The following is a 226,206-nucleotide window of genomic DNA, read 5'->3' as shown; positions in this document are numbered from 1 at the left end:
GCCGGAATTCCACAGTCCGTACATGCAATCGCTCAAGGCCTTCCTGAAAGAGGAAAAGGCCCACGGCAAGCGCATCTTCCCCAGGGGCAGTGAGTATTTCCGAGCGCTGGACCTCACGCCGCTCGATAAGGTCAAGGTCGTCATTCTGGGGCAGGACCCCTATCACGGCGAAGGTCAGGCGCACGGCCTGTGTTTCAGCGTGCGGCCGGGCGTGCGTATCCCGCCGTCTCTGGTCAATATTTACAAGGAGATGCAGAGCGATCTCGGCATCCCGCCCGCGCGACACGGCTTTCTGGAACACTGGGCCAGGCAGGGCGTGCTGCTGCTCAACAGCGTGCTGACGGTTGAGGAGGGCAAGGCGGCCGCGCATCAGGGGCGCGGCTGGGAAAAGTTCACCGACGCGGTGATTGCCCGCGTCAATGCGTTGCCACAACCCGTCGTCTTTATCCTGTGGGGCGCTTATGCGCAGAAAAAAACCGCCTTTGTCGATGCCTCGCGCCATCTGGTGCTGAAATCGGCACACCCGTCGCCTTTGTCAGCGCATAACGGCTTTCTGGGCAGCCAGCCATTTTCCAAAACCAATGCCTGGCTTAAGGCGCAGGGCGTGACGCCTATCGACTGGAAGCTGCCGGACAATCCTCTGGACGCATAAGAACGCCCGCCGGAGGCACCGGCGGGCGTTTTAAGTGCTTTCAGTATCGGGCTTAGGCGGCGCGCAGGCGCTGCACGAAGGCCACGACCTCGCCTTGCAGGTCGGCAGAACGTTCTTCCAGTTCCGACGACAAGCCCAGCAGTTGCTGCGCCGCGTGGCCGGTCATCTGGGCCGCCTGATCGACGCCCGAAATATGACCGGTCACGTCGCGCGTGCCGGTGGCGGCGCGGTTGGTATTGGCGGCAATTTCATTCGTCGCTGCGCCCTGTTGTTCGACCGAGGCCGCAATCGAGCCGGTCAGGCCGCCAATCGTCTCAATCGTCCGCACGATGGCGTCGATGGAGCCGACCGTGACCGCCGTTGCCGACTGGATTTCCGAAATCTTGGCACGGATGTCGTCGGTGGCCTTAGCGGTTTGTTGCGCCAGTTGCTTCACTTCGGAGGCGACGACGGCAAAGCCCTTACCGGCTTCCCCGGCGCGCGCCGATTCGATGGTGGCATTGAGCGCCAGCAGGTTGGTCTGAGCGGCGATGGCCTGAATGAGGTTGATGACCTCACCGATCTGCTGAGCGGCGGTCGAAAGCGTCTGAATGGCTTCTTCGGTCTTCTTGGCTTCTTCGACGGCGCTCTGTGTCACTTCGGCGGTACGCACAACCTGATGGTTGATTTCACCGACGCTGGCCGACAGCTCTTCGGTAGCGGCGGCGACGTTTTGCACGTTGTTGGCGGCGTCGATAGCGGCCTGCGACACCGAGGCGGCGCGGTGCGATGCGTCTTCGGCCGTCTCATTGAGGCCGCGGGCGGCTTCGGCAACGGTGCGCGACGAGGAGATAAAGCGCGTAGCCAGTTCGCCCATGTGCTTTTCAAACTCAGCGGCGATGCGGTTACGTTCGGCCATCAGTTCCTGATAGGCGCGCTTTTCGGCCATCTGCTGCTCGACCTTGAGCTGTTCGGCTTCGGCGGCGCGGTCGCGCAGCACGCGGATCGAACGCCACAGGCTGCCGATCTCGTCTTTCGCGGTGTGCTCCGGGATCGGCGTGTCGTAGGCGCCTTCGGAAATGCGCGTCACGCTGCGGTCGATGTTCTGAATCGGGCGCGAAATGACCTTGATGGCGACCCACAGAGACACGGCCAGTAGGGCCAGAATGCCGGTGACGGCCATCAGCAGGAAGAGGGTGGAACGGGTCTGGCTGTAGGCGGCGACCTCAGCCTGCGATTTTTCCAGATCGGCACGGATGGCGGTCACCATCGCGTCGATGTCTTTCTGGAAGCCCGAGCGGTTGGCGCGGTTGGCCTCGTTATTACCGAGCGCATTGGCCTCTTCCGGGGCAATGTCGCGGCCGACACGGGCGATTTCGCGGCGGAAGGTGATGAATTGCTGCGCCTTGGCTTCGACGGCGGCAAAAGCCGGCAGTTCGTTGGGCTCAAGCGTGGCCTTCCACGAGGTCAAAAGCGCCTGAATATCGTCGAGGCCCTTATCGACGCCATCGGCGAACTTCTTGGCCTTTTCGGTGCTTTCGGCCATGTAGACGCCGCGCGATTCCATCACCACAAGGGTGACGAGGCGGTTGAGCTTTTCGCCGTTATAGGCGTTTTGGTTGGCATTGCCGTAACTGGCCAGGATCTTGTTGTAGTCGCCGATGGTGGCCAGCCCCAGACCGGTAATGGCCGAAGCGATGATGGCGAAGGCGGCGACCAGCGCCAGAATCTTGAACTTGATACTCATTTTTTTTACCCCGAACTCTGTCCGGAAGATGTGGCCGTCCGCGTGTAAAGGCGGACGGCGCACGCCCTCGTTCAATAACAAGGTTACAATCTAGCCTCAGAGTCTTAAGGCTTTCTGACCGGGAAATTGGGATCACAAAATTTTGTTTTGTAATACAGCATGATACATATGGTTTCTATTTACCTTAAGCGGATGAAGCCGGGGCAGAGCGCGGTGTGGCTTTTATAGGGGGTAAAGGCCGGATAGGGCTTGCCCCGCGTCAAGCAGGGTCTTAGGTTTGGCAGCAGATTTAGGGAGACCACCATGAAGACCCGTGCTGCCGTCGCGTTTGAAGCCAAAAAGCCCCTTGAAATTGTCGAGGTCGATCTGGAGGGGCCGCGTCACGGCGAGGTGCTGGTCGAAATCAAGGCGACGGGCGTGTGCCACACCGACGCCTACACGCTGGACGGTCTGGACTCGGAAGGGCTGTTTCCGTCCATCCTGGGTCACGAGGGCGCGGGCGTTGTGCTGGAGGTCGGCCCCGGCGTCACCTCGCTGGAGCCCGGTGATCACGTTATCCCTCTTTACACGCCGGAATGCCGTCAGTGTAAATCCTGCCTTAGCCGCAAGACCAACCTGTGTACCGCCATTCGTGGCACGCAGGGCAAGGGGCTGATGCCGGATGGCACGTCGCGCTTTTCCTATAAGGGGCAGGCCATCCATCACTATATGGGTTGCTCGACCTTCGCCAATCACACGGTCCTGCCGGAGATTGCGCTGGCGAAAATCCGCCCCGACGCGCCGTTCGACAAGGCCTGCTATATTGGCTGCGGCGTGACGACCGGCGTCGGCGCGGTGATCCACACGGCGCAGGTCGAGCCGGGGGCCAATGCCGTGGTCTTCGGTCTGGGCGGCATCGGGCTGAACGTCATTCAGGGTCTGAAGCTGGTCGGTGCCGACAAGATCGTCGGCGTCGATATCAACGACTCCAAGGAAGAGTGGGGCCGTCGCTTCGGCATGACCCACTTCGTCAATCCGAAAAAGGTGTCGGGCGATATCGTCGCGCATCTGGTCGAGCTGACCGGCGGTGGGGCGGACTACACGTTCGACTGCACCGGTAATGTCGAGGTCATGCGTCAGGCGCTGGAGGCCTGCCACCGTGGTTGGGGCGAAAGCATCATTATCGGCGTGGCGCCGGCCGGGGCGGAGATCAAAACCCGCCCGTTCCAGCTTGTGACCGGGCGCGTATGGAAGGGCTCGGCCTTTGGCGGCGCGCGCGGCCGCACCGACGTGCCGAAGATCGTCGATTGGTACATGGACGGCAAGATCGAGATCGACCCGATGATCACCCACACCCTGCCGCTGGAGCGCATCAATGAGGCCTTTGACCTGATGCACGCCGGCGAAAGCATCCGGAGCGTGATCGTATTCTGATGGAAGAGGACGACGACTTCGAAATCGAGCACGTCGAACCCTATAGCTGCGTCTTCTGTTCCGAGCCCATCGAGGACGAAAACGCCGCCGTGACCCTGACCGCGACGTGGATGCCGCACTGGCGCGCCGCCAAGTTTTCGCCTCTGGCGCAGGACTTCTGGTGCCATTCGGCGTGCCTGCAAAAGAACTGGCACGGGTCGTGGCCGTGGGAACCGCATGTGCTGTTCGGCGTCGATACGGGCGATGACCGCGACTATGCTGAGTCGCTGGCGCTGACCGTTGCGCGGCCTGAAGATCGCGCCGATATCGAAGACATGCTGGGTCTCGCGTACGAAGAAGGTCTGCACCGGTCCTACGGCTCTGATCTGGTCGAGGAGGTGCTGCCGTTCCTGACCGTGCTCGATCCGGCGCTGCTGACCTGCGGCACGTTTTACGTTATGGCCGATATGGACGGACAAATCGCCGCCTGCGGTGGCTTCACCCGCGAAGCCCCCGGTTCGGGCGAAGTCATCGAAGGCGTTGCCCACATCCGCCACTTTGCCACCCATCCGGACTTTGCCGGGTTTGGTGTCGGCAGCCGTCTGTTCCAGCACTGCCTCAAAGAGGCCAAGGCAGCGGGCCTGCGGGAATTTGTCTGTTATTCCGGGCTCAATGCCGAAGGTTTTTACCGGACGCTGGGCTTCAAGCGTGAAAATCTGATTGAAATTCACATGGCGGAGGGCGTCATCCTGCCCGGTATCCTGCTGCGCCGACTGATCTGAGGGTTTAATCATGGACATTACCGCGCAACACCGCCTGTTCGGCGGCACGCTGAGCTTTGTGAAACACGACTCAGCCGCGACCCAGACGCCGATGGCGCTCAGCGTCTTCGTACCCGAAGGTGAAGGGCCATTCCCGGTGCTGATCTGGCTGTCGGGCCTGACCTGTACCGCTAACAATTTCACGGAAAAGGCCGGGGCCTATAAGCGCGCTGCCGAGTTAGGTCTCATGATCGTGGCACCGGACACCTCCCCGCGCGGCGCCGATCTTCAAGGTCATGCGGTCGCCAATGATGAGGCCTATGATCTGGGGCAGGGGGCAGGCTTTTATGTCAACGCCACGCAAAGCCCGTGGGCGGCGCATTTCCAGATGGAAACCTATGTCACGCACGATCTGCTTGAGCTGATCGCGGCGGAGTTCCCGGCGGATATGAGCCGCCTTGGCTTATCCGGCCATTCAATGGGCGGGCACGGCGCGCTGACTCTGGCCATGAACTATTCGCATCTGTTCAAATCGGTTTCGGCCTTTGCGCCCATTGCCTCGCCCGTTCACTGTCCTTGGGGGCAGAAGGCGATGGAAGCCTATCTTGGCCCGTCGCACGAGGCGTGGGAAACATACGATGCAGCCCTGCGTCTGGCCAAGGGTAAGGCCCTGCCGTTCGATGAGATTCTGGTCGATCAGGGGCTGGCCGACCCCTTCCTGGAAACCCAACTGATGCCGCATCTGCTGGAACAGGCCGCGGGGGTGGCGGGGCAAAAGCTGACCCTGCGTCGCCACGAAGGTTATGACCACAGCTACTATTTCATCGCCAGCTTCATCGATGAGCACCTCGACTTTCACACCCGCCGGCTTAAGGCTTAAACCGTTTCATGTGTGAGCGATTGCGCGTGATCCGGTTTTCAGTGGCATCATCGGTAAAATCTATTTCTTTCAGCGTAGTATAGGCATTGTCCTGATATGTCATCGTAACGCGGATACTTGCCGGGCGGTCATCGTCCGTGGCCGTGCTGTCGAAATAGAGGGTCCAGTTTTCCGCCGTCGCCCCCTTGGCGAGGCTCACCGTTTCGCGGTCTTCCGAGGCGGGTTTGCCCTTACGGAAGCTGGCGCTGGCCAGCGTCTTGTCGTTCGGTTCAAAGCCTGAGAGGCTGTAGATATAGACAATGCCGGTCTTGGGCCCGTCATCATAACGTGAGGTCTCCAGAACCGTCGTCTTGTCCTCAAGCACCTTTACCGTGCGGTTGACGGGCAGGGCGAACCATTTATCGCTCTGATAGTCTCGGTGTTCCAGCGCCCCGCTCCATTCGCCCTCAAGGCTGAGCAGGGCCTGTTGTGGGGTGAGATCGGCGGCGTGGGCCGCTGAGGCCAGAACGAAAAGAAGGCCGGAGCCCAGCGCAGCACTCAGTTTCATCGGGGTTTTCCGGTGAAGTATAAGAGGTGCGTTCGAGCCACGGATACGGATCGAATAACGAAACTGTTAAGGTATAATCCGCAAAGCGCATGCCTAAAATATTGCGCCCGCTCAGTTTAGTGACTAGCATAGCCCGCGGAGCCGCAGGATGGCTTCGTTCCGGATCTTCCCCCCAATGTTACTCCTTGCCTGTGCCGTCGTCCTCCTTCTGGTGGTGCTGAACGGCATATTTGCCATGTCCGAACTGGCCGTGGTGTCGTCTCGCCGTGCCAAGCTGCAAAGCCGTGCCGACAAGGGGGACAAGGGGGCGCAACAGGCGCTTAAGCTGTCGCAGGACCCGACGCGCTTCCTGTCGGCGGTGCAGGTCGGCATTACGCTGATCGGTATTCTTGCCGGTGCCTATGGTCAGGCCACGATTGCCAGTGAGCTGGATCACCTGCTGGAACACAACTTCCCAACGCTTGCCCCCTATAGCGAGGCCTTGGCCACCGGTATCGTCGTTGTGCTCCTGACCTATCTGTCGCTGATTGTTGGCGAGCTGGTGCCCAAGCGCGTGGCACTGATCTTCCCGGAAACCATTGCGGGTATCGTCTCACGTCCGCTGTCGTTTCTGGCCATGTGCATGGGCCCGTTTGTGACACTGCTGACCGGCTCGACCACATTGGTCCTGCGTCTTCTGGGTATCCGCGACGAAAAGGGAGAGACCATCACGCAGGAAGAGGTGGAAACCGCTCTGGCCGAAGGTATGGGCGCGGGCCTGATCGAGCCGGCGGAACAGGCCATGATGACCGAAGTGATGCGCCTGGGTGACCGGCCGGCGCGCGTAGCCATGACGCCGCGCCCCGAAGTGTACTGGATTTCCATTGATGACGAAGAAAAGGTCATCCGCAATGACATCCGCGCCTGCCCCTATTCGCGCATCGTCGTTGTGCGCGGTCAGGACATGGAAAACCCCATCGGTATCCTGCATAAGCGCGATGTGGCCGATACGCTCTTGAGCGGTGAGCCGCTGGATCTGCAAAAGCTGATCGCCGAGCCGATCTATATCCCCGATACCACCTCGCTCCTTCAGGCGCTCGACATGTTCAAGGCGTCGAAGCTGCATATAGCCTTTGTGGTCAATGAGTTCGGCACTATCGAAGGCGTGCTGACGCCGACGGACCTGCTGGAAATGATCGCCGGTGACTTCAATGAGGAGCACGACGACGAACAGCCGATGATCCTGCACCGGGAGGACGGCTCGTGTCTGGTCGATGGCCGCGCCGACCTGTTCGAGCTGTCGGAAGCGCTGGATGAGGCCTACGAGCCCGGCACAGGTTACCACACTGCGGCGGGTCTGGTCCTGCACCGTCTGGGTCGCTTCCCCAAGGAGGGCGAAATCCTGACCCTGGGCCATCATCGCGTCGAGGTGATCGACATGGACGAACGCCGCATCGACAAGCTGCTGTTCACCCCCATCCGCAAGCCGGAAAAGGACGAGGCGGACGAGGAGTAGGCCGGGTTTGGCGCGGCAGCGGCTTGACTCTGCGCGCCGATGACGCCATAAGCGCCGCTTCTCCTGCTTACCCTCGGTAGGCGGGCCATTACGGGTTGATCCTGAACCGCCGTTGAAATCGCTGTCTCACACTCTCGTGGGACGCCGGACAGGGTTATATAAAGGTAAGACTATGTCGAAGCGCCACAGCGCCAAGTACAAGCTCGACCGCGCCATGGGTGAAAACCTGTGGGGCCGTCCCAAGTCCCCCGTCAACAAGCGCTCCTACGGCCCCGGCCAGCATGGTCAGCGTCGCAAGTCCAAGGTTTCGGACTTCGGCCTGCAACTGCGCGCCAAGCAAAAGCTGAAGGGCTACTACGGCAACATCACTGAGAAGCAATTCTCGAAGATCTACGAAGAGGCCGATCGCCGCAAGGGCAACACCTCTGAGAACCTGATCGCGCTGCTGGAGTCGCGTCTGGACGCCATCGTCTATCGCTGCAAGTTCGTGCCGACCGTGTGGGCGGCCCGTCAGTTCGTCAACCACGGCCACGTGCTGGTCAATGGCAAGAAGGTGAACATCGCCTCTTACCGCGTGAAGGTCGGCGACGTGATCGAGGTCCGTGAGCGTTCGCGCAACATGGCTCTGGTGCTCGAAGCCCTGCAATCGCCTGAGCGCGACGTGCCGGATTATATCGAACTGGACGCCAAGGCGATGAAGGCTACCTATCTGCGCCTGCCGGAACTGTCGGAAGTTCCGTATCCGGTGAAGATGGAGCCGAACCTGATCGTCGAATATTACTCCTCGTAATACTCGAATCCGCGACGGTGAAAACAAAAACCCCGGAAGGTTCGCCTTCCGGGGTTTTTTTATTTGTTGCCGTCTTCATCATCGTCGGTTGCGTTGGGCTTCGCGGCAGGGGCCTTCAGCATGTCCAGAACCTCAGCCTTTGATTTCCCGGCATCAATCGCCGCGACAATGCCACTCAGCCGTTTGGCCGCCGCGCTGCCATGTGGGTCATTGGCCAGCGGACGCAACACATCCGCTGCTTCGCCTAAGCGGTCGCGCCTGATCAGCAACTGCGCCGCAAAAAGGGCGTAGTCGCGCACCGCCGGGGCCAGAATATGGGCCTGATAGGCGGCATTCACCGTGTTGTCGTCCGGATAGTCCGGCCCCGTCTTCGCCGCGCGCGCCAGATAGTTGAGATTGGAGGCGTTCATCGGGTCAAGAGCATAGGCCTTACGAAACGCCTCGCGCGCCTTGCGCATCTGAGAGTCGAAGGTTTCCCCCGGTTGAAAAAGCTTGTGAACGCTCATCAGATACCAGGTCTGACCCAGACGGTAGAAGCCTTCGGCGTCATCGGGGTGGGCCGCTGTGTAGGTCTGATAGTAGGCAAGCCCCTTTTGTTCATCGCCGTGCTGGATTTCGGCGCGCGCCAGCACGCCCTGCGCATAGGCATCGTCCGGATATCTGGCGGCCTCCTTCTGGACTTTCTCCAGCAACGCTGTCCTGTAGTCGCGGGGTATGCAGGTCATAGACGCGGCATCCCACAGCGCCAGCTTGTCGGCACTGACCGGCATGGGCGACAAACTGATTTTTGGGTCCGGCATATCCCGGATGCGATAAACCGTCGCCTTCAGCGAATTCATATAGCTCCACCGGACCGACGACAGCGATTTGACCGGCACACCGAAAACCGCTTCAAAAGCGACCACCGCGTCCTCCCCCTTGCTGCGGCGCTCAAGATAGTGGCGGAAGGCCTCACGCCGTGCCGGGTCACTCAGGATCCAGTGGGTCAGCAGCCACGACTGGGCATAGAAGTTCGTGCGTGGCCGCCGCGTGGAGGGTGCATCGCGGAGTATCTCTTCATAGGATAGGGCGCCGGGTGAGTTCAGTTCTCGTATACGCCACGACAGGGCCATGCCGACCACCGCCTCATCATTCAGAATCTTCGTCGTGCCGTAATATTCGGCGAACCCTTCGACAAACCAGCGCGGATAGAAGATCTGAGAATTCTGAAACATGAATATGTGCGTATATTCATGGAAGAAAAAATGCTGGCTGGTGTTTTCAGCGAGGTTCTGAACCTTTGAGGCCGAAGCGATAGTATCGCCTTCATAGGTCGAAAACCCGGTAATACCTGCGGCACAGATACGCACGAAACCGGCGACATCGGAGTCCATCCTGGGCCAGACCTGTTTCAGGTCAGAGCGGCTGGACAGAAAATACATCCTCATCCGCGGCTGCGGCTCGGCATCGGGGCCGGAAAGGCCATAAAAGGCCCCGATAATGTAGCGAAACTTTTCCAGATTGCGCACATAGGCCTCGGTGGCCTTGGCGTTGACGTTGGAATAGACGGTGAAATTCGGGCTCTGCGCGACAATCCATTTGTCAGCGGCATGCGACAGGCTGGCCATAAGAGACAGGCCGAGGCTCAGGCAGAGACTCAGGCCAATAATCGCTGTCTTTCGCATCCTAATCCCCCCTGCGTGGCAAAACCGGTCTTAAAACACCCGCTGCCCGCGCGCTGACAAGTCAACAAAAACGCCCTGACCCAAATTGGGTAGGGCGTGTGTCAGGCGTATGAAAGAGACGGCGAAAATCAGGCCTCCAGCACGCCTTTTTCGGCCAGAAGCGTCTCAAGTTCGCCGTTCTGGAACAGCTCGCGCACGATGTCGGCGCCGCCGATGAACTCTTCCTTGACATAGAGTTGCGGGATGGTCGGCCAGTCGGAATAGGCCTTGATGCCTTCGCGCAGATCATTGTCCTGCAACACATCGACGCCGGCGAACTCAACGCCCAGATGGTCCAGTACCTGCACCACCAGCGAAGAGAAGCCACAGCGCGGCTGATCCGGCGTGCCCTTCATGAACAGGACGACGGGGTTGTTCTTGATGGTGCCATCAATGAACTGATGCACTTCGGTATTGAGATCGGCGCTCACGGCTGGCACTCCGGAAAAAGGATTTATGGGACGGATATAGGCACAGAGCGCCATAAAATCCAGTGGATCAGGCCTGTTTCTTGCGCGCGTTCGCCAAGGTATCGGCCTGAGCCGAAAAGCGGGCCATCTCGATCTGCGCCGGCACCGAGGTCGGCATGGCGCGTTCAACGACCGCCGCCAGCGCTTCCAGATGTTCGGGATCATCCGCTGTGGCGAACAGGGTCGAAAGATTGGGCTGGGTCAGGGCGTAGGACAGGCACAGTTCTTCGGCGGTCCAGTCGGGTGTCTGATGCAGGAAGGCGTAGGTGCCGCGCCCGGCCAGCGGATCGGCGGCTTTGCCACCAAATAGCCCCAGCCAACCGGACTTGGGCACCACGGCCTCCGGTTTGCGATACTGCGCCGGGAAAAAGTCGTGTCCGAACACGGCCATACCCTGCGCCAGCGCGTAGTCGAGCAGGTGGCGCTTGTTCCACGAGGTGTCGATGTCGAAAACGGTCTTCAGAATGTTGAAACGTCCGTCATCGACGGCGACCTTGATCAGGTCATCATTGGCGGTTGCCCCGGTAAATTTCAGCATCCCGGCTTCGCGCAGGGCGTTGATAAAGGTCCAGCTACGGTCGGGTATCCGGTCAAAACCATTGGCATGGAAGACGAGCAGATCGATCCATTGCAGACCCGACGATTTAATGACGCCGCGCAGGCGCTCACGCAGGGGCTCAAGCCGGTATTCATCGGCGGGATCGCTACTGCCCTCTTCTTCGGCGCTCAGGGAGATGAACAGAACGCGACGGTCCACAATCGCCAGCGTATCGGCCGCTGTGGTCAGCAGCTCCGGATGGGCCGAGGTCAGGTGAAACGTATTGATGCCGTTTTCCAGCGCTGTATTGAGCAGCCGGGCCACCGCGTGACGGCTGCGACCCAGCTTCGCCCATGAGACATTAAGGCCCAGGGCGGAAAGGGCCTGACCGGAACGTCCGAAGGGGCGATAGCGCATCGGCGGGCCTGCCTTCAGGGGATGCGGGTTTCGAGGGCCAGCGCGTGCAACGGCCCGCTCATCAGATCGGACAGGGCCGCATAGACCTTCTGATGCTGGCGCACGCGCGGCATCCCGGCGAAACCGGCGTCGGTGATATAGGCTTTGTAGTGATCGCCGTCCCCGGCCAGATCTTCGACGACAATCTCGGCGTCCGGGAAGGCGGCTTTCAGGCGGGCTTCGAGATCGGATTGCGCAATGGGCATGGGGAGGGCCTTGAGAACGACTCGATTAACAAACACAATAGACTTGGAACTATCACAAAATGGGTTAACAAGTGGCAATCGTCCGCCTCTGCGGGCATGGCTTTACCTTATTTACGGACCGCCGCATGACCAATCTGACGGATATCCGCAACCCCAAGCCCAAGCCGTGGGTACGTGTGGTGCAGGTACTGGCCTTTGTGGTGCCGCTGATCATTGCCGGGCTGTGGATGTGGCAGGAAAATGAACGCTGGCGCGGCGTCAAAATCTACAAAACCGCCTTTGATTACGAGCTGGCCTATGCCGAAATCGGCGTCCTCAAGTCGCAGGTCTATGTGGCGCAGGCCTATGATAACGGCTTTCAGGTCGAGAAGGACCCGGCCAAGGCTGTGGAATGGTACAAAAAGGCGGCGGCCCAGAGCCATGCTGAGGCGCAGTATCAGTTAGGTCGCCACTACCTCAGCGGCGAAGGCATCGCAAAGGACGAGAAAGAAGCCTTTGTCTGGGTGCAGCGCTCGGCCTTCAAGGACTATCCGCAGGGGCTGTTGCTGACGGGGCAGATGCTGTGCGAGGGGCGGGGTGTCGAGGCCAACTGTGCGCGCGGTATCGACCTGATCCGTAAGGCCGCCGAAGCCGGCTTGCCCGAAGCGCAGACCGAATGGGCGCGGCGGCTGGAAACGGGTGAGGGCGTGGCTAAAGACCTGACCGAGGCCTATGTCTATCATGCGCTGGCGCATGAGGCGCGCACCTGGCAGCAAAGCCCGGCACCGGTATCGGCTGATCTGCAACGATTGACGTCGTTGATGACCAGGGCACAGCTTGCCGAGGCCGAAAAGCGCTTTACCGAACGCCGCCCGGAGCGGGTCCGTCCGGGACAAAATCAGGTGACGTTTTAAGAAGTCTCTCCCCTGACACCAAGGGAGGGGCTGTGTTTACCCCATAAATTCCGGCAGCCAGCGCTCATTGGCGGTTTTCAGTTCGCTCAAGGACAGCGACATGACGCCGGTCAGGCTGAGGTCAGAGCCGCCCGCCACACCTATGGTCAGGGCGGGGACGCCCGCTTCGGCGGCCTTGGCCAGCACCAGATGCGCCGACGCTTCATCGACCGCGATCAGGTAACGCGCCTGATCTTCGGCAAAGGCAAAGATGTGGTCTTCGAGAGCGGTGGGGTTTTTCAGCTCGATGCCGACGCCCGACGCCGAGGCCATATCGAAGGCCGCCGGCAGCAGGCCGCCATCCGACAGGTCGTGTACGGCCCTGGCGGTTTTGGAGCGGATCAGGTCGCGCACAAAGTCGCCATTGCGCTTTTCGACGCTCAGATCGACCTTCGGCGGTGCACCGGCTTCGATGCCGTGCACTTCGCGCAAATACAGAGACGAGCCCAGTTCGCCGACGGTTTCGCCGACGAGGACCAGCACCTGACCGGCCTTCAGCGTATGAAAACCGACGCGCTGATCGTAGTCGGTCAACAGGCCTACCGCACCCACGGTCGGGGTCGGCGGGATCGCGACGCCATTGGTCTCGTTATAGAGCGACACATTCCCTGACACGACGGGGAAGTTCAGTTCACGGCAGGCTTCGGCCATGCCGTCGATGGCGCGCACGATCTGTCCCATGATCTTGGGGCGCTCCGGATTGCCGAAGTTCAGATTGTCGGTGATGGCAATGGGGTCGGCCCCTACGGCGGTCAGATTGCGCCAGGCTTCGGCGACGGCCTGCTTGCCGCCTTCATAGGGGTTGGCCTTCACATAGCGCGGCGTGCAGTCCGAGGTAATGGCCAGCGCCTTCTTGGTGCCGTGAACACGGACCATGCCGGCGTCCGAACCGGTCGCCGAGTCGGCCAATGTGTCGGCCATGACGTGACGGTCGTACTGTTCCCACAGCCAGCGCTTGGAGGCCATGTCGGGCGAGGCCAGAAGGGTCAGCAGGGCGTCACCAACCGGGGCGGATGGCACCGAGGCGAGCGGCGCTTCCATATCCGGCTCGACCCACGGGCGGTCGTACAGCGGTGCATCGTCGCTCAGCGGGCCCAGCGGCAGGTCGCAGACGACCTCGCCCTTGTGCGTCAGAACGATATGTCCGGAGGTGTTGGTTTCGCCGATGACGGCGGCATCAAGGCCCCACTTTTCGAAGATACGGTAGCCGTCGTTTTCACGGCCCGGCTTGAGGATGGCCAGCATCCGCTCCTGAGACTCAGAGAGCATCATCTCATAGGCCGACATGTTCTCTTCGCGCTGCGGCACCTTGTCGAGGTCGAGCGTGATGCCAAGGCCGCCCTTACCGGCCATTTCGACCGAAGAGGAGGTGAGGCCCGCGGCCCCCATGTCCTGAATGGCGGCGACGGCTCCCGACGCCATCAGTTCCAGCGTCGCTTCGATCAGCAGCTTTTCGGCGAAGGGGTCGCCCACCTGCACCGTCGGGCGCTTTTCTTCGGAGTCCTCGGAGAATTCGGCCGAAGACATGGTCGCGCCGTGGATGCCGTCGCGGCCCGTCTTGGAGCCGAAATAGACGACCGGCAGGCCGGGTTCCGGCGCAGCGGAATAGAAGATCTTGTCGGCATCGGCCAGGCCCACGCACATGGCGTTGACAAGGCAGTTGCCATTATAGCCCGCGTGGAAGTTGGTTTCGCCGGCCACGGTCGGCACGCCGACGCAGTTGCCGTAACCGCCGATGCCCGCAACGACGCCTTCGACGATGCGTTTCGTCTTGGGGTGCGACGGTTCACCGAAGCGCAGGGCGTTGAGCAGAGCCACCGGGCGCGCGCCCATGGTGAAGACGTCGCGCATGATGCCACCAACACCCGTCGCCGCGCCCTGATAGGGTTCGATGTAGGAGGGGTGGTTGTGGCTTTCCATCTTGAAGATACAGGCCTGACCGTCACCGATGTCGATGACCCCGGCGTTTTCGCCCGGCCCGCAGATCACGCGCTCACCCGTCACCGGGAATTTGCGCAGGTGCATCCGCGAGGATTTGTACGAGCAGTGCTCCGACCACATGACCGAAAACACACCCAGCTCGACATAGTTGGGCTCTCGCCCCAACCGGTCGAGGATGACCTGATATTCGTCGGGCTTCAGTCCGAACTCCGACGCGTAGTCGGCCATGGATTTCTGGGTTTGGGCGGGGGCGGAGGATGTCGTGCTCATGGGCGCGCGTTTAGCGGATTCAGTGCGCCCTGTCAGCTATTATTGCCGGACTCACTCGTAAATGAACGGAAATTTGGGCCGGTCGTCTTTCATGCACGCGGTGTCCACGTCGGGATCGGCGGTTTGCAGAAACTGCGCCATCATTTTCTGCGCGCAGGCGCTGCCCTGAATGGTGTGCATCCGGTTGACGAAGGTATAGTTGCGGCCATGGCTGAGCCGCTTGACGGCCTCATCCGACAGTTCCGCCGGACAGCCCGCGTCGATATCCGCCGACAGCATCAGGGTCGGGATGTCGCTGGTCAGGGGCTGGTTTTCCACCGCCTCGGCGCGGCCTGTGGCAAAGGCCGGGCAGACCTCAAAGAAACGCCGGGCGTCGCGGGCGACGGACAGGGCGATCGGGTCGTTGCGGTCGGTGGCCTCAAGTGCCACCGGGTCTTCGAAGGCAAACTCCTCACGGCACAGGGTGGTGAAGAACTGGCCTTCGGTATAGCCCGCCTGCACCTTTTTAAAGGCATCCAGCGCGGCAAAATCGCCCTTCAGAAGGCGATCCATGGTCAGGGGCAGGCTTCGCGCGCCGTGATCGCTATAGAGTTCATCGAGCAGGAAGGCCCCGACCTCATCCGCCGTGTAGGTCTGGCCGTTATGGGTGACCGGCGCGTCCAGCCACTGTTTCAGACGGGCATCGAAGCGCGCTTCCAGATCGGGGAAGCGCTGACGGCAGGTGGCATCGGCGCGGCAATAGGCCAGCACCTGACGCACTTCACGCGACACCAGAGCGGGCAGGGGGGCGGTGGCATTGCCTTCCGGCGGCCAGGTCGAAGAGAGGATAACGCTGCGCAGGCCTTCCGGGTCGTGCTGCATGACGGCCATGGCCACGCGCGTGCCGTAGGAGCCGCCAAACAGGTTATAGGTGGTGATGTGCAACGCCTGACGCAGGTCGCGGATGTCCTGAGCGATGACGGCGGAATGATATTGCGACATGTCCACGCCATTGGCGCGCCAGTGCAAAGCGCACGCCTTCAACACCTCAACGCCCGCCGCGCTGGTCACACCCGCGTCGGACAGGGGCGCTTCGCCGCAATCGAGCGACGGGGTCGATTGCCCGGTGCCGCGATGATCGAACAGGATCAGGTCGCGGTCGAGCGCGGTCTTATCACCCTTGGCGATGTAGGGGGCGGCCGCGACAATATCGCCGCCGGGGCCGCCGTGCAGATAGATCAGGGGATCGGGTTTTTTGTCAGGCGCGGCGGCGCGCGCAATGACGACGGGAAAGCTGATGCGACGGCCATTGCCGCTGCCGCGCGTTTCCTCAACCACCATGTCGCCGCACTCAATGGTGCGGGTTGTAACGATGGTCTTATAGGCGGCGGGGCAGGCCTTAGCGTGATAGCCTAGCGACAAGGGCGTCGTCACCGGCGTGTCGGGAAAGGGAGCGGCTGAGGCACAGCCCGCCGTCAAAGCCAGAATCGCAGAGAACCAAAACCCATGACGGATACGCATGAAAAACCCCTTACTGATCCGGCCGTCAGCCGGACAGGTAAGGGGTTGCATCTGTAACCGGTTCTGTCAATCAGCCTTCGCGTCAGGCCGCCTGAAGCACGCGCATCAGGCTGTGGAACAGTGGCGCACCGTCGGCCGAGCCCAGCGCCGGTTCAAAGGCGCGGTCCGGGTGCGGCATCATGCCCAGCACATTGCCTTGCGCATTCATGATGCCGGCGATGTTGTTGACCGAGCCATTGGGGTTTTCGACGTAGCGAAACACCACCTGATTATTGTCTTCGATGGCTTTCAGCGTTTCGGCATCGGCGAAGAAGTTACCGTCGCCATTGCCCTGCGTCATCCACACGCTCGCCTTGTCGCCATAGGCCGACGTAAAGCGCGTATTGCGATTTTCAATCGTCAGTTCAATGGGTTTGCAGACGTACTTAAGACCGGCATTACGCATCAGTGCGCCCGGCAGCAGGCCCGCTTCGCAGAGGATCTGAAAGCCGTTGCAGATACCGACGACCGAGACGCCGCGCTGCGCCGCCTTGACCACCTCGGCCATCACCGGCGACAGGGACGCCATCGCGCCGCAGCGCAGATAGTCGCCATAGGAGAAGCCGCCCGGCACAACGATCAGGTCGAGGCCCGCAGGCAGGCTCGTGTCCTGATGCCACACCATGCTGACTTGGGCCCCGGTCGTTACCTCGACCGCCACCTTGCAGTCGCGGTCGCAATTGGAACCCGGAAAGACGAGGACGGCGGCTTTCATCTTACGCGACCTCGATGCGGTAGGATTCGATGACCGTATTGGCCAGCAGCTTTTCGCACATGGACTTCACTTCGGCTTCGGCAGAGGCCTTGTCCGTGCTTTTCAGGTCGAACTCCAGCACCTTGCCGACGCGGACATTGGCGACATCGCTCCAGCCAGCGGTGCCCGCCAGCCCGTTGAGCGCGCCTTCGACCGCCTTGCCCTGAACGTCCAGAACGCCAGCCTTGAGGAAGATATGAACCGTGGCTTTCATCTTTTCACTTCAATTTGAGAGAGTAAGCAAAAAGTCCACCGTCACCGATGGACTTTGAGGTAGATTATTGAGCGCCGCCTTCGATCACGCGGGGCATGTCCTTCATGATTCCAAGGCGCTTGGCGACCTCGGTATAGGACTCGATCACATCGCCCAGATCGCGGCGGAAGCGGTCCTTGTCCAGCTTTTCGCCCGACTGCGTGTCCCACAGACGGCACGAATCGGGGCTGATCTCGTCGGCCAGGATGACGCGCGCGAACTCGCCCTCGAACAGGCGGCCGAACTCGATCTTGAAATCGACCAGGGTGATGCCGACGGCGGCGAACATGCCGCACAGGAAGTCATTGACCCGCAGCGTCATAGCCAGAATGTCGTCGATTTCCTGCGTCGTGGCCCAGTTGAAGGCCGTGATGTGCTCTTCCGTAATCATGGGATCGCCCATCTCATCGTTCTTGTAGTAGAACTCGATGATGGAACGCGGCAGTTGCTGGCCTTCGGGCAGGTTAAAGCGCTTGGCCATCGAACCGGCGACGACATTGCGGCAGACGACTTCCAGCGGAATGATCTCGACTTCGCGGATCAGTTGTTCACGTAAGGAAAGACGTTTGATGAAGTGGTTTTGCACGCCGATCTGAGTCAGGCGGGTCATCACGAACTCGCTGATGCGGTTGTTGATGACGCCCTTGCCTTCGAGCTGGGCCTTCTTCTCGCCGTTGAAGGCGGTGGCGTCGTCCTTGAAGTATTGAACCAGCGTACCGGGCTCAGGGCCTTCGTACAGGATCTTGGCCTTGCCTTCGTAAATTTTCTTGCGGCGGGTGGTCATGGCGCCATCTCCAGAAAGGGCAGCGCATGTGCAGACGTCGGAATAGTCAAACCATCCGGGCCAGCCGGTGAGGGGTGTCGGGGAGGGTTTGAAAAGGGCGTCTGACGCACGGCTGTGAAAGAGGCATCCCAGGGATGCGATTGGGTGCAGCCAATAATCAAAAACTTTTGTGATGTAAATGACGGTTTGTGTTGCGCGGGGTCATGGCGCGCATTAAAACCAAAAGGACAAGTGAGGTTTATCCCTATGACGACGTTTGATGACCGATCCAAAGGTTTCGAAGCGCAGTTCGCCCACAACGAAGAGTTTGAATTCAAAGCTGTGGCGCGCCGCAACCGTATGATCGGCCTGTGGGCTGGCGAAAAAATGGGCCTGTCCGGCGACAATCTCGAAAACTACGCCAAGGCTGTGGTGCGCGCCGATTTCGAGCAGCCGGGTGAAGAGGACGTGATTCGCAAGGTGCTGGGTGACCTGACCGCCTCCAACATCCCCGTGCGCGAGACAGAAGTGCGAACCAAGGTGGTTGAGTTCCTGGCTCAGGCGCGCGAAGCTCTGAAGAACGAGCAGTAAGATTTGAACCCGGCCCGCAAGGCCGGGTTTTTTAATGCGGGGGGGGGGGGACAAGATGAAATGGCTTATCGGCTTTATCCTTTTGTCAGGATTGGCGGGTTCGCCTGCGTTTGCGCTTCAGGTAGAGGGGCCTTTGTCTCCGGTTGTAACCGCAGATGTCAAACAGCATCCTGACTTCCTCCTTCGTAAGCAGCATCCGAACGCTTATCTCTCAGACAAGGGCGATTTCGATGGCGACGGTCAGGCTGATGAGGTTGCTTTCCACAAGAACGCCAAAGGCCAAGTCGTTGTCCTTATTAAATTTGGAAATGGTCTGATCGCGGGATTGCCCACACAGTTGTTGTCCTTGAAAGACGATATGCCTCGCGCGGGTGTCAAGACGGTCAAACCGGGCACCTATAAGATGGCATGCGCGAAAAAAGCCGGTCCGGATAATCAGTCCTGCCAGCCCGAAGTAACGACCAAAACCGATGCCTTTGAGGTGTTTACTTTCGAGGCCGGATCGGTTCTCTATATCTGGAAAGAAGAAGAGTTCAGGCCCTATGTACTCACCGACTAAACAAACCGCCCAGTGACCGCAAACCGTGGGGCGCCTGCATAGGCCGCCAAAGAGGCGACTGAGCGGGGCTGATCCCCAGCATAGAGGGCCAGATCGTTGAGACGTGGCATAATGCCGCCTTCGATATCGCCCGACGGCGAATGGAACAGGATCTGCCCGCCCCAGTCCGAGCGCCAGTCGTGGGTGAAGTTCCATTCAAAAGTCAGAGCGGCCTGCGCGTCCGTATGCATGGTAAAGAAGTCACCGGGGCGGTAGCCGGTGGCGATCAGGCTTTGCAGTTTCAGGCCCGACAGACCGGTCAGGTTTTCGCAGAAGGCTGCAAATTCCGCCGACCACAGAAGTTGAGCCAGACCAAACAGCGGATGGTCTTCGCCCAGATTCATCAACGCCTCTTTTGAGGTCAGGTCGTAGCCCAGGTGCAGGAAGCTTAAGCCCGTCTGGGCGCGTTCGGCGGCGGCGGCGAGGCGGTCCTGAATCTCCGACGGATTGAGCGTCTCAAGCTCGGTGCGCGACAGGATGTCCGGCTGGCCTTCGCTATCGACCAGATGCAGTTCCCACAGGGTCTGCTGCTCCAGCGCGTGATGAACGGCGTGAGCGTCCTCGTGCGACAAGGCCCCTTCGAGACGGATGCGGCCTTTACGCCCAAAACGGTCGCGGTAGCCGGTAAAATCGAAAGCGTCGGTCAGAAGGGAAAAGGACATGGTCTTACTCCAAAGTGCCTCCCCTGATATCAGGGGAGGTGGATTTTGGCGCGGAGCGGCAAAAGACGGTGGGGTTAATTGCCGCCGGAGTACCCCCCTCCGGCTTTCAGCCGGTGTCCCCCCTAAAATTAGGGGGGATACGGCTCTTATTCCCCAAACACGCGGGCGAAAATCGTATCAACGTGCTTGGTGTGGTAGCCGAGGTCAAAGAAGGGCTCAAGCTCTTCGCGGGTGAAGAATTTGGACACGTCCTCGTCGGCGCTCAGGAAGTCGAGGAAGTTGCCTTCGCCGCGCCACACGCGCATGGCGTTGCGCTGAACCGCCGAATAGCTGTCTTCACGCGACATGCCCTTTTGCGTCAGGGCCAGCAGCACGCGCTGCGAGTGAACGAGGCCGCCCAGTCGGTCGAGGTTCTTCTGCATGTTTTCCGGATAGACCAGCAGATTTTCCACAACGCCCGCCAGACGACGCAGGGCGAAGTCGAGATGCACGCAGGCGTCCGGTGCAATGCCGCGCTCGACGGAGGAATGCGAAATATCGCGCTCGTGCCACAGGGCGACGTTTTCCATGGCCGGAACCACCGCTGAGCGCACCAGACGCGCCAGACCGGTCAGGTTTTCGGTCAGGACGGGGTTGCGCTTGTGCGGCATGGCCGACGAGCCCTTCTGCCCCTTGGAGAAGAATTCTTCGGCTTCCAGCACTTCGGTGCGTTGCAGGTGACGGATTTCGACGGCCAGACGCTCGATGGATGAGGCCACGACGCCCAGCGCTGCGAAGAAGGCGGCGTGACGGTCACGCGGGATGACCTGGGTCGAGACGGGCTCCACGCTCAGGCCCATCTTTTCGGCGACATAGGCTTCGACTTCGGGCGAGACATTGGCAAAGGTACCGACCGCGCCGGAAATGGCGCAGGTCGAGATTTCTTCACGCGCGACCTCAAGGCGCTTTTTGGCGCGCACGAATTCGGCGTAATAACCGGCCAGTTTCAGGCCAAAGGTCACCGGCTCGGCATGGATGCCGTGCGAACGGCCCACGGTCGGGGTGAACTTGTGCTCAAGGGCGCGCTTTTTCAGCGCCGCCAGCACCAGATCGACGCCTTCAATCAGCAGATCAGCCGAACGCTGAAGCTGAACCGCGAAACAGGTATCGAGCACGTCCGAAGAGGTCATGCCCTGATGCAGGAAGCGCGCTTCGGGTCCGACGATTTCCGACACGTGGGTCAGGAAGGCGATGACGTCGTGCTTCACCGTGCGCTCGATCTCGTCGATGCGGTCCGAATCGAACTGCGCATCCTTACCCTTGGCCCACAGGGTTTCGGCGGCCTCGGTAGGTATAACCCCCAGTTCGGCCATCTTGGTTGCGGCGTGGGCCTCGATTTCGAACCAAATTTTGTACTTGGTCGAAGGGTCCCAGATGGCGGCGGCGTCCTGACGGGAATAACGAGGGATCATGGCAAGGTCCGGTCTGAGAGAGATAAAAGGGGGATAAAATGGTCGCGGTTCTGTTGGGCGGATGTGTCCTCTGAGTCAAGATTTAAATGTACTTTTCGCGTCGGGCAGGGTTTGGTAGGTCAAGTTACTGACAGCGCTGACATAGGCGCGGATATTGAGGGAGAAACGGAATGAAACAGGCGCTTTTAGCCGGCGTCGTGATGGCATGTGTGGGGGGCGTGGCGATGGCTCAGCCGAACCTGCCGCGGCCTTATCAGCATCACTATATGGAATTTCCGACGCTCAATCAGACCGGCTTTCAGCCGGATTCGCCCAAAATCGCCGTCTATGCCGTGCCCGAAGACGCCCCGGCGCCCGCTGGCAAGGCATGGTCCGCCATCGATTGGGTGGTCAAGGACGCCGCCAATACGGTCGTGCTGTCCGGACGCAGCGAAGCGTTCGGCCTCAATGCCGGGTCGGGCAAGGTGGTGTACCAGATCGACTTTTCTGCCCTGAAGACGCCGGGTAGTGGCTATGTGGTCGGCGTGAAAACCGGCGACATCTATAAGGTTAGCGCGCCTTTCGACATTCGTGCCGATGTCTATCAATCATTGAAATACGACGCTCTGGCCTTCTTCTATCATCAGCGCGCCAGCGTGCCGATCGAGGCGAAGTATGTCGGCGACCGCTTCGCGCGGCCCGTAGCGCACGAAAAGGAGATCGTTACGTGCTGGGGGCCGAAGGACCATCGCGGCAACAGGTGGGGCGGGTGTCCGTACACACTGGATGTGTCCAAAGGCTGGTACGATGCCGGGGACCACGGCAAGTACGTGGTCAATGGCGGCATCGCCGTGTGGACGCTGATGAACGGCTATGAGGGGGCGCAGGCGCGCGGCGACCGCAGCTTTGACGATGGGCGGGTGAAGATTCCCGAAGCGGGTAACGGGAAAAATGACCTGTTGGATGAAGTGCGCTTTGAAATGGACTTCCTGCTGGCCATGCAGGTGCCGGACGGGCAGACCCTGAACTTGCCCTTAGGAGATCAGCGCAAGTCTTTGGACAAGCTCACCTTTACCCGTGTCGATGCGTCGGGCATGGCGCATCATAAGATGCATGACGAACACTGGACCGCCATACCCATGCCGCCGCATCTCGATAAGGAAAAGCGCGGCCTCAGCTATCCCTCGACGGCGGCGACGCTCAATCTGGCGGCGACGGCGGCGCAGTGCGCGCGGGTGTTCAAAGGCGTGGATGATGCCTATGCTGACCGCTGCCTGAGCGCCGCGAAAAAGGCCTATGCAGCGGCAAAGCGCGTGCCCGATGCCTATGCCATTGACGTGCTGCCGGGCGGCGGGGGGGGCTATGGTGACGGCCAACTGAGCGACGAGCTCTATTGGGCGGCAGCGGAGCTCTATGCCACCACGGGTGAGGCGGCCTATGAGAAGGATGTGAAAGCCTCGCCGCAGTATCTGACCGCCACGGATTTCAGTTGGGGCAAGGTCGATACGCTGGGCACGCTGACATTGGCAACGGTTGACACGCCCCTGCGGGCGGCCGCGCGTAAGGCCATTGTCGCGCGCGCGGCGGCCATGCGGGCGGAAACGGCCGGGCAGGGCTATCATATCGCCTTCAACAAGCCCTATGTCTGGGGCTCGACGGCGGATTTTATGAACCGCGCCATGCTGTTCGCCCACGCGGCGGATGTCAGCGGTGAGGCGGTCTATCGCGCCGAAGCCGTCAATCTGATGGATTATGTTTTGGGGCGTAACCCGCTGAATTTCAGCTATGTTTCGGGTTATGGCGAACGCGCCATGCAGCATCCGCATCATCGCTTCTGGGCCAATGACGCCACCTTGCCGCCCCCGCCGCCGGGCGTCATTGCGGGGGGACCCAATCAGAATCCCTCGGACCCAGATGCCAGGGCCCGTCTGGAAGGCTGCGCACCGCAAACTTGCTATGTGGATCATATCGGCAGTTATTCGACCAACGAAGTGGCCGTAAACTGGAACGCGCCGTTGTTCTGGGTGGCGGCGTGGCTGGATGGCACGCGCAAGTGAGAGGCTTTGAACAGGGTTAATTTACCCGAAAAACGCGAGTCGGGTTGGCGGCAGGGTTAATAAGGCGTTAAAATTGCCGCAACTGATTTGTCTGTGAGGGTGCTGAGATGAGGAACTGGACGCTGAACACCGGCGTGTCGCTGATGGCGCTGGCGGTCATGGCGTGTGGTACGGGCGCAATGGCGGCTAAGCCTGCGGTCAAACCGGCTTCCACCCCGGTCCTGAAGGATGCGCCCTCTGCCTATGGCGCATCCGGCGCGCAGGGCGTCTATATGGGTGAGGCGAAAGCCCCGGTCGTCAGCCCGTCGTCCGCGAAGGGCGACTGCCCCGATGGGGCTGTGGGCGGCGACCATCCGGACCTGCCGCCAGCCGTGGTCAAGGAGGCGCGTCCCAACCAGTGCTATACCCGTCTGATGAAAGCGCCGGTGCTGGAAACCTACGCCGAAAAGGTGTTGGTGGAGCCTGAGCGCGTCGAAACGCGCACCCTGCCTGAGGAATGGCGCTGGGCGGAGCGTCAGGTCGTGGATCAGCCGCAGCGCGTTGAGCGCAAGGTGATCCCCGCCGTGACGCGCAAGGTGATGGAAGAGCGCGTGGTTCAGCAAGCCACGTGGCGCGAGGAACCCGTACCGCCCGTTTTCGAAAAGCGCACGGAAAGTGTCATGGTGCGCCCGGCGCGTCAGGAATGGGTGCGCTCCGAAGGGATTGCCACCGGGGCCGCGCTGGTCACCCCCGGCGATCATCAGCCTGTGCGTTACCGCGCCGATGGTATGCTCACCTGGCCGGGTAAGGAGCCGGTGGCGATTCAGGGCAGCGCCGAAACGACCGAGTATCTGCAAAAGGGCTCGGCCCAGACGATCTGGTGCCTGAAAGAGGTGCCGGCCGAATATAGGCAGGTCGAACGGATGGTTGAGGTGCAGCCGGCGACGGTGCGCCGGATCAAGGTCCCTGCGAAGGTCGAAAAGGTTGAACGGGTCATTGTCGAGCGCGAAGAGCAGGTCATCGAAAAGGTGATCCCGGCCACCTATCGTACCGAAAAGTATAAGGAAGTTATCAAGCCGGCGCGCACCGAATCCTACACGGTCGCCCCGGTCTATAAGACGGTCGATAAGACGCGCGCCGTGAAGGCCCCTGAGCCGGTGTGGCGCGAAGTCCTGTGTGAACGCAACACCACCCCGGCCAAGATCAAGGCCATTCAGGTGGCCCTGAAACAGCGCGGCTACGATCCGGGTCCGGCCGATGGCACGTTGGGGACGAAGACGGTGGCGGCCATGCAGAAGTTCCAGGCCGATCAGGGCCTGCCGCAGGGCCAGATTTCGGTCGAGGCCGCTGAGGCCCTGGGCGTCAAAATACATTAAGATGGGGAGGGCCGGTGCAGGGGGCACCGGCCTTTTTTTGCATCCGAGGTGTCACCAAATGGCCGGTTTCTGCGTATAGGTTTGTGTAACCCACGGAGACTGTCCATGCTGATCCGCCACGCCCCCGACCTGACCGAAAACGATGTCACCCCAAAGGATGTCTATATCCGGCGGCGCGAGATCATGGCGGCGGGGATTGGCTTCGGTCTGGGGTTGGCCGGAACGGCCACACAGGCGGCGCAGGTGACGGGCAAGCTGAGCGCCAAGCGCACCTTCTGGACCAATGAGACGCCGACCGACCTCGAAGCCGTCACGGGCTACAACAACTTTTATGAGTTCGGCACCGATAAGCTGGAACCGGTCAAATACGCCTCGGCCCTGACCACGCGGCCGTGGACGGTGAAGCTCGATGGCGACTGCGCTAAACCCCAGACGGTCGATATCGACACCCTGCTCAAGGGCGCGCTTGAGGAGCGTATTTACCGTCTGCGCTGCGTCGAAGGCTGGTCGATGGTGATTCCGTGGATCGGTATTCCGCTGGCGGAGGTCATCAAACGCGCCGAACCGCTTTCGAAGGCTAAATATGTGGCCTTCGAAACCGCGCTTCGCCCCAAGGAAATGCGTGGCGTGTCCGACCGCATCCTGCAATGGCCCTATGTTGAGGGCCTGCGTATGGATGAGGCGATGAACCCGCTGGCCCTGCTGGCCGTTGGGCTCTATGGCGACCTGCTGCCCAATCAGAATGGCGCCCCGATCCGGCTGGTCGTGCCGTGGAAGTACGGGTTTAAATCCATCAAGTCCATCGTGCGGATTTCGTTCACCACGCGAGAGCCACCGACCTCATGGAACCGTTATGCGCCGCGTGAATACGGCTTTTATTCCAATGTGAACCCGCAGGTCGATCACCCGCGCTGGTCACAGGCATCTGAGCGTCGTATTGGCGAATTCAAACGCCGCCCGACCCTGATGTTCAACGGCTATGCCGACAATGTCGCGCAACTTTATGCCGGTATGGACCTGAAAAAGTACTACTGATGAAGGCGAAGCGCGGGTTTACGCTGGATATCGCCCTAATCTGTGGCCTCTGCCTGATGCCGGTGCTGTGGCTGGTGTGGCGGTTTGTCCAGAACGATCTGGGGGTTAATCCGGTCGAAACGGTGGTGCGGCAACTGGGGGTCTGGGGTCTGCGGTTGCTGGTGCTGGGGTTGGCCCTGACGCCACTGGCGCGTCTGTTGCGGCAGGGGCGGCTGATCCGCTGGCGGCGGCCCATAGGCCTGTTTGCCTTTGGCTATGTGACGCTGCACCTGCTGAGCTATGTGGTGATTGATCAGTATTTCGACTGGGCGCAGATCTGGTCGGATATCCTCAAGCGGCCCTATATCACTTTTGGCATGGTGGCCTTTGTGCTGCTGATCCCGCTGGCGCTGACCTCGTTCAATGCGGCCATCCGACGGTTGGGCGGAGTGGTGTGGCGCAACCTGCACCGGCTGATCTATGTGATCGTGCCGCTGGCGGCTCTGCACTATTTCCTGCTGGTCAAGGCCGACAAGACGATGCCGCTGGTCTATGCGGCGATCATCGCCATCCTGCTGGGCTGGCGTGTGTGGGAGTGGGCGAGGAAGAAGGTTTAGCCACGAAAAACACGAAAAAGCACGAACGGCAGAGGCTCAAACTGACCCATGGATGAATGTGGCTTTGCCTGTTTCAAAGCGCCTCAGTCGGGATGTCTGGGAACGCTTTTTCGTGCTTTTTCGTGTTTTTCGTGGCCAGACGTTTATATCGCGCCGACCTGTTTCATGCTCAGCACGCCTTCGCGGCCGACGATCAGGTGGTCGTGGATCGCGATTTTCAGCGGCTTACCGGCGGCGATATTGGCTTTGGTCATGTCGATGTCGCCCTGCGAGGGCATGGGGTCGCCGGAGGGGTGATTGTGCACCAGAATCACCGATGAGGCCGACAACTCCAGCGCCCGGCGCATGATTTCGCGCGGATAGGCCGGGGCGTGATCGACCGTGCCGTAGTTCATGATCTCATCGGCAATGAGCTGGTTTTTCTTATCGAGGAACAGCAGGCGGAACTGCTCGCGCGGTTCGTGGGCCAGCGTCACGCGCAGGTAGGACAGCAGCGCCTGCCAGCTTGAAATCACCGTTGAACGTTTCAGCGGCTCGGCCATCAGGCGTCGCGTCGCCTCGAACATCAGTTGCAGATCGAGCGCGATGTCCGGCGTCATCTTCAGCGACCGGCCCTTGTTGTCGAGCGCGGAGACCTGAAGCATGTCCTCCAACGGGGCCGACAGCACCGCGGACAGGCTGCCGAACCGGCTCAACAGGGCCTTGGCCAGCGGCTTGACGTCGCGTTGCGGGATGGAGCGAAACAGAATGAGCTCCAGCACCTCGTAATCGGGCAGGACCGACGTTCCCCCGCGGCGTGCCCGGTCGCGCAGCCGCTGGCGATGGCCGCCGTGATCAGGCAGGGTGGTTTCGGTTGTCGGCGGCTCCCCCTCAGCCATGTCCGCTATCTCAGCTCACCGGCTGCGGGCGGAACTTGTCCGAGGCCGTGAAGATTTCCAGCCCGTCCTTGGTCACGCCGATGCTGTGTTCGCACTGCGCGGTCAGCGATTTGTCGCGCGTCACGGCGGTCCAGCCGTCATTGAGCACCTTCACCTCCGGGCGGCCGAGATTGATCATCGGCTCGACCGTGAAGAACATGCCTTCTTCCAGCACGGGACCGGTGCCCGCGCGGCCAAAGTGCAGAACATTGGGGTTGTCGTGGAAGACCTGCCCCAGACCGTGACCGCAGAAGTCGCGCACCACGCTGCACCGCTGGGCTTCGGCGTATTTCTGAATGGCGTGGGCAATGTCGCCGAAGGTGTTGCCGGGCTTGATCTGCGCCAGACCCAGATGCAGGGATTCGTAGGTCACATCGACCAGACGCCGGGCCTTGGCATTGACGTTACCGACCTCATACATGCGTGAGGTGTCGCCATGCCAGCCGTCGATGATGGCGGTGACGTCAATATTGACGATATCGCCGTCTTTAAGCGTCTTGGCTTCCGAGGGGATGCCGTGACAGACGACGTGGTTGGGCGAAATACACACGGTGTGCATATAGCCGCGATAGAAGACGCAGGCGGGCAGCGCGCCGTGATCGAAGATAAATTCGCGTGCCAGATCATCCAGATAGGAGGTCTTCACGCCCGGCACCACATAGGGGATCAGCATGTCGAGGCAGTCGGCGGCCACCTTGCCGGCGCGGCGCATACCTTCGAAGCCTTCGGGTCCGTGGATTTTGATACGGTCGGTGCGGGTGATGTAATCGCTATCTGTGGTCATGACGGCAATATAGTCCCTGTGTCCGCAAATGGCTAGGCTCCGTGCACCGCTCTGTCCACGTTAAATCGTTAACCGATTATTGACCTTTGGGTGACGCCCCTCAAATATGAAGGGGCCGGATCAGGTGCTGATTCGGGCTGTGGAGTAGGGTCATGTCGAACGCGCGTATTCTGGTTTTTGGCAACGAAAAGGGCGGGGCGGGTAAGTCCACCGTCGCCATGCACGTGGCGGCGGCCTTGCTTTATCAGGGCAAGCGCGTCGCCATTATCGACCTCGACCTGCGGCAGCGTTCGCTGGCGCACTTTTTCGAGAACCGTAAAAAGTGGGCAGCGGCCAATGAGAAGATCCTGCCGCACGCGGTCGAGCCGTTTCTGCATAAATATCCCGCCGAACTGGTCAAGGTGCCGGACGCCGAGGCCAAGGCCGCCTTTGACCGCGCGCTGAGCGAAGCGATCGACGTGGCCGACTATGTGATCATCGATACGCCGGGTGGCGACAGCTTCCTGTCGCGGCGTGCCCATGCGGTGGCGCACGTCATTATCACACCGATGAACGACAGCTTTATCGACTTTGACCTGCTGGGGCAGGTCGATCCGGTGACGCTCGACGTCAAACGCCCGTCCATCTATGCCGAAACCGTGTGGAATTCGCGCAAGGTGCGCGCCACCTGGGACGGCAAGACGATCGATTGGATCGTGCTGCGTAACCGCCTCGCCACCAATCAGGCGCGTAACGCCAAACGTATCGACGACCGGCTTCAGGCGCTGGGCAAGCGGATCGGTTTCCGCGTGGCGGCGGGCCTGCGCGACCGCGTGCTGTACCGCGAGTTGTTCCCGTTCGGGCTGACCGTGCTTGACCTCAGCGAGGAGATCAAGCCCGTGGCCGTGTCCATGGCCCACGTCTCGGCCCGTGCAGAAATCCGTGCCGTCATGCTGGCGCTTGATCTCGAAAACGAGGCGGCGGTGTCGGAACAGTTGACGGAACTGGGGCCTCAGCTAGAAACGGACGAGGACGATTTCGAAGCGGCGGAGTAATTCTGCCCCCGTCCGGGACAACGCCCTGTGTATCTGATCATTGCCGCCGCTGCCGCCTTTGCCCTGCTGGTCTGGGTTGGCCGTCAGTCGCGTCTGGGGAAGCTCAAACCCGGACCGTGGATCAGGCAGAAACGCGCCCTGATCGCTGTAGGGGCTGTGGCTGTGGCCATGGCGGGCGTGATTTGCGTGGCGCGGGGGCAATACATTCTGGCCAGTATTCTGGTGTCCATCGCCTTTGCTATGGCAGGTGGGGCGCGGTATCGTCCTGAGCCCAGACCGGCGGGCGCATGGACCAGCGCCGAGATTGAGGCCTATCGCACGCTTGGGCTGGAGGTCGGGGCGGATCGCCGCGCCATCGTTAAGGCATGGAAGCAGCGGATGAAGGCGGCACACCCGGATCAGGGCGGATCGGATGCGCTTGCGGCGAAGCTTAATGCCGCGCGCGATACGTTGTTGAAGAAGAGATAGAAAAGTGCAGGGGCCACGGGCCCCTGCACCCCGTTAGTCGCCCACGAAATAGGACATCGCTATCTTGCGGGGTGCGTACTTGCCCACGCTCAGAGTACCGCTGAGTACAGCTCTATCGGACGCTTCAGGGCGCGCGTTTTCGTTTGATAGCTGACGGACAAAAACCGGATCAATTTTCCCCACGAAGTGAACGCGACCCAGTTGAGGGTCGTAGCCTTCGCATGCGATCTTTTTGAGCGTGATTTGATAGGATTTGCAGAAAACGCGGGGCATGTTTTCTCTGTATAGCCCCAATTCCCCCATCTTCTCAGGACTTTTCAGGTCGCTGAACACCATCATGAACGGTGCCCATGTTTTGATCGTCTGGCCTTTGCGTTCGTAGGTCGTCAGGTCTTTGGGCGTTCCGAAACTGATATGATAAAGTTCATACCTCCCATACTGAACGGGGGCGGTCGGTACATAATAGCCCGTTAAATCGAGAGATTTATCACGGATAAGAGCATTGGTTTGCGCGTGCGCAATTACTGGTATGCTTATGATAAGCAAGGCAAAGAGACGGCAAAATCTGACCTTATTCATAGGGCTTCCCGTTAGGGGGTGCAGGGGCCTGCGGCCCCTGCGTCTTTACGACTTCACCACCATGCAATCGAGACGCTTGGCTTCGATGGCCTTGCAGGCCTTTTGCGCCTCGGCCTTGGTCATGTCAATAAAGCGCGTGCGATAGCGGCCGGCGTCGTTTTCCGACACGTCGGTTTCAAACCCTTTGAGGCTCGGGAAGCGCTTTTTGATGTCCTTGGCCCAGTCGGCGGCTAGCGACTTCTGCTTAAAGGCCCCGACCTGCACCGCCCAGATGGCGTCCGGGTCTTTTTTCTTCTTTTTCGCGGCGGCGGTGGTCGAGGTCTTTTTGGCCACAGCCTTGTCCTCTGCGGCCTTTTCGGCCTTGCTGAGCGCGGCCACCACGGCGGGGGCCTTGGCGGTGCCGGACAGGCGCTGCACCGGGGTGCCGTCTTCGTCGTCCTGCGCGTCAAGGGCGGCCATCAGGGCGTTGGAGTCACCCACCACCTGATATTTGGGGGCCATGGCGCTGCGGAATTCATTTTGCGCCACAACGATCTGCTCACCCTTGTCGCGGCGGGCGAAGACATCAAAGCCGGTGTTCATCAGGCTGGTGACGTGCTCACGGCGCTGCGCCTTGTTCGATCCACCGAGCATCACGGCGATCAGGCGGTGATTGCCCTTGCGCTGAGAGGCGACGAGGTTGTAGCCGGCGGCATTGATAAAGCCCGTCTTCATGCCGTCAACGCCCGGATAGGCCAGCAGCGGATTGTGATTCGAATAGGTGCGGCCGTTGAACTGCACCGACCGCACGTGGAAATATTCGTAATATTGCGGAAAGTCGCGCATGACGGCGCGCGCCAGCACCGCAAAGTCGCGCGCCGAAGACACCTGACGCGAATCGGGCAGGCCCGACGCATTGACGAAGTTCGAGCGCGTCATGCCCAGTTCCTGCGCCTTGACGGTCATCAGGGCGGCGAAACGCTGCTCTGAGCCGCCGATATGCTCACCCAGGGCAGCCGCCAGGTCATTGGCAGAATAGGCGGCGATCAGACGCATGGCCATATCCACCGTGATGGTGTCGCCGGCCCTGAGGCCCGACTTGGTGGGCGGCATGGACGCAGCGTGGGCAGACAGGGTGATCACGTCATCGGGCTTGAGGCGGCCCTGCGCCATTTCCTCGAACGCCATGTACAGCGTCATGATCTTGGTCAGCGAGGCGGGATAGCGCGGTGAGTCGGCGCGCATGGCGTAAAAGACCTCACCGGACTGTGCATCAACGACAATAGCCGCGTAGCGGTCGCTGTCGGCCGGGTCCTGAGCGCGGGCGGGCGATACGGCCAGCACACCGATCAGCGCCAGAGCCGCGGCGGTCGTCGCCAGCATGGCCCTGAGGTTGACCGCTTTCGCCGCGACCCTGACCGTGTGTCGTGTCTGGGCCGTGTGAGACATTTTTTGACGCATTCGCATATCCCGCTTTTACGCTGCTACTGACTGAACGGCGACAAAACGCCGCAAGGGGGAGGTCTTTTGGATGCCCGCGCAACCCCGGCCAAGGACGAAACCGGCCTTAGTCCGGACGCGAAGGTGACATAAGACCATGGAAAGGCAGGCCTGTCAGCCTCAATTCATTCATCCTTAATCAGAACGCCCGATTTCCTTACCAGCGTCTTACAAAAGCGCGTATTTTTGGCCAAAATGCGCCCGGATTCGTCCGCAGGGTGAGGAAAGCGCATCACAATCGCGTTAGGTTTTTGTGCGCTGCACAATATTTATTGACGCCATGCTGCATATGCGTTATGCACAGGGTCATTACGGGCGACGCTTTCACCTCTTAGGTCGTGTTCAGCCCGGTTTGCGGACACCCCGCCTAACCCTGAGTGGAGAGACTGTCATGGTAGATACCGAAACCTACAAGGCGACCGTCGAAAAAATGACCGTTGCGTCCAACCAAGCCTTCAAGGACGGCGTTGAAAAGACGCTCGGCGCCCTGAACGAAGTTAATACCCTGTCGAAGGCCAATGTCGAAGCCGTCGTCGAAAGCCTGACCGCCGCCACTAAGGGCGCGGAAACGGTCGGCGCGCAGGCCGCGGCCTACACCAAGAAGAGCTGGGAAGAGGCTGTTACGGCTGCCAAGACCCTGTCTTCGGCCAAGTCGGTGCAGGAAGTGATCGAGCTTCAGTCGTCCTACGCCAAGTCGGCTCTGGAATCCTACGTGTCGGAAATGAACGCCCTGACCGAGACCCTGTCGGCCTCGTTCAAGGACACCTTCAAGCCGCTGAACGCGCGCATGACGGCGACCGTCGAAAAGTTCCAGTCCTACCGTTAATCAACGGTACGGTCTGAAAAGACAAATCCCCGCAGGCAACTGCGGGGATTTTTTTGTTTGTGTCTTTCGAGATTTTGCGTAAGCGTAAACACGCTCCCATGTTGCGGATCTGAGGGTTTTGTGGATCAGGCGTCAGCTTGATCTGGCTTAAAATTCCATGGCATCAACTCGTCGAGACGAGAGACGGTCCAGCCGTCTGCGATGCGCTGAAGGGTCTGTGTCAGCCAGGCCTGCGGATTGACCCCGTTCATCCTGGCTGTCTGGATAAGCGACGCGATGATAGCCCATGTCCGGCCACCGCCGTCGGAGCCCGCAAACAGGCTGTTCTTCCTCGTAATAGTCTGAGGCCTGATGGCGCGTTCGACGATGTTGGAATCCAGCTCGATACGCCCGTCATAAAGGAACCGCTCCAGCACCTTGCGACGACGCAGCGCATAGTCGATCGCCTTTGCCAGGGATGATTTCTGAGAGATCTGTGACGAGGTCTTTTCCCAGAGCTGGAAGAGCGCCTCGACTATGGCCTTGCCATGCTTCAGGCGGTAGGCAGCCCGCGCTTCAGGCGACTGCCCACGCACCTTGTCTTCGTGGTGCCAGAGTGTCGACATGATCTCAACCGTCTGGGTGGCTACGGGCGAGCTGTTGTTGGCATGCAGGTCGTAAAACTTTCTGCGGACATGCGCCCAGCACCCGGCGAGCTGGATGCCCGCATTGGCATCCGGGGCCTTTTCAAGCTGATTGTAGGCCGCGTACCCATCCACCTGGAGCACGCCGTTGAAGCCGGCGAGATGGCGCTTTGGGCGGTCGCCTGAGCGCCCATCCTCGAACTGGTAGACGACAATCGGCGGATCCCCGCCGCCGAAGGGGCGGTCGTCTTTCACATAGGCCCAGAGATAGTTGTGTAACACCTTCCCGTTTCCGGGAGACAAGGTCGGCAGAACCGTCTCATCGGCGAACAAACGCTCCCCCTTGAGGAGTTGCGCCATCATATAGGCATGCAAGGTGGTCAACTCGAAGCCCACCGCGCCCATCCAGCTGGCCATCACCTGCCGGCTTACCTCGATGTTTTGCCGGGCGAAGATCGCTTCCTGACGATAGAGGGGCAGGCCATCGGCATATTTGGAGACCGCGATATGGGCGAGCAGCGCCTCGGTTGGCAGGCCCGCCTCAACGATATGGTTAGGTGCCTTAGCCTGAAGGACGCCATCGATGGACTTGTCCTTGTAGGCGTAACGGGGGCGCACGGTCACGATGACCCGGTACGTCACAGGTACCACGTCGAGGCGCTCGCTCCGGTCTTCACCGATACGTACCTTTTGCTTACCCGCGTGCTCTTCGGGCTCATCGGGTTCAATGACGACCTCGATGCGCTCAAGGTGCGCCGGCAGGCTCTTGCGGGGTCGGGACGGCGACGACGAGGACTTCGGTCGTCCTTTGCGGATCTCAGCCTCAAGGGCGCCTACGCCCGTCGCGACCTCTTCAAACAGAAGCACGAGTTGTTCGTCATCCTCAGCAGGCGGCGCCTGTAAGGTCTCAGATTTGCGCGAGAAGCGACCACGATTGAAGATCTTGAGGATATCATTGAGCCGATCCAGGCGCTCATTCAACGCGACTTCCCGGCTTTTCAGGGCGCTGACCTCGGCTTCAAGCGCTTCCACCCGAGCGGCCTTTTGGGCCATTTCCAGAGCAAACGCCATCAGCGCGGCTGGATCTTTCGGGAGGATAATCGAGGGGTCCGACATGAACGTTTTATACCATGCAAACCCCTTATCTGCATGGGTTTTTTCAGATTTTCGGACTAAATTTCCTTATCCCGCAAGACGGGGACGCGCCACTTTTTCGGGTCGAACCCGCTTCCAGTCGAGCCCGTCGATTAAGGCCAGTGTCTGCGCCTGGTTTAAGCGGATGCGCGCCTGCCCAACCTTCGGCCAGCAGAAGCCTCCCGTCTCAAGACGCTTCGATACCAGACAAACCCCGGTGCCATCAAACCACACCATCCGAAGCCGGTCGGCCCGCTTAGACCGGAACACATAGACCGTCCCGTTGAACGGATCGTGACCCGCATCACGGACCAGACCCAGAAGACCATCCATGCCTTTTCGGAAGTCGATAGGCTGGGCTGACAGCAACACCTTAACGCCGGCCGGGATCATGCCGCACGAACCGCGCGTATCACCCGAACCAGCGCCTGTTCCTCAACCGGCCCTGTGCATCGCACGACCACGCCGCTGACCTCAATCTCGATCGACCCCTTCTCTTCAGCTCGCCGCGCCGACACATCGCCAACCGTCTCAACCAGCCCATGGTCACGGCAGTATCGCCGCCAGCCAAACAACTGCGACGGTGAGATGCCGATCTCCCGGGCCAGCGCCGACGCGTTCACCCCCGGCACCATCGAACGCGCCGCCATCTCCGCTTTGAAGTCCTCAGGCCAGTCCCGGCGCACCCGCCCGATCCCGCCCCCTGTCACAAGCTCGACAAACTGACTATTTCTAGTCGTACGCATAGGCGTAGCCATAGAAGTTCATACTCCGCGTCTCAAAACACGGCATTTTCGAACTTTTCAGGCCGCCAGAAAACACGGGGCGTGCCTTACGCTTACGATTTTGCGGATGTTTAACTGTCAAGGATCGTGAAGCGCGGAGAACTGAATGTCAGGTGAGATACCCAGCTTTCACGATGCGAAGTTCGTCGGCATTCAGCTATTGGGTGAGAAGGCGCGGCTGACGCTGGTTCGCTACAATGGCGAACCGTGGGAGATTGTTCTGACGGGCCTCGAAGCTCTGCAAATGGATAATTTTCGACAAGGTAACATTGTGACCCACTTCGAACTCATCCAAAAGGTACGTCCAGACAAAGAGTTGTTGGAGCGTCTTTTTCCGAGCCCTCACCCTGCTGCGGCCCAGGTGTATCAGGACGCTTACGCCGAGTTTCTCGACAAGAAGGTCGCTTTGGTGGAGGCTGGCCAAGCCGTTCTGCTCTCAATCGAGCCCGCTTATGGCGCAGACCTTATCGCATTTACAGGCCAGCTATCAGCGAAGAAGCTGACCTCAACCCCTGTCTGACATCAACGGTTTATAATTCAATCTTTGCCCGCCCAGCCCAAGCCTTGCGCCGGACCATCGGTGGGGCGCAGGGGTTTGCTCATGAAAATCACGTCCAGCCAGCGATCGAACTTATAGCCGGCCTTCGGCAGCTTCCCCGTGTGTTCAAAGCCTGCCTGTTCGTGCAGGCGGATCGAACCGGTGTTTTCGGCATCACCGATCACGGCGTACATGGCGTAGAAACCGGCTTCGGTCGAGGCCGCAATCAGAGCCTCCAGCAGCGCCTTGCCTACGCCCTTGCCCTTGTGCGCCGGGTGGACATAGATGCTGTCCTCGACGCCATAGCGATAGGCGATGCGCGCCCGAAACGGCGAGGCATAGGCATAGCCGATGACGCTGCCACCTTCGGTGGCCACCAGATAGGGCAGGTTCATGCTCTGCAATTCCAGCCAGCGCGCCCGCATGGCGTCTTCGCCCGGCGGCTCGGTATCGAATGTGCCGGTGCCGTTCAGCACCCCGTCCTTATAGATGTCGGCTATGGCAGCGAAGTCGGTGACCTGAACCTTACGGATTTCGGGCATGGGAAGCTCTAACAGAACAGTCGGTTTTTCCTCCCTGTGCCGAAGGCATGGGGAGGTGTCAGGACGCGAAGCGGACTGACGGAGGGGGATGACTCAGGCCTTTCCTCAAACGCGATATCTGACGAAATATCTGGTTCAGGGACTGAGTCTGCAACGCCTTCGGAGGTATCCCCCTCCGTCATTTTCGCTGTCGCTCAAATGCCACCTCCCCACGGCAAAGCCGCAGGGAGGAGAGCAGGTTTACGCAGGCTTGGTCCAGCCCTTGTCCAGCGCCCAGATGGCGAAGGCGTAGTTGAGCGCGGTTTCCTTCAGGCGGTCAAAACGCCCCGAAGCCCCGCCGTGCCCGGCTTCCATATTGATCTTGAGCAGGATGGGCGAACCCGATGTGGTATATTCCCGCAGCTTGGAGGCCCACTTCATCGGCTCCCAATAGGTGACGCGCGGGTCGGACAGGCCACCCGTGGCCAGAACCGGCGGATAGGCCTTGGCCGTCACATTGTCATAGGGCGAATAGGAGGCGATGTATTCGTATGCCGCCTTGTCTTCCAACGGGTTACCCCATTCCGGCCATTCCGGCGGCGTCAGCGGCAGGGAAGTGTCGCTCATGGTGTTGAGCACATCGACGAACGGCACCTGACCGATCACCCCGCCCCACAGGTCGGGACGCAGATTGGCAATCGCCCCCATCAGCATACCGCCGGCTGAGCCGCCTTGCGCCACGATGCGGCCTTTGGAACCGTAGCCGTTGGCGATCAGATGCTCCGCCGCGGCAATAAAGTCGGTAAAGGTGTTCTTTTTCTTGAACTTCCGGCCGTCCAGGAACCAGTTATAGCCCTTTTCCGTGCCGCCGCGGATGTGCGCAATGGCGTAGATAAATCCGCGATTGACGAGGCTGAGGGTCGAAACCGAGAAGGTGGGCTCCATCGAAATGCCGTAGGAGCCGTAGCCATAGAGCAGCAACGGCGCCGAACCGTCCAGCCTGGTGTCCTTTTTCATCAGCACCGTCACCGGCACCTCGACCCCGTCCGACGCCTTGGCATAGAGACGTTTGGCGACATAGTCGGCGGGGTTGTGGCCCGACGGCACGACCTGCGTCTTGCGCAACACCCGTTCCTTGGTCGCCATGTCGTAATCATAGGTCTGGGCCGGGGTGGTCGGTGAGGTATATGTGTAGCGCATCACCGTTGTGTCGTATTCCATCGACCCGCCGAGGCCCAGCGCATAGGCCTCTTCCTTGACCGCGATTTCGTGCTCGCTGAGGTCGGCCTTTTTGGTGATGACGATGCGCGAATTGGCGTTTTCGCGCTCGGTACGCACCATGTGGCCCTTGAACAGGCCAAAACCGGTGACATAGATGCCCGGACGGTGGGCGATCCACGGCTTCCATGTTGAGCGCGGCGGGACGGCAGCGGTTGAGGTCATGATCTGGAAATCGACTGCGCCGTCAGCATTGGTCAGGATAACAAAGCGATCATCCCAGTGATCGACGCTGTATTGCACGCCGGTGTGACGCGCTTCGACCACCACAGGGGCGGCGGTCGGCGTTTTGGCCGGTATCAGGCGTGCCTCTGAGGTTTCGTGGTCGTTAATGCTGATCAGGATAAATTGCTCATCCGAGGTCAGGCCAACCCCCATAAAGAAACCCGGATCGGTTTCCTCATAGACCAGCACGTCCTCCCCACCCTTGGCCGGGCGGCGGTACAGCTTGGACGGGCGACCATTATCGTCGCGGAAGGTCCAAAAGATATGTTGCGAATCCGGCGTGAAGACGAAATCACCCGTGGCGCTTTCGACCGGCTTACCCAGCAATTGCCCCGTGGCGAGGTCTTTGACGTAAATTTTATAGACCTCAGAGCCTTGCGTGTCCTCGGCCCAGGCGTAGAGCTTGTGATCGGGGCTGTGGGTCGTGGTGGCCGTGGCGTAATATTCGTGGCCCTTGGCGGCGGCGTCTTCGTCCAGAAGGATCTGCTCATCGGCCGGGATTTTGGCGAAGGGCACGGTTTCGCTGCTGATCTTGTCCTTGCTGCGCGGCTTGCGGGCATTGATCGGGTGCTGACCGCCGATATTGTAGCGCACATAATATTCCCACGCGCCGTCCGGAGCGGGCACCGACGAATCGTCTTCCTTGATGCGGCCCTTGATCTCTTCGAAAATGGTCGTCTGAAGCGCCTCGGTCGGCTTCAGCAGGGCCTTGGTGTAAGCGTTCTCCTCGATCAGTTGCGCCTTGACGTCGGCCTTGATGGCGGCGGGATCACGCAGCACGGCCTGCCAGTTGTCGTCCTTCATCCAGAAATAGTCGTCGGTGCGCTTGAAGCCCAGTTGCTCGATCGTGTGCGGCTTCTTCAGGGGCTTGGGGGCGGGGGTTTTGGACATCAGACTCTCTGCGGCGAAGACGGAGGAAGGGGCACCCAGCGCACCGGCACTCAGGGCGACGGTGGCACCGGCGCTATAATTCAGGAAATTTCGGCGATTGAGGCCACGAACCGGCGGGTTTTTCATGGGAGCACCTTTGACAAATTGCGTTCGGGACGCAAGGATGAATGGGTAAGAGCTTGATACGATCCACCGCCGGACGTCAACTTACGCCTTGTTTATTTGTGGCGGTGTTTTGGGCATGGTTTTGGCCCATTTGGGGGGTAAGACATAGGATATGGATGCTGACCTGACCCTCGACCTGATCGAAGCCACCGTTCAGATTGACCAGCCGGTCAATGATCAGAAGCGCATGGTCGGCACGGGTTTCCTTGTGTCCGTTCCGCGCGAAGGGGCCGCCCCCGAAGTGGTGCTGGTCACTGCTGCCCACGTCTTTGAGCGTATGCCGCAGAACGAGGTGCGTATCGGCTGGCGCGTCAAGGCCGCCAACGGCACCTGGCAATATAGCCCCACCCGCATCCCCATCCGCACCGACGCCGGGCCTCTGTGGACGCAAAACCCCAAGCAGGACATTGCCGTCATCGCCGTTCAGGTGCCGCCCTCCTACAAGGACAAGGCCATTCCTTTGAGCTGGCTGGCCGACGAACGCTCGTTCGATCAGTGGCACGTTTCGCCCGGCGACGAGATGATGACGCTCGGCTATCCGCACGGTTATTCGGCCAATACCATCGGTTTTCCCATCCTGCGCGCCGGGCGGCTGGCCTCCTATCCGGTGGGGCCGGTATCGAGCTTTCCGACCTTTCTGATCGATCTGACGGCTATTCCGGGCAATTCCGGCGGACCTGTGTTCATGACCGAACATACCGAGCGCGCACCGGGGGCTGATGCGCCCAAGGCGACTCTGGTTTCCGGCATCCTGACCAAGCAGGTCGAGGTCAATGCCCAGCGTCTTGAACTGGGCCTTGTCACCCATGCGGTCTTTGTGCGCCAGACCATCGAGCAGTTGTTCGTTGCGCGCGGTCAGGCCCCCGGCGTCAAGGTCGGCGTGACCTCATCAGCCGCGCCGCCGCCGGTGGTGGTTGCGCCGAAAAAGCTCTCCCCCAGAGAGGCCGCCGGTGCGGCGGCTGTGGGGCAGACCAAAAGCAAGCCTTAGAGGCCCTCGGACAGGGCCTCCAGCGATGACGCTCCGTCGGTGATGGCGGTGTGCAGGGCCTGCGCGTGCGACAGGATGTGCGCCGCATAGAGCTTCCACAGTTCGACCTTGGCCTTCAACCACGCCGGATCGCCGTCATTGGCTTTGAGACGCGCTGTCGCTTCAAGCGCGCCGCGCAACAGGACATAGCCGCCGACCACATCGCCGGTCAGTTTCAGATAGGCGGTGGCCCCGGCCTGAACGTCCGCCGGGCAGGCCTTCTTCTGTGCCACAAGCCACAGACTGGCGGCCTCAAACGCCGTCAGGGCGGTGTCAAGCTGTGCAACGGACGCCTTAAGATCGTCGCTTAAATTATTGGTTTGAATATAGGATTGGATATCCGCTTTCAGCTCCAGCGCCGAGGCCGCATCGTCGCCCAGCTTGCGCCCCACAAGGTCGCCGGCCTGAATGCCATTGGTGCCTTCATAGATGGGCGCAATGCGCGCGTCGCGGTAATGCTGGGCCGCGCCGGTCTCTTCGATAAAGCCCATGCCACCGTGCACCTGCACCCCGGCCGAGGCGACTTCGACGCCGATATCGGTCGCCCACGCCTTGGCGACGGGGACAAGAAAGTCCTCACGGCGCTTCACGCGGGCGTCGGCGTTCAGGCGATAATCGTCGGCGGCAATGGCCGTCAGCAGGCAGATGCCGCGCGCCGCTTCGATCTTCGCCTTCGAAACGGCCAGCATCAGGCGCACATCGGGGTGATCGAAGATCGGGGCTTTCTTTTCGCCGGTCAGGACCGAATTGCCCTGACGGCGGTCGCGCGCATAGGCCAGCGCCAGTTGGTAAGCGCGTTCGGCAATGCCCACGCCCTGCACACCAACGGCCAGACGCGCGGCGTTCATCATGGTGAACATGGCCATCAGCCCCTGATGCGGCTGCCCGACCAGTTCGGCCTTCGCGCCTTCAAAGGCCATGACGCAGGTGGGCGAGGCATGGATGCCCAGTTTGTGTTCCAACCCAACAGCGCGCAGAGCATTGCGTTCGCCCAGTGAACCGTCTTCGTTGACGAGGTATTTCGGACACAAAAACAGGGAGATACCGCGCGTTCCTTCAGGTGCGCCGGGAAGTCGCGCCAGCACCAGATGCAGGATATTGTCGCGAGTTTCGTGATCGCCCCAGGTGATGTAGATCTTCTGCCCGGTCAGGCGGTAGGCATCGCCGTCCGGTACGGCCTGACTGGTGAGAAGCGCCAGATCGGACCCGGCCTGCGGCTCGGTCAGGTTCATGGTGCCCGACCATTCGCCACTGGTCAGATACGGCAGATAGAGCGCCTTCTGACGCTCGGTGCCATGGTGGTGCAAAGCCTCGATGGCCGCCTGCGACAGGGTGGGATAGAGAGCAAAGGCCATATTGGCGGCGTGGAACATCTCATAGGCTGCCATTTCCAGCGCCTTGGGCATGGCCTGCCCGCCATGTTCGGCCGGAGCCCCCAGACCGGCCCAGCCACCTTCGGCAAAGGCGGACACGGCCTCCGCAAAGCCGGGCGCAACCGTGACCTTATCATTTTCGAGCTTGGCGCCATGCGTATCGCCGACGCGGTTGAGCGGCGCCAGCACCTCTTCGGACAACTGCCCGGCGGCGTCGAGAATCGCGTCGAGCAGATCGCCGTCGAAATCAGGATAGGCAGAACTCTGGTACAGGCGCTCAATGCCCGTTACCGCCGTCAGGCTGAACTTGAGATCCGCGAGCGGGGCACGGTAGGTCATGGGATTTCCTCAGCTTTTATTCTACTGATTTCCTGATGACGCATGACGTGGCGGCAGGGAAATTCACAGTTCCGTGAACTTCCCTTACGGCATAAGACAAAAGCCGCATGAAAACAGGGCAGGGCTTGATATGTAATTTTGATAGTTACATATAGCCGTTGATTTTGCACGCCGCATCGGCATAGTGTTAAGCAACGCACATTTGAGGAGTCGTCCCATGACGCCCGCCACCTATCACCGCGCCTCGCGCTATCTGCACTGGGCCATGGCCGCCCTGATCTTCTACATGGTCTTTCTGGGCTGGACGCTGGAGGACAAGGACGGGGGCCTGTTCTCGCGCTATCAGATGCACAAGTCCGTGGGCTTCCTGATCCTCTTGCTGACCTTTGTGCGGATCGGCCTGCGTGTGGCCTATAAGGCCCCGCCGGAGATCGAGGGGCCCAAATGGCAGATGGCGGCGGCGAAGGCCGTGCATATCGGCTTCTATGTGCTGATGATCGGCCTGCCCCTGAGCGGCTGGGCGCTGGTGTCAACGGCCAAGGTGCCGGTGCCGACCCTGTGGTTCGGCGTCGTGCCGATTCCGCACCTGCCGCTAGGCCACGACACGCATGAAGTGTTTGAGGCGCTGCACGGCCTGTTTGCCAAGCTGATCTTCTACGTTCTGGTCCCGCTGCACGTCGGCGCGGCGCTTATGCACCATTTCATCCACAAGGACGATACGGTGACGCGTATGTTGCCGGGGCTGGAGCCCAAACCGACCCTCCTGCAAAGCGCGCTGAACCTGCGCTGGCTGGTGCCGGCGGTAGCGGTGGTAGGCGCGTTTGTGCTGGCCACTTTTATGATGCGCGGGGCCAGTGTGCCTGAACCGGCCCCCGTCGCCGCGCCTGAGGTGGTGGAAACGGTGGCCTCAGCCGAACCCGAAGCCGTGGCCAGCGAAGCGGCCTCATCCACAGACTCGGCCTCGTCTTCCACAGAGGCGTCCACAGCCGTGCCCGTATGGACGGTCAGCAAGGCGGCCTCCTATATCCGCTTTGCCACCACCTTTAACGGTGAAGCCATCAAGGGCGGTTTCGGCAGCTATACGGCGGATATCACCTTCGATCCGCAACGTCTTGATCAGTCGAAGGCGACTGTGGTGATTGATCTGGCTTCGGTCAATAGCGGCGACCAGACCCGTGACGACACGCTGAAAAGCGACAGCTTCTTCAACACGGCCGCCACCTCCAAGGCGACCTTCAAGGCGACGACCTTCAGCCAGACGGGGCCGGATAAGTATCTGGCCAAGGGCCGCCTGACCCTGCACGGTCAGACCAAACCCTTCGACCTGCCGTTTACGCTGAAAATCAACGGTAAGCAGGCGGTGATGACCGCTACGGCCAAGCTGAACCGCCTCGACTATGGGGTGGGGTCCGGCGAATGGACGGCCACGGATGCCGTGCCCAATGCCGTGTCGCTCGATCTCAAGGTTACCGCCACGACGAAATAGGGCTTACGCGCGCGCCATGGTGTGATATGGCGCGCCATCCTTTTCTCCGCCCCGTCGCGTAGCGATGGGGAGGGGGACCCTCAAGCGCAGCGCAGAGGGTGGAGGGGGATAGACCTTCTGTTTCAAGGGTTTCGGGCCTTGGCTGGCTATCGGTCATCCCCCCTCCGTCGGCCTCGCTGCGCTCGCCGCCACCTCCCCATGCCTGCGGCACGGGGGGAGAAATGTAGTTATGTCAACTGTTGCTGATGCCATTGCCGCGCTGGGACGCGGCGAACTGATCCACCTGCCGACCGAGACGGTCTATGGGCTGGGGGCGCGTGCCGATGATCCCACGGCAGTAGCGAAGGTGTTCGAAGCCAAGGGCCGGCCCAGGTTTAATCCGCTGATCGTGCATGTGGCGTCGCTGGAGGCGGCCGAAGCCATTGGCGTGTTTGACGATCGCGCGCGGGATCTGGCTCAGGCCTTCTGGCCGGGGCCGCTGACGCTGGTGGTGCCGGTGCGCGACACGCAAAAGGTCTGTGATCTGGCGCGCGCCGGGCTCGACAGCGTGGCGATCCGCGTGCCGTCGCATCCGCTGGCGCGCGCCATTCTCGAAGGCTTTGCAGGCGGTGTGGTGGCCCCTTCGGCCAACCGCTCTGGCCGCCCCAGCCCGACGCGCTTTGCTGATGCGCTCAGCGAAACCGGGGGCTTTGTCGGGGCGTCGGTCGATGGCGGTGATTGTCAGGTCGGGCTGGAATCCTCGGTCGTCAGCCTGCTGGGGGAGGTGCGTTACCTGCGCCCCGGTGCCGTGACGCGGGCCGAGGTCGAGGCCGTGGTCGGGCCGCTGGCCGATGATGCCACCGAAGGGCACCGCTCACCGGGCCGTCTCAGCCTGCATTATGCGCCAGACGCGCCTGTGAATATTAATGTGGAAAATCCGCCCGCCGACTGTGTGTATCTGGCCTTCGGACCGGTGGATAAGGCGGTGGATTTCGCGGGGATAATCCTCAACCTCAGCCCGATGGGCCGCCTGTCGGAGGCCGCCGCCAACCTGTTCGCTTATCTGCGCGAAGCCGATGCCCATAAGCCCGCCCGTATCTGCGTCGCGCCGATCCCGTCGGATGGTCTGGGTGAGGCGATCAATGACCGCCTGAAACGCGCCGCGGGGTTTGTAGGTTAGACGTCGGCGTGCTTACGCGAAAAGGTCCACACCGTCTCTGACGACTGTTCCGGCACAAAACGATAGCCCTCGGAGTCGAAGGCCCTGGCCGCTTGCGGATCGGTGATGCGGTGGTCGATGACGTAGCGCGCCATCAGGCCGCGCGCCTTCTTGGCAAAGAAGGAAATCATCGAGGTCTTATCGCCCTTGATCTCCAGGAACTTCACCTCAATGACCTTTAGCTTCAAGGCCTTGGTCAGGGCGGCACGAGCATATTCTTGACTGGCCAGATTGAGCACCGTGTCGCTGCCCGTGGCTTTGGCATCCGCGTCGATTTCTTTGGCGATGCGGTCGCCCCAGAAGGCATAGAGGGTGCTGCCCTTGGTCGTTTCCAGACCGGTGCCCATTTCCAGCCTGTAGGGCCGGATCAGGTCGAGCGGGCGCAGCAGTCCATAGAGCCCCGACAGGATGCGCACATGGTCCTGCGCAAAGGCCAGCCCCTCGGCATCCAGTTCACGCGCCTTTAGACCCGTATAGACGTCGCCATCGAACATCAGGGCGGCGGGCAGGGCGGGCTGATCGGCAAACGCTTTGTAGCGCTGATGGTTCAGTTCCCCCAGCTTGGCCGAAATATCCATCAACCGCTGAAGGTCAGCGGGCTTTTTACCCTTCATCACCTTGAGCAGGCTTTGCGTCTCACCGGTAAAGCGCGGCTCGCTTGCGGGTAGGGGCGGCGAAACCGGCGTTTCGTCTAAGGATTTGGCAGGGGACAGCAGCAGGATCATGCCGCCTGTTTAACGGCGAATCCCTGCGCTGCAAAGAGGGTTGCGGGCAACGGCGGGCTCAGTTCTGCGGTGGTCATATCGATGGAACCTTCGGGGATTGTCCCTTTGGGTATTTCTCAAATAAAGATTTGATAAGGATAAAATAAAAATACGCGTTTTTGGCGAGTTTTGCGGCGGCCTTCATTAGGTAAAATGTTATATTTTTAAATTTTTAAGGAATTTAACTGCAAATTCCGAACCTTGTTCTGTGTTTATTTTAAGCGTTGCGTACCTCACTGTGAGCTAAGGGGCAAAGATGAACGCGGAAAGAGGGCCTTCCGCAACTTACGGCAGCGTGCTTGTGCTCGATTCCGACCGGGATCAGGCGCGTGAGATGGCGCGTCAACTGAGCCGGCAGAACTGGACGTCTGTGCTGTGTTTCAATGAGGTCATGGCGACACGCACACTACAGCATAACCGCTTTCAACTGCTGGTGATGGACGGCTATGTCGATGGCGTGGATATGCTGAAAAAGGTCGGCAGCCTCAAAAGCCTGATGCAGGATACGCCGATTGCCCTGATGTCGTTTGTCTGGAAAGGGGCGGGCGCGACCCAAAAGGTTCGCGAGCAGGCCTTGCAGGCCGGCGCGGATTTCATGCTGCCTAAGCCCGTCGATCCGACTGAACTGAAAATATTGCTGGCCGAGACGCTCAAGTTTCATCGGGCGCGGCAGACGGACTTCCATGTGCTGGTTGTGGATCCGGACGTGCAACTGCGCACCTTTATCGGCATGACCCTGCAACAGGTAGGCTATAAGGTCAGTGTCGCCAACACGATGGAAGACGTGCTGTTTGACCACAATCTGGGGCTGGTCGATGCGGTGATAACCGCAGTGCTCATCCCCGGCATGGGCGGGGTCGAGGGCATCATGCAGTTACGCAAGGACTACCCCCACATCCGCACCCTTGCAATGTCCGAAGGTATCAATGACAAGATCGGCGCCATGCACGTGCTGGCGGCCGCCAAGGATGCCGGTGCAGATGAGCTTTTGCCCAAACCGTTCGTCATTCCCGAACTTATAACGGCTGTGACGCGCATGGCCAAACACCGCATTCAGGCACGCAACGAAGAGGCTAAGGCGGCTCTGGACCCGACAAAGGTCGGCTGAGTCGGATTTGTTTCCGCCTTAGAACAGAACGTGCGGGTTCATTATCCGTTTCGGGTCTAAAGCGAGACGGATCGCCCGCATGGCTGCGACCGCTGTGGGGTCCTTGTACTGTAGCGCCTCTTGCGTCTTCATGCGCCCCAGACCGTGTTCGGCCGAGATCGAGCCTTCATACTGATGCACCAGATCGTGCACCACCTTGGCCCCCTGATCGCGCAGGGCGTTGAATTCGGCGGCATCCATGCCTTCGGGGACGATAACGTTGAAGTGGACATTGCCGTCGCCGACGTGGCCAAAGGTGACCAGACGCGCGCCGGGCAGGAAGGCTTCGACCGCCGCCGCGCCCTTTTCGATATAGTCGGCCATCTGTGACAAGGGCACAGAGACATCATGCTTCCACGCCGCGCCCTCGACCTTTTCGGCGGCGGAGTGTTCTTCGCGCAGACGCCAGAAGGCGGCAGCCTGCGTTTCGTTCTGGGCAATAGCCGCATCAACGATCAGGTCTTCTTCGAACGCGGCCGTCAGAAGCCGCTCCATCGAACCTTCCGCACCGTCGGGATCGCCGGAAGCGACCTCGATCAGGGCATACCAGGGGTATTCCCCTTCCAGCGGTTCGCGCGTGTCGGGGATGTTTTTCAGCACCAGCGACAGGCCATAACGACCCATCAGTTCAAAGGCTTCGACCTGACCGCCGGTTTCCTGCTTGGCACGACCCAGGAGGTCGATGGCCTTTTGCGCCGTCTCAAAGCCGACAATCGCCACGCAGCGTGAATTCATCACCGGGAACAGCTTAAGCGAAGCGGCGGTGATGATGCCCAGCGTGCCTTCGGCGCCAATGAACATCTGCTTGAGGTCGTAGCCGGTATTGTCCTTGCGCAGGCGCTTGAGACCATTGAAAATCTCCCCATTGGGCAGGACGACCTCAAGACCGGAGACCAGATCGCGCGTCACACCGTAACGGAGCACCGCTGTGCCCCCAGCATTGGTGCTGATCACCCCGCCGACGGTGGCCGTGCCCTCAGCCGCCAGCGACAGGGGGAAGAAGCGATTGGCCTTTTCGGCGATCTCCTGCGCCTCAAGGAGCGTGATCCCGGCTTCCAGCACCATGGTGTCATCGGTGGGGGCGACGTCGCGGATGGCGCGCATACGTTCCAGCGAGACAAGGATTTCGCCAAACGGAATTTGACCGCCGACGAGGCCCGTATTGCCGCCCTGCGGCGTGATGGCCACGCCGTGCGCGTTGCAGATTTTGACGACCTGCGACAATTCTTCGGTGGTCTTCGGCAGGACCAGCAGCGGCGTGTGGCCCTTCCACTTGCCGCGCCATTCGGTCAGCTTGGCCGTCACGCGCAGGTCGTCATCGGACCAGCCGGCGTCACCGACCACGGCCTTGATCTCAGCGATCACTTCGGGCGCGACGGGTGGGCATTGGGCGAAATCACTGGCGGCGTCGGACATGCGGCGTATCCCTGCAAACAGGCGTGTTATACATGACGGCGGTTTAGCGGGAGAATCGCCAAGTGCAAGCCCAAATCGAGCGTCCGGTCCCGGCAGTAGGCGTTGTTTGCTGGCGCGACGATGAAGTTCTGCTAATTCGTCGCGGACGCGAACCGCGCAAAGGCCAGTGGTCGATCCCCGGTGGCAAGGTCGAGCGCTTCGAGCCGCTTAGAGATACGGCTTTGCGTGAGCTGCGCGAAGAGACCGGGGTTGAGGCGCGACTGGGGCCGCTGATCGACGTCTATGAGATAATCGAACCGGGCAGCGAGGCCCATCCGCAGGGCTTTCATCTCGTGCTGATCGACTATCTGGCCGAATGGACGGCGGGCGAGCCGGTGGCGGCGGACGATGCCGATGAGGCGCGGTTTGTGGCCTATGAGGAAGCGTTGCGTCTGTTGATCGAGGACGATCTGAAGGACGTAGTAATCCGTTCGCGCGGTTTGCGCGGTTAAATCTTACCCCTTTTCTGCGCTGTAAAATCGGCGGCGTAACTTGCGGTTTTCGTAGCTATTCCTCCCGGTTGCGCTACACTGTGCACATAACCACTGATGGGAGTCTTCATGTTCAGTATCTTTGCCGGCGTTCTGATCGTCGTGACCTTTTTCATCCTGTTTTCGGTCATCAAGATCGTACCGCAGGGCCGCGAATTTACGGTCGAACGCTTTGGCCGTTATACCCGCACGCTCAAGCCCGGTATTTCCTTCCTGACGCCGTTCATCGAAGTGGTTGGTAAGAAGGTCAATATGATGGAGCAGGTGTTCGACGTGCCGCAGCAGGACGTGATCACCAAGGACAATGCCATCGTCAAGGTGGACGGGATCGTCTTCACGCAGGTGATGGATGCCGCCGCGGCCGCCTATCGCGTCGATAATCTCAACAATGCCATCACGCAGCTGGCCATGACCAACCTGCGGACCGTGGTCGGTTCGATGGAACTGGACGAAGTGCTGTCGCAGCGCGACTCGATCAATACGCGCCTCCTGACCGTTATCGACCACGCCACTTCGCCCTGGGGCATCAAGGTGACGCGCATCGAGATCAAGGACCTGCGCCCGCCGCACGACATCACTGATGCCATGGCGCGTCAGATGAAGGCCGAGCGCGAGCGCCGCGCCCTGATCATCGAAGCCGACGGTGAACGTCAGGCCGCCATTGCCCGCGCTGAAGGGGCCAAACAGGCCGCCGTGCTTGAGGCCGAAGGGCGCAAGGAAGCCGCCTTCCGCGACGCCGAAGCGCGCGAACGCGCCGCCGAGGCCGAAGCCAAGGCGACCCAGATGGTGTCGGACGCCATCGCATCTGGCGATACCAAGGCCATCAATTACTTCGTGGCGCAAAAATACGTCGAGGCCTTTGCCGGTTTCGCCAATTCAGCCAACACCAAGACCCTGATTCTGCCCGCCGATCTGGCGTCTTTGTCGGGGTCCGTCGCCGGTGTGGCGGAGTTGTTGAAGACGGTTACGGATCAGGCTCCGGCCAACAGGGGCAAATAATGGGAGGACATTATGCTGGAATTTTTGCTGGCGGAACCGCAGGGGCAGCAACTCTTCTGGGCGTGGTTGATTATTGGTGGGTCGCTACTGGCGATTGAAATTGTCCTCGGCACCCAATGGTTGTTGTGGCCCGCCGCCGTGGCTGTGATCGTCGCCGTGATCACCCTGACCGGGGCTCCGGCGAACCTGCTGGTGCAGATCGTCATTTTTTGCGTCCTGACGCTGATCATGACGCTTCTGTCGCGGCGGTTTCTGAAATCACCCGTCGCGGAAGGGGCCGACATCAACGACCCGCATCATCGTCTGATCGGGCAGGAGGCCACGGTGATTGGTGCCTTCGATGACCTAGAAGGTCAGCGCGTCAATGGCCGCGTCATCTTCGATGGCGTCGAATGGTTGGCCCAGAGCGAACGCAAGGATGCGCCGATTGGCTTATCCGAAAAGGTCCGTATTCTGGCGGTGAGCGAAGGTAAGTTGATCGTAGCAAGGCTCTGATATTTCATATTTAATTACGAAACTGGTTCAATTGGCTTGACTTACGGTACGTCAATCCCCTGTCATCGGCAAAACGATACAGGGAGACGAGCTCATGACCACTGAAACCGCTCTGACGCATCCGCTGATCAGCCCCGCCGAATGGGCCATCCGTAAAGATCTGGCGGCACTTTATCGTCTGGTGGCCATGTTTGGTTGGGACGACAGCATCTTCACCCATATTTCGACCCGCGTCCCGGCGAAGGACTCGCTTGTGGCCGGACCCGATGGGCCGGTGGTGTCTTCGGTCGATCACTTTCTGATCAATCCCTACGGCACTTTTTTCGAAGAGATGACGGCCTCGGCCCTGGTCAAGGTCGATCTCGACGGGCAGGTCGTGGGCGCGACCGACGCCTTTATCAATCCGGCGGGGTTCATCATCCATAGCGCTCTGCACGCGTCGTGCCCGGATGCGCATGTGGTCATCCACCTGCATACGGACGCCATGACCGGCGTATCGGCGCAAAAGGAGGGCCTGCTGCCCCTGACGCAAAACGCTCTGCTGCTGGGGCCGCATCTGGCCTATCACGCCTATGAGGGGGTGGCGCTTGATCACGATGAGCGGCAGCGTATCGTCGCCGATCTGGGGCAAAAGAAAATCATGCTGTTGCGCAACCACGGGGCGCTGGCCTATGGTGCCTCGGCGGCCGAAGCCTTTACCCTGATCTATTTTTTGGAGCAGGCCTGTCGGCAGCAGATTGCCGCTCTGTCGGCCGGACGCGACGGCGTGCTGGAGCCGCCGCAGGACGTCCAGGACAAGGTGGCACCGTTAGGGGCCGGAGTGGGTTTTGTCTCCGGTCTGTTGTGGCCGGGGCTGATACGGCGGCTGGAGCGTCATTATCCCGGCTGGGATCGCTAAAAGGGGGCAGGTTTGCGCAGGTGGGGGCGGTGGATTTTGGCTTTGATGCTGGCCCTGTGGCCGGCGTCCGTCTGCGCCTCCGCCTGGGGGCCGGATACCGGCGCGAGCGAAGTCATCGTCAAGGCTGAGGTGGTCAGCGCCAGCAAGGGCTTCGACGCGTCGGGCGCGGCGGCGATTGATTTGCCGCACTGGGAAGAGAAGCACGTGACGGTCTTTGCCGAACGCGGTGTCCACGACCTGCTGAGTGTGTTTGCCAAGGCAAATATTCAGGATATTCAAACCTCTGTGAACAGTTTCTCAGGTCTGGGTTCTGTGGAAATCGGGCTGAAAACTCCGCTCTATCGCTCGGAAAACAGTGCGCTGAGCGCCAGTGTGTCGCTGGATGGGTTCGGCAAGGGGCGGCGCGATGAGTTCTCGGTGCCCGGTGATGAGGACCCGGATATCGAAGTGCGCCTCTATGGTGGCCATAGTTTTGGGGCGCGCAAGGTGCCGATGTTCGTCGATGCGCAGGTCGCCCGGCGCGCCCGCAATGGGTCAAATGCCGATCAGTGGCGGGTGGATATGACTGTTGGGGCGCGGCCTTCGCCTAAATGGATCGTGATGGCTCAGGTGTTTGCGGGCAAAACGGATCGCCTGAACGGTTTTGAAGCCAAATGGATGCACGTGGAAACCAGCGCCGTGCGCTTTTTCGATGCCAAACAGACGCTGGGCGTGCAGTTTGGCCTGCGTCAGACGGTCAGCGGCGAGAACGTGCCGAAATCCAGCGCCGTAACTATCGGCCTGTGGAAGCGGTTTTGAAGGCCGAAGGGCCACGGCCCTTCCCCGTAACTGGGAGCAAAAGGCACTGTCGGAGTGGGTGCGGACCGTAATGGGTTTGGGGCCAACTGGCCCTAGAGCCTCATGCCGAAAAGTGGACACCACTTTTCGGAAAAAAGCATGAGGCGTTACAAAAAATTAGAGCATCCGGCGGCTCAACGGAGCCGACGAATGCTCTAGACCTTAAAGCGCCTCTGCCAACCGCAAAAAGTCCGCCGGGCTGATGTTTTCAGCACGCAGGGTCGGATCAATCCCAACCTTGGCCAGCAGGGTCTCTCCGCCCAGCGCTTTCAATGAGGCTCGCAGCATCTTTCGGCGCTGGCCAAAGGCGGCCGCCGTGAGGGTTTCCAGATTGTGAATGACGCGCGCGTCGGGGCGCTCGGCTCTGGGGATCAGGCGCACCACGGCACTATCGACCTTGGGCGGCGGCGTGAAGGCGCGCGCCGGCAGGTCCATCAGCTTTTCACAGACGCACAGGACCTGAGAGATAACCCCCAGACGGCCGTAATCGTCGTCACCGACCGGGGCCACGACGCGCAGAGCGACCTCAAGCTGAAACATCAGGGTCAGGGATTTGGGCTGCCACGGGCCGGTCAACCACTTGATCAGCAACGGCGTTCCAACATTATAGGGCAGGTTGGAGACCAGATGCGCCTGCGGCGGCAGGCCGCGTTCCGCCAGCAAGGCAGGTTCATTGACCTTCAGCGCATCGGCTTCGACCACGCCGAAGCGGCCGGGGTAGGCCGTATCCAACTCCGTCAGCAAGTCGATGAAGCGCGCATCCTTTTCCACAGCCAGCACATAGGTGGCCTCGCTTTCCAGCGCCGCACGTGTCAGGCCGCCGGGACCGGGGCCGACCTCGATCACCACCTGACCGTCAAAGCTGTTGCCGCCTTCCTGCCCCAGACGCACGATCTTGCGCGTCACATTGAGGTCGAGCAGGAAGTGCTGACCGAAGCTCTTTTTGGCCATAAGGCCGTGGGCTTCGAGGCTTTCGCGGAGGGAGGGCAGGGTCATTTAGTAGGTTTGTGCTCGGTTCAGGCTGATGTCGTGGGCGGCCCGGATGGCGTTGATCAGGCTGTCGGGGCGGGCTATGCCTTTGCCGACAATGGCAAAACCGGTGCCGTGATCCGGAGACGTCCGCACGAGGGGCAGGCCGAGGGTTATATTGACGCCGCCCCAGAAGTCCAGTGTCTTGAGCGGAATCAAGCCTTGATCGTGATAGAGGCACAGGGCCGCGTCATAGGTGCGGCGGGCTTCGGCGTGAAACAGGGTGTCGGCGGGCAGGGGACCTGAGATGTCCAGTCCTTCGTTGCACAGGGCCGCCACCAGCGGCTGCAACAGATCGACCTCTTCGCGCCCGATGGTGCCGTCTTCACCCGCATGGGGGTTAAGCCCGGCCAGCACCAGCCGCGGTTTGGCCACGCCAAAGTCGCGGATCAGGGCTTCGTGGGTGACGTGGGCAAGGGTGCGAACGGTCTCTGCCGACAGGTGGGCCTTCACCTCGGACAGGGGGGTGTGTATGGTGGCCAGCACAACGCGCAGGGCGCTTTCATTGACGGCATCAGGGGCGGTCAGCATCATCACCGGGCCGCGCGTGCCGGGATAGGGCGCGGCGGCGGTCAGGTCACCCAGATATTCTGTATGGCCGGGAAAGGCGAAACCCGAGGCGTAGAGGACCGACTTGGCGATAGGGGCGGTGATAAGGCCGCGTGCCGCGCCGGACAGGCAAAGTTCGACACCTTCGCGTATCCAGCTCGTAATGTGCGGCGCGTGAACCGGATCGGGGTTACCAGGAAGAGGGGGGGCGCTTAGAGGGCGGTCAAGGACCGGCAGGGCGTCAGGAAAGGCCGCTATGGCATCGGACAGATCAGTGAGTCGCTGAACCGGCCCCAGAGAGGCCAGCAGATCGGCATCGCCCAGAACCGTAAAAGCGTATTGCGTCTGTGACCGCAGAGCCGCCCACGCCTTGTGCACCAGTTCCGGTCCGGTGCCGCAGGGATCACCCAGACTGAGGACCAGTGGTGCTGTAACGGACGGGCGCAACGCCCTTACCGGCTTTCGATGGTGGCACCGTCGCGGATGTCACGCAGGTAGCGACGGCCCAGCATGGCGACCTTTTGCTGCGTCAGGCGTTGTTCGACCTGTTCGCGCGAAGGGACGTCATCACCGGCGGCGGTCTTGTCACAGACATAGACCACATTGATATTCATGGTGTTTTTCATCGGCTCAGTGCTTTGACCGACCTTGAGCGGTTGCAGGGCCGAGGCGTATTCCGGCTTTAAGTCGCTGAGGGCCGTAAAGCCGAGATCGGCGACACTGACCTGACCATTGCCTTTTTCGTTATTGAGGGCATCACAGGTCGGATACTTGGCGCGGAAGCTGGCCAGTGCGCGCATGGCCGAATCCCCGCCGGTCAGCGGCACGGCGGCCTGTTTCAGGCGCACCTTGGCGTCGGCCTTGCCTTCCTTCTTTTCGCGGAGGTAATAGATATAGACGCCTTCGTCGGTGACGATCGGACGCGTCATCTGCCCCGGATTCATGCCCTTGAGCACAGTTTCGATCTTGGGATCGATGGTGCCGGAGACCAGCCAGCCCGCGTCGCCACCATTGGCCGCCGACGGGGCGTTGGAAAATTGCCGTGCCACCGACTGAAACGGCGCGACGCCTTGCGCGATCTGATCGAACAGCTGCTGCGCTCCGGCCTCGGCCTCTTTCTGGCCACCGGCGACTTCCGGATCGATTAGGATTTCGGCCACCAGATACTGCGGCTTCTGGCTGTCTTCGGTCAGCTTGGTCATGAAGGCATCGACCTGATCCTTGCCGACGCGGGCTTTGGGGCGGAAGCGGCCATTGACCAGTTGCCCCCAGGCGATTTCAGCCTTGATCTGATCGCGCAGGGTCTGCGCTTCGATGCCGGCGCGCTTCAGTTCGGCCAGAAGCTGATCCTTCGACAGGCCCGACTGCTGCGCCATGTTGGCGATTTCCTCGTCGATCTCCTCATCGGAGACGTTCAGCTTGAAGTGGTCGGCCTCGGCTAGTTGCAGATGCTCGTCGATCAGAGCGCGCAGGGCCTGCTGCTGGAAAGCCGCGTAGTTCTGCTGCGTGACCTGCACACCCGAGGTGATGATCAGCAACAGCATACGCTGCTTGAGATCGTAGGACGAGATCAGCTTGTCATTGACCAGCGCTACGACCCCTTCGCCCAATGGGCGCGCCTGCGCCGCCGGTTGAGCGGTCGTCTGCGCGACGGCCGGAAGGCCCGACAGGGTGAGGCAGGTGCAAAGCAGCAGCGCGGAACGGCGGAAGGCAACGGAGGTCATGTCGTCGTTTTAATCTTTTCAACAAAGCGGCGCTGCGGCCGGGTCGGGCAATCTATAAACCATACGGCTCTTAGCGTACATTGACAAAATCATCGTCCGATGGCGCCAATGTGGCAAGACTTATCCGAACCGAAATAGACTCGCTGGCCTTGCCGGGGATCTGTTGCAGCAGGGCCGTCTCGTCGCGTTGATAGACCAGTTCAAAGCGCGCGCAGTCATCTTTGTAGATGACGGAGGCTTCGGAACGCAGCCAGCGTTCGCGCAGCAGGTCACGGCTGACCTGCCCCGAGACGCCCCACCGGGAGTTAAAGAAGTGCTGTCCGAACAGTTGCAAGTCGTGGTAGCCCACGGTCGGCACCAGTTCACCATCGACGACGGTGAGATTATAGCTGTTCTTCAGGCCAACCAGAGCCGTGTTGTTGTACTGGTGGCGCAGGGTGAGCTGCGTATTGGCGCTGAAATAGCTCACCCCGGTTTCGCTCCGGCGGATCGTGGCATCGTCGCCGATGCGTTGACGGGTATAAAGGCGCAGGCCCCGGCCCGTATCGACCTCGGCCTGCACAACCCAGTCTGATTTGGTATTGGCCAGACTGGAGGCATCATATTTGTAGGTCTGGTTGCCGACCTTGTAGGTGCGGTAGAAGTTTTCTTCCGGATTTTGACGCAAGGCGCGCCCCAGAAGCGTGGAGATGCGCAGGCCCGAATCATAACTGAACTGGGTCTTTAACCCGAGATTCAGCCGCTTGCCACCTTCATAGAGGTCAAAGCCGGGCGAACGATTCACCTTGAACAGGGTGGTCGCATCCACTTCGAACGCGTTGGAGTCTTCATTGGTCAGGAAGGGCTCGACCTGCGAATCGGGCGACAGGGCCAGTTGCGCGATCGGCTCGATGATCATGGTCAGGCCGTTGAACTTGCGCAGCAGCGGGTAGGAGACGTCGAGGCCGACCGTGCCCAGGCTGCGTGAGACCCGCCGAGTATCCTCTTCGCCGGTTTGCAGGGTATATCCGGTCTTGTAATAGTCCCGCAGATAGTATTCGTCGTGACGTGCGTCGAGGAATGGCGCGACCTTGATGCCGCCGGGGGTGACCATGTCGCGCCGCCACGACAGACCGATATTGGCGCGCGCCGTATCAACGGACCCGCGATTACTCGGATCGGCGATGTCGGGGGCCAGAAAAATATCCGTCGAAGGCGTCGCCTTGCGAATAATCGACACGGCATTGGCCGACAGGGTCAGACGCCCGCCCAGTATCTCCTTATCCGGCGACCAGTAGGCGTCGACCATCGGCGCGACGGCAGGTTGTGTCTGGTCGCGTTCCGCTAGATAGAGAACCGGGCTAGAAGCCAGATCGGAACTCAGGCGGTGCTGACCGGCAATCGCGAGGCTTTGGAAAGAAAACAGCGAGGCGCTGAAGAAGGCCGTATCGGTCTGACGTACAAGATTGATCTGACTGATCAGGCGGCGCGAATTGCTCGAAAAATCGCCGGCATAGGGGAAGCCTTCATCGACCTTATAGCGTTCGTAGAAGTTCGAGATCGGCTGATTCACCGCGATGGGCGTCGAAACCGATGTACCATTGCTGTCATTTGACCACGACACCAGACCGTTGCTCGTCTTGTCCCACACGCGTTGTGCGGTGAAGTTCCAGCGCCAGACTTCGTTGATATCGAACTTGCCGTCGACCAGCATGAAGCCACGGGTGGCGCTATCGCCCCATTTGCGGCCCTTGTTGTCGAAAAAGCGCTCATTGGTGACGCCAAAGCGGCTATGCAGATCGCCGGAATAGAAACGGCGGTTGAGTTCGAGGTACAGAAGCGGATTGAGCTTGCTTGAAAATTCCGGGCTGATGATGATGTCCGTATAGGGCGATACCGCCCACAGGTACGGCAGTTCCAGCGTCGCCCCGCGCCGTCCCGAAAAACCGGGCTTGGGCATCAGGAAGCCGGAGCTGCGCTTGGCCGTCACGTCGGCGTGCCACAGGACAGGCATGTAGAAGACCGGCACGCCCTTGGCCTTGATGACGGCGTTGCGGTAGATCACCACGCGATGCTTCTTGTCCTGCGTGATCGAACTGGCCTGAATATGCCAGGTCGGCTCCTGCGTCACATTGTTCTTCACGCACAGTTGGCAGGGCGTGAAAAGGGCTTCGCTCAGACGGTTGGTCTGTTCGTCCAGACGTTCCACCTTGTTGGCGAACAGCTTGGACTGCTCGGTGTCGATATAGGCGATACGGTCGCCGGTACCGGAGGTATGTTCGTTATCGACCTCAAGCCGGTCGGCGTATTGCACCGAACCATCCGGATTGATCGTCTGCACATTGCCGGTGGCCACCGTCTTGCCCGTCGTCTGATCGTAGCGGACTTCATCAGCGCGAATCAGGCGGCCTTCCCAGCGCATTTCTACCTTGCCGCGGGCGACCATGATGTTTTCTTCGGGCGAAGTGACTTCATCGGCAGTAATAAAGGCCCCCTCTTCGCCCAGTCCATCGTCGGGCAGGGGCGGATCGGCGGGTTTGCTGTCGGCGAGATTGTCCTTGCCATTCAGGCGGTCGCGTTCGGCCTTGAGGAGTTGTTCGTCGCTCAGGCGCGTATTCATGACCATGGGCGCGGGCAGCGGCTGAGCCGTGGCGTCTGTCTGGGCCAGAGTGATGGCAGGCAAGGCCACGCTTTCGGCGGCGGGAGTGCTGGAACGCCGGGGGCGGGTCACCTTGGGCGCTTCGGAAGGGCTGACTGCGACGGTTTCGGCCGTGCCGCGGGCGACGTAGACCGCTGAAGCCGCGCCTTTGGACGGCTTAGAGCGGGGCGCGGGGAGGGGAGAGGACGTCGCCACCACGGGCGCGGGTTTTGCCACCGCTTCCACCGTCGGTGCGGTGAGGTCTGTCTCATCGGCGAAAAAGCGAACGCCTTTGAGCCGCACGTCACCGTTCGCTTCGGCATCCGGGCGCGCAGCGGCTTGACTGCTGACGACGCCAGCGGCCACAAGGGTCAGGACTCCTACGCTCAGTTTGAGCGACGCTTTTCTCATTGTCGGTGTACCTGATGGGATGGAACGCGGGACAAACGCTTCGGCTGATCTGGCTAATTAAAGGTTGTCAGACGGCGGGGACGGCGACGAATATTGACGTTTGGTCTCGGGCGTGTTGCCCGTGAGACGCAAACGTCGCACTCCATGCCCTAACCGTCCTCAGTATAAACAAGCAATGTCATCGCCGTCAAAAACGCGGCGAAGGGGGTAGCCCAGCCGGCGAGAAAGGCAGGGATGACCTCGGCCTTTCCCAGTGAGCCACAGAGCTGGTTAAGAAAAAACACCATAAAGCCCAGCACGATACCCGACAGGGTCAGGCGCGCCAGCCCGCCAATCCGCATTAGGCGCAGGCTGAAGGCGGCCCCCAGCGCAGTCATGGCCGCGAACATCAGCGGGGTGGCCAGCAATTGATTCAGGCGCAGTACGTAACCCGCCGCGGAAAAACCTGAGGATTCGATCTGGGCTATCGTGCCCGGCAATTGCCAGAAGTTGGTGGATTGCGGCGCAGCAAAGCGGTTGAAGGCCCGCTCCGGGCTCAGGTTTGAACCGATCGACAGGGTATTGTAATAAAGCGTTGTCTCGCCCGGTTTGCTGACCCGCGCGCTTTTGAGCTGCCAGGTGCCGGGTCGCAACACCGCTTCCGACGCGTCGATACGTGTCAGGAAACGCGGGATTTCCGCTTCATCAAGCGAGAAGGTCCAGAAGCTGGCGTCGATTAGGCGGCCGTCTTCGCTCTGTTCGCGGGCGTGGATAACAGTCTGCTGTTTGCCGTCACCCTGCCGCAAATAGATTTCGCCCGTCTTCGCACGGGTGTCCGATTGCGACTGCTGAGCGGCAAAGCGGTCATACTGGTCCGCCAGCACCGTGGCCGCCGGGCTTAGAACGGTTACGGTCAGCGCGCCCAAAATCGCCGCCATGCCGGCGGCAGGCAGGACAAAGCGCCAGGCCGACATCCCGGCGGCGCGCATAGCGATCAGCTCGGAACGGCGATTCAGGCCCACAAAAGCCGACAGGGTGCCGAATAGAAAGGCAAAGGGGAGCAGGACCAGAATGATATTGGGCGATTTCAGCATCAAAAGACCGACGATCTGCAAGCTGCTCAGGTCCCCGCGCTGGCCCAGCGACTTCGAAATTTCTACGTAGTCGATCAGGAAGATAATGCTGGAGACCACCACCAGTGCCGTGCCTATGGCCATCAGGCAGCGCGTGATGATGTAGGTCGTCAGGCGCTCACGACGCCACGGATTGACATAGGCCAGCAGGTTCAGGGTAGCGGTGACGGGGTTCATGCCTGACCTCCGATGGGCGTCAGTTCCGTCAGGTTTTGCGTGCGCTTCGATTTGCCGCGTACGCAGGTACGGTCGTTCTTATGAATGATGGACAAACAGACCCAGATTAGGGCCACTGGCACGACATATTGCATGATATTGAGCACTGGCGTGTTGGCACAACCGGCTTCAATGGCGAAGCCAACGATGCGTAACCCCGCGGCGATAAACGACACCGTGGCGATACGCCTCCCATAGCCTTGACGGCTAAACGCGCCGCCCAAAACCCCCACAATCGCCAGAAGGCAAAAGCCCAGATTATACAGCGGGCCGGAAATGCGCGCATGGCCTTCGGCCATTAGCTTCGTCCAGTTACCGTTTTCCCACTCCATGGCGCGGTTCGGGAAGAAGAGTTCGTGCGGGAAGCGATCGGAATCCTTGAAGTGCAGATAGTCTTCCGAGATCACGTACTGCGAGATATCAAAAGAGTATTCGGCAAAAGTGAGGTGGTTCAGAACGCCTTCCGGCGACAATTGCTGTGTCGATCCGTCGCGCAGGATTAGAACCTGTCCGCCTTTGACCGGGGTGATGACGCGGCCTTCACGCGCCAAATAGGTGCGGTCAAGACCATGCGGGCCGGGTGTGCGGATGAAGATTTGCCGCAGCAGGCCGCTTTGATCAATCCGCTGCACGTAGATGGTCATTCCCGACGGCGTTGTCGAGAAATCGCCTTCGCGAACAGCGGCGGCAATTACGTCAGTCTTAATCTTGAACAGTTCTTCCCGCATGGCGCGTGAGGCGGCGGGCTGGATGAATAGCGTCATCAGCAGGCCCATCAGGGTGATATAGACGCCAAAGCGCACCACTGGTGAGGCGATGCGCCACAAGGACATGCCGTTGGCATAGCCGGCCACAATTTCATGGTCATTGTGCATCCGGTTGAGCGCCACCAGCGTGCCCACAAAGATTGCGACCGGAAAGATCAGGCCCGAAAGCTGCGGCAGAGCGAGAAATGTGATTTTCAGGAAGGTGCTCAGGCTCTGGCCTCGCTCAACAATGACGTCAAACTGGGTCAGGGATTGCGACAGAATGGCGATAGCCGTCAGGGCGGCAATCGCCCCGAGAATCGGCGTGCGCATCTGGCGCGAGATGTAACCTTCGATCGTACGCAATTGCCAGCCTGAAAAAGTTTAAAAGGAACAAAGATGGCACTTAGACGTCGGCCTTGCCGACATCATGGCCGCGCACCATCTACTCGGTCTGTTTTGACCGCATACACAGGCAATAGCAAGCCATCTACCGCAGTGCAGTGGAAAAATCGGTTGTTTGTTTGCCCTGAGGGAACTGTGACCGCCTTGCCACGGCTGGGCAAATGGTGCTTAAACGGGCGCAGATTGCGGGCCCCTGCCTTGAAAGACCAAGGGGCATGTGCGTGACCCGCCCCTCTCTCGTTCTACAATAGCCGGATGCGCTCAGCAGGCTCGGCCGTTGGCATTATATGGAGTTTCCATGCAGATCGAACTGTCCGCCACCTTTCCCGCCGATACCGCCCTGGCCGTCGTGGTCGGCGAGGGCCTGAGTCTGAGCGCCGCCGCGAAGGCGCTGGAGACCGCCACCGGCGGCCACTTCACCGGAGCGTTGAAAAAGGCCGGGTTTACCGGCGCGAAAGGCAAGGTGCAAACGGTATCGGCCGCGCCGGATCAGGCCTACGCCGCTCTGGTGGCGCTGGGGGCTGGGCCTTTGAACGAGCTGAAAGGCCAGACGCTCGAATCGGTGGCCGGCAGCCTGTGGCATGGCCTGAAAGCATCGGGTCTGACCTCGGTGGCGCTCGATCTGTCAGGCTTCGCCGCGCAAGAGGTGGCGACGGTGCGCTTTGCCCTGACGCTCGCGTCCTACCGCTTCGACAAGTATTTTGGTCAGGCCAAGCTAGACAAGCTTCCGGCGCTGAAGACCATCATGCTAGTTACGCCGGATGTGGCGGCTGCTGAAGCGGCGTATCAACCATTGAAGGCGGTCGCTGAGGGGATCATACTGGCTCGCAATCTCGTGTCCGAGCCGCCGAACGTCCTCTATCCCGAATCCTATGCCGAACTCATCAAGGGCTATGAGAAGCTGGGCCTTATCGTCGAAGTGCTGGGCGAGGCCGAGATGAAGGCGCTGGGCATGAATGCGCTTCTAGGTGTGGGGCAGGGCTCGCGTAAGGAATCGAAGCTAGTCGTCATGCAGTGGAACGGCGCGGGAGGTGCGCAGCAGCCGGTGGCCTTTGTGGGTAAGGGGGTGACCTTTGACACCGGCGGTATCTCGATCAAGCCCGCCGAGGGCATGGAAGATATGAAGTGGGACATGGGCGGTTCGGCGGCCGTGGTGGGGGCCATGGTGGCGCTGGCCGGGCGCAAGGCGAAGGTCAATGCGGTGGGTATTGTCGGTCTGGTCGAAAACATGCCCGACGGAAATGCCCAGCGTCCAGGCGATGTGGTGAAGGCCATGTCGGGCACCACGATCGAAGTCATCAATACGGACGCCGAAGGCCGCCTCGTTCTGGCCGATGCCCTGTGGTATTGTCAGGACCGCTTCAAGCCGCAGTTCATGATTGATCTGGCCACCCTGACGGGGGCGATGATTATTTCCCTGGGCATGGACTATGCCGGCGTCTTCTCCAACAATGACGATCTTGCCGATAAACTGGCGAGCGCGTCGAAGTCGGTGTCGGAAAATACGTGGCGTATGCCGCTTCCGCCGCAGTACGAAAAGCAGATCGACTCAAAAATCGCCGACATCCGCAATATCGGCGGCCGTCCGGCGGGCTCAATCACCGCGGCCCTGTTCCTTCAGCGCTTTGTCAATGATGTGCCGTGGGCGCATATCGATATCGCTCCGACGGCGTGGACCAATGAGCAGCGCCTGACCACCGTGCCAGAAGGCGGCACAGGCTTTGGCGTGCGCACGCTGAATGCGCTGGTTGAAACCTATTACGAGCAATAATTCACATCCCCCTTTGACAAGAGAGCAAAAGATACCGTGACTCAGGTCTGGTTCTATCATCTTGAGCGAACGCCGCTGAGGGCAGCCCTGCCGGACCTGCTGGAGAAAACCCTTCAAAAGGGCTGGAAGGCCTATGTGCTGGGTGAGGCGGGTGATATGCTGGTGGGGCTGGATCAGCACCTGTGGGCGTACCGTGATGAGGCCTTCCTGCCGCATGGGTTGGAGAGCGAGCCTGAGGCGGCGCGCCAACCGGTGCTGCTGGGCGACAGCGGGGGCAATGCCAACGCGGCTGATGTTCTGTTCTCGGTCTCCGCCATGAATTTGCCCGAACTGTCGCCGTATCAGAGGTGTCTGATCCTGTTCGAGGGGCAAGACGAAACGCATCTGAACTGGGCGCGCGCCCAATGGAAGGCGCTGAAAGCCCGAAATCTTGATCTGGCCTACTGGAAACAAAACGACGCCGGTCGTTGGGAGAAGGTGCAATGATGAAAAAGATCGCAACCGGTTCGGCTCTGCTGCTACTGGCCGCCTGTTCGACACCAATCCCGGCACCGGTGTCGCCCCCGTCGCCGCCGCCCGTCTCGCGTCCGACACCGCAAAAACCACCGGAATTCAAGCCGGTCGATACAGACAAGTGTGAGGCCAAGGGCCTGCAATATCTGGTGGGCAAGCCGCGCACCCAGATCCCGGTGCCGCTGGAGCCCTCAAAGCGCCGTGTCCTGTGTTCGACCTGCGCGGCGACCATGGATTACCGCGCCGACCGTCAGACGATCATCTTCGATACGGATACGGGGATCATCAAGTCTGTCACCTGCGGTTAGGCAAATTGCGGTCTTTGGGCGCCTAGTTCGTCGCCGCCGCTTTCAGGTACAAGCGTACCTACGGCGCTAGGCTCCTGCTATTCGCCGCAAATCTCGCAATTTGCACGCCTCTCTCCTCCCCATATCATGGGGGGCAGCGAGCGAAGCGAAGCTGACGGAGGGGTATTACCGTCCGTAAGGTACGCCTCCGCCTCGTAAACTCGGCACCTCCCCATAAAATGGCTAGGTGGAAAATCGCAAACGTTAATTCGTCACCAAAGCCTATAGCCCTGCCTCGGTTTTGGCCGTTTCATAGACCTCGGCGGCCTCCATCCAGTCGCCTTCCAGCTTCACCAGATCGTCTTCGAGTTTGGCCTTTTCCTTGCCCAGCTTAACCGCTTCTGTAGCGGCTTTCACATAGATGTCCGGGTCCGAAAGTTTCAGGTCGATCATCTTGATCTTGTTACCCAAAGTCTCAATCTGACGCTCAAGGTCATCGGCCTTTTTCTTCAGCGGCGCGATAGCGTTTCGGGCGGCGGCGGCGGCCTTGCGCGCCTCCTTGGTATTGACGCTGGCCGGCTTGTCTTTGGCTGCCGCTTGTGCCTCTTCGCGGGTGGCCGTCTTGGCGCGTTCGACCACCAGCTTGGCATAGTCGTCCATCGTGCCGGTATAGGTCTTCACCGTCCCGTCATTGACCAGCCACAGCTTGTCCGCCACCAGTTCGACCAGTGAGCGGTCGTGCGTGATGATCAGCACAGCCCCCTCATAATCGTTCAGCGCATCCAGCAGGGCGCGGCGCGAGTCGATATCGAGGTGGTTTGTCGGCTCATCGAGGATCAGCAGGTGCGGGCCGTCCATCGCCACCATGTTGAGCAGCAGGCGCGCGCGCTCACCGCCCGATAGGTCTTTGACCTTGGTCTCGACCTTTTCAACCGTCATACCGAAGCTGCCCAGACGTCCGCGGCGTTTAGACTCCGTGTCATCCGGAAGGGCGCGGCGCATCATTTCCAGCGGCGTGTCCTCCGGGTCCATGGCCTCGATCTGATGCTGATGGAACCAGGCGACGGTCATGCGGCGGTCGCGCCACTGCGTGCCGTGCATCTCGCTCAGCGCCCCGGCCAGCAGCTTGGCAAAGGTCGATTTACCGGCCCCGTTGACCCCCAAAACCCCAATCCGATCATCGGGATCGAGCCGGATGTTGATGTTCCGAAGAATGACCGTATCCCCATAGCCAACACTGGCATCGTCCAGACGCAGGATCGGCGGGGCCAGTTCCTTTTCGGGCGAGGGCAGCCGGAAGGGGGCCACGCGGTCCTGAATATTGGCGGCAATCGGCGGCAGCTTTTCCAGCTTCTTCATGCGCGACTGCGCCTGAGAGGCCTTCGACGCCTTGGCCCTGAACCGATCGACAAAGGCCTGAAGGTGTGCGCGTTCGGCCTCCTGCTTGGCGGCATTGGCGGCATTAAGGCGGGCCTTTTCGGCGCGCATCCGCTCAAAATTATCGTAATTGCCGCTGTAGTAGTCGAGCCTTTGCCCGACCACATGCACGATGGCATCGACCGACTCGTTGAGCAGGTCGCGGTCGTGCGAGATCATCAGGGCGGCATTGGGGTAGCGTTTCAGCTTGGCTTCCAGCCATAATGCCCCTTCGAGGTCGAGATAGTTGGTCGGTTCATCGAGCAGCAGCAGGTCGGGCTCGGCCAGCAGCGCCCCGGCCAGCGCCGCGCGCATCCGCCAGCCACCGGAAAAATCCGAGATGGGGCGCGTCAGGTCAGCATTGGAAAAGCCCAGACCGCTGAGGATTTCGGCGGCGCGTGACGGCGCACGATCCGCGCCAATGGCGTAGAGGTCGTGGTGGATTTCCGCCTGCTGCATCGGATCGGCGGTTTCGAGCGCCTTCAAAAGGTTGGCGCGGCGCGTGTCGATGGCCAGCACCGCGTCGATCAGGTGCTGAGGTGAAGCGGCGATTTCCTGATCGACGCTGGCTACGCGCCAGCCTTTGGGCGTGGTGATTTCGCCGCCGCCGGGCTGTGACTTGCCCAAAATCAGGCCGAACAGGGTCGATTTACCGACGCCATTCAGCCCCACCAGACCGGCCTTGGTTCCCGGCGTCAGGGTCAGGCTGGCGCCATCAAAGAAGCGACGGCCATAAGCGTCGTAGGTCAGGTTGGTGATCTGAAGCATGAGACTGTAAAAAACGTCGTAAAAAAGCGGTTGGCGTAAGCCGTCGGCCTCGCTATAAGCCGCCCCAACCTAAACGCAAGACAAAACGGATTTCCCATGTCCCGCACCTTCTCCATCCTGAAGCCCGACGCCACCCGCCGCAACATCACCGGCGCCGTCAATGCCGTGATCGAGGCCGCCGGCCTGCGCATCGTCGCTCAGAAGCGCGTTCACTTCACCAAGGCTCAGGCCGAGCGCTTCTATGGCGTCCACAAGGAGCGCCCCTTCTTCGGTGAACTGGTTGAGCAAATGACCGCCGCGCCGGTCGTTGTTCAGGTTCTGGAAGGCGAAAACGCCGTCGCCAAGTACCGCGAAGTGCTGGGTGCCACCAACCCGGAACAGGCCGCCGAAGGCACCGTCCGTAAGCTGTTCGCCCTGTCGATCGGTGAAAACACCGCGCACGGTTCGGACTCGGACGAAAACGCCGCCATCGAAATCGCGCAGTTCTTCTCGGAAGCCGAAATCGTCGGCTAATCCGAGGCTTATTGCCGAAACTTAAAAACCCCGCCGGTGCGCCCGGCGGGGTTTTTTATTTAGCCACGAAAAACACGAAAAGCACAAAAAGGCTCCCCCCTTTTTGCCCGAAGGGCCTGCTGTCATTGTGGCAGGACTTCATGCCCAACGCGGCGCGCCAAATGTTGACCGCGTTGTTCGTGATTTTCGTGTTTTTCGTGGCTAAATTCTTCGGCCGCGAATCTAATCCAGTTCGACCACCTCGACGCGGGTGCCGTTGAGCACCAGAGCCAGCTCGCCTTTTTTCAGCTTGATGGCGTCGTCGCCGAACACCTTGCGCCGCCAGCCTTCGAGCGCGGGGACGTTGGCCTTATCGTCCAGCGCGATCTTTTCCAGATCTGCCACAGAGGCGATCAGCTTCGGGGCCACCCCTTCGTCTTCGCAGCGCACGCGCAGCAGCACCTTCAGCAGTTCCACCACGCTGGCCGGAACCTGCACCGGGGGCGGGGCCTTATCGACCTTAGGGGCGTATTTTTCTGGCTCAGCCAGAGCCGTCTGGATTACGTCGCACAGCTCGATGCCGAATTTGGACGCCCCGAAGCCCTTGGGCGTCGAGCGCAGCCGGTCAAAGGCCGCCGCATCGGTGGGCAGTTGGGTGGCGATTTCGTCCACGCCCTCGTCCTTGAGGATACGGCCGCGCGGTTGATCGCGCTCCTGCGCCACGCGCTCGCGCCACGCCGCGACCTCTTTGAACACCGCCATATATTTCAGCGAGGGCTTGCGCGGACGCAGCCGCCGCCAGGCGTCGTCGGGCGAGGTGTTGTAGAGCTTCGGATCGGTCAGGTCGGCCATTTCGGCGGCGACCCATTCGTAGCGGTTCTGCGCCTTGAGCTTTTCGACCAGCTTCGGATAGAGCCTGGCGAGATGCGTCACATCACCCAGCGCGTATTGCAACTGCTGCTCGGACAGAGGCCGGCGCGACCAGTCGGTAAAGCGTGAGCCCTTGTCGATATCGACCTTGATCACCTGACGGACCAGCGAATCATAGGCCACCTGATCGCCGAAGCCCGCCGCCATGGCCGCGACCTGCGTATCGAAGACCGGGGCGGGCATGGCCCCCAGATTGTTGAAGATTTCAACATCCTGACGGCAGGCGTGGAAGACCTTGAGGATGGCCGGATCGGTCAGCAGGTCCAGAAACGGCTTCAGGTCAAGGTCAGGGGACAGGGGGTCGATAATGCCCGCGTGCTCCTCAGACGCCGCCTGTATCAGGCACAGCTTGGGCCAGTAGGTGGTTTCGCGCATAAACTCCGTATCGACGGTGATGAACGGGGCGCTGGCGATTTTGGCGCAGAAGTCGGTGAGGGCGGCGGTCGTGGTGATAGTGGGCATAAATACGACTTTGTGCGTGAAGCGCGACGGGGATGCCCGTCTTTTTCCACGGCGATGAAAAGAGAGGACCGCACGGCGGCTGCCCGGCGCACGATTTGACGATTTTGCGAATAGCTATAGCAAGTTTTTACGGGACGAAAAGCGTCAAGCCCGCTATAGAGCGCGCAAATCACCCTCAAATCGCTTTCCGGCGCGTATACTTAAGGTTAGTTTTATGACCGAGCCCCAATCCAACGGCCTTACCTATGCCCAGTCCGGCGTCGATATCGACGCGGGCGAAGCGCTTGTGGACGCCATCAAACCGCTGGCCAAGGCCACGCGCCGCCCCGGTGCCGAAGCCAGTCTGGGCGGGTTTGGTGCCCTGTTTGACCTCAAGGCCGCGGGCTATGACGACCCGCTGATCGTCACCACGACGGACGGTGTGGGCACCAAGCTGCGCATCGCCATCGACACCAACCGCCACGACACGGTGGGCATCGACCTGGTGGCCATGTGCGTCAACGACCTGCTGGCGCAGGGAGCTGAGCCCCTGATGTTCCTCGACTATTACGCCACGTCGAAGCTGGACGTCGATACGGCGCGCCGCGTGGTGGCCGGGATTGCCGAAGGCTGCAAGCGTGCGGGCTGCGCGCTGGTGGGCGGGGAAACCGCCGAAATGCCCGGCATGTACGAGGGCGAAGACTATGATCTGGCCGGGTTCAGCGTCGGCGCGGTCAACCGTGACAAGGTGCTGCCTAAGCTGGAGGCACAGGCGGCGGGTGACCTGATAATCGCTCTAGGGTCGTCGGGGCCGCACTCCAACGGCTATTCGCTGATCCGCAAGGTAGTCGAGCGGTCGGGCCTGAACTGGGCTGACGATGCGCCGTTTGCCACCGAAAAGTCGCTGGCTCAGGCGCTGCTCGAGCCGACGCGCATCTATATTTCGTCGGTCCTGCCGCTGATGAAGGCGGGTCTGGTGACCGGTGGCGCGCATATCACGGGCGGCGGCCTGATCGAAAACCCCGGCCGCGCCATTGCTGAGGGGCTTAAGGCCGAGTTCGATTTCGACGGCTGGACCTTCCCGCCGGTCTTCCAGTGGCTGATGCAGACGGGCAATATCGACAAACACGAAATGCTGCGCACCTTTAACTGTGGCGTCGGGTTTGTGCTCTATGTGAAGCCGCACAATGCCGACGCCGTGCTGGCGGCGCTGCTCAATGCGGGCGAAGACGCCTTTATCTGCGGCCAGCTGGTCGCGGGGTAATGTCAACCCCCTCTCCCTAAGGGAGAGGGTTGGGGTGAGGGGGCTTTTGACCCCCGGTTCCCCCTCATACGGCGCTGGCGCGCCACCTTCTCCCTTAAGGGAGAAGGGAGGGTTTGAGACTATGAAAACCAGAATCGCCATCTTCATCTCCGGGCGGGGGTCCAATATGATGGCCCTTGTCGAGGCCGCCAAAGCCCCGGACTTTCCGGCCGAATGTGTTGTGGTGGTGTCCAATGACCCTGCCGCTGCCGGGCTTGAGTGGGCGACGTCGCAAGGCATTGAGGCGCTGGCCGTCGATCACAGGCCCTTCGGCAAGGACCGCGAAGCGCATGAGCGCGCCATTGACACTGAGTTGCGGGCGCGCGGCGTCGAATTTATCTGTCTGGCCGGCTATATGCGTATCCTGACCCCTTGGCTGGTGACGCAGTGGGAAGGACGGATGATCAATATTCACCCGTCCTTGCTGCCGAAATACAAGGGCCTGCACACCCACGAACGGGCGATAGACGCGGGCGATGCCGAGGCCGGGTGCAGCATCCACTGGGTGTCCGCCGGGGTGGACGAAGGGGCTTTGATCGCTCAGGCCCGCGTGCCGATCCTTGAGGGCGATACGCCCGATACGTTGGCGGCGCGGGTGCTGACAGAGGAACACCGGCTTTATCCCGCCGCGGTCCGGGATATTCTAACAAAAATGTAATCTGGCCGCCGTTAAGGTTTCTTGCGCAACAAAGGCGCTCATGTAAAGTCCGCAGCCTGTTATAAATTTACACAGGATGCGCTTGTATGTCGCTGAAATCCGTCCTCACATATGGGGCCGCCTTTGCGCTGGCTGCCGTCATGGCTCCTGCCGCGCCGGGCACGGCGCTGGCCGACGAAGGCATGTGGACCTTCGACAACTTCCCGACGGCCAAGGTCAAGGAAACCTATGGCGTCACGCTCGACAAGGCGTGGATGGACAAGGTGCAGGCCGCGGCCGTGCGCCTGTCGGGCTGCTCGGCTTCGGTCGTGTCGCCGGACGGTCTGGTCCTGACCAATGCCCACTGCGTGATTGCCTGTGCGCAGGACCTGTCCACGCCGCAGACCGATTACGTCAATGACGGCTTCCTGACCAAGGCCCGCACCGAGGAAAAGACCTGCCCCGGTCAGACGGCGGAAATCCTTTTGTCGATCACCGATGTGACCAGGGACATCAACGCCGCGACCAAGGGCCTGAGTGGCGCTGACTTCGTCAAGGCGCAGAACGTCAAGTCGGCGGAACTGGAAAAAGCGGGTTGCGGCGACGATAAGACGATCCGCTGTCAGGTGATCAGCTTCTATCAGGGCGGTGAGTACAAGCTCTATAAGTACCGCCGCTATACCGATGTGCGTCTGGTCTTCTATCCGGAATATAAGGCGGGCTTCTTCGGCGGCGACCCCGATAATTTCAACTTCCCGCGCTACAACCTCGATTCCGGCTTCCTGCGTCTGTACGAAAACGGTCAGCCGGTGAAGACGCCGCAGCACCTCAAATTCGCCACTACCGCGCCGAAGGAGAACGAACTGGTTCTGGTGGCCGGCAACCCCGGTTCGACCAGCCGCCTGTTGACCGTCTCTCAGCTTGAGACCCTGCGTGATGTGACCATCCCGACGCAGCAACTGATGCGCTCGGAACTGCGCGGCCGCCTGATCCAGTTTGGTGCCGAGTCCGAAGCCAACAAGAAGATCACGGTCGATACCCTGACCAGCCTCGAGAACGGCTTCAAAGTCTTCTACGGTCAGCAACTGGCGCTTCAGGACCCCAGGGTCATGGAGGCCAAGCGCGCCGAAGAGGCCGCGTTAAAGGCTGGTATGAGCGCAGAAGACAAGGCGCTCTATGGTGATCCGTGGGCCGATCTGGCGGCGGTTCAGGTGACGGCCAAGGACCTCTATCTGCCCTACTATTTCCTCGACTCGTCGCTCAATTCGTCGAGCCTCTTCTCCTATGCCCGCACCCTGGTGCGTGCCGCCAAGGAGCGCGCCAAGCCGTCGGCCGAGCGTTTGCCGGAATTTGCCGATACGCGCCTGCCGCTGGTCGAAAAGCGCCTGCTGGACAAGTCGAACATCATCCCGGCGCATGAGCGCATCTTCCTCGAATTCCGCCTGCTCAAGGCCCGCGAATACCTGACGACGGACAACGCCATCACCAAGCTGATGCTGGGTAAGGAATCGCCCGAAGGCCTGTCGAAGCGCCTGATCGAAGGCACGAAGCTGGGTGATCCGGCGGTCCGCAAGGCCCTGTGGGACGGCGGTCTGGCGGCCATTCAGGCCTCTGACGACCCGATGATCCAGTATGCGCTGCGAATTGATGATCAGGCGCTGGCGCTGCGCAAGGAATACGAGGCCAAGGTTTCGGGCCCGACGCGCATCGCAGCCGAAAAGGTCGCTAAGATCCGCTTTAAGGCCTATGGCAATTCGACCTATCCGGACGCGACCTTTTCGCTTCGCCTGTCCTACGGCAAGGTGACGGGCTGGACCTATCGCGGTCAGACCGTGCCGGCCTTTACACAGTTTGCCGGCCTCTATGACCGTGCGACCGGCAATGACCCCTATGAGCTGTCGCCGAAGTTTGCCGCTGCCAAGGGCAAGATCGACCCGAAGATCGTCTATAACTTCTCCTCGACCAACGACATCATTGGTGGCAATTCCGGCTCACCGGTGATCAATGCCAAGGCGGAAGTCGTGGGCGCGGCCTTTGACGGCAATATCCATAGCTTAGGTGGGGCCTATTATTACGACGGCGCGATCAGTCGCACCGTCACCGTGGCCTCAACCGCCATCCTTGAGGCGCTGGACAAGGTCTATGACCAGAAGGCGCTGGTGAAGGAACTGACCGGTAAGTAGGGTTTGCTCCTCCCCTGTAGCAAAGCGTACGGGGGAGGTGCCGAGCTTGCGAGGCGGAGTGGGCATGACTCTTCCGTTGTTCCGTGCACTGAATATCGAAATTGCAAAAGGCCAGAGGCTTGCGCCTCTGGCCTTTTTCCGTGTCACCCCCCTCCGGTTTTTGTCGCTCCGTGCCCAAAACCCACCCGCACCGGCGGCCCGGTCCCATTGCTGCCCAACAGGGAGGAGAAAAGACCACTAACCTCGCACAACAAAGTTGCCCAGCTTGTTGGGCAACTTTGTTGTGAGGCCTAATAACTTCCCATTTTCAGGTTGAGTTTCAGCGCATTGGCCAGTGCCTTGGCGCGCTTTTTGGTCTGCTCGCCCAAAAGCAGGTCTTCCCAGCCGCTCTTGGCCTCCAGCACCAGATCACGGCCCTGTTGCGTCAGGTGGGCGTGGCTGAGCAGGGCGCCCGACTTGGCCGACAGATCGCAGCCCAACCGCAGGGCCAGACCCAGCCGCGTGGCGCGCTCAAGCCCGTCATCGCCCAGAATGCGGCTGATCAGCACCGGCTCCTTGGTGTAGGCGTCTCCCGAATAACGGGTGAACAGGGTACAGGCCAGAAAGACGCGCTCGGCGTGATTCTGCCCCGGAATAGGCGCACGCAGCACCTGATCACAGACGAGGTCGGCGCGGTGGTCGGGGTGCAGAAGCGCTCCCATATCGGCCAGCTTGGCCGCCGCGCGGATCAGGCGCACATCCGGTATGTCAATGCCGGAGGCCGTATCATAGAAATCGCACACCCACTGGGCCAGAGCCGGCCCCATATCGTTGCTGATGCCCTGACGCGCGCCCAGGGCAGCGCAGCCTTCGATCAGCGGGTCACGCTTTTGCACGTCCTTCGGCAGTTGCTCGAACAGAACGCCTTCGCGCAGACCGTTGGCCGAGAAGTTGATGGTGTCGAAGCCAAAGGTTTCGATCAGGGCCTGAAGCACCAGAGCCGCATAGGCCAGATGCTCCATGCGTCGCTTGGTGACGCCTCGGATGCGCTCCAGCGAGGCGGGCGACTGCGTGGCGATCAGGCGGCAGATATTGAGGGCTTCGCGCGCGGGCAGCTCGAACTGCTGAACGATCTGAAGCGGATAGTTGGCCTTCTGCATCCAGATGATGGCGAGGTTGCGCCACGCACCACCGACCGCATGAAAAGTTGCAAACTGAAAGCGATCTTTGTGCGGCGTCAGAACCTCACGGATGCGCGTCAGAGTCTTGTCGATATCGACCGCCGCCGGAGCCCCCAGAGCGAATGGCCCCAGAGGCAGGGTGATGCCTTTAAAGGCGTTTTCACCTTGCAGATCAATCAGTTCAAGGCTCGATCCACCGAGGTCTCCGACCACGCCAACCGCATCGTCATGGCCGCACAGCACGCCCAGCGCCGAATAATAGGCTTCTTCGGCCCCGCTGAGGACGCGGACCTTAAAGCCGGTTTCGGCCTCGATGCTTTGCACCATGCCCGGGCCGTCCGCGGCCTCGCGGATGGCGGCGGTGGCGACGGTGTGCACCTGAGACAGGGGATAGGAATCGACGATAAAGCGAAAGCGTTTCAGCGCAATCAGCGTGTCGCGGCAACCCGATGGGCTCAGGCGACCGCTGCGCATCAGTTCGCGCCCCAGCCCGGCCAGCACCTTTTCGTTATGCACCGGCCAGATCGAGCGCCCTTCGATGCGATAGATAACCAGACGCACCGAGTTCGACCCGATGTCGATGACGGCCGTGTAGTAGGCGGCGAGCAGGGCCGTCGCGATGGGAAGGGGGGCAAAGCTACTTTCGGGCACCGACATGATCAAACGCTTGGGGGAGATCCTTGACGCCGCGACCTCTACCGGACAGCGACGGGTTTGTCATGAAGTATTCGTGGGTCGAGAAGGGTGCATCGAGGCCGGTCGTGTCAAAGCGCGTGTAGGTGCCATCTGACGACAGGTTCCACGATTGCGCCTCGTCATTGAGGTTGGCGACCATGATCTGATCCAGCACCTGACGGTGCACGGTCGGGTTATCGACGGGGATCAGGGTTTCGACGCGGCGGTCCAGATTGCGGCTCATCCAGTCGGCGGACGAAATGAAGACACGCGCCTGATCTGACGGCAGAGCGTGGCCATTGGCGAAACAGACGATGCGCGTGTGCTCCAGGAAGCGGCCGACGATCGACTTGACGCGGATATTTTCGGAATAGCCCGCCACGCCCGGACGCAGGCAGCAGATGCCGCGGATAACGAGGTCGATCTGCACTCCGGCCTGCGAGGCCTGATAGAGCTTGCGGATGATCACCGGATCGACCAGTGAGTTCATCTTGGCCCAGATTTGCGCGGGCTTGCCGGCGCGGGCATTGGCGATTTCCTGCTCGATCAGATATATCAGCCCCTGTTTCAGCGTCACGGGCGAGAAGTAGAGCTTTTCCATCACGTCCGGGCGGGCATAGCCGGTGATGAAGTTGAAGACGCGCATGGCGTCGCGCCCCAGAGCCGGATCGGCGGTGAACAGGCTCAGGTCCGTATAGACCTTGGCCGTCACCGGGTGATAGTTGCCGGTGCCAAAGTGGCAATAGGTGCGTAAGGCCTCACCTTCGCGGCGCGCCACGACGCTCAGCTTGGCGTGGGTCTTGTACTCCACAAAGCCATAGACGACGTGTACGCCCGCCCGTTCCATAGCCCGGGCCCAACGCAGATTGGCCTCTTCGTCAAAGCGCGCCTTGATTTCGACCAGGGCCGTGACGTTTTTGCCCTGCTCGGCGGCCTCAATGAGGGCGGCGACGATGGGCGAGTCTTTGGAGGTGCGGTAAAGTGTCTGCTTGATAGCGATGACGTTCGGGTCGCGCGCTGCCTGCCGCAGGAACTGCACCACGGCGTCAAAGCTCTCGAACGGGTGGTGGACCAGAATGTCCTTTTCGCGGATGGCCGAGAAGATGTCCCCGGCATTGTCGCGGATACGTTCGGGGAAGCGCGGCGTATAGGGCTTGAATTTCAGGTCGTTACGGTCAGGTGGGATAAGCTGCGACAGCTCGGACATGCCGAGAATGCCATCGACAATAGTCACGTCCTGCGGCTGGGCGTGCAACTGCTCGATGATGAATTCGCGCAGATCTTCGGGCATGGAGGCGCCGAACTTGACACGCACCACCGAACCCAGACGCCGCTGCTTCAGCAGGGCCTCAAATTCGCGCACAAGGTCTTCGGCCTCTTCCTCGATTTCGATGTCCGAGTCGCGGATGATGCGGAAGACGCCCTTCCCCAGAATGTCAAAGCCGGGGAAGATTTGCTGCGCGAACATGACCACCATGCCCTCCAGCGTGACGAATTTTCGCCGCGTGTTCTGACCGCGCGAATTGCCGCCGATCTCCCAGAAGCGGCGCACCCCCGTAGGAATGGGCACAAGGGCGTAGAGCGTCTTGGCATCGGCGCGGCGTTGCAGCTTCAGCGCGATACAGAAGCCTAGATTGGGGATGAAGGGGAAGGGGTGGGCCGGGTCGATGGCCAGCGGCGTCAGTACGGGGAAAAGCTGCTCATGAAAGCGCTTTTCCAGCCAGGCCGCGTCCGTCTTGGTGACCTCCTTGTGGTCCAGAAGGATCAGGCCATTGGCCGATAACTCGGCCTTCAGCTTCGACCAGATGGTCTGCTGCTTGTTCATCAGGGCCTGAGCGACCTTGTTGACCGCCTCAAGCTGTTCGGCCGGCGTGTGGCCGTCTTCGGACAGGATGCGCACGCCTTCGCGCACCTGACCCTGAAGCCCGGCGACGCGCACCATGTAGAATTCATCGAGATTGTTGGCCGAAATCGACAGGAATCGCAGGCGCTCCAGCAGCGGATGGCGGGGGTTTTCGGCCTCTTCGATCACCCGCTTGTTGAAGGCCAGCCACGACAGTTCGCGGTTGATATAGAGCGCATCGCCTAGCGCTTCGTCCGAGGTCAGGTCAATTTGAGACTCTGGCTGAGGCTCAGCCGCCACCGACTCGGTCGGGCGGATAATGTCATTGACAGTTTCGGACGCGGGCATAGCGGTTCAGAATCCTTATTTTCTTATATGTTCCTGACTAAATCTCATCCCAATCATCGAACCAAGTCATATTTTCACTCGTCTCGATAAATTGACGCGCCAGCGACCGGGTAAAGGCGCGGCCATTGGCATATGCCTCAAGACCTGTGACAATTTTTTGGGCGTGCGCCACCGAGCGCTCCATGCGGCGGCTGAGATATTCCAGCACGTCGTCAGACGGCGTGATGACGCGGGCCTCAAACAGCTTTTTCAACACGCTTTTCAGCAAGCTATCGTCCGGTTCCGGCATATCGATGACGCGCATGGCTTTCAGCCGCGACTCGAAATCGGGCACACGGATGCGCCATTGCGCCGGGTGCTGCCGCGACAGCAGCAGCAGGCGGCCATCCGACGCCGTGCGGTTATAGAGGTGGAAAAGGACCTCCTGATCGAAGGTGTCGGCCTCATCGACCACGAACAAGGTGGCGGTGTCCGGCACGGGCGCGCCGGGGTTCAGCCAGTGCGCGCCGTGCGTTTCGGCGAACACATGGCTCGCATGGGTCTTGCCGGAGCCGGCCGGGCCGGTCAGCACCAGATGCGGGTTCAGCCAGTCGGCGGGCTGCCTCAAAAGGTCAAACAGGGCGCGATTGGCGTCGGAGACGACAAAGTTCGCCGCCGCATAGGGGGCGGGCAGGGACAGGTCGAGCGGGTACTGATGCGCCATGCACTTAACTTAGGAAGATGGGACGCAGAAGGCAATCCGTGGACGCCGCATCCGATGGGGTTAGTTCGGTGGGCCGTTCTGGGGAAAAGGGACCGTTCCGCATATGGTTAAACCCAAAAAAGCGCCTCACTTGCAAACAAAAACTAAATCCTATGGCGGCTTTTTGCCGGGAGTCCGGACACAAGTCTTGACAATCAGCCCCTGTCATGTGCCCTAGCCCCCAACCGTTTTTTGAGCCGGATTCAGAGACTCACAATGCATAGTTACCGTACCCATACCTGCGGCGCGCTGCGCGCCACCGACGCCGGCGCCGAGGTGCGCGTGTCGGGCTGGATTCACCGCAAGCGCGACCACGGCGGCCTGCTGTTCATCGACCTGCGCGACCATTACGGCCTGACGCAACTGGTGTTCAATCCGGACAGCGCGGGCTTTGCCAAGGTCGAACGGTTGCGCTCTGAAAGCGTTATTCGCGTCGATGGCAAGGTGGTGGCGCGCGATGAAGCGACCGTCAATCCCAACCTGCCGACCGGTGCGATCGAAGTCGTGGTGTCGGATATCGAAGTGCTGTCCGAAGCCGCCGAACTGCCGCTGCCGGTGTTCGGTGAGCCGGAATATCCCGAAGAAATCCGCCTGAAGAACCGCTTCCTCGATCTGCGCCGCGAAACCCTGCACAAGAACATCGTGCTGCGTTCGCGCGTCATTCAGTCGATCCGTAACCGTATGGTCGCACAGGGCTTTCTGGAATACCAGACCCCCATCCTGACCGCCTCGTCGCCCGAAGGGGCGCGCGATTTCCTGGTGCCGTCGCGTCTGCATGCGGGCAAGTTCTACGCCCTGCCGCAAGCGCCGCAGCAGTTCAAGCAGTTGCTGATGGTGTCGGGTTTCGACCGCTATTTCCAGATCGCGCCGTGCTTCCGTGACGAAGACCTGCGCGCCGACCGTAGCCTGGAATTCTATCAGCTCGATATCGAAATGAGCTTTGTGACGCAGGAAGACGTGTTTGCGGCCATCGAGCCGGTGATGCACGGCCTGTTTACCGAGTTCGGCGAAGGCAAGCGTGTCTCCAGCTATCCGTTCCAGCGTATCCCCTACAAAGAGTCCATCGCCAAGTACGGCTCGGATAAGCCGGACCTGCGCAACCCGATTGAAATGCAGGACGTGTCCGAGCATTTCCGCGGCGGCGGATTTGGCCTGTTTGCGCGTATCCTTGAAAACAGCGCCAATGCCGTGTGGGCCATTCCCGCCCCTAAGGGCGGCTCGCGCGCCTTCTGCGACCGCATGAATTCGTGGGCGCAGGGCGAAGGCCAGCCAGGCCTCGGCTACATCTTCTGGTCTGAGGATCAGGGCGCGTGGGGCGGCCCCATCGCCAAGAACCTCGGCAATGAGGCCACCACGGCGCTCATGACGGCGCTGGGTCTGGGGCAGGGCGACGCCGCCTTCTTCGTGGCCGGCGACCCCAAGATCTTCTATAAGTTCGCGGGGCTGGCGCGCACCAAGGTCGGCACAGATCTCAATCTGGTGGACGAGGATCAGTTCCGCTTCTGCTGGATCGTCGATTTCCCGATGTTCGAGTACAATGAGGACGAGAAGAAGGTCGATTTCTCGCACAACCCGTTCTCAATGCCGCAAGGCGAGATGGAGGCGCTCCTCACCAAGGACCCGCTCGACATTCTGGCCTATCAGTACGACATCGTCTGCAACGGCTATGAGCTGTGCTCCGGTGCGATCCGGAACCACAAGCAGGAGATCATGCTCAAGGCCTTTGAGATCGCGGGCTATGGGGCCGATGTGGTCGAAAGCCAGTTCGGCGGGATGCTCAACGCCTTCAAATACGGCGCGCCGCCGCACGGCGGTCTGGCCCCCGGTATCGACCGCATTGTGATGCTGCTGGCCGGTCAGACGGCGATCCGCGAAGTCATCGCTTTCCCGCTGAACCAGCAGGGGCAGGACGTGATGATGAGCGCGCCGTCGGAGGTGACGGAGAAGCAGTTGAAGGAACTGCATATCCGGACGCAACTGCCGATCAAGGTGAGCTAAATCGGATGGGGTTTGGGGCCTGCTGCCCCAAGTCTTCGTATATTCAAAAGAAAAGCCTGCCGGATTTCCGGCAGGCTTTTCTTTTGAAAATAAAAAGGTTTGTGGGGTCCCAAGATACTTTCTCTGGCCCCAAACCCCATAGGTTTAGCACACCGGAACGCGGATACCCTTCGGCGGCACAGTCGTCTTGTCGCCGCAGGCCTGATCCATCATGCGCTGGGTGATGCCGCGCGCCGACGCCATTTCAGCCCCGGAAAAGTTGACGCCGCTCAGATTGGCGCCCGCAAAATTGGCCCCTTCGAGATAGGCCCCGACGAAATTGGCATTGGTCAGATTGGTGCGCGCGAAATTGGCATGGCCGAACAGCGAGCCAAACCCGTTGAGGTCACGCAGGTCACCACCCGCAAAGCTCGTGCCGTTGAAAACGCCGCTCGACAGGTCCGCCTGACGCAGGCGCGCCTCGGCGAAGTTCTTGCCTTTCAGCGTCTTACCGGAAAAATCGGCCTGAAACAGGTTGCAGCCGGAGCAGGACGCGCCCGAACCGGCACGGCTGATCTGTACAGGGTTTTGCGCCGAAGCGGGAAGGGCAAACAGCGAAAGCGCGGCCACGGCCAGAGCGATGCGTTTCATGATGGTACACCTCTTGTGGTTTCGCTTGTCTTAAGCAAGATCGGGGCCTGCGCCCTCTCCCGATAAACCGGAGAGGTATAAGAGCGGTTTACAAAACCCGTCTTTCCCGGTAGAGCCGCTTTCATGTTCCAAATGACGACCACCAAAGCCACTACCAAGCCGACCCGCTTCGCGGGGCCGGTCCGGTCGTGCTGACGGTGTAAGCCAAGGCATCTGGACGAAGCCCCGCGGAATGCGCGGGGCCGGTTTCACAGAAAACCCAACACCTCGCGCCTCCCGCCAAACCTTTTGACGCAGGAGACGTAACCTATGAACGATCAATCCCATTCCTCGCAGTTCCCCAATGTCGGCATAGTGGGCGCGACCGGCCTTGTCGGCGGCATGATGCTGTCCATACTGGCCGAACGCCGCTTCCCGCTAAACAAGCTGCGCCTGTTTGCCTCGGCCCGCTCGGCCGGCAGTCGCGTGCGCTTCGGGGAGCGTGAAATTGTGGTGGAGGACGCCTCCGCCGCCGACTACAGCGGCCTCGATATCGTGTTCTTCTCGGCGGGCGGTTCGACGTCTAAGGCGCTGGCCGAAAAGGTGGCCGCCGCTGGGGCCATCGTCATCGACAATTCGTCGGCCTGGCGCAGCGATCCGGACGTGCCGCTGGTGGTGGCAGAGGTCAATCCGCACGCCCTGAAGCACACGCCCAAGGGCATTGTTGCCAACCCCAACTGCACGACCATGGCCGCCATGCCGGTCCTGAAGCCGCTGCATGAGGCGGCGGGATTGAAGCGCCTGATCGCCAGCACCTATCAGGCCGTGTCCGGCGGCGGCATGGAAGGCGTCGAGATTTTGCGTGATCAGATCGTGGCGGGGGCCGACGGCTGCGCCGCTTTGGCGCAGGACGGAGCGGCGGTCGATTTGGGACCGGTGCGCAAATGGGCCGTGCCGATCGCCTATAACGTCGTGCCGCTCAACTATGTGCTGGGCGAGGACGGCTATACGGAAGAGGAACTGAAGCTGCGCGACGAAAGCCGCAAGATCCTTGAAATCCCTGACTTATTGGTAGCGGCGACCTGCGTGCGCGTGCCGGTCTTTACGGGCCATTCCCTGTCGATCAATGCTGAGTTCGAGCGCCCGATGACGCCTGAGGCGGCGCTGGCTCTGCTGGCCGAAGCGCCCGGCGTCGAAATCGCCGATGTCCCCAATCCGCTGGCGGTGTCCGGACGCGACCCGGTGCAGGTGGGCCGTATCCGCCGTGACCCGACCGTGGCGCACGGCCTGACCCTGTTCATCAGCGGCGACAACCTGCGCAAAGGGGCGGCTTTGAATGCGGTGCAGATCGCTGAGGAGTGGCTGAAGCAGAAGGCGTGGGCCTGATCTCCACCCCTGCAAAGCGGGGGAGGTGAATCGTCGCGTAAGTGACGAGACGGAGGGGGTGACCAACCGAACGCCCCCTCCGTCTCGACGCGCTTCGCTTGCTCGACACCTCCCCCGTTCGCGCCGCTCACAGGGGAGGAGGCTGGACTATTCCCCCTGCGCTTCGGGCGGCAGGGACGGATCGTCCGTTTTCGGGGTCTTGCGTCCAAAAGGTACGACGACCAGATTGTCCGGCTGTCCGCGCATAAAGCCCTTGGAAATCAGATGCGAGGCGGCAATGCCTTCATTGCCGTCATCGGCCAGCTTCGACAGGCCATGCCCCTGACCCAGACCGTCAGCGTTCAGTTCATCCGGATCGGCGTTCGACAGGTCTTCGCGGTTTAGGTACGAGATCGCCAGTTCCCGGAAGATGTAATCGAGGATCGAAGTCGCCGAGCGGATCGAATCGTTGCCGCTGACCGGGCCCGCCGGTTCAAAGCGCGTAAAGACGAAGGCATCGACAAATTCGTCCAGCGGCACGCCGTATTGCAGGCCGATCGACACGGCGATGGCAAAATTATTCATCAGTGAACGGAAGGCCGCGCCTTCCTTGTGCATGTCGATAAAAATTTCGCCGACCGAACCGTCTTCGTATTCACCGGTGTGCAGATAGACCTTGTGGCCGCCGACGCTGGCCTTCTGGATATAGCCCTTGCGGCGGTCGGGCAGTTTCTGGCGTTCGCGGTCGCGTTCGATGATCTTTTCGATCACCGTCTGGGCCGGGGCTTCGCGCACGGGTTCCGGAGCTGGACGGCGGGCCTCCTCAAATTCCGGAATATCCAGCGTCAGCGATGGGGGTGCCGGCTGACGCTTGAGGCCGATGGCGCGCAGACCACTATCGGCTGCCTGAGCCAGGGCCTTGAGCGCGTCGGGCACGCCCTGATTCCACTCAAGCACAAGGGCCGAAGCCGCAGGCGCGGAGGCAAAGCTTTCGAGTTTTTGCCGCAGGGCCAGTCGCGCTTTCAGGGCGGGAGGGCTGAGACGCTGACGCAGGGCGTCCGGCAGGCCTTCCGTGGTGTCATGGCCGAAGATAAAGGCCTGCGCCTCGGTGATTTCGTCCGCCGGAAAGCCCATCAGGCGCAGCAGGCTGAAACCCGGCGCGTGCAGGTCTTCGTCGCTGATGCCCCAGATATCCTTGATGAAATCGGCATCCAGCACGGCCGGCGACACCACCTCTTCGAGGCTGTGGGCGGTGATCAGGGCGTCTTCGAGGGCCGCGATTTCAAAATCACTCAGCCCTTTGGCTTTCAGGGTCTGAGCATGGATGTGCGGTGCGCCGTCCAGCGTGCGATGCCCCAGCAGATGCGTCCGCACCGTGTCGCGCTCATCGCCGTTCAGCCCTTGCCAGACGGCGGGGTGCAGGCCGCGCACAAAGACGCCGTCGGTGCCTTCCATGGCCACGGTCAGGGCGGTCAGCGGCGCATCCCCCAGCGTCACGCCCAACCGCAACGACAGTTCCGGATCGTCAAACAGGGTGGTCGTCTGCACGTGGCGCAGACCGGTGGGCTTGGCCAGTCTCAGCGCCGTTTGCAGGCGCGTCAGGGCATGCGCCTTAAGGTCAGCGCTCTTAAGGCCCGACAAACGATAGAGTTTCTGGCTCAGCGCCGACACGCGGTCATCGCGTTCGGCGGCGAACCCGGTATAGGGCGTCAGGTGGCGCGACAGCACAGCCGAGGCGTGCACGCTTTCGGCATCGAGCACGGCCATCAGGGCGGCAGCAAAGTCCTGCCCGGCTTCGGTTTGCGCACTCAGGCTCAGCGCCATCAAGGTTTCGCTGAGGCCGGCCACGGTGAGGGCAATGGGGCGATGATAGGCCAGACGCTGAGCGGCTTCGGGCGTGGTGGCAAAGGCCAGATGGCTTTCGATATCGAGCGCCACGGTCCACAGGGCGGCACAGGCGGCAAAGCCTTCGATGTCGAAGCCGGTTGGCTTAAGGAATCCATAGGCGTTGAGCGCGGCGCGCGGTGCGATCAGGGTGTCATCCAGCGCTTCGGCGGCGTCCGGATCGAAGGCGATCCACAGGCGGCCGCTTTCCAGTGCCGCCTGCGCCGCCAGACGCGCCGACGGATCACCGGCAGCGATCAGGTCGCGGCGCGCGGTGACGATGACCGCCGGGGCGGGCCGGTCGGCCTCGACATTTTGCAAAGACCAGTCGGGCAGGGTGCTGTCGCCGGTCAAACCGTCCGTGGACTGAATAACCGACTGGATGAGGGCGTCCGAGGCCCCCAGACGGCGGGCTTTCAGTGCCGCGCGGGCCAGAGCCGGATTGTGTTGCAGGCTGGCGCGCTGTTCGCCCTCGGCGCGCGCAATGGCGGCGGTGATGCCGGACAGGGCGGCGTGAAGCTGATCGCGGGTGGCGCGGGCGACGGCTTCGGAGCGCGCCCCGACCAGCAGGTCGCGCAGGTCACGCACACAGGCATGATCTTCGATGTCGGCGTAGCGGGCCTCTGTTTGCGTGATTTTCGTGCCATCCAGTAACGGCACGCGATGCCCCGTTCGCACACCTGTTGCCGGGGCGGCCAGCCCCAGCCGCAGGGTCGCGGCCAGTTCGGCCGCAAAGGCCTGCGCCTCGTCTTCGCGCAATATGCCATACACGCGCCCCCACGCCGCCAGACGATGAGCATAGAGGTCGAAAGCGCCATCCAGCCCTTCGGCCACCGGCGGAAACGCCCCTTCGGGCAGGTCGCGCGGCAGGGCTTCGACCCAGTCATGCCAGGCTTCGCTTTGCGCCGTGGTCCAGTCGCGCGGGCACAGGATGCTGAAACTGTCGGGGCCGCGTTCGATTTCGCGCCATTCCAGCACAGGCTGGGCCTGTTCGGCACGCGCCGCAAAGGACAGATCAGGCAGGACAGAATCGCCGGACATTATCTTTGCCATTGGCTTCCCCGGATTGGCGCGCAGAATTGGGGATAAAGCCTAAACCGATTTTAACCTTTCAGCAATAAATGTGGGGCCGTGCTGCCGATCCATCCACAATATGTTGCGTGGCTCCCGCATGGGGGATAATTCGCCGGTTGTGGCCTTTAGAAGCGCTTTACGCAGATGCAGCGGCGCTTTATAAGTCAGGAGACGCATAACCGGCGGAGTCTCTCTCTTCGCCAATTAGTGAAATAGGGTAAGACCTTGCTGGATAAAGCCTTCTTGTGGTGGAGCGGTGCGACGCTCGGTACGCTGTTCACCATCGGCCGCACGTCGAAGCTCGTCGGGACCGACGAATTCGGCAACAAATACTATCAGGCCCGCAATACCAAAGAAAGCTACGGCGACAAGCCGCGCCGCTATGTGATCTATAACGGCTATGCCGATGCCTCGAAGATCCCGCCCGACTGGCACGGCTGGATGCACTATATGTACGATGAGCCGCCGACGGTGGCGCCGCTGCCGCGCAAATCGTGGGAAAAACCGCACCTGCCCAACCTGTCGGGGACGCCGTTCGCGCAGTTCCCTAAGGGGTCGCTGAACGCTGAAGGCGAGCGTCAGGCGTCGAAGTCGGGCGATTACGAGGCGTGGAAGCCCTGATGAGAAAGACCGGCGCGATGGTTCGGGCGGTGCTGCTGATGGCCGGCGTGGCCGCCATCGCCTTGCCGCTCTATGCCCAGAACATCCCGCCCGACGAAGAAGCCCCGCGCCGTGAGTCGAACCGTGACCGCCGCGATGCGCGCGACAATGCCGACTATGACCCGGAACCCTATTACATCGACGGCGTAGAGTATAAGCCCTACGACCCGACCGGGAATAAACGCAACGCGCCTCAGCGTGCGGCCAATACGCAAACCGTGAATCGCCCGGCGGCCCCGGTGGCCACCCAGCCGCAGGCCGTTGGGACAGGCACGCCCGCCGCCGTTCCGCCATCCGCCACCGCTCAGTCGTCGGCGGGTACGCCCTATGTCGATTCCGCCGGTCAGGTGGTGGGCAATGCGCCAGTGGCCAGCAGCAGCGCGTCTCAGTCATCAGCCCCTGTGGTCGTGGTGCCGCCCGAAAAGCGCCTGCGCTACAGTGCGGCCATCCTGACCGTGCTCGACAAGGTGACGGGTGAGGCGATCCGCTTTGAGGCCCCGGTCGGCAAGCCCAAGCGCTATCGCGGCATGGTCTATACGGTGAAGGCCTGTGAGACCTCGGCGCAGGACGAGGCGATGAGCGACACCATGACCTATCTTGAGGTGCGCACCTCGCCGCAGCCGGCGGCCAATGGTACGGTGCCCAAGCCCAAGGACGTGTTCAAGGGCTGGACCTACGCCTCGACGCCGGGCGTCAACGGCATGGAACACCCGGTCTATGACGTCTGGGTGGTCAGTTGCAGGACGCCCTTGCCGGTCACGGCGGTCGCCAGCCGGTAGAAGTCGCCTTCGACCGACAGCGCGTCTTTCAGGCGCGCCTTGTAATCCTCACGCGGAATTTCGATGACGCCGAACTGCCGCAGATGGTCGGTGAGAAACTGACAATCGAGCAGGCGATAGCCGCCGGCACGCAGCCGCGCCACCAGATGCACCAGCGCGATTTTTGAGGCATCCGTGGCGCGCGACACCATGCTTTCGCCGAAAAACGCCCCGTTGATGGCGACGCCATAAAGCCCGCCCACCAGCCTTGTGCCGTCCCATACCTCAACGCTGTGGGCCAGACCGCGCGCGAAGAGGGCCTCGTAAAGCTCTTGAATCGAATGAGAAATCCAGGTGCTTTCGCGGTCGGCGGCGCTTTCGGCGCACAATTCGATGACCTGCCGGAAGGCCGTGTCGATCTTCACCGTGAAGGGGGTGTTGCGCACGGTGCGCGCCAGCCGCGACGGCACACGCACGCCTTCCAGCGGCAATATGCCCCGCAGCGGCGGATCGACCAGAAACAGGGTCTCATCATCGCGCGCATCCGACATCGGAAAAATGCCGGTGCGGTAGCATTGGACCAGATCGTCGAGGGTGAATTCCTGCAAAATGTTCAGCTCTCGGTCACGTCATTAGCTACCGTAGAGGCATAAGCCCTTTATAGCAGCGTCATGATCGCTACGCAGAAATTGAAAAGGACCGAAGCCAGAATAGTCCCGATTTGAGCGATGCGGCTGGCGAAACTCCGACCAGACAACCCAAGCATCTTTTTGAGACAGGGTTGCCTGTAGAGGCCAACAACCCGTTTCACCGCACTCGCACGCCAGAAGATTTATCGTCCGTCGAGAGAAATCCAAATCGTTACATCTAATTGGACCATATCCACCTGCGGGGTCGGTGTAGCCGTTTTCCCGCTCATAGGATTCGATCAGGTCGGTAAGTGGCAGGTCATCGACAACGGGCAATACCCACGAATTATGTTCGTCAGCGGTAACCAGAAATGACAACCTGCTCACCATAGCTCGATCAGCTTACGACCTTCGCCTCTTCCTGCGCCTTGATCCACTTTTCCAGCCAGTGGATATTGTAATCCCCTTTCTGGATGTCGGCTTCGTTCAGCAGGTCGAGGAACAGCGGAATCGTGGTGTCGATACCGGCCACTACAGTTTCCTGAAGGGCGCGTTTGAGGCGGGCCAGGGCTTCGGGACGGTCGCGCCCATAGACGATCAGCTTGCCGATCATCGAGTCGTAATAGGGCGGGATGGTGTAGCCGTTATAGACCGCCGAATCCATGCGCACACCGAGGCCACCGGGGGTGTGGAAGTCGGTGACCGTACCGGGTGACGGCACGAAGGTGCGGGCGTTTTCAGCGTTGATCCGCACTTCGATGGCGTGGCCTTTCAGGTCGATATCGGCCTGAGTGAAGGACAGAGGCAGGCCCGCCGCAATGCGGATCTGTTCGCGGACCAGATCGACGCCGGTGACAAATTCGGTGACCGGGTGTTCGACCTGAAGGCGGGTGTTCATCTCGATGAAGAAGAACTCGCCATCCTCGTACAGGAACTCGATGGTGCCGACGCCCAGATAGCCGATCTTGCGGATGGCTTCGACGACGATCATGCCGATCTTGTCGCGCGCTGCTGCGTCGATGACGGGCGATGGGGCTTCTTCCAGCACCTTCTGGTGGCGGCGTTGCAACGAGCAGTCGCGTTCGCCGAGGTGCACGACATTGCCGTGGCTGTCGGCGATCACCTGAATCTCGATATGGCGCGGCTTCTGGAGGTAGCGCTCCATATAGACCGTGCCGTCACCAAAGGCCGCAGCGGCTTCGGTCTGGGCGCTCATCACCTGTTCGGCCAGCACATCGGCATTGGCCGCGACCTTCATGCCGCGACCGCCGCCGCCGGCGGCGGCCTTGATGATCAGCGGGAAGCCGATGGACTTCGACGCTTCGATGGCGTCTTCGACCGTGGCCACGCCGCCGTCAGAGCCCGGAACGACGGGGATGCCGGAGTCCTTGGCGGCCTGCTTGGCGGTGATCTTGTCGCCCATCAGGCGGATGTGGTCCGGCTGAGGCCCGATGAAGGTCATGCCGTGCGCGCCGACGATTTCGGCGAAACGGGCGTTTTCCGACAGGAAACCATAGCCGGGGTGAATCGCCTGAGCGCCGGTGATTTCGGCAGCCGCGATGATGGACGGAATGTTGAGATACGACTTGGCGGCAGCGGGCGGCCCGATGCAGACGCTTTCGTCCGCCAGGTGCACGTGCATGGCGTTGGCGTCGGCGGTCGAATGCACCGCAACGGTGGCAATCCCCATCTCCTTACAGGCGCGGATGACGCGCAGGGCGATTTCGCCACGGTTGGCGATGAGGATCTTGTCGAACAGTTTGGGGGTGTCGGACATGGCGTTAGTCGATTACCACGAGGCCTTCGCCGAATTCGACGGGCTGGGCGTCGGAAACGAGAATTTCCGACACCGTGCCGTCCTTGGGCGCGGGGATCGGGTTCATGGTCTTCATGGCTTCGATGATCAGCAGGGTCTGACCGGCCTTCACCTTGTCACCGACCTTAACGAAGGTAGCAGCACCCGGCTGCGGCGACAGATAGACGGTGCCGACCATGGGCGATTTCAGCGCGTCCTTGGCGGCTTTCGGGGCTTCGGCAGCCACAGGGGCGGCGACCGGAGCCGCAGCCGCGGGAGCAGGAGCTGCCACAGGGGCGGGGGCCGCGACCTGAGCGGCGTAGGTGGCCACCGGCGCGGCGGTGAGGGTGCGCGCGACGCGGATCTTCAGTTCACCCTGCTCGACCTCGATTTCGGTCAGCTCGGTTTCCTTCAGGATGTCCGCCAGCTTGCGAATGAGGCGGGGGTCGATCGGGTCAACCGGTTTTTGCGATGACATGCGCTTACCTTAGTTAGGGGGTGGGGCCGTGCGTAAGAACGGGCCGGTGGGCTATTTTTCGATGAGGCGTAGGGCCGCCTCGATAGCCAGTTCATAGCCAATCGCCCCCATACCGGCAATAACCGCCTTGGCCGCCAGCGACACATAGGAGTGATGGCGGAACGGTTCGCGGGCGTGAGGGTTCGACAGATGGCATTCGATGATCGGCTGGCTGAGGGCCTTCAGCGCGTCCAGCAACGCGACCGAGGTATGGCCATAGCCCGCCGGGTTGAGAATCAGGACCGAAGCGTGTTCGCGTGCCTCCTGCACCCAGTCGATCAGTTCGCCTTCGTGATTCGTCTGGCGAAAGACGACGGGGACATGACGGGCCGCAGCCAGCTCGGTACAACGGGCCTCGATGTCCGAAAGACGTGTATATCCATAAATTTCCGGCTCACGCACCCCCAGAAGGTTGAGATTGGGGCCGTTAAGGACATATATGGGTTTCGACATGCAAAGCCTGATCCTGTGGGATGCGGTCTTGTATCCCCTGTTGCGCTTGCTCACAAGAAAAAGCGGGCTTTTTCGCCCGAAAACGATCCGAAAATGACGAAAATTCTGTTGAATGGCGAAGAAACCGAGGTTTTGGCCGCCAATGTGATGGCCCTGATCGGGCAGATCGGTATCGATCCGCGCAAGGTGGCGGTGGAGCGCAATCTCGAAATCGTGCCCAAATCGGCCTATGTCGCCACGCCGATCGAAGCCGGGGACCGCTTTGAGATCGTCCACTTTGTCGGCGGCGGGGATTAAGATGAGGGCGCTGGCGATCGGATTGATTTTGTCCGTTTTGCTGGCCTTGCCCGTCATGGCGCAGGACAAGGTTTACGACACCGGTTTGCGCCCGACCGGCGATGAGTGCCTCAAACCTGGTGCCTCCGAGGCGGTGGACCTGCCCCAGCTTCTGAAAGACCCTGCAGCTCACAAAGGACGCTGTGTCATCGTCGAAGGGTATGTTCACGCGCGGGCGCTTTTCCTTTCTAAGGGCGACACGAAGATTAAATACGCGGCTTCTTCTAAGGCGTTGCAGGGTCGGCGACTGGGGCTCTATGGCCGCGATAACCTCATGGAAGGGCTACACGGCTTGCCCAAGGGCCGTTACGTCCGTCTGACGGGTAAGGTCTGGGATTGCGAGTCCATGAGGACAAGCGCCACTCTTTTTTTCATGGGTTACTGCCACTACACAAGTGGCCCGATCCTGAGTGTTGTGGCTTACGAAACAGCCCAGCCGCCGCGTTAGTGTAAACTCGCCACGGATAGACACGGATGCCGCCAGCGGCGGCGACACGGATAGCTGAGGCCATCTCTAAACATCCATGCAGAGGCCCGCATGGCGGGCCGAATCCGTGCCTGTCGATGGTTAAGGCCTGCCCGTGAATGGGTTGACGATGCGCACGCCTTCGATGATGGCACCGTCTGGCATATCTTCAGTATAAAGGACGCTGGCCCCGGAGAGGATAGAGGCGGCAATAATCAGGGCATCATAGACCGACAGACGATAGCGTTCCGCCAGACGCCGCCCCAGTCGGTGGGTCTCCTGCGTCATGTCGGTAATCTCGAACAGCCCTTCCAGCGTTTCCAGAAAGCGCAGGGTGTCAGGCCAGTTCAGGTCGGTCTTGCGGCGGATGACATTCAGCAGTTCGTTCAGCACCTGCACGCTGATCGTACCTCCGCCAGCGATGAGGTCGGCGCAGCACTCGCCCTTGTGCCTGTCGTCCTTAAGCAAATAGACCAGCACATTGGTGTCGAAGAAGACGCGCTCAGCGGCCATTTACGTCGTCGCGGTCAAATTTGAAATCGGCTGGCAGACGACCCGCAAAGCCGCGCAGGCGCGCGATCAGGGCGTCCCGGTCAGGCTTGCGCGCAATAGCGAATTGCCGCGCGTCCTGCACGTGGATTTCGATTTCGTCGCCGTCCTTCAGTTCCAGCGCTTCGACCACGGCGGCGGGCAGGCGCACCGCCAGACTGTTGCCCCATTTGGAAACCTGCATGTGGCCCCCTTTTTTGATATACATAATTGAGCAAGTATATCATTTTGCACATCCTTCGGACACAACTTATTTCATGGCGCGTTTGCCGCGCGTGAAGGGGTGGTTTTGCCGGCAGAAAGCCTTATAGAGACGCCAAAGCGTTTCATACGGGACCGATACTCATGACCGAACCGACCGCCGCCCTTTCACCTGATACCTGGACCGTTGCCGGGCGCACCTTTTCCTCGCGCCTGATCGTCGGCACAGGGAAATATAAAGACTATGCCCAGAACGCCGCGGCGGCGCGGGCGTCGGGCGCTGAGATCGTCACCGTAGCGGTGCGTCGTGTCAATCTGACCGATCCGAACCAGCCTATGCTGATGGACTATGTGAAACAGGACGAATTCACCTACCTGCCCAATACGGCGGGCTGTTTCACGGGTGAAGATGCGGTGCGGACGCTGCGTCTGGCGCGCGAAGCGGGCGGCTGGAACCTCGTTAAGCTGGAGGTCCTGTCTGACCCTAAGACGCTTTATCCCGATATGGAAGAAACGCTGCGCTCGCTGAAGCTGCTGGTCAAGGACGGTTTCGACGTCATGGTCTACTGCTCGGACGATCCGGTCTATGCCAAGAAGCTGGAAGAGGCCGGGGCGTGCGCCATCATGCCCCTGGGCGCGCCCATTGGTTCGGGTCTGGGCATCCAGAATCGTGTGACGCTGCGCATCATTATCGAGAACGCCAGGGTGCCGGTTCTGGTCGATGCCGGCGTGGGCACGGCATCGGACGCGGCCGTGGGCATGGAGTTGGGCTGCGACGCCATCCTGATGAACACCGCTATTGCCGAGGCCAAAGACCCGATCCGCATGGCTGTAGCCATGAAGCACGCCGTCATTTCGGGACGCGAAGCCTATCTGGCCGGGCGGATGGCAAAGAAGCTCTATGCCGATCCGTCCTCGCCGCTAGCGGGCCTGATATAGGCGCGGCTCTAATCCGGGGCGGCCCTTTCTCCCTTTTCCAGCCTTTCGAGATGTGCCCGGTGATAGTCAGGGGCGAAGATGGCCGGATGGCGACGCAGTTCGGCGTCCGGCGGTTGCCCCGTCTCGCTCAGGATGCGTTGGTAATACTCACCCCATAGGTTCATTAGCTTTGTGACATCGGCTTCGACATAGCCTTCGTCGCGCCACAGGGCGAGGTGCATCCCCTTGGCAATGGTGACCAGTTTATCAAACATTTCGCCACGGCGGGTTTCGTAGTGACCCTGACGGTTCAGTTCGGCCTCGGCGCGTTCCAGCGCCAGCTTCTGAGCGGCCTCTTCGTCGATGGTGTAGCTTCTGAGACCGTAACGTTGCGGTTTCGCCTCTTCCGCATCGTCAGAAGCGAGGTTGCGGGCCGTGGCCTTGAGGGATTTCGGCTCCGGCGGCGGGGCAAAGAGCTGACACAACATGCTGTCGACCGCCATGACGGCGCGGGCCGTGCGCTCGGCTTCGAGAGCGGTTTCCGGCTTCGACAGCGAAGTCACGTGACCCAGTACCGTGTCGGCAAAGTCGCGCAGGATGGCGCGACGCTCGGCCAGCAGCGCTCTCAGTTCTGCCTTGTTTTCTGCGTGGACATCCATGCGGCCATGATGACACAGGCTGAGCGCGCGGGGATAGATTCGCTATGAAACCCTGATCCGGGGTCTGGGGGCAGTTGCCCCCAGAGTCTTTTCACTTATTTCGTCTTTTCACTTATTTCGCCTTCTGACGCGCCGCCGTCACCAGAGTCTGAAGCTGCGGGATATCGCCGCCATTGACCAGTACGCCATCAACGATGAAGTTGGGGGTCGCTGCGATGCCCAGCTTGTAACCCAGTTGCAGGGTTTCCTCGATCTTGGCCTGAATGGCGGGCGACTGGGCCTTGGCGTGCAATTCGGCAGGGTTGACGCCGGCGGCGGTCAGGGCGACATCGACATCGGCCTGAGAGCTGAGTTCGTGGCTGTAGAGGGCGTTGTGCACGGCGGCGTAGTGGCCGGTGTCGCGGGCGGCGAGGGCCAGGGCGGCCAGAACACGCGAATTGTCCTTGCCGATGATCGGATATTCCTTGACCACCACGCGCACGTCGGGATTGGCCTTGAGGAAGCTCAGCAGGCTGGGGTGGCTGGCGCGGCAGGCCCCGCACAGATAGTCGTGGAACTCAATAATCGTAATGGGGGCAGAGGGGTTGCCAAGGACGGGATCGTCGGCGGCGATGATTGAGCCTTCATTGGCCTTGATGGCGGTTTCGACACTCTTGCGCGTTTCGGCATCCTGCTTTTCGCGCAGGGCCGTCGAGGCATCGACCAGCACTTCGGGCCGCGTCATCAGGCCGCCGCGCACGATCAGGCCCTGAATATTGGGCAGAACATAAGGCGCCAGTGCCAGCACAAAGGCCCCGGTCGCCAGCGCCAGCGCCAGATTGGACTTGCTGAGCAGGGGCTCACGCGGGGCAGGGGCGGCCGTCTCTGTTTTGATTTCGGGTGCAGGCGTCGGCGTTTCGGGGGTATCGGTCACGGGGACTCTTTCCAGCAGCGGTACATTTAACGACGGGTACGGGTTTCTTCCTCCACGGGGTCGATACCCATGAGCGAGGAGGTGGTCAGAACGATGTCGCGGGCACGACGGTATTCGATGGAGTCCTTGGGCAGGTTTTTCTGCGACCACACGGCGAAGGTGCGGGCCTGCGGGATATTGCCCTGATAGAACTCCGCTTCGGCCGAGGCCAGACGCGCCTGACCCGGCATTTTCAGACCATCATAACCCTGCGCCAGCAGGTTCCAGGCAAAGCTGTTGTCAGGTTCGTATTTCAGCGAGGCATTCAGCTTCTCTATGCCTTCGCGCAGATTGTCGTCACCGCCGGCGGCCACCAGAGCCTGCCCCAGATTCACCAGCAGAAGTGGCGCGTCGGGCAGCAGTTCCACCGATTTGCGGTGCGCCGGGATGGACAGTGCGGTTTGACCCGTCTCAAAATAGATTTGCCCCTTCAGCTCCCATAGATAGGGGTTATTGGGCTGCTCGGTCAGAAGCTGATCCAGCTCGGTCAGGGCCTTCTTCACCTCGGTCTGCTTGTACCACGCAATGACGTGGGCATAGCGGGCGGGGTAAGAGCGGTCGCTTTCGGGGTAGCGCATGAACACCTTTTGCGGGTGATCGAGGAAGCCCGACAGCTTGGCCTTGACGATGCTGAATTCGGCGATCAGTTCCGGAGAGTCCACCGCATCCTTGTGCGACTGTTGCTCGACCAGACGGCGGAGCGTGGCGACCCGGTCGCGCGACAGGGGGTGAGTGCGGAAATACTGATAACGCTCGGCGTTGGAAAAGGTCTCGTAATTGCGCAGCTTATCGAAAAATTCGACCAGACCACGGCCGGACATGCCCGCGCGCTCCAGCGCCTTGACGCCGGCGATGTCGGCGGAGGCCTCCTGCGTTTGCATGTAGCGCAGCGCCCCCAGCGTGCCGAAGGTCTGCGATGAGCCCAGAAGGCCCACGCCCGCATCTCCGGCCCCGGCCAGAATGGCAATAATCCCAAGCCCCAGCGAAATGGCCATCGGGGCCTTGGCCGCCTGATAGATTTCGTCCGAGCGCACAGTATGACCCGCCGCCTGGTGACCGGCTTCGTGGGCGATAACGCCGAACAGCTCATTGGGTGTTTCGGCTTCGCCGATCATGCCGGTATTGAGGCCGATAATCTGACGCGAGGTGGCAAAGGCGTTGATCGACTGATCGGCGATCAGCAGGAACTGTACCTGATCGGCATTGAGGCCCGAAGCGGTCAGAATGCCGCGTGTTTCCTTATGCAGAAAACGCTCGATCTCGGTGTCGCGGATGACGGCTTGCGCCTGCGCCTTGGGGGCCAGTCCGGTGATGGCCAGTATCATCAGCGAGGCCGCCGCCAGAGGCTTCAGCCAGCCGGACGCTCTGTTTTTAAGGCCGTTCCACACCATAGGCACGTCTCTGTCACGGATTTCGTTCAGCTTTATATGGAGATTAAGAGTGACAAATCTAAGGCCCTCACACAACCGGAAAAGCCGGATGGGTGGCTGTAAACAAAAGGCCCGCAACGCCAGGGTCGCGGGCCTTTCGGTTTTATTTGCGCCACCAGCCGCGCTTGGGCTTGGCGGGCGGGGTGTTGATTTCCGCCGGGTCGGGCTCAGGCGCGGTGGGGGCGAAGCTGCCGCCCAATGGTTCGCTTTCCAGCACGGGTTCCGGTGCGGGTTCGGCCACGGGTTCCACCATGACTTCGACCGGCGCAGGTTCCACCGCCGGTTCGACGGTCAGTGTGGGTTCTGCGGCGACCTCGGCCACCGGCTCGTCGGTCTTCTTCTTGCGCGAGCGGGACTTGCGCGCGGGTTTGGCAACCTCTTCAGCTGCTGTTTCGGTAACGGCTTCTGGCACGGCATCAGTGACCGGCTCCGGAGCCGTTTCCATCACGGCAGGCTCAGCGATGGTCTCGACCGTTTCGCTCGCTTCGGCTTCGGCCTTGCCACGACGCTTGCGCGGCGGACGCTTGCCCTTGGGGGCCGGCTGATCGCGCAGGTCTTCGGGCACCAGCGAGGTCGGGGCCTGAGTGGCAGCCCCTAATACCGATGCAGACTCTGCACTGGTTTCGATGACGACGGTCTGGTTGGCCTCGGTAGCGACCTCGATCACATCGAAACCATCCGGCGTTTCGCCCGGATTCGGGGCGCGCTTGCCTTGCGATTCGTCGAACGGGTCGATCCACACATATGGTTCTTCCAGCGACGGTGTGCGGGCGCGCACCCAGGCATAGGCCTCACGCGGACGGGCGTCCGGTCCGTTGCGACGACCACCGCGGCGGCCGCGACGGCGGCGACGGTTGCGGCGGAAATCGCCATCTTCGTCGCCATCCTCGTCTTCGCTGTCGGCCTCGGAGTCGCTGGCCTCGGCCTCCGCTGTGTCGGCTTCGACGCGCGGCTCGTTGTCCTGACGGCCCCGGCGACGGCGACGGCGGCGGCCACGACGATCCTCGCGATCCTCACGCGCTTCGGCGCGGTCCGAGGCCTCATCATCGTCCGTGTCTTCGCGTTCGATAGCCTCTTCGTCGATGGCGATGACGTCTTCGTCCTCGTCCTCATCATAGTCCGGGTCCGGACCCAGGTCGATGATCGGATCGGGACGCGGCGGCGGCGTGAACTCCACCTCATCGGCGTGCACGGTGCGCACGATCTCAAATTCGGCGTGGTTCAGGTCGGAGTCGATCTCGACATTGACCTTCAGGCCCCATTCGAGACGCAGCTTGGCCAGATGCACCTGCTTTTCATTAAGGATATACAGGGCCACGGCCTGCGGCAGCTTGATGGTGATGGCGCCGGCGCCATTGGTCATGGCCTCAAGGTCGATGGCGCGCATGGCGGCCAGGGCCGAGGAATCGGTCGAACGGACGCGGCCCATGCCTTCGCAGTGCGGGCAGATAACCGTCGTGCCTTCGAGGAAGCCGGTGCGGCGGCGCTGACGGCTGATTTCCATCAGGCCGAAGCCAGAAATCTTGCCCATCTGGATGCGGGCGCGGTCTTCGCTGAGGGCGTCCTTGAGCTTCTTTTCGACGGCGCGATTGTTCTTCGACTCATCCATGTCGATGAAGTCGATGACCACCAGACCGGCCAGATCGCGCAGACGCATCTGACGCGCGGCCTCTTCGGCAGCCTCAAGATTGGTCTTGAGCGCCGTCGCCTCGATATTACGTTCCTTGGTCGATTTGCCGGAGTTGACGTCGATGGCGACCAGAGCTTCGGTCTGGTTGATGACCAGATAGCCGCCCGAACGCAGCGGCACGACCGGCGAATAGATGCGGTTGAGGATGTCATCTATGCCGTGGCGCGCAAACAGCGGCATCCCACCATTATAAAGCTGTATCTTCTTCGCCTGCGACGGCATGATCATGCGCATGAAGTCCTTGGCGGACTTATAGCCTTCGACGCCCTCGACCTGCACGTGGTCGAAATCCTTGTCGAAGAGGTCGCGGATGGCGCGCTTGACGAGGTCTTCTTCCTCATAGATCAGCGCCGGGGCGTTGGAGCGCAGCGTCGTCTCGCGGATGTTTTCCCACACGCGCAGCAGGTAGTCATAGTCGCGCTTGATCTCGGTCTTGGTGCGCTTGGCCCCGGCCGTGCGCACGATCAGGCCCATGCCCTGCGGCACGTCCAGCGACTGCGCCACGGCCTTCAGCCGCTTGCGGTCAGCCCCATTGGTGATCTTGCGGCTGATGCCGCCGCCGCGCGCCGTATTGGGCATCAGCACGCAGTAGCGCCCGGCCAGCGACAGATAGGTGGTGAGCGCCGCGCCCTTGTTGCCGCGCTCTTCCTTAACGACCTGCACCAGCAGGATCTGACGACGCTTAATGACTTCCTGAATCTTGTAGCGCTTGATCAGGTGGGCGCGCAGGCGGCGCTCCTCGTCCGGCAGGTCGTCGCCGTCGTCTTCGTGATCCTCGTCCTCGGCATCGTCGTGGCCGTTAGCGGCGGCCTGCGCCGCCAGCTCGGCCATCAGTTTTTCGCGGTCGGCGACCGGGATCTGATAATAGTCCGGGTGGATTTCGTTGAAGGCCAGAAAGCCGTGGCGGTTGCCGCCATATTCCACGAAGGCCGCCTGAAGCGAGGGCTCTACGCGGGTGACCTTGGCGAGATAGATATTGCCGCGCAACTGCTTGCGGGCGTGGCTTTCAAAATCGAATTCCTCAACTTTTGAGCCGTTCAGAACGACGACGCGGGTTTCTTCCGCGTGCGTCGCGTCGATTAACATGGTTTTCGACATTAACGCGATCTCCGCAGCGCGCACGCCTTAAAGCCGCGCCGGACAGAGGGCCGGGCGGTGACAGGGGGCGCTGACTGATTTGGGGTGAAAGGCGTGCGCAAAGGCCCGGTCCGGCGCGCAAAGTGCGCGGAGCGGTAGAAATCCGGAGCCTGTTCAAATGAGCAGCACAGCCCATAGGGTGTTTGTTACCTTAGAGCCTCATGCCGAAACGTGGAGTACGCGTTCCGGAAGCACATGAGGCGTTACAAGAAATCAGAGCCATAACGCGGCTCAACTGAGCCGACGAATACCCTGACTACGCTTTGGCCGAAGCGTCCCGGTGCCGATGGAGGCCCCTTTGGCGGACACGCCGGTGAATTTCATTCGGGTGGCGACGGGTCCTGTGACGGACTGTGTCGCCGGAAGAAGGTCTGACCGGTCGCACAGGAACGGAACAGCGCCTCTTCGAGGAGGTGTTTGGTCCGGTGTGGGGCGCGTGCGACCATCAAAATATCGCAGGCCAGACACCGGCAACGGACACGAACGCCTGTCAGAATCGTTTATAAGACAAGGTCTGACGGAGCCGCCGTGCACGGACGAGGCGAATATGCAACAAGGCGGCGCAAAAGAAAAGCACGCAATTATTTTTGTTGTTAACGAGATTGCTACCCGCGTCGTGTATCCATTCTGTCACAATGCAAAAGCAGCGGCACCAGAAAGGTGTCCACGGTGTTTGGTGGAGCGGGTGAATGATCCGACGTGCGTGGCGTTTGGCCGGCAATGGTCAGTTATGGCTGGCTGCCCTGATGGCGGGTGCCATCGTAATTGCGACAGGGGACATCACCCCGGTCGAAGCGGCCTCCAGCGGCGATGTGGTCAATGTACGTCTGGGCGGTGCGCCGAACCAGACACGGCTGGTCATTGATCTGCAAGCCTCGGCGAAGGGGGAGCTCCTTAGCCGCGAGGAAGACCAGCAGCGCGCCGTTCTGGGCCTGTCGGGTATTGATGTGGGTGCGGCGCTGAGCGGGCAGGGGCAGGGGCTTGTTAAGGGCTGGAAGCTGGATACGACGGCCGGCATGACGCGTCTGCGCCTCGATTTCAGCCGCAATGCTCGGATCGCGCGCCGTTTTCTGCTACCGCCCGCCGATGGGATCAGCACCTATCGCTACGTGATCGACGTGGTTGCTGCGGATGCGCCTGCGCCTCAGACCGTCTCTGCGAAGACCGTGGCCGATACCGCGCCCATACCCCCTGCATTGCGCACCGAAGCGGCTGACAAACCGCGCACGGGCAAGAAGATCATCGTGGTCGATGCGGGTCACGGCGGGCATGATCCCGGTGCACGTGGTGCGTCGTCGTGGGAGAAGGACGTCAATCTGGAGGCGGCCAAGGCGCTGAAAGCCAAACTGGAAGCCACAGGTCGTTATAAGGTCATCATGACGCGCGACTCCGACGTCTATGTCGATAAGGTTGCCCGCGTGCGCATCGCCCGCAACGCCAATGCCGATCTGTTCATCTCGCTGCACTCCGACTCTGGCCCCAATACGGCGACCAAGGGGGCGTCCATCTATACCCTCTCGGATTCCGGCACCGAACGGGCGGCGCGCAACGCCATGAACCGCGGTGACTGGGCCTTGCCGACGGGGGCGACGGACAAGACGGTCGGGCGCATCCTGATCGACCTGACCCAGCGTGCCACCAAGAACCGCTCGGCCACCTTTGCCGAACTGATGCTCGACAATATGGACGGCACTGTGCCGCTGCTCAAAGGTAGCCACCGTCAGGCCGGTTTCGTCGTCCTGCTGGCCGCCGATGTCCCCGCCGTGCTGCTGGAGATGGGCTTTATCACCAATGCCGAGGACGAGCGACGTCTGAACGATTCGGGGGATCGCAACCGGATGGCCGGGCAACTGGTGAAGGCGATCGACCAGTATTTCGCCAATGATGTGCGCTACGCCTCGTTCGGGTTTGTCGCTCGCTAATTCTGCAAAACCCTTTGTGTTTAAAGCCCTGCTGTAACGGCAGGGCTTTTTCTATGCGGTAAAGCGTCGCCAATAAGCCGCATTTGCCCGCAATAAGCCGGATATGACCATGATCAGGGCTTTGCGCGGGGGGCGGGCTTTGATACACACAACGCAATATGATGCGGACGCTCTTCGTAACGGAACCGCGTCGCGGTGACGGAGGGTGTTTGTGAAGTCCACTGAGCGTTGGTTCGCCATGGCGGGGGTGGTGCTGATGTCGATGGTGGCCATCGCTGGCTTCGCTATCGCCATCTATGCCGCATGGCTGTTCCACGACCTGCCCGACGGCAATGAAATCGTCGATTATCGCCCGCCTACCTCAACGCGCCTGTTCGCCTGGGACGGGACGCTGATCGGTGAGTTCGCGCAGGAACGCCGTATCTTCATTCCCTATAACCGCATCCCTGAGCGCGTCAGCCGCGCCTTTCTGGCCGCCGAAGACCGCAACTTCTTCAACCATTCCGGCGTCGATGTCGGGGGGCTGTCGCGGGCCATGGTCAAGAATGTCATCAACTTCGTGCAGGGTCGCCGCCTCGAAGGCGGTTCCACCATCACGCAGCAGGTGGCCAAAAACGTCCTCTTGTCGAACGAGCGGACCATCGGGCGCAAGCTGAAGGAGTTTATTCTGGCGCGGCGGCTGGAAACCTCGCTGACCAAGGAACAGATCCTCGAACTCTATCTGAACGACATTTATCTGGGTTATCGTTCGAACGGGATTGGCACGGCGGCCTATAACTATTTCGGCAAGTCGGTGGACCAACTGACTCTGGCCGAGACCGCCTATCTGGCGGCCCTGCCTAAGGGACCGCATAATTACCACCCCATCCGCCGCAAGGATCAGGCCATTGCCCGCCGTAACTGGATTCTGGGCGAAATGGTGTCGGTCGGCTGGGTGACTAACGCCGAGGCCGAGGCCGCCATGCGTGAGGATCTGGTGGTGCAGTCGGCCCCGCAGCGCGCTAAGTATCGTGATGCCGACTTCTTCGTCTCTGAGGTCGAGCGCCGCTCCAAGGCCCTGTTCGGCGAGGATATATACTCCGCCGGCTACTATATGAAGACGACGCTTGACCCTAAGCTCCAGACAGCGGCGCGTATCGCCCTGATGGACGGGCTTGAGCTATATGACCGCCGCCACGGCTGGCGCGGGGCGTGGGGCAACATCGGTAGTATCAATGAAGGCTGGCAGCAGGAGGCCGCAGCCGTAGAGGCCAAGTTGCCGGAGCGCCGTCGCGCGCCGTTTGAGCGCCCCGACTGGCAGGTCGCCGTGGTTGAACGCGCGGGTGGCTCGATCCGCCTGGCTGAGGCCCCGGCGGGCGAAAACCACGGCAATCTTCGCGGCTCGGATGTAGCGTGGGCGCAGGGTGGGGCCGGGCTTAAGGCCGGTGATCTGATCTATGTGGCGCGCGATGCCACGGGGGCCTATGCCCTCAAGCAGGTGCCTGCGGTCAATGGCGCGCTGGTCGCGGTTGACCCGTGGACGGGCCGCGTCGTGGCCATGGTCGGCGGCTATTCCTTCTCGCTGTCGAAGTTCAACCGCGCCACGCAGGCCAAGCGTCAACCGGGTTCGGCTATCAAGCCGTTCATCTACGCTACCGCGCTGGAAGGCGACTTTACGCCGGCCTCCATCGTGGTCGATGGCCCCATCACCTTCAAGGGGGGCAATGGCGAAGCGTGGTCGCCCAAGAACTATTCACGCACCTATTACGGGCCGCAAACCCTGCGCAAGGGGCTTGAACTGTCGCGCAACGCCATGACCGTGCGCCTCGCCGACAAGGTCGGCATGAAGACGGTGGCGGCCAAGGTGGTGCAATATGGCGCGGTCGATAGTATGGAACCCTACCTGTCCAATGCGCTGGGTTCGACCGAAACAACGCCCTATCAGCTCACCGCCGCCTATTCGGCTTTTGTAAATGGCGGGCGGCGCATTAAGCCGCACCTGATCGAGCTGGTGCAGGACTATCAGGGCAAGGTCATCTACCGTGCCGATCAGCGTAAGTGTCCGGCGGGCTGTACGCGGGCCTTCGATGGGACGGAATCGCCGCGCCTGATGCCCGAAGGCCAGCAGGTGATGGACCCCATCGTTGCCTATCAGATCAACTCCTTCCTGCAAGGCGTCGTACAGCGGGGTACGGCGGCACGCGCCAGCGCGCTGGGCATTCCGCTGGGGGGCAAGACCGGCACGACCAATGAATACCGCTCGGCGTGGTTTGTCGGCTTTACGCCCGATCTGGTCGCCGGGGTGTTTGTTGGCTTTGACGACAACCGTTCTCTGGGTGAGTCGGAAACCGGTGGTTCGGCGGCCCTGCCGATCTTTATCGACTTCATGGCGGCGGCGACGAAGAACAAACCGGTCAAGGACTTCCGCAAGCCCAAGGACGCGGTTTACGTGTCCATCCGTGGCCACGAAGAAGCTTTCCGTCCGGGAACCGAGCCGAAGCCGATCGAGCGCACACCTGATGTCGTCGATGGACCCAAGCCCTATACCGAGGTGTGGCGTGACGGTCTGACCGGGCAGCCGTCCAATCAGCCGACGCCGCAGGAACAGCCGAAAAAGAAGAAGTACGTCGATGAAATCGAGGAGGAGGTCCTTTATTAAGGGCCTGTATCCTTAACCCCGGTTTCTCTTGCCATTACCCGGCAACAGGGCTATCCCCCACGGCTATCTTTTTTACCGTAAGGACATTGTAATGCGACTGGATGTTGAGGCTTCGGCCAGGGACATCGAGCAATCCATCGGATTGCTCAGGAGGCGTCTTTGACTGGGACGTCGCTCTAAGACGTCTCGACGAACTGAACGCGCGGGTCGAAGACCCGACGCTGTGGGACAAGCCCGAAGAGGCGCAGTCCGTTATGCGCGAACGCACCAAGCTGAGCGGTGGCGTCGATGCGGTCAACAGCCTGACCAAAGAGCTTCAGGACGCGCTCGACTATGCTGAGCTGGCCGACATGGAGGGCGACGAGGAACTGCTCGAAGAAGCCCGCGCCATGCTGAAAGCCATTAAGGAAAAGGCCGCACGCGCCGAGCTTGAGGCGCTGTTGTCCGGCGAAGCTGACGGCAATGACGCCTATGTCGAAATCAATTCCGGGGCCGGGGGCACGGAGTCGTGCGACTGGGCCGGCATCCTTTTGCGCATGTACACGCGCTGGGCCACCCAGCACGGCATGACGGTATCCATCGAAGAAGAGACGCCCGGCGAACAGGCGGGCATCAAGTCGGCGACCATCATGGTCAAGGGCACCAATGCCTATGGCTGGCTGAAGACCGAGGCCGGGGTGCACCGTCTGGTGCGTATCTCGCCCTTCGATTCCAATGCGCGCCGCCATACCTCATTTGCCTCGGTGTGGGTCTATCCGGTGGTCGATGACACCATCGTTATCGACATCAACCCGGCCGATGTGCGCACCGATACCTACCGCGCGTCGGGGGCCGGCGGTCAGCACGTAAACAAGACCGACTCGGCGGTGCGCCTGACGCACATCCCGACCGGTATCGCCGTGGCTTGTCAGGCCGGACGTTCGCAGCACGCCAACCGCGACGAAGCGTGGAAAATGCTGCGCGCGCGCCTGTATGAACTGGAACTGCAAAAGCGCGAGGCGGCGCAAGCCGCGCTGGAAGACCAGAAGACCGATATCGGCTGGGGGCACCAGATTCGCTCCTACGTGCTTCAGCCCTATCAGATGGTCAAGGACCTGCGCACCGATGTGGAAACCTCGGATTCGCAAGGGGTTCTCGACGGTGATCTGGACGCCTTCATGGGGGCGTCGCTGGCCCAGCGGGTCGGTGCCACCCGCGATGCCGTCGAAGAGTAAAACTGAGAAGCCGGGGTTTGCGCCCCGGCTTTTTTTGTACCCATTGCCGATACACCCATGCCGCCCGACCTTCGCCGCTCGCTGGACCTGATCCGTCGTCTGATGCCGCCCGAACAGCCGTGGTGGCTGATCGGCTCGGCGGCCCTGTCTCTGAGCGGGTTGCCTGTCACGGTGCGCGACGTCGATGTCTATGGCCCCTCTGAGGTCATCGAGGCCGCACGTATCGCCCTGGGCGTGCCAGTAAGTCCCCCGCGCGCCGACGCCCGCTTCCGCTCCAGTCCCTATTTCCAATATCGTCCGCCGGGCGGGCTGGAGATCGACTTTATGGGCGGATTACAAGTGCTTTCGGCGGGCGACTGGCGTGAATTGCGAATCGAAAGCGATGTATGGATCGGCGGGGTGCGGGTGCCGACCCTGAGCGAACAGGCGGCCGTACTGCGCCTGTTCGGCCGGCCGAAAGACAGGGCGCGTCTGGCGCTGATGCCGGACTTGTAATTGGCTGCGGGCCCTGCCTTACTGCGGGGTGATGGAGGCGGCGATGTGGAAATGGATCGGTGTGCTATGGTGTCTGGTCGGGCCAGCGATGGCGGCGGATTACTACGTCAATGGGACGACGGGTAACGATGCTCAGTCGGGCAGCCAGGCGCAACCGTGGCGCAGCCTCAGCCGCGTCAATGCCCAGACACTTGAGCCCGGTGACCGGGTGCTGCTGGCGCGTGGCACCGCCTTTGTCGGTCATCTGAAGATCACTCAGTCCGGCACCGAGGCCAAACCCATCATCATCAGCGCCTATGGCGAGGGGCCCGCGCCGAAACTGATGAATCCGCGCTTTGGGCTGGAATTCGGGCGAGTCGTATCGGTGTACGGCAGCTATGTAACCGTCGAAAACCTATACCTCTATGACGGGGCCACGCCGCCCCCGGATGAGCCGCCCTTGCCGTGGAAGGAAAGCCACCAGCACAAATTGGTGACCGAGATGGCCGGTATCTATACCGATGCGACCACTCACCATCTCACCCTACAAAACAATGAATTCAAAAACATGCCGGTCGGTGTTCGTGTACGCGGCCCGAACTCACTTGTAAAGAGCAATTATTTTCACGACGCCTCGCGCATCACCGAATACTGGGGCGCGATGGCCATTGTCATTGTCGGGCCGCACAATGAGGTGGCGCACAACCGCATCGAAAACTACGGCTTCTACGGTGGCGCCTATGTCAATGACGGAGCGGCGGTCGAACTGGACGGCGAGGACCGTTTCTTTGACGCGCACCACACCTTTGTGCACCACAATCTGTCGCGCAATACCAAGGGCGGCTTTCTGGAAATCGCTGGCAATACCCACGACGTGACCATCGCCCACAATATCAGCGACGACGTTGATAAGTTTGTGGGCACCAATGGCATCCGTAATCTGAAGATCGACGGAAATATCATCATCCGTACAAGGATTCCGGATATTACGGATAAGGACTTCTGGTCGCTGCGCGCGATCTTCTGGTCGATCTGCTGGAATGGTTGCGCCGGAGACCGAGACGCCGGGGTGAGCATCACCAACAACATCTTCTATCTGACGGCCCCGCACCGCATCTATCTGGGGCCGGACAATCCGCACGGCTTCATGTCGGCCACGCACAGCGGCAATCTCTACTGGTCGCCGGACGGGGACGCCGCCGCTATGCTGGCCCAGCCGCTGGGGGCGGGTGAGGCCATTACCGATCCGGGGTTTAAAAACCTGCTCAACGGGGATTACGGGCGCTCGCGCTAAATAGCCCCGTCTCTGATTTCATGGGGAGGTGTAAAGCGGCTGGAGCAATTGAGCGTCTGCTGACCTGCAAAAAATAATCCCCCACACCCTCTCGACAAGCGGGGACAGTTGCGCTATGGCATCCTCCCTTTTAAGGCGTACTGCGTCTTAAACCAAAGCCCGAATGCCGGTCTTCTGCTCTTTCCACCGGCGATGGGGCGTGACTTTCTGTTCAGAAAGTTATTGAAAAACAGCGTCTTTGGCCGCCAATCGGTCATAAAAGAGCGGGCGCATCCAACTGTTTCTCAATGCCCCACCCGGGGTCTCTCGACACATTCACTGCGTCTTAAACGCTTTACAGGAACAACGATGGCCTTATCGTTCACCGAAAAGAAGCGGATTCGGAAGTCTTTTGGCCGAATCCCCGAAGCGATCCGTATGCCGAACCTGATCGAGGTTCAGCGCTCCTCCTACGAACAATTCCTGCAACGTTTCGTCCGCGCTTCGGAGCGCGTTGACGACGGTCTGGAGGCTGTGTTCAAGAGCGTCTTCCCGGTCAAGGATTTCAACGAGCGTGCGACCCTCGAATACGTCTCTTACGAGTTCGAAGAGCCGAAATACGACGTCGAAGAGTGCATTCAGCGCGACATCACCTATGCCGCCCCGCTGAAGGTCAAGCTGCGCCTGATCGTGTTTGAAACGGACGAGGACACGGGTGCCCGTTCGGTAAAGGATATCAAGGAGCAGGACGTTTATATGGGCGATATCCCGCTCATGACGGACAAGGGCACCTTTATCGTCAACGGCACCGAGCGCGTGATCGTGTCGCAGATGCACCGTTCGCCGGGCGTCTTCTTCGACCACGACAAGGGCAAGACCCATTCGTCGGGTAAGCTCCTGTTCGGCGCGCGCATCATTCCGTACCGTGGCTCGTGGCTCGATTTCGAATTCGACGCCAAGGACATCGTCTATGTGCGTATCGACCGTCGCCGCAAGCTGCCCGCCACGACCTTCCTGTCTGCCCTGGGCATGGACGGCGAAGAAATCCTCACCACCTTCTACGACGTTGTGCCCTATGAGAAGCGCGATGCCGGTTGGGTCACGCCGTACAAGTTCGAGCGCTGGCGCGGTGTGAAGCCGGAATTCGACCTGATCGACGCCGATAGCGGTGAAGTGGTCGCGCAGGCCGGGACCAAGATTTCGGCGCGTACCGCCAAAAAGCTGGGCGACACGGTGAAGGCGCTGTTGCTGTCGCCGGACGCCCTGAATGGCAAGTATCTGGCGCGCGATGCGGTCAATTTTGAGACCGGTGAAATCTACGCCGAAGCCGGTGACGAGCTTGATCCTGCCGCCATCAAGGTGCTGGAAGAGCAGGGCTTCACCACCATTGATGTGCTCGATATCGACCATGTGACCGTGGGCGCCTATCTGCGCAACACGCTGCGCGTCGATAAGAACACCTCGCGTGAAGATGCGCTGTTCGACATTTATCGCGTCATGCGTCCGGGCGAGCCGCCCACGATCGAAGCCGCCGAAGCCATGTTCCAGGGCCTGTTCTTCGAACTGGAGCGCTACGACCTGTCGGCCGTGGGTCGCGTCAAAATGAACATGCGTCTTGAGCAGGACGTCGCCGACTCTGAGCGCACCCTGCGCAAGGATGACATTCTGAAGATCCTGCGCATCCTGATCGGTCTGCGCGATGGTCGCGGCGAAATCGACGATATCGACAACCTCGGTAACCGTCGCGTGCGTTCGGTGGGCGAGTTGCTGGAAAACCAGTACCGCGTCGGCCTGCTGCGCATGGAACGCGCCATCAAGGAGCGCATGTCGTCGGTTGATATCGACACCGTCATGCCACACGACCTGATCAACGCCAAGCCGGCTGCGGCCGCGGTGCGTGAATTCTTTGGTTCGTCGCAGCTCTCGCAGTTCATGGACCAGACGAACCCGCTGTCGGAAATCACGCACAAGCGTCGTCTGTCGGCCCTTGGGCCGGGCGGTCTGACGCGCGAACGCGCGGGCTTCGAAGTCCGCGACGTGCACCCGACCCACTATGGCCGTATCTGCCCGATTGAAACGCCGGAAGGCCCGAACATCGGCCTGATCAACTCACTGGCCACCCATGCCCGCGTCAACAAGTACGGCTTCATCGAAAGCCCGTACCGCAAGGTCATCGACGGCAAGCCGCAGGACGAAGTCGTCTATATGTCGGCGATGGAAGAGTCCAAGCACGTCATCGCTCAGGCCAATATCAAGCTGGGTGACGAAGGTATTGTCGAAGACCTCGTGCCGGGCCGCGTCAACGGCGAACCGGGCCTGCAACCGGCCCCGACCGTCGATTACATGGACGTGTCGCCGAAGCAGGTCGTTTCGGTCGCCGCCGCCCTGATCCCGTTCCTCGAAAACGACGACGCCAACCGCGCGCTGATGGGTTCGAACATGCAGCGTCAGGCCGTGCCGCTGGTGAAGGCGGATGCGCCCTTCGTCGGCACCGGCATGGAATCGGTCGTCGCCCGCGACTCCGGGGCTACCATTGCCGCCCGCCGTACCGGCGTGATCGAGCAGGTGGACGCCACCCGTATCGTCGTGCGCGCCACGGATGAACTCGACCCCACCAAGCCGGGCGTCGATATCTATCGTCTGTCGAAGTTCCAGCGTTCCAACCAGAACACCTGTATCAACCAGCGTCCGATCGTGAACGTCGGTGACAAGGTGTCGGCCGGTGACATCATCGCCGACGGTCCGTCTACCGACCTCGGCGATCTGGCTCTGGGCCGCAACGTCCTCGTGGCCTTCATGCCGTGGAACGGCTACAACTTCGAAGACTCGATCCTGATTTCCGAACGCATCGTGCGCGACGACATCTTCACCTCTATCCACCTGGAAGAGTTTGAAGTCATGGCCCGCGATACGAAGCTTGGGCCGGAAGAAATCACCCGCGACATCCCGAACGTCGGCGAAGAAGCCCTGCGAAACCTCGACGAGGCCGGTATCGTGGCTATCGGTGCCGAAGTGCAACCGGGCGACATTCTCGTCGGTAAGGTCACGCCGAAGGGCGAAAGCCCGATGACACCGGAAGAAAAGCTGCTGCGCGCCATCTTCGGTGAAAAGGCGTCAGACGTGCGCGATACGAGCTTGCGTCTGCCCCCCGGCGTCGCCGGTACCATCGTTGAAGTCCGCGTCTTTAACCGTCACGGTGTGGACAAGGACGAACGCGCTATGGCTATCGAGCGCGCCGAAATCGAGCGTCTGGGCAAGGACCGCGACGATGAACTGTCGATCCTTGAGCGCAACATCTATGGCCGCCTGAAGGAAGTCATCCTCGGTCAGACCGCCGTTTCGGGCCCGAAGGGTCTGGGTCGCGGTGAAATCACCGAAGAGAAGCTCTCCGAAATCTCGAAGGGCCTGTGGTGGCAGATCGCCCTCGAAGACGAGAAGCTGATGGGCGAACTGGAGGCCATGAAGCGCCAGTTCGAAGAGGCCCGCAAGCGTCTGGACCGTCGCTTCGAGGACAAGGTCGAAAAGCTGCAACGCGGCGACGAATTGCCGCCGGGCGTCATGAAGATGGTCAAGGTCTTCGTGGCCGTGAAGCGCAAGCTTCAGCCGGGCGACAAGATGGCCGGCCGTCACGGCAACAAGGGGGTTATCTCCAAGATCCTACCCGTCGAAGACATGCCGTTCCTCGCCGATGGTGAGCACGTCGATATCGTGCTGAACCCGCTGGGCGTGCCGTCGCGCATGAACGTCGGTCAGATCTTCGAAACCCACCTCGGCTGGGCCTGCGCCAATATCGGCAAGCAGATCACCAACCTGCTCGAAGAGTGGCAGAACGGCGGTCAGAAGCAGGCGCTTATCGACCACCTGAAGGGTGCCTATGGTGCCGATCAGGAACTGCCGGAAACGGAAGAAGAGCTGATTCAGCTGGCGAAGAACCTCGCGCGCGGCGTGCCGATCGCGACCCCGGTCTTCGACGGTGCGCACATCAACGACATCGAGAACATGCTTGAGTTTGCGGGTCTCGATCGTTCGGGTCAGTCGATCCTGTACGATGGTCTGACGGGTGAGCAGTTCAAGCGTCCGGTCACCGTCGGCATCATCTACATGCTGAAGCTGCACCACCTTGTCGATGATAAGATCCACGCACGCTCCATCGGGCCATACTCGCTCGTCACCCAGCAGCCGCTGGGCGGTAAGGCGCAGTTCGGCGGTCAGCGCTTCGGGGAAATGGAGGTCTGGGCTCTGGAAGCCTATGGTGCCGCCTATACCCTGCAAGAAATGCTGACCGTGAAGTCGGACGACGTGGCCGGCCGGACCAAGGTGTACGAAGCCATCGTCCGCGGCGATGACAGCTTCGAAGCCGGTATCCCGGAAAGCTTCAACGTCCTGATCAAGGAAATGCGTTCGCTGGGTCTGAACGTGGAACTGGAAAACGGGCAGGGATAATCCTGACCTTCGCCTACGCTCCTCCCCTGCGCAGCGGGGGAGGGGGACCACGAAGTGGTGGAGGGGGCCTGCCCCCCGCATCGCTGCCCACTAAGTTCTAATGACGGAAAGCTGGAATTCATATGAACCAGGAAGTCCTCAATATCTTCAATCCGGTCCAGGTCGCCCCGACCTTCGACCAGATCCGCATCACCCTGGCCTCGCCCGAAAAGATCCTGTCGTGGTCGTTCGGTGAGATCAAGAAGCCGGAAACCATCAACTACCGCACGTTCAAGCCGGAACGTGACGGCCTATTCTGCGCCCGTATCTTCGGACCGACCAAGGACTACGAATGCCTGTGCGGCAAGTACAAGCGCATGAAGTACAAGGGCATTATCTGCGAAAAGTGCGGCGTCGAAGTGACCCTGTCGCGCGTTCGCCGTGAACGCATGGGCCATATTGAGCTGGCGTCGCCGGTCGCGCACATCTGGTTCCTGAAGTCGCTGCCGTCGCGCATCGCCATGTTCCTCGATATGGCGCTGAAAGACGTTGAGCGTGTTCTGTACTTTGAAAACTACATCGTCACCGAGCCGGGCCTGACGCCGCTGAAGCTCAACTCGCTGCTCAGCGAAGACGAGTACTATCGCTATCAGGAAGAGTTCGGCGACGACAGCTTCACCGCGGAAATCGGGGCCGAAGCCATCCGTAACATGCTGATGTCGATGGACCTCAACGAGGTCGCCGACAAGCTGCGCGCTGAGCTGGCCGACAATCCGTCGGAAATGAAGGCCAAGAAGGCGTCCAAGCGCCTCAAGCTGATCGAAAACTTCATCGAATCCGGCAACCGTCCGGAATGGATGGTGCTGACGGTCGTGCCGGTCATCCCGCCGGAACTGCGCCCGCTGGTGCCGCTGGACGGTGGCCGTTTTGCCACCTCGGACCTCAACGACCTCTATCGCCGCGTCATCAACCGGAACAACCGTCTGAAGCGCCTGATGGAACTGCGCGCGCCGGACATCATCATCCGCAACGAAAAGCGGATGTTGCAGGAATCGGTCGATGCCCTTTTCGATAACGGCCGTCGCGGTCGCGTCATCACTGGCGCCAACAAGCGTCCGCTGAAGTCGCTGGCCGACATGCTGAAGGGTAAGCAGGGTCGCTTCCGTCAGAACCTGCTCGGCAAGCGCGTGGACTATTCCGGTCGTTCGGTTATCACCGTCGGTCCGGAACTGAAGCTGCACGAATGCGGCCTGCCAAAGAAGATGGCGCTGGAACTGTTCAAGCCCTTCATCTATGCGCGTCTCGACGCCAAGGGCCTTTCGGGCACCGTGAAGCAGTCCAAGCGCATGGTCGAGCGCGAGCAGCCGCAGGTGTGGGATATCCTCGAAGAGGTCATCCGCGAACACCCGGTCCTGCTCAACCGCGCCCCGACGCTGCACCGCCTCGGCATTCAGGCCTTTGAGCCGAAGCTGATCGAAGGCAAGGCGATCCGTCTGCACCCGCTCGTCTGTTCGGCCTTCAACGCCGACTTCGACGGTGACCAGATGGCCGTCCACGTGCCTCTGTCGCTCGAAGCTCAGCTCGAAGCGCGCGTGCTGATGATGTCCACCAACAACATCCTCAGCCCCGCCAACGGCAAGCCGATCATCGTGCCGTCGCAGGACATCGTGCTGGGTCTCTACTACCTGTCGCTGGTCAAGGACGGTGAGCTGGGTGAAGGCATGATCTTCGCCGATCTCAACGAAATCCAGTCCGCGCTCGACGCTGGCGTCGTCTCCATGCACGCCAAGGTCAAGTGCCGCTTCACCGAAGTGGACCCGGACGGTGTTCAGCGTACCCGCGTCATCGACACGACGCCGGGCCGCATGAAAATCGCTGCCCTGCTGCCGCTGCACGCCTCCATCGGCGTCCGCGTTCTGGAAAAGAACCTGACCAAGAAGGAAATTGGCAACCTGATCGATGTGGTCTATCGCCACTGCGGTCAGAAGGCGACGGTGATCTTCGCCGACCAGATGATGGCTCTGGGCTTCAAGGAAGCCGCCCGCGCCGGTATCTCGTTCGGCAAGGACGACATCGTTATCCCCGAAACCAAGCACGGCATCGTCGAAGAGACGCGCAAGCTGGTGGAAGAATACGAGCAGCAATACGCCGACGGTCTGATCACCAAGGGTGAAAAGTACAACAAGGTGGTTGACGCCTGGTCCAAGGCGACCGACCGAGTGTCGGACGAGATGATGAAGGAAATCAGCCGCAAGCTGAAGACCGACGATGGCCGTGAAAAAGAGATCAACTCGATCTACATGATGGCCAACTCCGGTGCCCGTGGTTCGCAGGCCCAGATGAAGCAGCTCGGCGGAATGCGCGGCCTGATGGCCAAGCCGGACGGTTCGATCATCGAAACGCCGATCATCTCGAACTTCAAGGAAGGCCTGACCGTTCTTGAGTACTTCAACTCGACCCACGGTGCCCGTAAGGGTCTGGCCGATACCGCGCTGAAGACCGCCAACTCCGGTTACCTGACCCGTCGTCTCGTTGACGTGGCTCAGGACTGCATCATCATGGAAGAGGACTGCGGCACGACCAAGGGCATCACCATGCGCGCCGTCGTCGAAGGCGGTGACGTGCTGGTGTCTCTGGGCGCGCGCGTCCTCGGTCGGACCACGGCCGAAGACATCAAGGACGTCGCTTCGGGCGAAGTCGTTGTCCCGGCCGACACCTATGTCGATGAAAACGTCGTCGAACAGATCGAAGCCTCCGGCGTTCAGTCGGTCAAGGTGCGCTCGGTCCTCACCTGTGAGGCCGAACAGGGCACCTGCGCCGCCTGCTACGGTCGTGACCTGGCCCGCGGCACCCGCGTCAATATGGGTGAAGCGGTCGGCGTCATCGCTGCGCAGTCGATCGGTGAACCGGGCACCCAGCTCACCATGCGTACCTTCCACATCGGCGGTACGGCTCAGGTGGCCGAGCAGTCCTTCTATGAGACGACTTCGGATGGCGTGATCAAGCTGTCGGCGGCTCCGACCGTCCGCGGCTCGCACGGTGACCTGATCTCCATGTCGCGCAACCTGATCATCACCATCTTCCACGATGGCAAGGATCGCGAAACCTATAAGGTGCCTTACGGCTCGCGTCTGCGCGTCGAAGAAGGCACCGAGGTCAAGAAGGGCCAGCGTCTGGCGGAGTGGGACCCCTATACCACCCCGATCATCACCGAAGTCGGCGGTAAGATCCGCTTCGAAGACCTGACCGAAGGTCAGTCGGTCCGCGAGGAAACCGACGAAGCCACCGGCATCACCAACCGCGTCGTCACCGACTTCCGCGCTTCTTCGCGCGCGGCGGATCTGCGTCCGACCCTGGGTCTGATCGACGATGCCGGCGCTTACAAGCGTCTGTCGAACGGGGCCGAAGCCCGCTACCTGCTGCCGGTCGGGGCCATTCTCTCCGTCGGCAATGGGGACGAGGTCCGTCCGGGTGAAATCATCGCCCGTATCCCGACCGAAGGCGCCAAGACCCGCGACATCACCGGCGGTCTGCCGCGCGTCGCCGAACTGTTCGAAGCCCGCCGTCCGAAGGACTGCGCCGTCATCGCTGAAATGGATGGCCGCGTTGAATTTGGCCGCGATTACAAGAACAAGCGCCGCATCAAGATCACCCCGGAGGACGGTGGCGAACCCGTCGAATTCCTGATCCCGAAGGGCAAGCATATCTCCGTCCACGACGGCGATATCATCCAGAAGGGCGACTACATCATCGACGGCAACCCCGATCCGCACGATCTGCTGCGTATTCAGGGCGTCGAGGCGCTGGCCGAATACCTCGTCAACGAGGTGCAGGAAGTCTATCGCCTGCAAGGCGTGCCGATCAACGACAAGCACATCGAAGTCGTGGTCCGTCAGATGCTGCAAAAGGTCGAAATCCTGGAGCCCGGCGATACCGGCCTCATCAAGGGCGATCAGCTCGACAAGGGCGAAGTGGAAGCCGAGAACCTCAAGGCCGAAAAGCGTGGCGGTCGTCCGGCCCTCACGGCTCCGGTCCTGCTCGGTATCACCAAGGCCTCGCTCAACACCAAGAGCTTCTTCTCGGCCGCTTCGTTCCAGGAAACGACGCGCGTTCTGACCGAAGCCTCGGTGCAAGGCAAGATCGACACGCTCGACGGTCTGAAGGAAAACGTCATCGTTGGCCGTCTGATCCCGGTCGGCACCGGCGCCTACCTGCGTCGTCTGCAACGCATCGCCCTGAAGCGCGACGAGGCTCTGGCCCATCAGCGCGAAGAGACGATGGAACCGCTGCCGGCGGAAGTCCTGCTCGAAGGCCCTGCCGCCGAGTAAGCAGGGGCTTTGCCCCTGCACCCATAACCGGGTGCAGACGGTTCTTGCCATAGCAAAATCGGCCTCCGGGGTTCGCTCCGGAGGCTTTTTTGTGCTATTTTGCAGACGAGTTTTACGAGGAGGGGGACTTGGCTGCGCATATTGAACCTGTCGATAGCGAAGACCTTACGGATGCCGTGGCCCGGATAGAGACGGCTGCAAATTTTCAACTCCCGGCAGATGCGTTTGCCTCTGACCACGAACTTACCCTTGGCGAGGTGTTTGACAGACTTTGGGACGGATTGCCGGAGTCTGAAAAGCGAGGCGGTAAGTGCCCTACGTTTCTGGTCTTTCTGAGAATCAAGCAGTGGTGTGCGGCTCAGGGTTACGCCGTCCGGCCAGATACCCTCTTGAGCGGTTTACAAGACTTCGACTACGGCAAATTTCGCTCGGATTTTCGGCGGGCAGGTTGGGTGACAGGCCCCCACGATGGCGGATTAAGTTTTTACGCTGGCTGTCTGGCTGCTTTTATAGCCGCCTATATTCTGTGGCCGATAAGCGGTCTTGACCTATTCTGGGCCTTGGTGGTCTTCATCGTGAGCGCGTATGCCGTAGGCCAGCTCAATATCACAATCGGTATGCCGAAGGCGTGGACAGTGGCTCAGCTAACGCGACACGTCGCTTATCACAATATCGACCGGCTTCGTCGTGAGGGTGCTTCTTTACATCGGAAGTTCATCTGGGGCTATTTTGATGAGCATTTGGACGCAGGAAAAGGACGCCTGCGGCGCGAGGCGCCTCTCATCTAAAACATCACAGCGCCTGTCCCGCGGCCCAGCCCGAAGACCACGCCCACTGAAAATTATAGCCGCCTAACCAGCCGGTGACATCCAGCGCTTCGCCAATGATGAACAGGCCCGGACAGAGCTGGCTTTCCATGGTTTGCGATGACACTTGGGTGGTATCGACCCCGCCGACCGTGACCTCGGCGGTGCGGTAGCCTTCGGTGCCGTCGGGGATCAGTGCCCACGGCTGCATCAGGGCCGTCAGCGCGCTTAAGCGCTTGTCTGAAAGGTCGGCAATGCGCGTCTCAGGGGCGATGATCGTCACCTCCAGAATGCGCTCGCTGAGGCGTGTGGGCACAAGGTCGGGCAGGACATTGCCGATATGCTGGCGCGGTGTGGATTGGCGGCGCTCTTTCAAAACCGCCAGGGCGTCGGTGCCGGGCAGGAGGTCGATTTCCACCGTCTGACCCGGTGTCCAGAAGGAAGAAATCTGCAACATGGCCGGCCCCGACAGGCCGCGGTGGGTAAACAGGAAGCCATCCTCAAACATCGTTTTGCCGATGCGGGCACGCGCCTGAAGAGAGACGCCGGAAAGCCCTGAAATATAATCAAGTTTCTGCCCGCCGAGTGTAAAGGGCACAAGGCCCGCACGTGGGGTAATAAGCCCGTGCCCAAAGCGCTGCGCCACCTCATAGGCAAAGCCCGTCGCGCCCATCTTGGGGATGGACAGCCCGCCCGTGGCCAGCACCAGCTTCGTCGTCTCGATCACACCATCGGGCAGGGACAGACGAAACCCCTGTGGTGTCTGGTCGAGCCCCTGCACCGGGCTTTGCAGCCACAGTTCGCCGCCGTGGGCGCGCAGATCACCCAGCAGCATGTCGATGATGTCCTTGGCCGAGTTGTCGCAAAACAACTGACCTTCGGTCTTGTGATGATAGGGGATGTGGTGCGCGATCACACGATCAAGAAAATCCCAGGGCCCGAACCGTTTGAGCGCCGATTTGCAGAAGTGCGGGTTTTGCGACAGGTAGTGTTTGGGCGCGGCTTCAAGGTGCGTAAAGTTGCAGCGCCCGCCGCCGGAAATGCGAATCTTCTCTGCCGGGGCGCGCGCATGGTCGATGACGACCACCTTGCGGCCGCGCTTCGCCGCTTCGATGCCGCACATCAATCCGGCGGCACCGGCCCCGATTATGACCGCATCAAAGCTACGCATGGACTTATCCCGAAAAATTTACCGCGACCTGACGCTTGGTCACGCTTGTGTCTGAAAAAATTGCCGTTAAGGTCAAGCCCGATGGCGTCAACTCAAGCGCCTTACACACACTCAGAGGAAATGACCATGTCCGATCTGGCCGCCATTACGCAAAAAATCACCGCCGCCGTGGGCGAAAACTCCGGTCTGGGCAAGATTGTCAAGCTGGACTTCGGTGACGATGGCAAAATCCTGATCAATGCCGCCAATGTGCCGAACGTCGTCTCCAACGAAGACGGCCCCGCCGATACCACGGTTGTCGTCTCCATCGACAACCTGAAGGCGCTGGCGCAGGGTCAACTCGATCCGATGATGGCCTTCATGCAGGGCAAGCTGAAGATCATCGGCGACATGGGCATTGCCCAGAAGCTGGTGCCGCTGCTGAAAGGCTAAACCTTGAAAACCCCGCTTCGGCGGGGTTTTTTGTTACCCCGGCCCCGACCGGTTAGGCTCTGACTGCGCGATCACGCGGTCGCCGACGAAGGGATTGTGCGCGCGTTCGGCTGCGAAACTCGACATCGGGCCATGGCCACAGACGAACTGCACATCCCCCAGCGGCCACAGACGCGTGGTGATGGCATTGATCAGGTCGGTATGGTTTCCGCGCGGAAAGTCGGTGCGTCCGATCGAGCCGCGGAACAGGATGTCTCCCACCTGAGCGAACTGGCTTTCGGGGTGGTAGAAGATGACGTGGCCCGGTGTATGGCCGGGGCAGTGGATCACCTGCCATTCGGTTTCGCCCAAAGTCACTGTGTCACCGTGCGTGAGCCAGCGCGTCGGCTCGAAACTTCGGGCGTCATAAATGCCCCAGCGTTTGGCGTCTTCCGGGATGCGCTCGATCCAGAAGCGGTCGTCTGCGTGCGGGCCTTCGATGGGCGCCCCTGTCGCTTCATGCAGGGCCTGCGTCCCACCCGCGTGGTCGGCATGGCCGTGCGTCACCCAGATTTTCTCAATCGTCAGGCCGCGCCGCTGGATTTCGGCCAGCACCGGCTTGATATCGCCGCCGGGGTCGATCACGGCCGCCTTATGGGTCTTCGTACACCACACCACGGTACAGTTCTGCTGAAGCGGTGTGACGGGGGCGACAAACAGGCGGATAGGGGGTTCGGCGGTCATCGGGTTTCCGGCAATGAAAAGGCTCCGGCCAGATATGACCGGAGCCTTGATAAACTACAAGCCTCAGACGGCCTATTTCACGTCATCGACGCCCTTGCCGAAGGCTTCGGCCGGAGATGCCAGATCGGTGTCTTCGGTAATGTCGATGCCCTTGGCCAGCTTCGACTGCCAGAAACCGTAGAGGGCATAGATCAGCGCGCCGACGATGGCGTAGACCACCAGAATGGTCAGCGGCAGGGTGTTGCCCTTCATGGCGTGATCGACCATCGGCGCAAAGTTCTGCCAGGCGAGGAATAGACAGGCGAGAATGCCGAGGACCGCCGTGAAGATACCACCGGGCACTTTGAACGGACGCTCCATTTCCGGGTGGGTAATGCGCAGGAAGATCACCGAGAAGCAGACGATCGAGAAGGCGACCGCCGTACCCAGCGACACCAGATCACCCAGCAGGCTGATCGGCAGGAAGGCCGCCGCAATGGCGATCATGATGCCCAGAACGATGGTGCCCAGCCACGGCGTGCGGAACTTCGGGTGGATCTTGGCGAAGACGGCGGGGATCAGGCCGTCGCGCGCCATGGTGTAGAAGATGCGGGTCTGACCGAAGCACAGGACCAGCATCACCGATGACAGGCCGGCCACAGCGCCGATTTTGATCAGCAGGCTGATGGCGTTCATGGTGCCGGATTCTGTCCAAGGGGCCGAAAAGTCGGCCCAGGTCAGGGCCATACGGTCGATAGCCACCGCGATTGGGGCGGGGCTGGCCAGTTCCTTGTAAGGAACAACGCCGGTCATGACAGCGGCCACGGCCATGTAGATGAGGGTACAGATGATCAGCGCCCCCAGAATGCCGACGGGCACATCGCGCGACGGGTTTTTGGCTTCGGCGGCGGCGGTGGACACGGCTTCGAAGCCGACATAGGCGAAGAAGATGATGGCCGCGCCACGGAAGATGCCGCTGATGCCAAACTCGCCCGGATTGCCGGTCGGCTCAGGGATGAAGGGGTGCCAGTTGGCCGGATTGATATAGGTGACGCCCACCGCGATGAAGGCCAGAAGCACGATGATCTTCAGGACGACGATGGCGTTGTTGACATTGGCCGATTCCGACACGCCCAGAATCAGCAGGCCCGTCACCAGAGCAATACCGATGGCGGCGATCAGGTTGAAGGTGCCGGTCATCATCATAGTAGTGTGCCCGGAGTCATTGGTCACGGCCTGAACCAGCGGCGTCGCCCACATGGCCGCCGGGTGCGAGGGGTCGCCTCCCGCCAGAGCTGGTAGGTGGACCCCAAAATCTGCCAGAAGACTGACCACATAGCCGGACCATCCGACGGCGACGGTCGATGCGGCGATGCCGTATTCCAGCACCAGCAGCCAGCCCATGATCCACGCGAAGACTTCGCCCATCGTGCCATAGGCATAGGTATAGGCCGAGCCCGATACCGGCATGGTCGAGGACAGTTCGGCATAACAAAGGCCGGCAAGCGCGCAGGCTATACCGGCCACAACGAAGGAAATCATGATCGCCGGACCGGCATTGGCCGAAGCGACCTGTCCGGTCAGGACGAAGATACCGGCGCCGATAATGGCCCCGACGCCCAGAGACATCAGGTTGATCGGGCCGAGCGTGCGCTTGAGCGGGCTCTTGGCCGCTTCCGCCTGAATCTTGGCGATGGACTTTTTCAGGCCCAGCCGAGCAAATATATTGGACATGCGTCCCCCAAATGGTGCGACAGAAGGGGCTGCGCCCTGACGCAAACCCTTAACGAAACCGTGACGCTAACGTCATCTTGTCGCTTTGGCAACGACATATATTTACACATTTCGCGCCTTGCGTCTGCAAACTGTTTGGGATTGCCGACAAAGGACGCTCACACTTTGCCCCAAATCGGAGTAGATGAGGCATATGCTGCCTATCGAAGAGATTTTTGTGCCGCTGAGGGCTTTTCTGGCTGAGCGCACGACCGCCATCCTGATTGCACCGCCGGGGGCGGGGAAGACGACGGGCGTGCCTTTGGCCCTGCTGGATGAGGCGTGGCTGGCCGGGCAAAAGATCGTCATGCTTGAGCCGCGACGGCTGGCGGCGCGGGCGGCGGCCATGCGTATGGCCGAGGTCTTAGGCGAGCCTGTGGGGCAGACGGTCGGCTACCGCGTGCGCGGCGACAGCCGGGTATCGAAACAGACGCGCATCGAAGTCGTCACCGAAGGGGTGTTTTCGCGGCTGATTGTCGATGATCCGGCGCTGGACGGCATTGGCTGCGTCATTTTCGATGAATTTCACGAACGCAGCCTCGAAGCTGATCTGGGGCTGGCCTTCGCCCGCGACAGCCAGAGCGTCCTGCGCGACGATCTGCGCCTGCTTGTCATGTCGGCGACACTGGATGGGGAGCGCGTCCGGGGCGTCCTGCCCGATGCCGAGGTGTTTCATTCGCTGGGCCGCGCCTTTCCGGTGACCACCCACTATACCGGCCGCGATCAGACTCTGCGGCTGGAAGAGGATGTAGCGAAGGTCGTGGCGCGTGTCGCGGCCAAGCTAACACCGGAGCGCGCCGAGACGATGCTGGTCTTCCTGCCGGGGCAGGGTGAAATCCACCGCGTGGCGACGCTGCTGGCCGAAAAGAGCCTGTCTCCGGCCATTGAGGTGCACAAGCTCTATGGCGCGATGGAGGCGAAGGACCAGACGCGCGTGCTGGCCAAAAACGCCCCCGCCACACCGCGCATCGTGCTGGCCACGGCCATTGCCGAAACCTCGCTGACGCTCGACAAGGTGTCGATGGTGGTCGATAGCGGCGTGGCGCGGTTGGGGCGCTTCGATGCGGCGCGCGGTGTGGTGCGCATGGTGACCGAGCGCGTGTCGAAGGCCGCCGCTGATCAGCGGCGCGGACGGGCCGGGCGGACGCAGGCGGGCGACTGCTACCGACTGTGGGACGAAGAAAACGATCGGTCGCTGATCCCCTTTGCGCGACCGGAAATCCTCGATACCGACCTGTCGCGGCTGGTGCTCGACCTGCGCGTGTGGGGCGCAAAATCGACCGAGGGGCTGGCTTTGCTCGACCACCCGCCCAAAGCCGCTTTGCAGGAAGCCGAGAAGGTGTTGCGCGGGCTGGACATTCTTGATGCGAAGGGAGAGGTGACGCCGCACGGGCGGCTGGTCGGGCGGCTTCCAATGTCGCCGCGTCTGGGGCACATGCTGTTGCTGGCGGCGCGCGACGGTCTGAGCGATCAGGGGGCGGCGCTTGCCGTGCTGTTGTCGGAAAACGGTCTGGCGGGCAAGGCGACCGACCTCGATTTGCGGCTGGAGGGCCTGTCGAAGGAGCGTTCGCCCAAGGTGACGCAGGCGCGGCAACTGGCGCAGACCTGGGCGCGGCTGGCCGGGCAACTGGTGCGTGATCTGCCGAAGGATGCAAAATCCGCACAAACCTCCGTCAAATCGGTCCACGCCCTGCTGGCCGAATGTTTCCCGGAGCGTGTGGCCAAGGCGAGGGGGAAGGCCGGAGAATTTGTCATGGCCAACGGGCGCGGCGTCTATGTCGATGAACACGATCCGCTGGCGCGAGCGGCCTATGTGGCGGTGGGTGATCTGGGCGGTGGGGCCGGGCGCGACCGCGTGCTGCTGGGGGCGGCCCTGAGCGAGGCCGAGGTGCTGACCCTGTTTGCCGACCGGCTCGAAAAGCGCACTGTGCTGGAGCGCTTTAATGGCCGCTATCGCGCGCTGGCGCAGGTGCGGTTCGGTGAACTGATCCTGTCGAGCCAGCCTTTACCCTCAGTGCCGCCGGAATTGCTGATTGAAGCTGAGGCTGAGGAAATCCGCACCAAGGGTCTGAAAGTACTAAAGTTTTCCGAAAATGCCGAAAGCTTGCGCGCGCGGGTCAATTTTCTGCACGCACAGGACTCCACCTGGCCCGATATGTCGGATGAGGCTCTCCTGAGCGGTCTGGCCGACTGGCTGGGGCCCTACGCGGCGGGGCGGCCATTGCTGTCGCTAAGTGCCAGCGACGTATCTCAGGCCCTGCTGGGGCGGCTCGATTACGAGCAGCAACGCGCACTCGATGCACTGGCGCCCGAACACTGGCGGATGCCGACAGGGTCGAATATCCGCATCGACTATGGGGCCGAAGGCGGGCCGCGGCTGGAGGTGCGGGTGCAGGAACTATATGGCGTGACGCAGCACCCCGTGGTGGGACCGCAGCGGACGCCGCTGACGCTCGCCCTGTTGTCGCCGGCGCATCGGCCTATCCAGATTACCAAAAACCTGCCCGCCTTCTGGGACGGCTCATGGGCGGAGGTGCGCAGCGATATGAAGGGCCGCTATCCGCGTCACGTCTGGCCGGAAAACCCGCGCGATGCTGACCCCACGACGCGGGCCAAGCCGCGCGGCACGTAAAACCATGATCTCACCCCCCACGTATAAGCCACAGGAGTTGCCATGATCACCGTCCATCACCTGAATAATTCGCGTTCGCAGCGCGTGCTGTGGCTTCTGGAAGAACTGGGTCTCGACTATGAGATCGTGCGTTATCAGCGCGATCCGGACATGTTCGCGCCGCCCGAACTGAAGGCCATCCATCCGCTCGGCAAGTCGCCGGTAATCACGGATAACGGCCTGACCATCGCCGAAACGGGTGCGATTGTGGACTATATTCTGGAAACCTATGGCCAAGGGCGTCTGGTACCCGCAGACCCGAAGGCGCGGCTTCTGATGCGCTACTGGCTGCACTATGCCGAAGGGTCGGCCATGCCGCTATTGCTGCTGAAACTAATCACCAGCCAGCTTCCGGCCAGGGTGCCGGGGCTGATCCGCCCGATAGCCGGGCTGATCGCCAAGGGATTAGAAGCCAAGATGGTCACGCCGGGTCTGAAGACACATCTGGCCTTCTGGGAGGCGTCCCTGAAAGACACCGGCTGGTTTGCGGGCAATGCGTTGAGCGCCGCCGACATCATGATGAGCTTCCCGGTCGAGGCGGCGGTGAGCCGCGCCGGGGCGGGACAGAACGCGCTGTTGCGGGGCTTCGTCGAACGTATCCACGCCCGCGACGCCTATCAACGCGCCCTGTCCCGTGGCGGGCCTTACGACTACGCCTGAGTCTTGGTCGTCGTCGTCTTGGTTTCGTGGTTGTGGATGGGCTTTGACTGATCGTCCTTGACGATGACGACGCAGCCCGACAGGCTGGCGGCGAGGACTGTGAGGGCGGCCACTTTGAGCATAAGCGATTTCATGTCTGATCTTTCTGGGTAAAGGGAGGAAGGAACGGCGGTTTATCCGCGCGTTTTAAGGGTAAGAGCGCTTTTGGGCTGCAAGGCCTGGCTGTCGTCGGCCTTCCCTTCCAGATACATCAGGCATCCGGAAAGCGTCACGGCCAAGGCCGCTACCGCCAGATGTTTCAAGGTCAGTTTCATTGGTGTTGATCCCATTAGTGATACAGGGGACCAAGCACCCAGCCCAAGCCCCACCTAAGACATACTGCCCTGAATCTGAACGCAAACTGAATGACAAATATGTAATGAAACCCGTCGGTTCGATAGACAGGCTCATACCAACTGCGATTGATTTGACTGTGTCGCTGTTGGCAATGGCGACTGCCCGCCCGAGCCTATGCGAGGAGCCATGCGGCGCGTGAGCTGAAAAAATGCTTATACCAGCGGTCATTCTTATGACCGCTGGTATAAGAGGTGGGTTACAGGCCGCAGGCGGCGTAAATCATAATGCCAGTGGCCACCGACAGGTTGAGGCTGTCGGCGCGCCCCCGCATCGGGATCTTGACGTGCAGATCGCAGGTATCGGCAATCTCCGGTGTCAGGCCCGACTGTTCGGTGCCCATCAGTAACAGGGTCGGGCGCTTGTACGGCGCGCTGCGGTGATCGTGTTTGGCGGTCAGTAGCGTGCCGACGACCGAACCCGTCCAGCGGCCGCGATCGGCGATAAATTCTTCGCGCGTGCACTTGACGATGGGCAGAGCGAAGATCGAACCCATGGTGGCGCGCACGGTTTCGACGCTGAACGGATCGACGCAGTCACCGATCAGGATGACGCCGCCAATGGCCGCCGCGTCGGCGGTGCGGATGATGGTCCCCAGATTGCCGGGATCACGCACCTGCTCCAGCGCCACCCAAACCTCATGGCTGTCCGGGTCGATCTCTGACAAACGCCGGATGCGCTGAGCAAAGACCGCCAGCACCATCTGCGGGTTTTCCTTGCGCGAGATTTTTTCGAGGATGTCACGTGTGACCTCCAGCACCTGACCGCGGGCTTTCAGCGTCTCGTCAATGGCGCGCTGAAGCAGCGGGTGATGGTCGGCGTCCTTGCCATAAATCAGGATTTGCGGCGCAATCCCCTGATCCAGCGCGTCGATAATGATCTTCAGACCCTCGGCCAGAAACTGCCTGGTGGCCTCGCGCTCCTTGCGCATGTGCAGGGCTCGGATGTCCTTGATCGTCTGGTTAGTTAGGGAGGTAATCTGCTTTATAGACATGAGCTTAGACCGGGTCCTTTATCCAGCGCGCAAAGAAGGACATGCCGAATTCACGCGGGGCGACCGGGGATGCCTTTGCGCCCTTCGGCGTCTTCGGGTCTTCGCACAGGGTCAGTTCACCATAGTCGATGCGGCCGGGACGCCGGCCAATGGTTTCGGCCATCAGGTGTGCCAGAGCCGGCCCTGAGACGCGCGCCGCATAGGCATTAAGCAGGAAGAAGGCCGCGTCATCTGACAGAAGCTGCGCGCACAATTCGAGCAGTTCGGGCAGGTCTTCGAACAGCCGCCATACCTCGCCGGTTGGGCCGCGCCCATATTTCGGCGGATCGAGAATAATGCCTTCGTATTTCGAGCCACGCTTGACCTCGCGCTGCACGTATTTGCGGGCGTCTTCGACGATCCAGCGTATCGGGGCGTCCGCCATGCCCGACAGGGCGGCATTGTCGCGGGCATAGGCGACGGACTTTTTGGAGGCATCAACGTGGGTGACGCGCGCCCCGGCGGCCGCACAAACCAGACTGGCCACGCCGGTATAGCCAAACAGATTGAGGACGCGCGGCTGATCGTTGCGCGCTTCGATGGCGGTTTTCTGCCACGCCCAGTTGGCGGCCTGTTCCGGGAAGAAGGCAAGGTGACGGAAGGCGGTGAAGCGGCCATAAAATTTGACGCGGTCATAGCCCAAGGCCCATTGCTCGTCCGGGCGGCGGCGGAACGACCAGCGACCACCATCCTCGTCCTCGTTTTCGGCGTCGAAAACCGCGTCGGCCTTGTCCCACAGGTCTGGATATTTCGGCGACCACCAGCATTGCGGCTCTGGCCGGATGACCAGATAGTCGCCATATCGTTCCAGCTTAAGCCCCTTGCCGGAATCAATCAGGGCATAGTCGCGCCACGGTTGGGTGCGCAGGGTCAGGGGTGTCGGGCTGATCTCGGTCATGCGCTGGCCATACCGCCCGCCGCCGTCCGCGTCAAATCCTCCTGTCAAACCTATGAAGGGTTTGTAATCGCGCCCTCGGTTGGCGCGTGTTCCGTCTTGTCCCAGTGGAAGGGATGCGCCATGAGTTGATAGAGGGCAAACAAGGCACCGAAGGATTGCAGGCCCCAATAGACGGGCAGGCTCAGGCGATCCCACAGGCTGAGTTTCAAACCGGCGCGGCTGGCTCCGGTATCGAGCGCGATCTGCGCAAAGCCCCGCCCGCACATGAGAAGGGTCAGATCGGGCAAGCCTACGCCACCGAGATCGGGCTGCCACAGATGCAATAATCCCTGACAGAGCGTCAGAGCCATAAACGGGGCGTAGAACAGAGCCGAGAAGACGTTCAAACCGAGACTGAACATCAGGCCAAGGGCCGTCATGACGGGTAAATCGCTAAGGCTGCGGGTATGCACCAGCAGGGTTTGCATATGGCCCTTAATCCAGCGCGTGCGCTGAGGCAGCCAGGTCCGGGTATCCTCAGGGGGGCTTTCGCGGGTCGGGGCGTCAATCAGGCCGCAGCCATAGCCAAGCCGAACCAGACGATAGGCCAGATCGGCGTCTTCGGTGACATTGTGGGCATCCCAGGCCCCGGCGGCCTTTAGCGCTGGGGCGCGAAAATGATTGCTGGTGCCGCCCAGTGGGAAGGTCAGGCCGAAGTGGTGCAGGGCCGGCAACAGCATGTCGAATTGCACGGCGTATTCGGCGGCGAACTGTCGGGCGATGAAGCCGCGTGATCCGGCAGGCCTCAATGGGGCCTGAAGGCAGGCGATGTGTGCGGGCAGATCGGCAAAAGCGGCGGCCGCTTCGCGCAACTGCGACGGTGCCGGGATGTCCTCGGCATCATAGATGGCCAACAGATCACCACATGCGCGGTACAGCGCAAGGTTCAGGGCGCGCGGCTTGGTGAGGGGTATGCCGCTTTCGACCCGGACAACTCGCATATGGTGACGCCGCGGATGGAGGTCGCGATCCAGAAGGGGCTCAAACGCAATCAGCGTCTCTGCATCGTCGTCTTCGAGAGTAAACAGAATTTCCAGCCGGTGACGCGGAGTCGAGGGCTTCGAGGGCGGTGATCAGTTGCGGCGCGATGGCCGCTTCCGTGTACAGCGCGACAATCACCGTATAAACAGGCAGTTGGCTATCGGGCAGGGGCGGTGCTGTATGCGGTCTGCGGGGGGTAAGAGAGGCGGTCAGTCTGAGGGTCGCGTTTGTCATGAATAGCGCCCAGCACAGCCCATAAAGACATTGCTTCATCGCATCAAACGCCAGCCACAGACCGCTTATCAACGAAAGGCTTAACACCATCAGCGCTGCCCACTGCCAGACGACCGGGGGTGTTTGCGCTGAAAAACGCGGATCAAGCGCCGCTATGCCTCTTGCGGAATCGGAGACGACGTATAGGTTCGGCCGCGCACTGTCGGCGAGGGCCGTCTGTTCGACGGCTATGCGTTTAGGTTCCGGCGGCATGTTTCCCCCCACGGCCTCAGGGGGACAGCTTAAGACCGAAAATGAGCCTGTGGATAACTAATCTAGGGTGGTAAACAGGTTGAGAAATATCGCCTTTAGATTGGTTTTTTGTTGGGTGTGCCTTCTTGCGTGTGCCGCAGAAGCCAAACCCCTGCGTGTCGTGTCTCTGGATATGTGTGCCGATCAGTACGCGCTGGCCCTCCTGCCCTCCGACCATATCCTCAGCCTGTCGCCACGCGCCCGCCATCAGGACAGTTTTTACCGCGCGCGGGTCGGGGCGATCCCGATGCGCCGCCCGACGCTGGAGGCGCTGCTGGCGCTGAAACCCGATGCCCTTGTCCGCACCTGGGGCGGTGATGCCCGACTGATCAAACAGGCACAGGCGCACGGTATAAAAATCATTCAGATCAATGATGTTTCAACCTTCTCTGAGGCGGGTCCTGAAGTCGAAAAGGTCGCCGCGCAACTGGGCGTGGCGCACGCCGGTGCAGGCGAAGCGCAAAGCATGGCGGCGGCTCTGGCGCGGGTGTCGGTACCGCAACATCCGCGAAACGTCCTCTACTACACGCCCTCAGGCTTTTCGGCGGGGGCCTCAACCTGGGTGGGGCAGATCATCGACGCGACCGGGCACAGGCTGGTGGCGTCACAGCCTTATTTTTATTACCTTTCGCCTGAGATGTTTTTGAACGAAAAGGCGGATGTCTATGCGCTCGGCTTCTATGATGATGCCTATGCTATGCGCCGCGCACCGGGGCGGCATCCACTGGTGCGGGGGCGTATCGAGCGGGCGGCGCATGTGACCATCCCCAGCCCGATGCTGGCGTGCAGTGCGTGGTATGTGGCGTTTGGCCTGCCTGAACTGGCGGAGAGAATATCTTGAAAATATGGATTATTCTTACCCTTTTGGCGGCCCTGTTGCTGGTCCTGCTGATGGGCATGGGCGAGGTGACCCTGAGCCCCGCTGACTATGCCCAGGCCTTGCGCGCGCCCGGCAGTCTGGCCGGAGACATCCTGTGGCAGATCCGCCTGCCGCGTAATCTGTGCGCGCTGCTGGTCGGGGCTATGCTGGGGGTGGCCGGCTCGGTGGCGCAGGGCTATTTCCGCAACCCGCTGGCCGAACCCGGTCTGATGGGCGTGTCGGGCGGCGCTGGTCTGGGGGCCGCGGTCGCCATCGTGCTGGGGCAGGGCCTGACGCCCGGCGCAGTTGAAGGGTTTGCCCTGCTATTCGCAGGTGGTGTGTCGCTGATTATTCTGGCCTTTGTCAGCCGCTTCCCCGACCGTCAGGCCCTGATCCTTCTGGGGGTCGGCTTGTCGAGCCTGACCGGCGCGCTGATGGCGCTGGTGTTTAACCTGTCGCCGTCGCCGGTAACGACCGCTGAAATTCTCGGCTGGATGATGGGGTCGGTCGAAAACCGTAGCTGGACCGACGCAGGCATGGCGGCGGGTGGACTTGTTGTCTCGGCGCTGCTGTTGTGGCGGGTCGGGCCGGGCCTGCGGCTCCTGACGCTCGGCGAAGACACGGCGCGCTCTCAGGGCGTCGATCTGCGCCAACTGGCGGCGCTGTCGGTTGTCGCCATCAGCGTGCTGGCCGGGCTGGCCGTCGCCGTGTCGGGGGTGATCGGCTTCGTTGGGCTGGCCGCGCCACATCTGGTGCGCGGTCTGGGTGTGCGCGACCCCTATCGGCTGATCGCGCCCTCCGGACTGGCGGGTGGGGTGATGGTGCTGCTGGCCGATGGTGCGGTGCGCCTGCTGCCGACCTCGACGGATATTCGACTGGGGGTGCTCACCTCGCTCATCGGCGCGCCCCTGTTCGCGCTTCTGGCGTGGAAAAGCGCGAAGGAATGGGTGCAGGGATGATCGAGACACAAAGCCTCAGCGTCCGTCTGGCGCAAACCGAAGCCGTCTCCGACGTGTCTGTGCGCTTCGAGCCGGGGCGCATTTACGGCCTTGTCGGGCCGAACGGGTCGGGCAAGACGACGCTTTTGCGGGCGCTGGCGGGGTTGGTCGCGCCGTCGGAGGGAGTAGTGCGGATCGACGATCACGCCCTGTCGTCCCTGTCCCTGTCTGAGCGCGCGGCCCGGATTGGCTACCTGCCGCAGACGCGCAGCATAAGCTGGGACCTGACGGTGCGCGAGATTGTGCAGCTAGGGGCGCAGCGGTTTCGCGATGCCGAGGTGCGCGCCGAGGCGGCCCTGACTGAGGTCGGTTTAAGCGCAGTGGCGCATCGGCGGGTCTTTTCGCTGTCCGGCGGCCAGGCGGCGCGGGTGTTGCTGGCCCGGCTTCTGGCGACGGACTGTCAGGTTCTGCTGCTCGATGAACCTCTGACGGCGCTCGATCCGGCGTGGCAGCGTCAGGGGTTGGGGGTGCTGAAGGCCGCCGCCGCACGCGGCCATGTGGTGATCGCCAGCCTGCACGATCTGGGGCTGGCGGCCGCCTTCTGCGATTCGGTGTGCGTTATGCACGACGGGCGCATGGCAGGCTCTGGCGCGCCCGAACAGGCCTTCACGCCGGCCTTACTGGCTGAGGTTTTTCACCTGAACGGTGGGTTCCGCGCCAGTGATGACGGCCCCGCCCTGCACCTTGCGGCACATCCGGTCAGTTCCCCGACGTCGCTTTCAGATCATTATAGTTGACCGGGCCGGTCGGCAGGCTGCCCGTATCTTCGCTATCGCCCGTCTGCGGCGTGTAGGCGATGATCATACCGCGTTTCAGGTCGGCCATCGGCGTCAGGGGCGCGGTGCCGCCATTGAGGCGGGCGCGGTAGACGGCGTTGTTTTCCATCACGCGCATCATGTAGTTGCGCGTTTCGGTAAAGGGCGCGCACTCGATAAAGGCGATGGGGTCGGCTGTTTCGCCGCGCGGATCGCCGCAGTCGATGATCCACTGTGGCGGGCGGTTCGGCCCGGCATTGTAGCCAGCGGCGGCCATGACGTAGGACCCGCCGAAGCGATCCACCAGTTCACCCAGGTGATAGGCCCCCAACTGCATATTGTAGTCGGGATCATACAGCATCGAGTCGGAGTAGGTCAGCGACATGCGCCGCGCCACGCCCTTTGCGGTCGGGGGGATAAGCTGCATCATGCCGCGCGCATTGGCACCAGAGCGCACCATCGGATCAAAGCCCGATTCCTGACGCGTGATGGCCAGTACAAAAGACCCTTCGGGTGATTTGACGGCGGGCAGGGCGCGCAGCGGATAGGCGCGTTCGGGAAGGTAGAAGCCGCGTTGCTGAGAGACGCGCGCCACGCGCATGGTCAGATCCTGCGTCCCATAGGTCCCGGCCAGATCGACCAGCAGGGCCTGCTCCTCTGCGGACGGCAAAACGTCGTCCAGCGCCAGAATCAGGGCGTTGAACAGGTCACGTTCGCCCGTTTGCCCCAGAATCTTTGCCGCCTTGACCATGTCACGGTTCTCAAAACGCGCCCGGTCGGCAGCGGTCGGCACGGGGTCTTTGCCTAGGGTGATGGCCTTCACGCCGGCTTTTTCGGCGGCGAGTTGTCCGTAGAAGGCGTAGATGAACTGACCGCCTTCGACGAAATGGGCCCTGGCCTTTTCGGCATCACCGGCTTGCGCGCGGGCCTCATAGGCGCGGCCGAGCCAGTAATGAGCGCGGCTGCGGGTTATGGGCGAGGTGCCGGCTTCGCGCACCTTTTCAAAATGCGGCAGGGCCAGATCGGGGCGGTTCAAGCGGATCAGGGCCGTCCATCCGGCGAAGAACTCGCCCTCGGCCTTCTTTTCGCCGTTGGGGAAGCCGCCGCCATTCATGGCCTCATAGGCGGCCTGATAGTTGCGGGCCTTCAAAGCGGTGCGGAAATAGGACAGGCGCTCAACCCACAGATTGCTCATGGCGGCGTCCGAGGCCGGGGCAGGCGGCAGGTCGGCCAGCAGACCAAAGCCCAGCGTCTCCAGCTTGGCGCGGCGCAGTGAACGCAGGCGCTCATAGGCCAGCACAGGGTTGCGCGGACTTATGGCCAGCGCCTGCTCGTACAGGGTGACACCCGCCGCCGAGCCTGAGCGCAGGGCCATAGCGGCCGTGGCCACCTTTCGGCTGGTCTCATCAACCAGCGGCAGCATGGCATTGGTGGCCGGACCTTGCGTGCCCAGCAACAAGGTGGTGAGGCGCGCCTTGTGGTCCTCTGTCGTCAGGTAGCGTCCGAAGCTGGCCTGAAAGCGCGACTGATCGGTCGCATCAAAGGCCTGATCGCGCCACCATGCGCGCGCCAGTGCTGAGGCTTCGGCTGTCTGACCCACGCGCTCACAGGCGCTGATCAGGGCCATGGCCCCATCGACCGACAGGGGCGGCGCGCCCTTGAACCAGTCGATGGTCTGCTGCGGCGTCAGACTTCCATTCCCGATCTGCTTTTCGGCTGCCAACTGGCGCTTTTGCTCGCGCGGCCAGCCCCACAGATCGCGACGCGCCCCGTCGAGCGCCGCAAAACCATAAATGTCGCCGTCATTATTGATAATGGCCCACTGCACGATCTTGCGCGCCACCGGATCGCTTAAGCTGCCGCGTAGCGACTCAGCCAGAGTGAAATTCTTGCTGCGTGCCGCCTCCAGCGCCTGTTTCAGCGTGGCGCGGTCGGCTTCGGTGATAAGCCCCACCTGATAGGGACGGGGGGCCGATGCCGTATCCTGCGCCAGAACGGGCGAAAGGGCGGTGCCCGCCGTCAACGCAATCAGGGCCGCTCCGCCCATCCAGCGGCACCACGATGTTACCGAGCGCGCATTGAATGTCCGGAAAGCCTTGGTCATCACAAAATCCTTAAGCATAAGCTGGCGGTCATAATGGCCATACATGACGGCACAATTATGTGTCCGGGTTTTTTACCGTGATTTCCGCGGTGCGGTGGTCACGCTTCGATCACAAAAACCGTCAGAGCGAACATAACGGCGTCATGGTGCGGATATTTCCGCCCGACGCAAGTCGCGCCTTATTCCGACGTTTCTTTTTACAAAGTCGTTGCAGCAAATCCATTGTGGTTTTAAGGCTCATCCCCACATTTTGATCTGCTTTATCCGGATGATGACCTCCATGTCGAACCTTGATGCCCTGCCCCTGTTTTCCGGCGTAATTACCGCGCTGGTGACGCCGTTCAAAAACGGTGAGGTGGACTATGCGGCGTTCAAACAGTTGGTTGAGACGCAGATAAAGGCGGGTGTGCATGGTCTGGTGCCTGTGGGCACGACGGGCGAAACCTCGACCCTGTCGATGGAGGAGCACAAGGAAATCGTGCGCCTGTGCATCGAAGTCGCCGCCGGGCGCGTCAAGGTCATTGCCGGAGCCGGGTCGAACAATACGGCCGAAGCGCTGGAGTTGGCGCGTCACGCCAAGACGGTCGGCGCGGATGCCGTGCTGGTCGTCGTGCCTTATTACAACAAGCCGTCTCAGGAAGGTTTGTATCAGCATTTCAAGGCGCTGAACGATTCGGTTGAGATACCGGTGATGCTCTATAATGTGCCCGGCCGCACGGTGATCGACATCACAAATGACACCATTGTGCGCCTGTCGAAGCTGCCCAACATCGTTGGCATCAAGGATGCCACCGGTGATCTGGTGCGCATGAGCCAGTTGCGCATCGCCATCGAACCGGGCTTCTCGTTTATCTCCGGCGATGATCCGACGCTTCTGGGCTATATGGCCCACGGCGGCCACGGGGTGATTTCGGTGACCTCCAACGTCGCGCCAGCCGAGATGGTAGCTCTGTATAATGCCGCGAAGGCAGGCGATTTCGCCACTGCCCGCACCTGGCAGGACAAGCTGATCCAACTGCATAAGGTGCTGTTTGCGGACGCGTCTCCGTCCCCTACCAAATACGCCCTGAGCCGTCTGGGTCAGACGACCGACGAGGTGCGCCTGCCCATCGTGCCCTGCGCCGAGGCGGTGCGGCCGCTGGTCGATGAGGCGATGAAAGCCGCGGGGCTCTGACTTGGCCGAGAAAGAGCAATCCAATTATAAGGTCATCGCCGATAACCGGCGGGCCCGTTTCGACTATTTCCTCGAAAACAACACCGAGGCGGGCATCGTCCTGACCGGCACCGAGGTCAAGTCGCTGCGTCAGGGCCGCGCCAATATCGCCGAATCGTACGTCTCGATCGAGAATGGCGATGAGCTGGTGCTGATCAATGCCGATATTCCGCATTACGGCTTTGCCAACCGCTTCAACCATGAGCCGCGCCGCCATCGCAAATTGTTGATGCACCGGCGTGAGATAGCGCGCTTTATGATTGCCGTGCAGCGCGAAGGCATGACCATCGTGCCGACCAAGCTCTATTTCAACGATAAGGGCAGGGTGAAGGTCGAGATTGCCCTGGCCAAGGGCAAGAAGCTGCATGACAAGCGCGAGACCGAGGCCAAGCGCGACTGGGGCCGCGAAAAGGCCCGCCTGCTCAAGGATCACGGCTAAAAAAGCCCGGCCGTATGAACTGACCCCATAAAGTTGGACGGTTTATGGTGGGGCTTTATTCTATTTTAGTCTTCGAACTCGTCGTGGCGCGTATTGACCTGTTGCTGACGCGGGCGGCCTACGACGCTGGCCAGATCGGCCAGATCGACGAAGGTGTCGGCCTGACGGCGCAGTTCATCCGAGGTCATCGGCGGCTGCGACTTGACGGTAGAGACGACCGTAACGCGACAGCCCTTGCGCTGGACGGCTTCGATCAGGCGGCGGAAGTCGCCATCGCCAGAGAACAGCACCAGATGGTCGGCGTGTTCAGCAATTTCCATCATGTCGCAGGCGATTTCGATATCCATATCGCCGCGCCAGCGCTTGCGCCCTTGTGCATCGGTATATTCTTTGGCGGTCTTTGTAATCAGGGCAAAACCGTTATAGTCCAGCCAGTCTACAAGCGGGCGGATCGGTGAATAGTCGTCGCCTTCGACCAGAGCCGTGTAGTAGTAGGCACGCAGCAGAATACCGCGCTTACGAAACTCATCGAGAAGCTTGCGGTAATCAATATCGAAGTTAAGTGCCTTGGCTGCTGAGTAGAGGTTGGCACCGTCAATAAAGAGAGCAATCTTGTCGGTTGGATAAAAACTCATTTAAATGTCTTTCGTTTAAAAAATCGAAGAAAAAAATGTCTAAAACAGTAGCAGCGTTATCGGCGAATGTGCCTGACATCTACATTGCCTATGGCGCGAATTTGCCTCACGAATATCTCAATCCTTTGCAGGCCTTGGAGAGGGTTGTCAAGCGCTTGTGCCTTGATGACATAAAGGTTACGCAGATTTCATCCCTCTGGTGCTCTCAGGCGTGGCCGGACCCTAACTATCCGCCTTACCATAACGCCGTAATGGCGGTTTGCACGACTCTGAAACCGGACGATTTACTTACGCAGTTACACGCGCTGGAGGCCGAAACCGGTCGCGTGCGAAGCGAAAAAAGCAATCTACCGCGCGTGCTCGATCTCGATCTGATCGCCTATGGCGACAGGGTGCGTGAGGGCGTGCTGGTCCTGCCGCATCCGCGTGCCCATGAGCGGGGTTTTGTTATGGGGCCGCTGGCGGAGATTGCGCCGGACTGGCGGCATCCGGTTTTGGGCGTAAGCGCGCGGGAATTGTACGCGCGGGTGACGGTAGGGACCGATGCCTATCCGGCGGAAGATACGTCCGCCTTGTTAAGCCTCTGAGGTCTTTGTTCCAGCCAAGTGTAGAGCCCGACACCGCCCAGCACCAGCACGGTGCCGAGCAGGTCGATGAGCGAGAGGCTTTCCTTCAGAATCAGGACGCTGAGGCCCATGGTGAAGATGGGATTGATGAAGCCGATGACGGCATTGGCTTGAGAACTGATGCGCGCCAGAGCGAAGCTGACCAGGTAGCCGGGCAGGACGGTCGCGCCGATGGCCAGACCGAGCGCCAGCGTCCACAGGCCGGGATCGGCCGGGATGGCGCTGGCCTGGTGGGTCAGGCCAAAATGGATGAAGGTGGCGATGGCCGCCCCGACCATGCCGACCGATGTAAATAAGGCGGCGCCCATCTGCGCGATCAGCGGTTTGGCCAGCAGCAGATAGAGGGCAAAGGCGACGGAGGAGGCCATAACCCAACCGGCACCTATGGCAACGTCCGGCCCGCCGCTGCCCGCTTCCGACCAGAAGACAAGGGCCAGACCGGCATAAGCAATGACAAAGGCGGGCAGGGCCAGCACTTTCAGTGGCTGTCGGAACAGCCACGCCCCCAGAAGGATGACGAACAAAGGATAGGTGAACAGGATCAGGCGTTCAAACTGCGGCGACAGGTGCACCAGCCCTTCGAAATCGGTATAGCTGGCGAACCAGTAACCCAGCGCGCCAACCGCCAGTGCCTTGAGATACAGGCTGCCCGACAAGGGCGCGGCCTTTCGCTGGCGATAGCGGGTGATCAGGCCGACCACGATAAAGAAGGGCGTGGCGATCAGAAGTCGCAGGGTCAAAAGCGTCGAGGCATCGACCTCATAGGCATAGGCCAGCTTGATGAAGATGCCCTTGGTGGCGAATAGAAACGCGCCGGCCAGAGCCAGAGCATAGCCGCTCCAGCGTGACAGGGCGGATGGGGACGCAACAGGGGAGGACGCAGCGGACATGATGCGCGTCTCTTAGGCGAGGCGGGCAGGCGGTGCAACCGCTGCGCAGCGGCGTGAACGCAAATGACAAGTAATTCTTGTCTTTTACAGCGGCACTGGGTAAAGACGGGGTGAACGAACACGGCTCACGCTGTCGGTCAAGGCGAAATGCGTCTTGGCGGCGGCGTTTTTGTCATTATTTGCAAAGGGTTCTGCATGGCTCGCGTCACCGTCGAAGATTGCGTCGAGAAGGTCGATAACCGTTTCAATCTGGTGCTGCTGGCGGCACATCGCGCCCGCGCCATCTCTTCGGGTGCTTCGATCCTGCTCGACCGCGACAACGACAAAAACCCGGTTGTGGCCCTGCGTGAGATCGCCGAAGACAAGCTGCCGCCGGAAAGCCTGACCGAAAGCCTGATCGCTTCGCTGCAACGCGTTGATGAGCGCACCGAAGCCGAGGAAGAGGCCGAGACCCTGGCCCTGCTGGCCGATCCGCAGCATCAGCAGATGTCGGAAAGCGAGCTGATCCGCGCGCTTCAGTCCGACCGCGATGGTGGTCAGGAAGAGCGCTACTAAGCCTCTGCTATCTTTTGAATATTTGGAACACCGGCCTGTTGCTCAGGCCGGTGTTTTTCTTTGCGCGCGCGCCTGCCCATAACTTTGCGCATAACACCAACGCCCGAAGATGCTGACGCATCCGGTCGGTTAAAAAACGCGAATGTCTCATATGTATCAGAGACATAAGACATTCGCGAAACGAATACACAGAGTGATCTTCAATGCCTCTTGTTATAAACCCTGCTTTTTTATTGGCGATTATAGGTTTGCGGGGTTACTCTTTGACTCGCGTGGCGGGGCTCTTATCTAAGGAGCCTGCATGTATGAGAAGAGTACGGTTCTGGACATGGCAACTGAAGGTCAATCGGTAATCACGGCACGGGTTTCGTCTGAAAACGAACCGCCTGCTGTGCCGCCCGGTTTCCCGGAAGAAACGCCCCCGGAAGTTCCCCCCGGTGAGCCTAAGGAAGGGGATATCATACCCCCACCTGAAGCACCGCCGCTCGATCCGCCGGCGGAAACGCCTCCGATCCAGACACCCCCGGAAATGCCGTCAATGACGCAGATGGCGCAGGCTCCCAAGCCTGCGCCTACCCCGGCTCCGAAGCGCCGTTTCCTGCGTCAGATGGAGCTGATCGACCGGGTGGCGGCCTATGATCCGACCGTCGATGAGGCGCTTCTCAACCGCGCCTATGTCTATGCCATGCGTATGCACGGGGCGCAGTTGCGCGCTTCGGGCGACCCCTATTTCGCCCACCCGATCGAGGTGGCGGGGATTTTGACCGATTACAAGCTGGACTCGGCGGCCATCGTGACGGCGCTGCTGCACGACACCATCGAAGACACGCCCGCCACACGCGAAGAAATCGCTTCGCTGTTCGGCGAAGAGATCGCGCAACTGGTCGAAGGCGTCACCAAGCTGACGCGGTTGGAACTGAAATCCGAATACACCAAGCAGTCGGAAAACCTGCGCAAATTCATTCTGGCCATTTCCAAGGACGTGCGCGTGCTGCTGGTGAAGCTGGCCGACCGTCTGCACAATATGCGCACCCTGCAATACGTGCCGGAGCACAAGCGCGAACGCATTTCGCGTGAAACGCTGGAGGTCTATGCGCCGCTGGCCCGTCAGATCGGCTGCAACCGCTTTGCCACCGAACTGGAAGATCTGGCCTTCACCTTTATCAATCCGCGCGGGCGCGCGGCCATCCTGCAAAGACTGGCCGATCTGCGCGATCAGAAGGGCGCTGCGGTCGCCGATATTGCGCGCGATATTCAGGATACGCTGTCGGTCGCCGGTATTGAGGCGCGGGTGTCGGGGCGTGAGAAATCGCCCTATTCGATCTGGCGCAAGCTGCAACGCAAGTCGATCGGCTTTTCGCAACTGTCGGATATTGTGGCGTTTCGTGTCATCGTCGATAGCCCGGACGACTGCTACCTGTCTCTGGGCGTGCTGCACCGCAAGTGGCCGTGCGTACAGGACCGCTTCAAGGACTTTATCTCAACGCCCAAGTCCAACAACTATCAGTCCCTGCATACCACCGTCATCGGCCACAAGGGCGCGCGCATCGAAATGCAGATCCGCACCGAGGTGATGGACCGCGTGGCCGAAGAGGGGCTGGCGGCGCACTGGGGCTATAAAAACCAGGCCTATGGCTTCGATGAGGCGGCGGCGACCCAGTGGGCCGAGCGCAACCCCATCGCCAATCTGCGCGCCATTGTGCAGATCGCCGAAAATGGTGGCGATTCCGACGAATGGGTCGAACACGCCAAGCTGGAAATGTTCCTCGATCAGGTCTTCTGCTTCTCGCCCAAGGGCCGCCTGATCTCCTTGCCGCGTGGGGCCATGCCGCTCGACTTCGCCTATGCGGTGCATACCGAGGTGGGCGACAAGGCTATCGGCGCCGTAATCAATGGCGAGCACAAGCCGCTGCGCACGCCCTTGCAGAATGGCGATCAGGTCGAAATCATCACCGGCGTCGAAGCGCGGGTAAACCCGGACTGGCAGTCTCTGACCATTACCGGACGCGCCCGTGCGGCCATCCGGCGCAGCATCCGTCAGACCCAGCGCGACGACTTCATCCGTCTGGGGCGCTCGGCGCTGGAACGCGGGGCGGCGCAGGTCGAAAAGACCCTGACCGACATGTCCTGGCGTCCGGCCTTTGAGCGCTTTCAGGTGCAGAGCGAGGATGAGCTTTTTGAGCTGTGTGGCCGCGGCAAGATCGCCCCGGCCAAGGTGCTGGAGGCCCTGTTCCCCGGCCTGAAACTGCCCGCCACCCTGACCACGGATTCCTTTAGCCGTATCAAGGATGGTGAAGACGCCACGGCCTTTGTGCGCGGCCATGCGCTGCGGCCGCAGCAGAAGATCGTCTTTTCGCGCTGCTGCACCCCGGTGCCGGGTGACCGCATCGTTGGCATTGTCGAAGGCGCGGCAGTGCACGTCCATTCAATCGAATGCGAGCAACTGGAAGCCTATGAGGGGCAAAAAGAGGTGTGGATCGACCTGCAATGGACGCTCAACGCCGAAAAGAACACCGTCTCGCCCGCGCGTATCCGCGCCAATATGCGCAACAAGCCGGGCGTTCTGGGGCAGGTCTGTACCCTGATCGGTGAGGCGAAAGGTAATATCGTCAATATCCGCCTGTCGAACCAGCAGGTCGATTTCCTCGATGCGGAATTCGAAGTCGAGGTGCTGGATGCCCGCCACCTGACCAATATTACGGCGGCGATCCGCACCAATCCCTCGGTCGAGGGGGTCGAGCGGATCAGGGGCTAAAAATCCTTTGGGTTCGACGGCGATTTGGCCTATGTAGCGGCAAAACACATACTGCCGGGACCCTCCCATGACCTCTGAAGACGTGATCAATGAATTTCGTGACGCCAATGCCCTGAGAGAGGGGCATTTCGTGTTATCGAGCGGGCTGCATTCGCCGCTGTTCCTGCAAAAAAACCTTGTCTTCATGAACGCCGACCGCTGTGAGCGCCTGTGCAAGGCGCTGGCCGAAAAGATCGTGGCGCAGGCCGGTAGCGTCGATGTGGCGATTTCGCCGGCGGTGGGCGGCATCATTCCGGGCTATGAGACGGCGAGGCACCTGAAAGTCCCGTCCATGTATGTTGAGCGCGTCGAAGGTGAGTTCAAGCTGCGTCGCGGCTTCCACATCGAACCCGGCGCGAAGGTGGTCATGGTCGAAGACATCGTCACCACCGGCCTGTCGTCGCGCGAATGTATCGCCGCCATTCAGGCATTGGGCGGCGAAGTCGTCGCGGCGGCCTGTATTGTTGACCGGTCGGGGGGCAAGGCAGATGTGGGCGTGCCGCTGATCTCGCTGGCCAGCCTCGAAGTGCCCGCCTATCCCTCCGATGCCCTGCCGCCGGAACTGGCCGCCATTCCGGTGCAGGACCCTGGCAGCCGTCGTCTGTCGCAAAAGGCCTGACGTCCATGAACCGCATCCGTCTGGGGATCAATATCGACCACATCGCCACGGTGCGTAATGCGCGCGGCGGCCATGCACCTGACCCGGCGCGCGGCGCGCGGCAGGTGCTGGAGGCCGGGGTCGATGGCATCACGGCGCACCTGCGCGAAGATCGCCGCCACGTGATCGATAAGGATATCTGGGCGCTGAAAGCCGTTTGTGATGAATTCGGCAAACCGCTGAATTTCGAGATGGCGGTGACCGATGAGATGATCGGCATTGCGCTTGATCTCAAGCCGCACGCCTGTTGTCTGGTACCCGAACGGCGTCAGGAACGCACCACCGAGGGCGGTCTGGATGTAGCGGGGAATATTGACGTGGTGGGCCCGGCGGTGGCACGGCTAAATGCAGCCGGTATCCGCTCCTCGCTGTTTATTGCCACTGACCCGCTTCAGGTATCGGCGGCGTCGAATATCGGCGCGCCGGTCGTCGAATTCCACACGGGCGCCCTGTGCGACGCCTGGCGCGAAGGGGAACGTTCGATCGTCGAAACCGAGATGAAGAAGCTCGAATGGGCGGCACACATGGCGGCCGAGGTCGGTATCGAGGTCCATGCGGGCCACGGCATCGACTACGACACCGTGACCTTTATTTCGCGCGTGCCTCAGATCAAAGAGCTGAATATCGGCCACTTCCTGATCGGTGAAGCCATCTTTGTGGGGCTTGAGGCTTCGGTCAGTCGGATGCGGCACCTGATGGACGCCGCGCGCCTATGATACTTGGCGTGGGCATGGACCTGACCGACGCGGCGCGCATCCGGCAATCGGTCGAACGCTTTGGTCAGAAGTTCCTTGATCGCGTGTTCACGCCCGCCGAGCAGGCCTATGCCCTATCGAAAACGCCCGTGCATCCGACTCTCGCCAAGCGTTTCGCCGCCAAAGAAGCGGTGATGAAGGCGCTGGGCAGCGGTTTGCGCGGCTTTCATTTCGCCGACATAGAGGTGCGCAATGATACGCTGGGCAAGCCGGAGGTGACGCTTAAAAACGGCGCGCTTGACCGGCTTCAGGCGCTGCTGCCACAGGGCTGTGCGGCGCGCATCCACCTCAGCCTGACGGATGAGGGCGATCTGGCCGGGGCCTATGTGATTATCGAGGCGCTCCCTGAATAAAATGTAACGTCTATTTTTGGCCGGAATCTAAAAATAGACAGGTCGAAGGAATGCGCTTAAAGCTATGGGCGCTAAAGGAATGGGGCTGTTTATGAGCGCTGAGGACAAGGTTACGGAAAACGTGGCCGTAGAAAAAGATATTGTCGAAAGCGACGAAAAGTCGGCGGTCAAGGACGAATGGTCGGATATTATCAAGACCGTGGCGATCGCCCTGATCATCACGCTGGTTTTCCGCACGCTGTTTTTCCAGCCCTTCACCATCCCGTCGGCCTCGATGGAGCCTAACCTCTATGAGGGCGACTATATTGTGGTGCGCAAGTGGGACTATGGCTATTCGAAGCACTCCATCCAGTTTTCACCGCCGGTGATTTCGGGCCGCATTTTCGAAAAGCAGGCCAAGCGCGGCGACATCGTGGTGTTCAAACTGCCCAGCAACACCAAGGTCGATTACATCAAGCGCGTCATCGGCCTGCCGGGTGACCGCGTTCAGGTGAAGAATGGTCAGGTCTTTATCAATGAACAGCCGGTGACCACCATCGACAAGGGGCCGATTTCCGCCGGTATCACCTATGCGACGCCGGATGTTGAGGTGATGCAGGAAGACCTGCCCGATGGGGCGACCCACCTCACGCAGGATATGGGCTATAAGCCCGAAGCCGACGACACGCAGGAATTTACTGTCCCCGAAGGTCAGTATTTCGTGATGGGCGACAACCGCGACAACTCACTCGACAGCCGTTTCTCGCCCGCCGATCCCTTCCAGCCGGGTGTCGGCTTCGTGCCAGCCGAAAACCTTGAGGGCAAGGCGGTCATGGTGCTGATCTCGTGGAACAAGGGGGCCTCGCTGTTCAAGCCGTGGACCTGGCTTGACCTGCGCTGGGACCGTTTCTTCAAGTCCCTGAAATAATGACGCGTATGCAAAGGGATGCCTCCGGTCACCGGCAAAAGGTGCTGGATGAGCTGGAGGCGAAGCTCGGATACCGCTTTGCGGACCGCCAACTGCTCGACAGCGCGCTTACGCATGCCAGTGTCAGCGACGGGCGTCCGAAAAAGACCGTCTCCAGCGACAATGAGCGGCTGGAGTTTCTCGGCGATCGCGTGCTGGGTCTGCTGGTGGCCGAAGCCCTGATGCAGGCCTTTCCGCAGGCGGCCGAAGGCGAGATGTCGCAGCGCCTGCACGGGCTGGTGAGCCGCGAAACCTGCGCGGCGGTGGCGATGTCGCTGGGCGTCGGGGCGGCCATGCGTCTGGCCCCTGGCGAAACCAAGAGCGGCGGCCGTTCCAACCTGACTATTCTCGGTGATGCCTGTGAGGCCCTGATCGCGGCCGTCTATCTCGACGGCGGTTTTGAGACGGCGCGGCGCATTTTCGGGCCTCTGTGGCAACCGCATATCCGCGCCAGCCACTCCCGCTCGCACCTGAACCCCAAGTCTCACCTTCAGGAATGGGCGGCGCAGAAAAAGCTCCCTTCACCGAAATATGAGATTGTGGAACGCAGCGGGCCTGATCATGCCCCTATCTTTAAGGTCGCGCTCACGCTAGAAGGCTATGATCCCGTCGTCGCCAGCGGCAAGTCCCGTCAGGAGGCCGAAAAGGCGGCGGCCCTTAGCTTTATCGAACACGCAGGTCTTAATTGACGATTACCTCTTCTTCTCCCGCGACGACGCGCGCGGGTTTCGCCGCCATCATCGGCGCGCCCAATGCGGGCAAATCCACCCTTGTCAACGCTCTGGTCGGCTCCAAAGTCTCCATCGTCACTCAAAAAGTGCAGACGACGCGCTTTCCGGTGCGCGGTATCGCCATTCACGGTAAAGCGCAGATCGTGCTGGTCGATACGCCGGGCATCTTTAAGCCGCGCCGACGTCTTGACCGTGCCATGGTCAAATCGGCCTGGGGTGGGGCCGAAGACGCCGACATCGTGGTCATGCTGATCGACGCTCCGGCGCATCTGGCTGTGCATTTCCCGGCCCCCGATACCAAGCCGACCGGTGCCGACAAGCTGGCGGTCGAAGACGCCGAAACCATCATTGCGGGCTTAAAGGCCAATAACCGCCGCGCCATTCTGGTGTTGAACAAGATCGACCTTCTGCGCCGCGATAACCTGCTGGCTCTGGCCGACAGCCTGTTCAAGGAAGGCGTTTTCGATCAGGTCTTCATGATCTCGGCCGAAAAAGGCAACGGCATTAGCGACCTTATGGAGGCTCTGGCCGATAAAATGCCTTCGGGGCCGTGGCTTTATCCGGAAGATCAGGCCGCCGATGCGCCGGTGCGTATTCTGGCCGCTGAAATCACCCGCGAAAAGCTGTTCCTGCGCGTGCATGAGGAATTGCCCTATGCCTGTGCCGTGGTGACGACTGACTTCAAGGACATGCCGGACGGTGCGGCGCGCATTGAACAGACCATCTTCGTTGAACGCGACGGTCAGCGCGCCATCGTGCTGGGCAAGAACGGCCAGACCCTGAAATGGATCGGTCAGCGCGCCCGTCAGGAACTGATGGATATTCTCGACCGCAAGGTGCACCTGTTCCTGCACGTTCAGGTCAATGAGCGCTGGAGCGACGACCGGGCCTTATACGCGCAGTTCGGTCTGGAGTTCGGGGAGTAATTTCACGTGAGGCTGGCCTGCAACGGGCACTTTTCTGCGCTTCCGGTGCTCACGTACTTAAGTACGCTGCGCGCCGGTTCTCGAAAAGCGCCCGTTTCGTCTCAGCCTGACGTGAAATTTTCTTGCGTCGTGAAGGGGGGATCGTCGTGACTTTCGAAGACGATGCCTTTGTCTTAAGCGCCCGGCCGCACGGGGAAACCGGCGCGGTGGTGCACTTTCTGACGCTGGAACACGGCCACATTGCCGCCCATGTGCCTGGTGGGGCGTCGCGTCGCCTTAAGCCCTATCTGCAACCGGCCAGCCGCGTGCGCCTATCCTATCGGGCGCGCACCGCCGACCAGCTGGGCTCGGCCACCCTTGAGCCCGAAGGCGACGCCACGGCGGAAATTTTCGACGACCCTATGGCCCTGATCGGCGTGCAGTGCGCCTGCGTTATGACGCGCGCCGTGTTGCCCGAGCGCGAGGCCTATCCGGGGGCTTTTTATGCCTTTGAAACGTTGATCAACGCCTTTGGACTGCCCGGCGTCTGGCCCTATGTCTATGTGCGTTTTGAAATGGGCCTGCTGGAAGCCGTCGGGTTTGGCCTTGACCTGTCGGCCTGTGCGGTGAGCGGCAGCCGCGACGATCTGGCCTATGTCTCGCCGCGTTCGGCCCGCGCCGTCAGCCGCCGCGAAGGCGAGCCCTATAAGGATAAGCTGCTGCCTTTGCCGGGATTTTTGCTGTCGTCACAAGGCGGTGTTCAGGCCGATGATCTGCGCCGGGGGCTGGACCTGACCGGCTTTTTTCTGGAGCGGCATATCTTCCATCCGCTCAATCAACCCTTGCCCGAAATCCGCACGCGCCTTATCGACAGTGTACGGGATTAGCGATTCCGTTTTTAAAATGAACGCGAAAACGCCGTTCTCCATGCTTTAGTAACGTGTTTTCACTAAGTTAGGCCGATGGGCTCGATTCGGGCGGGTAGTTTGACGAGTATGTCAGGATATAGCGAACAGGAACTGCGGGCGGCCAACGTCAATCCGGAAACGGGTTTGGCGACGGATTACCTCAACCTGTTCAACGAAGCGATCATGCTGTTTGAAATGGGCCTCGACATGCCGGACATGGCCGAGGAACTGATGGACTGGCGTCGTCGCGGCTATGTCGAACACTTTGAAAATTCCGGCTTTGAGCAAAAAGACGTCGTCATTGCCTCCTATCGGGCCTCGCCCGAAGCGGTGCGCAAACCCTTCGATGAGGCCTGCGAAAAGGCGCTCGAAGAGTTTGAGTCTGGCATTCATATCCTGCTCAGTTCCAATCTCGAAGACGAAGTGGCGCGCGAAGACCTGGCGGTGCGTCTCGATAGTATGAAGGCGCGGGTTGTCGAAATGGACGCCCATATTCACGGACGTGCCGAGCGCCTCGAAAATAGTCTGCAAAACGCTGTGGACGCCCTGTTCTAAGCCTTTGAGCTGCTGCTGACAAATTTTGTCATCACACTCTGCGAAGCTCGCTCCCTCAAATGGAGCGAAACATGATCCTCACAGCCACCTGCCATTGCGGAGCGACCCGCATCGACATCTTAAAGGCGCCCGAAGGCGGGCGGACCTGTAACTGCACCTACTGCCATCGCGTCGGCGCTGTGTGGGCCTATTTTGCGTCGGCTGACGTCTCGATCCACAGTGCGACGCACGATCGCATGTATTCGGCCAGCGGCTGGCTTAATCAACACCATTTCTGCGGCCATTGCGGCGGCAATACGCACGGCGACAGCCCGGACTGGGCCTCAGCCTATAATGCTGATGGCACACCTAAGGGGGAGGCGGGCGTCGTGCCTGAGCAGCGCATCGTCGCCATCAATATGCGCCTGGTCGATGGTTTTGATCTGAACAGCCTGCCGGTCGAAGCGCTGGATGGCCGCAACAATTGGTGAGGGCGCCCTCCACAACCTGTTCTGCATATGTGCTTGTGCGAGAAGCGCGAAGGCCTTACGCATAAGGCATGAGCAAAGATGTGATTCCTGACGAAGGCGGCCGTATCCTCAGCGAACCGATGGGTGAGGCCCTGTCGCGGCGCTATCTGGCCTATGCCCTGTCCACCATCATGCACCGGGCCCTGCCGGACGTGCGCGACGGTCTGAAGCCGGTGCACCGACGCGTCTTATACGCCATGCACAATATGCGGCTGAACCCGCAGGCGGCGGCGCGCAAATCGGCCAAGGTCGTCGGGGAAGTCATGGGTAACTTCCACCCGCACGGCGATCAATCGATCTACGATGCGTTGGTGCGTATGGCGCAATGGTTCGCTCAGCGCTATCCCATGGTCGATGGGCAGGGTAACTTCGGCAATATCGATGGCGATTCCGCTGCCGCCATGCGTTACACCGAATGCAAGATGACGACGGCAGCCATGCTGCTGCTGGACGGCATCGACGAGAATGCCGTCGATTTCCGTCCGACCTATGACGGTCAGGATGAGGAGCCGGTCGTGCTGCCGGCGGCGTTCCCGAACCTGTTGGCCAATGGGGCGACGGGTATCGCTGTGGGCATGGCGACCTCCATCCCGCCGCACAATGTCGCCGAGCTGATCGATGCCTGTAAGCTGCTGATCGCCGAGCCCAATACCGACACCAACGGCCTGATGGCCATTATTCCGGGGCCCGACTTCCCGACGGGCGGCATCTGCGTCGAACGCCGCGAAGCGATTTACGAGGCCTATGAGACAGGCCGCGGCAGCGTGCGGGTGCGCGCCCGCTATGAGGTTGAGGATCTGGGCCGCGGGGCGTGGCGTATCCTCGTCTCTGAAATCCCGTATCAGGTGCAGAAGTCGCGCCTGATCGAGCAACTGGCCGACCTGATCGAAGCGAAGAAGGCCCCTCTGCTGGGCGATGTGCGCGACGAATCCGACGAAGAGGTGCGCCTGATCCTTGAGCCCAAGACGCGCAATATCGACCCCGAAGTGCTGATGGAAAGCCTGTTCAAGATCTCCGATCTGGAAACGCGCTTTGCCTTCAATATGAACGTGCTGGACAAGACCGGTACGCCGCGCGTCATGGGTCTGAAGACCATCCTGACCTCCTTCCTTGACCACCGCCGCGAAGTGCTGATCCGCCAATCGCAGTGGCGTCTAGACAAGATCGAGAAGCGTCTGCACGTTCTGGACGGCCTGATGATCGCCTTCCTCAATCTGGATGAGGTGATCCGCATCATCCGCGAGGACGAGACGCCGAAACAGACCCTGATGGCGCGTTTCGAGCTGACCGAGGTTCAGGTCGATTACATCCTTGATACGCGGCTGCGGCAACTGGCGCGGCTGGAAGAAATGGCCATCAAGGGCGAGCACGACAAGCTGTCGAAGGAACGCGACGGGCTGTTGTCTCTGCTGGGCTCCGAAAAGAAGCAGTGGAAGCGCATCGACGAACAACTGACCGAGGTGCGCAAGCAGCTTCTGTCGGCGCGCCGCACCACCTTTGCCGAAGCGCCGCAAGGCGTTGAGGTGGCGGCCATCGAATCCTATCTGCCCAAGGAAGCCCTGACCGTCATCCTGTCGGAACGCGGCTGGATTCGCGCCACCAAGGGCCGCGTCGATGATCCGTCGGAGCTGAAGTTCAAGGAAGGCGACAACCTCGGCTTCCTGGTGCCCGGCTATAATACCGACAAGCTGCTGATCATGACCTCGGATGGCCGCTTCTTTACGCTGGGCTGCGACAAGCTGCCGTCTGGTCGCGGGCACGGCGAGCCGCTCCAGTTGATGCTGGAGATGGAAGAAAACACCCGTATCGTCAATGTCTTCATGTTCACGCCGGGGGCTAAGCGCTTGATGGTGTCGAAGAACGGCTATGGCTTCGTGATGAACGAAGAGGACGCCGTCGGTAACAAGAAGGCCGGTAAGTCTGTGCTCAATGCTGATGGGACCGAGGCCTTTGTGGCCCTGCCGGTGACGGGCGACCACGTGGTTATTCTGGGTGAAAACAACAAGGTGCTGGTCTATCCGGTCTCAGAACTGCCGGAAATGGCGCGCGGCAAGGGCGTCAAGCTGCAAGGCTATAAAGACGGCGGCGTCAAGGACATCGCGATCTTTGATCAGGCCGGGCCGGTGCAGTGGTTCGACGGATCGGGCAAGGCGCGTGACTTCAAGGACTGGAAAGACTTTGTGGGTAAGCGCGCCAGTGTCGGCAAGATGGCCCCGCGCGGCCTGCGCAAGCTGCGTCCGGTGTAAGGCTTTAAAGGACCACAGATTACACAGATTACACAGATTGGGACGCGCCCCGGCGCGTCTCTTTTTTGGCAGAGCGCTTGCCGAAAAGTGTGACCCACTTTTGGCTTCGCCGAACTTCGTTTCGGATAAGAAAGCGCGTTTAAGCAAAAGATTAGGCTGTGGTGACGATTAACTTTGGGGGTGTCGTAGATAAGGTCTACAAATTAGCCCAACCGCGCAGAGTTTTGAGTTGCTGCTTAGGCGATCCGTGATTGAATCTAAATTCGCACTCCTTGATAAACAAGAAGAAGTTTTGCCGCGGAATACCATTGTATTTTCGCAGGACGCGCTTGGCCTGATTCCAGAAGTTTTCGATGCCGTTGATGTGGTTCTGCTTGTCGGCAAACAGCTTGGAGTGGTTGATGCGGCTGTGGTGGAACTCGGAGACATCAAGCGCGCTATAGCTGCCGAAGGTATCCGTGTACACGATGCTATCTGGCTGAATTATCTTACGAATAATTGGCATCAAAGTCGTGGCTTTGGCATCTGAAATGGGAATGACAAAGACCTTGCCGCGCCGTTTCAAAAGGCTGAAGACGGGAACCTTGCCCAAAGCCCCCCGACCTCGTTTGCCTTTACGAACTCCGCCGAAATAGCTTTCTTTCACCTCGACCTCACCGCCGAGCAACTCTTCATTGGCGGCGGCCTGCTCGACGATAAGTTCGCGCACTTTTCGGTAAAATAAGGCCACGGTGTTGGCCTGCAAACCCAACACATCCGCAGCCGAGCGCGCTGTCACTTCCAGAACGAAAAACTCCAGAAGCCGAAGCTGTGTTTTTCGACTTAACTTGCAGCGCTTTAAACCCATATAGCCACCATAGATAAGTTACCTTATCTACGACAGCCCCTTAACTTTTGCGATCTTCCTCCTCCCAATTTTATGGGGAGGTGCCGAACGGGCACAGTGTGTGACTGAAACCCGCGATAGTCACCGCGCACGTCATCTGTGTAATCTGTGGTTCCCTCTTTCTGCCCCTAAAAAACGTCCATTCACGCAAACGATTTTCCACTTGCGCCCTTATGCGCCTTTCGGTGCATATGCCGCATGCGTAAGATTTTTGGCTTTCACGACACTTCCGAAACCCTCAGTGCCATGCTGACCCATACGGTGGGACGCATTGAGGGCAAGCACACAACACTACGGGAACTGATCGACATGATGGGTGAGCAGGGCCTGCTGCTGCTCTGCGTGTTACTGTGTCTGCCGTTTCTGATCCCCGTGTCGGTGCCGGGCATTTCCATCCCGTTCAGCGCCGCCATCATCCTTATTGCCGTGGCCATTCTTTTCAACCGCCTGCCGTGGCTGCCGGAAAAGATGCTGGACCGTGAGATCGAGACGGCGAAGCTGGTCCCGGTGCTGCAACGCGGGGTTGGCGTGGTGTCGAAGATCGACCGTTTCGTTAAGCCACGCCTGCTCAGGCTGACCAGCGGGGCGGTGTCGAACCGCGTCAATGCGCTGGTCCTGATCTATGCGGCGATCATCATGATGCTGCCGCTGGGGATTATCCCCTTTTCCAACACCCTGCCGGCGGTGGCAATTCTACTGACGGCGGTCGGCATGATCCAGCGCGACGGCCTGTTTGTGCTGCTGGGGCACGTGTTTGCACTCGCGGCCACGCTTTATGTTGGCATCATTGTCTATGGGGCCTTTACCGCCGGGCGCGGACTGAATTCAGTCTTCAGTTAAATCCGGATCAATCTCGGTCCAGCCGAAATCGGTCAGCGCTTCCAGCGGCCTGTAACGCGCCTTATAGTCCATCTTGGGCGAGCCCTTCACCCAGTAGCCGAGATAGACATAGGCATAGCCCGCACGCTGCGCCTGATCAATGTGGTCAAGAATAACAAAGCGGCCCAGCGAGCGGTTCATCAAGTCGGGATCGTAGAAGCTATAGACCAGCGACAGGCCGTCATTGAGCGCATCAACCAGCACGCAACCGATGAGCTGACCATCCAGCCGATATTCGATCATATGCGTGCGTACCAGCGTGTCTTCGACCATGGCCACCAGATCGGGCCAGGTCATGTCCATCATGCCGCCGTCGGGGTGGCGGGCTTTCAGGTATTTTTGCAGCAGATCGTACTGCTCGCGCGTCGCTTCGGCCTCACGGAAATGCCGCGTCAATCCTGCGTTGCGCTTAAGGATGCGCTTGTCCGTTCGATTGTGCTGATAGCCGTGCACGGGGATGCGCACCGACTGACAGGCGCGACAGGCCGGGCAGGCCGGACGGTAGGCGATGTTCTGAGAGCGCCGAAACCCTATGGCCGAAAGCTGATCATTGACATTGATGGCTTCGTGCGGAGGCAGGTGCACAAACACCTTGCGTTCCTCCTGACCTTCCAGATACGGGCATGGGCCAGGGATGGTCAGATAGTATCTGAGCTTTCGTCCCGGAAAATGCTCGCTCATGGGGTGATGCCTGATAATCCTGTTAGCCCATCAGACCCCATTTTTCCGTCAAAGAGAAGGGTTTTCTGGGAGAACGGGGGCTTCGCGCAGCAAAATAATCGCAATGCGGCGGTTGCCGGCCAAAGTCGGGTCGTCCGGATACAGAGGTTCCTTCGCAGCCTTGCCCGAAACCTGCGCCACGCGGTCCTGATCGACACCTGCGCCCTGCAATACCTGACGCGAAGCATCGGCGCGATCGGCCGACAGTTTCCAGTCCTTATCCGACTGTCCCATGCCGGGGGTGCCGGTCGTGTGGCCCGTGATCGAGATGCGGTTCGGCAACTGATTGACCACCTTGGCCACGGCGCGCAGCAAGAGGCGGGCGCGTTCATTGGGCTGGGTGGAGTTGGCGTTGAACATGGCGCGTCCCTCCTGATCGATCAACTGGATGCGCAGCCCTTCCGGCGTCTGATCGACAAGGATGTTTTTCGACAATTCGGCCAGTTCGGGCATGTCCTGAAGCGCCTGCCGCAGTGATTCGGCGGCGGAGCGGAACGAAGCCTCTTCGCGTTTTTGCAACTCTTCGCGCAGTTCCTCTTCCGGCGTTTGCGACAGGTCGGCGGCATTTTTTGCGGTGCCGTCACGATCCTGCACGTCCGGGGCTTCGGGGGCCATATGCTCGATGAAGGCCATCGACCCTTCCTGCTTGACGCCGTCGCGGCCAATGGCGGTGCCAGCCAGAATGCCGCCTGAGCCCGAAGTCGTCTGAGACACGCTGGCCGGGGCAAAATAGTCAGCGACGCCCTTTTTTTGTTCGGGGGAGGTGGTGTTGATCAGCCACATCAGCAGGAAGAAGGCCATCATGGCGGTCACGAAGTCGGCATAGGCGACCTTCCATGCGCCGCCGTGGTGTCCGCCGCCGACAACCTTCTTGACTTTCTTGATGACAACGGGGGCGTCGCGACTGGCCATACGAACTCCGGAAGTTCATCAATCTATCGGTCATTAATCTTAACAGGCGGTTGAAGCCGTCAGCGGTTTTGAGGCGGTTTCAGCGATTGACCCCCGCAGGCTTTTGGGGTCAAAGGAGGGGGTATTCCTGTTGCCATGAGGTTCCGTTGAGCGACCCTGATCGTCTGGCCTATCGTCACGCGCTGGGCACCTTTGCCACCGGCGTGGCTGTCGTCACTATTCCTGTGGTGGACCACGAAGGGCACCCGTGCGTCATGGGGCTGACCATCAATTCGTTCGCCTCTGTGTCGCTGGAGCCGAAGCTGATTCTGTGGTCTCTGGACCTCAAATCCGAGCGCTATGCCCTGTTTGCCGATGCGCAGAGTTTTGGCATCAATATCCTGAGTGCGGCGCAACGCGATCTGTCTGACCGTTTTTTCCGTGAAAACCCCTATTGCCGCGAAGCCGACGACCTGTCGTTTGCCGACGAACCGCTGCGCCTGAAAGCGGGGCTGGCGTGGCTGAAATGCCGTCAGTATCAGACGCAGGTGCTGGGAGATCATCTGGTGATTGTCGGTGAGGTCGAAGCCTTCGATCAGTCCGAAACCCATTTTGGTGAACACGGCCTGACCTATTTCCGTGGCCGCTATGGCCAGACCCACCCTTTACCGGTTTGAGGCATTCCATGCGTATCGTATTTGCAGGTCTGGGCGTCATGGGCGCCCCTATGGCCGGTCATCTGTTGAAGGCCGGTTTCGAGGTCGTGGGGTTCAACCGCTCGATAGATAAGGCGATGGCCTGGGGTGAGCTGCACCGCGCCGCCTTTGCCACCGACTTTGAAGAGGCCGTGGAAAATGCCGAGGTGCTGGTTCTTTGCGTTGGGCGCGATGATGATGTGCGCGATCTGGTGACGCGCGCCTCAGGGCGCATGGCGGCGGGTAGTTTGATTATCGACCACACGACGACTTCGGCCCGGCTGGCGCGTGAGCTTTCGGCCCTATGTATCAGTAAGGGCTTGCATTTTGCCGATGCGCCGGTGTCTGGTGGGCAGGCGGGGGCCGTCAATGGTGCCCTCTCGGTCATGGTCGGCTGCGAAGAGGCGCAACTGGCCCGCGTGCGCGCGGTGACGCTGCCCTATACCAAGTCGCTGACCAGGATCGGCGAAGCCGGGGCCGGTCAGACGGCCAAGATGTGCAACCAGATCGCCATTGCCGGGGCGGTGCAGGGCATTGCTGAGGCGCTGCACTTTGCCAAATGCGCCGACATTGACCCGGAACTTGTGTTTCAGGCCATTTCACAGGGCGCGGCCGGGTCGTGGCAGATGTCGAACCGCTGGGCGACCATGGCCGAGGGCAGGTACGATTTCGGCTTTGCCGTGGATTGGATGCGCAAGGATCTGGGGATTGCCCTGGACGAAGCCCGTTCAAACGGCGCACACCTGAGCGTCGCCGCGCTGGTCGATCAGTTCTATTCTGAGGTGCAGGCCATGGGCGGCCAGCGCTGGGACACCTCATCGCTGCACGCGCGTCTGGAGGCGCGAAGGAAGTCTTGATTACTGGGTGTGGGGTCTGCGACCGCACATCTTCCTACCCCTTAAGCTTCTCCGCCACGTACTTGGCAAAATAGGTCAGCACGCCCGACGCGCCGGCGCGTTTGAAGGCCAGCAGCGTCTCGAACACGCCCTTGTCGTGGTCCATGAAGCCGGCATTCACCGCCGCCTTGATCATCGCGTATTCGCCTGACACCTGATAGACGAAGGTCGGCACCTTGAACGTTTCCGATACGCGCTGCACGATGTCGAGATAGGGCAGGCCGGGCTTGACCATCACCATATCGGCGCCTTCCTGAAGGTCCATGGCGACTTCGCGCAAGGCCTCGTCGGTATTGGCGCTGTCCATCTGATAGGTCTTCTTGTCACCTTTCAGCGCCGAGGTGCCGACCGCGTCGCGGAACGGGCCATAGAAGGCCGAGGCGTATTTGGCGGCGTAGGACAGGATCAGCTTATCGGTCAGGCCCTGTGCCTCCAGCGCCTTGCGAATCTCGCCGATTCGCCCGTCCATCATGTCGGAGGGGGCGAGGACATCTGCCCCGGCTTCGGCCTGCACCAGCGCCTGCCGAGTGAGAATCTCGATGGTCCTTTCGTTGTGAATCCTGCCGTCGCTGAGGATGCCGTCGTGGCCGTGCGAGGTGAAGGGATCAAGCGCCACATCGACGATCAGGCCCATTTCCGGCACGGCCGATTTGATGGCGCGGCAGGTGCGGGCGATCAGGCCGTCGGGGTCATAGGCCGCTGTCGCGTCATCGTTGCGCAGCGACGGGTCAATATTGGGAAACAGCGCCAAGGCCGGTATGCCCAGCGCGTGGGCTTCTCTGGCTTCCTTCACCGCCTCGGTAATGCTCAGCCGATCGACGCCTTCCAGTGAGCGGATGGGGTCACGCGCCACGTCTTTGTCGTGCACGAAGATCGGCCAGATCAGGTCAGAAACGCTGAGGTGGTGTTCGGCCACCAGATCACGCACCCAGCCCGACTGACGCAGACGGCGCGGGCGGGCCAGAGGGTAGGCACCGACGAGAGGGGAGAAGGTCATGGAAGCACCCCGTTCAAACGCATCGCTCACCGCGGCGCGCAATTACCAGATCAACGGGGCAGGGGCTTACGCCGTTCTGAAGCGTTTGCCAATCGGCTTATGGTTATTGAGCTTGAGAACGCCGTTCACCGAGGTGGCCAGAATCCACACAGTGGCCATAAAGGTCAGCAGGGCCGAAATCACATAGCCCGAAGAGACGCCGAGTATGGTCGAAACCGGGATGCTCGAAATATCGAGGTCGCTGAGATCAAGGTCGATTCGTCGCCAGTCGGAGATGTCGTATTGCGACCAGATGAGGTTGGCGAGCGTCCAGGTCAGCACGACGGTACAGATAACCGCGATAAAGGTCGCCATGCCCCAAAGCGCAAAAATCGCCCAGAAATGTTTGATCTGATAGCGAAAATGCGTCTGAACGTAAGATGTGCAGTCTTTTTTGCGCAGATAGGCCAGCGCTGCACCGATCAGGGCCGTAATACCCAGCGAAAACGGGCTGACGAACAACAGGCCATAGACGACATAGGCCAGATTACGCTCGTCCTCTTCGCAGGCGACGGCACTGGATTGACCGGTAAAGGCAGTATCGGCGACGGCTTTGGAAGACGAAGCGTTCATGACCGGACCTTTGCTGACGGTTGTTAGCTCACCCCAATGAGACCCTATATTTGCAAAAAATTCATTATAATGCAAACACAGTTCGATTGTGCCGATACGCGGGCTGGGAAGAGGTGCGTCATTATGCACCAGCGTCAGGGGCAGATTTGATGCGCCACAGGCCCAGACCTATGGCATATTGATACTGGCCAGAGGCGGAACAACCTACTATACCGGCTATGGTCAAACAGGGCGTTGAGACCCTGACAACAACCCACCGAGGGCCCGGTTTCTTCTGCGGAAACGGGGTTGAGATAAGTACATGGATTACAACGCCGCATTCGAGGCCGCCATTGACGCCGTCCGTAAGGAAGGCCGTTACCGCGTTTTTGCCAATCTGAAGCGTCATCGCGGCGCCTTCCCGCGCGCCACCTGGCAGCGCGAGGACGGCAGCGAGCGCGACGTCACGGTCTGGTGTTCCAATGACTATCTCGGTCAGGGGCAGAATCCGGTGGTGATTGAGGCCATGCACCGCGCCATCGACGAAGCCGGTTCGGGCTCCGGTGGTACGCGCAATATCTCCGGTACGACCTGGTATCATAATGAGCTTGAGGCCGAGCTGGCCGATCTGCACCACAAAGAAGCCGCTCTGGTCTTTTCGTCGGGCTATGTTGCCAACGAAGCGACCCTGACGACCCTCTATAAGATTTTGCCGGGCCTGATCATCTTTTCGGATGCGCTCAACCACGCTTCGATGATTGCGGGCATCCGCAATGGCGGTGGGGCGCGTCACGTCTTCCGTCACAACGACCTGGCGCACCTCGAAGAACTGCTGGCGGCGGCACCGGTCAATGCGCCCAAACTCATCGCCTTTGAGTCGGTCTATTCGATGGATGGCGATATTGCCGACATCGCCGGGACCATTGCTCTTGCCAAAAAATACAACGCCCTGACCTATATCGACGAAGTGCACGCCGTGGGCCTCTACGGGGAGCGCGGGGCCGGAGTGGCCGAGCGCGACGGCGTGATGGATCAGATCGACATTATCGAAGGTACGCTTGGTAAGGCCTTCGGCATGATGGGCGGCTATATTGCCGGTAAGGCCGCCATGTGCGATGCCATCCGCCTGTGGGCCTCTGGCTTCATCTTCACCACCTCGCTGCCCCCCGCGGTGATGGCGGGTGCCGCGGCCAGCGTGCGTTGGCTCAAAGCGCACAATGAGCGCCGTATCGCCCATCAGGAACGCGCTCAGACCCTGATGCGTCGGTTCCGCGAACTGGGTATTCCGGTCCTGCCGTCGGTCAGCCATATTGTGCCGGTGCTGGTTGGCAATCCGGTCCATTGCAAGATGATTTCGGACATGCTGCTCAACGATTTCAACATCTATGTGCAGCCGATCAACTACCCGACCGTGCCCAAGGGCACCGAGCGCCTGCGCTTCACCCCGTCACCGGACCATGATGACGACATGATGGATGAACTGGTCAAGGCGATGGATAAGCTGTGGAGCCACTGCAATGTGGCCCGTATGCCGGCGGTGGCCTGACGTCTTGGCAGATCAGGGGTTTGGGAGTATCCTCACCCCATGAACGCTCTGTCCAAAATTGCGATATCTGATCTGACGGTTGAGGAACGCCTCGAACTGATCGAGGCGTTGTGGGATAGTCTTGAGGAAAAGGATGTCCCTGTTCCGGCGTGGCATATGGCCGAACTTGAGCGACGGATGCAGACCTTCGAGCAGGATAAGGCCCGCTCCGTAAGCTGGGACGTGATCCGCGCCGAGCTTGAGCGCGATCTGTAGTGGCCGAATATCTGTTTGAGTTCACACCTGTTGCCCGGCGTGAAGTCATTGAGGCGTCAAGATGGTACGCATCGAAAAATCCACGCCTTGGTCGCCGTTTCAACCAGCAGGTAACCGACGTACTGGCAGACATCTGTCGCTCCCCCTTCAGAAATGCAGAAGTGCAGTCCGGGCTTAGACGAGCCCGGCTGGCTGATTTTCCTTATCATCTGTATTACAGGCTCGAGGATCGTACTCTCTATGTGGCGGCGGTGCTGCACACACGCCGCAACCCGAGCGCCTGGAAGAAAAGGGAGTAACCCATGTCCGAATTTCTCCTCGAACTTCAGCGCAACGGGGCCTATCTGAAGGTCACGGCGGTCGATCCGGTGTCGGGCGAAGAAGTCTCGACACTGGGCCCCGCCACGGACCCGGAGGCGGTCAAACGGCTGGCGGTGCAGAAGCTGAAAAACCGCCTGGAAGCGCTCAAGCCGCAGCCTTTGAACCGCGGACGCGGCGGCATTATTTGCTAAACCTCAGGATCAGACGTTTTCGCTTGGATTCGCTGTCTCAAAGGTTTAACAGACGCGCAATTTCGGACGATGCGCTATATATAGTGCCGACCTTCCTCCAGACGACAGGATAAAGCTCGTGAACGCTCCCGCTTCCTTCATCCCGCAAGGCTATTTCAACAGCGACCTGGCCCATGCCGACCCGGCCGTTCTGGCGGCGATCAAGGGCGAACTGACCCGTCAGCAGGACCAGATCGAGCTGATCGCTTCGGAAAACATCGTCTCCAAGGCCGTGCTGGAGGCGCAGGGTTCGGTCCTGACCAATAAATACGCCGAAGGCTATCCGGGCCGCCGCTACTATGGCGGGTGCGAATATGCCGACGAAGTCGAAAAGCTGGCCATCGAGCGCGCCAAGCAACTGTTCAACTGTGCTTTTGCCAATGTGCAGCCGCATTCCGGGGCCAATGCCAATCAGGCGGTCTTCTTCTCGCTGCTGCAACCGGGCGACACCTATATGGGTATGGATCTGGCCTGTGGCGGTCACCTGACGCACGGTTCGCCTGCCAACCAGTCGGGCAAGTGGTTCAAGGTCGTCCCCTATGGCGTGCGCGAAGACAACCACCTGATCGACTATGATCAGGTCGAAGCGCTGGCCAAGGAACATCAGCCGAAGCTGATCATCGCCGGGGCCTCCAACTACAGCCGCCACATCGACTTCGCCCGCTTCCGTCAGATTGCCGACAGCGTCGGGGCCTACCTGTTTGTCGATATGGCTCACTATGCCGGTCTGGTCGCGGGCGGCGCCTATCCGGACCCGCTGCCGCACGCCCACGTCATCACCACCACCACGCACAAGACCCTGCGCGGTCCGCGCGGCGGCCTGATCCTGTCCAACGACGAAGCGCTGGGTAAGAAGATCAATTCTTCGGTCTTCCCCGGCCTTCAGGGTGGCCCGCTGATGCACGTTATCGCCGCCAAGGCCGTGGCCTTTGGTGAGGCGCTGCAACCGGAATTCAAGGCCTATGCGGCGCAGGTCGTGGCCAATGCCCGCGTGCTGGCCGAAACCCTGATGGTGCGCGGTCTGGGCGTCGTTTCCGGCGGCACCGACAGCCACGTGATGTCCGTCGATCTGCGCCCCAAGGGCCAGACCGGCAAGGCGACCGAGCACGCGCTGGAAGAGGCCTTCATCACCTGCAACAAAAACGGTATCCCGTTCGATCCACAGCCCTTCACCATTACCTCCGGCGTGCGTCTGGGCACCCCGGCGGGCACGACCCGCGGCTTCCGCGAAGAAGAGTTCCGCCTGATCGGCAACCTGATCGCCGATGTGGTCGATGGCATGGCGTCCAACTCCGGCGCGCCGGATGAGGCCGTGACGGTGAAGGTGCGAGAGCAGGTTAAGACCCTGACCCAGCGCTTCCCTATCTACGGCTAAGGAGCGGTCATGCGCTGCCCCTTCTGCGGAAATCCGGAAACCCAGGTCAAGGACTCCCGTCCTTCGGAGGATGGGGCAGCCATTCGTCGTCGTCGCTCGTGCAGCGAATGCGGCGGGCGCTTCACTACCTTTGAACGGGTGCAGTTGCGCGAACTGATTATCGTCAAGCGGTCGGGCCGCCGCACGCCGTTCGACCGTGAAAAGCTGGAGCGATCGATTTCGCTTGCAACACGCAAGCGTCAAATCGACCCGGAGCGCATCGACCGCATGGTGTCGGGCATTGTGCGTCAGCTCGAAAGCCTTGGGGAGACCGAAATCGGTTCCGAAGTGGTCGGCGAACTGATCATGAAGGCTCTGCGCTCGCTCGATTCCGTAGCCTATGTGCGCTATGCCTCGGTCTATCGGGACTTTCAGGAGACCTCTGATTTCGCGAAGTTTCTGGGGGCAGAAGGCTTTGACAGTGACGGTATAGACGTCCCGCTCACGCCCGCTCCGGCCGGCAATCCCGACCCGAAGGACCCGTCGCCTATCCGTCAGGGGCTGGGCGAGCAGGACCTTTCTGCCACCGATGATGCGTGAAACCGGCGCAATATGATCCGTCCGTTCGTCACGCTCAAACTGGCCACCACCCTCGACGGGCGCATCGCCACCCATACGGGCGAAAGTCGCTGGATCACCGGTGAGCCCGCCCGCCGCGCCGTGCATGAACTGCGGGCCTCCCATGATGCGGTGCTGGTCGGCATCGAAACCGTCCTGAAAGACGATCCCGAACTGACCGTGCGTTTGCAGGGCTATGAGGGCTATCAGCCAGCGCGCGTTGTTCTGGATACGCGCGGGCGCATCCCGTTGCATTCCAAGCTGGTGCAGACAGCGCGCGTCATCCCGACCTACGTGGTGACGACGCACGACCTTAATCCGGAGCTGGTCTCGCTGGGTGTGCGCCCGCTAAAGGTTGCTTCACGGCATCAGCGCGTAGACCTGATCGCGGCTCTAGAAGCGCTCAATGAGGCCGGGATCGACCGCCTGTTTGTCGAAGGCGGCGGTCAGATCGCCACGGCCTTTGTCAAGCTGGGTGCGGTGGACCGACTGGAATGGTTCCGCGCGCCCACTATATTGGGCGGAGACGGTCGCGCCGTGATCGGTTTTCTCGACATAGCCGACATCAACCGGGTGATCCGTTTCACCCGCGTGGGCGTTCAAGCGGTGGGCGACGATTTGTGGGAAAGCTACGAGTTGGAGTAGAGCCTTCTCCGTTTAACGGCGTGAGGCGAGTAAGGACGTATCATGTTTACAGGCATCATCACCGATATAGGCACCCTGACCGCCATTGACCGTCACGAGGGGGGGGCGCGCTTTGAGGTACAGACCGCCTATGACCTTTCGACCGTCGATATTGGGGCCTCCGTCGCTCATTCCGGTTGCTGCCTGACCGTGGTGGAAAAGCGTGGCGACCGCTACACGCTAGATTTGTCGAACGAGACTCTGGCCGTTACGACGCTTGATAACTGGCGCGTTGGCGACCGCGTGAACCTTGAGCGGGCGCTGAAGGTTGGCGATGAACTGGGCGGTCATATCGTGTCGGGTCACGTCGATGGGGTAGGGGAACTGATCGCTCTCACCGAAGACGGTGACGCCTACCGTCTGAAGGTGCGCGTGCCGCGCCCGCTGCATCGTTACATCGCGCACAAGGGCTCAATTGCGCTGGATGGTATCTCGCTCACGGTCAATGAGGTCGAAGACGATGTGTTCGGCGTGGCCATCATCCCGCATACTTGGACGCACACCACCCTCAGTGACCGCAAGGTGGGCGACAAGTTAAACCTTGAGATCGACCTGATGGCACGCTATGCCGCGCGCTGGCGTGAGACAGTCTAAACTTCGCGCACCCTGTTCATGCGCTCCTGTGAGGGGCGTAGTTGTAAGAGATACCCATGACCTTCAACCGTATCGCCACCGACCTCAATCCGGTCAGCTCCGAGAGCCCAATCTCGACCATCGAGGATATTCTGGAGGACGCCCGCAATGGCCGCCCCTATATCCTTGTTGATGCCGAGGACCGCGAAAACGAGGGCGACATCTGCATTCCGGCTCAGATGGCGACGCCGGACGTGGTCAACTTCATGGCGCGTTTCGGGCGTGGTCTGATCTGTCTGGCCATTACGGGTGAGCGGGCGCGTCAGTTGCGTTTGCCGCCGATGGCCGCTGAAAACGGCGCGCGCAATGGCACGGCCTTCACGGTAGCCATTGAGGCCAAGGATGGCATCACCACCGGCATTTCGGCCCACGACCGTGCCCGCACCATCGCCGTGGCCATCGACCAGACCAAGGGCTATGACGATATCGTCAGCCCCGGTCACGTCTTCCCGCTGGTGGCGCGGGATGGCGGTGTGCTGGTTCGTACCGGCCATACAGAAGCAGTGGTCGATATTTCGCGCATGGCGGGTCTTTATCCGGCGGGCGTCATCTGCGAGGTGATGAACGACGACGGGACCATGGCGCGGTTACCTGACCTGATCAAATTCGCGCAGACGCATGGCGTGAAGATCGGCACCATTGCCGACCTGATCGCCTATCGCCGGCGCACGGAGCGTTTCGTTGATCGTGTGCTGGAAAAGCCGTTCGAAAGCCAGTGGGGCGGTCAGTTCCGCCTGTTCGTCTATCGCAATCGCCTCGATCAGAGCGAACATATCGCGCTGGTTAAGCATCAGCCGGTGCCGAACAAGGCGACCCTGGTGCGGATGCATCAGCTTGATGTGGCCGCCGACGTGCTGGGGGCCTCGGACGGTCGTGCCGGTCTGGTCGAGCAGGCGATGAAGGCGCTGGCGGCCTATGACGGCCCGGCGGTTATGGTCATGCTGCGCGACCTCGACCCCAAGGTGATCTCCAACCGCTTTTCTGCTGATGAAGCGGGCGTGCCTCAGCCGCGCGGCCTGCGCGACTATGGCGTCGGGGCGCAGATTTTGCTCGATCTGGGGGTGCGCGACATGATCGCCCTGTCGGATTCCAAACCTAAACCGGCAGCGCTGGAAGGTTACGGGCTTCAGATTATTGACTGGAAACCGCTAAGCTAAACACACGCCGTCGTCAGATTTGGCTTTTTATGTTCCGGATTTGTAAGTAAGTACGGACAGAACCTGTCCTCAAGGATTGAACTCTTGACCATTGATACCCCCCTGCGCATCCTCATCGTCGAAAGCCGTTTTTATGAGGACATTTCCGATGAGCTTCTGGCCGGCGCCAAGGCGGCGCTGGAAGCCTATGGCGCGGAATATGACGTGATCACCGTGCCGGGGGCGTTTGAGGTGCCGGGCGCCATCGCTATGGCCGAAGACGCATCGCAAGGCCCCGCCGGGCGCAAATATGACGGCTATGTCGCGCTGGGTTGCGTCATCCGTGGTGAGACGACCCACTACGACTATGTGTGCGAGGAATCGGCACGCGGCCTGATGGACCTGACGCTGAAGCAACTGCTGTGCATTGGCTATGGCATCCTGACCGTCGAGGACGAGGATCAGGCCTGGGCCCGCGCCCGCCGTTCGGAAGGCGACAAGGGCGGCACGGTAGCCAAGGTGGCGCTCGACATGATCGCCCTGAAAAAGGCCCTGCGCGGAGGCAATCATGGTTGATCCGCTGAGCCTGAAATCGGTCATTGAGCAACTGAACGCCAATGAGGCCGCTGAGTCCGGACGCCTGTCGCTGAAGGAAAAGCGCGCCCGCACGGTGGCGCGTCTGGTGCTGGTGCAGGCCCTCTATCAGATGGAAATTGCCGGGACGGGCGTCGAGTCGGTCATCCGTGAATTTGCTGATTTCCGCTTTGATGGGAACATCGAAGGCGAGTGCGGCGAGGAGCAGCGTTTAGGCACGGCGGATGAGGCCTTTTTCGCTGATGGTCTGCGCACCATCGTCAAGGCTCAGGCCGAGATTGACGTGCTGATTGCAGAGCGTCTGGCCTCTAACTGGCGTCTCGACCGGATCGACACCACGCTGCGCGCCATCCTGCGCGCCGGGGCGTGGGAGCTGAAATTCCGCCCCGATGTCGCCGTAGAGGTGGTAATCAACGAATATGTCGAGATCGCCAAGGCCTTCTTCGGCAATGAAGAGGCGCGGTTCGTCAACGGCGCTCTGGACGGTATCGCCAAGGACGCGAGGTAAGCCTTTCATGACCGGCGACAACAGCGAATTCAGCGTCATCGACCGGTTGTTCAAGCCTCTGGCCGGACTGAATGCCGAAGCGCGTGGTCTGATCGACGATGTGGCGGTGCTGGGGGCGCGCGAAGGCTATGACCTTGTGGTCACCACCGATGCCATGGTCGAAGGGGTGCACTTCCTTTCGACCGATCCGCTCGATCAGGTGGCGCGCAAGCTGTTGCGGGTCAATATTTCCGACCTCGTGGCCAAGGGGGCCGACCCCTATGGCTATCAGCTCCTGACCGCCTGGCCCAAGGGCATGGCCTATGAGGGCAAGGCGGCCTTTGCGGCGGGCCTGCGCATCGATCAGGATGAATTTGATTTCGACCTGTTCGGCGGCGATACGGTTTCGACCGAAGGACCTTTGCTGCTCAGCATTACCGCCTTTGGTCATGCGCCCGTAGGCCGCGCCCTGTCGCGCGCCGGCGCGCGGGTAGGGGACCGTCTGCTGGTCGGCGGCTTTATCGGTGACGCCCATCTGGGCCTGCGCGTGCTGCGCGGAGAGTTCGATGAGTTGTCTGAGGCGCACAAGGCGCATCTGGTGCAGGCCTATCGCCTGCCTCAACCGCGCGACGATCTGGCCGAAGTGGTGCTCGACCATGCCCACGCGTCGATGGACGTGTCCGACGGTCTGATCGCCGATGCTTTACACATGGCCAGAGCCTCTGAGGTGACCCTTGTGATCGACCTCGACCGCGTGCCGACCTCGGCGGCGGCGCGCGCTGCCATTGCGTTGGGGGCCGATGTGACCGACCTGATCACCGGCGGCGACGATTACCAGATCCTATGCACGGCGAATGCTGCCGGAGCCGAGGCCCTGAAAGCCGCCGGTCTCCATGAAATCGGCCATTGCGAAGCCGGAACCGGCGAGGTTTCGGTCATCAGCGGCGGCAAGGTCATCGAGATCGAGGACAAGGGCTGGGTCCACGTCTGAGGCTTCCCTAAACGGCTTCTAAACCGTTTTCACCTACACTCTGGCTATGACCCAGACCCGACGCCTCTTGCTCAGCACACTCTTGTGCGCCTTTGCCATGCCTTCACTGGCTTCCGAAGCCAAGAAGGAGGGCGGTGAGCCCTATGTCAAGCTGGCCCCCGTGGCCTTGCCGGTCACCGAGAATGGCCGTGTTATCAACTACCTCTTCGTGACGCTGCGTATCAACCTGACAGCCAAGGCCGATGTCAATGCGCTGCGACTCAAGGAACCCTATTTCCGTGACCTCCTGATCCGTGCAGCGCACAAGCAAAGTTTCGCGCTGCCGAACAAGCGCGACACGCTGGACGAGGCGCGATTCAAAAAGGTGATGATCCCGGAGTTCACCAAGATCGCCGGGGCGGGCAATATCGATACCTTGGAAATACTGGCGCAAAACCCCAAGAAGTTGATGAACTGACGGTGTGTCGCCACCGCTGATCCGGCAAGTTTTCACGGGTTCGTGAACTCTGAATACCGGTTGCGGCGCAATAAATGTGCGACATTTTGCGGCGATTACTTTCGCAATTACCTAACTTGCACCTGTCTGAAAGTTGCGGCACTCTCCTGACCTTGCCGGGAGGGGTATGGACGTGCCTGCCCGGTACGCACGCCACCCGGTGTGCCACAACATAACGACAGGGGTTTGGTATGACGTCATGGATAGGGCTGGTCATAGCGGCTGGCGTGTTAGGTTTGGTGTATGGGGTCGTTCAGACCCTCAGTCTGCTTAAAAAACCACAGGGCAATGCCCGGATGCAGGAAATCGCTGCGGCGATTCAGGAAGGGGCCGGGGCCTATCTTAAGCGGCAATATACGACGATTGCCATTGTCGGCGTGGTCATCTTTATCGCGGCCTTTCTGGTGCTGGGCACCTATGCCGCGGTTGGGTTCCTGATCGGGGCGGTCCTGTCCGGGGCGGCGGGCTTTGCCGGAATGCTGATTTCGGTACGCGCTAATGTACGCACCGCCGAAGCCGCCTCGCACAGCCTGCAACAGGGGCTGAACCTCGCCTTTGGCGCCGGGGCCGTGACCGGCCTGTTTGTGGCATCGGGCGCATTGTTGGGCGTGGCGGGCTATTATTTCATACTGACCGACGTTCTGGGCCTTGAGGCCACCAGCCGTCCGGTGATCGACGCCCTGGTGGCGCTGGGCTTTGGCGCGTCTCTGATCTCGATTTTTGCGCGTCTGGGGGGCGGTATCTTCACCAAAGGGGCCGATGTTGGCGGCGATATGGTGGGCAAGGTCGAGGCGGGCATCCCCGAAGACGACCCGCGTAACCCGGCCACCATTGCCGACAATGTGGGCGACAATGTCGGCGACTGTGCTGGGATGGCGGCGGACCTGTTTGAAACCTATGCCGTGACGACGGTTGCCACCATGGTGCTGGGGGCGATCTTCTTTGCGGGTACGGCTCTGGTTGGGCCGATGATGCTGCTGCCGCTGGTGATCTGCGGCGCGTGTATTATCACCTCGATTATCGGCACCTTCTTCGTCAAGCTGGGTAAGGACAACCACATTATGAACGCCCTGTATAAGGGCCTGATCGTTACCGGCGTTCTGTCTATCGGCGCTTTGGCGGCGGTGATTGAACTGGTGATCGGCTTTGACACGCCCATCACCTATTCGGGCGCGCCGTCGGGCTTTACCGGCCTGACCCTGTTCTGGTGCGGCCTGATCGGGCTGGCGGTGACGGCGGGCTTCATTGTTGTCACTGAATACTATACCGGCACGGGCAAGCGCCCCGTGGTGTCAATCGCGCAGGCCTCAGTCACCGGGCATGGCACCAATGTCATTCAGGGTCTGGCCGTTTCGATGGAGGCCACGGCCATTCCGGCCCTGATCATCGTCGGTGGCATCATCGGCTGTTACCTGCTGGCCGGGCTTTACGGCATTGCCATTGCCACCACCACTATGCTGGCTTTGGCCGGGATGATCGTGGCGCTGGATGCCTTCGGGCCGGTCACCGACAATGCCGGGGGGATCGCCGAAATGGCGGGCCTCGATAAGGCGGTGCGCCACACCACCGACGCGCTGGACGCCGTGGGCAATACCACAAAGGCCGTTACCAAGGGCTATGCCATCGGTTCGGCCGGTCTGGGGGCGCTGGTTCTGTTTGCGGCCTATACGTCTGACCTCAAATATTTCGCAGCCAATGCGGCACCGGGCTCCTTCTTTGAGGGGCTGGGCGAACTGACCTTCTCCCTGTCCTCGCCGTGGGTGGTGGTCGGGTTGCTGATCGGTGGTCTTCTGCCCTATCTGTTTGGCGGCATGGGCATGACGGCGGTCGGCAAGGCGGCGCAGGCCGTGGTCGAAGAGGTGCGACGTCAGTTCCGCGAAGATTCCGGCATCATGGCCGGGACGTCCAAGCCCAACTATGGCCGCGCCGTGGACATGCTGACCAAGGCCGCCATCCGCGAAATGGTCGTGCCGTCCCTGCTGCCGGTCCTGTCGCCTCTGGTCCTGTTCGGAATCGTCTATGCCATAGGTGGTGCGGTCCCGGCCTTTGAAGCGCTGGGGGCCATGCTGCTGGGTGTGATCGTTACGGGTCTGTTCGTCGCCATTTCAATGACGTCAGGCGGCGGGGCCTGGGACAATGCCAAAAAGTCGTTCGAGGACGGCTTTGTCGATAAGGACGGCGTTCGTCACCTCAAGGGCTCCGAAGCGCACAAGGCCTCGGTGACCGGCGACACAGTGGGCGATCCGTATAAGGATACGGCCGGCCCGGCGGTCAATCCGATGATCAAGATCACCAATATCGTCGCGTTACTGCTGCTGGCTGTGCTGGCGCATGTAGCCTGATCGGTGAAGGGCGGCGTTCGCGTGAGCGCCGCTCTTTCCACAGATGGCCCCTGATAGGCTCGCATCTCTAATACGATTGCGGGGTTTGCGTCGTTTTTGAGAACCACAGATTACACAGATTTCACAGATTGGCGCTTCGCGCTGTGGAGCATCTGGAAGCGGTCGCGGCTCATTTGAAACGCATAATCTGTGAAATCTTTGTAATCTGTGGTTTCCCTAAAGGGCCGACCTCACATCCCGTCTATCTGTGGAGAAACAAAAACCCCTCCGGAGACGTCTCCGGAGGGGTTTTTCATATTCGCACGAAGCGAAAACTATTCGCGGCGGCGCTGGCCGCCCGGATTGGTGTCTTCTTCGTTGGTGAGGGTCTGACGACCGACGTTGCCGAGGATCTGCTCAAGAGCCGTCAGTTCACGGCCGCGGGTCGGCGTCTTATTGGGGTTCAGCGCTATATCACGGCTGTCGGCCAGCGACAGGGTTTTCACGGTTTTGACCGCCTGCGTCTCCTTGTCGAATTCGACGATGGTGACGCTGCGCGACGTCAGGGTCGCGGGCTTGTAGGTCATTTTCGAGGTCGTTTGAGTGATATAGTACCAGACGCCGGGGTCGAAGGTGGCGACCTGAGACGGAGAGCCGAACTTAGTGCGCACGCTGGTCTGCGTATCCTCACCCACCTTGATGTCGGTGGCGGGATTGGCTTCGATGGCGAGATAGCCCTGACGCGAAACGCTGGGGGCGCAAGCGCCGAGCGTGGAAGCGGCGGCGGCAACGGCGGCGAGAGCCAGAAGGGTGGACGGCTTGATCATCAGGTTCCGTTCGGGTTTGACCTTGGGTGCCAGACTGTTTAGTGCAATCTTGGGGCCGAATGAAGGCCATAAATATTCCGGCTTGGCAAGAACGCAAACGGAGACGGGGACGTAAATGCTCGACAAATTCCTCAGCTCGCTCGGCGAAAGTCTGGGTCTGAAAAAGCCCAGTCCGACGCGCGTGGCCGGCGAAGCCCTCTATGCGGCGGCTGTGGCGCAGTCGCGTCAGGTCGTTTTCTATACCGATTACGGCGTAAAGGATGAGATCGGGGCGCGATTCGAGCTTCTGGTGCTGCATGTTGTTCTGCTGATCAACCGCCTGAAATCAGACGAGGAACAGTACCGCGAAACCTCTCAGGCCCTGTTCGATTCGCTGCTTCTGGCGCTGGATGACACGCTGCGCGAACAGGGGGTGGGCGATCTGACCGTGCCGAAAAAGATGAAAAAGCTCAGCCAGCAGGTCTATACGCGGCTGGTGCGCTGGAACGAAATCTGGGAAGACGATGCAGAGGGTGCGCAGGTCGATTACCTGTTACGCACCGTCTATGCCACGGATGACACCCCGGACCCGCAGGCCCCTCTGTGGGCGGCGGGTTTGAGCGCCTATATGGATGAGGTCCGCACGCAGGTGCGTGCAGACAGATTGCTGGCCGGTGAGGTACACTGGCCGGAAGTAACGCGTTTAAATACCAAGGAGAACTGAGCCATGACCGAAGCCGATGCCCCGCTGTGGACGCACACTGTGCGCTTTGACGAGGCCTTTCGCGGGCTCGATCTGACCCTGACGGCCGATGCGGCGCGCCGCACGCTGATTGCCGAAAACTTCGGCATGATCGACCTGCACGACCTGACGGCAAAGGTCACGACGAAAGGCCGCAAATTGCCGGGCAGCGATGAGGTGATCGTCGATGTCGATCTGAGCGGGGAAGTGACGCAGGAATGCGGCGTGACGCTCGAACCCTTCCGGCATCCGATCGCGGCGTGCATCGACGTCGTGGTGGTGGCGCAGGCGCGCAAGAGCAAGACAAACGAGGAAGAGACGGAACTGAGCGTCGAAGACCTCGATGTGCCCGACGTGGCGGTCAACGGTCAGATTGATGTCGGTCAGTATGTTATCGAAGCGCTTGGCGAAGCCTATGATCCCTTTGCACGTAAGCCGGGCGCCGTGTTCGCGGAGCCGGATCAGCCCAAGGAGCCGTCGCCCTTTGCTGTGCTGTCGCGCCTGAAGGGCGATGACGCCTGAGTACGCGATCTGAAAAAGCATCTTGATAAGTTCGGCGGGGGCGTTATCGTCCGCCGCCTCGGGGACTCGTCTTATTTCCACCTTCCGGCCTTGCGCCGGAGGGTCTATAAGGGCGACCCTGGCACCCCTGTGAGGTCTTAGAGCGTCCCTTGTCTTCCCCTGATCCTATTTCGCCGTCCGAAACGCCTGTGGGAAGCATAGGCGTCGCCCCTGAGGGCACAGTTGTCATCGCAATCGATGCCATGGGCGGCGATCATGGCCCTCGTGTGACTGTGCCGGGTACGGCAGAAGCGCTGAAGCGCGACGGTTCGGGCCGGTTGCGTTTTCTGCTGCACGGTGATGAGGCGTTGATTGCGCCGGAACTGGCCAAATGTCCGGAATTGAAGGCCGTCGCCACCATTGTCCACACGGATCAGTCGGTAGCCATGGACGAAAAGCCGGCTCAGGCCCTGCGACGCCGGACAACCAGCCTGTTTATGGCCATTTCCTCGGTCAAAAGCGGCGCGGCCCATGCGGTCGTCTCGGCAGGGAACACCGGCGCGCTGATGGCGCTGTCGAAGATGATCCTCAAGATGATCACCGAAGACCTTGAGCGTCCGCCGATTGCCTGTTCGTGGCCGAATGCCAAGGGTGGTATGGGGACGGTGCTCGATGTCGGGGCCAATGTGACCTCCGATGCCAATCAGCTGATCGAATTTGCCGTCATGGGCACGGCCTTCCACCGCGCCGTGCGCGGCAAGGACAAGCCCACGGTCGGACTGCTTAATGTTGGCTCTGAGGACGTCAAGGGTCATGAAGAGGTGCGTGAGGCGCACCGTATCCTGCGCGAAGGCGTGGACGGCATCAATTATTACGGGTTTGTTGAAGGCGACGATATCGGCAAGGGCACGGTGGACGTGGTCGTCACCGATGGTTTTACGGGCAATATCGCTCTGAAAACTGCCGAAGGCACCGCCAAGTTCGTCAAGAACCTGTTCAAGGACGCGCTGACCTCGTCGTTGCTGTCCAAGCTGGGGGCGCTTCTCGCCGCCCCGGCGCTGCGGGCTATGGCCAAAACGGTCGATCCGGGTGCGGCCAATGGCGGTCCGCTTCTGGGGCTCAACGGCATTGTCGTCAAAAGCCACGGCGGGGCCGAGGCTTGGGCCTATTCCAATGCCGTGAGCGTCGCCATTTCGTTGGCCGCCAGTGCCTATGCGACGGACATCCGCAAGGCGCTGGCCTACGTTCGCAAGGCGCACGTTGCATCCCCTGAAACGCCGCAGATGGCGGATGAAAAGGTATCCTGAGCATGAGCGTAACACGTACGGCGGTAACCGGCGTCGGCGGTTATCTGCCTGAAACGGTCCTCTCTAACGAGGACTTCACCCGCATGGTGGATACCACGGACGAATGGATCGTGGCGCGCACTGGCATCCGCAAGCGTCATAAGGCGGGCGATGACCAGTTGACCAGCGATCTGGCCGTCGAGGCGGCGAAGATCGCGCTTGAAGCCGCGGGGCGCACGATTGAGGATATCGACCTCATTATCGTGGCCACCACCACGCCGGACATGACCTTTCCGTCCACCGCTTCGATCGTTCAGGCCAAGCTGGGCGTGCCGCGCGGCGCGGCCTTCGACGTGCAGGCGGTCTGTTCGGGCTTCGTCTATGCTCTTAGCGTGGCTGATGGGTTTGTCGCGCGCGGCCTGTCGAAATGCGCGCTGGTCATCGGGGCCGAGGTGATGAGCCGCATCCTCGACTACACGGACCGTTCGACCTGCATCCTGTTTGGCGACGGGGCCGGGGCCGTGGTGCTTGAAGCCGCCCAAGGCCAGGGCACGGCTGAGGATACAGGCATCCTCAGCTTTGATCTGCAATGCGATGGTTCCAAGACCGACCTGCTTTATGTGGATGGCGGGGTCTTCGATTCAGGCCGACACGTCGGCAAGATTCGCATGCAGGGCAATCAGGTGTTCAAACACGCCGTGCAGAAAATCTCCGAAGCCGCCGAATCGGCTATGCACAAGGCGGGGCTGGATCATCAGGCGGTGGACTGGTTTATCCCGCATCAGGCCAATCAGCGCATCCTTGACGGTGTGGCTGACCGGTTGGGGCTTGATCGTGAGAAGGTCATCTCGACTGTGGCCGAACACGCCAACACCTCAGCCGCCTCGATTCCTTTGGCCTGGTATGCCGGGATACAGGACGGACGGGTCAAAAAGGGCGATCTGGTGCTGATCGAAGCGCTGGGCGGCGGCCTGACCTGGGCGGCGGCGGCGATCCGCCTGTAAGGCAAACCGTATATTGAGACGAAAATCTCATTTATTTGATGACAAGCCGCGTCCAACCCTTTGACGTGAACGGGAAAATGCGTATGGTTCTCTCTGATGGATCATTCCGGAGGGGATTTAATATGAAAGCCACGACCCTGACCCGCGCCGAACTGTTCGAAGCGGTGCATAATGAGCTGGGCCTGCCGCGTCAGGAATGTGCGGCTCTTGTTGAACGCACCCTCGATCTGGTCATTGACTCGCTGGAAAAGGGCGAGACGGTCAAGCTGTCAGGCTTTGGCGTGTTTCAGGTCCGAGAAAAGAACGCCCGCGTGGGCCGTAACCCCAAGACCGGCAAGCCAGCGGCCATTGATCCGCGCAAGGTCATCTCCTTCCGGGCCTCGCAGATCATGAAGGCCCGCGTCGATGCCGGCATCGGCGAATAAGTCGTAAAAAAGGCCAGTACACGTGTCCAAGGGGCCTCTCGCCTTTCGTACCATTTCCGAGACCGCTGACGCTGTGGGCGTGCCCCAGCATGTGCTGCGGTTCTGGGAAACCAAGTTCACCTTTATCCGTCCGACCAAGCGCGCCGGGGGGCGTCGCTTCTACCGTCCGCAGGATATTGACCTGCTGATGGGGGTGAAGGTGCTGCTGCACGACCGCGGCTATACGATTCGCGGCGTTCAGAAGCTGTACAAGGACGAGGGACAAAAGGCGCTGCTGTCGGCCGGGCAGGGGGGCAGTACGGCCTTCATCCCGGCGGCGGATGTTTACGTGGAACCGGATGACGCGCCGATGGAGGTCGTATCCGCGCCGCCCTTACCGCGCAAAGTCATGGCAGACAGTGCCGAACCGGCGTTTGATTTTGACGAGATGTCGGCCCTGCCGGTCGTTCGCGGCCTGAGCGAAGAGACGCGCACACGCCTTCTGGCCATCGCTCAAAGCCTCGAAAACGCTCAGAAAACCATGCTAATCAGCCTGAAGGGCCTCTAATCGGCCGCATGTGAGCGGTGGAAAACGTCTGTGGCCTATTGCAGGCCGCTTTATTCCTCTCTATAAGCCGCGTTCTCCTTACCAGAGGGGGCCTCTGCGAAGAGGTGTCGGAGCGTGGCGCAGCCTGGTAGCGCACTTGACTGGGGGTCAAGGGGTCGCAGGTTCGAATCCTGTCGCTCCGACCATTTAAACACATAAGGGTCGCCCCTCCGGGGCGGCCCTTATGTGTTTAAGGTCTCTGCTCCAGGATTCGAACCGCGAAGGGTCACAGCTTGCGTGATTCTCAAAGCCCCACTCTCCGCTGCTATCCTCCGGTTTCTCCCCAACATACTGCATTTTTTTGACGGCAAAGGCTTGCGTGAGTTCCGGCGTTTCCGTATAGAGCGGCCTCCAGACGCATACGACCGGTTTCGGGCGTATGCGTATCCCTTATTTAAAGGGATGCCTTCTTTGTCGGGGAGTGGCGCAGCCTGGTAGCGCACCTGCTTCGGGAGCAGGGGGTCGCAGGTTCGAATCCTGTCTCCCCGACCATCAAAACAAAAGAGACGGTCCCTTATGGGACCGTCTCTTTTGTCTTTACCATCGCTCACGGCGATGATGATAATATTCCCGTTCGCGCCGCTCATGGCGGTCATAACGATCGTAACGGTCATAGCGGTCGCGGTAATAATAGCTGCGCGGGGCTGGATAGTAGCGCGGGCCGTAATAGCGCTCGCGATAGACATAATAGCCATCATAGCGCGGGCGCGATTCGTAATAGACGACGCCATAACCCGGCGGCGGGGGCGGCGGGTCATAGTAACCACTGCGTTCATAGGAATAGTAGCGGCCATCGTGGCAATCGACGGAGGCATTGCCTAAGGCTCCGCCCACTACGGCACCTAAGGCGGCACCGGCCACGGTATTACCGCCCCGGTCATAGCGATGCGAGGAACCGTTGCCGATGGCCGCTCCGGCCAGAGCGCCGATCACCGCGCCCGTCGCCGTGGAGTTGGATTTACGCTGATAGCAATAGCCGTCATAGCCTTGTGCCGAAGCCAGGGTAGGGGCGGCCAAAGCGAACAGGCCGACCCCGATCAGGGCCAGCGGCAGATGCCGTTGAAAAAACGAGGGTTTCATAATGCCACCTGAATATCTGTGCATGGGATAACGCTACTGAGCGCCCGGCAAGCTGAATGGCATCTGAATGGATTGCGGCGGAAATGTGCTCCATATATACACCCGACCGGCGCATTCCGGTGAGCAACCGGGGAGGTGGCAATATTTATTACATCTGACCCCTTGATCCTTTTGCGCTCTTGAGGCATAAGGCGCGCCTTCCGACCGGAAGAACAACCGGTCTACACATCATTCTACGCTTGAAAGGCTTGGGTAAAAGCTTATCGAGCCTCACTTGAAAAAGAGAGTCGGACATGGCCGTACCTAAGCGGAAAGTATCCCCCTCGCGGCGCAACATGCGTCGCTCGCACCACGCGCTCGGCGCCAACTCGTTTGTGGAAGACAAGGACACCGGCGAACTGCGCCGTCCGCACCACATCGACCTGAAGACCGGCATCTACAAGGGCCGTCAGGTGATTACGCCGAAAAAGGACTAACCGCCTTTATCGACCGAAGATATAAAGACGCGGCGCCTCAGGTGCCGCGTTTTTGATTCCGGAAGGCCTTTCATGCCCCCCTATCCCTATCGTCTGGTGATCTTCGATTTCGACGGCACGCTGGCCGATTCGTTTCCGTGGTTCCTGGAGGTGTTCGACCATCTGGCTGAACGCTTCGGTTTTGAAAACCCGGACCGTTCGCACCTTGACGAACTGCGTCGTCTGGGGCCGCGTGAGTTGCTGAAGCGCCTGAAGGTGCCGCTGCTCAAACTGCCGGCCATTGCCACCTACGCCCAGAGGCTACAGAACCAGCAGATTGAGAAAATCGTGCTGTTTGACGGGATTGCTGAGGTGATACGCAATTTGAAGGCGCGCGGTGTGACCGTGGTGGTGGTGACCTCAAACGACGCTGACAATGTACGCACCGTGCTGGGGGCTGAGCTGAGCGCCCTGATCGATCAGTATTCGTGTGGTTCATCGCTTTTTGGCAAGGCGGCCAAGTTCAAGGGCGTGCTCAAGGCCTTCAAGGCCCGTCCGGAGGCAACCCTGTCTATCGGCGATGAGTTGCGCGACATCGAAGCGGCGCGCAAGGTGGGCATTGCTGTGGGGGCGGTGACCTGGGGCTATGCCCATGAAGACAGCCTGCTGAGCGAAAAGCCGGATCACGTCTTCGAGAAGCCCGCCGATATACTCAATATATGAGACGCATCCCCCGTGGCGGGCTTGTCAGGCTTGGGCGCGCTTGCTAAGCAACCCTCGTTTTTCAAACCCCTCAGGGAAGATTGCCATGTCCGCCATTATTGATATCGTTGCTCGTGAAATCCTCGACTCGCGCGGCAATCCGACCGTTGAGGTCGATGTCACCCTCGAAGACGGCGCTTTCGGTCGCGCCGCTGTGCCGTCGGGTGCCTCCACCGGCGCGCACGAAGCCGTCGAAAAGCGCGACGGCGACAAGAGCCGCTATCTGGGCAAGGGCGTGCGTCAGGCGGTCGATGCCGTCAATGGCGAAATCTATGAAGCCCTGAGCGGCCTCGACGCCCGCGATCAGCGCCACATCGACCAGATCCTGATCAATCTCGACGGCACCGAGAACAAGGCCCGTCTGGGGGCCAATGCCATTCTGGGCGTGTCTCTGGCCGTGGCCAAGGCGGCGGCGGCTTCGGTTAACCTGCCGCTCTATAAGTATGTGGGTGGCCTGTCGGCCCGCGTCCTGCCCGTGCCGCTGATGAACATCATCAATGGCGGCGCACACGCCGACAACCCCATCGACATTCAGGAATTCATGATCGTTCCGGCCGGCGCCGAAACCTTCTCCGAAGCCCTGCGTATGGGCGCGGAAATCTTCCACAGCCTCAAGTCGGCGCTCAAAAAGGCCGGTCACAACACCAATGTCGGTGACGAAGGTGGCTTCGCGCCGAACTTGTCCTCGGCCGAGGTGGCGCTGCAATTCATCGTCGATGCCGGTACCGCCGCAGGCTACAAGGCCGGTGAAGACTACTGGCTGGCGCTCGACGTGGCCTCCACCGAGTTCTTCAAGGACGAAAAATACCATCTGGAAGGCGAGGGCAAGGTCCTGAGCCGCGAAGAAATGGTCGATTATCTCGCCAACCTTGCCGACAAGTTCCCGATCTGCTCGATCGAAGACGGCATGTCCGAAGACGATTTCGAAGGCTGGGCGCTCCTGACCGAGCGTCTGGGCGACCGTTTGCAACTGGTCGGCGACGACCTGTTCGTCACCAACCCAAGCCGTCTGGAAACGGGCATTGTCGAAGGCCTCGCCAACTCGATCCTCGTCAAGGTGAACCAGATCGGCACCCTGTCGGAAACCATGGACGCCGTCGATATGGCGCACCGTTCGGGCTATACCTCGGTGATGTCGCACCGTTCGGGTGAAACCGAAGACTCGACCATTGCCGACCTGGCGGTGGCGCTGAACTGTGGTCAGATCAAGACGGGCTCGCTGGCGCGTTCGGACCGGCTGGCCAAGTACAACCAGTTGCTGCGTATCGAATCGATCCTCGACGACGAAGCCGTCTTTGCCGGCCTGTCCGTCATCCGCAGCTAAAGCCCGAACCGGCCTCTCACCGGCTGGGACATTTTTTACAAATATGCCAAAAAGAGCGGCGCAGGTGTCCTGCGCCGCTCGCGTTTTATGATAAATTCTTTCAGTTGAAGTGACATGTTCGGTAACAGTTTGTTAAACCGACACGGACAAAAATCCCTCCTGTCAATGTGGTCCGTCCAGAAGGGGCGAAAGTCGTGATTCAGAAACTGAGGCCCTATTTGCCTACCGCGATCATCGCTATATTTCTGACCTACTGCGGCGTACAGTATTTGACTGGCGATAAAGGCTTCTTCTCGCAGGAAACCCGTCAGGTTGAGCTGGCCGAAAAGCAAAAACTTCTGTCTGATCTTGCCGCTGAGCGGCAGGATCTTGAGGCCCGCGCCCGTTATTTGAGAACTGATAATCTTTCCAAAGAATTGCTTGAAGAACGCGCCCGCGTTCTGCTGGGCCTCAATGCCCCTAACGAATACGTGATCCGTGATCACATCGCCCCTGCGCGCAATTCCTGAATCCGCAGGGGGACTTTACGTCAGCTTGGGGTTTGCCTAAGAGAAGTCCTGACGTGAATTCAGGCGGTTTTTGACGAGCCCTGAAATTCCGGTCGCTTTGCCGCCGGATATTTCCCACGGGATCACCAGAACTGACTGCATCCCCTCTATGGGCGGCCGGCCCTCTTGTGCCGGTGCGCGCTCGAACGTCTTTTTGACCGGCTGCGAACGTCTCTGCCTGCGGGTAAGGCGCGAGTGGCACGATTAACCCCAGGGAGGTTTCCATGGCGCGCGCCGCCAAGGCCACTGACACCGGAACGACGGGTTCCGCCAAACGCAATGTCTCCAAAGACGAACTCCTGAAATATTACCGTGAGATGGTTCTCATCCGCCGCTTCGAAGAGCGTGCGGGTCAGCTCTACGGCATGGGTCTGATCGGGGGCTTTTGCCACCTGTATATCGGTCAGGAAGCCGTTGCTGTGGGCATGGAGGCCGCCTCTATCGACGGCGATCAGGTCATCACCGGTTACCGCGACCACGGCCACATGCTGGCCGCCGGCATGGACCCCAAGGCCGTTATGGCCGAGCTGACCGGCCGCATCGGTGGCTCGTCAAAGGGTAAGGGCGGTTCGATGCACATGTTCGACATCGAAACCGGCTTCTTCGGCGGCCACGGCATCGTGGGCGCTCAGGTGTCGCTGGGGACCGGTCTGGCCTTTGCCGACTGGTACCGCAACAATGGCAATGTCTCCTTCACCTATTTCGGTGACGGCGCGGCCAACCAGGGTCAGGTCTATGAAAGCTTCAACATGGCGAAGCTGTGGAACCTGCCGGTCGTTTATGTGATCGAAAACAACGAATACGCCATGGGCACGGCTCTGGCTCGCGCCTCGGCGACGACCAACCTGTCGCAGCGTGGTGCGTCGTTCGGCATCCCCGGTGAAACCGTGGATGGCATGGACGTGTTTGCGGTGAAGGAAGCCGCTGAACGCGCCGCCGAATATGCCCGTTCGGGCAAGGGGCCGTACATTCTGGAAATGAAGACGTATCGCTATCGCGGTCACTCCATGTCCGACCCGGCCAAGTACCGTTCCAAGGAAGAGGTCGATGAGGTCAAGACGACCCGCGATCCGATCGACCACATCAAGACGATGTTGGAGCAGGCGGGTGTCGAAGAGGCCGAAATCAAGGCCATCGACAATGAAATCAAGGCGATTGTCATGGAGGCCGTTGAGTTCGCTCAGACCAGCCCCGAACCCGATCCGTCCGAACTGTACACCGACGTTTATCTTGAGGCCTGATCCCAGATGACCGAAATTCTTATGCCCGCTCTCTCTCCGACCATGGAAGAGGGCACCCTTTCAAAGTGGCACATCAAGGCCGGTGACGAGGTTTCCGCCGGTCAGGTGATCGCCGAAATCGAAACCGACAAGGCGACGATGGAAGTTGAAGCCGTCGATGAAGGCGTGGTCGAGGCCATCCTGATCGAAGCCGGTACCGAAGGCGTCAAGGTGAACACGCCTATCGCGCGTCTGGCCGGTGGCGAAAGCGCACCCGCGCCCAAGGCCGAAGCGGCCCCTGCGGCCACGGTTGAAACCGCAGCCCCGGTTGCGGCGGCGGCCCCTGTGTCGAAGCCTGCGGCTGATCCGGAATTCCCGGAAGGCACGCCGATGGTCAAGATCACCGTGCGCGATGCGCTGCGTGACGCTATGGCCGAAGAAATGCGCCGCGACGACCGCGTGTTCCTGATGGGTGAGGAAGTCGCTCAGTATCAGGGCGCCTATAAGGTCTCGCGCGGCCTGCTCGAAGAGTTCGGCGACCGCCGTGTTATCGACACGCCGATCACCGAAATGGGCTTTGCCGGTATCGGTTCGGGCGCGGCCATGGCCGGTCTTAAGCCGATCATCGAATTCATGACCTTCAACTTCGCCATGCAGGCCATTGACCACATCCTGAACTCGTCGGCCAAGACGCTGTACATGTCGGGTGGTCAGATCAAGTCGTCGATCGTCTTCCGTGGCCCGAACGGTGCCGCAGCCCGCGTCGCCGCCCAACACTCGCAGGACTATTCGGCGTGGTACGCCAACGTTCCGGGTCTGAAGGTCCTTGCGCCTTACGACGCCGCTGATGCCAAGGGCCTTCTTAAGGCCGCCATCCGCGATCCGAACCCCATCGTCTTCCTCGAACACGAGATGATGTACGGCAACGAGTTCGAAATCCCGGATGTTGAGGATTTCGTGTTGCCGATCGGCAAGGCCAAGATCCAGAAAGAGGGCAAGGACGTCACCATCGTCGCCCATTCGCGCATGGTTGGGTTTGCGCTCAAGGCGGCTGAGAAGCTGGCCGAAGAGGGCATCGATGCCGAAGTCGTTAACCTGCGCACCCTGCGTCCGCTGGATACCGACACGGTCGTCGCTTCGGTGAAGAAGACCAATCGTCTGGTCACCGTCGAAGAAGGCTGGGGTCCGTGCGGTATCGGGGCCGAAGTGGCTGCCCGCGTCACCTCCGAAGCCTTCGACGATCTGGATGCGCCGCCCGCCCGCGTGCACCAGGAAGACGTTCCGATGCCTTACGCCGCCAACCTCGAAGCCCTGACCGTCCCCAGCGTTGAGAAGATCATCGCGGCGGTCAAGCAAGTCTCGTACAAGTAAGAGGGGCCACACATGACCGATATTCTGATGCCGGCGCTCTCGCCCACCATGGAAGAGGGCATTCTGGCCAAGTGGCACGTCAAGGTCGGGGACACCGTCTCCGCCGGTGACGTCATCGCCGAAATCGAAACCGACAAGGCGACGATGGAAGTCGAAGCCGTCGATGAAGGCGTGGTAGAGGCCATCCTCATCGAAGCCGGGACCGAAGGCGTGAAGGTGAACACCCCTATCGCCCGTTTGGCGGGTGAGGGTGGTTCTGCCGCCCCCGCACCCAAGGCTGAGGCCCCGAAAGCCGCCGAAGCCCCGAAGCCCGCGGCGGCTCCGGCCCCCGTGGTCGCAGCGCCTGTCGCGGCTCCGGCCGTTTCGGGTGGGGCGCGCGTGGCGGCTTCGCCGCTGGCGCGTCGTCTGGCCGAGATCAACAAGCTCGACCTCAAGCTGCTGAAGGGCACCGGCCCGCACGGCCGTATCATCAAGCGCGATATCGAAGCCGCTCTGGCTTCGGGCACCGGCAAGGCCGGTTCCGCCCCGGCGGCGACCACCGCTGCGGCTGAGCCGCGCAAGGTTCAAAGCCTAGAGCAAATGGGCATTGCACCGGGTTCTTACGACCTCGTGCCGCTCAACAATATGCGCAAGGTCATCGCCCGTCGCCTGACCGAATCCTTCCGCGACATCCCGCACTTCCCGCTGACCGTCGATATCGAACTCGACAACCTGCTGGCGGCGCGCACCAAGATCAATACGGCGCTGGAATCGCAGGGCATCAAGGTCTCGGTGAACGATATCGTCATCAAGGCGGTGGCGCTGGCGCTCAAGCAGGTGCCGGAAGCCAATGCCTCCTTCACCCCCGAAGGCATTGCGATGCACCACAATGCGGATATCGCCATGGCTGTGGCCATCGACGGCGGCCTGATCACCCCGATCATCCGTAAGGCCGAAACCAAGTCTCTGGCCCAGATCGCCAAGGAAACCAAGGATCTGGCGGCGCGCGCCCGCGATATGAAGCTGAAGCCCGAAGAGTTCCAGGGCGGCACCTTCTCGGTGTCAAACCTCGGCATGTTCGGTATCAAGCAGTTCGCTTCGATCATCAACGAACCGCAGGGCTGCATCCTGTCGGTCGGTGCTGGTGAGCAGCGCCCGGTCGTCAAGAACGGCCAACTGGCGGTCGCTACCGTCATGACCGTCACCCTGACATGTGATCACCGCGTGGTCGATGGCTCGGTCGGTGCCAAGTACATTACCGCATTGAAGGGCCTTCTCGAAGACCCGATTAAAATGTTGGCTTAAGGAGTTGATTCAACATGTCTTATGATCTGGTTGTTATCGGCTCCGGTCCGGGCGGTTACGAAGGGGCGATCCGTGCCTCTCAGAACGGCCTGAAGGTCGCCATCGTCGAGCGTGAACTGCTGGGCGGCATCTGCCTCAACTGGGGCTGTATCCCGACCAAGGCCCTGCTCAAGTCGGCCGAGGTGTTCGACAAGATCAATCACCTCGGTGATTACGGTCTGACCGGTGAAAAGCCGGGTTTCGACTTCGAAAAGGTCATCGCCCGCTCGCGCGCCGTCGCCAAGCAGCTTAATGGCGGCGTCGGCTATCTGATGAAGAAGAACAAGATCGACGTGATCGAAGGTTTCGCCACGCTGGAGCCCGGCAAGGACGCGCCTAAGGTGCGTGTCAAGCTGAACAAGGGCGGGGAACAGGTTGTCGAAGCCAAGAACGTCATGCTGGCTGTCGGGGCGCGTGCCCGCGAAATCCCGGCCATCGGCGCGGTTTCAGACGGCGAGCGTATCTGGACCTATCGCAACGCCCTGACGCCTAAGGCTATGCCGAAGTCGCTGGTGGTGATCGGTTCGGGGGCTATCGGCATCGAGTTCGCCTCCTTCTATCGCTCGCTGGGCGCCGATGTCACCGTGGTCGAGGCCATGGATCGCATCCTGCCGGTCGAGGACAAAGAAGTCTCGGCTGAGGCCCAGAAAGCCTTTGAAAAGCGTGGCTTCAAGTTCCGTCTGGGGGCCAAGGTCACCAAGGTTGAAAAGACGGGTGCGGGCGTAAAGGTGTCGGTCGAAGTCGGCGGTAAGGCCGAAACGCTGGAGGCCGAAGGCTGCATCGTGGCCGTCGGCATCGTCGCCAATACCGAAAACCTTGGGCTGGAAAAGCTGGGCGTCGAGATGGACCGCGGGCACATCAAGAACGACAGCCACGGCAAGACCAATGTGAAGGGCCTCTACGCCATCGGCGACTGCGCCGGGCCGCCCTGGCTGGCGCACAAGGCGTCTCACGAAGCCGTTCACGCCGCCGACTATATGGCCGGCAAGAAGCTGTCCAACCTTAATCCGCCGATTCCGGGCTGCACCTACGCCACGCCGGAAGTCGCCTCGGTCGGGATCACCGAGCAGGGCGCGAAGGAAAAGGGTCTGGATGTCAAGATCGGCCGCTTCCCCTTCAAGGCTAACGGTAAGGCGATTGCTGCCGGTGAGCCGGGCGGTTTCGTCAAGGTCATCTTCGACAAGAAGACCGGCGCGCTTTTGGGGGCCCACCTGATCGGGGCCAATGTCACGGAAATGGTGCAGGGCTTCTGTCTGGCCATCACCATGGAAGCGACGGAAGAAGACCTGCAAGGGACCGTCTTCCCGCACCCGACCATGTCGGAAGCGATTTTGGAGGCCTCTCTGGACGCCGACGGTCGTATGATCAATTTATAAGACATAACCACGGATGTGGCACGGATGCCGCCTGCGGCGGCGACACAGTTATCCGTGTTCATCCGTGGTTTTCTTATACAAAAGCCGCTGCGCAAAACGCAGCGGCTTTTGTTTTGGGAAGAGAGCGCGAAAAACACTTTCAATTCAAAATTGGAATATAAATTGCAATTTGCAATTTATTTTTCTATCTGAATTCACTCGAAAATTCAATTACATCAGGCCCAGCCAATCGCGAACGGGAACGATGCGCCTCAGCACCAATCGCTCGATCAGGGCCACGACGATCAGGCAAAGCCCCATCATCGGCAGGAGCAGGGCGAGGCCCAGTATCAGCAGGCCCAGACCCGTGCCCAGCCGTTCGTCCGGCAGCCGCGCGGGTGCGCCCAGTGTCACCTTGTCCGGTCGCCGTCGCCACCACATCATCACCGCCGAAACGCACAGCGCCAAAAGCCCTGCCGCCGTCAGCACACCCAGCGCCTGATTGAGCGCGCCGAACAACTGCCCCTCGTGCAGGGCAATGCCCACGCTAAACACACGGTCGATCAGCGGCTTGTCACCAAAGGTCTTGATCTGCGCCACATCGCCCATGTGGTCGAAGGTGACGGTCACGCCCTTGGGTCGGTTCTGGGTCTGGGAGACACCTTGCCACGGCTTGCCCTTGGCCGGTGCCATCAGCACGACCGGCGGCGGCAGGTCGGCTGCGCGTAACTCAGCGGCCATATGGTCCAGAAGCGTCAGATCGACCGCGCCCCCGCTTTGCGCCCCCCCATGGCCGTGGCCTTCGTGCTCGCTGGCCTTGTCCGCCGCGCGGTTGGTGGACCAGTCGGGTTTGGACGACTGAGCGATCACCGCCTGACGCACAACCTTGAACCCGGCCCCCCAGACGGTCGTCCATGGCAGGCCGGTCAGCAGCAGACAGAGCGCGAAAAACGATACCCAGATACCCGTCACCGCGTGCAGGTCGCGCCAGAACAGCTTACCCTCAAGGCGTGGCCACAGGACTCCGGCCAGCCCCTTTGTGCCCCGCGGCCACCACAGATGGAGGCCGGTGAGGATCATCACTATGGCCCAGCACGCCGCCGTTTCAACCAGCAGGGTGCCGAACAGCCCGGCAAACAGCTCGCCATGGATGGTTTTGACGATGTTCATAAACCGCGCCTCTTCGGGCACGGATTTCAGTATGGTCAGGGTTTCCGGGTGCACATAGACGCGCAGCCGTTCGCCGTTTTCGCTCAGCGTAACGCGCGCCGCGTCGGTGACGTCCGGTCGAACCTCGACCGACTGAAACTGCGCATGCGGAAAGGCCGCTTGCGCCCCTTCAACCTGCACAGACAGGGGCTGAACCCGCCCCGCCCGGCCCACCTGATCATAGCGGCGGTCGATGGCCGCCTCGATCTGGGGCTTGAACAGATAGATGGGCCCTGTCAGGGACAGGATCACGATGAAGGGGATGCACACCAGCCCCGCATAGAAGTGCCAACGCCAGATCATCCGGTAGTCGATAATCTGGCGGCGAACCGTGTCGTTCGCCGCCTTGCTCATGTTACTGCCCCGTCAGCTTGAAGCCGATGAACACGGCGCGACCTTCGCCGGGCCAGAAGGCCGAGCGCGAACTGGCCGCGACTCTGGTGAAGTCGGTTACCGCCGTAACGCTCGACACATAGCGCGTGTCGTCCAGATTGCGGCCTTCGACGAAGACTTCCAGCCCGTCATTGACCTTTTTGGAGGCCGACAGGTTCCACACGGTGAAGCCCGGTGACTTCTGTGTATTGGCGTAATCGACCCACACATCCGACGGCGTCCATTCCACCGATGGCGCGATGCGCCAGCCGTTCTTTGAGCTGAAGGCCAGTTCGCCGCGGTAGTAATGCTCAGGGATGATGGGCAGGCGGGCATTGCCATAGGTCTTGTCATTATCGAACTTGAAATCCGACCAGGTATAGGTCTGACGCGCCATGACGGTCCAGTTACCGATTGTGCCGATGCGCCAGTCGAGCGCGGCTTCAAGCCCCTGATGGATTGTGTTTTGGGCGTTGAACGTAGCGGCAGGAATGTCAGGCGATACGATAAAGTTAAGCATCTCACCGTCGATTTCGGCCCGATACAGCGCCACATCCCAGGTCAGGTGTTGCGAGCGGCCGCGCGTACCGATTTCGGCGGTCACAGCCTCCTGCGGCCGCACGCTGGTAAACTGCGGCAGGGGTGTCTGCACCAGAGCGCCGTATGTCGGGGCTTCGACCGACTTGGTAATATTGGCGAAGACCTGCTGACCGCTGGCGTTTTGCCACAGAAGCCCAACGCGCGGCGCGAACCAGTCGAAATCCTTGTCGGCATTGTTGGCCGTATTGAGATAGTTGGTGTAGTCGCGCCGCGTCCAGCCGTAGGAGCCGCCGGCGATCAGGGCCAGTTGGTCTGTCACGAACAGGCGCCCCTCGGCGAACACGTCCCAGCTCTGGGCGTTCTGCACCGCGTTACCGGACATCGTGCCGGGCAAGCCGTTGCTGTTGGCGAAGGTGTGCGCGTCGATATTGCCGCTTCGGTAATTGACCCCGGCAAAGACGTCGTAGCGCTTGCTGCCCACTGTGCCCTGACCATCGAGGCGGGCAAAGGCACCATAGTTCTGATATTGCTGGTCAATATAGATGGAAATGGGGTGGATGAGGTGTTTCCACGCCGCATAGACGCCGCCTTCGACGCGCCAGTTGTCGTTGATCTGCCAGTCGCCCTGCACGGTGCTGCGCGCGGATGTGACGTTGCGGCCATAGCGCAGCAGCGGATAGTTGGCGGCGGTCGTCACCTTGGGCGTTGTCAGGGCCTGTGGCAGAGTCAACGCCCCGGCGATACGCTGATCGAGGTCATTGCCCTGAAAAATGAAGCGCAGCGAGCGGCCTTCGCCGAAGCGCCGCCCGACATTCAGCGTCACACGCTTGCCATTCTGTTCGGAATTGTCGCGCCAGCCGTCGGCATGGACGGTGCTGGCCGAGACATAGAGGTCGTAATCGCCGATCACATCGGCATAGGCGACCTGCCCGCGGGTGGTGCCGAAGCTGCCGCCTTCCAGCCGCACCAGCGTGCGGTAACCGGCATTGCGCCCGCTGGTCGTGACGTAGTTGACCGCCCCGCCCAGTTGCGCGCCGCCAAAGCGCGGGGCATTGCCGCCCTTATAGACTTCGATATAGCGCGCCGACAGCGGGTCGATCTCCTGATAATCGCCGGAGCCGTCGGCCTGATTGACCGGCACACCGTCGATGGACAGCCATGAACCCCGGTTGTGGGCCGAATTGCCGATACCGGAGCCGCGGATAGAGAAGCGACTGTCTTCGCCGAACTTCTTTTGCGCAAACACGCCAGAGACGTTTTTCAGCGTGTCATACATCCCGACCGCATAGCTGTTGCTGTAGGTTTCGGAGGCGACGACCGACACGGCACCCGGTGTCCGCGACAATTTGGCGCGGGTGTCGCGCACGGCGGATGGGTCTTCGGGATTGAGACGGCCGGTGACGATGACGGTGGGAATGTCATCCGCTTCGGATGCGAGAGGGGCGGCAAAAGCGGGCAGGGCGGCGCACAGGGCGAGGCCGGAAGCGCTGAGGCACAGCGCGAATATACGGGTTTTCATGAAGTAACCTGTCTGAAAGCACGACATATCAGCGCGCGTGACGCACGCTGAGCGAAAAAGCGATCAGACGAGGTGAGGGGGGCCGCAGGAATGCGGGCGCGGGGGGGCACGGGCCTTAGGTTGCGCCACATCCGACGCAGGCGTCAGCGGCGCAAGGCTTTGCGTATAGACGACAGGGACGACGGTGAGATCGGGCTGCGGAAGGCCGGTCAGGCCCGCCAGCACGCAATCGGCGCATTTGAGGCCTTGGGTGGCTTTTTCCGCCTTATCCTTGGCGACGGCTTGGCTGAGGGTCGTATCGACCACCGGCACTGCGCTGTTACACAAGACAAAACCAGACCCGTCGCGCGAAGCCGCCAGGAGGTGCGGCGGAAAAAGCACCTGAACCAGCAGGCCCATGACCACAGCGATCAGCGTCCAGAAGCGGGTTTCGCTTCTGGCCTTTGTGCCGTGAGACAGGGTGCGGGCTATGGCCATGTTTCCGCCTTAACCCTGACGTGTCGCGACTGTCAAGCGGCGTTGGCCACGACCTCGGCCAGCTTTTGCAGCGTCACATAGTCCGTCTTGCCCGAACCGAGGACCGGAATCGACTCGACCTTGACCAGCTTTTTGGGGATGGCCAGTGCCGGAACGCCCTTCTCCTTCGCCTGATCGGACAGGGTGGACAGGTCCGCCGCCGCATGATCGGTCAGCAGCACCAGACGCTCGCCCTTCTTGTCGTCAGCCAGCGACACGACGGCGTGGCGATGGTCCGGCCACACCTCCTCGGCCAGTCGCTCAACGGCGGTCAGCGAGACCATCTCGCCGGCGATTTTGGCGAAGCGCTTGGCGCGGCCAAGGATGCGGATGCAGCCATGGCGATCGATCGAGACGATATCCCCGGTGTCGTGCCAGCCATCCTTAGGGGCTTCGATAACGTCAGGCGTTTCGAGATTGATATAGCCCGCCATGACGTTCGGGCCCTTGACGTGCAGGCGTCCACCTTCGGGGATGCCTTCGACCACCTCAAGGCGCAACTGCATACCTGGCAGGGCGCGGCCCACCGTGCCGTAGTGATTGTCGGTCGGCAGATTGACCGCCAGAACCGGCGAGGTTTCGGTGACACCATAACCTTCGATAACGGTCAGGCCGTATTGTTCGCTGAACAGCTTATGCGTTTCGTCGCGCACCTTCTCGGCGCCGCAGACCACAAAGGCGAGCGTCGAGAAATCGTCCGGTTGCGCCTGACGGGCGTACTGGTTGAGGAAGGTATCGGTCGAAAACAGCAGCGAGGCCTTGGTTTCCTTGAGCAGGCCGGGGATCTGCTTGACGTGCAGCGGCGACGGGTATTGAAAACTGCGCATCCCCTGCAACAGCGGCAGGATCAGGCCGCCGGTCAGGCCCAGCGAATGGAAGATCGGCATGGGGTTGAAGCACACCCATTCCGGCTTCAACTCAATATGGGCAGCAATCTGAGCGCAGTTGAGCACCAGATTGGCCTGAGTGAGCACCACGCCGCGCGGTGTACCGAAGCTGCCTGAGGTGAACAGGATGACGCCGATGTCCGAGGGCTTGGCCTTGTGGGCAAAACGACGCGGCAGTTTGGAGGCCGCCAGACCGTAGAGTTTGTCGGGCAGAGACAGCGATTTGCGCAGGTCTTCGAGATAGAGGATGCGGACGAAATGCCCCATGGCCTCAACGAGGTCCTCCAGCTTGGCCTGTTGCACGAAGCGCTTCGAGGTGATCACCGTCTTGACCCTGGCGGTCAGGCAGCCCGTCTTGATATTGGCCGGACCGGCGGTGAAATTGATCATCACCGGCGTGCGCCCGTGGGCGTGCAGGGCAAAGAAGCTCAGAGCCCCGCCCATCGAGGTCGGCAGCATCAGGCCGATGCGCGTTTCTTTCTTCAGCGCCTTGTCGAACAGGCGCGCCAGCACGAAGGTGCGCAGGATAAATTCATTATAATCTGAGGGCTGGCGGTCCTGATCCTCGATGATGACCTTGGACTTGCCATGTGTTTCCGCGGCGTCGAGAAGCGCGTCGAACAGGGATTTCGTTTCGGCTTCGACATCAAAAGGGCGCACCATGCGCGATCACTCCCTTTGATCGGCTTGAAAGGCCGTCATTACGCTGCGGCTGCCGATCAATTCTGATTACACCCTATGAGCCTCTGCGTCACAAGTCAATTGAACATTGTTCAAATAATTGAGAGGTGGTCGTTATGTCAGGCATCAAGGCTCAGAAAGGCCTTAAAAACGGGGCCTAGTTCTTCTTCGCGGGCAACGGGTTTCACCTCGCACGGGGTGCGTCCGCCACACAGCCCCTTAAGATCACCTGTCCCAGCCAGAATCACAGGGGCGGAGGTGCGGCCCAGTTCCAGCCGGAAGCCGCCAAGCGCCCGGCGCGCTTCGCCCATCTGCTTGATCCAACCCTCACTCAGGTGCACGCGACGCAGATCGGGATTGGCCATGCGCCAGCGATGCGTCACCTTGCCCCAGGCATCGGCCGGTTCGTCTTCGCGGTGCCATTCGGTGGGGGAGGCCGATTGCGACGCGTCCCACGGCGCATAGGCCAGCACACCGCGCAGCGGCCAGTTGCGCGCATCCATGGCCAGCGCCGTCAGGACCCCTGACCCGTGCCCAAACAGATAAAGGGGCTTGGTGGGTGAAGGGCGAATGACCTCGGTCACAAAGCCTTCGGCGGCCTTAATCGGATGTCTGAAGTCAGGCAGGGCAATATCCTGATTTTGCGAAAGATACTTACCTGATCCGCCCTGACCCGGTGCTTCGAAAATCCATACGCTCAGCTTGTCCGCCACCGCCTGCTGCGCCAGTCCGAAATAGACTTCGGCCGGGTAGCGCGCATCGGCCAGGATCAGCAGGTGACCCCGCGGATTGAGCGGCGGGGCGGCAACGCCGTAACGCGCTTCGGGCAGGGTGCCGAATTTGAAACCGCTCCATACGAACCCGGCGGGCGGATAGGCGTCGGGCGACAGGCCGGGCGGGATTTGCGAGTCGGTAAAGGCCACACCCGTCTGGTCCGGGCCTTCGTTGCGCGCGCAGCCCGCCAATGTAGCGCCTATGCCGGCTGCCGAACCGACCAGTAAGCGGCGGCGGGACAGGGAAGGCGACAGCGGACGGACAGTGAACATAGTCCCAGCTTAGGCCAGATTCCGCCGCGCGGCCATCCCTTGTTACCCTATGTTATAAAGGACAAGGCCTTTTGGCTTGATAATGCCGGGCAAAAAGCCCAATTAGGGACGGACTGTTTCCTTATTAAAGTGTCCCCATGGTTAACCTGATCAACCGGCTCGATGCCTCGGTTTCCAAGCCTGACCTGCGCCATCCTGAAAAGCAGAATCGTCCGGACACCCCGATTCTGAAGAAGCCGGACTGGCTGCGTGTTAAGGCGCCGGGCTCCGAAGGCTATAATGCAACGCGCCAGACCGTGCGTGACGCCAAGCTGGTGACCGTGTGCGAAGAGGCTGCCTGCCCTAATATCGGTGAGTGCTGGACCAAGAACCACGCCACCCTCATGATTATGGGCGACACCTGTACGCGGGCCTGCGCCTTCTGTAACGTCAAGACCGGCCTGCCGCAGCCGCTTGATGCCGATGAACCGAACCGGGTCGGCATGACCGTGGCCAAGATGGGCCTGTCGCATGTCGTCATCACCTCGGTGGACCGTGACGATCTGGCCGACGGTGGGGCGGAACACTTCGCCGAGGTGATCCGTCAGATTCGCCTGCAATCGCCGAAGACCACCGTCGAAATCCTGACGCCGGACTTCCTGCGTAAGGACGGGGCGGCGGAAGTGGTTATTGATGCCAAGCCGGACGTCTTCAACCACAATCTCGAAACCGTCCCGCGCAACTACCTGAAAATCCGTCCCGGCGCGCGTTATTACCATTCGCTTCGCCTGCTGGAGCGCGTCAAGGAGCGCGACCCTTCGCAGTTCACCAAGTCCGGGATTATGGTCGGCCTTGGGGAAACCAAGGAAGAGGTGATGCAGGTGATGGACGATATGCGCTCCGCCGGCGTCGATTTCATCACCATCGGCCAGTATCTTCAGCCGACGCGCAAGCACGCCGCCATCGACCGCTTCGTTACGCCTGACGAATTCAAGGCCTATGAGTCGATCGCGCGCGCCAAGGGCTTCCTGATGGTGTCGTCTTCGCCGCTCACGCGCTCATCGCACCATGCGGGCGAAGATTTCGAGCGTCTGCGCGCGGCGCGCGACGCACAACTGGCGGGCAAGCGGGCCTGAGACGTGGCGCAGTTTCACCTTGAGCGCGTCCTGCCCTATGCGGCGTCGGACCTGTGGGACATGGTCAGCGATGTGAAGCGGTATCCGGAGTTTATTCCGTGGATTACCTCTCTGCGCGCCTACAATGCCTCCTCCCCCTCAGAAGGGGTGCACATGTTCGATGCCGATGTGTCGGTGGGCTATAAGATGCTGTCTGAGCGCTTTTCGACGCGCGTCACGCGCCGCGCCGATGACCTCAGTCTGCATATGGGCCTGCTGCGCGGGCCGTTGCGTAAGCTGAACGGTCACTGGCATTTTACCGAAATTGATGGCGGCACGCGCGTCGATTTCGACATGGATATGGATTTCAAAAATCCCATCCTCAATGCCATGCTGAAGGCCAATCTCAATCTCGCCGTCAGTCGCCTGATGAGCGTGTTCGAGGCCCGGGCCAAACAGCTTTACGGTAACAAGGTTTAAGCCTCGGCTTTCAGATGCTCCAGCGCCCACTGCAGGGCGTACATGACCGACTGTTCGCGGATATAGTCGCGGCCCAGATTGTCAAACACATGCACATTGGCCTGGGATCGGACCTCGCCATCAGGCAGGCGGAAGGCCAGTCCAAAACAGACCATGCCGACGGGCTTTTCAGCGGAACCGCCGGTCGGCCCGGCGATCCCCGTCACGCTGAGAGCCAGATCGGCCCCGGCAGAGGTCAGCGCCCCTTCGGCCATGGCGTGCGCTACGGGCAGGCTGACCGCGCCGTGTTCGGCCAGAACCCCCTCCGGAACGCCCAGAAGCTTTGTCTTGGCGGCGTTGGAATAGGTGACATAGCCTTCGTGGAACACGTCCGATGCCCCCGAAATACGCGTCAGGGCCGCGGCGATCAGCCCGCCGGTGCAGCTTTCGGCCGTCGCCAGCGTGCGGCCCTGCGCGCGGGCCAGGGCGAGGATGTCCGTCGCCAGATCAGAGGCGTCCATAGAGAAGCTCCCAAAAGAAAAGGCGTGGGGTCACAGACCCCACACCCCGTAATCTAGCCAATAAGGCTGAAATTACACGCCCGGATGCAGCGGTGCGTCCAGATTGCTGTTGGCGAAGTCCCAGTTCACCAGCGAGGTGAGATAGGTTTCAATAAACTTCGGACGCAGGTTCTGATAGTCGAGATAGTAGGCATGTTCCCACACGTCGAGCGTCAGGATCGGCTTGTCGCCCTTGGTGAACGGGGTTTCGGCATTGCCGGTCTTCACGACCTTCAGCTTGCCATCCTGACCCAGAACCAGCCACGCCCAGCCCGAACCGAACTGCGTCGCGCCGGCGGTCTTGAAGGCTTCGACAAAGGCGTCGAACGAGCCGAAATCGGCATTGATCTTGTCGGCGATGGCGCCCGTCGGCTGACCGCCGCCGTTCGGCTTCATCGAATGCCAGAAGAAGGTGTGGTTCCACACCTGAGCGGCGTTGTTGAACACGCCGGGGTTCGTGCCTTCCGAGGCTTTAACGATTTCGACCAGCGACTTGTCCGCGAACTCGGTTCCGTCGATCAGCTTGTTCAGATTGTCCACATAAGCCTTGTGGTGCTTGGCGTGGTGGAAGCTGAAGGTATTGGCCGACATGTGCGGCTCAAGCGCGTCGGTCGGATAGGGCAGAGCGGGAAGTTCGAAGGCCATGACATCCTCGGCAGGTTTGAAATGAGTAGAAAAGAACCAGAGTCGATATATGGGGGCGGGAATCGCTTTTCAAGGCAAATTTCGGTGAGAATAATTCTCAAAATTAGCCTTATAATTTCAGGGGTTAAGCCGGACGCAGGCTGGCGTACAGCGTGTGTTCGAACGCCGCGATATCCTTGCGTCCTTCCCTCAGGTCATCGCTTGAAAAGCCTCGCTTTATTTCGCCATCGGCCAGCAGCACACCGGCATCGCAGCGGGTCATGAAGCTGCTGACATCGTGCAATGCGGTCAGGATCAGGGCGCCTTCGCGGGCGCGCTGGCTCAGGCAGTTCTTGAGGGCGTAGATGGCCAGCGGGTCGAGCCAGTTGAAGGGCTCATCCAGAATGATCCGCGCAGGCTCGCCCACAAAGGCGCACATCAGCGCGATCTTCTGCTTCTGACCCGCCGACAGGGTGCCGATCATCTTGTGGCGCAAGGCGTTGTAATCGAGCGCTTCGAGCAGGGCCGGGTCGTCCGGGACCTGGGCCTGACGGCTTTCGGCGACCAGCGCCAGCAGCACCTGCGGCGTCAGTTCGGGTGGCAGGCTGTCGGGGGAGGGCGCATAGCCCCACAGGGCCGCGCGACGCTGCGGCGTGGCGGTGACATCTTCGTTCCCCAGCCAGAGACGGCCCTGCGCCACGGGCAACCGCCCGCTAAGGCTGTTGAGCAGGGTGGTCTTGCCGGAGCCGTTGACCCCCAAAATGCCGTACCAATGTCCGGGCGTTAGGGAGAGGGATACCGATTTCACGATACGCTTTCCGGCGATATCGACGCACAGGTCTTCGCATCTCAGAGCAGGCTGGGTCGCCATCTCTCTCTCCTTACACGCCGCATCAAGAGGATCAGACGCACAACCAGCCACAACAAAGCCGCCGGCAGGGCCAGCAAGGCCAGCAGGGCCGTCACCGCCAGATCAATCCCCAATACCCAATCCGCCGTCGCGGGCTTATGGCTGAATCGGGTCAGAAACGTCCACAGGATAAGCAGCCCGGTCGCAACCCCCAGCGCCAGGAGGATCAGCAGCCCCTCTTTCAGCGGCGCGCCGCTGATCAGCAGACTGAGGAAGCAGAGGCCCAGCCACAGGGCGAAGGGGGCAAGGGCGGTTTGCGTGAGGGTGCGGACCAGTGACGCCGGTTGCCAGCGCATAAACTGCGTCAGTTTGCTGGAAACCGGACAGAGCAGAAGGGCCAGAAGCGCAGAGCCAAGGCCGAACAGACCGAGGCCTGTCTGGGGTTCCGGGTTGTTGGAGAGCGCCAGATGCGTCGCCAGCGGTATCCCGATGATCAGAAGTCCGCAGGGCAGCCACAGTCGTTTATGGCGCAGTCGGCACCACAGCGGGGCCAGGGCCGCAAATGGCAGGCGGTCTGCGCCATTTGCCACCCCTGTTGTAAACAGCGGCGGTATCATGGCCGATAACATCCCGGCCCCCAGCCCCAACACCGCCCCCAGACTCCAAAGCCCCAGATCGCGCGGGGCCAGCACCGCCTGAAATACCAGAAGCGTCAGCCCTATGGGCAGACAGAGGACGGCTGTGCGAACGGCAAACCACAGCCGTCGCACCTGCGGATCACTGATCAGGGCGAAGAACGGACCTCTGAGCAGGTTTTGCGCATAGGCCGACCGCGCTGAGGGGAAAAGCTGCCGCGCAGCGAAAAAGAGCAGGGCGGCGCTACAGGCCCAGATGGGACGATTGTCGTGGGCCTGCGCGCTGAGGGCCTGAAACAGTCCGAACAGCAACCCGCTCAGCAAGGCGAACGCCATATCCAAGGGACGCCGCCGCCAGACACGCCAGCGGCTGAGCAGGCGTTCCTGATCCAGTCTGAGCAATATCTGAAAGCCCGGTTGCACTCAGAAGCCGTCGAAAAGGTTGAGGGTTTCCTCTTTCGGCTCGATTTTGGGCGTGGGTGTGACGGGCTTCGCCGGCGAGGCCGTCGCTACGTCGCGTACAATGCGTGTGGTGAAGGCCGTCTTGTTCTTTTGCAGGCTGGCCAGAAAATCCTTGGGCGTGTCGGTGATATGGTACTTGTTCGACCACAGCATCATCTCGACCAGAACAGGGGCGAGGTCGGCGCCTTTTTCGGTCAGGCGATAGATGTATTTGCGTGCATCGTCCGGGTCGGTGGCCTTGGAGATCAGCCCGGCGCTTTCCAGCTTCGACAGGCGGTCGGCCAGAATATTGGTGGCGATCTTTTCCTCGGCATTGAGGAAGGCCTTGTAGGTCGAACGGCCTTTGAACATCAGGTCGCGGATGATCAGCAGTGACCACGAGTCCCCCACCGCCTCCAGCAGCAGATTGATCGGGCATTTGGACCGTGTGCCGCGCGCGGCGTCTTTGGCCGTTTCTTTGACCGCCTTAGGCGCGGGCTTGGGGGCCTGGCGACGGCCGAAGGTCGCGGCGGGTTTGACTGGAGCTTGAGCCGTTTTGACCATGGCAGCGGGCTTTCGATGACGTTCTGAAATCGGATGCCAAAATGAATAGCAGATAACAAGTGAATTATTTATTGAATTGCGTTTTGAAATTTATGTCTGTGAGTTGCAAAATGCAATTATTTATTAAGACTTTGTATATAAAGCATTTCCACAGATGGCATAGACGATTTGGGTGGGGGCGAGGTTTAAAGAGAAGCCACAGATTACACAGATGGCACAGATTATCAGCGTCCTGAAGGAAACGCAGAGCGTGTCCCCAACACCCTGGGCGCGAAGCGCCAATCTGTGAAATCTGTGTAATCTGGGGTTCCCAAAATACGGATGCGAGCGCTGCATCTATGGCTTTCTGGGGCAGAGACTAAAAATACCGCACAAACGCGAAGCTTTGTCCGTCCGGAGCCCAGTTGGGGACATTCATCGTCCCCTGACCGCCGAACAGTTCAAATAGCGTCTCGGCTTCGCCACCTTCGGCAGGCATCAGGCGCAGGCGTACCGTTTGGTCACGCGGGTGGTCGCGGCCAACCGACGAATCATAGGACAGCCAAAGGACATGACGGTCGTCGGGCGATGGGTGTGGGAACCAGTCGGCATAGGGGCTGTCGCTCATGCGCTGAAGCTCGCGGCCGTCCCGGCGAATACGCCACAGTTGCATCTGACCGGAGCGGTTGGAATTGAACCATATCCACTCCCCATCGGTGGAAAAGTCCGGCCCGTCGTGAAGGGCGTCGCCGACGATCAGAGCGCGTTCGTCAGACCCGTCGATTCGGCTGATATAGATACCAAAGACGTCTTTCTGATGGATGCCGGTATAGGTGATCCACGCCCCATCGGCAGAAATACCGTGGTAATAGGAAGACATATGCACCGACACGCGCTGCGGGGTGCCGCCACACAAAGGGACGGCATAGATGCACGCGCGGTCGTATTCGGCTTTATCGGTAATCAGCAGGGTCTGACCGTCCGGCGTCAGGCCGTGGTCATTATTGCAGCGGACGGCAAAGCCCGTGTCGATCGCTTGTGGTTTGCTATCAAGGGGCAGGTGGTAAATACGCCCTTCGCTATTGAGGATCAGGGCCGCACCGTCCGGTGTGAAATGCGGTGACTCCCATAGCTCTGGTCCCTGAAAGACGACACGGCTCTGACGGCTTTGCAGATCGTAGATTTCGACGGAGCTACGCAACATCATGTGCGCTCGGCCTGCTTGGCCTTGTTCCACAAGGCGTCCATTTCGGCGAGGTTGGACTGTTCCGGTGTCTTGCCCAGTTTCGCCAGCTCGGCCTCGATCATCTCAAATCGGCGCACAAACTTGGCATTGGTGCCGCGCAGGGCGTCTTCGGGCTCCGTGTCTATCTTGCGCGCCAGATTGGCGATGACGAACAGGATGTCGCCTAGCTCGGCCTTGGCCTTTTCGTAATCGCTCGCCGCCAGTTCGACCTTCAGCTCGGCGACCTCTTCCTCCAGCTTGTCCAGCACATCATCAAGTGACGGCCAGTCGAAGCCGACGCGGGCCGCGCGTTTGGTCAGCTTGGCGGCGCGGGTGAGGGCGGGCAGGCCCACGGGCACGTCGTCGAGAATGCCGTGCTTGGCCTTGGCCTTGCGCTCGGCGGCCTTCTGCACCTCCCAGGCGGCGTTCTGTTCATCGGCGGTGCGGTCCCCGGCCTCCCCAAAGACGTGCGGGTGGCGGCGGATCAGCTTGTCCGTCATGGCCAGAGCCACGTCGTCGAAATCGAACAGCCCTTGTTCCTTGGCCAGATGGCTATGGAAGACCACCTGAAACAGCAGGTCGCCCAGTTCTTCCTTCAGGTCGCGCATGTCCTTGCGCGCTATGGCGTCGGCCACCTCATAAGACTCTTCGATCGTGTAGGGGGCAATCGTGTCAAAGGTCTGGGCCAGATCCCACGGACAGCCGCCGTCCCTGGCCCGCAGGCGATTCATCACCTCGATCAGCGCATCAATGGGGGCGGGGGGAGCCTGGGTCACGGGATAAACCTTTTGCTTTCAACGCCGCCTGAATGGCGGCATAGCGTTGTGGCGTCAGGTCATAGGATGTCATTGCCCACGCGCCAAGCAAAAGAAAAATGACCGGCAGGCCGATAAAAAAGGCTTCGACCCAGAACAGGGCTTCGGGCGTGTTGTGCGCCGCCTTGTTATCGAAGCCCAGCAGGGCCAGAGCCGACAGGGTGAGCACCGAAAAAGCGTAGCCGAGCTTGGTCGTGGCCGACAGAATCGACATCAGCGTGCCCTTCTGATCGTGGCCGGTTTCCAGCAATACCTCGTCACCAATGTCCGCCATCAGCGAGCGCGTCAGCAGCAGATAGGCGGCGTAGGGGATGCCGGCCAGAAACACCGCCACGGCCATGACCGGGAAGTTATTCGCTGGCACGAAGGCCAGCCCGCTGTAGACGACGGCGAAGATAATGGCCGAGGCGATCAGGGTGCGATGCTTGGAAAAGCGCTTTGAAGCCCAGTTCCACAGAGGCGCGCCCACAAGGCCGGCCACGAAATACAGCAGCATGGCGATGGTGCATTCAAAGCGCGTCAGCCCCTTGGTCTGCATGAAGTAGAAGAAGAACAACGCCCCCATAATGCCCGGCGCCAGCCCCATAAGCAGGTCAGCCAGCAACACCCGGATAACGTTCGGGCGGCGGATCATGTCGAAATAGGCCGCCAGCCGCACCTCATGCGTGGGCGCGTCGGACATCTTTTCCGGTACGATCCACAAAGCGATACCGATGGTCAGGGGCAGGGTGATCATGATGAAAATACCCATCCACTGCACGCCGGTCTGATAGGTCTGGCCGATGGCCTGCGCCACCACGGGGATCAGGGCCACACACAGGAGGCCGACAATATTGCCGATCTGCCAGAAGGCAAAAACCTTGGTGCGCTCGTCATAGTCGTCGGTCAGGACGCTGCCCCAACTCGACTGGCTGAGTGCCGCCATTGAGAAGCCGACGTAGATGACCAGCAGCCAGATACCGAGATACAGCGCCGAAGCGCCCTGCGGGGCCAGAAACATGAAGCCGGTGGAAACGAACAGCACCGGCAGGCACAGAGCCATCCACAGCTTGAACCGCCCGAAGCGGGTGCGGGTGCGATCCATCGCCCAGCCGATGACGGGATCAACGGCAATGTCGATCAGCTTGACGGCCATAAACACCACGCCGACCATCCATAGGCTGATGCCTATATAGGTGACGTAATATTCCGACAGGGTTACCGAGAGAGGGAGGCCCAGCGCCGCGAACGGGATGCACGGCCCGCAAAAGGCGAGCAGGCGTGGCCAGGTAACGTGTTTGGTTGACATGGCACCCCCTGTGAGCCCGTCTTTTGTGAGTTCGGCCAGATTGCCGTTTGCGGCAACATACCACGCGCTTTCAATTTGAACAATGTTCATTTTGTATTTGCAAGCCCATAACCGCGCTATAGTCAAAGGTTTGCATGTGACGTGTTCTTGCGCAATAGCACCTGTATCCACCTCAGTATAGATTTTCTATATATGAAGGCTTGACATTATTCGCTTAAACCTTGACGTTTAACCTAATCCGTAATTCAGCATGTCTCCTCGGCGACGGCGCGCTTGTGCCGCCGGATTGCGGGCCTTTTCTGTTCTCAAACTCTAAAGGCGACCGATGGACCACCATAATATTTCTCTTATTACCACCCTTGCGTCCGGATTCGGTCTGGCGTTGCTGTTTGGCTTTCTGGCCGAGAAAATCAAACTGCCCGCGCTGGTCGGCTACCTGCTGGCCGGAATCCTGATCGGACCGTCCACGCCGGGTTTTGTGGCGGATACACATATTGCCGCGCAGCTTTCGGAAATCGGCGTCATGCTGCTGATGTTTGGGGTTGGGCTGCATTTTTCGCTGGGCGATCTGATGTCGGTGCGCAAGATCGCCCTGCCGGGAGCGATTGTGCAGATGTCGCTGGCCACCTGTCTGGGCTTTGCGCTGGCGCACTGGGGCTGGGATTGGGGCATCGGGGCGGCGCTTGTCTTTGGGTTGTCTCTCTCCTGTGCTTCTACGGTCGTGCTGCTGAAGGCACTCGAAGCGCGCAACGCCATCGACAGCATGAACGGCCGCATCGCCGTCGGCTGGCTGGTGGTTGAGGATCTGGTGACGGTGCTGGTGCTGGTCGTGCTGCCGCCACTGGCGCATCTTCTGGAAAGTAATGGTTCTACGGGGAGTGCGCCGACCGGCAATCTGTGGGTCACCATCGGTCAGACCCTGCTCAGCGTCGGGGCCTTTATTGCGCTGATGATGCTGGCCGGGCGCAAGGTGTTTCCGTGGATATTGTGGCAGATTTCAAAGACCGGCTCGCGCGAACTGTTCACCCTGTCGGTCATCGCGGCGGCCATCACCATTGCCTGGGGGGCGTCAGAACTGTTCAGCGTGTCATTCGCGTTGGGGGCCTTCTTCGCCGGCATGGTGATGCGCGAGTCGAAATTCAGCCACCGCGCCGCCGAAGAATCCCTGCCGTTGCGCGACGCCTTCTCGGTGCTGTTCTTTGTGTCGGTCGGCATGTTGTTCGACCCGATGGTGCTGATCGAACACCCGATGGAGGTTCTGGCCGTCGTCGGTATCATAATTGTCGGTAAGGGGCTGGCGGCGGCGGCTTTGGTGCTGGTTTTCCGCTATCCGCTCAACACCGCCTTTACCGTGGCGGCTAGTCTGGCCCAGATCGGCGAATTTTCCTTTATTCTCGGTGGGTTGGGGCTGTCTCTTGGCATATTGCCGCAATCGGGGATGAGCCTGCTTCTGGCCGGGGCGCTGGTGTCCATTGCGCTCAATCCCTTCCTGTTTGCGGCCATTGCCCCTCTGACGCGCTGGGTTCTGGCCCATTCTGAGTTGGCGCGGCGGCATGAGCGGCGCGAGGACGTGCTGTCCGAACTGCCGCAGACGACAGAGGCGCGCTATCTGAAAGGACAGGTGGTGCTGGTTGGCTATGGCCGCGTCGGCAAGCGTATCGCGGCCACTCTGGACGGGCAGGGCATCGCCTATGTGGTGGTTGAGCAGAACCGCGAGCGCGTGGAGGACCTGCGCGAAAATGGTAAGGCCGCCGTTTACGGCGATGCCGTCGAACCGGAGGTGCTGGTGCAGGCTCACATCCATCACGCCGCCATGTTGCTGGTGGCGACGCCTGATCTGGTCGATATCCACCTGATGGTCGAAGCCGCGCGACGCGTCAATCCGGCCATAGAGGTTGTGCTGCGCACCCATAGCGAAGAAGAGATGCACTTCCTGCAACAGGCGCAGATGGGGACGGTCTTCTTTGGTGAAGAGGAACTGGCGCGCAATATCACGCGCCATGTGCTGGATCGTTTCAGTCCTGGAGCGGGATGATTTTAGATAGAAGCACCATCCCGCTCTAAATTTCTGTTTTGTCGCGCAATTTTTCCGAAAAGTGGTTCCCACTTTATCGGGTAGCGCTCTAAAGCGGGATGATTACACCTCGTTAACCATAGCGGGCGCAGAATTCAAACCTGACCAGAATCAGCTCAGAAGGCTCTGATCATGCCTCATGCGCCCGCCATTAATGATAATTTGCCGCCGCTGGAACAGGCGCGTCTGCTGCTCGATAAGCGCGTAGAGCGGACACCGTCGATCTTCAAGGCGCTGATGGCCTCGGCGGCGTTTGCCGTTTCGGGACTATGGCTGGCGGCGTCTATGCTGGTCGGCCCGGTCATGTCGCATAACAAGGCGGAGCCAACGCCTGTCGTCAGCAAGGCGGTCGATTCGGGCACTGAGGGCGGCTTTCAGTTGTCGGCCAGCCCCTCAGACCTTAAGTGACTCAGTTGCCCTGCTTGTAACGCCAGGCTTCCGAGGCGGCCTTGATCAAGGCCGACGCCTTGTGCACGGTTTCCTGATATTCGGTGAGCGGCACACTGTCGGCAACCACGCCGGCTCCGGCCTGCACATAGATTTTTTCGTCCTTGAACAGGGCCGTACGCAGCACGATACACACGTCCAGCGAACCTGAGCCGGAGATATAGCCAACGCCCCCGGCATAGCCGACGCCGCGTTTGACCGACTCCAGTTCGTCGATAATCTCCATGGCCCGCACTTTTGGCGCGCCCGACAACGTCCCGGCCGGTAGAGCGGCCAGAAGGGCATCGACCGGATCGAGATTCTCCGGAGCGTCGCCTTCGACGTTCGAGACGATGTGCATGACGTGGCTATAGCGCTCAATATAGAATTTCTGCGTCACGCGCACGCTGGCTGGTTTGGCCACGCGACCCACATCGTTGCGGCCCAGATCGAGCAGCATCAGGTGTTCGGACAATTCCTTCGGATCGGCCAGCAGTTCCGCCTCCAGCGCCTTGTCCTCTTCCGGCGTCTTGCCGCGCGGACGCGTACCGGCGATCGGGCGGATGGTCAGCTTACCGTCACGCACCCGCACGAGAATTTCCGGCGACGATCCGGCCAACTGGAAATTACCGAAGTCGAGATAGAAGAGGTAGGGCGACGGGTTCTGACGGCGCAGTGACCGATAGAAGGCGAACGGGTCAAGGTCGAACGGTGCTTCGAAACGATGCGACGGCACCACCTGAAAAATATCGCCCGCCGCTATGTATTCCTTGGCCTTTTCGACCATGGCGCTGTAGTCCGCCGCCGAAGTGGGTGAGGTGAGGGCGGGTTGTTCGCGCTCCATGGCCACGGGCTTGGGCGGCAGGGGCAGACGCAGGTCTTCTTCGACCTGATCGAGGCGCGACAGGGCCGAACTATAGGCCGTCTGTGCGTTCACACCCGCGCCCGGCCATACGGTCGTGGCCAGCAGGATTTCGTGCTTCACATTGTCGAAGACGCAGATGACCGACGGGCGGCATACAACGGCGTCCGGCAGGGACAATGGATCGGGATTGGCGGGCCCCAGCGGCTCGTAACGCCGGATAAGGTCATAGCCGAACACGCCGAACAGCCCCGAAATCATCGGCGGCAGGTCTGCTGGAATTTCCAAACGGTGCGCGGTGACGAGCGCGCGCAGGGACTCAAGCGTTGGCGCGCTTTCGGCCTCATACAGCCCTTTGGCAATCGCCGCTTCGCCGCGCGCGATTTCCGCGCGCTCACCGAAACAGCGCCAGACGAGGTCAGGCCGCAGGGTGAGGATCGAGTAGCGCCCGGCCAGAGCGCCGCCTTCGACCGATTCGAACAGAAACGAGAAGGCGCGGCTTTTGGCCAGTTTGAGATAGGCCGAGACGGGCGTTTCCAGATCGTCGGTCAGGCGGCGAGTGACGATAACCGGTTGTCCGGCGTCATATTTGGCCGCAAAGCCGCTAACGCCGGTGGCATCGGAAGCGAAGGCCGCGCTGATCATTTGGCAGCCTTGCCGGCTTCTGCCGTCTTGTCGTCCGCCTTGATGCTGGCCGGGTTGAGGCCCAGAGCCGCGATTGCGGCATCGGGGTTGGTCTTAGTCTTGACCGCGGCGCGCGCGCCCTTGCGCATGGTGAAGCTGAGGTCCTGGAACAGGCCATAGGCGACGGCCTGACCGGTCATGGCCGAAGCCTGATTAACGGCGGCGGCTTCGCCCTTGTTGATGGCAGTGACCTTACCCACGACGCTGACCATTTCGTTCAGGCGGGCGGTGAAGACTTCATTATTCTTGGCCGAAAAGATGCGGCCGGTCAGCTCCGGGCCGACCTGCTGCGGGGCCGTCTGACGCGCCAGACCGGCGCGCGTTTCGACCTTAAGACCCATCGAAGAGGCGACCGCTTCAAGCGATTCACCTTTGCGCAGGCGCGCAGCGGCTTCTTCGCTCTTGGCGGCCACGCGATCCCCGGCCGTCTTTTGTTGCCAGGCCTGAATCATCTGCGGCTTGATGGTATCGAGCGCCGGGACTTCCGACGGCAGGACTTCGTTGACGCGCAGGGCGAAATACTCGCCATTGCCCAGTTCGGTGACGTCGGTTTCGCCGCCCTTGGGCTGATCGAAGGCGGCCTTCAGGATCGGAGCGTACTGGAACGGCTGGCCGTTGCCCATCTGACCTTCGGCGGTCATCGGCGGCAGATTGATGACACGCACACCGGCCTTTTGAGCGGCGGCGAGGAAGTCGGCACCGGCCGAACGTTCCTTTTCAAACACTTCGGACGCCTTGTAGGCCAGATCCTTGGCCTTGTCGGCCTTGTATTCAGCCTCAAGCTGACCACGTACTGTATCGAAGCCGGTCACCGAAGCGGCGGTGATGCCCGACACCTTTACAACCGCCAGACCAAGGCTGCCCTGAATCGGTCCGGATACCTCACCTTGTTTCAGTGCAAAGGCGGCGTCGGCCACCTTGGCATCGGCCACGGCGGTCTTCGGTTTGGCGTCATAGGCGATCACGGTGCCTTTGTTGGCCTTGGCCGCGGTCTTGGGGTCGGTGCCCGAACGCAGGGCCTGAGCCACGGCTTCGGCCGCCTTCTGATCCGGCACGGTCACCTGCACGAAGGTGCGGGTTTCCGGATTGGACAGGGTGTCGCGGCGGAATTCATAGAGTTTCTTCAGTTCGGCCTCATCGACCGTCACTTTCGAGGCGAAATCGCCGGGGGCGAAGGAGACAACCGTAAACTGACGCAGTTCCGGGCGGCGCAGGCGCTCCTTGTTGTCGTCATAGAATTTCTTCAGTTCGACATCGGTAGGCTGACCCGGCTTTTCGATATTATCCGGCGTGACAACCAGAAGCGTAGTGTCGCGCGTTTCGCTGGCGAACGCGCTTTGCAAAGCCGCATAGATGCGCGGCGGCTTAAGACCAGCCACCGAGGCTTCGATAAACTGACGGTTAGCGATGTCGTCGCTGATGATCTGCTCGAACTTGGTCTCGCTCATCTTCATCTGCGTGGCCAGTTCCTGCTGGTACTTGGCCTTGTCGAACTTGCCGGTGATCGAATCGAAGAAGATCGGGTATTTGGCGATCTGATCGGTCACCACCTTGGCCGACGGGCGCAGACCGACCTTAACCAGCCATGCCGACACCGAATCCATATCGGCCAGTTCTTCCATGATGCGCACGTGCAGGCCCTGCTTCACGGCGTCTTCATAGGTCAGGGTCTGGCCGCTCTGTTGCTCGGCTCCCGTCTTCCATTGGTCAAACTGACGACGATAATCGTCCGTCGTCGTCTGGCGATCACCGGCATCGACCACGTTGCGCGAGGAGGGCCGCGAGAACAGGTCGTGCATCCCGAAGACGGCGAAACTCAGGATCAACGCCGCCATCAAAATCTTGAAAGTGAGCGACTTGGTAAACTGACGGAAGCTGGAGATCATGAAAGGGGCGACCTTTGAAAGATGAAGTGCCGCCGCTCCGGGGCGGACGGCGCGCAGACATATAATTGACCAACCGTGACGGGATCAAGGCTGTTACAAACGGAATCCAATTGTTTGCCGGTTTTTTCTTGGCGTAACGGGTCGGTTTCGTTACAGATAACATTATCAACAAAATATAACATGCCACTGATTTTATAATGCCAAAACATCCGCTTATCGCGGGCAACTGGAAGATGCATGGCCTCAGGGACGCCATTCCGGAAGCCCTGGCCATGGATACCGCCGCACGCCAAAGCCGTGCTTCGGTCGCCATCTTCCCGCCGTCCACACTTCTCTTTGCCCTGAGTGAAGCCCTGAACGCCCGTCCTGAACCCAGCCCAGTGCGTCTGGGTGGTCAGGACTGTCACAAAGACGCCCAAGGTGCGTTTACTGGCGATCTGTCGGCCGAAATGCTGAAAGACGCCGGGGCCGAAATGGTCATATTGGGCCATTCCGAACGCCGTCATGGCCACAAGGAGGCCTGTGAAAGCGTGGCCGCCAAGACGCTGGCGGCACTACGGGCCGGGCTGGAGCCGATTATCTGCATCGGGGAAACGCTCGATCAGCGTCAGGAGGGCCTGACCCACGCTGTGCTCAGCAAGCAGTTGCGTGACAGCCTGCCTCTGGCGCTGGAAGGGCAAACCTTCCATGTCGCCTATGAGCCTGTCTGGGCCATCGGCACCGGCCACGTGCCTACCGATGATCAGGTCATCGACGCCATGCTGCTGATTCAGAAGCATCTGGCGCAGCGTTTCCACAATCAGGTCGTGCCGCACACGCTTTATGGCGGCTCGGTCAAGCCGGACAATGCCCGCCACCTGTTGTCGCTTGACGGCGTGGATGGCCTGCTGGTCGGCGGTGCATCGCTTAAGGCTGAGGATTTCAACCGCATCATCGCCGCCGCGGACTGAAATTCCACCGCAAATCCTTGAAACAGCTATGGCCAATGCCCAGTCTTAATGCTAAGGGCGTGCGCTTACGCTTTGGACAAGGCGCGCGACCCACAGGGGCGTAAACCTGCCCTGAGCCCAGACATTCGCCCAAAAGACCCCGGAACTTCATGCTGTTCGTTATCCTGCTCTCGATCCAAATCCTCATCGGTATTGCTCTGGTGGGACTGATTCTCGTTCAGCGGTCCGAAGGCGGGGCGCTGGGTATGGGCGGCGGTCCGTCGGGCTTTATGTCGGCGCGCGGTGCCGGCAACTTCCTGACCAAGGCCACGTCGATTCTGGCGTTCCTGTTTTTTGCCAACTGTATCGCCCTGACCGTGGTGTCGAACCTCGACCGCCGCGGTACTTCTGTGGTCGATCAGGTCGGTGCTGACAATGTTAAGCTGAACGAAGCTCAGGCTTCGGCGGCTGCCGCAGCGGCGGCACAGAATGCCCAGCAATCGACCGGTGCCGCTTCGTCTTCGGCTGCGCCCTCCCTGACCGATCTTCCGTCGCCGACCAGCGCTGCGCCGTCGCTCAGCACGCTGGGGGCTCCGGCCTCTTCGGCTGCGTCGTCAAGCGCAGCCCGCCCGGCGGCGAAACCGGCGGCCCAACCGGCCAAGCCTGCCGCGACCTCATCGTCATCTGCGGCGTCGTCTTCGGCCTCAAACTGAAGACCGCTTTAAATTCTGAACTCAGGACCGGCTCACAGATCGCTTTGTGAGCCGATCTTTTTGACTATATATGAAGGTAAGTGGAATCGCCCGCAGCGGTTCCCGGATAAAGGTTTTCCGACATGCCCACGGTGAACACGGATATGGCGCGCTTTGTATTTATTACGGGGGGCGTGGTGTCCTCGCTCGGCAAGGGGCTGGCTTCGGCGGCGCTCGGGGCCCTGCTTCAGGCGCGCGGTTATAAGGTTCGCCTGCGCAAGCTCGACCCCTATCTGAACGTCGATCCCGGCACGATGAGCCCCTATCAGCACGGGGAAGTCTTCGTCACCGATGATGGCGCGGAAACCGATCTCGACCTCGGCCACTATGAGCGTTTCACGGCAGTCAATGCGCGCAAGACCGACAATATTACCACCGGGCGCATATATTCCAATATCATCGAAAAAGAGCGGCGCGGCGACTATCTGGGCGCCACCGTGCAGGTCATTCCGCACGTCACCGATCAGATCAAGAGCTTTGTCCTGTCGGATCAGGGCGATGCCGACTTCATTCTGGTCGAAATCGGCGGCACGGTCGGCGATATCGAAGGCCTTCCCTTCTTTGAAGCCATCCGCCAGCTGGGGCAGGAGCTGCCGCGCCGTCAGTGCTGCTTCATCCACCTGACCCTGCTGCCCTTCGTCAAGACGGCCGGCGAGATGAAGACCAAGCCGACCCAGCACTCGGTCAAGGAACTGCGCTCGATCGGTATTCAGCCGGACATTCTGCTGTGCCGCAGCGAGTACGAAATCCCGCGCGAGGAGCGCCGCAAGATCGGTCTGTTCTGTAATGTGCGCGAAACGGCGGTCATCCAGGCGCTCGATTCGGCCAATATCTATGCCGTGCCGATCGACTATCACCGCGAAGGTTTCGACAACGAGGTGCTGAGCGTGTTCGGCATCGAAGACGCGCCGCAGCCCGATCTGTCGATGTGGGAAGACATCACCCACCGCTACGCCAAGCCGGACGGCGAGGTGTCGATTGCCATTGTCGGCAAGTATACGGTGTTAAAAGATGCCTATAAGTCGCTGATCGAAGCCGTTTATCACGGCGGCATGGCCAATCGCGTCAAGGTCAATATCGAGTGGGTCGAGTCCGAAACCTTCGAGGACGATCCCGAAACCGTGCGTCAGAAGCTGGAAAACGTGCACGCCATTCTGGTGCCCGGCGGCTTTGGTGAGCGCGGGGCCGAGGGCAAGATCATGGCCGCCAAGTTCGCCCGCGAAAACCAGATTCCCTATCTCGGCATCTGTTTCGGGATGCAGATGGCCGTGGTTGAGGCCGCGCGCCATCAGGCCGGCATCGCCAAAGCCACCTCATCGGAGTTTGGCGACAGCGGCGAACACGTTGTGGGCCTGATGACCGAATGGCTCAATGGTAATGAGCTGAATCAGCGCGCCGCGGGCGGCAATCTGGGGGGCACCATGCGTCTGGGGGCCTTTGCGGCTACGCTGCGCGAAGGGTCTAAGGTCGCCGATATCTATGGCACCACGCAGATTTCCGAACGCCACCGCCACCGTTACGAAGTCAACCGCGACTACATCCCGCAGCTTGAGGCCTGTGGCCTGAAGTTCAGCGGCATGTCGCCGGACGGCCTGCTGCCGGAGATCGTCGAACGCGACGACCATCCGTGGTTTATCGGCGTGCAGTACCACCCGGAATACAAGTCCCGCCCCATGCAGCCGCACCCGCTGTTCAAGAGCTTCATCACCGCGGCGCTCGACCGCAGCCGTCTGGTTTAGAGCGTATTTCGTTCATTTTGAATCGAAATAGCGCTCTAAATTTATGGTTTAACGCGCTTTTTTTCCGAAAAGTGCATCACACTTTTCGGAAAGCGCTCTAATTTTCAGGATACCCTCATGCGTCAGCTTATTTCTTCCGGTTCGCCGTTTGAACCGACCATAGGTTTTTCACGCGCCGTGCGTATCGGCAACCGTATCGAAGTCGCGGGCACCACGGCCATGCGCGAAGGCAAGCTGGTCGGGGCCGGCGATTGCTACCTGCAAACCAAGACCATCCTCGAAACTATCGTCAAAGCGGTGGAAGAGGCGGGCGGTTCGGTGACCGACATCATCCGCACGCGCATCTTCCTGACCGATATGTCGCTGTGGCAAGAAGCCGCCCGCGCGCACGGCGAAGTGTTCGGTGAAATTCGTCCGGCATCGAGCTTCCTCGGCACCTCGGCCCTGATCAACCCGGAATGGCTGGTTGAGATCGAAGCCTCGGCTGAGATCGCAGCTTAATACCCGCCCAGGCGGGTATTCGCCTTTTTGGCAGCTCAAACGCCGCATGGCTCGCCGCATAAGCGGCGGCGGGCGGTCGCCCTTGCCAAGCCTTGATGCGTAAGGCTCATCAAGGCTTGGAATAACCCGGCAAAAGCCCTTTGCCAAAAAGCGGGTTTGTAGTAACAGACCTTGACCATCCGGATATCGAATCCGGACTGATTTCGCGTCCGCAGGAGATTGTCATGTTCGCGCGCATCTTCAAGCCGTCCAAGACCGCCATGCAGTCGGGCAAGGCCAAGACTCAGGACTGGGTACTGGAGTTTGAACCGGCTTCGGCGCGCACGCCTGACCCGCTGATGGGCTGGATTTCGGCGGCGGACACCCGTACCCAGGTGCGCCTCTCCTTCGACACCAAGGAGCAGGCCATGGCCTATGCCGAAACCCACGGCATCCCCTTCCGCCTGATCGAGCCGGAAACCCCGCCGAAGATCATCAAGGCCTATGCCGACAATTTCGCGTCCAACCGCCGCCAGAGCTGGACGCACTAAGAGCGCTTTGAGACTCCGTAGCTCAGCTGGATAGAGCATCCGCCTTCTAAGCGGACGGTCGCAGGTTCGAATCCTGCCGGGGTCGCCATTTCTCCAATTTGTGAGCACTGACCGTCCCTTTCGCTTTGACCGGGGCGGCGGGCTGGTGTTGAATAGGGTGCGCTGCCACCGTAAAGGCCCTGTTGCCCATGTCCGTGTTCCGCCCCCTGTCCCGCCTTGCCGCGCCGCTCGCTCTGGCCGGTCTTGTGTGCGGTCTGACGGCGTGTAATCAGGGACCAAAGGCATCAGATGACAAGCCCGCTCAGGCCCCGGAAGCCACGCTCACCCCCACCCAAAGCGATAGCGCCACGCTAAAGGCCGTTCTGGCGCGCGGGCGGGTCAGTTGCGGCGTGCATCCCGGTCTGATCGGCTTTTCGTATAAGGACAATTCCGGCCGCTGGCGCGGTTTCGACGTCGATTTTTGCCGCGCTCTGGCGGCCGCCATCTTTTCCGATGCCGATAAGGTGACCTATGTGCCGCTGACCACGACCGAGCGGTTCGAGGCGCTGAAAACCGGCAAGGTCGATGTGCTGTGGCGTTCGACCTCCTGGACCCTGTCGCGCGACGCGGCGGATCAGGTTGATTACGCCGGCATTAACTATTATGACGGGCAGGGCTTTCTGGTGCGCAAATCCCTGCGCTTGAACAGCGCCACCGAACTGAATGGCGCGCGCATCTGCGTGCAGACGGGTTCGACCAGCGAGCTTAATCTGGCCGACTTTTTCCGCGCGCGTGGGCTGAAATACAACCCTGTCGTGGTGAAGAACGAGGACGAGGGGCGCGACGCCTATGCCGCCGGTCAGTGCGATGCCCTGAGCAGCGACGTGTCGGCTCTGGCGGCGGCGCGCGCGACGCTGAGCGACCCGACGGCCCACACCATTCTGCCGGAAATCATCTCAAAGGAACCTTTGGGGCCGGTTGTGCGGCAGGGCGACGACCAGTGGACGGACATTGTGCGCTGGACACTCTATGTGACCATCGTCGCCGAGGAGTTGGGTGTCAGTAGCGAGACGGTCAAGGCGCAGCAGCTGGAATCCCAGAACCCGGAGGTCCGGCGTCTTCTCGGCTCAGAGGGTAATCTGGGCGGCGGCCTGGGGCTGGGGCCGGAATGGGCCTATAATATCCTGTCGCAGGTCGGCAATTACGGCGAAATCTTCGACCGCAATATCGGCGCAGACTCACCGCTTAAGCTGTCGCGCGGGCTGAATGCGCAGTGGAACGCGCCGGAACGCGGCCTGCTCTATTCGCCACCGGTGCGCTGAGCGGAGGTAACGACCGGCGTGTCGAGCGTCGCCTGACCCCATTCGGCCCACGACCCGTCATAGAGCCGCACCTTGTCATGACCGACCTCATGCAGAGCCAAGGCGATGATGGCCGCCGTCACCCCTGATCCGCACGAGGTGATGACCTGCGTTTTCGACGTGACGTGCAGGGCGGAGAAGATGTTTTTCAGTTCTGCCACCGGTTTCAGCGCCCCGTCGCGGATCAACTCACTGGCGGGCAGGCTGCGGCTGCCCGGCATGTGCCCGGAGCGCAGGCCGGCGCGCGGTTCCGGAGCCGTGCCATCGAAACGCGCGGCCGGGCGGGCGTCCAGCACCATCTCATCTGACGCGCCAAGATGGGCCCGCAACACATTGAGAGATATAACCAAATCAGGATTTAGGTTCGGGGTGTAGGGGACGCCCTTGACCCATTCCGCGCCGCTACCTGTCGGATATCCAGCCGCTATCCACGCCGGTAGGCCGCCCGCCAACACCTGCACCTTTTTATGGCCCATCAGGCGGAAGGTCCACCACACGCGCGCCGCGGAAAACAGGCCGTGCCGGTCATAGACCACCACGTGATCGGTTTCGCGGATGCCCATGTCGCCGACAGCCTGTGCAAACATGTCGGGTGTCGGGGCCATGTGCGGCAGGCCGCTGCTGTGGTCGCTGATGGCGTCGATATCGAAAAACTGCGCCGTTGGTATATGGCTTTCGGCATAGAGGGCGCGCATATCCGTGCCGTCCAGCGCCCAGCTACCGTCGATGATCTTGACGGACCCGGCATCGAGCAGGGATTTCAGGGCATCGGCCTCTATCTGTCCAGGCATGGCTCAGTCCTTTTTCATCTGCGCATAGGCGTCGAGCGCCCGCTGACGCGCCACAGCGTGATCAACGATCAGGCGCGGCGCGCCCTTTGAGTTAGAGGCTGAAACGCCTGCGAAATCAAACAGGTCGCGTTCAAATTTTTGGTGATGAGCGGATGCCGCGCCAGCTATCTTTTCCGTAAAACCGGAAACAAAGCGCCGGCGATAGGCCCCCTTCGGGTCGAATTTCTCGGCCTGAGTCAAGGGGTTGAAGATGCGGAAATAGGGGGCGGCATCGGCCCCGGACCCGGCTACCCATTGCCAGCTGGCCGTATTGCTGGCCGGGTCGGCATCGACCAGCGTGTCCCAGAACCACTGTTCCCCTTGCCGCCAGTCGATCAGCAGGTGCTTGGACAGGAACGAGGCGCAGACCATGCGCACGCGGTTGTGCATGAACCCCGTGCGCCAGAGTTGACGCATACCAGCATCGACCAGACTGTAGCCGGTTTCGCCGCGCTGCCATGCGCGCAAACCGGCCGGATCATCGCGCCAAGGCATGGCGTCGAAGGCGCTTTTGAAATTGACGCGGTCCAACTCCGGCTGGAGTTGCAGGATGTTGTAGCTGAAATCGCGCCAGGCCAGTTCGGCCCGGAATTTTTCCAGATCGTCGCTCAGGGCCGGATGAGCCGCAGCGTGCGCTTCGGCTTCATGAAGAACGCGGTGCGGGCTGATTTCGCCAAAGCGCAAATGCGGCGACAGGCGCGAGGTGATGTCGAGGTCGGGCCGGTCGCGGTCCGGCGCATAGCCTTTCAGCCCAGAGCGCAGGAAAGCTGACAAGCGCTGATGCGCGCCGTCTTCGCCCGGCGTCCACACATCGAAACCTTCAGACCAGTCGTGCCCCGATAGTGTCAGGGCGGGTTTGAGCCCCAGCGCGTCTATGTCCACACTCTCCGGCCATTCGGCGGGGGCGGGCCAAGGGGTTGCCAACGCTTTGCGGGCATGGCCTCTGGCCGCGCCGCGCGCCAGCAGAGCGCGGTAAAAGGGGGTAAAGACCTTGTACGGATTGCCGTCGCCCGTGCGAATCTGCGTCGGATCGGACAGAAGGTGCGTGTTGAAAATCTCGACCGGGATGCCCAACGCCTTGCTCAGTTGGGCATCGAAGGCGTCGATTTTCGGTTCGAAGGTGCGTGAGGCGATCAGTCGCGTCGCCGAAACCTGCCCGATCAGACGCTTTAACTGCGCCAGAGCGGACCCTTTGAGGACGATCAGTCGTGCTCCGCGCGCCCGCAAACTCTGATCCAGCGACCGGAGAGAGCGATCCAGCCACCATTTCGAGGCTGCGCCCAAAGGCCGTTGCGCCAGTTGTTCGTCGTAAATATAGACCGGCACAACGGGGCTACCGCTGTTGAGCGTGGCTTCCACGCCTTCATGATCTTGCAGTCGCAGATCGGAACGAAACCACAGGATCGTCGTTTGGGTCATCAATAGGGGCCTGTTTAAAACCGGGTTTACGTGCGGTCGGGCGGGTTCGATCAATCCGATGACTATTGACCGGATCGGGGGAGGCGACTAAGCCAGAATAATCTAGCACCCAGAGTTCCTTTATGTCCTCACCGCCGAAACTGAGCGCGTGTATTATCACCAAGAATGAAGCCGATCGTCTCGCCAATTGCCTGCGGGCGATTGAGGGGCTGGTCGATGAGATGGTGGTGGTCGATTCCGGCTCCACGGACGGCACGCCGGACATGGCGCGTCAGATGGGGGCGAAGGTCTTCCACAATGACTGGGTGGGGTACGGGCCGCAAAAACGCTTCTCCGAAGACTGCGCCAGCCACGACTGGATACTCAATCTGGACGCCGATGAGGTGGTGACGCCGCATCTTTATCAGGAAATCAAGGCCCTGATGGCCAGGGGCCCTGACCTGCCGGCCTATCGGTTCAAGCTGCGCAATGTCTATCCGGGTAAGGATAAGCCGCGTTTGTGGGCCGACTATCACAACTATGTGCGCCTCTATGACCGGCGCAAGGTGCGTTTCCGGGACTCGCTGGTGCATGACACGGTGGACACCAGGGACGAGCCCGTAGGGCAGCTACACGGGTCGGCGACGCACTTTTCGGCGCGCTCCTATGCGCATATTCGCCAGAAGCTCGACTCCTACACCAATCTTCAGGCCAAGGCGTTGAAAAAGCCCGCCTGGGCGATTTGGGCGCGTCTGCCGTTCGAATATCCGTTCGTGTTCACGCGCTATTTTCTGTTCCGTTGCCACTTCACCGGCGGCTGGGACGGGGTTCTGTCGAGCCATCTGGCCGCCGAAGCTCGCGTGAAACGCCTGTTAAAAATTCTCAAGGCTCAAAAAGAGCTTAAAGCAAAATCTTAAGGCATCGGATTACATGTCTTCCGTTAAACCTTCCTTCTGGCAAGATATGGCCTGGCGCTTTGAAGCGCTGATGTACGACCTGTTTGTCGGGATCGTGCGCGCCCTGCCGGTCGATACAGCTTCGGACATGGGGGCGTGGCTGCTCAAAACCATCGGTCCCGTTACTCCGACCCAAAAACTGGTTCGTCAGAACCTCGACCTTGCCTTTCCGGACAAGGATGAGGCGTGGAAGGCGAACGTCGCCCGCGCTCAGTGGGACAATCTGGGGCGCACCTTTGCCGAATTCGCCATTATGGACCGCATCCGCATCGCCAATGGGCGCGTTGAGGTGGTCAATATGGAGCGCCTGAAGGCCATAGCCGAGAGCCAAACCCCTGTGGTCTTCATCTCCGGGCACTTTGCCAACTGGGAGATTATGCCCTCAACCATCGTCGATGCCGGGGTCGAGTGTCAGATGACCTATCGCGCTGCCAATAACCCTTATGTGGATGAACGCATCAAGGCCGGACGGATGCGTTATGGCGTGCGTCTGTTCGCGCCGAAGGGCGGCGACGGGGCCAAGGAATTGCTGATCGCTATGGGCAAGGGCGAATCGGTCGCCCTGATGAACGATCAGAAGTTCAATCGCGGGGTTGCCACGCCCTTTTTCGGGCGCAGCGTCGATACAGCGCCCGGCCCGACGCGGCTGGCTATGCGCTTCGGCACGGTGTTGCAGCCGATGACGGTCGAGCGCCTGCACAAAGCGCGCTTCCGAGTGATCGTCCATGAAACGATTGAGGTGGATGACACGGGTCATAAGGCCGCCGACATCGACACCACCGTGGCCAAGGTTTCGGCCTTTATCGAAGAGGTGGTGCGTGCGCGGCCGGAAGAGTGGTTCTGGGTGCATAAGCGCTGGCCCAATGACGCCTATAAACCGGGCACGCCCAAAGCCCCTTAACGTGGGCTCATAATATGTGAAGCGCGCAGCGCTTGCCTGAGACGGCGCTCGGTATCATGATGTCCCTCTTAAGGAACCACGTCGCCTGCCGCATGTCCGATAAGCCCAAGCTCTCCCTTACCCATCGACGCCTGCTGATCGCCGGGGTCTCCCTTCTGGGGGGGCTGTTTGTGGTCATGGTCGGGGCGTTGTGGGGTGATGACATCATGCGGCACAATCTCGACCCCAAGGTGCCGTTTCAGACCTACGCGCCGCCAGCAGCTCCCGATTATCGCAAGGTGAGCGGGTGGTATCTTAATCCGGCGCTTAACGGGTTGGAGGTGCGTCGCAACCGTAATCCTCAGAAGGTCGATGTCTTCTTCATCCACGGCACTACCTTCAATGGGGGTAAAGACTGGGTGGGGCCGATTGATGATCCCACTTCCAGTGCCGAGGTGATACGCAGTCAACTGCCCAACTACGCCGGACCGTTCAATGCGGTCGGCTATGTGTATGCGCCGCGCTATCGTCAGGCCAGCCTCTACAGCCAGTTGACACAACGCGAAGACGCGCGTGAGGCGCGGCAATTCGCCTATGGGGATGTTGAGGCCGCTTTTGACGCCTTTCTGGCCCAGCGCCGTAATGGCAGCGGCTTTATCATTGTGGGGCTTGAGCAGGGGGCGTTTCTGGGGCAGAGGCTGCTCAAAGAGCGGATTTTGACCGATGAGGCGCTAAAGTCGGCGCTGGTGGCCGTCTATTTTCTCGAAGCCCTGACGCCTGCCGCTGATTTTCAGGTGGGACAAGCGGTCCCGGCCTGTCAACAGCGCACCCAATATGGCTGCGCCGTCGCCTATCTGAGCGTCGATAATGGCCGTCCTGACCGCGCCTTACAGGCGCAGCGTCGAGCGATGGAGTGGAGCCAGACCAGTATTATGGAGCCGCTGGATGGCAAGGCCCTGTGCGTCAATCCGCTGACCGGCGGAGTGACGGACAAGGAGATCGAGGCGCGCCACAGTCTGGGTGCGGCCAATGCGACGGGGCTGGAATGGGGGACGACGCCGGCTCTGATGCCGCGCAAGGTCAGTGCGCGCTGCCGCGGTGATATCCTCTATGTGTCGCGACCGTCGGGCCCGTCTTTCGACGTTGACGGATCGTGGGCAGATAGTAAAAAAGTACGTCCGTACAATCTGTTCTATGCCGATCTTCAAGCGGATTCGCAAGCGCGCTGGCTCGCTTGGCGCGGGGCACGCCGGGATTAATCCACCTTATCCGCCGCATCGGGTCGCCAGTCGAACAGGTGGCGCAGGACTTCCAGAGCCTGCCGACGCTGCGGCGGGAACTGCGCCTCGTGCTGAAGAATATACTGCGCCTCCCGTGACGCCGTGGCGATCAGGTCGGCGTGCGCCACCGGATCAACAAAGCGATAGGCGGGGAAACCTGACTGCCGCGCGCCCAGCACATCGCCTTCCCCACGCAGTTTCCAGTCCATTTCGGCGATCTCAAACCCGTCTTCCGTCGTGCGCAGCAGTTCAAGACGCGCCTTGGCCGCCTGTCCCAGCGGCATGTCATAGAGAAGAATGCAGGCGCTTTTGGCCGAACCCCGCCCGACGCGGCCGCGCAACTGATGCAATTGTGCCAAACCGAAGCGTTCGGCCTGTTCGATAATGATGATCGAGGCATTGGGCACGTCGATGCCGACTTCGACCACGGTCGTCGCGCATAGTAGCGGCAGTTCGCCGGAAGCAAAGCGCGCCACCACGTCTTCCTTTTCGGCCGAGGGCAATCGTCCGTGCACTAGCCCGACCTCACGCCCCAGCGCCTCCTGAAGTGACTCGTGACGGGCTTCGACCGCGATCAGGTCGGACTCGGCGCTTTCTTCGACCAGCGGGCAGATCCAGTAGGCCTGCGAACCGGCGGCTATGGCTGATTTCAGCCGGTCGAATACCTCCGACAAACGCGCACGCGGGATGACGGCTGTATGGATAGGTTGTCGGCCGGCGGGCTTTTCATCGAGCACGCTGAGGTCGGATTCGCCATATTGGGTGAGCGCCAGTGTGCGCGGAATGGGCGTTGCCGACATGGACAGGTAGTGGACGCTTTCGCCCTTCAGGAACAGGCGTTGCCGCTGCCCCACGCCGAAGCGATGCTGCTCGTCGATGACGCAAAATTGCAGGCTTTTGAACGCCACGCCTTCCTGAAACACCGCATGGGTGCCGAAGATCATTGTCGTTTCACCTGACGCAACGGCGGCGCGCTTGGCTTCGCGCTCCTTACCCTTGTCGCGTCCGGTCATCAGGACGGCAGAAATGCCCATATCGCTCAGGATGGGCAGGGATTTTTCGTAATGCTGGCGCGCCAGAATTTCAGTCGGCGCCATCATGACGCTCTGATGCCCGGCTTCGGCGACGTCGATCATGGCCATAAGCACCACCAAGGTCTTGCCCGACCCCACATCGCCCTGGATCAGGCGGTTCATGCGTTCGCCGGAACGCAGATCGCCCCGAATATCGCTCAGGGCGCGCGTCTGCGCCCCCGTAAGGGCAAAGGGCAGGGTGGACAGCGCCTTATCCGCCCAGACGTGACGGTCGATGATCAGGGCCGGGGTGGCCTGACGGTGCTGCTTGCGCGCCTTCATGGCCAGTTGATGGGCCAGCGCTTCATCATAGGCCAGCCGTTTGCGCGCCGTGGCATCGGGCAGCAGATCGGCTTCACTCACAGGCGCGTGGGCGGCGCGTAACGCATCCGAAAAACCGGAAATTTTTAGCCGCCCCAGCGTCTCATTATCCAGCCATTCCGGCAGGTCAGGCACCCGGTGCAGGGCCGCTTCGACGAAACGCCGCATCAGGCGCGGCGAAACGGCTGACGTAGCCGGGTAGACGGTTTCAAACAGGGGGATAGTGTCCTGTTTGTCGAGCGGCACCACATAGTCCGGGTGGTTCATCTGAAGCGACGCGCCAAAACTTTCGACCTTGCCGCTGATCCAGCGGGTTTCCCCGACCGGGTGTTGCTGCTCAAAACCACGGATCGCGTGGAAATAGGTCAGTTGCATCTGACCGCTATCGTCAAAGACAGTGATGCGCTGCGGCCCCTTGCCGGCGCTTTTCTGATAGCTACCGATGGTAACGCATAGGGTCTGAACCTGCCCGACGCGGGCCTCAGCGATGCGGCTTACGGGCCGAAAAATCAACTGGCTAGGCAGGGTGAACAGCAGGTCACGCACATAGGGCCCGACGTGACGGATCAGATGCGGCGCAATTTTCGGCCCGACCCCTTTCAGGCCGGTCAAAGACGTGTAATAGGGGAACAAAATTTCCGGACGCATAGGCTCTTTCAAGCACCAAACCGTATGAAAGAGAAGGGCGATTGCGCTCCATAGACGGGAAAACCATGACTGACACCGCTGACGATCTCCATCAGGCCCGCCTGCGCAAGCTGTGGTTCCGCGCTTCGCGGCGCGGTTTCAAGGAGGCTGACATCATTCTGGGGCACTTTGCCGAGGAATACCTGCCCACCATGACCGCCGAACAGCTCGATATTTTCGAAGCCTTGCTCGAAGCACCGGATCAGGATCTTTACGGCTGGATCATCGAACGCGACCCTGTGCCGCCAGAGCATAAATCCGAAATCATGAGCCAGCTCAATCAGTATTATAAGATAGCTTACACAAAGCTTCAGCAATAGATGTCTGATATTTCCCGCATTACTGCCGCTGCGACCCGCCTGTCCCTGACCGGGTGTCCGCCGGGTTACGACAGTCTGGTGGCCTCGGACCTGACGCGCGCCGAGGGGCTGGCGCTGTTCGTGGCACGCGATCACGGCCGCATGAACGCTATCGCCGAAGAACTGGCCTTCTATGCGCCGGAACTGGACGTGATTCGTTTCCCGGCCTGGGACTGCCTGCCTTATGACCGGGTGAGCCCGACGACGGGCCTGATTGCCCAGCGCATGAGCGGCCTGACGCGGCTTCAGGCCCTGAACGGCAAACCGGCAAAGCCTGTGCTGATCCTCACCACATCGGCCTCCTTGTCGCAGAAGGTGCCGCCGCGCGACGCCATGCGCGGAAGTCTGTTGTCGCTCAAACCCGGTCAGAGCATCGAAACGGGCGAGCTTGAGGCCTATTTTTCACGCAACGGCTATAACCGCGTCTCGACCGTTTCCGAGCGCGGTGAATTTGCCGTGCGCGGGGGCATTATCGACGTCTTTTCGCCCAGTCAGGATGAGCCGGTGCGGCTCGACTTCTTCGGCGATCAACTGGAATCCATCCGCACCTTCGATCCGGAAACGCAGCGCTCGCTGAAACAGATTGCCGCGATTGACTTTATGGCGGTGAGCGAAATCCTGCTGGATGAAAAGAGCATCAGCCGCTTCCGTCAGGGCTATCTGGAAAACTTCGGCGCGCCCGGCGATGACCCCATCTATGCGGCGGTGTCTGCCGGCATCCGTCGGCAAGGCGTCGAAACCCTGCTGCCTCTGTTTTATGAGCGCCTCGACAGCGTGTTCGACTATCTGCCGTCGCAGACCCTGATCCTTCTGGACGGTCTGGCTGAACAGGCCTTTGGCGAATGGCGCGACTCCGTGCTCGATGCCTATGAATCGCGCAAAGGCTCGGGCGATGCCCGCGTCATGGCCAAAGGGGCCGTCAAGCTGGACAGCGGCTATCGCGCCCTGCCGCCCGATCGCCTCTATCTCGATGATAGCGAATGGCAGAGCGGGCTGCAAAAGGGCCGCGTGCGTCAATTCGAGACCTTTCAGCGCGATGATGCCTCGGCCATTGATCTGGGCGCACGTCCGGGCCGCAGCTTCGCGCCGGAACGCCATCAGGACAGCGTCAACCTCTTTACCGCCGTGACCGACCACGCCAAGCTCCTGTCGAAGGCCGGTAAGCGGGTCCTGTTCGCCTCGTGGACCGAAGGCTCATCTGATCGTCTGGGGGCCATGCTCTCCGATCACGGGCTCGACAAGACGCGATTAGCCAAAGACTATGCCGATGCGCTGAGCTTCGGGGTTGCCGGCACCAAGGCCAAGCCTATCCAGCGCGCCATTCTGCCGCTCGATCAGGGGTTTGAGACCGAGACCCTGGCGGTCATTTCGGAAACCGACATCTTAGGTGATAGATTAGCCCGTCCGCGTAAACGTCGGCGTGCTAATAATTTTCTTGCCGAAGCATCATCCCTGTCTCAGGGCGATCTGGTCGTGCATATCGAGCACGGCATTGGCCGTTATGAGGGCCTGAAGACGCTGAGCGTCAACGACGCCCCGCACGCCTGCCTCGAGCTTCAATATGCCGCGGATGCCAAGCTCTACCTGCCGGTCGAAAATATCGACCTGCTGACGCGGTACGGGGCTGATTCTGACACGACGCAACTGGACCGTCTGGGCTCGGCGAGCTGGCAGGCGCGTAAAGCCAAGGCCAAGGAAAAGCTGCGTGAGATGGCCGATGGCCTGATCCAGCTGGCCGCCGCGCGTGCCCTTAAGGTGGGTCAGCAAATCGACCCGCCGTCCGGGCTTTATGACGAATTCTGCGCGCAGTTCCCTTACGAAGAAACCGAGGACCAGCTCAACGCCATCCACGATGTCCTCGACGACTTGTCGAAGGGGCATCCGATGGATCGTCTCATCTGCGGCGACGTCGGCTTTGGCAAGACCGAGGTGGCGTTGCGCGCGGCCTTTGTGGTGGCTATGTCGGGTCAGCAGGTGGCCATTATCTGCCCGACGACGCTTCTGGCGCGCCAGCATTTCAAGACCTTCAGCCAACGCTTTCAGGGCTGGCCGATCCGCGTCCGTCATCTGTCGCGCATGGTGACGCGTAAGGAGGCGGATGAGACCCGCGACGGCCTGAAAAGCGGCGAGGTTGAGGTGGTGATCGGTACGCACGCCCTGCTGTCTGAGCAGGTCGGGTTCAAGGATCTGGGCCTTGTTATTGTCGATGAGGAGCAGCATTTCGGCGTCAAGCATAAGGAAAAGCTCAAGGCCTTCCGTGCCGATGTGCATATGCTGACCCTGTCGGCGACGCCGATCCCACGTACTTTGCAGATGGCCCTTTCCGGAATTCGGGAAATGTCCATCATCGCCACGCCGCCCGTGGACCGTCTGGCGGTACGCACCTACGTCCTGCCTTTCGACGCCGTCAGCATACGCGAAGCGCTTCTGCGCGAGAAATATCGCGGCGGGCAGGCCTATTACGTGGTGCCGCGCCTGAAAGACCTGCCGGACCTCGAACGCTTCCTGCGTGAGCAGGTGCCGGAGGTGAAGTTCATCGTCGGCCACGGTCAGATGACTCCGACCCAGCTCGAAGAGGTGATGACTGCCTTCTATGACGGTCAGTACGACGTGCTGCTGGCGACCACCATTGTCGAGTCCGGACTGGACGTGCCGACCGCCAATACGCTTATCGTGCACCGCGCCGACATGTTTGGTCTGGCGCAGCTGTATCAGATCCGCGGGCGTGTCGGGCGTTCCAAAACGCGCGCCTTCGCCTACCTAACAACCCAACCGCATCAAATCTTAAGTGAAGCTTCAGAAAAGCGACTGAAGGTCTTGCAATCGCTGGATAATCTGGGGGCTGGGTTCCAGCTGGCCAGCCACGATCTGGATATCCGGGGCGGCGGCAATCTGCTGGGTAATGAGCAGTCCGGTCATATCCGTGAAATCGGCGTCGAGCTGTATCAGCAGATGCTGGAAGACGCCGTCAATGAGTTGCGCAGCCGCGCCGATGAGCCCGCTACCGATAATCGGGGCTGGTCGCCACAGATCAATGCCGGCGCTGCGGTCATGATCCCGGAGGACTATATTCCGGACCTTAATATCCGCCTGTCGTTGTATCGCCGTGTGTCGGAAGCCGAAAAGCGCGAGGATCGAGAAGCGCTGGCCGCCGAACTGATCGACCGCTTTGGGCCCATTCCGGAAGAGGCCGAACAACTGCTGAAGGTAGTGGGGATCAAGGGCCTGTGTCGTGAAGCCAATGTGGCGAAGTTTGATGTCGGTCCAAAGGGCGCGGTCATCAGCTTCCGTAATGATCAGTTCAGCAATCCGGTGGGGCTGATTGGCCTCATTCAGGCGCATCCGCGGGATTGGAAACTGCGTCCGGATCAGAAGCTGCTCGTGCGGGGCGAATGGCCAGAAGCGGCCGGGCGTCTGGCCGCGGCAGAAAAGATCATGACGCGACTGGCGGCGATAGCGGCCGGTTAGAGCGCTTTCCGAAAAGCGCGTTAAATCAAAAATTTAGAGCGTGATTTCGATTCAATTTTGAACGAAATCCGCTCTAAATCGCCTGATCCATATCTCCGGAAGAGGGTCGAATCTGTTGAGCGGCGCGCGTTAAGGCTTCGGCCACGGGTTCCCCGTCGATCAGTTCGGCCACGCCGACATCGAATTCGACCACAAAGGGCGAACGACCGTTCCCGGATTCAAACGCCGTGCAGCTAATGACGGCTCCGATCCGCTCTCCGACAAGGCGCGCAGCGGCTTCGGGCGTGGCGGGCAGGGCGAGGGCAAACACCTCTTCCGACAAACGCCCGGCCGTGTCTTCGGCGCGGACCAGCCGTGAGATCATCGAACCGATCTGAGGCATGGCGCGCTCAAGCGATTTGCGCATCCGCGCCTGTGCAATTTCCGGATTCTCAGAAATTTTAAGCACGCAAACGCTCAGAGGGCGGTTGCGCTGGCTGGAGGCCTTGGCCAGTCGCGCCAGATGGGCGGCAAACAGGTCGCGCGTAAACAGCCCCGTGCCCTTGTCCATGTACGGGCTGTGGTTGACGGCTTCCAGCGCCTGCCGCGTATTGCTCTGGCGACGATAGGCGCGGGCCAGACGCAGCACGCGGTCAGCGATTTCGGCTTCGTTGGCACCCGGCGCGGAGACGTCGTTGACGCCACGCAGGAAGGCATCGCCCAGGTCGAGATCAACGGATTTTTGCAAACGCAGGAATACCGGCGTGTGGTAGAGCCGGGTATTACGCCGCATACCCGATGCGATCGACAGGGCCTCCGCGACCGACTCCCGGCCCCATAGGACGACCGCGTCGAACGTCTTATCATGAAGATAATCAAAGGCTGAGTAGCTGGTGAAGGCTGCATAGAGGTCCACACCCCGCGCGCGTAGGGTATGGCTAAGGGCTAGGAAATCCGGGTCCGCCGGTCCTACCGAAAGTATGGCCAGTGGCTTGTCATCGTCGCGCGACGGTATGTTCAGCCCCAGCGCATTCAACGTATCGCGCCGCAACTCGTATTCTTCTTCGGCGACATTGGCGCGCACCATGTGTTCAAGGCCGAGGAGGATCTGCTGCGGGTAGGCGTCGCGGTCATAGACCATATCCCAGCCTTCGGGGATGTCATATTGACCCGTGTGGGTCACCTGCACAATGGGCAGGCGGCGTGGCGCGCAGGCTTCGCGCAACTGGGTCACAAGCTTCGCCGAACATTCCGGATGGGCCGCATCGACCAGAACCGCCTCGATCTGAAGATCACCGATACAGGCCAGTGCGGCATCGGCGCGATAGGCCGTAATGGTGCGCCAGCCCAGCCGGTCAAGCTCGGCCCCCAGCCGCTCAGGCCATTGCTGATCCTTTGCCAGCAGCAAGACGCGCGCCTGAATATTCAACTCAAACTCCCTGAAACACAGGCCCTGACACGCAGGATATCCGGCCGCCAGACAAGCGGTAGAAAAGGCCTAAACGATTCGTCTCGCCAAAAGGTAAACGCGCCGGAAAGGTTTAGCGGCGGACGATGAAACGCCGGTGGGTGTCTTCGGCTTCGGAGGCAATCAGGAGAAATCCGTTCTGCTGGCAGAAGTGCGGCACATCGATCTGCGCCATAGGGTCGTCGGCCAGCAGTGTAATAACCGCACCGGGTTGTTCAGCCAGAGCCTTTCGCAGGCGCAGGGTCGGTACCGGGCACCGGTGGCCGCGCGCGTCGATCAGCAGGGAAGGCGGCTCGGTTGGGGTCATGGAGGTACGGGCGGTCTCAAAAATGCCTTTTCAGCACCGAATGTTTGGTCAATGCCGTCGAATCCGCGCAAATGCAAGCGAGATAGAGGAGTCGCCCTATGCGTTGGCTGATCTTTGTGTTGTCGCTGATGGTCGTGACCCCCGGCGCGCGGGCGCAGGTATCGTCCGAACCTGATTTCTTTGCCCGCGTTCGTATGGCCGGGTTCGAAGCGCCGGTGGAGGTGCGCCGCACGGGGGTGAAAATGCGGGTGGACATGTTGAGCGGCGGGGTATCGCAGACCTATATTGCCGACCGCGACAAGGGGGTTCTGATCCACCTGACGGCAGCGGGCGGCAAACGTATCGCGCTGCTGTTTCCCTTAAGCCGAGAAGCGGCCCTGTTGCCGCTTCCGCTTGATCTGGCGACGCTGGAATCGCGCGCGACGGTGCGTCCGGTGGGCTCAAGCCTGATGGCCGGGCAACCGTGCCGCACGCTGGAATTCAGCGGCTACCTCAATCAGTCGGGCATGGCCTGCGCCAATAGTGACGGAATTCTGATGCAGATGACGCAGAAGGGGCGCAATGTGCCGCTGTTTCAGGTGGTGGCCTACGCCAGGGGCGCTCAGGACGCCAAGTGGTTTGTCATTCCGCCGGATTACCAGACGGCGGTTTTGCCGGGTCTGGGCGGCGCGACGGCCCCTACGGGCCCTATGACCAATCCCGTAAAACCGTAGAAAAGACCGGGGATTATCCCGGCCTTTTCATTAGATACATTAGGAGGCTTTGAGCTTTTTGATCCGCTCAGCGTGCTGCCGGACCAGGCCTTGCGTCGAAGTGTCGGTATTGAAAACGCTGTACCAACCCTGCGGCTCGTGCGGCGGATCACCGACATAGGCGGTTTCGCCACGCAGCATCCAGTAGTCCTTATGCAGAGCGCGGCCCGCACCGCCCCAGGCCCAGAAGTTTGAGCCCGACACCGGCCCGCCGGTTTTCACGGCGTCTTCGACCGCCTTATAGATCATACCATAAAACTTGTCTTTCCAGACGGTTGGCGTGCCCGGCTCATACTTCACGTCATCTCTGGGGAAGCCGAATTCTTCGAAGACCAGCGGCTTGTTCATGGCCGTCGCGATGCGGATATGGTCATCGATATATTTTTGCACCTTGGCGGCGCCAGCATCGAAGGTGCCGGGCAGGTCCTTGCCGTCGACCCAGCTCCAGTTTTGTGGCCAGATGTGCGCCGTCAGGTAGTCGATCTCCTTATGCGCGTTGATCAGGAACGTTTCATTGCCAACCACGCCCATGAGGCCTTCGTGGCCCAGCGACACCAGATGATGCGGCGCCAGCGAACGGATCAGTTTGGCGGTCGAAGAAATCCAAGCCAGATAGGCTGGCATGTGGTGCGCGGCGATTTCAGGCCCACCACCGGGACGCGGCTCATTGCTGAGCTGCCAGGCCATGATGGTGGCGTCATCGCGATACGGTTTTTTGGTCAGCGAATTGGTGCGCTTGAGCAGGAACTGCACATAGTCGTGGTACATCGCCACGGCCTTTGCGTTGGCATAGAAGCGCGAGCTGACATCGGCAAATTCCGGCCACGGATGGGCGGGATCGCCATTATTGATATAGTGCCCGGTCGTGTAGTCGAGATAGGCCATCATGCCGCCTGACCATTCCCAGAAGTTGGTCAGGTAAAGCACAGCCTTCATGCCGCGCTTGTGCATTTCGACTAGCAGGTAATCCAGCCCGACCAGCAGGTCTTCGTTGTATTTGCCGTTTTCGCGCGTGCGGAAGGCCGGATCGAGCGAGTTTTTCAGCGGCGACAACTCAGACGAGGCCAGAACGCGTAGATTAGTGACGCCCAGCGCTTTAAGATCGTCCAGTTCCTTCTGAAGACGCGTACGGTCACCAAAGGCGGCGTCGGCCCCCAGATAGGCCCCGTACCAGATATTGGCCCCAACGAAGCGATAGGTTTCGCCTTTGAGTTTGAAATGCGGGCCCTGAACGGTGACAAAATCACCGACCGGTGTGGCGGCGGAGGCATGGCTAACCATGGTCAGAGCGCCGAGGCTAAGCGAGGCCAGCAGGGCGCTGCGGCGGGAAAGGGACGCGGGCATGGGAATCCTTCCTGTTTGTTTTTGGTGGGACGCAACTTAACCTGTAATAATTATTTTTGAAATATTTAATCGATGAAGCGGCGTTTTTCGATTGCGGCTGGGGATTTATCCCCATAGGCTCTTGGCAAGCGCAGGCGGTCACGATAGAAGCACACTCCGCTCAAGGCAAGGACAGGTGGCCGAGTGGTTTAAGGCAGCGGTCTTGAAAACCGCCGTAGGTGGAAGCCTACCGTGGGTTCGAATCCCACCCTGTCCGCCATCACACACAAAGACCGGCCCCAAAAGGGCCGGTCTTTGTGTGTGATCGACGGGGGTGGGGACTTGAACCCACGGGGAGATGGGGTTCGTAAACCGGAGCGAAGCGTAGGTTCGGCGGAGCGCAGCGGAGCCAATCCCACCCTGCCCGCCCGTGCGTCTGGCACCTTGCCCCTTCGCCATATGCGGCATACCCTCTCGCGAATAAAAAGAGGACGCCCCCATGATCGCCACCGTTCTGACCGCGCTGGTTGCGCTGATCCATATCTATATTCTTATCCTTGAGATGTTCCTATGGCAGAAACCGGCGGGGCTGAAAGCCTTGGGGCTCAGCCGCGAATTTGCGGAGCAGACAAAGACTTTGGCGGCCAATCAGGGGCTTTATAACGGGTTTCTGGCGGCCGGTCTGATCTATGGGTTGATGCCGGGGCCGCACGCGCTGGCCTTCAAGGTCTTCTTTCTGATCTGCGTGGTGGTGGCCGGGGTCTATGGCGCGGCGACGGCCAGCCGCAAGATTCTGTTTATTCAGGCGCTTCCGGCAGCGCTGGCCCTGATCGCTCTGGGGCTTAATCTGTAAGGCGATTAACCAAGCCTTTTCCATTTCTTTTTACCCTGTTTGGGCACAGAATGTGTTGACCGGGGCGTCCCATGTCCACCCAATTGAACCTGATTGCGAAAAGATCAGTGCAAATGCTTGTTCTGGCAAGCATCTGGCTTCTGGCCGCCTGTGCGGGTGGGCCGAAGCTGAGCACGCGCGACGAGCCGGAAGTGGTGAAGAACGGGCAGTATCGCGCCGCCAACTTACGGCCCTATAAGGTGCGCGGCGACACCTATAGCCCCTATGTGCCCGATATTGGCGACACGCTTACAGGCACGGCAAGCTGGTACGGCCACGAGTCGGGCAGTCTGACGGCGACAGGGGAACACTTTGATCCGAATGCCCTGTCGGCGGCGCACAAGACCTGGCCGCTCCCGTCGGTGATCGAGGTGACCAATCTCGACAATGGCCGCAGTCTGCGGCTACGGCTCAATGATCGCGGGCCGTTTGTCGATGGGCGTCTGCTTGATCTGTCGAAAGGGGCCGCCAAGGCCTTGGGCGTGCATCAGACCGGCACAGCGCGGGTGCGCATCAAATTTTTGGGCCCGGCCGTGCTGGGCGCGCGTCCGACCTATGCCGCAGCGACGCCTGAGGTGGCGGACGGGGATCGACAGCGGTATCGCGTGCAGGTCGGGGCCTTTTCCGAGCGCGCCAATGCTGAGCGGGTCAGCGACCAGTTGCGAGCGCGGGTCGATGAGCGGCGGGGTCTCTATGTCGTGACGCTGGGGCCGTTCGAGGGGGCGCAAAAGGCCGAACTTTATCGGCAAAAGGTGCTGGCGGCGGGCTATTTCGACGCCATTCTGACGCGTGACGAGTAATTTCGGCGGGTTGTGATTTTAGCCTTGTCTTAGCCGAGCGCTTGGCCGATGTATCGGCTGACATGACCGGTAGATTCATTACATTCGAAGGCGGCGAAGGTGCCGGAAAATCCACTCAGGTGAAGGCCCTGGTAGCGCATCTGCGCGAATTGGCGCTGGAGGTGGTGCAGACGCGCGAACCGGGTGGCTCCAGCGGCGCGGAGGCGCTGCGCGACCTGCTGGTGACGGGTGAGGCCGGGCGCTGGTCGCCGATGTCTGAAACCCTGATGATGTATGCGGCGCGTGCCAACCATCTGGAGCAGGTGATCCGGCCGGCACTGGAACGCGGGGCGTGGATCGTCTGCGACCGCTTTTCCGACTCCACACGTGCCTATCAGGGGGCGGGGGGCGGCGTGACCCCCGAACTGATCGAAAGCATTGACGCCGCCGTTGTAGCGGACACTCAGCCCGATTTGGTTATCGTGATGGATATGCCGCCGGAAGCGGGCTTAAAGCGGGCGCTGGCGCGCGGCGATGCCGAAAACCGCTTTGAGTCCAAGGGACTGGCCTTTCATGAGCGTCTGCGTGAGGGCTTTCGCAGGCGCGCCGCCGCGCATCCTGAGCGTTATCGACTGATCGACGCCGACCGCTCAATTGAAGACATCAAGGCCGATGTCTGGCGCGTGGTGTCGGGCCGCTTTGCGGAACTGAAGGTAAGCTGAGATGGCGGTGACCGAAGACGATACCGCCGTCGCCCATCCGCGTCAGGTCTTTGATTTCATTCAGGGCGAAGCGCAGGAAACGGCCTTTCTTGATGCTCTGTCGCGCGGGCGTCTGCACCACGCTTGGCTGCTGTGCGGGCCCGAAGGGGTAGGCAAGGCGACCCTTGCCTACCGCGCGGCGCGTTATCTGATGGGGCATCAGCGCGACCGGGGCTTTGGCATTCTTGGCATGTCTGAGGAGGACCCCGATGCGCGCCTGATTGTGGCGCAGTCGCACCCTGACCTGCTCGTGCTGGAGCGTGAGCAGAAGGACGGCAAGACGCGCAAGAATATCACCGTCGATGCAGTGCGCGAGGTGGTCGAGTTCTTTTCCAAAGCGCCGTCGCGTTCGGCCTATCGCGTCTGTATCGTTGATGCTGTCGATGACCTGAATATCAATTCAGCCAATGCCTTGCTGAAAATTCTTGAGGAACCACCTGAACGCGGCTTGCTGTTCCTCATTTCGCATTCGCCGGGCAAACTTCTGGCGACCATCCGCTCACGCTGCCGGCGTCTAGGCTTCTCGCCGTGGGACGATGAAGCGGTTCAGCGCTTTATCTCGGCGCGCGCCGACCTTAGCCCTGAACAGCTTGAACGACTGGTGGTAATGGCCAAGGGCTCCCCGGGCAAGGGGTTGCGGCTGTGGGAAGAGGGGGCGCTGGAGATGGATGAGCTGGCGGCGCGACTGTTGTCCGACGCGCAGCCTGCGCGCTTCGATCTGTTACCGTTGATGACGCTGTTCAAGACGAACTCCTCGAAGATCGACGGTCCCAAAAAATTCGCGCAATTTATCGCCGCGCTGAGTGATCGAGTACAGGAGCGGGCGCTGAGCGCCGACGCCCCGGCGCGCGGACGGCAATGGTCGGAACTGTGGGTCAAACTTAGCACGGTCGTCGCCGAAACCGAGGGTGTCAATCTGGACCGCGGCGAATATTTCTGGTCCATCGTAAACGATATCAAGGCTTTAAGGTAAGATGCTTATCGACAGTCACGTCAATCTGCACGCCCCGCAATATGACGAAGACCGTGACGCGGTGATCGACCGGGCGCGTGAGGCCGGAGTGGGCCTGATGGTCAATATCTGCGACCGGGTGTCGAATTTTGAAACCTGCTATGGTTTGACGACGCATCAGGACATCTGGGCCACCGTTGGCACGCACCCGCACGAGGCCAAGGAGAATCCCGGTCTCAGCGTGGCGGACCTGCTGACACTGGCGCAACGGCCAAAGGTGGTCGGTATTGGCGAATGTGGGCTGGATTTCCACTATGACTTCAGCCCGCGAGACATTCAGGCGGCGGTGTTCAGCACCCATGTCCAGGCGGCGCGCCAGAGTGGCCTGCCGCTGGTGGTGCATACGCGCGAGGCCGATGCCGAAATGTGGGAGATTCTTTCCGACGAACACGCCAAGGGGGCGTTCACCTTCCTGCTGCATTGCTACACCTCAGGCGCTGAACTGGCGAAGAAGGCGGCCGGGATAGGGGCCTACTTCTCGGTGTCGGGCATTGCCACCTTCAAGGCGGCGCAGGATGTGCGCGACATTATCGCGGACATGCCAGCCGAGCGCATTATTGTTGAAACTGACTGCCCCTATCTGGCGCCCACACCCATGCGCGGCCGGCGCAACGAACCGGCCTATGTGACGCACGTCTATGACAAGCTGGCGGAAATCCGTGGCTGGACGCGCGAAGACACGATCGCGCGGACGACCGACGCCTTCTACGCCCTGTTCAAGCGGATACCGCGCGCATGAGACGGCTGAGGACCACCATACTGGGTTCAGGTTGCTCGACCGGCGTGCCGCGTGCCGACGGCTTTTGGGGGCGCTGTGATCCGTGTAACCCGAAGAACCGCCGCAGCCGCTGTTCGGCCCTGTTTCAGGCTTTCGATCCATTGTCTCCCGAACAGACGACCAATGTGGTGGTCGATACGTCCCCGGATTTTCGCACCCAGATCATGCAGACAGGCATAAACCATCTGGATGCCGTACTGTGGACACATGACCATGCGGATCAGACGCATGGCATAGACGACATGCGGGCCTTTGCGCTTTTGCGCAAAATGCAGGTGCCGGGCTATATGGATGAAGCGACGCGTCAGACCCTGCTCAGCCGGTTCGATTATATTTTTGCGGGCAAGTTCGGCTATCCGCCGATCTGCGCGCCAATGGCCTTGCCGCTTTTCGGAGAGACGTTCCATCTGACGGGCGAGGGCGGCGAAGTCCCGGTTGTCACCTTCGATCAGATACATGGTCCTATTCGTTCCGTCGGCTATCGTATCGGGGACGTGGCCTATTCCAGCGACATCAGTGACCTGCCAGAAGACAGTTTTGCGCATCTTTACGGGCTAAAGGTCTGGGTTGTGGATGCACTGCGCTATTCGCCGCACCCGACGCACGCGCATCTCGATCTGGCGCTGGAATGGATCGCCCGCGTCAAGCCTGAGCTGGCCGTGCTAACCAACCTGCATCAGGAAATGGATTACGAAGAATTGCGGGCGAACCTACCGGACGGTGTCGTGCCTGCCTATGATCAGATGGTGATTGATACGGAGTTTTAGAGCCATTCGCCGGCTCAGTTGAGCCGTCCAATGGCTCTAAGTTTTTGTTTGGTCGCGCAATTTTTCCGAAAAGTGGTATCCACTTTATCGGCTTGCGCTCTGGGAAGCCTGTTCGGGGTGGGGAAGGTTGGAACGCAAAAAAGAACAGCTTAAAAAATTGAATGAAATAATGGGTTTCAAAAACAAACCCACCCCGAACGTCTGCAATTCATCATATTTACAGAGCGTTGTCATTTGAAATTTTGCGTAGCAGCATTGGCTACGTTTCAGGTTAAATTTCAGGTAAATATTTGTTAATTATGATAAAAATATAAACCCTGTAACAATAAAGAAAGATTCGTGATTGTGCGCTGCGTTATAATGGTAGGGTGATCAGGCACACCGCCTGCGCGGCCAGTCCTTCTTCCCGACCGGTGAACCCCATCTTCTCGGTGGTCGTGGCCTTGATGCTGACTCGCGCCAGATCAAGCGTGAGAATATCGGCGACTCTGTGACGCATGGCCTCCCGATGCGGCTTGATCTTGGGGCGCTCGCAAATCAGCGTGACATCGGCATTGACGATTTCCCCCCCACGCTGGCGTATCAGTTCGACCGCATGACGCAGAAACAGGTCAGACGGCGCACCTTTCCATTGTGGGTCGGTGGGCGGGAAGTGATCGCCAATATCGCCTAACCCCGCGGCCCCTAGCAGGGCATCCGTCAGGGCGTGCAGGCCAGCATCGGCATCCGAATGGCCGATCAGGGTCTGATCGTGGGTAATTTCCACGCCACACAGCCACACGCTTTCGCCGGGGCCCCAGCGGTGAGCGTCAAAGCCCTGACCGATACGCATCTGTTGAGCGGGCATAAAGGCCTCCAGCACGGCAAAATCTTCGGGATAGGTCAGCTTTTGAAGCCGCTGTTCCCCTTCGACGATCTCGACGCTGATCCCGGCGGCAGCGGCTACCATGGCCTCGTCGGTGGCCTCGACCGCACCCGTCCACTGGGCATAGGCGTCGGCTATGTCTCTGAGGCGGAAGGCCTGAGGGGTCTGGGCCCGCCACAGACCATTACGCGAGGGCGCGTCGATGATGCGGCTGTCTTCGGCACGTTTCAGCGAGTCGGTGACCGGTACGGCCAGAATAGCGGCGCGCGCCGTTTGCAGCCGAGTCAGAAGCGTTTCAATCAAGTCTACCGTCAGCAGGGGCCGCGCGGCATCGTGGATCAGCACGAGATCATCGGGCGCAGCCGTTTCATGCAGAGCACTGAGGCCGGTTTGCACGGAAAGGGCGCGCGTGGCCCCGCCAGGAACGACGCGCACCCGCTCCAACCCCTGAAGCGTCAGGGTGGCGTGATCGAGATCGTCGCGCGGCACGACAACCACTATGTCGGCGGCTCCGGCGCGGGCAAAGGCTTCGATCGACCAGTTGAGGACCGGCTTACCGCGCAACGGCATCCATTGCTTTTTGCCGCCTGACCTCAGACCTGAACCGCCGGCAACGATGATCGCATTGAAACTCATGGCTTCGTCTTAATCGGAGCCCGCCCATTGCGTAAAGAGGGCTTCGCGGTTATTTCGCGTTCATGATGACGCACAGTCTTAGGATCGGAGATGTGGAGATTGCCGGGCGCGCCCTGATCGCGCCGATGACCGGTGTGTCTGATCTGCCCTTCCGCCGCATGGCTTCTAAGCTGGGGGCTGCCTATGCGGCCACCGAGATGGTCGCCTGTGCCGAGTTGGAGCGTGGGCGTCCGGACGTGGTGCGCAAATTCGCGCTGGGGGAAC

The 226,206-nt window shown here is 60.8% G+C and carries 211 protein-coding genes, 4 tRNA genes and 1 pseudogene (2 of these 216 cut by a window edge); 127 read left to right on the top strand and 89 right to left on the bottom strand.

The window, feature by feature from the left end; translation table 11 throughout:
* Positions 1-652, top strand: the 3' portion of a protein-coding gene (gene ung, locus ASTEX_RS15315) for a uracil-DNA glycosylase (RefSeq protein ID WP_041659402.1). Its footprint begins 62 nt before the window's first position; the window shows 652 of its 714 coding nt (coding positions 63-714); its start codon lies beyond the left edge, outside the window; its stop codon occupies positions 650-652.
* Positions 653-704: 52 nt separating this feature from the next.
* Here the strand turns inward: ung and ASTEX_RS15310 are convergent, their stop codons facing one another.
* Positions 705-2,378, bottom strand: coding sequence for a methyl-accepting chemotaxis protein (locus ASTEX_RS15310; protein WP_041659400.1), 1,674 nt, complete (start codon positions 2,376-2,378; stop codon positions 705-707).
* A 303-nt stretch (positions 2,379-2,681) separates the two neighbouring features.
* Between ASTEX_RS15310 and ASTEX_RS15305 the strand changes: the two genes are divergently transcribed.
* The 3 genes from ASTEX_RS15305 to fghA are packed head-to-tail and all read left to right on the top strand — an operon-like array spanning position 2,682 to position 5,411.
* Positions 2,682-3,791: an S-(hydroxymethyl)glutathione dehydrogenase/class III alcohol dehydrogenase gene (locus ASTEX_RS15305; RefSeq protein ID WP_013480539.1), complete on the top strand. Its 1,110-nt coding sequence runs from the start codon at positions 2,682-2,684 to the stop codon at positions 3,789-3,791.
* Entirely contained in the window at positions 3,791-4,552 is a 762-nt protein-coding gene (locus ASTEX_RS19465) for a GNAT family N-acetyltransferase (protein ID WP_013480538.1), read from the top strand. Before ASTEX_RS15305 ends, ASTEX_RS19465 begins: the two co-directional genes overlap by 1 nt.
* A 10-nt stretch (positions 4,553-4,562) precedes the next feature.
* Positions 4,563-5,411: an S-formylglutathione hydrolase gene (fghA, locus tag ASTEX_RS15295; protein WP_013480537.1), complete on the top strand. Its 849-nt coding sequence runs from the start codon at positions 4,563-4,565 to the stop codon at positions 5,409-5,411.
* Here fghA and ASTEX_RS15290 read toward each other — a convergent pair.
* Entirely contained in the window at positions 5,401-5,958 is a 558-nt protein-coding gene (locus ASTEX_RS15290; protein ID WP_013480536.1) for a hypothetical protein, read from the bottom strand. The genes fghA and ASTEX_RS15290 overlap by 11 nt on opposite strands.
* A 175-nt stretch (positions 5,959-6,133) precedes the next feature.
* On the opposite strand from ASTEX_RS15290, the gene ASTEX_RS15285 reads away from it, so the two are divergent.
* Both ASTEX_RS15285 and rpsD read left to right on the top strand, forming a co-directional pair.
* Positions 6,134-7,453, top strand: a complete 1,320-nt coding sequence (locus ASTEX_RS15285) for a hemolysin family protein (protein ID WP_174266579.1) — start codon at positions 6,134-6,136, stop codon at positions 7,451-7,453.
* Positions 7,454-7,625: 172 nt separating this feature from the next.
* Positions 7,626-8,243: a 30S ribosomal protein S4 gene (rpsD, locus tag ASTEX_RS15280; protein ID WP_013480534.1), complete on the top strand. Its 618-nt coding sequence runs from the start codon at positions 7,626-7,628 to the stop codon at positions 8,241-8,243.
* A 59-nt stretch (positions 8,244-8,302) separates the two neighbouring features.
* Here rpsD and ASTEX_RS15275 read toward each other — a convergent pair whose 3' ends face one another.
* The 4 genes from ASTEX_RS15275 to ASTEX_RS15260 all read right to left on the bottom strand — a co-directional run bounded on the left by ASTEX_RS15275 (position 8,303) and on the right by ASTEX_RS15260 (position 11,616).
* Complete coding sequence (locus ASTEX_RS15275; protein ID WP_013480533.1) at positions 8,303-9,907, bottom strand: hypothetical protein; 1,605 nt, start codon at positions 9,905-9,907, stop codon at positions 8,303-8,305.
* 128 nt (positions 9,908-10,035) lie between these two features.
* Positions 10,036-10,377, bottom strand: coding sequence for a Grx4 family monothiol glutaredoxin (gene grxD, locus ASTEX_RS15270; RefSeq protein ID WP_013480532.1), 342 nt, complete (start codon positions 10,375-10,377; stop codon positions 10,036-10,038).
* 67 nt (positions 10,378-10,444) lie between these two features.
* Positions 10,445-11,371 carry an aldo/keto reductase gene (locus tag ASTEX_RS15265; RefSeq protein WP_013480531.1) on the bottom strand — a complete coding sequence of 309 codons (927 nt, stop codon included), beginning with the start codon at positions 11,369-11,371 and terminating at the stop codon, positions 10,445-10,447.
* A gap of 14 nt (positions 11,372-11,385) precedes the next feature.
* A complete protein-coding gene (locus tag ASTEX_RS15260) occupies positions 11,386-11,616 on the bottom strand; it encodes a BolA/IbaG family iron-sulfur metabolism protein (RefSeq protein ID WP_013480530.1) in 231 nt (76 codons plus the stop codon).
* 125 nt (positions 11,617-11,741) lie between these two features.
* On the opposite strand from ASTEX_RS15260, the gene ASTEX_RS19460 reads away from it, so the two are divergent.
* Positions 11,742-12,509, top strand: a complete 768-nt coding sequence (locus ASTEX_RS19460) for a tetratricopeptide repeat protein (RefSeq protein ID WP_013480529.1) — start codon at positions 11,742-11,744, stop codon at positions 12,507-12,509.
* A gap of 36 nt (positions 12,510-12,545) precedes the next feature.
* On the opposite strand, the gene purL is transcribed toward ASTEX_RS19460, so the two are convergent.
* The 5 genes from purL to purC all read right to left on the bottom strand — a co-directional run bounded on the left by purL (position 12,546) and on the right by purC (position 18,089).
* Positions 12,546-14,759, bottom strand: a complete 2,214-nt coding sequence (gene purL / locus ASTEX_RS15250; RefSeq protein WP_013480528.1) for a phosphoribosylformylglycinamidine synthase subunit PurL — start codon at positions 14,757-14,759, stop codon at positions 12,546-12,548.
* Between the two features lie 51 nt (positions 14,760-14,810).
* Positions 14,811-16,259 carry an alpha/beta fold hydrolase gene (locus tag ASTEX_RS15245; protein WP_013480527.1) on the bottom strand — a complete coding sequence of 483 codons (1,449 nt, stop codon included), beginning with the start codon at positions 16,257-16,259 and terminating at the stop codon, positions 14,811-14,813.
* An 82-nt stretch (positions 16,260-16,341) separates the two neighbouring features.
* Positions 16,342-17,013 (bottom strand): phosphoribosylformylglycinamidine synthase subunit PurQ, encoded by a 672-nt coding sequence (gene purQ / locus ASTEX_RS15240; RefSeq protein ID WP_013480526.1) that lies wholly within the window; start codon positions 17,011-17,013, stop codon positions 16,342-16,344.
* A gap of 1 nt (position 17,014) precedes the next feature.
* The gene (gene purS, locus ASTEX_RS15235) at positions 17,015-17,266 is read right to left on the bottom strand and encodes a phosphoribosylformylglycinamidine synthase subunit PurS (RefSeq protein WP_013480525.1); all 252 of its coding nucleotides are present in this window, start codon (positions 17,264-17,266) and stop codon (positions 17,015-17,017) included.
* Between the two features lie 64 nt (positions 17,267-17,330).
* Complete coding sequence (gene purC / locus ASTEX_RS15230; protein ID WP_013480524.1) at positions 17,331-18,089, bottom strand: phosphoribosylaminoimidazolesuccinocarboxamide synthase; 759 nt, start codon at positions 18,087-18,089, stop codon at positions 17,331-17,333.
* 246 nt (positions 18,090-18,335) lie between these two features.
* On the opposite strand from purC, the gene ASTEX_RS15225 reads away from it, so the two are divergent.
* Together ASTEX_RS15225 and ASTEX_RS15220 are read left to right on the top strand one after the other, a co-directional pair.
* On the top strand, positions 18,336-18,659 hold the full coding sequence (locus ASTEX_RS15225; protein ID WP_013480523.1) for a DUF1476 domain-containing protein: 324 nt from the start codon (positions 18,336-18,338) through the stop codon (positions 18,657-18,659).
* Positions 18,660-18,714: 55 nt separating this feature from the next.
* Positions 18,715-19,218: a hypothetical protein gene (locus ASTEX_RS15220; protein WP_041659399.1), complete on the top strand. Its 504-nt coding sequence runs from the start codon at positions 18,715-18,717 to the stop codon at positions 19,216-19,218.
* Here the strand turns inward: ASTEX_RS15220 and ASTEX_RS15215 are convergent.
* Together ASTEX_RS15215 and purB are read right to left on the bottom strand one after the other, a co-directional pair.
* Positions 19,215-19,919, bottom strand: a complete 705-nt coding sequence (locus ASTEX_RS15215) for a 2OG-Fe(II) oxygenase family protein (protein ID WP_013480521.1) — start codon at positions 19,917-19,919, stop codon at positions 19,215-19,217. The two genes, ASTEX_RS15220 and ASTEX_RS15215, sit on opposite strands and share 4 nt — an antisense overlap.
* Positions 19,920-20,065: 146 nt before the next feature.
* Positions 20,066-21,370 carry an adenylosuccinate lyase gene (gene purB, locus ASTEX_RS15210; RefSeq protein WP_013480520.1) on the bottom strand — a complete coding sequence of 435 codons (1,305 nt, stop codon included), beginning with the start codon at positions 21,368-21,370 and terminating at the stop codon, positions 20,066-20,068.
* A gap of 170 nt (positions 21,371-21,540) precedes the next feature.
* On the opposite strand from purB, the gene ASTEX_RS15205 reads away from it, so the two are divergent.
* From ASTEX_RS15205 to ASTEX_RS15190, 4 genes are all read left to right on the top strand, one after another.
* The gene (locus tag ASTEX_RS15205; protein ID WP_013480519.1) at positions 21,541-23,406 is read left to right on the top strand and encodes a glycoside hydrolase family 9 protein; all 1,866 of its coding nucleotides are present in this window, start codon (positions 21,541-21,543) and stop codon (positions 23,404-23,406) included.
* A gap of 107 nt (positions 23,407-23,513) precedes the next feature.
* On the top strand, positions 23,514-24,761 hold the full coding sequence (locus ASTEX_RS15200) for a peptidoglycan-binding domain-containing protein (RefSeq protein WP_013480518.1): 1,248 nt from the start codon (positions 23,514-23,516) through the stop codon (positions 24,759-24,761).
* Between the two features lie 105 nt (positions 24,762-24,866).
* Positions 24,867-25,796: a protein-methionine-sulfoxide reductase catalytic subunit MsrP gene (gene msrP, locus ASTEX_RS15195; RefSeq protein WP_013480517.1), complete on the top strand. Its 930-nt coding sequence runs from the start codon at positions 24,867-24,869 to the stop codon at positions 25,794-25,796.
* The gene (locus ASTEX_RS15190; RefSeq protein ID WP_013480516.1) at positions 25,796-26,392 is read left to right on the top strand and encodes a protein-methionine-sulfoxide reductase heme-binding subunit MsrQ; all 597 of its coding nucleotides are present in this window, start codon (positions 25,796-25,798) and stop codon (positions 26,390-26,392) included. The genes msrP and ASTEX_RS15190 overlap by 1 nt, the downstream gene beginning before the upstream one ends.
* A 143-nt stretch (positions 26,393-26,535) precedes the next feature.
* Here the strand turns inward: ASTEX_RS15190 and radC are convergent, their stop codons facing one another.
* The gene (gene radC, locus ASTEX_RS15185; RefSeq protein ID WP_013480515.1) at positions 26,536-27,270 is read right to left on the bottom strand and encodes a RadC family protein; all 735 of its coding nucleotides are present in this window, start codon (positions 27,268-27,270) and stop codon (positions 26,536-26,538) included.
* A gap of 10 nt (positions 27,271-27,280) precedes the next feature.
* Entirely contained in the window at positions 27,281-28,093 is an 813-nt protein-coding gene (gene map / locus ASTEX_RS15180; RefSeq protein WP_013480514.1) for a type I methionyl aminopeptidase, read from the bottom strand.
* Between the two features lie 152 nt (positions 28,094-28,245).
* Here map and ASTEX_RS15175 point away from each other — a divergent pair, with 152 nt between their 5' ends.
* On the top strand, positions 28,246-29,127 hold the full coding sequence (locus ASTEX_RS15175; protein WP_013480513.1) for a division plane positioning ATPase MipZ: 882 nt from the start codon (positions 28,246-28,248) through the stop codon (positions 29,125-29,127).
* Positions 29,128-29,154: 27 nt separating this feature from the next.
* Entirely contained in the window at positions 29,155-29,595 is a 441-nt protein-coding gene (locus ASTEX_RS15170) for a J domain-containing protein (RefSeq protein WP_013480512.1), read from the top strand.
* Positions 29,596-29,628: 33 nt separating this feature from the next.
* On the opposite strand, the gene ASTEX_RS15165 is transcribed toward ASTEX_RS15170, so the two are convergent.
* A complete protein-coding gene (locus ASTEX_RS15165; protein WP_013480511.1) occupies positions 29,629-30,174 on the bottom strand; it encodes a hypothetical protein in 546 nt (181 codons plus the stop codon).
* A gap of 45 nt (positions 30,175-30,219) precedes the next feature.
* Positions 30,220-31,602 (bottom strand): D-alanyl-D-alanine carboxypeptidase, encoded by a 1,383-nt coding sequence (locus ASTEX_RS15160; protein ID WP_245532553.1) that lies wholly within the window; start codon positions 31,600-31,602, stop codon positions 30,220-30,222.
* A 442-nt stretch (positions 31,603-32,044) separates the two neighbouring features.
* On the opposite strand from ASTEX_RS15160, the gene ASTEX_RS15155 reads away from it, so the two are divergent.
* On the top strand, positions 32,045-32,479 hold the full coding sequence (locus tag ASTEX_RS15155) for a phasin family protein (protein WP_013480509.1): 435 nt from the start codon (positions 32,045-32,047) through the stop codon (positions 32,477-32,479).
* A 125-nt stretch (positions 32,480-32,604) separates the two neighbouring features.
* Here ASTEX_RS15155 and tnpC read toward each other — a convergent pair whose 3' ends face one another.
* The 3 genes from tnpC to ASTEX_RS15140 all read right to left on the bottom strand — a co-directional run bounded on the left by tnpC (position 32,605) and on the right by ASTEX_RS15140 (position 34,982).
* Positions 32,605-34,218, bottom strand: coding sequence for an IS66 family transposase (tnpC, locus tag ASTEX_RS15150; protein ID WP_013479680.1), 1,614 nt, complete (start codon positions 34,216-34,218; stop codon positions 32,605-32,607).
* A 66-nt stretch (positions 34,219-34,284) separates the two neighbouring features.
* A complete protein-coding gene (tnpB, locus tag ASTEX_RS15145; protein WP_013479681.1) occupies positions 34,285-34,629 on the bottom strand; it encodes an IS66 family insertion sequence element accessory protein TnpB in 345 nt (114 codons plus the stop codon).
* Positions 34,626-34,982: a transposase gene (locus ASTEX_RS15140; RefSeq protein ID WP_245532500.1), complete on the bottom strand. Its 357-nt coding sequence runs from the start codon at positions 34,980-34,982 to the stop codon at positions 34,626-34,628. Before ASTEX_RS15140 ends, tnpB begins: the two co-directional genes overlap by 4 nt.
* 145 nt (positions 34,983-35,127) lie before the next feature.
* On the opposite strand from ASTEX_RS15140, the gene ASTEX_RS15135 reads away from it, so the two are divergent.
* Positions 35,128-35,541, top strand: coding sequence for a hypothetical protein (locus tag ASTEX_RS15135; RefSeq protein ID WP_013480508.1), 414 nt, complete (start codon positions 35,128-35,130; stop codon positions 35,539-35,541).
* Between the two features lie 17 nt (positions 35,542-35,558).
* On the opposite strand, the gene ASTEX_RS15130 is transcribed toward ASTEX_RS15135, so the two are convergent.
* Together ASTEX_RS15130 and ASTEX_RS15125 are read right to left on the bottom strand one after the other, a co-directional pair.
* Positions 35,559-36,101, bottom strand: a complete 543-nt coding sequence (locus ASTEX_RS15130) for a GNAT family N-acetyltransferase (RefSeq protein ID WP_013480507.1) — start codon at positions 36,099-36,101, stop codon at positions 35,559-35,561.
* A 240-nt stretch (positions 36,102-36,341) separates the two neighbouring features.
* Positions 36,342-38,600 (bottom strand): S9 family peptidase, encoded by a 2,259-nt coding sequence (locus ASTEX_RS15125; RefSeq protein WP_013480506.1) that lies wholly within the window; start codon positions 38,598-38,600, stop codon positions 36,342-36,344.
* A gap of 151 nt (positions 38,601-38,751) precedes the next feature.
* Here ASTEX_RS15125 and ASTEX_RS15120 point away from each other — a divergent pair, with 151 nt between their 5' ends.
* Positions 38,752-39,627: a trypsin-like serine peptidase gene (locus ASTEX_RS15120; protein WP_013480505.1), complete on the top strand. Its 876-nt coding sequence runs from the start codon at positions 38,752-38,754 to the stop codon at positions 39,625-39,627.
* Here the strand turns inward: ASTEX_RS15120 and ASTEX_RS15115 are convergent.
* Entirely contained in the window at positions 39,624-41,378 is a 1,755-nt protein-coding gene (locus ASTEX_RS15115) for an acyl-CoA dehydrogenase family protein (RefSeq protein ID WP_013480504.1), read from the bottom strand. The two genes, ASTEX_RS15120 and ASTEX_RS15115, sit on opposite strands and share 4 nt — an antisense overlap.
* A gap of 217 nt (positions 41,379-41,595) precedes the next feature.
* Between ASTEX_RS15115 and ASTEX_RS15110 the strand changes: the two genes are divergently transcribed.
* Together ASTEX_RS15110 and ASTEX_RS15105 are read left to right on the top strand one after the other, a co-directional pair.
* Positions 41,596-42,864, top strand: coding sequence for a YceI family protein (locus ASTEX_RS15110; RefSeq protein ID WP_013480503.1), 1,269 nt, complete (start codon positions 41,596-41,598; stop codon positions 42,862-42,864).
* Positions 42,865-43,093: 229 nt separating this feature from the next.
* The gene (locus tag ASTEX_RS15105; protein ID WP_013480502.1) at positions 43,094-44,023 is read left to right on the top strand and encodes an L-threonylcarbamoyladenylate synthase; all 930 of its coding nucleotides are present in this window, start codon (positions 43,094-43,096) and stop codon (positions 44,021-44,023) included.
* Here the strand turns inward: ASTEX_RS15105 and yaaA are convergent.
* Entirely contained in the window at positions 44,020-44,787 is a 768-nt protein-coding gene (gene yaaA, locus ASTEX_RS15100; protein ID WP_013480501.1) for a peroxide stress protein YaaA, read from the bottom strand. The genes ASTEX_RS15105 and yaaA overlap by 4 nt on opposite strands.
* A gap of 295 nt (positions 44,788-45,082) precedes the next feature.
* On the opposite strand from yaaA, the gene ASTEX_RS15095 reads away from it, so the two are divergent.
* Positions 45,083-45,934 carry a response regulator gene (locus ASTEX_RS15095; protein WP_013480500.1) on the top strand — a complete coding sequence of 284 codons (852 nt, stop codon included), beginning with the start codon at positions 45,083-45,085 and terminating at the stop codon, positions 45,932-45,934.
* An 18-nt stretch (positions 45,935-45,952) separates the two neighbouring features.
* Here ASTEX_RS15095 and ASTEX_RS15090 read toward each other — a convergent pair whose 3' ends face one another.
* Positions 45,953-47,389: an FAD-binding oxidoreductase gene (locus ASTEX_RS15090; protein ID WP_013480499.1), complete on the bottom strand. Its 1,437-nt coding sequence runs from the start codon at positions 47,387-47,389 to the stop codon at positions 45,953-45,955.
* A gap of 62 nt (positions 47,390-47,451) precedes the next feature.
* Between ASTEX_RS15090 and ASTEX_RS15085 the strand changes: the two genes are divergently transcribed.
* The 5 genes from ASTEX_RS15085 to ASTEX_RS15065 all read left to right on the top strand — a co-directional run bounded on the left by ASTEX_RS15085 (position 47,452) and on the right by ASTEX_RS15065 (position 51,109).
* On the top strand, positions 47,452-47,880 hold the full coding sequence (locus tag ASTEX_RS15085) for an NUDIX hydrolase (protein ID WP_013480498.1): 429 nt from the start codon (positions 47,452-47,454) through the stop codon (positions 47,878-47,880).
* A 108-nt stretch (positions 47,881-47,988) separates the two neighbouring features.
* On the top strand, positions 47,989-48,918 hold the full coding sequence (locus ASTEX_RS15080) for an SPFH domain-containing protein (protein ID WP_013480497.1): 930 nt from the start codon (positions 47,989-47,991) through the stop codon (positions 48,916-48,918).
* A 12-nt stretch (positions 48,919-48,930) separates the two neighbouring features.
* Positions 48,931-49,413 (top strand): NfeD family protein, encoded by a 483-nt coding sequence (locus tag ASTEX_RS15075; RefSeq protein WP_013480496.1) that lies wholly within the window; start codon positions 48,931-48,933, stop codon positions 49,411-49,413.
* 94 nt (positions 49,414-49,507) lie between these two features.
* The gene (locus ASTEX_RS15070; RefSeq protein WP_013480495.1) at positions 49,508-50,311 is read left to right on the top strand and encodes a class II aldolase/adducin family protein; all 804 of its coding nucleotides are present in this window, start codon (positions 49,508-49,510) and stop codon (positions 50,309-50,311) included.
* Between the two features lie 36 nt (positions 50,312-50,347).
* Positions 50,348-51,109 carry a hypothetical protein gene (locus ASTEX_RS15065; protein ID WP_144004751.1) on the top strand — a complete coding sequence of 254 codons (762 nt, stop codon included), beginning with the start codon at positions 50,348-50,350 and terminating at the stop codon, positions 51,107-51,109.
* A 201-nt stretch (positions 51,110-51,310) separates the two neighbouring features.
* Here ASTEX_RS15065 and rsmA read toward each other — a convergent pair whose 3' ends face one another.
* The 6 genes from rsmA to ASTEX_RS15035 form a co-directional block, all read right to left on the bottom strand.
* Complete coding sequence (gene rsmA, locus ASTEX_RS15060) at positions 51,311-52,144, bottom strand: 16S rRNA (adenine(1518)-N(6)/adenine(1519)-N(6))-dimethyltransferase RsmA (RefSeq protein ID WP_013480493.1); 834 nt, start codon at positions 52,142-52,144, stop codon at positions 51,311-51,313.
* A complete protein-coding gene (gene pdxA / locus ASTEX_RS15055; RefSeq protein WP_013480492.1) occupies positions 52,145-53,173 on the bottom strand; it encodes a 4-hydroxythreonine-4-phosphate dehydrogenase PdxA in 1,029 nt (342 codons plus the stop codon). It lies immediately after the preceding gene.
* Between the two features lie 5 nt (positions 53,174-53,178).
* A complete protein-coding gene (locus tag ASTEX_RS15050; RefSeq protein ID WP_013480491.1) occupies positions 53,179-54,450 on the bottom strand; it encodes a peptidylprolyl isomerase in 1,272 nt (423 codons plus the stop codon).
* A gap of 70 nt (positions 54,451-54,520) precedes the next feature.
* Positions 54,521-57,478: an LPS assembly protein LptD gene (locus tag ASTEX_RS15045; RefSeq protein WP_013480490.1), complete on the bottom strand. Its 2,958-nt coding sequence runs from the start codon at positions 57,476-57,478 to the stop codon at positions 54,521-54,523.
* A gap of 149 nt (positions 57,479-57,627) precedes the next feature.
* On the bottom strand, positions 57,628-58,767 hold the full coding sequence (locus ASTEX_RS15040) for an LptF/LptG family permease (protein ID WP_013480489.1): 1,140 nt from the start codon (positions 58,765-58,767) through the stop codon (positions 57,628-57,630).
* Entirely contained in the window at positions 58,764-59,918 is a 1,155-nt protein-coding gene (locus ASTEX_RS15035) for an LptF/LptG family permease (protein WP_013480488.1), read from the bottom strand. Before ASTEX_RS15035 ends, ASTEX_RS15040 begins: the two co-directional genes overlap by 4 nt.
* Before the next feature lie 337 nt (positions 59,919-60,255).
* Here ASTEX_RS15035 and ASTEX_RS15030 point away from each other — a divergent pair, with 337 nt between their 5' ends.
* From ASTEX_RS15030 to ASTEX_RS15020, 3 genes are read left to right on the top strand one after another with little or no spacing between them, the layout of a single operon-like run.
* Entirely contained in the window at positions 60,256-61,728 is a 1,473-nt protein-coding gene (locus tag ASTEX_RS15030; RefSeq protein WP_013480487.1) for a leucyl aminopeptidase, read from the top strand.
* A 36-nt stretch (positions 61,729-61,764) separates the two neighbouring features.
* Positions 61,765-62,214, top strand: coding sequence for a DNA polymerase III subunit chi (locus ASTEX_RS15025; protein ID WP_013480486.1), 450 nt, complete (start codon positions 61,765-61,767; stop codon positions 62,212-62,214).
* A complete protein-coding gene (locus ASTEX_RS15020; RefSeq protein ID WP_013480485.1) occupies positions 62,211-62,549 on the top strand; it encodes a proteinase inhibitor i78 in 339 nt (112 codons plus the stop codon). Before ASTEX_RS15025 ends, ASTEX_RS15020 begins: the two co-directional genes overlap by 4 nt.
* Positions 62,550-62,810: 261 nt before the next feature.
* On the opposite strand, the gene ASTEX_RS15015 is transcribed toward ASTEX_RS15020, so the two are convergent.
* Positions 62,811-64,712, bottom strand: a complete 1,902-nt coding sequence (locus ASTEX_RS15015) for an ABC-F family ATP-binding cassette domain-containing protein (RefSeq protein ID WP_013480484.1) — start codon at positions 64,710-64,712, stop codon at positions 62,811-62,813.
* Between the two features lie 96 nt (positions 64,713-64,808).
* Here ASTEX_RS15015 and ndk point away from each other — a divergent pair, with 96 nt between their 5' ends.
* Positions 64,809-65,225: a nucleoside-diphosphate kinase gene (ndk, locus tag ASTEX_RS15010; protein WP_013480483.1), complete on the top strand. Its 417-nt coding sequence runs from the start codon at positions 64,809-64,811 to the stop codon at positions 65,223-65,225.
* A gap of 222 nt (positions 65,226-65,447) precedes the next feature.
* Here the strand turns inward: ndk and rnd are convergent, their stop codons facing one another.
* Positions 65,448-66,596, bottom strand: coding sequence for a ribonuclease D (rnd, locus tag ASTEX_RS15005; RefSeq protein ID WP_013480482.1), 1,149 nt, complete (start codon positions 66,594-66,596; stop codon positions 65,448-65,450).
* A gap of 214 nt (positions 66,597-66,810) precedes the next feature.
* On the opposite strand from rnd, the gene purM reads away from it, so the two are divergent.
* The 3 genes from purM to ASTEX_RS14990 all read left to right on the top strand — a co-directional run bounded on the left by purM (position 66,811) and on the right by ASTEX_RS14990 (position 70,698).
* On the top strand, positions 66,811-67,839 hold the full coding sequence (gene purM, locus ASTEX_RS15000; protein ID WP_013480481.1) for a phosphoribosylformylglycinamidine cyclo-ligase: 1,029 nt from the start codon (positions 66,811-66,813) through the stop codon (positions 67,837-67,839).
* Positions 67,840-67,960: 121 nt separating this feature from the next.
* Positions 67,961-68,536: a phosphoribosylglycinamide formyltransferase gene (gene purN, locus ASTEX_RS14995; RefSeq protein ID WP_013480480.1), complete on the top strand. Its 576-nt coding sequence runs from the start codon at positions 67,961-67,963 to the stop codon at positions 68,534-68,536.
* An 86-nt stretch (positions 68,537-68,622) separates the two neighbouring features.
* Complete coding sequence (locus tag ASTEX_RS14990; protein ID WP_013480479.1) at positions 68,623-70,698, top strand: S46 family peptidase; 2,076 nt, start codon at positions 68,623-68,625, stop codon at positions 70,696-70,698.
* Between the two features lie 290 nt (positions 70,699-70,988).
* Here the strand turns inward: ASTEX_RS14990 and ASTEX_RS14985 are convergent, their stop codons facing one another.
* The 3 genes from ASTEX_RS14985 to ASTEX_RS14975 are packed head-to-tail and all read right to left on the bottom strand — an operon-like array spanning position 70,989 to position 75,427.
* Positions 70,989-72,515 (bottom strand): Ppx/GppA family phosphatase, encoded by a 1,527-nt coding sequence (locus ASTEX_RS14985; protein WP_013480478.1) that lies wholly within the window; start codon positions 72,513-72,515, stop codon positions 70,989-70,991.
* Entirely contained in the window at positions 72,496-74,724 is a 2,229-nt protein-coding gene (locus ASTEX_RS14980; RefSeq protein ID WP_013480477.1) for an RNA degradosome polyphosphate kinase, read from the bottom strand. The genes ASTEX_RS14985 and ASTEX_RS14980 overlap by 20 nt, the downstream gene beginning before the upstream one ends.
* Positions 74,725-74,761: 37 nt before the next feature.
* A complete protein-coding gene (locus ASTEX_RS14975) occupies positions 74,762-75,427 on the bottom strand; it encodes a P-loop NTPase family protein (RefSeq protein ID WP_013480476.1) in 666 nt (221 codons plus the stop codon).
* 255 nt (positions 75,428-75,682) lie between these two features.
* On the opposite strand from ASTEX_RS14975, the gene aspS reads away from it, so the two are divergent.
* Positions 75,683-77,464 (top strand): aspartate--tRNA ligase, encoded by a 1,782-nt coding sequence (aspS, locus tag ASTEX_RS14970; protein WP_013480475.1) that lies wholly within the window; start codon positions 75,683-75,685, stop codon positions 77,462-77,464.
* 144 nt (positions 77,465-77,608) lie between these two features.
* On the opposite strand, the gene ASTEX_RS14965 is transcribed toward aspS, so the two are convergent.
* The gene (locus ASTEX_RS14965) at positions 77,609-78,094 is read right to left on the bottom strand and encodes a pentapeptide repeat-containing protein (protein ID WP_013480474.1); all 486 of its coding nucleotides are present in this window, start codon (positions 78,092-78,094) and stop codon (positions 77,609-77,611) included.
* A gap of 309 nt (positions 78,095-78,403) precedes the next feature.
* On the opposite strand from ASTEX_RS14965, the gene ASTEX_RS14960 reads away from it, so the two are divergent.
* Positions 78,404-79,459: an aspartate-semialdehyde dehydrogenase gene (locus ASTEX_RS14960; protein ID WP_013480473.1), complete on the top strand. Its 1,056-nt coding sequence runs from the start codon at positions 78,404-78,406 to the stop codon at positions 79,457-79,459.
* Between the two features lie 147 nt (positions 79,460-79,606).
* Here ASTEX_RS14960 and ASTEX_RS14955 read toward each other — a convergent pair whose 3' ends face one another.
* Positions 79,607-82,375 carry a TSCPD domain-containing protein gene (locus ASTEX_RS14955; RefSeq protein ID WP_013480472.1) on the bottom strand — a complete coding sequence of 923 codons (2,769 nt, stop codon included), beginning with the start codon at positions 82,373-82,375 and terminating at the stop codon, positions 79,607-79,609.
* Between the two features lie 246 nt (positions 82,376-82,621).
* Between ASTEX_RS14955 and ASTEX_RS14950 the strand changes: the two genes are divergently transcribed.
* Together ASTEX_RS14950 and ASTEX_RS14945 are read left to right on the top strand one after the other, a co-directional pair.
* Positions 82,622-83,017, top strand: coding sequence for an NADH:ubiquinone oxidoreductase subunit NDUFA12 (locus ASTEX_RS14950; protein ID WP_013480471.1), 396 nt, complete (start codon positions 82,622-82,624; stop codon positions 83,015-83,017).
* A complete protein-coding gene (locus tag ASTEX_RS14945; protein ID WP_013480470.1) occupies positions 83,017-83,835 on the top strand; it encodes a DUF2155 domain-containing protein in 819 nt (272 codons plus the stop codon). Before ASTEX_RS14950 ends, ASTEX_RS14945 begins: the two co-directional genes overlap by 1 nt.
* On the opposite strand, the gene aat is transcribed toward ASTEX_RS14945, so the two are convergent.
* The 4 genes from aat to aroQ form a co-directional block, all read right to left on the bottom strand.
* Complete coding sequence (aat, locus tag ASTEX_RS14940) at positions 83,772-84,422, bottom strand: leucyl/phenylalanyl-tRNA--protein transferase (protein WP_013480469.1); 651 nt, start codon at positions 84,420-84,422, stop codon at positions 83,772-83,774. The two genes, ASTEX_RS14945 and aat, sit on opposite strands and share 64 nt — an antisense overlap.
* A 418-nt stretch (positions 84,423-84,840) precedes the next feature.
* A complete protein-coding gene (accC, locus tag ASTEX_RS14935) occupies positions 84,841-86,202 on the bottom strand; it encodes an acetyl-CoA carboxylase biotin carboxylase subunit (RefSeq protein WP_041659580.1) in 1,362 nt (453 codons plus the stop codon).
* 22 nt (positions 86,203-86,224) lie between these two features.
* A complete protein-coding gene (gene accB, locus ASTEX_RS14930; RefSeq protein WP_013480466.1) occupies positions 86,225-86,716 on the bottom strand; it encodes an acetyl-CoA carboxylase biotin carboxyl carrier protein in 492 nt (163 codons plus the stop codon).
* Positions 86,717-86,767: 51 nt separating this feature from the next.
* Positions 86,768-87,208 (bottom strand): type II 3-dehydroquinate dehydratase, encoded by a 441-nt coding sequence (aroQ, locus tag ASTEX_RS14925; RefSeq protein WP_013480465.1) that lies wholly within the window; start codon positions 87,206-87,208, stop codon positions 86,768-86,770.
* Between the two features lie 93 nt (positions 87,209-87,301).
* On the opposite strand from aroQ, the gene thiS reads away from it, so the two are divergent.
* Together thiS and ASTEX_RS14915 are read left to right on the top strand one after the other, a co-directional pair.
* Positions 87,302-87,505, top strand: a complete 204-nt coding sequence (gene thiS / locus ASTEX_RS14920; RefSeq protein WP_013480464.1) for a sulfur carrier protein ThiS — start codon at positions 87,302-87,304, stop codon at positions 87,503-87,505.
* Position 87,506: 1 nt separating this feature from the next.
* Positions 87,507-87,992 (top strand): hypothetical protein, encoded by a 486-nt coding sequence (locus ASTEX_RS14915; protein WP_013480463.1) that lies wholly within the window; start codon positions 87,507-87,509, stop codon positions 87,990-87,992.
* Positions 87,993-88,112: 120 nt separating this feature from the next.
* Here ASTEX_RS14915 and ASTEX_RS14910 read toward each other — a convergent pair whose 3' ends face one another.
* Both ASTEX_RS14910 and ASTEX_RS14905 read right to left on the bottom strand, forming a co-directional pair.
* Complete coding sequence (locus ASTEX_RS14910) at positions 88,113-88,523, bottom strand: PIN domain-containing protein (protein ID WP_013480462.1); 411 nt, start codon at positions 88,521-88,523, stop codon at positions 88,113-88,115.
* Positions 88,513-88,743 carry an AbrB/MazE/SpoVT family DNA-binding domain-containing protein gene (locus ASTEX_RS14905; RefSeq protein WP_013480461.1) on the bottom strand — a complete coding sequence of 77 codons (231 nt, stop codon included), beginning with the start codon at positions 88,741-88,743 and terminating at the stop codon, positions 88,513-88,515. The genes ASTEX_RS14910 and ASTEX_RS14905 overlap by 11 nt, the downstream gene beginning before the upstream one ends.
* Before the next feature lie 161 nt (positions 88,744-88,904).
* Here ASTEX_RS14905 and ASTEX_RS14900 point away from each other — a divergent pair, with 161 nt between their 5' ends.
* Entirely contained in the window at positions 88,905-89,699 is a 795-nt protein-coding gene (locus ASTEX_RS14900; RefSeq protein WP_013480460.1) for a thiazole synthase, read from the top strand.
* Positions 89,700-89,707: 8 nt separating this feature from the next.
* Here the strand turns inward: ASTEX_RS14900 and ASTEX_RS14895 are convergent, their stop codons facing one another.
* The 4 genes from ASTEX_RS14895 to ASTEX_RS14880 all read right to left on the bottom strand — a co-directional run bounded on the left by ASTEX_RS14895 (position 89,708) and on the right by ASTEX_RS14880 (position 95,507).
* Entirely contained in the window at positions 89,708-90,337 is a 630-nt protein-coding gene (locus ASTEX_RS14895) for a hypothetical protein (protein ID WP_013480459.1), read from the bottom strand.
* 112 nt (positions 90,338-90,449) lie between these two features.
* Positions 90,450-91,250 (bottom strand): thioredoxin domain-containing protein, encoded by an 801-nt coding sequence (locus ASTEX_RS14890; protein ID WP_013480458.1) that lies wholly within the window; start codon positions 91,248-91,250, stop codon positions 90,450-90,452.
* Positions 91,251-91,276: 26 nt separating this feature from the next.
* A complete protein-coding gene (locus tag ASTEX_RS14885) occupies positions 91,277-92,680 on the bottom strand; it encodes a M48 family metalloprotease (protein ID WP_013480457.1) in 1,404 nt (467 codons plus the stop codon).
* A gap of 142 nt (positions 92,681-92,822) precedes the next feature.
* Positions 92,823-95,507, bottom strand: a complete 2,685-nt coding sequence (locus ASTEX_RS14880) for an Rne/Rng family ribonuclease (RefSeq protein WP_013480456.1) — start codon at positions 95,505-95,507, stop codon at positions 92,823-92,825.
* Between the two features lie 728 nt (positions 95,508-96,235).
* Here ASTEX_RS14880 and ASTEX_RS14875 point away from each other — a divergent pair.
* From ASTEX_RS14875 to ASTEX_RS14840, 8 genes are all read left to right on the top strand, one after another.
* The gene (locus ASTEX_RS14875; protein WP_013480455.1) at positions 96,236-97,468 is read left to right on the top strand and encodes an N-acetylmuramoyl-L-alanine amidase family protein; all 1,233 of its coding nucleotides are present in this window, start codon (positions 96,236-96,238) and stop codon (positions 97,466-97,468) included.
* A gap of 205 nt (positions 97,469-97,673) precedes the next feature.
* Positions 97,674-100,106, top strand: a complete 2,433-nt coding sequence (locus ASTEX_RS14870; RefSeq protein ID WP_168148161.1) for a penicillin-binding protein 1A — start codon at positions 97,674-97,676, stop codon at positions 100,104-100,106.
* Positions 100,107-100,197: 91 nt separating this feature from the next.
* Positions 100,198-101,320, top strand: a protein-coding gene (gene prfB / locus ASTEX_RS14865; protein ID WP_013480453.1) for a peptide chain release factor 2 whose coding sequence is annotated in 2 segments (ribosomal slippage) — positions 100,198-100,266 and positions 100,268-101,320 — 1,122 coding nt in all. Because the reading frame shifts where the segments join, the coding sequence is not laid out codon by codon here.
* Positions 101,321-101,377: 57 nt separating this feature from the next.
* Entirely contained in the window at positions 101,378-101,815 is a 438-nt protein-coding gene (locus ASTEX_RS14860) for a nucleotidyltransferase family protein (protein ID WP_013480452.1), read from the top strand.
* 43 nt (positions 101,816-101,858) lie between these two features.
* Positions 101,859-103,088 (top strand): chondroitinase-B domain-containing protein, encoded by a 1,230-nt coding sequence (locus tag ASTEX_RS14855; protein WP_013480451.1) that lies wholly within the window; start codon positions 101,859-101,861, stop codon positions 103,086-103,088.
* A gap of 348 nt (positions 103,089-103,436) precedes the next feature.
* Positions 103,437-107,510 carry a DNA-directed RNA polymerase subunit beta gene (gene rpoB, locus ASTEX_RS14850; protein ID WP_013480450.1) on the top strand — a complete coding sequence of 1,358 codons (4,074 nt, stop codon included), beginning with the start codon at positions 103,437-103,439 and terminating at the stop codon, positions 107,508-107,510.
* Positions 107,511-107,632: 122 nt separating this feature from the next.
* The gene (gene rpoC, locus ASTEX_RS14845) at positions 107,633-111,817 is read left to right on the top strand and encodes a DNA-directed RNA polymerase subunit beta' (protein ID WP_013480449.1); all 4,185 of its coding nucleotides are present in this window, start codon (positions 107,633-107,635) and stop codon (positions 111,815-111,817) included.
* A gap of 89 nt (positions 111,818-111,906) precedes the next feature.
* Complete coding sequence (locus ASTEX_RS14840; RefSeq protein WP_041659391.1) at positions 111,907-112,605, top strand: hypothetical protein; 699 nt, start codon at positions 111,907-111,909, stop codon at positions 112,603-112,605.
* A gap of 4 nt (positions 112,606-112,609) precedes the next feature.
* On the opposite strand, the gene ASTEX_RS14835 is transcribed toward ASTEX_RS14840, so the two are convergent.
* A complete protein-coding gene (locus tag ASTEX_RS14835; RefSeq protein WP_013480447.1) occupies positions 112,610-113,794 on the bottom strand; it encodes a BaiN/RdsA family NAD(P)/FAD-dependent oxidoreductase in 1,185 nt (394 codons plus the stop codon).
* A gap of 126 nt (positions 113,795-113,920) precedes the next feature.
* Between ASTEX_RS14835 and ASTEX_RS14830 the strand changes: the two genes are divergently transcribed.
* On the top strand, positions 113,921-114,226 hold the full coding sequence (locus ASTEX_RS14830) for an SCP2 sterol-binding domain-containing protein (protein WP_013480446.1): 306 nt from the start codon (positions 113,921-113,923) through the stop codon (positions 114,224-114,226).
* Between the two features lie 33 nt (positions 114,227-114,259).
* Here ASTEX_RS14830 and ASTEX_RS14825 read toward each other — a convergent pair whose 3' ends face one another.
* Positions 114,260-114,949, bottom strand: a complete 690-nt coding sequence (locus ASTEX_RS14825; RefSeq protein ID WP_013480445.1) for an MBL fold metallo-hydrolase — start codon at positions 114,947-114,949, stop codon at positions 114,260-114,262.
* A gap of 72 nt (positions 114,950-115,021) precedes the next feature.
* Positions 115,022-116,662, bottom strand: a complete 1,641-nt coding sequence (locus ASTEX_RS14820) for an amino acid permease (RefSeq protein WP_013480444.1) — start codon at positions 116,660-116,662, stop codon at positions 115,022-115,024.
* Between the two features lie 193 nt (positions 116,663-116,855).
* Here ASTEX_RS14820 and hrpB point away from each other — a divergent pair, with 193 nt between their 5' ends.
* Both hrpB and ASTEX_RS14810 read left to right on the top strand, forming a co-directional pair.
* Entirely contained in the window at positions 116,856-119,333 is a 2,478-nt protein-coding gene (gene hrpB / locus ASTEX_RS14815) for an ATP-dependent helicase HrpB (protein WP_013480443.1), read from the top strand.
* 42 nt (positions 119,334-119,375) lie between these two features.
* Positions 119,376-120,032, top strand: coding sequence for a glutathione S-transferase family protein (locus ASTEX_RS14810; protein WP_013480442.1), 657 nt, complete (start codon positions 119,376-119,378; stop codon positions 120,030-120,032).
* Here ASTEX_RS14810 and ASTEX_RS20570 read toward each other — a convergent pair.
* The 6 genes from ASTEX_RS20570 to ASTEX_RS20370 all read right to left on the bottom strand — a co-directional run bounded on the left by ASTEX_RS20570 (position 120,023) and on the right by ASTEX_RS20370 (position 123,862).
* Complete coding sequence (locus ASTEX_RS20570; RefSeq protein WP_013480441.1) at positions 120,023-120,166, bottom strand: hypothetical protein; 144 nt, start codon at positions 120,164-120,166, stop codon at positions 120,023-120,025. The genes ASTEX_RS14810 and ASTEX_RS20570 overlap by 10 nt on opposite strands.
* 39 nt (positions 120,167-120,205) lie before the next feature.
* Positions 120,206-120,346, bottom strand: coding sequence for a hypothetical protein (locus ASTEX_RS20565; protein ID WP_013480440.1), 141 nt, complete (start codon positions 120,344-120,346; stop codon positions 120,206-120,208).
* Between the two features lie 278 nt (positions 120,347-120,624).
* Entirely contained in the window at positions 120,625-121,419 is a 795-nt protein-coding gene (locus ASTEX_RS14805) for a TrmH family RNA methyltransferase (protein WP_013480439.1), read from the bottom strand.
* A 4-nt stretch (positions 121,420-121,423) separates the two neighbouring features.
* Entirely contained in the window at positions 121,424-122,356 is a 933-nt protein-coding gene (locus ASTEX_RS14800) for a class I SAM-dependent methyltransferase (RefSeq protein WP_013480438.1), read from the bottom strand.
* A 50-nt stretch (positions 122,357-122,406) separates the two neighbouring features.
* Complete coding sequence (locus ASTEX_RS14795; protein WP_483458059.1) at positions 122,407-123,369, bottom strand: glycosyltransferase family 2 protein; 963 nt, start codon at positions 123,367-123,369, stop codon at positions 122,407-122,409.
* A 7-nt stretch (positions 123,370-123,376) separates the two neighbouring features.
* Positions 123,377-123,862: a hypothetical protein gene (locus ASTEX_RS20370; RefSeq protein ID WP_144004749.1), complete on the bottom strand. Its 486-nt coding sequence runs from the start codon at positions 123,860-123,862 to the stop codon at positions 123,377-123,379.
* A gap of 160 nt (positions 123,863-124,022) precedes the next feature.
* Between ASTEX_RS20370 and ASTEX_RS14790 the strand changes: the two genes are divergently transcribed.
* From ASTEX_RS14790 to ASTEX_RS14780, 3 genes are read left to right on the top strand one after another with little or no spacing between them, the layout of a single operon-like run.
* On the top strand, positions 124,023-124,742 hold the full coding sequence (locus ASTEX_RS14790; protein ID WP_144004748.1) for a TroA family protein: 720 nt from the start codon (positions 124,023-124,025) through the stop codon (positions 124,740-124,742).
* Entirely contained in the window at positions 124,739-125,719 is a 981-nt protein-coding gene (locus tag ASTEX_RS14785; RefSeq protein WP_013480436.1) for a FecCD family ABC transporter permease, read from the top strand. The genes ASTEX_RS14790 and ASTEX_RS14785 overlap by 4 nt, the downstream gene beginning before the upstream one ends.
* Positions 125,716-126,495 (top strand): ABC transporter ATP-binding protein, encoded by a 780-nt coding sequence (locus tag ASTEX_RS14780; protein WP_013480435.1) that lies wholly within the window; start codon positions 125,716-125,718, stop codon positions 126,493-126,495. The genes ASTEX_RS14785 and ASTEX_RS14780 overlap by 4 nt, the downstream gene beginning before the upstream one ends.
* Here the strand turns inward: ASTEX_RS14780 and ASTEX_RS14775 are convergent.
* The gene (locus ASTEX_RS14775) at positions 126,458-128,617 is read right to left on the bottom strand and encodes a lytic transglycosylase domain-containing protein (protein WP_245532574.1); all 2,160 of its coding nucleotides are present in this window, start codon (positions 128,615-128,617) and stop codon (positions 126,458-126,460) included. The two genes, ASTEX_RS14780 and ASTEX_RS14775, sit on opposite strands and share 38 nt — an antisense overlap.
* Before the next feature lie 280 nt (positions 128,618-128,897).
* Between ASTEX_RS14775 and dapA the strand changes: the two genes are divergently transcribed.
* Both dapA and smpB read left to right on the top strand, forming a co-directional pair.
* Entirely contained in the window at positions 128,898-129,791 is an 894-nt protein-coding gene (dapA, locus tag ASTEX_RS14770) for a 4-hydroxy-tetrahydrodipicolinate synthase (RefSeq protein ID WP_013480433.1), read from the top strand.
* Position 129,792: 1 nt separating this feature from the next.
* Entirely contained in the window at positions 129,793-130,269 is a 477-nt protein-coding gene (gene smpB, locus ASTEX_RS14765) for an SsrA-binding protein SmpB (protein WP_013480432.1), read from the top strand.
* A 65-nt stretch (positions 130,270-130,334) separates the two neighbouring features.
* Here smpB and ASTEX_RS14760 read toward each other — a convergent pair whose 3' ends face one another.
* Positions 130,335-130,904, bottom strand: a complete 570-nt coding sequence (locus ASTEX_RS14760) for a LabA-like NYN domain-containing protein (RefSeq protein WP_013480431.1) — start codon at positions 130,902-130,904, stop codon at positions 130,335-130,337.
* Here ASTEX_RS14760 and folK point away from each other — a divergent pair.
* Positions 130,889-131,491, top strand: a complete 603-nt coding sequence (folK, locus tag ASTEX_RS14755) for a 2-amino-4-hydroxy-6-hydroxymethyldihydropteridine diphosphokinase (protein ID WP_245532573.1) — start codon at positions 130,889-130,891, stop codon at positions 131,489-131,491. The genes ASTEX_RS14760 and folK overlap by 16 nt on opposite strands.
* Here folK and ASTEX_RS14750 read toward each other — a convergent pair.
* Complete coding sequence (locus tag ASTEX_RS14750) at positions 131,452-132,420, bottom strand: DMT family transporter (RefSeq protein WP_013480429.1); 969 nt, start codon at positions 132,418-132,420, stop codon at positions 131,452-131,454. The two genes, folK and ASTEX_RS14750, sit on opposite strands and share 40 nt — an antisense overlap.
* Positions 132,421-132,615: 195 nt before the next feature.
* On the opposite strand from ASTEX_RS14750, the gene rpoZ reads away from it, so the two are divergent.
* From rpoZ to parC, 12 genes are all read left to right on the top strand, one after another.
* Complete coding sequence (rpoZ, locus tag ASTEX_RS14745; RefSeq protein WP_013480428.1) at positions 132,616-132,975, top strand: DNA-directed RNA polymerase subunit omega; 360 nt, start codon at positions 132,616-132,618, stop codon at positions 132,973-132,975.
* Positions 132,976-133,504: 529 nt separating this feature from the next.
* Positions 133,505-135,730: a RelA/SpoT family protein gene (locus tag ASTEX_RS14740; protein WP_041659574.1), complete on the top strand. Its 2,226-nt coding sequence runs from the start codon at positions 133,505-133,507 to the stop codon at positions 135,728-135,730.
* Between the two features lie 67 nt (positions 135,731-135,797).
* Positions 135,798-136,388, top strand: a complete 591-nt coding sequence (gene pyrE, locus ASTEX_RS14735; RefSeq protein ID WP_013480426.1) for an orotate phosphoribosyltransferase — start codon at positions 135,798-135,800, stop codon at positions 136,386-136,388.
* A gap of 5 nt (positions 136,389-136,393) precedes the next feature.
* Positions 136,394-137,143, top strand: a complete 750-nt coding sequence (locus ASTEX_RS14730) for a pyridoxine 5'-phosphate synthase (protein ID WP_013480425.1) — start codon at positions 136,394-136,396, stop codon at positions 137,141-137,143.
* On the top strand, positions 137,140-137,535 hold the full coding sequence (gene acpS / locus ASTEX_RS14725; protein WP_013480424.1) for a holo-ACP synthase: 396 nt from the start codon (positions 137,140-137,142) through the stop codon (positions 137,533-137,535). Before ASTEX_RS14730 ends, acpS begins: the two co-directional genes overlap by 4 nt.
* A gap of 91 nt (positions 137,536-137,626) precedes the next feature.
* Entirely contained in the window at positions 137,627-138,442 is an 816-nt protein-coding gene (gene lepB, locus ASTEX_RS14720; protein ID WP_013480423.1) for a signal peptidase I, read from the top strand.
* Positions 138,442-139,170, top strand: a complete 729-nt coding sequence (gene rnc / locus ASTEX_RS14715; RefSeq protein WP_013480422.1) for a ribonuclease III — start codon at positions 138,442-138,444, stop codon at positions 139,168-139,170. Before lepB ends, rnc begins: the two co-directional genes overlap by 1 nt.
* Positions 139,167-140,138, top strand: coding sequence for a GTPase Era (gene era, locus ASTEX_RS14710; protein WP_013480421.1), 972 nt, complete (start codon positions 139,167-139,169; stop codon positions 140,136-140,138). Before rnc ends, era begins: the two co-directional genes overlap by 4 nt.
* A 146-nt stretch (positions 140,139-140,284) precedes the next feature.
* On the top strand, positions 140,285-141,004 hold the full coding sequence (recO, locus tag ASTEX_RS14705; RefSeq protein ID WP_013480420.1) for a DNA repair protein RecO: 720 nt from the start codon (positions 140,285-140,287) through the stop codon (positions 141,002-141,004).
* Positions 141,005-141,112: 108 nt separating this feature from the next.
* Positions 141,113-141,580 (top strand): hypothetical protein, encoded by a 468-nt coding sequence (locus tag ASTEX_RS14700; RefSeq protein WP_041659389.1) that lies wholly within the window; start codon positions 141,113-141,115, stop codon positions 141,578-141,580.
* A 71-nt stretch (positions 141,581-141,651) separates the two neighbouring features.
* Positions 141,652-142,050 carry a GFA family protein gene (locus ASTEX_RS14695; protein WP_013480418.1) on the top strand — a complete coding sequence of 133 codons (399 nt, stop codon included), beginning with the start codon at positions 141,652-141,654 and terminating at the stop codon, positions 142,048-142,050.
* Between the two features lie 68 nt (positions 142,051-142,118).
* Positions 142,119-144,335: a DNA topoisomerase IV subunit A gene (gene parC, locus ASTEX_RS14690; protein WP_013480417.1), complete on the top strand. Its 2,217-nt coding sequence runs from the start codon at positions 142,119-142,121 to the stop codon at positions 144,333-144,335.
* A 196-nt stretch (positions 144,336-144,531) separates the two neighbouring features.
* Here the strand turns inward: parC and ASTEX_RS14685 are convergent, their stop codons facing one another.
* Positions 144,532-145,182 (bottom strand): IS1595 family transposase, encoded by a 651-nt coding sequence (locus ASTEX_RS14685; protein WP_013480416.1) that lies wholly within the window; start codon positions 145,180-145,182, stop codon positions 144,532-144,534.
* Between the two features lie 237 nt (positions 145,183-145,419).
* Between ASTEX_RS14685 and ASTEX_RS14680 the strand changes: the two genes are divergently transcribed.
* Complete coding sequence (locus ASTEX_RS14680; RefSeq protein WP_013480415.1) at positions 145,420-146,061, top strand: exopolysaccharide biosynthesis protein; 642 nt, start codon at positions 145,420-145,422, stop codon at positions 146,059-146,061.
* On the opposite strand, the gene ASTEX_RS14675 is transcribed toward ASTEX_RS14680, so the two are convergent.
* Positions 146,047-146,781 (bottom strand): arginyltransferase, encoded by a 735-nt coding sequence (locus tag ASTEX_RS14675; protein WP_013480414.1) that lies wholly within the window; start codon positions 146,779-146,781, stop codon positions 146,047-146,049. The genes ASTEX_RS14680 and ASTEX_RS14675 overlap by 15 nt on opposite strands.
* Before the next feature lie 48 nt (positions 146,782-146,829).
* A complete protein-coding gene (locus ASTEX_RS14670; RefSeq protein WP_013480413.1) occupies positions 146,830-147,732 on the bottom strand; it encodes a flagellar motor protein MotB in 903 nt (300 codons plus the stop codon).
* Positions 147,733-147,878: 146 nt separating this feature from the next.
* On the opposite strand from ASTEX_RS14670, the gene ASTEX_RS14665 reads away from it, so the two are divergent.
* Both ASTEX_RS14665 and ASTEX_RS14660 read left to right on the top strand, forming a co-directional pair.
* Positions 147,879-148,388, top strand: coding sequence for a flavin reductase family protein (locus ASTEX_RS14665; RefSeq protein WP_013480412.1), 510 nt, complete (start codon positions 147,879-147,881; stop codon positions 148,386-148,388).
* A gap of 8 nt (positions 148,389-148,396) precedes the next feature.
* The gene (locus ASTEX_RS14660) at positions 148,397-149,263 is read left to right on the top strand and encodes an NAD(P)-dependent oxidoreductase (protein WP_013480411.1); all 867 of its coding nucleotides are present in this window, start codon (positions 148,397-148,399) and stop codon (positions 149,261-149,263) included.
* A gap of 34 nt (positions 149,264-149,297) precedes the next feature.
* Here the strand turns inward: ASTEX_RS14660 and hemB are convergent, their stop codons facing one another.
* Both hemB and ASTEX_RS19455 read right to left on the bottom strand, forming a co-directional pair.
* Positions 149,298-150,299 (bottom strand): porphobilinogen synthase, encoded by a 1,002-nt coding sequence (gene hemB / locus ASTEX_RS14655; protein WP_013480410.1) that lies wholly within the window; start codon positions 150,297-150,299, stop codon positions 149,298-149,300.
* 66 nt (positions 150,300-150,365) lie between these two features.
* Positions 150,366-150,911 carry a hypothetical protein gene (locus tag ASTEX_RS19455; RefSeq protein WP_013480409.1) on the bottom strand — a complete coding sequence of 182 codons (546 nt, stop codon included), beginning with the start codon at positions 150,909-150,911 and terminating at the stop codon, positions 150,366-150,368.
* A 301-nt stretch (positions 150,912-151,212) separates the two neighbouring features.
* On the opposite strand from ASTEX_RS19455, the gene hemA reads away from it, so the two are divergent.
* From hemA to ASTEX_RS14585, 14 genes and pseudogenes are all read left to right on the top strand, one after another.
* On the top strand, positions 151,213-152,436 hold the full coding sequence (gene hemA / locus ASTEX_RS14645; RefSeq protein ID WP_013480408.1) for a 5-aminolevulinate synthase: 1,224 nt from the start codon (positions 151,213-151,215) through the stop codon (positions 152,434-152,436).
* Positions 152,437-152,475: 39 nt separating this feature from the next.
* Positions 152,476-152,691: an addiction module protein gene (locus ASTEX_RS14640; protein ID WP_013480407.1), complete on the top strand. Its 216-nt coding sequence runs from the start codon at positions 152,476-152,478 to the stop codon at positions 152,689-152,691.
* Complete coding sequence (locus tag ASTEX_RS19990) at positions 152,691-152,990, top strand: type II toxin-antitoxin system RelE/ParE family toxin (RefSeq protein ID WP_013480406.1); 300 nt, start codon at positions 152,691-152,693, stop codon at positions 152,988-152,990. The genes ASTEX_RS14640 and ASTEX_RS19990 overlap by 1 nt, the downstream gene beginning before the upstream one ends.
* 3 nt (positions 152,991-152,993) lie before the next feature.
* Positions 152,994-153,203: a DUF6898 family protein gene (locus tag ASTEX_RS14635; RefSeq protein WP_013480405.1), complete on the top strand. Its 210-nt coding sequence runs from the start codon at positions 152,994-152,996 to the stop codon at positions 153,201-153,203.
* A gap of 118 nt (positions 153,204-153,321) precedes the next feature.
* Positions 153,322-154,617, top strand: coding sequence for a serine hydroxymethyltransferase (gene glyA, locus ASTEX_RS14630; RefSeq protein WP_013480404.1), 1,296 nt, complete (start codon positions 153,322-153,324; stop codon positions 154,615-154,617).
* A gap of 9 nt (positions 154,618-154,626) precedes the next feature.
* Positions 154,627-155,085: pseudogene (nrdR, locus tag ASTEX_RS14625) on the top strand (transcriptional regulator NrdR); the annotation flags it as partial.
* A 123-nt stretch (positions 155,086-155,208) separates the two neighbouring features.
* Entirely contained in the window at positions 155,209-155,859 is a 651-nt protein-coding gene (locus tag ASTEX_RS14620) for a RibD family protein (protein WP_013480402.1), read from the top strand.
* A 42-nt stretch (positions 155,860-155,901) separates the two neighbouring features.
* Complete coding sequence (locus ASTEX_RS14615) at positions 155,902-156,492, top strand: riboflavin synthase (protein WP_013480401.1); 591 nt, start codon at positions 155,902-155,904, stop codon at positions 156,490-156,492.
* Positions 156,493-156,548: 56 nt separating this feature from the next.
* A complete protein-coding gene (gene ribB, locus ASTEX_RS14610) occupies positions 156,549-157,688 on the top strand; it encodes a 3,4-dihydroxy-2-butanone-4-phosphate synthase (protein ID WP_013480400.1) in 1,140 nt (379 codons plus the stop codon).
* 84 nt (positions 157,689-157,772) lie between these two features.
* Positions 157,773-158,243, top strand: coding sequence for a 6,7-dimethyl-8-ribityllumazine synthase (locus ASTEX_RS14605; protein ID WP_013480399.1), 471 nt, complete (start codon positions 157,773-157,775; stop codon positions 158,241-158,243).
* A complete protein-coding gene (nusB, locus tag ASTEX_RS14600; RefSeq protein WP_013480398.1) occupies positions 158,236-158,769 on the top strand; it encodes a transcription antitermination factor NusB in 534 nt (177 codons plus the stop codon). The genes ASTEX_RS14605 and nusB overlap by 8 nt, the downstream gene beginning before the upstream one ends.
* 7 nt (positions 158,770-158,776) lie before the next feature.
* Positions 158,777-159,739, top strand: coding sequence for a thiamine-phosphate kinase (gene thiL, locus ASTEX_RS14595; protein WP_013480397.1), 963 nt, complete (start codon positions 158,777-158,779; stop codon positions 159,737-159,739).
* A gap of 46 nt (positions 159,740-159,785) precedes the next feature.
* Positions 159,786-160,196 (top strand): hypothetical protein, encoded by a 411-nt coding sequence (locus tag ASTEX_RS19450; RefSeq protein WP_013480396.1) that lies wholly within the window; start codon positions 159,786-159,788, stop codon positions 160,194-160,196.
* A gap of 230 nt (positions 160,197-160,426) precedes the next feature.
* Positions 160,427-162,577, top strand: a complete 2,151-nt coding sequence (locus ASTEX_RS14585; protein ID WP_013480395.1) for a sodium-translocating pyrophosphatase — start codon at positions 160,427-160,429, stop codon at positions 162,575-162,577.
* 314 nt (positions 162,578-162,891) lie between these two features.
* Here ASTEX_RS14585 and ASTEX_RS14580 read toward each other — a convergent pair whose 3' ends face one another.
* Positions 162,892-163,383: an outer membrane protein assembly factor BamE gene (locus ASTEX_RS14580; protein ID WP_013480394.1), complete on the bottom strand. Its 492-nt coding sequence runs from the start codon at positions 163,381-163,383 to the stop codon at positions 162,892-162,894.
* 115 nt (positions 163,384-163,498) lie between these two features.
* Here ASTEX_RS14580 and ASTEX_RS14575 point away from each other — a divergent pair, with 115 nt between their 5' ends.
* The 8 genes from ASTEX_RS14575 (at position 163,499) to ASTEX_RS14540 (ending at position 168,398) form a co-directional block, all read left to right on the top strand.
* Positions 163,499-164,086 carry a ubiquinol-cytochrome C chaperone family protein gene (locus ASTEX_RS14575; protein ID WP_013480393.1) on the top strand — a complete coding sequence of 196 codons (588 nt, stop codon included), beginning with the start codon at positions 163,499-163,501 and terminating at the stop codon, positions 164,084-164,086.
* A gap of 3 nt (positions 164,087-164,089) precedes the next feature.
* Entirely contained in the window at positions 164,090-164,626 is a 537-nt protein-coding gene (locus ASTEX_RS14570) for a YceD family protein (RefSeq protein WP_013480392.1), read from the top strand.
* A 197-nt stretch (positions 164,627-164,823) separates the two neighbouring features.
* Positions 164,824-165,912 carry a phosphate acyltransferase PlsX gene (gene plsX, locus ASTEX_RS14565; RefSeq protein ID WP_280959874.1) on the top strand — a complete coding sequence of 363 codons (1,089 nt, stop codon included), beginning with the start codon at positions 164,824-164,826 and terminating at the stop codon, positions 165,910-165,912.
* 2 nt (positions 165,913-165,914) lie between these two features.
* A complete protein-coding gene (locus ASTEX_RS14560; protein WP_013480390.1) occupies positions 165,915-166,895 on the top strand; it encodes a beta-ketoacyl-ACP synthase III in 981 nt (326 codons plus the stop codon).
* 122 nt (positions 166,896-167,017) lie between these two features.
* Entirely contained in the window at positions 167,018-167,320 is a 303-nt protein-coding gene (locus tag ASTEX_RS14555; protein WP_013480389.1) for an integration host factor subunit alpha, read from the top strand.
* Positions 167,321-167,342: 22 nt separating this feature from the next.
* Entirely contained in the window at positions 167,343-167,867 is a 525-nt protein-coding gene (locus ASTEX_RS21140; RefSeq protein WP_013480388.1) for a MerR family transcriptional regulator, read from the top strand.
* A gap of 108 nt (positions 167,868-167,975) precedes the next feature.
* Positions 167,976-168,052: transfer RNA gene (locus ASTEX_RS14545), tRNA-Pro, on the top strand.
* Between the two features lie 269 nt (positions 168,053-168,321).
* Positions 168,322-168,398, top strand: a tRNA-Pro gene (locus ASTEX_RS14540).
* 45 nt (positions 168,399-168,443) lie between these two features.
* Here the strand turns inward: ASTEX_RS14540 and ASTEX_RS14535 are convergent.
* Positions 168,444-168,986, bottom strand: coding sequence for a glycine zipper domain-containing protein (locus tag ASTEX_RS14535; RefSeq protein ID WP_013480387.1), 543 nt, complete (start codon positions 168,984-168,986; stop codon positions 168,444-168,446).
* Between the two features lie 293 nt (positions 168,987-169,279).
* Between ASTEX_RS14535 and rpmF the strand changes: the two genes are divergently transcribed.
* The 8 genes from rpmF to lpdA all read left to right on the top strand — a co-directional run bounded on the left by rpmF (position 169,280) and on the right by lpdA (position 177,365).
* Positions 169,280-169,462 (top strand): 50S ribosomal protein L32, encoded by a 183-nt coding sequence (gene rpmF, locus ASTEX_RS14530; protein WP_013480386.1) that lies wholly within the window; start codon positions 169,280-169,282, stop codon positions 169,460-169,462.
* 72 nt (positions 169,463-169,534) lie between these two features.
* Positions 169,535-170,164: an HAD hydrolase-like protein gene (locus ASTEX_RS14525; RefSeq protein WP_013480385.1), complete on the top strand. Its 630-nt coding sequence runs from the start codon at positions 169,535-169,537 to the stop codon at positions 170,162-170,164.
* 85 nt (positions 170,165-170,249) lie between these two features.
* Complete coding sequence (gene eno, locus ASTEX_RS14520) at positions 170,250-171,527, top strand: phosphopyruvate hydratase (RefSeq protein ID WP_013480384.1); 1,278 nt, start codon at positions 170,250-170,252, stop codon at positions 171,525-171,527.
* A gap of 194 nt (positions 171,528-171,721) precedes the next feature.
* A complete protein-coding gene (locus tag ASTEX_RS14515) occupies positions 171,722-172,036 on the top strand; it encodes an FtsB family cell division protein (RefSeq protein ID WP_013480383.1) in 315 nt (104 codons plus the stop codon).
* A 263-nt stretch (positions 172,037-172,299) separates the two neighbouring features.
* Positions 172,300-173,316, top strand: coding sequence for a pyruvate dehydrogenase (acetyl-transferring) E1 component subunit alpha (gene pdhA, locus ASTEX_RS14510; RefSeq protein WP_013480382.1), 1,017 nt, complete (start codon positions 172,300-172,302; stop codon positions 173,314-173,316).
* Positions 173,317-173,322: 6 nt separating this feature from the next.
* Positions 173,323-174,666, top strand: coding sequence for a pyruvate dehydrogenase complex E1 component subunit beta (locus ASTEX_RS14505; RefSeq protein ID WP_013480381.1), 1,344 nt, complete (start codon positions 173,323-173,325; stop codon positions 174,664-174,666).
* A gap of 12 nt (positions 174,667-174,678) precedes the next feature.
* Positions 174,679-175,950: a pyruvate dehydrogenase complex dihydrolipoamide acetyltransferase gene (locus ASTEX_RS14500; RefSeq protein ID WP_013480380.1), complete on the top strand. Its 1,272-nt coding sequence runs from the start codon at positions 174,679-174,681 to the stop codon at positions 175,948-175,950.
* A 14-nt stretch (positions 175,951-175,964) separates the two neighbouring features.
* Complete coding sequence (gene lpdA, locus ASTEX_RS14495) at positions 175,965-177,365, top strand: dihydrolipoyl dehydrogenase (RefSeq protein WP_013480379.1); 1,401 nt, start codon at positions 175,965-175,967, stop codon at positions 177,363-177,365.
* 210 nt (positions 177,366-177,575) lie between these two features.
* Here lpdA and ASTEX_RS14490 read toward each other — a convergent pair whose 3' ends face one another.
* The 5 genes from ASTEX_RS14490 to ASTEX_RS14470 form a co-directional block, all read right to left on the bottom strand.
* Positions 177,576-178,907 carry a PepSY-associated TM helix domain-containing protein gene (locus tag ASTEX_RS14490; protein ID WP_013480377.1) on the bottom strand — a complete coding sequence of 444 codons (1,332 nt, stop codon included), beginning with the start codon at positions 178,905-178,907 and terminating at the stop codon, positions 177,576-177,578.
* A 1-nt stretch (position 178,908) separates the two neighbouring features.
* Entirely contained in the window at positions 178,909-180,984 is a 2,076-nt protein-coding gene (locus ASTEX_RS14485; protein ID WP_013480376.1) for a TonB-dependent receptor family protein, read from the bottom strand.
* 63 nt (positions 180,985-181,047) lie between these two features.
* Positions 181,048-181,461, bottom strand: a complete 414-nt coding sequence (locus ASTEX_RS14480) for a hypothetical protein (RefSeq protein ID WP_013480375.1) — start codon at positions 181,459-181,461, stop codon at positions 181,048-181,050.
* Between the two features lie 32 nt (positions 181,462-181,493).
* Complete coding sequence (locus tag ASTEX_RS14475; RefSeq protein WP_013480374.1) at positions 181,494-183,050, bottom strand: AMP-binding protein; 1,557 nt, start codon at positions 183,048-183,050, stop codon at positions 181,494-181,496.
* A gap of 137 nt (positions 183,051-183,187) precedes the next feature.
* The gene (locus ASTEX_RS14470) at positions 183,188-184,114 is read right to left on the bottom strand and encodes an alpha/beta hydrolase (RefSeq protein WP_013480373.1); all 927 of its coding nucleotides are present in this window, start codon (positions 184,112-184,114) and stop codon (positions 183,188-183,190) included.
* 137 nt (positions 184,115-184,251) lie between these two features.
* Between ASTEX_RS14470 and lipA the strand changes: the two genes are divergently transcribed.
* Complete coding sequence (gene lipA, locus ASTEX_RS14465) at positions 184,252-185,229, top strand: lipoyl synthase (RefSeq protein WP_013480372.1); 978 nt, start codon at positions 184,252-184,254, stop codon at positions 185,227-185,229.
* Positions 185,230-185,232: 3 nt separating this feature from the next.
* On the top strand, positions 185,233-185,688 hold the full coding sequence (locus tag ASTEX_RS14460) for a type II toxin-antitoxin system RatA family toxin (protein ID WP_013480371.1): 456 nt from the start codon (positions 185,233-185,235) through the stop codon (positions 185,686-185,688).
* On the opposite strand, the gene ASTEX_RS14455 is transcribed toward ASTEX_RS14460, so the two are convergent.
* The 8 genes from ASTEX_RS14455 to ASTEX_RS14420 all read right to left on the bottom strand — a co-directional run bounded on the left by ASTEX_RS14455 (position 185,685) and on the right by ASTEX_RS14420 (position 192,648).
* Entirely contained in the window at positions 185,685-186,188 is a 504-nt protein-coding gene (locus ASTEX_RS14455; RefSeq protein WP_013480370.1) for a CinA family protein, read from the bottom strand. The two genes, ASTEX_RS14460 and ASTEX_RS14455, sit on opposite strands and share 4 nt — an antisense overlap.
* A gap of 72 nt (positions 186,189-186,260) precedes the next feature.
* On the bottom strand, positions 186,261-186,872 hold the full coding sequence (locus ASTEX_RS14450; RefSeq protein ID WP_013480369.1) for a superoxide dismutase: 612 nt from the start codon (positions 186,870-186,872) through the stop codon (positions 186,261-186,263).
* 124 nt (positions 186,873-186,996) lie between these two features.
* Positions 186,997-187,722: an ABC transporter ATP-binding protein gene (locus tag ASTEX_RS14445; RefSeq protein ID WP_013480368.1), complete on the bottom strand. Its 726-nt coding sequence runs from the start codon at positions 187,720-187,722 to the stop codon at positions 186,997-186,999.
* A complete protein-coding gene (locus ASTEX_RS14440) occupies positions 187,701-188,759 on the bottom strand; it encodes a hypothetical protein (protein WP_041659388.1) in 1,059 nt (352 codons plus the stop codon). Before ASTEX_RS14440 ends, ASTEX_RS14445 begins: the two co-directional genes overlap by 22 nt.
* Positions 188,760-189,341 carry a winged helix-turn-helix transcriptional regulator gene (locus ASTEX_RS14435; RefSeq protein WP_013480366.1) on the bottom strand — a complete coding sequence of 194 codons (582 nt, stop codon included), beginning with the start codon at positions 189,339-189,341 and terminating at the stop codon, positions 188,760-188,762.
* Between the two features lie 358 nt (positions 189,342-189,699).
* Positions 189,700-190,527, bottom strand: coding sequence for a TolB family protein (locus ASTEX_RS14430; protein WP_013480365.1), 828 nt, complete (start codon positions 190,525-190,527; stop codon positions 189,700-189,702).
* A complete protein-coding gene (mazG, locus tag ASTEX_RS14425; protein ID WP_041659560.1) occupies positions 190,524-191,276 on the bottom strand; it encodes a nucleoside triphosphate pyrophosphohydrolase in 753 nt (250 codons plus the stop codon). Before mazG ends, ASTEX_RS14430 begins: the two co-directional genes overlap by 4 nt.
* Positions 191,277-191,292: 16 nt before the next feature.
* A complete protein-coding gene (locus ASTEX_RS14420; RefSeq protein ID WP_041659559.1) occupies positions 191,293-192,648 on the bottom strand; it encodes an MFS transporter in 1,356 nt (451 codons plus the stop codon).
* A 325-nt stretch (positions 192,649-192,973) separates the two neighbouring features.
* On the opposite strand from ASTEX_RS14420, the gene ASTEX_RS14415 reads away from it, so the two are divergent.
* Both ASTEX_RS14415 and ASTEX_RS14410 read left to right on the top strand, forming a co-directional pair.
* Positions 192,974-194,683, top strand: a complete 1,710-nt coding sequence (locus ASTEX_RS14415) for a cation:proton antiporter domain-containing protein (protein ID WP_013480362.1) — start codon at positions 192,974-192,976, stop codon at positions 194,681-194,683.
* A gap of 171 nt (positions 194,684-194,854) precedes the next feature.
* Positions 194,855-195,130 (top strand): hypothetical protein, encoded by a 276-nt coding sequence (locus ASTEX_RS14410; RefSeq protein WP_013480361.1) that lies wholly within the window; start codon positions 194,855-194,857, stop codon positions 195,128-195,130.
* Between the two features lies 1 nt (position 195,131).
* On the opposite strand, the gene trpE is transcribed toward ASTEX_RS14410, so the two are convergent.
* Positions 195,132-196,655 carry an anthranilate synthase component I gene (gene trpE / locus ASTEX_RS14405; protein ID WP_013480360.1) on the bottom strand — a complete coding sequence of 508 codons (1,524 nt, stop codon included), beginning with the start codon at positions 196,653-196,655 and terminating at the stop codon, positions 195,132-195,134.
* Positions 196,652-198,580: a peptidylprolyl isomerase gene (locus tag ASTEX_RS14400; protein WP_013480359.1), complete on the bottom strand. Its 1,929-nt coding sequence runs from the start codon at positions 198,578-198,580 to the stop codon at positions 196,652-196,654. The genes trpE and ASTEX_RS14400 overlap by 4 nt, the downstream gene beginning before the upstream one ends.
* Before the next feature lie 197 nt (positions 198,581-198,777).
* On the opposite strand from ASTEX_RS14400, the gene tpiA reads away from it, so the two are divergent.
* From tpiA to ASTEX_RS14365, 7 genes are all read left to right on the top strand, one after another.
* Positions 198,778-199,530: a triose-phosphate isomerase gene (tpiA, locus tag ASTEX_RS14395; protein WP_013480358.1), complete on the top strand. Its 753-nt coding sequence runs from the start codon at positions 198,778-198,780 to the stop codon at positions 199,528-199,530.
* Between the two features lie 149 nt (positions 199,531-199,679).
* Complete coding sequence (gene secG, locus ASTEX_RS14390) at positions 199,680-200,222, top strand: preprotein translocase subunit SecG (protein ID WP_013480357.1); 543 nt, start codon at positions 199,680-199,682, stop codon at positions 200,220-200,222.
* Between the two features lie 143 nt (positions 200,223-200,365).
* Complete coding sequence (locus tag ASTEX_RS14385) at positions 200,366-202,000, top strand: CTP synthase (RefSeq protein WP_041659555.1); 1,635 nt, start codon at positions 200,366-200,368, stop codon at positions 201,998-202,000.
* A 117-nt stretch (positions 202,001-202,117) separates the two neighbouring features.
* The gene (locus ASTEX_RS14380; protein WP_013480355.1) at positions 202,118-202,501 is read left to right on the top strand and encodes a RidA family protein; all 384 of its coding nucleotides are present in this window, start codon (positions 202,118-202,120) and stop codon (positions 202,499-202,501) included.
* 224 nt (positions 202,502-202,725) lie between these two features.
* Entirely contained in the window at positions 202,726-203,031 is a 306-nt protein-coding gene (locus ASTEX_RS14375) for an ETC complex I subunit (RefSeq protein WP_013480354.1), read from the top strand.
* 11 nt (positions 203,032-203,042) lie between these two features.
* Positions 203,043-203,119, top strand: a tRNA-Arg gene (locus ASTEX_RS14370).
* A 100-nt stretch (positions 203,120-203,219) separates the two neighbouring features.
* On the top strand, positions 203,220-204,332 hold the full coding sequence (locus ASTEX_RS14365) for an amino acid ABC transporter substrate-binding protein (RefSeq protein ID WP_013480353.1): 1,113 nt from the start codon (positions 203,220-203,222) through the stop codon (positions 204,330-204,332).
* Here the strand turns inward: ASTEX_RS14365 and sseA are convergent.
* Positions 204,311-205,162 (bottom strand): 3-mercaptopyruvate sulfurtransferase, encoded by an 852-nt coding sequence (sseA, locus tag ASTEX_RS14360; RefSeq protein ID WP_013480352.1) that lies wholly within the window; start codon positions 205,160-205,162, stop codon positions 204,311-204,313. The two genes, ASTEX_RS14365 and sseA, sit on opposite strands and share 22 nt — an antisense overlap.
* A 3-nt stretch (positions 205,163-205,165) precedes the next feature.
* Complete coding sequence (locus ASTEX_RS14355) at positions 205,166-206,620, bottom strand: cryptochrome/photolyase family protein (protein WP_013480351.1); 1,455 nt, start codon at positions 206,618-206,620, stop codon at positions 205,166-205,168.
* Between the two features lie 122 nt (positions 206,621-206,742).
* Here ASTEX_RS14355 and ASTEX_RS14350 point away from each other — a divergent pair, with 122 nt between their 5' ends.
* The 3 genes from ASTEX_RS14350 to ASTEX_RS14340 are packed head-to-tail and all read left to right on the top strand — an operon-like array spanning position 206,743 to position 209,694.
* Complete coding sequence (locus ASTEX_RS14350; protein ID WP_013480350.1) at positions 206,743-207,516, top strand: glycosyltransferase family 2 protein; 774 nt, start codon at positions 206,743-206,745, stop codon at positions 207,514-207,516.
* Between the two features lie 13 nt (positions 207,517-207,529).
* Positions 207,530-208,456 carry a lysophospholipid acyltransferase family protein gene (locus ASTEX_RS14345; protein WP_013480349.1) on the top strand — a complete coding sequence of 309 codons (927 nt, stop codon included), beginning with the start codon at positions 207,530-207,532 and terminating at the stop codon, positions 208,454-208,456.
* Between the two features lie 56 nt (positions 208,457-208,512).
* Positions 208,513-209,694, top strand: coding sequence for a DUF3089 domain-containing protein (locus ASTEX_RS14340; RefSeq protein ID WP_013480348.1), 1,182 nt, complete (start codon positions 208,513-208,515; stop codon positions 209,692-209,694).
* On the opposite strand, the gene recG is transcribed toward ASTEX_RS14340, so the two are convergent.
* A complete protein-coding gene (recG, locus tag ASTEX_RS14335; RefSeq protein WP_013480347.1) occupies positions 209,691-211,757 on the bottom strand; it encodes an ATP-dependent DNA helicase RecG in 2,067 nt (688 codons plus the stop codon). The genes ASTEX_RS14340 and recG overlap by 4 nt on opposite strands.
* Positions 211,758-211,822: 65 nt before the next feature.
* Between recG and ASTEX_RS14330 the strand changes: the two genes are divergently transcribed.
* Positions 211,823-212,116, top strand: coding sequence for an FAD assembly factor SdhE (locus tag ASTEX_RS14330; protein ID WP_041659386.1), 294 nt, complete (start codon positions 211,823-211,825; stop codon positions 212,114-212,116).
* The gene (gene mfd / locus ASTEX_RS14325; RefSeq protein WP_013480345.1) at positions 212,117-215,623 is read left to right on the top strand and encodes a transcription-repair coupling factor; all 3,507 of its coding nucleotides are present in this window, start codon (positions 212,117-212,119) and stop codon (positions 215,621-215,623) included. It begins immediately after the preceding gene.
* Positions 215,624-215,696: 73 nt separating this feature from the next.
* Here the strand turns inward: mfd and ASTEX_RS14320 are convergent, their stop codons facing one another.
* Both ASTEX_RS14320 and ASTEX_RS14315 read right to left on the bottom strand, forming a co-directional pair.
* On the bottom strand, positions 215,697-217,031 hold the full coding sequence (locus tag ASTEX_RS14320; protein WP_013480344.1) for a diguanylate cyclase domain-containing protein: 1,335 nt from the start codon (positions 217,029-217,031) through the stop codon (positions 215,697-215,699).
* Between the two features lie 112 nt (positions 217,032-217,143).
* The gene (locus ASTEX_RS14315; protein ID WP_013480343.1) at positions 217,144-217,377 is read right to left on the bottom strand and encodes a sulfurtransferase TusA family protein; all 234 of its coding nucleotides are present in this window, start codon (positions 217,375-217,377) and stop codon (positions 217,144-217,146) included.
* A 98-nt stretch (positions 217,378-217,475) separates the two neighbouring features.
* Here ASTEX_RS14315 and ASTEX_RS14310 point away from each other — a divergent pair, with 98 nt between their 5' ends.
* The gene (locus ASTEX_RS14310; RefSeq protein ID WP_013480342.1) at positions 217,476-218,090 is read left to right on the top strand and encodes a hypothetical protein; all 615 of its coding nucleotides are present in this window, start codon (positions 217,476-217,478) and stop codon (positions 218,088-218,090) included.
* A gap of 39 nt (positions 218,091-218,129) precedes the next feature.
* Here the strand turns inward: ASTEX_RS14310 and ASTEX_RS14305 are convergent, their stop codons facing one another.
* Positions 218,130-219,473: a glycoside hydrolase 5 family protein gene (locus ASTEX_RS14305; protein WP_013480341.1), complete on the bottom strand. Its 1,344-nt coding sequence runs from the start codon at positions 219,471-219,473 to the stop codon at positions 218,130-218,132.
* A 169-nt stretch (positions 219,474-219,642) separates the two neighbouring features.
* Here ASTEX_RS14305 and ASTEX_RS14300 point away from each other — a divergent pair.
* The 7 genes from ASTEX_RS14300 (at position 219,643) to ASTEX_RS14270 (ending at position 224,441) form a co-directional block, all read left to right on the top strand.
* Positions 219,643-219,732 (top strand) — tRNA-Ser (locus ASTEX_RS14300).
* 219 nt (positions 219,733-219,951) lie between these two features.
* Entirely contained in the window at positions 219,952-220,305 is a 354-nt protein-coding gene (locus tag ASTEX_RS14295) for a DUF1304 domain-containing protein (RefSeq protein ID WP_013480340.1), read from the top strand.
* Between the two features lie 113 nt (positions 220,306-220,418).
* Entirely contained in the window at positions 220,419-221,144 is a 726-nt protein-coding gene (locus ASTEX_RS14290) for a septal ring lytic transglycosylase RlpA family protein (RefSeq protein WP_168148158.1), read from the top strand.
* Between the two features lie 62 nt (positions 221,145-221,206).
* Positions 221,207-221,845 (top strand): dTMP kinase, encoded by a 639-nt coding sequence (gene tmk / locus ASTEX_RS14285; RefSeq protein WP_013480338.1) that lies wholly within the window; start codon positions 221,207-221,209, stop codon positions 221,843-221,845.
* A 1-nt stretch (position 221,846) separates the two neighbouring features.
* Positions 221,847-222,857 carry a DNA polymerase III subunit delta' gene (locus tag ASTEX_RS14280; RefSeq protein WP_013480337.1) on the top strand — a complete coding sequence of 337 codons (1,011 nt, stop codon included), beginning with the start codon at positions 221,847-221,849 and terminating at the stop codon, positions 222,855-222,857.
* A 1-nt stretch (position 222,858) separates the two neighbouring features.
* On the top strand, positions 222,859-223,635 hold the full coding sequence (locus tag ASTEX_RS14275) for a TatD family hydrolase (RefSeq protein ID WP_013480336.1): 777 nt from the start codon (positions 222,859-222,861) through the stop codon (positions 223,633-223,635).
* The gene (locus ASTEX_RS14270; protein ID WP_013480335.1) at positions 223,632-224,441 is read left to right on the top strand and encodes an MBL fold metallo-hydrolase; all 810 of its coding nucleotides are present in this window, start codon (positions 223,632-223,634) and stop codon (positions 224,439-224,441) included. Before ASTEX_RS14275 ends, ASTEX_RS14270 begins: the two co-directional genes overlap by 4 nt.
* A gap of 355 nt (positions 224,442-224,796) precedes the next feature.
* Here the strand turns inward: ASTEX_RS14270 and ASTEX_RS14265 are convergent, their stop codons facing one another.
* On the bottom strand, positions 224,797-225,942 hold the full coding sequence (locus ASTEX_RS14265) for a bifunctional 2-C-methyl-D-erythritol 4-phosphate cytidylyltransferase/2-C-methyl-D-erythritol 2,4-cyclodiphosphate synthase (protein WP_013480334.1): 1,146 nt from the start codon (positions 225,940-225,942) through the stop codon (positions 224,797-224,799).
* A gap of 65 nt (positions 225,943-226,007) precedes the next feature.
* Here ASTEX_RS14265 and dusB point away from each other — a divergent pair, with 65 nt between their 5' ends.
* Positions 226,008-226,206 carry the 5' portion of a tRNA dihydrouridine synthase DusB gene (dusB, locus tag ASTEX_RS14260; protein WP_013480333.1) on the top strand. The gene runs 785 nt beyond the window's last position, so 199 of the gene's 984 nt are visible here — the first part of the coding sequence; its start codon is at positions 226,008-226,010; its stop codon lies beyond the right edge, outside the window.

It is taken from the genome of Asticcacaulis excentricus CB 48 (assembly GCF_000175215.2).
Lineage (GTDB): Bacteria > Pseudomonadota > Alphaproteobacteria > Caulobacterales > Caulobacteraceae > Asticcacaulis > Asticcacaulis excentricus.
The sequence above is the reverse complement of the archived record's forward strand: the minus strand, read 5'-3'. Positions and strand labels throughout refer to the sequence as shown.

Bases quoted from the DNA above. Each gene is read 5' to 3' on its own strand.
- ASTEX_RS15310 (WP_041659400.1), bottom strand. From the start codon at position 2,378: ATGAGTATCAAGTTCAAGATTCTGGCGCTGGTCGCCGCCTTCGCCATC.
- ASTEX_RS15305 (WP_013480539.1), top strand. From the start codon at position 2,682: ATGAAGACCCGTGCTGCCGTCGCGTTTGAAGCCAAAAAGCCCCTTGAA.
- ASTEX_RS19465 (WP_013480538.1), top strand. From the start codon at position 3,791: ATGGAAGAGGACGACGACTTCGAAATCGAGCACGTCGAACCCTATAGC.
- fghA (WP_013480537.1), top strand. From the start codon at position 4,563: ATGGACATTACCGCGCAACACCGCCTGTTCGGCGGCACGCTGAGCTTT.
- ASTEX_RS15290 (WP_013480536.1), bottom strand. From the start codon at position 5,958: ATGAAACTGAGTGCTGCGCTGGGCTCCGGCCTTCTTTTCGTTCTGGCC.
- ASTEX_RS15285 (WP_174266579.1), top strand. From the start codon at position 6,134: ATGTTACTCCTTGCCTGTGCCGTCGTCCTCCTTCTGGTGGTGCTGAAC.
- rpsD (WP_013480534.1), top strand. From the start codon at position 7,626: ATGTCGAAGCGCCACAGCGCCAAGTACAAGCTCGACCGCGCCATGGGT.
- ASTEX_RS15275 (WP_013480533.1), bottom strand. From the start codon at position 9,907: ATGCGAAAGACAGCGATTATTGGCCTGAGTCTCTGCCTGAGCCTCGGC.
- ASTEX_RS15265 (WP_013480531.1), bottom strand. From the start codon at position 11,371: ATGCGCTATCGCCCCTTCGGACGTTCCGGTCAGGCCCTTTCCGCCCTG.
- ASTEX_RS15260 (WP_013480530.1), bottom strand. From the start codon at position 11,616: ATGCCCATTGCGCAATCCGATCTCGAAGCCCGCCTGAAAGCCGCCTTC.
- ASTEX_RS19460 (WP_013480529.1), top strand. From the start codon at position 11,742: ATGACCAATCTGACGGATATCCGCAACCCCAAGCCCAAGCCGTGGGTA.
- purL (WP_013480528.1), bottom strand. From the start codon at position 14,759: ATGAGCACGACATCCTCCGCCCCCGCCCAAACCCAGAAATCCATGGCC.
- ASTEX_RS15245 (WP_013480527.1), bottom strand. From the start codon at position 16,259: ATGCGTATCCGTCATGGGTTTTGGTTCTCTGCGATTCTGGCTTTGACG.
- purQ (WP_013480526.1), bottom strand. From the start codon at position 17,013: ATGAAAGCCGCCGTCCTCGTCTTTCCGGGTTCCAATTGCGACCGCGAC.
- purS (WP_013480525.1), bottom strand. From the start codon at position 17,266: ATGAAAGCCACGGTTCATATCTTCCTCAAGGCTGGCGTTCTGGACGTT.
- purC (WP_013480524.1), bottom strand. From the start codon at position 18,089: ATGACCACCCGCCGCAAGAAAATTTACGAAGGCAAGGCCAAGATCCTG.
- ASTEX_RS15225 (WP_013480523.1), top strand. From the start codon at position 18,336: ATGACGACGTTTGATGACCGATCCAAAGGTTTCGAAGCGCAGTTCGCC.
- ASTEX_RS15220 (WP_041659399.1), top strand. From the start codon at position 18,715: ATGAAATGGCTTATCGGCTTTATCCTTTTGTCAGGATTGGCGGGTTCG.
- ASTEX_RS15215 (WP_013480521.1), bottom strand. From the start codon at position 19,919: ATGTCCTTTTCCCTTCTGACCGACGCTTTCGATTTTACCGGCTACCGC.
- purB (WP_013480520.1), bottom strand. From the start codon at position 21,370: ATGATCCCTCGTTATTCCCGTCAGGACGCCGCCGCCATCTGGGACCCT.
- ASTEX_RS15205 (WP_013480519.1), top strand. From the start codon at position 21,541: ATGAAACAGGCGCTTTTAGCCGGCGTCGTGATGGCATGTGTGGGGGGC.
- ASTEX_RS15200 (WP_013480518.1), top strand. From the start codon at position 23,514: ATGAGGAACTGGACGCTGAACACCGGCGTGTCGCTGATGGCGCTGGCG.
- msrP (WP_013480517.1), top strand. From the start codon at position 24,867: ATGCTGATCCGCCACGCCCCCGACCTGACCGAAAACGATGTCACCCCA.
- ASTEX_RS15190 (WP_013480516.1), top strand. From the start codon at position 25,796: ATGAAGGCGAAGCGCGGGTTTACGCTGGATATCGCCCTAATCTGTGGC.
- radC (WP_013480515.1), bottom strand. From the start codon at position 27,270: ATGGCTGAGGGGGAGCCGCCGACAACCGAAACCACCCTGCCTGATCAC.
- map (WP_013480514.1), bottom strand. From the start codon at position 28,093: ATGACCACAGATAGCGATTACATCACCCGCACCGACCGTATCAAAATC.
- ASTEX_RS15175 (WP_013480513.1), top strand. From the start codon at position 28,246: ATGTCGAACGCGCGTATTCTGGTTTTTGGCAACGAAAAGGGCGGGGCG.
- ASTEX_RS15165 (WP_013480511.1), bottom strand. From the start codon at position 30,174: ATGAATAAGGTCAGATTTTGCCGTCTCTTTGCCTTGCTTATCATAAGC.
- ASTEX_RS15160 (WP_245532553.1), bottom strand. From the start codon at position 31,602: ATGTCTCACACGGCCCAGACACGACACACGGTCAGGGTCGCGGCGAAA.
- ASTEX_RS15155 (WP_013480509.1), top strand. From the start codon at position 32,045: ATGGTAGATACCGAAACCTACAAGGCGACCGTCGAAAAAATGACCGTT.
- tnpC (WP_013479680.1), bottom strand. From the start codon at position 34,218: ATGTCGGACCCCTCGATTATCCTCCCGAAAGATCCAGCCGCGCTGATG.
- tnpB (WP_013479681.1), bottom strand. From the start codon at position 34,629: ATGATCCCGGCCGGCGTTAAGGTGTTGCTGTCAGCCCAGCCTATCGAC.
- ASTEX_RS15140 (WP_245532500.1), bottom strand. From the start codon at position 34,982: ATGCGTACGACTAGAAATAGTCAGTTTGTCGAGCTTGTGACAGGGGGC.
- ASTEX_RS15135 (WP_013480508.1), top strand. From the start codon at position 35,128: ATGTCAGGTGAGATACCCAGCTTTCACGATGCGAAGTTCGTCGGCATT.
- ASTEX_RS15130 (WP_013480507.1), bottom strand. From the start codon at position 36,101: ATGCCCGAAATCCGTAAGGTTCAGGTCACCGACTTCGCTGCCATAGCC.
- ASTEX_RS15125 (WP_013480506.1), bottom strand. From the start codon at position 38,600: ATGAAAAACCCGCCGGTTCGTGGCCTCAATCGCCGAAATTTCCTGAAT.
- ASTEX_RS15120 (WP_013480505.1), top strand. From the start codon at position 38,752: ATGGATGCTGACCTGACCCTCGACCTGATCGAAGCCACCGTTCAGATT.
- ASTEX_RS15115 (WP_013480504.1), bottom strand. From the start codon at position 41,378: ATGACCTACCGTGCCCCGCTCGCGGATCTCAAGTTCAGCCTGACGGCG.
- ASTEX_RS15110 (WP_013480503.1), top strand. From the start codon at position 41,596: ATGACGCCCGCCACCTATCACCGCGCCTCGCGCTATCTGCACTGGGCC.
- ASTEX_RS15105 (WP_013480502.1), top strand. From the start codon at position 43,094: ATGTCAACTGTTGCTGATGCCATTGCCGCGCTGGGACGCGGCGAACTG.
- yaaA (WP_013480501.1), bottom strand. From the start codon at position 44,787: ATGATCCTGCTGCTGTCCCCTGCCAAATCCTTAGACGAAACGCCGGTT.
- ASTEX_RS15095 (WP_013480500.1), top strand. From the start codon at position 45,083: ATGAACGCGGAAAGAGGGCCTTCCGCAACTTACGGCAGCGTGCTTGTG.
- ASTEX_RS15090 (WP_013480499.1), bottom strand. From the start codon at position 47,389: ATGTCCGACGCCGCCAGTGATTTCGCCCAATGCCCACCCGTCGCGCCC.
- ASTEX_RS15080 (WP_013480497.1), top strand. From the start codon at position 47,989: ATGTTCAGTATCTTTGCCGGCGTTCTGATCGTCGTGACCTTTTTCATC.
- ASTEX_RS15075 (WP_013480496.1), top strand. From the start codon at position 48,931: ATGCTGGAATTTTTGCTGGCGGAACCGCAGGGGCAGCAACTCTTCTGG.
- ASTEX_RS15070 (WP_013480495.1), top strand. From the start codon at position 49,508: ATGACCACTGAAACCGCTCTGACGCATCCGCTGATCAGCCCCGCCGAA.
- rsmA (WP_013480493.1), bottom strand. From the start codon at position 52,144: ATGACCCTGCCCTCCCTCCGCGAAAGCCTCGAAGCCCACGGCCTTATG.
- ASTEX_RS15050 (WP_013480491.1), bottom strand. From the start codon at position 54,450: ATGACCTCCGTTGCCTTCCGCCGTTCCGCGCTGCTGCTTTGCACCTGC.
- ASTEX_RS15045 (WP_013480490.1), bottom strand. From the start codon at position 57,478: ATGAGAAAAGCGTCGCTCAAACTGAGCGTAGGAGTCCTGACCCTTGTG.
- ASTEX_RS15040 (WP_013480489.1), bottom strand. From the start codon at position 58,767: ATGAACCCCGTCACCGCTACCCTGAACCTGCTGGCCTATGTCAATCCG.
- ASTEX_RS15030 (WP_013480487.1), top strand. From the start codon at position 60,256: ATGCAGATCGAACTGTCCGCCACCTTTCCCGCCGATACCGCCCTGGCC.
- ASTEX_RS15020 (WP_013480485.1), top strand. From the start codon at position 62,211: ATGATGAAAAAGATCGCAACCGGTTCGGCTCTGCTGCTACTGGCCGCC.
- ASTEX_RS15015 (WP_013480484.1), bottom strand. From the start codon at position 64,712: ATGCTTCAGATCACCAACCTGACCTACGACGCTTATGGCCGTCGCTTC.
- ndk (WP_013480483.1), top strand. From the start codon at position 64,809: ATGTCCCGCACCTTCTCCATCCTGAAGCCCGACGCCACCCGCCGCAAC.
- rnd (WP_013480482.1), bottom strand. From the start codon at position 66,596: ATGCCCACTATCACCACGACCGCCGCCCTCACCGACTTCTGCGCCAAA.
- purM (WP_013480481.1), top strand. From the start codon at position 66,811: ATGACCGAGCCCCAATCCAACGGCCTTACCTATGCCCAGTCCGGCGTC.
- purN (WP_013480480.1), top strand. From the start codon at position 67,961: ATGAAAACCAGAATCGCCATCTTCATCTCCGGGCGGGGGTCCAATATG.
- ASTEX_RS14990 (WP_013480479.1), top strand. From the start codon at position 68,623: ATGTCGCTGAAATCCGTCCTCACATATGGGGCCGCCTTTGCGCTGGCT.
- ASTEX_RS14985 (WP_013480478.1), bottom strand. From the start codon at position 72,515: ATGTCGGTGCCCGAAAGTAGCTTTGCCCCCCTTCCCATCGCGACGGCC.
- ASTEX_RS14980 (WP_013480477.1), bottom strand. From the start codon at position 74,724: ATGCCCGCGTCCGAAACTGTCAATGACATTATCCGCCCGACCGAGTCG.
- ASTEX_RS14975 (WP_013480476.1), bottom strand. From the start codon at position 75,427: ATGGCGCATCAGTACCCGCTCGACCTGTCCCTGCCCGCCCCCTATGCG.
- aspS (WP_013480475.1), top strand. From the start codon at position 75,683: ATGCATAGTTACCGTACCCATACCTGCGGCGCGCTGCGCGCCACCGAC.
- ASTEX_RS14965 (WP_013480474.1), bottom strand. From the start codon at position 78,094: ATGAAACGCATCGCTCTGGCCGTGGCCGCGCTTTCGCTGTTTGCCCTT.
- ASTEX_RS14960 (WP_013480473.1), top strand. From the start codon at position 78,404: ATGAACGATCAATCCCATTCCTCGCAGTTCCCCAATGTCGGCATAGTG.
- ASTEX_RS14955 (WP_013480472.1), bottom strand. From the start codon at position 82,375: ATGGCAAAGATAATGTCCGGCGATTCTGTCCTGCCTGATCTGTCCTTT.
- ASTEX_RS14945 (WP_013480470.1), top strand. From the start codon at position 83,017: ATGAGAAAGACCGGCGCGATGGTTCGGGCGGTGCTGCTGATGGCCGGC.
- accB (WP_013480466.1), bottom strand. From the start codon at position 86,716: ATGTCATCGCAAAAACCGGTTGACCCGATCGACCCCCGCCTCATTCGC.
- aroQ (WP_013480465.1), bottom strand. From the start codon at position 87,208: ATGTCGAAACCCATATATGTCCTTAACGGCCCCAATCTCAACCTTCTG.
- thiS (WP_013480464.1), top strand. From the start codon at position 87,302: ATGACGAAAATTCTGTTGAATGGCGAAGAAACCGAGGTTTTGGCCGCC.
- ASTEX_RS14915 (WP_013480463.1), top strand. From the start codon at position 87,507: ATGAGGGCGCTGGCGATCGGATTGATTTTGTCCGTTTTGCTGGCCTTG.
- ASTEX_RS14910 (WP_013480462.1), bottom strand. From the start codon at position 88,523: ATGGCCGCTGAGCGCGTCTTCTTCGACACCAATGTGCTGGTCTATTTG.
- ASTEX_RS14905 (WP_013480461.1), bottom strand. From the start codon at position 88,743: ATGCAGGTTTCCAAATGGGGCAACAGTCTGGCGGTGCGCCTGCCCGCC.
- ASTEX_RS14900 (WP_013480460.1), top strand. From the start codon at position 88,905: ATGACCGAACCGACCGCCGCCCTTTCACCTGATACCTGGACCGTTGCC.
- ASTEX_RS14895 (WP_013480459.1), bottom strand. From the start codon at position 90,337: ATGGATGTCCACGCAGAAAACAAGGCAGAACTGAGAGCGCTGCTGGCC.
- ASTEX_RS14885 (WP_013480457.1), bottom strand. From the start codon at position 92,680: ATGGTGTGGAACGGCCTTAAAAACAGAGCGTCCGGCTGGCTGAAGCCT.
- ASTEX_RS14880 (WP_013480456.1), bottom strand. From the start codon at position 95,507: ATGTCGAAAACCATGTTAATCGACGCGACGCACGCGGAAGAAACCCGC.
- ASTEX_RS14875 (WP_013480455.1), top strand. From the start codon at position 96,236: ATGATCCGACGTGCGTGGCGTTTGGCCGGCAATGGTCAGTTATGGCTG.
- ASTEX_RS14860 (WP_013480452.1), top strand. From the start codon at position 101,378: ATGCCGCCCGACCTTCGCCGCTCGCTGGACCTGATCCGTCGTCTGATG.
- ASTEX_RS14855 (WP_013480451.1), top strand. From the start codon at position 101,859: ATGTGGAAATGGATCGGTGTGCTATGGTGTCTGGTCGGGCCAGCGATG.
- rpoB (WP_013480450.1), top strand. From the start codon at position 103,437: ATGGCCTTATCGTTCACCGAAAAGAAGCGGATTCGGAAGTCTTTTGGC.
- rpoC (WP_013480449.1), top strand. From the start codon at position 107,633: ATGAACCAGGAAGTCCTCAATATCTTCAATCCGGTCCAGGTCGCCCCG.
- ASTEX_RS14835 (WP_013480447.1), bottom strand. From the start codon at position 113,794: ATGCGTAGCTTTGATGCGGTCATAATCGGGGCCGGTGCCGCCGGATTG.
- ASTEX_RS14830 (WP_013480446.1), top strand. From the start codon at position 113,921: ATGTCCGATCTGGCCGCCATTACGCAAAAAATCACCGCCGCCGTGGGC.
- ASTEX_RS14825 (WP_013480445.1), bottom strand. From the start codon at position 114,949: ATGACCGCCGAACCCCCTATCCGCCTGTTTGTCGCCCCCGTCACACCG.
- ASTEX_RS14820 (WP_013480444.1), bottom strand. From the start codon at position 116,662: ATGTCCAATATATTTGCTCGGCTGGGCCTGAAAAAGTCCATCGCCAAG.
- hrpB (WP_013480443.1), top strand. From the start codon at position 116,856: ATGCTGCCTATCGAAGAGATTTTTGTGCCGCTGAGGGCTTTTCTGGCT.
- ASTEX_RS14810 (WP_013480442.1), top strand. From the start codon at position 119,376: ATGATCACCGTCCATCACCTGAATAATTCGCGTTCGCAGCGCGTGCTG.
- ASTEX_RS20570 (WP_013480441.1), bottom strand. From the start codon at position 120,166: ATGAAATCGCTTATGCTCAAAGTGGCCGCCCTCACAGTCCTCGCCGCC.
- ASTEX_RS20565 (WP_013480440.1), bottom strand. From the start codon at position 120,346: ATGAAACTGACCTTGAAACATCTGGCGGTAGCGGCCTTGGCCGTGACG.
- ASTEX_RS14805 (WP_013480439.1), bottom strand. From the start codon at position 121,419: ATGTCTATAAAGCAGATTACCTCCCTAACTAACCAGACGATCAAGGAC.
- ASTEX_RS14800 (WP_013480438.1), bottom strand. From the start codon at position 122,356: ATGACCGAGATCAGCCCGACACCCCTGACCCTGCGCACCCAACCGTGG.
- ASTEX_RS20370 (WP_144004749.1), bottom strand. From the start codon at position 123,862: ATGCCGCCGGAACCTAAACGCATAGCCGTCGAACAGACGGCCCTCGCC.
- ASTEX_RS14780 (WP_013480435.1), top strand. From the start codon at position 125,716: ATGATCGAGACACAAAGCCTCAGCGTCCGTCTGGCGCAAACCGAAGCC.
- ASTEX_RS14775 (WP_245532574.1), bottom strand. From the start codon at position 128,617: ATGACCAAGGCTTTCCGGACATTCAATGCGCGCTCGGTAACATCGTGG.
- dapA (WP_013480433.1), top strand. From the start codon at position 128,898: ATGTCGAACCTTGATGCCCTGCCCCTGTTTTCCGGCGTAATTACCGCG.
- ASTEX_RS14760 (WP_013480431.1), bottom strand. From the start codon at position 130,904: ATGAGTTTTTATCCAACCGACAAGATTGCTCTCTTTATTGACGGTGCC.
- ASTEX_RS14750 (WP_013480429.1), bottom strand. From the start codon at position 132,420: ATGTCCGCTGCGTCCTCCCCTGTTGCGTCCCCATCCGCCCTGTCACGC.
- rpoZ (WP_013480428.1), top strand. From the start codon at position 132,616: ATGGCTCGCGTCACCGTCGAAGATTGCGTCGAGAAGGTCGATAACCGT.
- ASTEX_RS14740 (WP_041659574.1), top strand. From the start codon at position 133,505: ATGCCGTCAATGACGCAGATGGCGCAGGCTCCCAAGCCTGCGCCTACC.
- pyrE (WP_013480426.1), top strand. From the start codon at position 135,798: ATGACCTCTGAAGACGTGATCAATGAATTTCGTGACGCCAATGCCCTG.
- ASTEX_RS14730 (WP_013480425.1), top strand. From the start codon at position 136,394: ATGAACCGCATCCGTCTGGGGATCAATATCGACCACATCGCCACGGTG.
- acpS (WP_013480424.1), top strand. From the start codon at position 137,140: ATGATACTTGGCGTGGGCATGGACCTGACCGACGCGGCGCGCATCCGG.
- lepB (WP_013480423.1), top strand. From the start codon at position 137,627: ATGAGCGCTGAGGACAAGGTTACGGAAAACGTGGCCGTAGAAAAAGAT.
- rnc (WP_013480422.1), top strand. From the start codon at position 138,442: ATGACGCGTATGCAAAGGGATGCCTCCGGTCACCGGCAAAAGGTGCTG.
- ASTEX_RS14700 (WP_041659389.1), top strand. From the start codon at position 141,113: ATGTCAGGATATAGCGAACAGGAACTGCGGGCGGCCAACGTCAATCCG.
- ASTEX_RS14695 (WP_013480418.1), top strand. From the start codon at position 141,652: ATGATCCTCACAGCCACCTGCCATTGCGGAGCGACCCGCATCGACATC.
- parC (WP_013480417.1), top strand. From the start codon at position 142,119: ATGAGCAAAGATGTGATTCCTGACGAAGGCGGCCGTATCCTCAGCGAA.
- ASTEX_RS14685 (WP_013480416.1), bottom strand. From the start codon at position 145,182: ATGGGTTTAAAGCGCTGCAAGTTAAGTCGAAAAACACAGCTTCGGCTT.
- ASTEX_RS14680 (WP_013480415.1), top strand. From the start codon at position 145,420: ATGCGTAAGATTTTTGGCTTTCACGACACTTCCGAAACCCTCAGTGCC.
- ASTEX_RS14675 (WP_013480414.1), bottom strand. From the start codon at position 146,781: ATGAGCGAGCATTTTCCGGGACGAAAGCTCAGATACTATCTGACCATC.
- ASTEX_RS14670 (WP_013480413.1), bottom strand. From the start codon at position 147,732: ATGGCCAGTCGCGACGCCCCCGTTGTCATCAAGAAAGTCAAGAAGGTT.
- ASTEX_RS14660 (WP_013480411.1), top strand. From the start codon at position 148,397: ATGCGTATCGTATTTGCAGGTCTGGGCGTCATGGGCGCCCCTATGGCC.
- hemB (WP_013480410.1), bottom strand. From the start codon at position 150,299: ATGACCTTCTCCCCTCTCGTCGGTGCCTACCCTCTGGCCCGCCCGCGC.
- ASTEX_RS19455 (WP_013480409.1), bottom strand. From the start codon at position 150,911: ATGAACGCTTCGTCTTCCAAAGCCGTCGCCGATACTGCCTTTACCGGT.
- hemA (WP_013480408.1), top strand. From the start codon at position 151,213: ATGGATTACAACGCCGCATTCGAGGCCGCCATTGACGCCGTCCGTAAG.
- ASTEX_RS14640 (WP_013480407.1), top strand. From the start codon at position 152,476: ATGAACGCTCTGTCCAAAATTGCGATATCTGATCTGACGGTTGAGGAA.
- ASTEX_RS14635 (WP_013480405.1), top strand. From the start codon at position 152,994: ATGTCCGAATTTCTCCTCGAACTTCAGCGCAACGGGGCCTATCTGAAG.
- ASTEX_RS14620 (WP_013480402.1), top strand. From the start codon at position 155,209: ATGATCCGTCCGTTCGTCACGCTCAAACTGGCCACCACCCTCGACGGG.
- ASTEX_RS14615 (WP_013480401.1), top strand. From the start codon at position 155,902: ATGTTTACAGGCATCATCACCGATATAGGCACCCTGACCGCCATTGAC.
- ribB (WP_013480400.1), top strand. From the start codon at position 156,549: ATGACCTTCAACCGTATCGCCACCGACCTCAATCCGGTCAGCTCCGAG.
- nusB (WP_013480398.1), top strand. From the start codon at position 158,236: ATGGTTGATCCGCTGAGCCTGAAATCGGTCATTGAGCAACTGAACGCC.
- thiL (WP_013480397.1), top strand. From the start codon at position 158,777: ATGACCGGCGACAACAGCGAATTCAGCGTCATCGACCGGTTGTTCAAG.
- ASTEX_RS19450 (WP_013480396.1), top strand. From the start codon at position 159,786: ATGACCCAGACCCGACGCCTCTTGCTCAGCACACTCTTGTGCGCCTTT.
- ASTEX_RS14585 (WP_013480395.1), top strand. From the start codon at position 160,427: ATGACGTCATGGATAGGGCTGGTCATAGCGGCTGGCGTGTTAGGTTTG.
- ASTEX_RS14580 (WP_013480394.1), bottom strand. From the start codon at position 163,383: ATGATCAAGCCGTCCACCCTTCTGGCTCTCGCCGCCGTTGCCGCCGCC.
- ASTEX_RS14575 (WP_013480393.1), top strand. From the start codon at position 163,499: ATGCTCGACAAATTCCTCAGCTCGCTCGGCGAAAGTCTGGGTCTGAAA.
- ASTEX_RS14570 (WP_013480392.1), top strand. From the start codon at position 164,090: ATGACCGAAGCCGATGCCCCGCTGTGGACGCACACTGTGCGCTTTGAC.
- ASTEX_RS14560 (WP_013480390.1), top strand. From the start codon at position 165,915: ATGAGCGTAACACGTACGGCGGTAACCGGCGTCGGCGGTTATCTGCCT.
- ASTEX_RS14555 (WP_013480389.1), top strand. From the start codon at position 167,018: ATGAAAGCCACGACCCTGACCCGCGCCGAACTGTTCGAAGCGGTGCAT.
- ASTEX_RS14535 (WP_013480387.1), bottom strand. From the start codon at position 168,986: ATGAAACCCTCGTTTTTTCAACGGCATCTGCCGCTGGCCCTGATCGGG.
- rpmF (WP_013480386.1), top strand. From the start codon at position 169,280: ATGGCCGTACCTAAGCGGAAAGTATCCCCCTCGCGGCGCAACATGCGT.
- ASTEX_RS14525 (WP_013480385.1), top strand. From the start codon at position 169,535: ATGCCCCCCTATCCCTATCGTCTGGTGATCTTCGATTTCGACGGCACG.
- eno (WP_013480384.1), top strand. From the start codon at position 170,250: ATGTCCGCCATTATTGATATCGTTGCTCGTGAAATCCTCGACTCGCGC.
- pdhA (WP_013480382.1), top strand. From the start codon at position 172,300: ATGGCGCGCGCCGCCAAGGCCACTGACACCGGAACGACGGGTTCCGCC.
- ASTEX_RS14505 (WP_013480381.1), top strand. From the start codon at position 173,323: ATGACCGAAATTCTTATGCCCGCTCTCTCTCCGACCATGGAAGAGGGC.
- ASTEX_RS14500 (WP_013480380.1), top strand. From the start codon at position 174,679: ATGACCGATATTCTGATGCCGGCGCTCTCGCCCACCATGGAAGAGGGC.
- lpdA (WP_013480379.1), top strand. From the start codon at position 175,965: ATGTCTTATGATCTGGTTGTTATCGGCTCCGGTCCGGGCGGTTACGAA.
- ASTEX_RS14490 (WP_013480377.1), bottom strand. From the start codon at position 178,907: ATGAGCAAGGCGGCGAACGACACGGTTCGCCGCCAGATTATCGACTAC.
- ASTEX_RS14485 (WP_013480376.1), bottom strand. From the start codon at position 180,984: ATGAAAACCCGTATATTCGCGCTGTGCCTCAGCGCTTCCGGCCTCGCC.
- ASTEX_RS14480 (WP_013480375.1), bottom strand. From the start codon at position 181,461: ATGGCCATAGCCCGCACCCTGTCTCACGGCACAAAGGCCAGAAGCGAA.
- ASTEX_RS14475 (WP_013480374.1), bottom strand. From the start codon at position 183,050: ATGGTGCGCCCTTTTGATGTCGAAGCCGAAACGAAATCCCTGTTCGAC.
- ASTEX_RS14470 (WP_013480373.1), bottom strand. From the start codon at position 184,114: ATGTTCACTGTCCGTCCGCTGTCGCCTTCCCTGTCCCGCCGCCGCTTA.
- lipA (WP_013480372.1), top strand. From the start codon at position 184,252: ATGGTTAACCTGATCAACCGGCTCGATGCCTCGGTTTCCAAGCCTGAC.
- ASTEX_RS14455 (WP_013480370.1), bottom strand. From the start codon at position 186,188: ATGGACGCCTCTGATCTGGCGACGGACATCCTCGCCCTGGCCCGCGCG.
- ASTEX_RS14450 (WP_013480369.1), bottom strand. From the start codon at position 186,872: ATGGCCTTCGAACTTCCCGCTCTGCCCTATCCGACCGACGCGCTTGAG.
- ASTEX_RS14445 (WP_013480368.1), bottom strand. From the start codon at position 187,722: ATGGCGACCCAGCCTGCTCTGAGATGCGAAGACCTGTGCGTCGATATC.
- ASTEX_RS14435 (WP_013480366.1), bottom strand. From the start codon at position 189,341: ATGGTCAAAACGGCTCAAGCTCCAGTCAAACCCGCCGCGACCTTCGGC.
- ASTEX_RS14430 (WP_013480365.1), bottom strand. From the start codon at position 190,527: ATGATGTTGCGTAGCTCCGTCGAAATCTACGATCTGCAAAGCCGTCAG.
- mazG (WP_041659560.1), bottom strand. From the start codon at position 191,276: ATGAATCGCCTGCGGGCCAGGGACGGCGGCTGTCCGTGGGATCTGGCC.
- ASTEX_RS14420 (WP_041659559.1), bottom strand. From the start codon at position 192,648: ATGTCAACCAAACACGTTACCTGGCCACGCCTGCTCGCCTTTTGCGGG.
- ASTEX_RS14415 (WP_013480362.1), top strand. From the start codon at position 192,974: ATGGACCACCATAATATTTCTCTTATTACCACCCTTGCGTCCGGATTC.
- ASTEX_RS14410 (WP_013480361.1), top strand. From the start codon at position 194,855: ATGCCTCATGCGCCCGCCATTAATGATAATTTGCCGCCGCTGGAACAG.
- trpE (WP_013480360.1), bottom strand. From the start codon at position 196,655: ATGATCAGCGCGGCCTTCGCTTCCGATGCCACCGGCGTTAGCGGCTTT.
- ASTEX_RS14400 (WP_013480359.1), bottom strand. From the start codon at position 198,580: ATGATCTCCAGCTTCCGTCAGTTTACCAAGTCGCTCACTTTCAAGATT.
- tpiA (WP_013480358.1), top strand. From the start codon at position 198,778: ATGCCAAAACATCCGCTTATCGCGGGCAACTGGAAGATGCATGGCCTC.
- secG (WP_013480357.1), top strand. From the start codon at position 199,680: ATGCTGTTCGTTATCCTGCTCTCGATCCAAATCCTCATCGGTATTGCT.
- ASTEX_RS14385 (WP_041659555.1), top strand. From the start codon at position 200,366: ATGGCGCGCTTTGTATTTATTACGGGGGGCGTGGTGTCCTCGCTCGGC.
- ASTEX_RS14380 (WP_013480355.1), top strand. From the start codon at position 202,118: ATGCGTCAGCTTATTTCTTCCGGTTCGCCGTTTGAACCGACCATAGGT.
- ASTEX_RS14375 (WP_013480354.1), top strand. From the start codon at position 202,726: ATGTTCGCGCGCATCTTCAAGCCGTCCAAGACCGCCATGCAGTCGGGC.
- ASTEX_RS14365 (WP_013480353.1), top strand. From the start codon at position 203,220: ATGTCCGTGTTCCGCCCCCTGTCCCGCCTTGCCGCGCCGCTCGCTCTG.
- sseA (WP_013480352.1), bottom strand. From the start codon at position 205,162: ATGCCTGGACAGATAGAGGCCGATGCCCTGAAATCCCTGCTCGATGCC.
- ASTEX_RS14355 (WP_013480351.1), bottom strand. From the start codon at position 206,620: ATGACCCAAACGACGATCCTGTGGTTTCGTTCCGATCTGCGACTGCAA.
- ASTEX_RS14350 (WP_013480350.1), top strand. From the start codon at position 206,743: ATGTCCTCACCGCCGAAACTGAGCGCGTGTATTATCACCAAGAATGAA.
- ASTEX_RS14345 (WP_013480349.1), top strand. From the start codon at position 207,530: ATGTCTTCCGTTAAACCTTCCTTCTGGCAAGATATGGCCTGGCGCTTT.
- ASTEX_RS14340 (WP_013480348.1), top strand. From the start codon at position 208,513: ATGATGTCCCTCTTAAGGAACCACGTCGCCTGCCGCATGTCCGATAAG.
- recG (WP_013480347.1), bottom strand. From the start codon at position 211,757: ATGCGTCCGGAAATTTTGTTCCCCTATTACACGTCTTTGACCGGCCTG.
- ASTEX_RS14330 (WP_041659386.1), top strand. From the start codon at position 211,823: ATGACTGACACCGCTGACGATCTCCATCAGGCCCGCCTGCGCAAGCTG.
- mfd (WP_013480345.1), top strand. From the start codon at position 212,117: ATGTCTGATATTTCCCGCATTACTGCCGCTGCGACCCGCCTGTCCCTG.
- ASTEX_RS14315 (WP_013480343.1), bottom strand. From the start codon at position 217,377: ATGACCCCAACCGAGCCGCCTTCCCTGCTGATCGACGCGCGCGGCCAC.
- ASTEX_RS14310 (WP_013480342.1), top strand. From the start codon at position 217,476: ATGCGTTGGCTGATCTTTGTGTTGTCGCTGATGGTCGTGACCCCCGGC.
- ASTEX_RS14305 (WP_013480341.1), bottom strand. From the start codon at position 219,473: ATGCCCGCGTCCCTTTCCCGCCGCAGCGCCCTGCTGGCCTCGCTTAGC.
- ASTEX_RS14295 (WP_013480340.1), top strand. From the start codon at position 219,952: ATGATCGCCACCGTTCTGACCGCGCTGGTTGCGCTGATCCATATCTAT.
- ASTEX_RS14290 (WP_168148158.1), top strand. From the start codon at position 220,419: ATGCTTGTTCTGGCAAGCATCTGGCTTCTGGCCGCCTGTGCGGGTGGG.
- tmk (WP_013480338.1), top strand. From the start codon at position 221,207: ATGACCGGTAGATTCATTACATTCGAAGGCGGCGAAGGTGCCGGAAAA.
- ASTEX_RS14280 (WP_013480337.1), top strand. From the start codon at position 221,847: ATGGCGGTGACCGAAGACGATACCGCCGTCGCCCATCCGCGTCAGGTC.
- ASTEX_RS14275 (WP_013480336.1), top strand. From the start codon at position 222,859: ATGCTTATCGACAGTCACGTCAATCTGCACGCCCCGCAATATGACGAA.
- ASTEX_RS14270 (WP_013480335.1), top strand. From the start codon at position 223,632: ATGAGACGGCTGAGGACCACCATACTGGGTTCAGGTTGCTCGACCGGC.
- ASTEX_RS14265 (WP_013480334.1), bottom strand. From the start codon at position 225,942: ATGAGTTTCAATGCGATCATCGTTGCCGGCGGTTCAGGTCTGAGGTCA.